185 protein-coding genes, 5 tRNA genes and 3 rRNA genes (1 of these 193 cut by a window edge) are annotated in these 230,686 nt (G+C 66.1%); 107 read left to right on the top strand and 86 right to left on the bottom strand.

Annotated elements, in window-relative coordinates; translation table 11 throughout:
• Positions 1 to 2,985, bottom strand: partial view of a RelA/SpoT domain-containing protein gene (locus N0B51_RS00960; RefSeq protein WP_259960319.1) — the 5' portion only. It extends 12 nt beyond the left edge of the window; the window shows 2,985 of its 2,997 coding nt (coding positions 1-2,985); its start codon is at positions 2,983 to 2,985; its stop codon lies beyond the left edge, outside the window.
• A 365-nt stretch (positions 2,986 to 3,350) separates the two neighbouring features.
• On the opposite strand from N0B51_RS00960, the gene N0B51_RS00955 reads away from it, so the two are divergent.
• A complete protein-coding gene (locus N0B51_RS00955; protein ID WP_259960318.1) occupies positions 3,351 to 3,563 on the top strand; it encodes a LuxR C-terminal-related transcriptional regulator in 213 nt (70 codons plus the stop codon).
• Positions 3,564 to 3,928: 365 nt separating this feature from the next.
• On the opposite strand, the gene N0B51_RS00950 is transcribed toward N0B51_RS00955, so the two are convergent.
• Positions 3,929 to 4,402 carry a PilZ domain-containing protein gene (locus N0B51_RS00950; protein WP_259960317.1) on the bottom strand — a complete coding sequence of 158 codons (474 nt, stop codon included), beginning with the start codon at positions 4,400 to 4,402 and terminating at the stop codon, positions 3,929 to 3,931.
• A 220-nt stretch (positions 4,403 to 4,622) separates the two neighbouring features.
• Complete coding sequence (locus N0B51_RS00945; RefSeq protein ID WP_259960781.1) at positions 4,623 to 5,054, bottom strand: Ros/MucR family transcriptional regulator; 432 nt, start codon at positions 5,052 to 5,054, stop codon at positions 4,623 to 4,625.
• Between the two features lie 223 nt (positions 5,055 to 5,277).
• Between N0B51_RS00945 and ctrA the strand changes: the two genes are divergently transcribed.
• On the top strand, positions 5,278 to 5,973 hold the full coding sequence (gene ctrA, locus N0B51_RS00940) for a response regulator transcription factor CtrA (protein WP_259960316.1): 696 nt from the start codon (positions 5,278 to 5,280) through the stop codon (positions 5,971 to 5,973).
• Positions 5,974 to 6,243: 270 nt separating this feature from the next.
• Here the strand turns inward: ctrA and N0B51_RS00935 are convergent, their stop codons facing one another.
• Entirely contained in the window at positions 6,244 to 7,029 is a 786-nt protein-coding gene (locus N0B51_RS00935; RefSeq protein WP_259960780.1) for an alpha/beta fold hydrolase, read from the bottom strand.
• A gap of 185 nt (positions 7,030 to 7,214) precedes the next feature.
• On the opposite strand from N0B51_RS00935, the gene N0B51_RS00930 reads away from it, so the two are divergent.
• From N0B51_RS00930 to N0B51_RS00915, 4 genes are all read left to right on the top strand, one after another.
• Entirely contained in the window at positions 7,215 to 9,422 is a 2,208-nt protein-coding gene (locus tag N0B51_RS00930; RefSeq protein ID WP_259960315.1) for an Eco57I restriction-modification methylase domain-containing protein, read from the top strand.
• A gap of 41 nt (positions 9,423 to 9,463) precedes the next feature.
• Positions 9,464 to 10,378 carry an IS1595 family transposase gene (locus N0B51_RS00925; RefSeq protein WP_259960314.1) on the top strand — a complete coding sequence of 305 codons (915 nt, stop codon included), beginning with the start codon at positions 9,464 to 9,466 and terminating at the stop codon, positions 10,376 to 10,378.
• A 113-nt stretch (positions 10,379 to 10,491) separates the two neighbouring features.
• A complete protein-coding gene (locus N0B51_RS00920) occupies positions 10,492 to 10,707 on the top strand; it encodes an ECs_2282 family putative zinc-binding protein (RefSeq protein WP_259960313.1) in 216 nt (71 codons plus the stop codon).
• Between the two features lie 53 nt (positions 10,708 to 10,760).
• Entirely contained in the window at positions 10,761 to 11,069 is a 309-nt protein-coding gene (locus tag N0B51_RS00915; protein WP_259960312.1) for a hypothetical protein, read from the top strand.
• On the opposite strand, the gene N0B51_RS00910 is transcribed toward N0B51_RS00915, so the two are convergent.
• Positions 11,038 to 11,187: a hypothetical protein gene (locus N0B51_RS00910; RefSeq protein ID WP_259960311.1), complete on the bottom strand. Its 150-nt coding sequence runs from the start codon at positions 11,185 to 11,187 to the stop codon at positions 11,038 to 11,040. The genes N0B51_RS00915 and N0B51_RS00910 overlap by 32 nt on opposite strands.
• Between N0B51_RS00910 and N0B51_RS00905 the strand changes: the two genes are divergently transcribed.
• Together N0B51_RS00905 and N0B51_RS00900 are read left to right on the top strand one after the other, a co-directional pair.
• Entirely contained in the window at positions 11,180 to 11,815 is a 636-nt protein-coding gene (locus N0B51_RS00905; protein ID WP_259960310.1) for a hypothetical protein, read from the top strand. The genes N0B51_RS00910 and N0B51_RS00905 overlap by 8 nt on opposite strands.
• 68 nt (positions 11,816 to 11,883) lie before the next feature.
• Entirely contained in the window at positions 11,884 to 12,768 is an 885-nt protein-coding gene (locus N0B51_RS00900; protein WP_311201821.1) for a type ISP restriction/modification enzyme, read from the top strand.
• 326 nt (positions 12,769 to 13,094) lie between these two features.
• Here N0B51_RS00900 and N0B51_RS00895 read toward each other — a convergent pair whose 3' ends face one another.
• From N0B51_RS00895 to N0B51_RS00880, 5 genes are all read right to left on the bottom strand, one after another.
• On the bottom strand, positions 13,095 to 14,348 hold the full coding sequence (locus tag N0B51_RS00895; protein WP_259960309.1) for an MFS transporter: 1,254 nt from the start codon (positions 14,346 to 14,348) through the stop codon (positions 13,095 to 13,097).
• 167 nt (positions 14,349 to 14,515) lie between these two features.
• Positions 14,516 to 14,740, bottom strand: a complete 225-nt coding sequence (locus tag N0B51_RS14850) for a DUF1289 domain-containing protein (protein WP_375545918.1) — start codon at positions 14,738 to 14,740, stop codon at positions 14,516 to 14,518.
• Between the two features lie 115 nt (positions 14,741 to 14,855).
• A complete protein-coding gene (locus tag N0B51_RS00890; RefSeq protein WP_259960308.1) occupies positions 14,856 to 15,941 on the bottom strand; it encodes a phosphotransferase family protein in 1,086 nt (361 codons plus the stop codon).
• A 63-nt stretch (positions 15,942 to 16,004) separates the two neighbouring features.
• The gene (locus N0B51_RS00885) at positions 16,005 to 17,798 is read right to left on the bottom strand and encodes a flavin-containing monooxygenase (RefSeq protein WP_259960307.1); all 1,794 of its coding nucleotides are present in this window, start codon (positions 17,796 to 17,798) and stop codon (positions 16,005 to 16,007) included.
• Positions 17,799 to 17,824: 26 nt separating this feature from the next.
• Positions 17,825 to 19,075, bottom strand: a complete 1,251-nt coding sequence (locus N0B51_RS00880; RefSeq protein WP_259960306.1) for a CaiB/BaiF CoA transferase family protein — start codon at positions 19,073 to 19,075, stop codon at positions 17,825 to 17,827.
• A 153-nt stretch (positions 19,076 to 19,228) separates the two neighbouring features.
• Between N0B51_RS00880 and N0B51_RS00875 the strand changes: the two genes are divergently transcribed.
• From N0B51_RS00875 to N0B51_RS00835, 9 genes are all read left to right on the top strand, one after another.
• A complete protein-coding gene (locus N0B51_RS00875; protein WP_259960305.1) occupies positions 19,229 to 20,812 on the top strand; it encodes a class I adenylate-forming enzyme family protein in 1,584 nt (527 codons plus the stop codon).
• A complete protein-coding gene (locus N0B51_RS00870) occupies positions 20,809 to 22,272 on the top strand; it encodes a hypothetical protein (protein WP_259960304.1) in 1,464 nt (487 codons plus the stop codon). Before N0B51_RS00875 ends, N0B51_RS00870 begins: the two co-directional genes overlap by 4 nt.
• The gene (locus N0B51_RS00865) at positions 22,269 to 23,126 is read left to right on the top strand and encodes an FAS1-like dehydratase domain-containing protein (RefSeq protein ID WP_259960303.1); all 858 of its coding nucleotides are present in this window, start codon (positions 22,269 to 22,271) and stop codon (positions 23,124 to 23,126) included. The genes N0B51_RS00870 and N0B51_RS00865 overlap by 4 nt, the downstream gene beginning before the upstream one ends.
• Complete coding sequence (locus tag N0B51_RS00860) at positions 23,123 to 24,262, top strand: FAS1-like dehydratase domain-containing protein (protein WP_259960301.1); 1,140 nt, start codon at positions 23,123 to 23,125, stop codon at positions 24,260 to 24,262. Before N0B51_RS00865 ends, N0B51_RS00860 begins: the two co-directional genes overlap by 4 nt.
• Before the next feature lie 74 nt (positions 24,263 to 24,336).
• Positions 24,337 to 26,445, top strand: a complete 2,109-nt coding sequence (locus N0B51_RS00855; RefSeq protein WP_259960300.1) for a hydantoinase/oxoprolinase family protein — start codon at positions 24,337 to 24,339, stop codon at positions 26,443 to 26,445.
• Positions 26,442 to 28,709 carry a hydantoinase B/oxoprolinase family protein gene (locus N0B51_RS00850; RefSeq protein WP_259960299.1) on the top strand — a complete coding sequence of 756 codons (2,268 nt, stop codon included), beginning with the start codon at positions 26,442 to 26,444 and terminating at the stop codon, positions 28,707 to 28,709. Before N0B51_RS00855 ends, N0B51_RS00850 begins: the two co-directional genes overlap by 4 nt.
• A gap of 112 nt (positions 28,710 to 28,821) precedes the next feature.
• Positions 28,822 to 30,948 (top strand): hydantoinase/oxoprolinase family protein, encoded by a 2,127-nt coding sequence (locus N0B51_RS00845; RefSeq protein ID WP_259960298.1) that lies wholly within the window; start codon positions 28,822 to 28,824, stop codon positions 30,946 to 30,948.
• 12 nt (positions 30,949 to 30,960) lie between these two features.
• Positions 30,961 to 33,255, top strand: coding sequence for a hydantoinase B/oxoprolinase family protein (locus N0B51_RS00840; protein WP_259960297.1), 2,295 nt, complete (start codon positions 30,961 to 30,963; stop codon positions 33,253 to 33,255).
• Positions 33,252 to 34,727, top strand: a complete 1,476-nt coding sequence (locus N0B51_RS00835) for an aldehyde dehydrogenase family protein (protein ID WP_259960296.1) — start codon at positions 33,252 to 33,254, stop codon at positions 34,725 to 34,727. Before N0B51_RS00840 ends, N0B51_RS00835 begins: the two co-directional genes overlap by 4 nt.
• A gap of 46 nt (positions 34,728 to 34,773) precedes the next feature.
• Here the strand turns inward: N0B51_RS00835 and N0B51_RS00830 are convergent, their stop codons facing one another.
• The 3 genes from N0B51_RS00830 to N0B51_RS00820 all read right to left on the bottom strand — a co-directional run bounded on the left by N0B51_RS00830 (position 34,774) and on the right by N0B51_RS00820 (position 38,262).
• Positions 34,774 to 35,745 carry a zinc-binding dehydrogenase gene (locus N0B51_RS00830; protein WP_259960295.1) on the bottom strand — a complete coding sequence of 324 codons (972 nt, stop codon included), beginning with the start codon at positions 35,743 to 35,745 and terminating at the stop codon, positions 34,774 to 34,776.
• Positions 35,746 to 35,836: 91 nt separating this feature from the next.
• Entirely contained in the window at positions 35,837 to 36,655 is an 819-nt protein-coding gene (locus N0B51_RS00825) for an enoyl-CoA hydratase/isomerase family protein (RefSeq protein WP_259960294.1), read from the bottom strand.
• Positions 36,652 to 38,262: an AMP-binding protein gene (locus N0B51_RS00820; RefSeq protein ID WP_259960293.1), complete on the bottom strand. Its 1,611-nt coding sequence runs from the start codon at positions 38,260 to 38,262 to the stop codon at positions 36,652 to 36,654. The genes N0B51_RS00825 and N0B51_RS00820 overlap by 4 nt, the downstream gene beginning before the upstream one ends.
• 47 nt (positions 38,263 to 38,309) lie before the next feature.
• On the opposite strand from N0B51_RS00820, the gene N0B51_RS00815 reads away from it, so the two are divergent.
• A complete protein-coding gene (locus N0B51_RS00815) occupies positions 38,310 to 39,623 on the top strand; it encodes a CaiB/BaiF CoA transferase family protein (RefSeq protein WP_259960292.1) in 1,314 nt (437 codons plus the stop codon).
• On the top strand, positions 39,620 to 41,971 hold the full coding sequence (locus N0B51_RS00810) for a CaiB/BaiF CoA-transferase family protein (protein ID WP_259960291.1): 2,352 nt from the start codon (positions 39,620 to 39,622) through the stop codon (positions 41,969 to 41,971). The genes N0B51_RS00815 and N0B51_RS00810 overlap by 4 nt, the downstream gene beginning before the upstream one ends.
• Positions 41,972 to 42,093: 122 nt before the next feature.
• Here N0B51_RS00810 and N0B51_RS00805 read toward each other — a convergent pair whose 3' ends face one another.
• A complete protein-coding gene (locus tag N0B51_RS00805; protein ID WP_259960290.1) occupies positions 42,094 to 43,731 on the bottom strand; it encodes a flavin-containing monooxygenase in 1,638 nt (545 codons plus the stop codon).
• 183 nt (positions 43,732 to 43,914) lie between these two features.
• Here N0B51_RS00805 and N0B51_RS00800 point away from each other — a divergent pair, with 183 nt between their 5' ends.
• Positions 43,915 to 46,401 carry a TonB-dependent receptor gene (locus tag N0B51_RS00800; protein ID WP_259960289.1) on the top strand — a complete coding sequence of 829 codons (2,487 nt, stop codon included), beginning with the start codon at positions 43,915 to 43,917 and terminating at the stop codon, positions 46,399 to 46,401.
• 111 nt (positions 46,402 to 46,512) lie between these two features.
• Here N0B51_RS00800 and N0B51_RS00795 read toward each other — a convergent pair whose 3' ends face one another.
• Complete coding sequence (locus tag N0B51_RS00795; protein ID WP_259960288.1) at positions 46,513 to 47,298, bottom strand: FadR/GntR family transcriptional regulator; 786 nt, start codon at positions 47,296 to 47,298, stop codon at positions 46,513 to 46,515.
• 189 nt (positions 47,299 to 47,487) lie between these two features.
• Between N0B51_RS00795 and N0B51_RS00790 the strand changes: the two genes are divergently transcribed.
• From N0B51_RS00790 to N0B51_RS00770, 5 genes are all read left to right on the top strand, one after another.
• Positions 47,488 to 49,104, top strand: coding sequence for a methylmalonyl-CoA mutase family protein (locus tag N0B51_RS00790; RefSeq protein ID WP_259960286.1), 1,617 nt, complete (start codon positions 47,488 to 47,490; stop codon positions 49,102 to 49,104).
• Between the two features lie 11 nt (positions 49,105 to 49,115).
• Positions 49,116 to 49,532: a cobalamin B12-binding domain-containing protein gene (locus tag N0B51_RS00785; RefSeq protein ID WP_259960285.1), complete on the top strand. Its 417-nt coding sequence runs from the start codon at positions 49,116 to 49,118 to the stop codon at positions 49,530 to 49,532.
• Between the two features lie 62 nt (positions 49,533 to 49,594).
• On the top strand, positions 49,595 to 50,494 hold the full coding sequence (locus N0B51_RS00780) for an ArgK/MeaB family GTPase (protein WP_259960284.1): 900 nt from the start codon (positions 49,595 to 49,597) through the stop codon (positions 50,492 to 50,494).
• Between the two features lie 96 nt (positions 50,495 to 50,590).
• On the top strand, positions 50,591 to 51,319 hold the full coding sequence (locus tag N0B51_RS00775) for an SDR family NAD(P)-dependent oxidoreductase (protein WP_259960283.1): 729 nt from the start codon (positions 50,591 to 50,593) through the stop codon (positions 51,317 to 51,319).
• A gap of 259 nt (positions 51,320 to 51,578) precedes the next feature.
• Entirely contained in the window at positions 51,579 to 51,839 is a 261-nt protein-coding gene (locus tag N0B51_RS00770; protein ID WP_259960282.1) for a hypothetical protein, read from the top strand.
• Here N0B51_RS00770 and N0B51_RS00765 read toward each other — a convergent pair whose 3' ends face one another.
• The 6 genes from N0B51_RS00765 to N0B51_RS00740 all read right to left on the bottom strand — a co-directional run bounded on the left by N0B51_RS00765 (position 51,840) and on the right by N0B51_RS00740 (position 59,895).
• Entirely contained in the window at positions 51,840 to 53,111 is a 1,272-nt protein-coding gene (locus N0B51_RS00765; RefSeq protein WP_259960281.1) for an acetyl-CoA hydrolase/transferase family protein, read from the bottom strand. It lies immediately after the preceding gene.
• A gap of 541 nt (positions 53,112 to 53,652) precedes the next feature.
• Positions 53,653 to 54,063 (bottom strand): DUF5681 domain-containing protein, encoded by a 411-nt coding sequence (locus N0B51_RS00760; protein ID WP_259960280.1) that lies wholly within the window; start codon positions 54,061 to 54,063, stop codon positions 53,653 to 53,655.
• A gap of 52 nt (positions 54,064 to 54,115) precedes the next feature.
• Complete coding sequence (locus N0B51_RS00755) at positions 54,116 to 55,384, bottom strand: site-specific DNA-methyltransferase (protein ID WP_259960778.1); 1,269 nt, start codon at positions 55,382 to 55,384, stop codon at positions 54,116 to 54,118.
• A gap of 473 nt (positions 55,385 to 55,857) precedes the next feature.
• Positions 55,858 to 57,246, bottom strand: a complete 1,389-nt coding sequence (locus N0B51_RS00750; RefSeq protein ID WP_259960279.1) for an alpha-amylase family glycosyl hydrolase — start codon at positions 57,244 to 57,246, stop codon at positions 55,858 to 55,860.
• A complete protein-coding gene (locus N0B51_RS00745) occupies positions 57,243 to 58,751 on the bottom strand; it encodes an MFS transporter (protein WP_259960278.1) in 1,509 nt (502 codons plus the stop codon). Before N0B51_RS00745 ends, N0B51_RS00750 begins: the two co-directional genes overlap by 4 nt.
• 103 nt (positions 58,752 to 58,854) lie before the next feature.
• A complete protein-coding gene (locus N0B51_RS00740) occupies positions 58,855 to 59,895 on the bottom strand; it encodes a LacI family DNA-binding transcriptional regulator (RefSeq protein ID WP_259960277.1) in 1,041 nt (346 codons plus the stop codon).
• A gap of 284 nt (positions 59,896 to 60,179) precedes the next feature.
• On the opposite strand from N0B51_RS00740, the gene N0B51_RS00735 reads away from it, so the two are divergent.
• The 9 genes from N0B51_RS00735 to paoC all read left to right on the top strand — a co-directional run bounded on the left by N0B51_RS00735 (position 60,180) and on the right by paoC (position 75,374).
• Positions 60,180 to 62,879, top strand: a complete 2,700-nt coding sequence (locus N0B51_RS00735) for a TonB-dependent receptor (RefSeq protein ID WP_259960276.1) — start codon at positions 60,180 to 60,182, stop codon at positions 62,877 to 62,879.
• 60 nt (positions 62,880 to 62,939) lie between these two features.
• The gene (locus tag N0B51_RS00730; RefSeq protein WP_259960275.1) at positions 62,940 to 64,436 is read left to right on the top strand and encodes a tryptophan halogenase family protein; all 1,497 of its coding nucleotides are present in this window, start codon (positions 62,940 to 62,942) and stop codon (positions 64,434 to 64,436) included.
• Positions 64,433 to 66,298 carry an alpha-amylase family glycosyl hydrolase gene (locus tag N0B51_RS00725; RefSeq protein ID WP_259960274.1) on the top strand — a complete coding sequence of 622 codons (1,866 nt, stop codon included), beginning with the start codon at positions 64,433 to 64,435 and terminating at the stop codon, positions 66,296 to 66,298. Before N0B51_RS00730 ends, N0B51_RS00725 begins: the two co-directional genes overlap by 4 nt.
• The gene (locus tag N0B51_RS00720; RefSeq protein ID WP_259960273.1) at positions 66,295 to 67,920 is read left to right on the top strand and encodes an alpha-amylase family glycosyl hydrolase; all 1,626 of its coding nucleotides are present in this window, start codon (positions 66,295 to 66,297) and stop codon (positions 67,918 to 67,920) included. Before N0B51_RS00725 ends, N0B51_RS00720 begins: the two co-directional genes overlap by 4 nt.
• A complete protein-coding gene (locus N0B51_RS00715; RefSeq protein WP_259960272.1) occupies positions 67,917 to 69,947 on the top strand; it encodes a glycoside hydrolase family 97 protein in 2,031 nt (676 codons plus the stop codon). Before N0B51_RS00720 ends, N0B51_RS00715 begins: the two co-directional genes overlap by 4 nt.
• Positions 69,944 to 71,458, top strand: a complete 1,515-nt coding sequence (locus tag N0B51_RS00710) for a tryptophan halogenase family protein (protein ID WP_259960271.1) — start codon at positions 69,944 to 69,946, stop codon at positions 71,456 to 71,458. The genes N0B51_RS00715 and N0B51_RS00710 overlap by 4 nt, the downstream gene beginning before the upstream one ends.
• 132 nt (positions 71,459 to 71,590) lie before the next feature.
• Positions 71,591 to 72,217 carry an aldehyde dehydrogenase iron-sulfur subunit PaoA gene (gene paoA / locus N0B51_RS00705; RefSeq protein WP_259960270.1) on the top strand — a complete coding sequence of 209 codons (627 nt, stop codon included), beginning with the start codon at positions 71,591 to 71,593 and terminating at the stop codon, positions 72,215 to 72,217.
• Between the two features lie 3 nt (positions 72,218 to 72,220).
• Positions 72,221 to 73,171, top strand: a complete 951-nt coding sequence (locus N0B51_RS00700; RefSeq protein WP_259960269.1) for an FAD binding domain-containing protein — start codon at positions 72,221 to 72,223, stop codon at positions 73,169 to 73,171.
• A 4-nt stretch (positions 73,172 to 73,175) separates the two neighbouring features.
• The gene (paoC, locus tag N0B51_RS00695) at positions 73,176 to 75,374 is read left to right on the top strand and encodes an aldehyde oxidoreductase molybdenum-binding subunit PaoC (protein ID WP_259960268.1); all 2,199 of its coding nucleotides are present in this window, start codon (positions 73,176 to 73,178) and stop codon (positions 75,372 to 75,374) included.
• On the opposite strand, the gene N0B51_RS00690 is transcribed toward paoC, so the two are convergent.
• Both N0B51_RS00690 and N0B51_RS00685 read right to left on the bottom strand, forming a co-directional pair.
• Positions 75,346 to 75,957: an NTP transferase domain-containing protein gene (locus N0B51_RS00690; RefSeq protein ID WP_259960267.1), complete on the bottom strand. Its 612-nt coding sequence runs from the start codon at positions 75,955 to 75,957 to the stop codon at positions 75,346 to 75,348. The two genes, paoC and N0B51_RS00690, sit on opposite strands and share 29 nt — an antisense overlap.
• A complete protein-coding gene (locus N0B51_RS00685) occupies positions 75,932 to 76,792 on the bottom strand; it encodes an XdhC family protein (RefSeq protein WP_259960266.1) in 861 nt (286 codons plus the stop codon). Before N0B51_RS00685 ends, N0B51_RS00690 begins: the two co-directional genes overlap by 26 nt.
• A gap of 151 nt (positions 76,793 to 76,943) precedes the next feature.
• On the opposite strand from N0B51_RS00685, the gene N0B51_RS00680 reads away from it, so the two are divergent.
• On the top strand, positions 76,944 to 77,666 hold the full coding sequence (locus N0B51_RS00680; protein WP_259960265.1) for a Crp/Fnr family transcriptional regulator: 723 nt from the start codon (positions 76,944 to 76,946) through the stop codon (positions 77,664 to 77,666).
• A gap of 21 nt (positions 77,667 to 77,687) precedes the next feature.
• Here N0B51_RS00680 and N0B51_RS00675 read toward each other — a convergent pair whose 3' ends face one another.
• On the bottom strand, positions 77,688 to 78,377 hold the full coding sequence (locus N0B51_RS00675) for a queuosine precursor transporter (protein WP_259960264.1): 690 nt from the start codon (positions 78,375 to 78,377) through the stop codon (positions 77,688 to 77,690).
• A gap of 149 nt (positions 78,378 to 78,526) precedes the next feature.
• Here N0B51_RS00675 and N0B51_RS00670 point away from each other — a divergent pair, with 149 nt between their 5' ends.
• From N0B51_RS00670 to ftsH, 7 genes are all read left to right on the top strand, one after another.
• Positions 78,527 to 79,840, top strand: coding sequence for a NupC/NupG family nucleoside CNT transporter (locus N0B51_RS00670; protein ID WP_259960263.1), 1,314 nt, complete (start codon positions 78,527 to 78,529; stop codon positions 79,838 to 79,840).
• Positions 79,841 to 79,851: 11 nt separating this feature from the next.
• Positions 79,852 to 80,781: an isopenicillin N synthase family dioxygenase gene (locus tag N0B51_RS00665; protein ID WP_259960262.1), complete on the top strand. Its 930-nt coding sequence runs from the start codon at positions 79,852 to 79,854 to the stop codon at positions 80,779 to 80,781.
• A 241-nt stretch (positions 80,782 to 81,022) separates the two neighbouring features.
• Positions 81,023 to 84,478, top strand: coding sequence for a TonB-dependent receptor (locus N0B51_RS00660; protein ID WP_259960261.1), 3,456 nt, complete (start codon positions 81,023 to 81,025; stop codon positions 84,476 to 84,478).
• Positions 84,479 to 84,580: 102 nt separating this feature from the next.
• Entirely contained in the window at positions 84,581 to 85,315 is a 735-nt protein-coding gene (locus tag N0B51_RS00655) for an energy transducer TonB (RefSeq protein WP_259960260.1), read from the top strand.
• A 65-nt stretch (positions 85,316 to 85,380) separates the two neighbouring features.
• On the top strand, positions 85,381 to 86,415 hold the full coding sequence (locus tag N0B51_RS00650) for a mannose-1-phosphate guanylyltransferase (protein ID WP_259960259.1): 1,035 nt from the start codon (positions 85,381 to 85,383) through the stop codon (positions 86,413 to 86,415).
• 327 nt (positions 86,416 to 86,742) lie between these two features.
• Positions 86,743 to 87,552, top strand: coding sequence for a peptidylprolyl isomerase (locus tag N0B51_RS00645; RefSeq protein ID WP_259960258.1), 810 nt, complete (start codon positions 86,743 to 86,745; stop codon positions 87,550 to 87,552).
• Between the two features lie 172 nt (positions 87,553 to 87,724).
• A complete protein-coding gene (gene ftsH, locus N0B51_RS00640) occupies positions 87,725 to 89,674 on the top strand; it encodes an ATP-dependent zinc metalloprotease FtsH (protein WP_259960257.1) in 1,950 nt (649 codons plus the stop codon).
• A 3-nt stretch (positions 89,675 to 89,677) separates the two neighbouring features.
• Here ftsH and N0B51_RS00635 read toward each other — a convergent pair whose 3' ends face one another.
• The gene (locus N0B51_RS00635; protein ID WP_259960256.1) at positions 89,678 to 90,583 is read right to left on the bottom strand and encodes a tetratricopeptide repeat protein; all 906 of its coding nucleotides are present in this window, start codon (positions 90,581 to 90,583) and stop codon (positions 89,678 to 89,680) included.
• A 96-nt stretch (positions 90,584 to 90,679) separates the two neighbouring features.
• Between N0B51_RS00635 and N0B51_RS00630 the strand changes: the two genes are divergently transcribed.
• Genes N0B51_RS00630 through N0B51_RS00615 form a run of 4 tightly spaced genes read left to right on the top strand, consistent with a single transcriptional unit; the run spans position 90,680 to position 96,650 of the window.
• Positions 90,680 to 93,142, top strand: a complete 2,463-nt coding sequence (locus N0B51_RS00630; RefSeq protein WP_259960255.1) for a cyclic nucleotide-binding domain-containing protein — start codon at positions 90,680 to 90,682, stop codon at positions 93,140 to 93,142.
• Positions 93,142 to 94,002 (top strand): hypothetical protein, encoded by an 861-nt coding sequence (locus tag N0B51_RS00625; protein ID WP_259960254.1) that lies wholly within the window; start codon positions 93,142 to 93,144, stop codon positions 94,000 to 94,002. The genes N0B51_RS00630 and N0B51_RS00625 overlap by 1 nt, the downstream gene beginning before the upstream one ends.
• A 7-nt stretch (positions 94,003 to 94,009) precedes the next feature.
• Positions 94,010 to 95,746, top strand: coding sequence for a cytochrome c3 family protein (locus tag N0B51_RS00620; RefSeq protein ID WP_259960253.1), 1,737 nt, complete (start codon positions 94,010 to 94,012; stop codon positions 95,744 to 95,746).
• 55 nt (positions 95,747 to 95,801) lie between these two features.
• Positions 95,802 to 96,650, top strand: coding sequence for a phosphodiesterase (locus N0B51_RS00615; RefSeq protein WP_259960252.1), 849 nt, complete (start codon positions 95,802 to 95,804; stop codon positions 96,648 to 96,650).
• A 15-nt stretch (positions 96,651 to 96,665) separates the two neighbouring features.
• Here N0B51_RS00615 and N0B51_RS00610 read toward each other — a convergent pair whose 3' ends face one another.
• A complete protein-coding gene (locus tag N0B51_RS00610; RefSeq protein WP_259960251.1) occupies positions 96,666 to 100,685 on the bottom strand; it encodes an LVIVD repeat-containing protein in 4,020 nt (1,339 codons plus the stop codon).
• On the bottom strand, positions 100,685 to 102,436 hold the full coding sequence (locus tag N0B51_RS00605; RefSeq protein WP_375545917.1) for a hypothetical protein: 1,752 nt from the start codon (positions 102,434 to 102,436) through the stop codon (positions 100,685 to 100,687). Before N0B51_RS00605 ends, N0B51_RS00610 begins: the two co-directional genes overlap by 1 nt.
• 302 nt (positions 102,437 to 102,738) lie before the next feature.
• On the opposite strand from N0B51_RS00605, the gene N0B51_RS00600 reads away from it, so the two are divergent.
• The gene (locus N0B51_RS00600; protein WP_259960249.1) at positions 102,739 to 103,362 is read left to right on the top strand and encodes a DUF4331 domain-containing protein; all 624 of its coding nucleotides are present in this window, start codon (positions 102,739 to 102,741) and stop codon (positions 103,360 to 103,362) included.
• Positions 103,362 to 104,075 (top strand): DUF4331 domain-containing protein, encoded by a 714-nt coding sequence (locus N0B51_RS00595; protein WP_259960248.1) that lies wholly within the window; start codon positions 103,362 to 103,364, stop codon positions 104,073 to 104,075. The genes N0B51_RS00600 and N0B51_RS00595 overlap by 1 nt, the downstream gene beginning before the upstream one ends.
• A 33-nt stretch (positions 104,076 to 104,108) precedes the next feature.
• On the opposite strand, the gene N0B51_RS00590 is transcribed toward N0B51_RS00595, so the two are convergent.
• From N0B51_RS00590 to N0B51_RS00560, 7 genes are read right to left on the bottom strand one after another with little or no spacing between them, the layout of a single operon-like run.
• Positions 104,109 to 106,085 carry a heme-binding protein gene (locus N0B51_RS00590; protein ID WP_259960247.1) on the bottom strand — a complete coding sequence of 659 codons (1,977 nt, stop codon included), beginning with the start codon at positions 106,083 to 106,085 and terminating at the stop codon, positions 104,109 to 104,111.
• A complete protein-coding gene (locus N0B51_RS00585; protein ID WP_259960246.1) occupies positions 106,082 to 107,401 on the bottom strand; it encodes a multiheme c-type cytochrome in 1,320 nt (439 codons plus the stop codon). Before N0B51_RS00585 ends, N0B51_RS00590 begins: the two co-directional genes overlap by 4 nt.
• A 47-nt stretch (positions 107,402 to 107,448) precedes the next feature.
• Entirely contained in the window at positions 107,449 to 114,531 is a 7,083-nt protein-coding gene (locus tag N0B51_RS00580; RefSeq protein ID WP_259960245.1) for a two-partner secretion domain-containing protein, read from the bottom strand.
• Positions 114,531 to 116,381, bottom strand: a complete 1,851-nt coding sequence (locus tag N0B51_RS00575) for a ShlB/FhaC/HecB family hemolysin secretion/activation protein (protein ID WP_259960244.1) — start codon at positions 116,379 to 116,381, stop codon at positions 114,531 to 114,533. The genes N0B51_RS00580 and N0B51_RS00575 overlap by 1 nt, the downstream gene beginning before the upstream one ends.
• Positions 116,382 to 116,431: 50 nt before the next feature.
• Positions 116,432 to 117,160: a hypothetical protein gene (locus tag N0B51_RS00570; protein ID WP_259960243.1), complete on the bottom strand. Its 729-nt coding sequence runs from the start codon at positions 117,158 to 117,160 to the stop codon at positions 116,432 to 116,434.
• Positions 117,147 to 119,192, bottom strand: coding sequence for an adenylate/guanylate cyclase domain-containing protein (locus tag N0B51_RS00565; RefSeq protein WP_259960242.1), 2,046 nt, complete (start codon positions 119,190 to 119,192; stop codon positions 117,147 to 117,149). The genes N0B51_RS00570 and N0B51_RS00565 overlap by 14 nt, the downstream gene beginning before the upstream one ends.
• Before the next feature lie 22 nt (positions 119,193 to 119,214).
• A complete protein-coding gene (locus N0B51_RS00560) occupies positions 119,215 to 122,280 on the bottom strand; it encodes a CHAT domain-containing protein (protein WP_259960241.1) in 3,066 nt (1,021 codons plus the stop codon).
• A 194-nt stretch (positions 122,281 to 122,474) separates the two neighbouring features.
• Between N0B51_RS00560 and gdhA the strand changes: the two genes are divergently transcribed.
• Positions 122,475 to 123,830: an NADP-specific glutamate dehydrogenase gene (gdhA, locus tag N0B51_RS00555; protein ID WP_259960240.1), complete on the top strand. Its 1,356-nt coding sequence runs from the start codon at positions 122,475 to 122,477 to the stop codon at positions 123,828 to 123,830.
• 12 nt (positions 123,831 to 123,842) lie between these two features.
• Here gdhA and N0B51_RS00550 read toward each other — a convergent pair whose 3' ends face one another.
• Positions 123,843 to 124,898, bottom strand: a complete 1,056-nt coding sequence (locus tag N0B51_RS00550) for a DUF3667 domain-containing protein (RefSeq protein WP_259960239.1) — start codon at positions 124,896 to 124,898, stop codon at positions 123,843 to 123,845.
• A gap of 85 nt (positions 124,899 to 124,983) precedes the next feature.
• Positions 124,984 to 125,328, bottom strand: a complete 345-nt coding sequence (gene rpoZ, locus N0B51_RS00545; RefSeq protein WP_259960238.1) for a DNA-directed RNA polymerase subunit omega — start codon at positions 125,326 to 125,328, stop codon at positions 124,984 to 124,986.
• Between the two features lie 72 nt (positions 125,329 to 125,400).
• Between rpoZ and N0B51_RS00540 the strand changes: the two genes are divergently transcribed.
• The gene (locus tag N0B51_RS00540; RefSeq protein WP_259960237.1) at positions 125,401 to 126,573 is read left to right on the top strand and encodes a phospholipase D-like domain-containing protein; all 1,173 of its coding nucleotides are present in this window, start codon (positions 125,401 to 125,403) and stop codon (positions 126,571 to 126,573) included.
• Positions 126,574 to 126,616: 43 nt separating this feature from the next.
• On the opposite strand, the gene N0B51_RS00535 is transcribed toward N0B51_RS00540, so the two are convergent.
• Positions 126,617 to 128,140, bottom strand: a complete 1,524-nt coding sequence (locus tag N0B51_RS00535; RefSeq protein ID WP_259960236.1) for a replicative DNA helicase — start codon at positions 128,138 to 128,140, stop codon at positions 126,617 to 126,619.
• A 128-nt stretch (positions 128,141 to 128,268) separates the two neighbouring features.
• Here N0B51_RS00535 and N0B51_RS00530 point away from each other — a divergent pair, with 128 nt between their 5' ends.
• From N0B51_RS00530 to N0B51_RS00515, 4 genes are read left to right on the top strand one after another with little or no spacing between them, the layout of a single operon-like run.
• Complete coding sequence (locus tag N0B51_RS00530) at positions 128,269 to 128,754, top strand: UPF0262 family protein (protein WP_259960235.1); 486 nt, start codon at positions 128,269 to 128,271, stop codon at positions 128,752 to 128,754.
• A gap of 22 nt (positions 128,755 to 128,776) precedes the next feature.
• Positions 128,777 to 129,475 (top strand): glycoside hydrolase family 25 protein, encoded by a 699-nt coding sequence (locus N0B51_RS00525; RefSeq protein WP_259960234.1) that lies wholly within the window; start codon positions 128,777 to 128,779, stop codon positions 129,473 to 129,475.
• Positions 129,476 to 129,496: 21 nt separating this feature from the next.
• Positions 129,497 to 129,901, top strand: a complete 405-nt coding sequence (locus tag N0B51_RS00520) for a cytidine deaminase (protein ID WP_259960233.1) — start codon at positions 129,497 to 129,499, stop codon at positions 129,899 to 129,901.
• On the top strand, positions 129,898 to 130,917 hold the full coding sequence (locus N0B51_RS00515) for a S66 peptidase family protein (RefSeq protein WP_259960232.1): 1,020 nt from the start codon (positions 129,898 to 129,900) through the stop codon (positions 130,915 to 130,917). Before N0B51_RS00520 ends, N0B51_RS00515 begins: the two co-directional genes overlap by 4 nt.
• On the opposite strand, the gene N0B51_RS00510 is transcribed toward N0B51_RS00515, so the two are convergent.
• Positions 130,914 to 132,077: a M14 family metallopeptidase gene (locus N0B51_RS00510; RefSeq protein ID WP_259960231.1), complete on the bottom strand. Its 1,164-nt coding sequence runs from the start codon at positions 132,075 to 132,077 to the stop codon at positions 130,914 to 130,916. The genes N0B51_RS00515 and N0B51_RS00510 overlap by 4 nt on opposite strands.
• Positions 132,074 to 132,682 (bottom strand): DUF4136 domain-containing protein, encoded by a 609-nt coding sequence (locus N0B51_RS00505; RefSeq protein ID WP_259960230.1) that lies wholly within the window; start codon positions 132,680 to 132,682, stop codon positions 132,074 to 132,076. Before N0B51_RS00505 ends, N0B51_RS00510 begins: the two co-directional genes overlap by 4 nt.
• Before the next feature lie 175 nt (positions 132,683 to 132,857).
• Between N0B51_RS00505 and ykgO the strand changes: the two genes are divergently transcribed.
• Positions 132,858 to 132,983 carry a type B 50S ribosomal protein L36 gene (gene ykgO, locus N0B51_RS00500; RefSeq protein WP_029941846.1) on the top strand — a complete coding sequence of 42 codons (126 nt, stop codon included), beginning with the start codon at positions 132,858 to 132,860 and terminating at the stop codon, positions 132,981 to 132,983.
• A 69-nt stretch (positions 132,984 to 133,052) separates the two neighbouring features.
• Positions 133,053 to 133,676 (top strand): HAD family hydrolase, encoded by a 624-nt coding sequence (locus tag N0B51_RS00495; RefSeq protein WP_259960229.1) that lies wholly within the window; start codon positions 133,053 to 133,055, stop codon positions 133,674 to 133,676.
• Positions 133,677 to 133,763: 87 nt separating this feature from the next.
• On the opposite strand, the gene N0B51_RS00490 is transcribed toward N0B51_RS00495, so the two are convergent.
• A complete protein-coding gene (locus tag N0B51_RS00490) occupies positions 133,764 to 134,108 on the bottom strand; it encodes a CC_3452 family protein (RefSeq protein WP_259960228.1) in 345 nt (114 codons plus the stop codon).
• Between the two features lie 170 nt (positions 134,109 to 134,278).
• On the opposite strand from N0B51_RS00490, the gene N0B51_RS00485 reads away from it, so the two are divergent.
• Positions 134,279 to 134,830, top strand: a complete 552-nt coding sequence (locus N0B51_RS00485) for a winged helix-turn-helix transcriptional regulator (protein WP_259960777.1) — start codon at positions 134,279 to 134,281, stop codon at positions 134,828 to 134,830.
• Between the two features lie 47 nt (positions 134,831 to 134,877).
• A complete protein-coding gene (locus tag N0B51_RS00480) occupies positions 134,878 to 135,165 on the top strand; it encodes a hypothetical protein (RefSeq protein ID WP_311201814.1) in 288 nt (95 codons plus the stop codon).
• A 15-nt stretch (positions 135,166 to 135,180) separates the two neighbouring features.
• Here the strand turns inward: N0B51_RS00480 and N0B51_RS00475 are convergent, their stop codons facing one another.
• The 3 genes from N0B51_RS00475 to N0B51_RS00465 form a co-directional block, all read right to left on the bottom strand.
• Positions 135,181 to 135,936, bottom strand: a complete 756-nt coding sequence (locus N0B51_RS00475) for an energy transducer TonB (RefSeq protein WP_259960226.1) — start codon at positions 135,934 to 135,936, stop codon at positions 135,181 to 135,183.
• 179 nt (positions 135,937 to 136,115) lie between these two features.
• Positions 136,116 to 139,004: a TonB-dependent receptor domain-containing protein gene (locus N0B51_RS00470; RefSeq protein ID WP_259960225.1), complete on the bottom strand. Its 2,889-nt coding sequence runs from the start codon at positions 139,002 to 139,004 to the stop codon at positions 136,116 to 136,118.
• Positions 139,005 to 139,129: 125 nt separating this feature from the next.
• Entirely contained in the window at positions 139,130 to 140,638 is a 1,509-nt protein-coding gene (locus N0B51_RS00465; protein WP_259960224.1) for a YifB family Mg chelatase-like AAA ATPase, read from the bottom strand.
• A gap of 136 nt (positions 140,639 to 140,774) precedes the next feature.
• On the opposite strand from N0B51_RS00465, the gene N0B51_RS00460 reads away from it, so the two are divergent.
• Both N0B51_RS00460 and rpmH read left to right on the top strand, forming a co-directional pair.
• Positions 140,775 to 141,500 (top strand): alpha/beta hydrolase, encoded by a 726-nt coding sequence (locus N0B51_RS00460; protein WP_259960223.1) that lies wholly within the window; start codon positions 140,775 to 140,777, stop codon positions 141,498 to 141,500.
• 78 nt (positions 141,501 to 141,578) lie between these two features.
• A complete protein-coding gene (rpmH, locus tag N0B51_RS00455; RefSeq protein WP_259960222.1) occupies positions 141,579 to 141,713 on the top strand; it encodes a 50S ribosomal protein L34 in 135 nt (44 codons plus the stop codon).
• Positions 141,714 to 141,841: 128 nt separating this feature from the next.
• On the opposite strand, the gene N0B51_RS00450 is transcribed toward rpmH, so the two are convergent.
• From N0B51_RS00450 to dapE, 3 genes are all read right to left on the bottom strand, one after another.
• Positions 141,842 to 143,080, bottom strand: coding sequence for a dicarboxylate/amino acid:cation symporter (locus N0B51_RS00450; RefSeq protein WP_259960776.1), 1,239 nt, complete (start codon positions 143,078 to 143,080; stop codon positions 141,842 to 141,844).
• A 101-nt stretch (positions 143,081 to 143,181) separates the two neighbouring features.
• The gene (locus N0B51_RS00445; RefSeq protein ID WP_259960221.1) at positions 143,182 to 144,549 is read right to left on the bottom strand and encodes a dicarboxylate/amino acid:cation symporter; all 1,368 of its coding nucleotides are present in this window, start codon (positions 144,547 to 144,549) and stop codon (positions 143,182 to 143,184) included.
• Between the two features lie 94 nt (positions 144,550 to 144,643).
• A complete protein-coding gene (dapE, locus tag N0B51_RS00440) occupies positions 144,644 to 145,786 on the bottom strand; it encodes a succinyl-diaminopimelate desuccinylase (RefSeq protein ID WP_259960220.1) in 1,143 nt (380 codons plus the stop codon).
• Between the two features lie 53 nt (positions 145,787 to 145,839).
• Between dapE and N0B51_RS00435 the strand changes: the two genes are divergently transcribed.
• Complete coding sequence (locus tag N0B51_RS00435; protein ID WP_259960219.1) at positions 145,840 to 146,307, top strand: cupin domain-containing protein; 468 nt, start codon at positions 145,840 to 145,842, stop codon at positions 146,305 to 146,307.
• Here the strand turns inward: N0B51_RS00435 and N0B51_RS00430 are convergent.
• Together N0B51_RS00430 and N0B51_RS00425 are read right to left on the bottom strand one after the other, a co-directional pair.
• Complete coding sequence (locus N0B51_RS00430) at positions 146,304 to 147,203, bottom strand: S1/P1 nuclease (RefSeq protein ID WP_259960218.1); 900 nt, start codon at positions 147,201 to 147,203, stop codon at positions 146,304 to 146,306. The two genes, N0B51_RS00435 and N0B51_RS00430, sit on opposite strands and share 4 nt — an antisense overlap.
• On the bottom strand, positions 147,161 to 147,832 hold the full coding sequence (locus N0B51_RS00425; protein ID WP_259960217.1) for a glutathione S-transferase family protein: 672 nt from the start codon (positions 147,830 to 147,832) through the stop codon (positions 147,161 to 147,163). Before N0B51_RS00425 ends, N0B51_RS00430 begins: the two co-directional genes overlap by 43 nt.
• A gap of 145 nt (positions 147,833 to 147,977) precedes the next feature.
• On the opposite strand from N0B51_RS00425, the gene N0B51_RS00420 reads away from it, so the two are divergent.
• The 3 genes from N0B51_RS00420 to N0B51_RS00410 all read left to right on the top strand — a co-directional run bounded on the left by N0B51_RS00420 (position 147,978) and on the right by N0B51_RS00410 (position 150,273).
• On the top strand, positions 147,978 to 148,400 hold the full coding sequence (locus N0B51_RS00420; RefSeq protein ID WP_259960215.1) for a VOC family protein: 423 nt from the start codon (positions 147,978 to 147,980) through the stop codon (positions 148,398 to 148,400).
• 115 nt (positions 148,401 to 148,515) lie between these two features.
• The gene (locus N0B51_RS00415; RefSeq protein WP_259960213.1) at positions 148,516 to 149,916 is read left to right on the top strand and encodes a winged helix-turn-helix transcriptional regulator; all 1,401 of its coding nucleotides are present in this window, start codon (positions 148,516 to 148,518) and stop codon (positions 149,914 to 149,916) included.
• Between the two features lie 93 nt (positions 149,917 to 150,009).
• Positions 150,010 to 150,273 carry a hypothetical protein gene (locus tag N0B51_RS00410; RefSeq protein ID WP_259960210.1) on the top strand — a complete coding sequence of 88 codons (264 nt, stop codon included), beginning with the start codon at positions 150,010 to 150,012 and terminating at the stop codon, positions 150,271 to 150,273.
• A gap of 167 nt (positions 150,274 to 150,440) precedes the next feature.
• On the opposite strand, the gene yihA is transcribed toward N0B51_RS00410, so the two are convergent.
• Genes yihA through dapB form a run of 7 tightly spaced genes read right to left on the bottom strand, consistent with a single transcriptional unit; the run spans position 150,441 to position 155,830 of the window.
• Complete coding sequence (gene yihA / locus N0B51_RS00405) at positions 150,441 to 151,094, bottom strand: ribosome biogenesis GTP-binding protein YihA/YsxC (protein ID WP_259960209.1); 654 nt, start codon at positions 151,092 to 151,094, stop codon at positions 150,441 to 150,443.
• Between the two features lie 8 nt (positions 151,095 to 151,102).
• A complete protein-coding gene (gene yidC, locus N0B51_RS00400) occupies positions 151,103 to 152,881 on the bottom strand; it encodes a membrane protein insertase YidC (RefSeq protein WP_259960208.1) in 1,779 nt (592 codons plus the stop codon).
• 35 nt (positions 152,882 to 152,916) lie between these two features.
• On the bottom strand, positions 152,917 to 153,126 hold the full coding sequence (gene yidD / locus N0B51_RS00395) for a membrane protein insertion efficiency factor YidD (protein ID WP_259960207.1): 210 nt from the start codon (positions 153,124 to 153,126) through the stop codon (positions 152,917 to 152,919).
• Positions 153,123 to 153,497: a ribonuclease P protein component gene (gene rnpA, locus N0B51_RS00390; RefSeq protein WP_259960205.1), complete on the bottom strand. Its 375-nt coding sequence runs from the start codon at positions 153,495 to 153,497 to the stop codon at positions 153,123 to 153,125. Before rnpA ends, yidD begins: the two co-directional genes overlap by 4 nt.
• Positions 153,498 to 153,539: 42 nt before the next feature.
• The gene (gene nth / locus N0B51_RS00385; protein WP_259960203.1) at positions 153,540 to 154,190 is read right to left on the bottom strand and encodes an endonuclease III; all 651 of its coding nucleotides are present in this window, start codon (positions 154,188 to 154,190) and stop codon (positions 153,540 to 153,542) included.
• 7 nt (positions 154,191 to 154,197) lie between these two features.
• Positions 154,198 to 155,070: a potassium channel family protein gene (locus tag N0B51_RS00380; protein WP_311201813.1), complete on the bottom strand. Its 873-nt coding sequence runs from the start codon at positions 155,068 to 155,070 to the stop codon at positions 154,198 to 154,200.
• A 28-nt stretch (positions 155,071 to 155,098) separates the two neighbouring features.
• The gene (dapB, locus tag N0B51_RS00375) at positions 155,099 to 155,830 is read right to left on the bottom strand and encodes a 4-hydroxy-tetrahydrodipicolinate reductase (RefSeq protein WP_259960201.1); all 732 of its coding nucleotides are present in this window, start codon (positions 155,828 to 155,830) and stop codon (positions 155,099 to 155,101) included.
• A 35-nt stretch (positions 155,831 to 155,865) separates the two neighbouring features.
• On the opposite strand from dapB, the gene N0B51_RS00370 reads away from it, so the two are divergent.
• Entirely contained in the window at positions 155,866 to 156,576 is a 711-nt protein-coding gene (locus N0B51_RS00370) for an NAD-dependent deacylase (RefSeq protein WP_259960199.1), read from the top strand.
• A gap of 27 nt (positions 156,577 to 156,603) precedes the next feature.
• Here the strand turns inward: N0B51_RS00370 and N0B51_RS00365 are convergent, their stop codons facing one another.
• The 4 genes from N0B51_RS00365 to mutM form a co-directional block, all read right to left on the bottom strand.
• On the bottom strand, positions 156,604 to 157,368 hold the full coding sequence (locus tag N0B51_RS00365; protein ID WP_259960197.1) for a HesA/MoeB/ThiF family protein: 765 nt from the start codon (positions 157,366 to 157,368) through the stop codon (positions 156,604 to 156,606).
• An 86-nt stretch (positions 157,369 to 157,454) separates the two neighbouring features.
• Positions 157,455 to 158,921, bottom strand: a complete 1,467-nt coding sequence (gene dnaA / locus N0B51_RS00360; protein WP_259960195.1) for a chromosomal replication initiator protein DnaA — start codon at positions 158,919 to 158,921, stop codon at positions 157,455 to 157,457.
• A gap of 422 nt (positions 158,922 to 159,343) precedes the next feature.
• Complete coding sequence (gene rpsT, locus N0B51_RS00355) at positions 159,344 to 159,604, bottom strand: 30S ribosomal protein S20 (protein WP_259960193.1); 261 nt, start codon at positions 159,602 to 159,604, stop codon at positions 159,344 to 159,346.
• A gap of 143 nt (positions 159,605 to 159,747) precedes the next feature.
• Complete coding sequence (mutM, locus tag N0B51_RS00350; RefSeq protein ID WP_259960191.1) at positions 159,748 to 160,563, bottom strand: bifunctional DNA-formamidopyrimidine glycosylase/DNA-(apurinic or apyrimidinic site) lyase; 816 nt, start codon at positions 160,561 to 160,563, stop codon at positions 159,748 to 159,750.
• A 54-nt stretch (positions 160,564 to 160,617) separates the two neighbouring features.
• Between mutM and N0B51_RS00345 the strand changes: the two genes are divergently transcribed.
• Together N0B51_RS00345 and ubiB are read left to right on the top strand one after the other, a co-directional pair.
• A complete protein-coding gene (locus N0B51_RS00345; RefSeq protein ID WP_259960189.1) occupies positions 160,618 to 161,349 on the top strand; it encodes a class I SAM-dependent methyltransferase in 732 nt (243 codons plus the stop codon).
• A gap of 1 nt (position 161,350) precedes the next feature.
• Positions 161,351 to 162,904, top strand: coding sequence for a 2-polyprenylphenol 6-hydroxylase (gene ubiB / locus N0B51_RS00340; protein ID WP_259960187.1), 1,554 nt, complete (start codon positions 161,351 to 161,353; stop codon positions 162,902 to 162,904).
• On the opposite strand, the gene N0B51_RS00335 is transcribed toward ubiB, so the two are convergent.
• Positions 162,901 to 163,284 carry a hypothetical protein gene (locus N0B51_RS00335; RefSeq protein WP_259960186.1) on the bottom strand — a complete coding sequence of 128 codons (384 nt, stop codon included), beginning with the start codon at positions 163,282 to 163,284 and terminating at the stop codon, positions 162,901 to 162,903. The genes ubiB and N0B51_RS00335 overlap by 4 nt on opposite strands.
• A 131-nt stretch (positions 163,285 to 163,415) precedes the next feature.
• Here N0B51_RS00335 and N0B51_RS00330 point away from each other — a divergent pair, with 131 nt between their 5' ends.
• Genes N0B51_RS00330 through N0B51_RS00320 form a run of 3 tightly spaced genes read left to right on the top strand, consistent with a single transcriptional unit; the run spans position 163,416 to position 165,998 of the window.
• A complete protein-coding gene (locus N0B51_RS00330; RefSeq protein ID WP_259960185.1) occupies positions 163,416 to 165,122 on the top strand; it encodes a bifunctional phosphopantothenoylcysteine decarboxylase/phosphopantothenate synthase in 1,707 nt (568 codons plus the stop codon).
• Positions 165,115 to 165,585: a dUTP diphosphatase gene (gene dut, locus N0B51_RS00325; protein ID WP_259960184.1), complete on the top strand. Its 471-nt coding sequence runs from the start codon at positions 165,115 to 165,117 to the stop codon at positions 165,583 to 165,585. Before N0B51_RS00330 ends, dut begins: the two co-directional genes overlap by 8 nt.
• A gap of 2 nt (positions 165,586 to 165,587) precedes the next feature.
• The gene (locus tag N0B51_RS00320; RefSeq protein WP_259960182.1) at positions 165,588 to 165,998 is read left to right on the top strand and encodes a response regulator; all 411 of its coding nucleotides are present in this window, start codon (positions 165,588 to 165,590) and stop codon (positions 165,996 to 165,998) included.
• Positions 165,999 to 166,003: 5 nt separating this feature from the next.
• Here the strand turns inward: N0B51_RS00320 and N0B51_RS00315 are convergent, their stop codons facing one another.
• From N0B51_RS00315 to N0B51_RS00290, 6 genes are read right to left on the bottom strand one after another with little or no spacing between them, the layout of a single operon-like run.
• Positions 166,004 to 166,621, bottom strand: a complete 618-nt coding sequence (locus N0B51_RS00315; protein ID WP_259960181.1) for a riboflavin synthase — start codon at positions 166,619 to 166,621, stop codon at positions 166,004 to 166,006.
• Between the two features lie 6 nt (positions 166,622 to 166,627).
• Positions 166,628 to 167,614, bottom strand: a complete 987-nt coding sequence (ribD, locus tag N0B51_RS00310; protein ID WP_259960180.1) for a bifunctional diaminohydroxyphosphoribosylaminopyrimidine deaminase/5-amino-6-(5-phosphoribosylamino)uracil reductase RibD — start codon at positions 167,612 to 167,614, stop codon at positions 166,628 to 166,630.
• Positions 167,595 to 168,191, bottom strand: coding sequence for a hypothetical protein (locus N0B51_RS00305; protein ID WP_259960179.1), 597 nt, complete (start codon positions 168,189 to 168,191; stop codon positions 167,595 to 167,597). The genes ribD and N0B51_RS00305 overlap by 20 nt, the downstream gene beginning before the upstream one ends.
• Positions 168,192 to 168,235: 44 nt before the next feature.
• Complete coding sequence (locus N0B51_RS00300; RefSeq protein WP_259960178.1) at positions 168,236 to 168,958, bottom strand: M48 family metallopeptidase; 723 nt, start codon at positions 168,956 to 168,958, stop codon at positions 168,236 to 168,238.
• Positions 168,955 to 169,404, bottom strand: a complete 450-nt coding sequence (locus N0B51_RS00295; protein ID WP_259960177.1) for a YcgN family cysteine cluster protein — start codon at positions 169,402 to 169,404, stop codon at positions 168,955 to 168,957. Before N0B51_RS00295 ends, N0B51_RS00300 begins: the two co-directional genes overlap by 4 nt.
• Before the next feature lies 1 nt (position 169,405).
• Complete coding sequence (locus N0B51_RS00290; RefSeq protein ID WP_259960176.1) at positions 169,406 to 170,029, bottom strand: SCO family protein; 624 nt, start codon at positions 170,027 to 170,029, stop codon at positions 169,406 to 169,408.
• A 71-nt stretch (positions 170,030 to 170,100) separates the two neighbouring features.
• Between N0B51_RS00290 and N0B51_RS00285 the strand changes: the two genes are divergently transcribed.
• The 5 genes from N0B51_RS00285 (at position 170,101) to ssb (ending at position 174,180) form a co-directional block, all read left to right on the top strand.
• Positions 170,101 to 170,721, top strand: coding sequence for an ankyrin repeat domain-containing protein (locus tag N0B51_RS00285; protein WP_259960175.1), 621 nt, complete (start codon positions 170,101 to 170,103; stop codon positions 170,719 to 170,721).
• A 2-nt stretch (positions 170,722 to 170,723) separates the two neighbouring features.
• On the top strand, positions 170,724 to 171,386 hold the full coding sequence (locus N0B51_RS00280; RefSeq protein ID WP_259960174.1) for a COQ9 family protein: 663 nt from the start codon (positions 170,724 to 170,726) through the stop codon (positions 171,384 to 171,386).
• A gap of 54 nt (positions 171,387 to 171,440) precedes the next feature.
• A complete protein-coding gene (locus tag N0B51_RS00275) occupies positions 171,441 to 171,680 on the top strand; it encodes a FeoA family protein (RefSeq protein ID WP_259960173.1) in 240 nt (79 codons plus the stop codon).
• Positions 171,681 to 171,693: 13 nt separating this feature from the next.
• Entirely contained in the window at positions 171,694 to 173,547 is a 1,854-nt protein-coding gene (gene feoB / locus N0B51_RS00270; protein WP_259960172.1) for a ferrous iron transporter B, read from the top strand.
• Between the two features lie 123 nt (positions 173,548 to 173,670).
• Positions 173,671 to 174,180, top strand: a complete 510-nt coding sequence (gene ssb, locus N0B51_RS00265) for a single-stranded DNA-binding protein (protein WP_259960171.1) — start codon at positions 173,671 to 173,673, stop codon at positions 174,178 to 174,180.
• Between the two features lie 15 nt (positions 174,181 to 174,195).
• Here ssb and N0B51_RS00260 read toward each other — a convergent pair whose 3' ends face one another.
• Both N0B51_RS00260 and N0B51_RS00255 read right to left on the bottom strand, forming a co-directional pair.
• Positions 174,196 to 174,732: a YceD family protein gene (locus N0B51_RS00260; protein ID WP_259960170.1), complete on the bottom strand. Its 537-nt coding sequence runs from the start codon at positions 174,730 to 174,732 to the stop codon at positions 174,196 to 174,198.
• A complete protein-coding gene (locus N0B51_RS00255; RefSeq protein ID WP_259960169.1) occupies positions 174,729 to 175,244 on the bottom strand; it encodes a ubiquinol-cytochrome C chaperone family protein in 516 nt (171 codons plus the stop codon). Before N0B51_RS00255 ends, N0B51_RS00260 begins: the two co-directional genes overlap by 4 nt.
• Positions 175,245 to 175,374: 130 nt before the next feature.
• Here N0B51_RS00255 and N0B51_RS00250 point away from each other — a divergent pair, with 130 nt between their 5' ends.
• Genes N0B51_RS00250 through hslU form a run of 3 tightly spaced genes read left to right on the top strand, consistent with a single transcriptional unit; the run spans position 175,375 to position 177,754 of the window.
• A complete protein-coding gene (locus tag N0B51_RS00250) occupies positions 175,375 to 175,851 on the top strand; it encodes an outer membrane protein assembly factor BamE (protein WP_259960168.1) in 477 nt (158 codons plus the stop codon).
• Between the two features lie 38 nt (positions 175,852 to 175,889).
• The gene (hslV, locus tag N0B51_RS00245; RefSeq protein ID WP_311201812.1) at positions 175,890 to 176,450 is read left to right on the top strand and encodes an ATP-dependent protease subunit HslV; all 561 of its coding nucleotides are present in this window, start codon (positions 175,890 to 175,892) and stop codon (positions 176,448 to 176,450) included.
• A gap of 5 nt (positions 176,451 to 176,455) precedes the next feature.
• Complete coding sequence (hslU, locus tag N0B51_RS00240) at positions 176,456 to 177,754, top strand: ATP-dependent protease ATPase subunit HslU (RefSeq protein ID WP_259960167.1); 1,299 nt, start codon at positions 176,456 to 176,458, stop codon at positions 177,752 to 177,754.
• On the opposite strand, the gene N0B51_RS00235 is transcribed toward hslU, so the two are convergent.
• A complete protein-coding gene (locus N0B51_RS00235; RefSeq protein WP_259960166.1) occupies positions 177,751 to 178,788 on the bottom strand; it encodes a POT-type proton-dependent oligopeptide transporter in 1,038 nt (345 codons plus the stop codon). The two genes, hslU and N0B51_RS00235, sit on opposite strands and share 4 nt — an antisense overlap.
• 187 nt (positions 178,789 to 178,975) lie before the next feature.
• Here N0B51_RS00235 and N0B51_RS00230 point away from each other — a divergent pair, with 187 nt between their 5' ends.
• Positions 178,976 to 181,813, top strand: a complete 2,838-nt coding sequence (locus N0B51_RS00230) for a M16 family metallopeptidase (RefSeq protein WP_259960165.1) — start codon at positions 178,976 to 178,978, stop codon at positions 181,811 to 181,813.
• 36 nt (positions 181,814 to 181,849) lie between these two features.
• On the opposite strand, the gene N0B51_RS00225 is transcribed toward N0B51_RS00230, so the two are convergent.
• The 4 genes from N0B51_RS00225 to N0B51_RS00210 all read right to left on the bottom strand — a co-directional run bounded on the left by N0B51_RS00225 (position 181,850) and on the right by N0B51_RS00210 (position 187,854).
• Positions 181,850 to 183,343, bottom strand: coding sequence for a SulP family inorganic anion transporter (locus N0B51_RS00225; protein ID WP_259960164.1), 1,494 nt, complete (start codon positions 183,341 to 183,343; stop codon positions 181,850 to 181,852).
• A gap of 81 nt (positions 183,344 to 183,424) precedes the next feature.
• Positions 183,425 to 185,242 (bottom strand): ABCB family ABC transporter ATP-binding protein/permease, encoded by a 1,818-nt coding sequence (locus N0B51_RS00220; protein ID WP_259960163.1) that lies wholly within the window; start codon positions 185,240 to 185,242, stop codon positions 183,425 to 183,427.
• A gap of 77 nt (positions 185,243 to 185,319) precedes the next feature.
• Positions 185,320 to 186,294, bottom strand: coding sequence for a retropepsin-like aspartic protease (locus N0B51_RS00215; RefSeq protein WP_259960162.1), 975 nt, complete (start codon positions 186,292 to 186,294; stop codon positions 185,320 to 185,322).
• Positions 186,295 to 186,363: 69 nt separating this feature from the next.
• On the bottom strand, positions 186,364 to 187,854 hold the full coding sequence (locus tag N0B51_RS00210; protein ID WP_259960161.1) for a lipopolysaccharide biosynthesis protein: 1,491 nt from the start codon (positions 187,852 to 187,854) through the stop codon (positions 186,364 to 186,366).
• Between the two features lie 599 nt (positions 187,855 to 188,453).
• On the opposite strand from N0B51_RS00210, the gene N0B51_RS00205 reads away from it, so the two are divergent.
• From N0B51_RS00205 to N0B51_RS00170, 8 genes are all read left to right on the top strand, one after another.
• A 16S ribosomal RNA gene (locus N0B51_RS00205) occupies positions 188,454 to 189,942 on the top strand.
• Between the two features lie 184 nt (positions 189,943 to 190,126).
• Positions 190,127 to 190,203, top strand: a tRNA-Ile gene (locus N0B51_RS00200).
• 14 nt (positions 190,204 to 190,217) lie between these two features.
• Positions 190,218 to 190,293: transfer RNA gene (locus N0B51_RS00195), tRNA-Ala, on the top strand.
• A 267-nt stretch (positions 190,294 to 190,560) separates the two neighbouring features.
• Positions 190,561 to 193,353: ribosomal RNA gene (locus N0B51_RS00190) — 23S ribosomal RNA — on the top strand.
• 117 nt (positions 193,354 to 193,470) lie between these two features.
• Positions 193,471 to 193,585 (top strand): 5S ribosomal RNA (gene rrf, locus N0B51_RS00185).
• The 16S, 23S and 5S rRNA genes sit together here with 3 tRNA genes alongside, the layout of an rRNA operon.
• 117 nt (positions 193,586 to 193,702) lie before the next feature.
• Positions 193,703 to 193,779, top strand: a tRNA-Met gene (locus N0B51_RS00180).
• 130 nt (positions 193,780 to 193,909) lie between these two features.
• Entirely contained in the window at positions 193,910 to 194,860 is a 951-nt protein-coding gene (locus N0B51_RS00175) for an MBL fold metallo-hydrolase (RefSeq protein ID WP_259960160.1), read from the top strand.
• Complete coding sequence (locus N0B51_RS00170; RefSeq protein ID WP_259960159.1) at positions 194,857 to 195,276, top strand: protein tyrosine phosphatase family protein; 420 nt, start codon at positions 194,857 to 194,859, stop codon at positions 195,274 to 195,276. Before N0B51_RS00175 ends, N0B51_RS00170 begins: the two co-directional genes overlap by 4 nt.
• A 23-nt stretch (positions 195,277 to 195,299) precedes the next feature.
• Here N0B51_RS00170 and N0B51_RS00165 read toward each other — a convergent pair whose 3' ends face one another.
• Positions 195,300 to 195,650, bottom strand: coding sequence for an ArsR/SmtB family transcription factor (locus N0B51_RS00165; protein WP_259960158.1), 351 nt, complete (start codon positions 195,648 to 195,650; stop codon positions 195,300 to 195,302).
• Between the two features lie 336 nt (positions 195,651 to 195,986).
• Between N0B51_RS00165 and N0B51_RS00160 the strand changes: the two genes are divergently transcribed.
• From N0B51_RS00160 to N0B51_RS00140, 5 genes are read left to right on the top strand one after another with little or no spacing between them, the layout of a single operon-like run.
• Positions 195,987 to 197,612, top strand: a complete 1,626-nt coding sequence (locus tag N0B51_RS00160; protein ID WP_259960157.1) for a peptide ABC transporter substrate-binding protein — start codon at positions 195,987 to 195,989, stop codon at positions 197,610 to 197,612.
• On the top strand, positions 197,609 to 198,526 hold the full coding sequence (locus tag N0B51_RS00155; protein WP_259960156.1) for an ABC transporter permease: 918 nt from the start codon (positions 197,609 to 197,611) through the stop codon (positions 198,524 to 198,526). Before N0B51_RS00160 ends, N0B51_RS00155 begins: the two co-directional genes overlap by 4 nt.
• Entirely contained in the window at positions 198,519 to 199,457 is a 939-nt protein-coding gene (locus N0B51_RS00150) for an ABC transporter permease (RefSeq protein ID WP_259960155.1), read from the top strand. Before N0B51_RS00155 ends, N0B51_RS00150 begins: the two co-directional genes overlap by 8 nt.
• Before the next feature lie 4 nt (positions 199,458 to 199,461).
• Entirely contained in the window at positions 199,462 to 200,514 is a 1,053-nt protein-coding gene (locus tag N0B51_RS00145; RefSeq protein WP_259960154.1) for an ABC transporter ATP-binding protein, read from the top strand.
• On the top strand, positions 200,511 to 201,554 hold the full coding sequence (locus N0B51_RS00140) for an ABC transporter ATP-binding protein (protein WP_259960153.1): 1,044 nt from the start codon (positions 200,511 to 200,513) through the stop codon (positions 201,552 to 201,554). Before N0B51_RS00145 ends, N0B51_RS00140 begins: the two co-directional genes overlap by 4 nt.
• Here the strand turns inward: N0B51_RS00140 and N0B51_RS00135 are convergent.
• The 4 genes from N0B51_RS00135 to N0B51_RS00120 form a co-directional block, all read right to left on the bottom strand.
• Complete coding sequence (locus N0B51_RS00135; protein WP_259960151.1) at positions 201,551 to 203,935, bottom strand: glycoside hydrolase family 3 protein; 2,385 nt, start codon at positions 203,933 to 203,935, stop codon at positions 201,551 to 201,553. The genes N0B51_RS00140 and N0B51_RS00135 overlap by 4 nt on opposite strands.
• 78 nt (positions 203,936 to 204,013) lie before the next feature.
• Positions 204,014 to 205,210 carry an MFS transporter gene (locus N0B51_RS00130; RefSeq protein ID WP_259960150.1) on the bottom strand — a complete coding sequence of 399 codons (1,197 nt, stop codon included), beginning with the start codon at positions 205,208 to 205,210 and terminating at the stop codon, positions 204,014 to 204,016.
• A 7-nt stretch (positions 205,211 to 205,217) separates the two neighbouring features.
• Positions 205,218 to 206,267, bottom strand: coding sequence for a LacI family DNA-binding transcriptional regulator (locus tag N0B51_RS00125; protein ID WP_259960149.1), 1,050 nt, complete (start codon positions 206,265 to 206,267; stop codon positions 205,218 to 205,220).
• A gap of 181 nt (positions 206,268 to 206,448) precedes the next feature.
• Positions 206,449 to 209,784: a TonB-dependent receptor gene (locus N0B51_RS00120; protein WP_259960148.1), complete on the bottom strand. Its 3,336-nt coding sequence runs from the start codon at positions 209,782 to 209,784 to the stop codon at positions 206,449 to 206,451.
• 175 nt (positions 209,785 to 209,959) lie between these two features.
• Between N0B51_RS00120 and N0B51_RS00115 the strand changes: the two genes are divergently transcribed.
• The 3 genes from N0B51_RS00115 (at position 209,960) to N0B51_RS00105 (ending at position 214,064) form a co-directional block, all read left to right on the top strand.
• Positions 209,960 to 211,489 (top strand): tryptophan halogenase family protein, encoded by a 1,530-nt coding sequence (locus N0B51_RS00115; RefSeq protein ID WP_259960147.1) that lies wholly within the window; start codon positions 209,960 to 209,962, stop codon positions 211,487 to 211,489.
• A 63-nt stretch (positions 211,490 to 211,552) separates the two neighbouring features.
• A complete protein-coding gene (locus N0B51_RS00110; RefSeq protein ID WP_259960146.1) occupies positions 211,553 to 212,356 on the top strand; it encodes a crotonase/enoyl-CoA hydratase family protein in 804 nt (267 codons plus the stop codon).
• A 103-nt stretch (positions 212,357 to 212,459) separates the two neighbouring features.
• Complete coding sequence (locus tag N0B51_RS00105; RefSeq protein ID WP_259960144.1) at positions 212,460 to 214,064, top strand: winged helix-turn-helix domain-containing protein; 1,605 nt, start codon at positions 212,460 to 212,462, stop codon at positions 214,062 to 214,064.
• Here the strand turns inward: N0B51_RS00105 and N0B51_RS00100 are convergent.
• A complete protein-coding gene (locus N0B51_RS00100) occupies positions 214,061 to 216,082 on the bottom strand; it encodes a TonB-dependent receptor (protein WP_259960143.1) in 2,022 nt (673 codons plus the stop codon). The two genes, N0B51_RS00105 and N0B51_RS00100, sit on opposite strands and share 4 nt — an antisense overlap.
• Positions 216,083 to 216,200: 118 nt before the next feature.
• Positions 216,201 to 216,977 (bottom strand): acyl-CoA thioesterase, encoded by a 777-nt coding sequence (locus tag N0B51_RS00095; protein ID WP_259960142.1) that lies wholly within the window; start codon positions 216,975 to 216,977, stop codon positions 216,201 to 216,203.
• 183 nt (positions 216,978 to 217,160) lie between these two features.
• Between N0B51_RS00095 and N0B51_RS00090 the strand changes: the two genes are divergently transcribed.
• From N0B51_RS00090 to N0B51_RS00045, 10 genes are all read left to right on the top strand, one after another.
• A tRNA-Cys gene (locus N0B51_RS00090) sits at positions 217,161 to 217,234 on the top strand.
• A 164-nt stretch (positions 217,235 to 217,398) separates the two neighbouring features.
• Positions 217,399 to 218,577, top strand: a complete 1,179-nt coding sequence (locus N0B51_RS00085; RefSeq protein ID WP_259960140.1) for a tyrosine-type recombinase/integrase — start codon at positions 217,399 to 217,401, stop codon at positions 218,575 to 218,577.
• The gene (locus tag N0B51_RS00080; protein ID WP_259960139.1) at positions 218,577 to 219,221 is read left to right on the top strand and encodes a hypothetical protein; all 645 of its coding nucleotides are present in this window, start codon (positions 218,577 to 218,579) and stop codon (positions 219,219 to 219,221) included. Before N0B51_RS00085 ends, N0B51_RS00080 begins: the two co-directional genes overlap by 1 nt.
• A gap of 77 nt (positions 219,222 to 219,298) precedes the next feature.
• Positions 219,299 to 219,538 (top strand): helix-turn-helix domain-containing protein, encoded by a 240-nt coding sequence (locus N0B51_RS00075; protein WP_259960138.1) that lies wholly within the window; start codon positions 219,299 to 219,301, stop codon positions 219,536 to 219,538.
• A 103-nt stretch (positions 219,539 to 219,641) separates the two neighbouring features.
• Complete coding sequence (locus N0B51_RS00070) at positions 219,642 to 220,124, top strand: hypothetical protein (RefSeq protein ID WP_259960137.1); 483 nt, start codon at positions 219,642 to 219,644, stop codon at positions 220,122 to 220,124.
• The gene (locus N0B51_RS00065) at positions 220,114 to 222,471 is read left to right on the top strand and encodes a bifunctional DNA primase/polymerase (protein WP_259960773.1); all 2,358 of its coding nucleotides are present in this window, start codon (positions 220,114 to 220,116) and stop codon (positions 222,469 to 222,471) included. The genes N0B51_RS00070 and N0B51_RS00065 overlap by 11 nt, the downstream gene beginning before the upstream one ends.
• Positions 222,472 to 222,690: 219 nt before the next feature.
• Positions 222,691 to 223,071, top strand: coding sequence for a hypothetical protein (locus tag N0B51_RS00060; RefSeq protein WP_259960135.1), 381 nt, complete (start codon positions 222,691 to 222,693; stop codon positions 223,069 to 223,071).
• Between the two features lie 101 nt (positions 223,072 to 223,172).
• Entirely contained in the window at positions 223,173 to 223,685 is a 513-nt protein-coding gene (locus tag N0B51_RS00055; protein ID WP_259960134.1) for a phage terminase small subunit, hendrixvirinae-type, read from the top strand.
• Positions 223,672 to 223,920, top strand: coding sequence for a hypothetical protein (locus tag N0B51_RS00050; protein WP_259960133.1), 249 nt, complete (start codon positions 223,672 to 223,674; stop codon positions 223,918 to 223,920). Before N0B51_RS00055 ends, N0B51_RS00050 begins: the two co-directional genes overlap by 14 nt.
• Positions 223,917 to 224,147, top strand: coding sequence for a hypothetical protein (locus tag N0B51_RS00045; RefSeq protein WP_259960132.1), 231 nt, complete (start codon positions 223,917 to 223,919; stop codon positions 224,145 to 224,147). The genes N0B51_RS00050 and N0B51_RS00045 overlap by 4 nt, the downstream gene beginning before the upstream one ends.
• Positions 224,148 to 224,186: 39 nt before the next feature.
• Here the strand turns inward: N0B51_RS00045 and N0B51_RS00040 are convergent, their stop codons facing one another.
• Positions 224,187 to 224,699, bottom strand: a complete 513-nt coding sequence (locus N0B51_RS00040) for a hypothetical protein (RefSeq protein ID WP_259960131.1) — start codon at positions 224,697 to 224,699, stop codon at positions 224,187 to 224,189.
• A gap of 329 nt (positions 224,700 to 225,028) precedes the next feature.
• On the opposite strand from N0B51_RS00040, the gene N0B51_RS00035 reads away from it, so the two are divergent.
• Positions 225,029 to 226,252: a phage major capsid protein gene (locus N0B51_RS00035; protein ID WP_259960129.1), complete on the top strand. Its 1,224-nt coding sequence runs from the start codon at positions 225,029 to 225,031 to the stop codon at positions 226,250 to 226,252.
• A 73-nt stretch (positions 226,253 to 226,325) separates the two neighbouring features.
• Here the strand turns inward: N0B51_RS00035 and N0B51_RS00030 are convergent, their stop codons facing one another.
• Positions 226,326 to 226,775 (bottom strand): surface-adhesin E family protein, encoded by a 450-nt coding sequence (locus N0B51_RS00030; protein WP_259960127.1) that lies wholly within the window; start codon positions 226,773 to 226,775, stop codon positions 226,326 to 226,328.
• Between the two features lie 413 nt (positions 226,776 to 227,188).
• Positions 227,189 to 227,479 (bottom strand): hypothetical protein, encoded by a 291-nt coding sequence (locus tag N0B51_RS00025; RefSeq protein WP_259960126.1) that lies wholly within the window; start codon positions 227,477 to 227,479, stop codon positions 227,189 to 227,191.
• Between the two features lie 374 nt (positions 227,480 to 227,853).
• On the opposite strand from N0B51_RS00025, the gene N0B51_RS00020 reads away from it, so the two are divergent.
• Positions 227,854 to 227,929 (top strand) — tRNA-Thr (locus N0B51_RS00020).
• 190 nt (positions 227,930 to 228,119) lie between these two features.
• Here the strand turns inward: N0B51_RS00020 and N0B51_RS00015 are convergent.
• Genes N0B51_RS00015 through N0B51_RS00005 form a run of 3 tightly spaced genes read right to left on the bottom strand, consistent with a single transcriptional unit; the run spans position 228,120 to position 230,430 of the window.
• Positions 228,120 to 229,796 carry a recombinase family protein gene (locus N0B51_RS00015; RefSeq protein WP_259960125.1) on the bottom strand — a complete coding sequence of 559 codons (1,677 nt, stop codon included), beginning with the start codon at positions 229,794 to 229,796 and terminating at the stop codon, positions 228,120 to 228,122.
• The gene (locus tag N0B51_RS00010; RefSeq protein ID WP_259960124.1) at positions 229,789 to 230,193 is read right to left on the bottom strand and encodes a DUF2924 domain-containing protein; all 405 of its coding nucleotides are present in this window, start codon (positions 230,191 to 230,193) and stop codon (positions 229,789 to 229,791) included. The genes N0B51_RS00015 and N0B51_RS00010 overlap by 8 nt, the downstream gene beginning before the upstream one ends.
• A gap of 3 nt (positions 230,194 to 230,196) precedes the next feature.
• A complete protein-coding gene (locus N0B51_RS00005; RefSeq protein WP_259960122.1) occupies positions 230,197 to 230,430 on the bottom strand; it encodes a DUF3489 domain-containing protein in 234 nt (77 codons plus the stop codon).
• Positions 230,431 to 230,686 lie beyond the last annotated feature (256 nt).

The raw sequence follows: 230,686 nt of genomic DNA, 5'->3' as shown, positions 1-230,686 counted from the left end.
GAACTCGATGTTGCGCAGCGCGACGGTCCGGTCGGCCCGGCGCCGCTCCATCGCCAACTGGTTGTCCGCCGACCTGATGAAGCGCGCGGCGAAGTCGCGCACGGCCTCGTTCTCGTCGGCTTCCCACTCGGCGACGAGGGCCTTGCGCGCCTCCTGCGCCTCGACGGAGCCGTATTCGCCGACGAGCACGCCGCTCGAGTCGATGACGATGTCGACGATGTTCAGCAGCTCGTCGTCCGTGGGCAGGAAACCGACGATCGCGCGCAGCAGCGGATGCAGGAACTTCTCGCCCTCGTAGGCCCTCAGCACCGAGAGTACGAAGTCGATGCCCTCCCGACCCTGCTCGAGCTGGCCGTAGAGCAGCGGATAGAGCGGATGCTCCAAGTTGGGGAAGAGCTCGGCGATCAGCCGGCCGCCGTGGAACTGCGAGAAAGCCGGATTGGCGTCGAACCACGCCCGCGCTGCCGCCACGATCTCGCCCGGGGCCGCCGCGAGCGGCGCGCGCAGGTAGTGGAGGCCGTGCGGCAGGTCTTCGTAGCGGATGTCCCCGTTCTTGCTGTCGTGCTGGAAGCGCCGGCCGATCAGATCGATGACTGCATGGACGTGCTCCGCCGCGATGACGGCGAGCATCGCCTCGCCGTCGCTGCCCAGGCGCGGCATGTCGGTCATCAGCGCGAGCAGCGGGTCGAGCTGCTCGGCGGAGAGTCCCTTGAGCAGCTCGACCTGGTCCCAGTTGAACATGCCGCCGGTCCAGCTGAACACGCCGCGTGACGCCAGCGACCGCGCGGCCGGCAGGTAGATCTCGTCGAACAGGCCCTGCGGATGCTTCGCCGACTGCCGGGCGGCGGCGATGGCGGCGTTGTGCAGGATCGCGTCGTCCGCCGCGGCCAGCCCCTTAGCGGTGATGGTGGCCAGCAGGTCGAACCGGAACGCCTCGGCGAACTGCAGGTAGTAGGCGATCGAGGACAGGTGCCGGTCCTCGCCGATCCAGCCCTCTAGCAGGCGGTCTATGTCCGGGCCGCGGCCGGCTTCCCAGAGTCCGTGGAGCATGCCTGGCAGCCATGCCGCGAGGCGGTCGCTGAGCCGGGGCAACCACGACAGCAAGATGTCGGGCTGGGTCGTCGCGAGCCGCTTGATGAAATCCTGGAGTCCAATGAACGTCGCCCCATCGCTGCTGCGCGTCTCGACGAAGCGCTCGAGCCGCGCGAGCCACTCGTCCGACGTGTCGGCCGTGACTTCCGCGATCAGCGCTTCGATGCCGGCGAACCGCTCTTCCTTCCTCGCCTCGTAGTCGAAGCCCGGCTTCGCCCACATGCTCGTGGTCACGCTGTCGTAGCCGACGAGCAGCCGGTAGCGGGCCAGTTCGGGATCGGCGTCTAGCGCGGCACGGACGTCGGCGAACGCCTCGAGCAGCCGCCCCTGCGCTGCCACCAGCGCGGCGTTACCAGCCATGGCGGGCGGCAGCGCGTGGTAGGCGTAGTATCGCTGGTGGACGGCGACTTCGAGATGCCGCCTTGCCTCGAGCCCGAGCCCGGGGATCACCCCGGCGAAGAACCCCATGACCCGTGCGAGGTCGTCCATGATGACCTCGCCGAGCTGATCGGTGTAGCCGGCGTTGTTCGGCGTGCTGCCCGCGGCGAGCATGGCGTGCCGCACGTTGCCCTTCGCCCCGTCGTCGGCGAGGAGCCCGTGCAGGCGCTCGAGCTGTCCCAGCGCATCGCGGCGAATCTGCTTCAGCTCGTCGGTGACGACGACCGATCCGTTGTGAAGCAGCATCGCGTCGGCCTTCCAGCTGGTGCCGGTCACCGTGCTCGAGAGGGTCTCCTTCAGCATGATGGTGGCGCTAGCGGCGGCTTCGACCAGGGAGGCATCCTCCATCCCGGCGATCCTGTCGACGATCACCCGCTGGATTCCCGGCCCGACCCTCTTCCAGGCATGGAGGTCATACTGGGCGAACCGCCGGGCGAGATCGTCGATCGGCTTGCGCTCGTCGTCCGTGGCGGCGGCGCTTCGCATGGCGATCACGGCGTCGAACATCCGCTCCGGCGCCGCGTAGAGCAGATAACCGCTTTCCAGGATCCGGCAGATCTTGACGATGACCGCATGCGCCCTGGTGCCGGGATATTCGCGGTTAAAGTACCTGAGTGGCACCTCGGGCATCCCGGGCGCGCGCATCGCCGCGTCGGACATCGTGTCGATGATGTCGGGCGCGGCGGCGACGTACTCATCGAAGTGGGGCAGCACGAAGTTCGAGTAGCGCTCGACCGTCTCCTCGAGGCTGTTGCGGTCGTCGCAGCCGCGGATCGCCGCGAGGGCGTCGCCGTCGAACATTTCCTTGCCGTCGCGCAGTTGGGCATAGTCGCTGGCGATCTTGTCGAAGGCGTAGCCCGCCGGCTGGAGGTGTTCCTGCATCACCTTGCGCAGACGCTTACGCATCGCCTCGATCTTCGCGACCCCGAACCCCACGTCGGTCATCGGCTTGTAGATGGTGTCGTGCGCCATCTCGGCCCAAGCGTGGTCGAGGATCGTTTGGATCTGGATCTCGCAGCGCAGTCCGGCGAACCGGCGGTATTCGGGGAGCGCGCAGCGAGCCTCGCTCAGCGTCACCACCCAGTTCTCCGATATGAAGAATTCGGCGCCCTCCTCCTTGCTCTCGGGGTAGTGCATCTTGGAGCGATCGTAGTCGACGTCGAAGTTGTCGCGCAGGATGCCGCTATTCCGGAACCGCTCGACGTCGCCGTTGGTGTAGAGGATCACGCGGCAGCCCGCGACGTCCTTGGCGAGGTCGCCGATCGGCGTGTCGGCCTTCGCCCCGGCCCTGGCGAGCTTCGCCTCGAGCGACGCTGGTTCCTTCGCGCGGCACTGGATGTTCTGCAGGCAAAGGTCGCGTTGCTCGGCGATCGCGGCCTCGAGGATGTCCGACACCGCCTCGGCGAAGTCGGCATATAGCGCCATCCCACCGGTCTGATATTCGTCGAAGGTCATTCCGCGCTCCCGGCCCGCATCCAGATCGGCAAAACGAGGCATATCGAATGTCCGTTTCGCACAATAGCTCGTCTAGAACCTGCCGTTCGGCAAACGGCCGAGAAGCGGTCCAAATCCGATGTGTGACGAGGTTGGAGGTGGCCCTGCCTCTGCGCTAACAGGGCCTGCCAGGTCGTCCTCTTCCTATTTTAGCGTCCCGAAGGGCGCCTGGCGTTGCTTGCACCCTAGAGCGATGATGTGTGGGGACAAGGCCGAACCGTGAAGCATCTCTATGATGCGCTCTTCTTTGAGGGAACCTTCGGGCAGACCTGCGACTTCATACCTTGATCGCGTCACCAGTCTGAGGAGCCAAGATGCCCCAGCCAATGGCCCGCAAGCCATCCATCGCCGATCTTCTTACGGAAGACGAATACGATGTGCTGACCTGCCTCGTCGCGGGCGAGTCCCAGCAGACGATCGCTTTCCGCCTCGGAAAGGGGGAGGCTCACGCGCTGGCCGTGCGGGCGTCGCTGATGAAGAAACTCGGGGCGAGTTGCACCGCCGACGCGGTGCGCGAAGGGATCTACGCCGGCCTGTGACGCTGCGAAGAAATGGCCCCGCGGGTTCGGCGCGCAGTCGACCTCTGAAAAAAAGGGGCCCCGCCGACGAGATTGAAGGCGGGGCCTCCTAGGAGAGGGTCCGAATCGCTTCAGCCCTTCGGGTCGCTGGTTCCCATTAGCGCCAATCGCACGCCGGGATTGTACCAGAACGACAGCTTGCGTTTTCAGCCGGTTACAAGAAATGAGCCCGGCAACGCTCGATGGTGGCCGGGCCCAAACAGGCGTTTCCAGACATTAGAAGGCTTCTTGTTCACCGCGTAACGCGTCAGGCCTTGCGGTGGGAGGTAGTTATGACATGCGAGTGTTGCGGGTCGGTAAATCCGCTTCGGGAGCGTTTGACCCGGCTAGAACCCGCTCATCGGCAGGAAGGCGAGCGCGAAGAGCAAGAGCAGAACAAACGGCAATAGCATCATGAGGGCCCATTCCGCGCGGATGGGCACCAGCTCGACCTTCGGCTCCTCGGTCTCGTAAGCCGCAGCAGTCGGCCGCTCATTGGGCGGCGATGACAGGACCGCAGCGCTGACGGCACCCTTGCTCACTGGTCGCTCAAACTCTGCACCGCATTGATCCCCGGAGAGCCAGACGACCCGCGCGGACACCTGTCCCGTAAGCGGAAGGTCGACGAGGATCACTTCGCCCACCTGAGGCAAGGAACGGCATTGCAGGCGAAGGCCGGTTTCTGACAGGTCGAGGAGGATCGCGCGCGGCCCCCGCGCCGGTGGAACGTTCCGTGCTGGCAGGTAAACGGTCCGCCGTGACGCACCGCGACGCTCGCTGTCCTCCGCAGCTTCGGAGATGTAGGCAATCCTGGGGAGCACGCGCGACCTCCGTTTTCGAGGTTAATCGCGCAGTTTGCTTGATGAAGAGATAAGCCCGCGTGCGTATATCTACGCCATGCTACTGGCCGGCGGCCGTTGGGACAGCAAGTCAGCTAGAATGAGAGCCGCTGAAAGACTGCGGAGAGTGGCAAGAGACCGAGGATCAGTCCGGCGCTCGGCAATCGCTTCGGCAATAAGAGCCTGACCTCAGCGAGGAACTCTACTTTGTTTCAGCGCGCTTTTCGCCGCTGCCCTTGCGCCGACCGCGCTTCTGGTTGGGCTTGCGACCGAGGCCGATCTTCAGGGCGAGATCGCGGCGGGTTGCTGCATAGTCGGGCGCGACCATGGGATAGTCGGCACTAAGGCCCCAGCGCTGGCGATATTCGTCGGGGGTCATCCCGTGTTCGGTCATCAGGTGGCGCTTGAGCATCTTCATCTTCTTGCCGTCCTCGAGGCAGACGAGATGGTCCTTCTTCACCGAAGAGCGGATCGAGACGGCCGGGGGCGGCAACTCTTCCTCTTTTTCGGCGGCGCTACCGAGGCTTGCGAGTGCATCGTGAACAGACCGAACCAGTCGCGGCACGTCATCTATGGCGATGGTATTGTTGGCGACGTGCGCGGAGACGATGTCCGCGGTGAGCGTGATAAGCATTTCGGCCACATCGGTGTCGAGTTCGTTTGCCAAATCGATAATCTCTTTTCTTTTCTGAAGGAGTTGAGGTCAGTATCTATGCGCGAGAAAGCCGAGATTTTCAATTACACTCGCTAACCATTCGTAACGGGCCAACGTGGCAGTCCGTGTCTTCGTCTCCTTTAGCATCTTGTTAACCAATTTCCTTCAAATCCTCGTAATCCGGGACACGAGGGGAAAGAGGATGCGCGTACTGCTGATCGAGGACGAGCCGACAACGGCACGCGCGATCGAGATTATGCTCACGATCGAAGGCTTCAACGTCTACTCGACCGATCTCGGCGAGGAGGGCTGTGATCTCGGCAAGCTCTACGATTACGACATCATCCTGCTCGATCTGAACCTGCCCGACATGCACGGACATGACGTTCTCAAAAAGTTACGTGTCGCGAAGGTGCAGACGCCGGTGCTGATCCTTTCGGGGTTGGCGGACATGGACTGGAAGATCCGCAGCTTCGGTTTCGGTGCCGACGACTACGTGACCAAGCCGTTCCACCGCGAGGAACTGGTGGCGCGGATCCATGCGGTCGTCCGCCGCTCCAAGGGCCATTCGCAATCGGTCATCCGCACCGGCAAGCTGGCGGTGAACCTCGACGCCAAGACCGTCGAGGTCGATGGCGCTCGGGTCCACCTAACCGGCAAGGAATACGCTATTATCGAGCTCCTCAGCCTCCGGAAGGGGACCACCATCACAAAGGACATGTTCCTCAACCACCTCTACGGCGGGATGGACGAGCCCGAACTGAAGATCATCGACGTGTTTATCTGCAAGCTACGTAAGAAGCTCAGCCACGCATGTGGCGGCGACAATTACATCCAGACGATCTGGGGCCGCGGATATGTGCTCACGGATGGCGAGTCGGTCGCAGAGGCCGCCTAACCTCGAGCGAAGGGGCTAAGCGAGCACGATTTCCCGCGCCACGTAAGCCCACAATCTGTCGGGCTGTCATCGTGCATTCGAGAGTCAGGAAACGGGCACAAAAACAGCGTTTGCTCCCGGTTGCGAAGCCTGGCTCCGAAATGGGCAACTGCCTTTTCCGTGATGCGGCCACTCCCTAAAGGCGGCTCAAAGCGTTAGGGGAGCCAGAAGCTGCCAACGCCTCAGTAAGCTTGCCCTTTTGCTATCCGGTGTCCGCCACCTGCTGGAGCGTCATGCGTATGCCGGCCGACCCGTGGCGTCGAGGATCACCTGGATTGTATCCATTGGTTGATCCCACATCGGGAAATGTCCGCTCTGCGCGAACCAGTGCATTTTTGCCTTTGGAAATGCATTCATCGCTCGGCTCGCTTGCGCAGGAAGACACAGTCGATCCTTGCGGCCCCAGCCGATGACGACGGGCGCACCATTGGCCGCAGGGCCTTCCTGCATTGGACTGGTAGCAAGGTCCTTCACCAGCGAGTCGAAGGTAGACGTACCAGCGAACGACCGCAGTTCGTTCAAAACCAAAGAGGGATGCAGCGCCCAAGGCTTTGCAGAAAGCTGAAGCATGAGCGCGGTCCGGCCGGCGATATTCTTGGTGATGGCAGGAAGCACTGGTTGCATCGCCCGCACGACTGCAATCGACGCCGTTATGGTGGTCCTGAAGAACGTGCGTTCCCAGCCTTGCCAGAACCCGCCCGGATCGAGCACGACGACCGCCCCGGCGCGACCGCGCCGTGCCATCTCGAGCACGAGGCGAGCGCCCATCGAGCTGCCAACCATATCGATCCCTTCGAGATCCTCCTTGGCCAACCAATCCTCAACGCTGCGTGCCAAGCCATCGAACGTGCCGCTATCGGCCTCTGCAGGGGTTTGTCCGTGGCCGGGCAGGTCGAGTGCAATCACGTCCCGCTCTTTGGCGAGAGAGGTAAAAACCGTGTCCCAGGAGCGGTGGCTTCCCCCCAAGCCATGGATGAGCAGAAGGGGTTTCCCGCGGCCTGAGCGCGTGTGGTGCATGGTCATATGAGGAGAACGTCTCGCAGCGACATATGGCTGCCCGGCCTGCGAATGCCCGCTTCCTCGGTTTGATCACCAGAACCGGACGGTCTTCTACCGGCCCAAGCCGCGACATTCGCGCGGAGTTCGTCGGCTGACAAATGCCTGGAAAGCCTCTAGCCCTACTCGCGACTGAGGGGGTGTGCTTGAGCCAGCATCTGATCAACGAGTATCGCGCCGAGCTCGACCGACTTAGGGCGGCTTCGGGTAGCCGGCGCGAAAGCGTGCTGCGGGAGGCGTTCAAGGACCTGCTAAAGCGCTGGGGTCGCGCACAAGATCTGCAATTCATTGCCGAACACGACATTTTGACGAAGCAGATGACGCGCATCTACGTCGATGGCGCGCTGCTCCACGGCCTGCGCGTGCCGTTTGGATACTGGGAAGCGAAGGACGAGAGCGACGATCTCGACAAGGAGATCGAAGCCAAGTTCCGCAAGGGGTACCCGAAAGACAACATCGTCTTCACCGACGATGCCACCGCTATCCTGTGGCAGGACGGGGCGGAAGTCCTGCGCGCCAAGATGCAGGCGGACGACGACAGCCTGCTCAATTTGCTGACTGTATTCTTCGCGCACGAGCGGAAGGAAGTCGCTGACTTCAACAAAGCGGTGAAGCAGTTCGCCGCCGACTTGCCCCATGTCCTCGCAGCGCTGCGCGAACGAATCGCGGAGAAGAACGCCCAGTCACGCGAATTCGCTGCCGCCGCGCAGGCCTTTCTCAAGCACGCGCGCGATGCGATCAACCCGGCGGTCAGCGAAGACGACGTGCGGGAAATGCTGATCCAGCACATCCTGACCGAAGACATCTTCGCCAAGGTCTTCGACAACCCCGACTTCCACCAGCAGAACAACGTTGCTGCCGAGTTGAAGAAGCTAGAAGACGTCCTGTTCAAACGGGGCGAGAAATCCACTCTGCTACGTGCCTTGGCGCCCTATTATGCCGGCATCGCCAGCACAGCCGCGCTGATCCAGAGCCACAGCGAGAAGCAGGGCTTCCTGAAGGCGCTCTACGAGGACTTCTACAAGGCCTACAACCGCAAGGCAGCGGACCGGCTCGGTGTGGTCTATACCCCGGGCGAGATTGTGCGCTTCATGATCCGCAGCGCCGACTGGTTGTGCGAAAAGCACTTCGGCAAGAACCTGATCGACCGGGGAGTGGAGATCCTCGACCCGGCGACCGGCACCGGGACCTTCATCGTCGAATTGCTCGAGCACTTCCGCGGCAACCACGACAAGCTGCGGCACAAGTACAAGGAGGAACTGCATGCCAATGAGGTGGCGATCCTGCCGTACTACGTCGCCAATCTGAACATCGAGGCGACCTACCAGGCGATCACCGGGCAGTTCGCCGAGTTCGAGAACCTGTGCCTTGTGGACACGCTCGACAATGTCGACGCCCTGGGGATTCATTCGGGGCACCAGTTCGACCTGCTTGGAAGCCTGAGCGACGAGAATATCGAGCGGATCAAACGGCAGAACCGGCGCAAGATCAGCGTGATCATCGGCAACCCGCCCTACAACGCCAACCAGCAAAACGAGAATGACGACAACAAGAATCGTGCCTACGGACACATCGATAAGCGCATCAAGAACACGTATATCAAAGAGTCCAATGCTAAGAAGCCCAAAGCCTATGACATGTATGCGAGATTTTATCGCTGGGCTGCAGATCGTTTGTCTGACGAAGGTATTGTTGCATTCATTACGAACCGTAGTTTTTTGTGGGCGAAAACATACGACGGTTTTCGAAAACTTGCACTGCGGGACTTCGCCGAGATTTGGGTCTGCGATCTAGGTGGCGATTGGAAGCAGAAAGGAGATGGCGGCGGCGCAAACGTCTTCGGCATATCAACGGGCGTCGCGATTTGCTTCCTGGTGAAAAAGAAGAAATCTAGTGCGGACCGAATCCACTACGGTTCCCAATCTCACACGCTTGCTCTCGAGGACAAGCTTTCAGCAATCGCTCACGGTAACCTTGGCGATGTATCAGCCACAGAGGTCAGACCAGACAATTTGGGGTACTGGATCGACCCCGGTCACCCGGACTTCGGTCAACATATTCCGATGATAAGTGAGAAAACAAAGAAGGCGAAGGGCCCGAGGGGCATCGACGCAATCTTTCGGGAGTTCACCAACGGCATCAACACTGCCCGAGATTCGTGGGTTTATGGGATTAAGGACGCCGACGTCAGTTCAAAAATCTCCTTTTTCGGTAGCATCTACAATGCCCATAGGGACGGGAAAAAGTTCGACACCTCCATAAAGTGGTCGCGCAATCTTAAAAAGAGAAGAAAATCCGGCGTTCGCGACAGCTTCAGCGGGAAGGAATTTTCGGCAATTATATACTTTACTTAGCAGGGGTGATCGGGCATACGGTTCCTAGAAGGAACGCCGCCATGATTACCGATATCTGCAACCCCATCTTCCACGACGAAGCCAAGGCCACCGCGCACATCGAAGCGCAGCGTTGGAACGGCGAGCCGGTATGCCCTCACTGTGGTTCGCTTGCTGTCCGCAAGATGGGCGGCAAGACCCAGGCCGGTATGTTCCTCTGCAATGACTGCCGTGACAAGTTCACCGTTCGCACTGGCACCGTCATGGAGCGTTCGCACATTCCGCTCCACAAGTGGCTGCTCGCGACCCACATCATGGCCGCTTCCAAGAAGGGCATGAGCGCCTCGCAGATGGCCCGTATGCTCGGTGTCACCTACAAGTCGGCGTGGTTCCTCTGCCACCGTATCCGTGAGGCTATGGACGGTGCGGCCCCCACCGGCCCGATGGGCGGCAAGAGCGGCGTTGTCGAAGCCGATGAAACCTATGTCGGCGGCAAGGCCAAGAACCGCGCCACTCGCAAGCCCGCCAAGAAGAAAGCCGTTGTCGCCCTTGTCGAGCGCGAGGGCATTGCCCGTTCGTTCCATGTCGCCAACGTCAACGCTGGCAACGTCCGCTCGCTTATCGTCGTCAATGTGGACCGCTCGGCCCACCTGATGACGGACGAAAGCCCCGTTTACACCGCCGTTGGCCGCGAGATGCACAAGCACTACACGGTGAACCACAGCGCCGCCGAGTATGTCACCTACGGCGGCTTCAAGCACAGCAACACCGCCGAGAACTTCTTCTCGATCTTCAAGCGCGGCGTGATCGGCACCTATCACCACATGAGCGAGGCGCACCTTGGCCGCTACTGCGCCGAGTTCGATCTGCGCTACAACACCCGCGAACTTACCGATGCGGAGCGCGCCAATGAAATCCTGCGCGGTGGCATCGGACGCCGCCTCACCTATCGGCGGACTGATAGACTCGCCGCCTAAGCTGGCAGAGATACCTCGTCACATTGGCCAGCGCCGCAAGCGCTGGACACGGTAAGACTCGACTCTGGCGCAGTCGGTTCTAGTCTTTCCGCACTTGTTGAGGGGATTTCGAAATGGTCGATCTTCTTACCATCGAAGGTGAGTGCAATAAGTGCGGTAGCACCGCCTTCTCGGTGCCCGACGACGCACCCGACGACGCTTGGATTACTTGCGACGGATGCGGGCAACCCCTCATCACTTGGGGCGATTACAAATCCGGCGCTGTGGAGCTTGCGAAGGCGGAACTCGTCAAGCGGTTCAGCAAGGTCAAGGGCTTCAAGCCGGGATAGGTCGATCAGGGTTCGCTCGATACGCATTTCCGGCTCCATCGGGAGGATGTGGCATGGCAGACTTGTATTGGTTGACGTTCCGGCTCGAGAAAAACGGCTCTTGGCAGCGCCGCTATGACGCGCTCAAATCGACGATTTCCGACTGCACAACGGGAGGGAAATGGTGGGTCGAACCCACCTCGTTCATCCTGTTTCGCTCCGAGGTTGCCATTGGCGACATTGCAGCACTGATATCGGACGCCATAGATACGAATACTGACGTCGCCTTGCTGGCGATGACTGACTACAAATCAGCGCGCGTTATCGGCACAGTGCGGGACGCCGACCTTTTCAGCCTTTGGCCCGACGCGAAGCGGGCTTAGCCCCCTTCTTGAGCTTCTCGTGCGGCTTGTGCGGCGTTGCCAGCATCCGCTTTAGCGCGGCCTCGGCCCGCGCTTTGGTTTCCTCATCGGAATAGGTTTCAGGATCGGACTTGGCCATGGAAGAGCCTCTTTACGAAAACGACTATGCCGCCTTCTGTGTAGCATACACCCGCGCCATTGTGGCCTGGAACAACGCCGAAGAGGCGGCGAGGGAAATCCTCACATCACTTTCAGCCGGGGGCGTCGGCTCAACCATAGCGATCTATCAGCTTGGCAACGCGTCTCTCGTAGATGCCATCCGCACCGTCTGTCAGTTCATAAAGAGCATTGAAAACGATCTCGCGCATGAGCGCGCCGATCATGTGGAGCACTTTGCCGAGGGCTTAGATCGCTTGCGATCGTATCGAAACTTCTACGTCCATCAAACGCGCGGCGTCGGGAAAGATGCCGACCATGGCGACTATCGGGCGATACTCTTCGGTCTCGATGTGAAAGGTGGCTATTCCTACATCAAACATGAGCTGACGATGGCGGACCTAGCCGCGTTCACCCGGCACTGCTTCGCGCTAGAACAGTATGGTCAAGCGATAGCGCGCGTAGTCACTCGCAATGCTCTGGCGCGCTACGCGCAACCAGAGGCGAAACCGCTAGCATCGCTTCAAAAACCGACTTGGCCTGATAGGCTAAAGAGGTCTCGTGAGAGTCTGCTAAAGCCTCTGCGCCCCTCTGAACCATCAGGGGGGTAATCTCTATCTCAGCAAGTGCCGGCCTGTCGGTATCCATGTAGCGAATCTCTCGGCGCTAAGTAAAGTATATAATTGCCGAATTTTCGACCGTAAATTATAGGCCTTTTGCTGAACGAAGAATTTATAGGTCAGCGCTCCTGATTGACGAGCCTGCGTCTAATTTTCAATTTTTTCCGAAAAGGCAAGCAAATCGAGCAATAACCTTTCCAGATACATCATCGCGAGCGGACTGGACGCCGTTCGCGAGCGATCTGCCCATCGACTTTCATTTCGGCTCAACATCAGATGGACATAAGGCGGTCCCGCGGATGGTCTTTCCTGGCGACGAGGCAACCGATAACGTTACTGACTGGGGGCTCAACAAGTTCACCGCTGAGTACGGAAAGAAGGGCGTCACCAAGGATGCGATCTTTGCCTACTGCTATGCCGTGCTTCACGACCCGGTCTATCGCGAGAAGTATGCGCTGAACCTCAAGCGCGAGTTCCCGCGCATCCCATTCTATCCCGACTTCGCGCAGTGGGCCGCGTGGGGCGAGGCGCTGATGGCGCTGCACATCGGCTACGAGGAAGTGGCACCGTGGCCGGTCGAGCGGATCGACACGCCCGATCCCAAGCGCGCAGAAGGCTCGCATCCCAAGCCGGTGCTCAAGTCGCATCCCGACAAGGGGCTGGTGGTGGTCGATGCCGACACGCAGATCACCGGCATCCCGCGCGAGGCGTGGAATTATCGCCTCGGCAACCGCAGTGCAATCGACTGGGTGCTCGACCAGCACAAGGAGAAGACCCCTCGCGATGCGACCATCCGCGAGAAGTTCAACACCTACCGTTTCGCGGATTACAAAGAGAGCATGATCGAGCTACTCGCCAAGGTAGTGCGGGTGAGCGTAGATACCGTGGCGATCACTGAGGCCATGCGAGCCTCCGAGCGACCGCAATCAGAGGCGGCGGCTTAACATAAAATCAGTTGCGATCCTAACCGTGCGCGGGACGGCGGCGCCTCGAGACGCGTCCCCCATCCGCGCAATCCTAACGCTCGAGGCGTGAATACCGGTCAAGAGACTGCCATTTTGCGTCTCGCTTTTAGTCCTGGCTCAATATCCGGTCGCAGGACCGACCAACCGTCGAGGTCCAAAGATGCAAGTCCTTCGTAAGGCCCCAACTAGCACCGGCTCCAGCGAACTATCTAGATCGACGGTCGATTACGGGTCTCGGCCCTGGCGACCGGTCTGCAAACCGAAGCGTCAGATGAAATGATGGTGGCCGCCTTCGGACCTGACGATCACCCTGTATATCGAGATTGTGCGGAAATTTCGTTTGTCAATGCGACGGCCACAGGCGCCGGCTTCGGAAGCTTGAGAAATATGGCAAGGAGCCCTGCAGTGCCCACCGCAAGCATGCTTCCAATGAGTGCGGAATCGTAGTTTCCGAATGCGTCGCGAGACAGTCCCACCAAGAATGGACTAAGGCCGTATCCGAGCACGAAAATGCTGTACTGCCACCCATAGATCGCGCCGTAGGCCCGCGTTCCGAAGTGGCGCGAGCAAAGATAGGCGATCAGATCAACTTCTGCCCCTGCCGCAAGCCCGAGCATCATGACGGACAGCGGGGCCAGCGTAAGACCGAAGCTGTAAAGCAACATGGCCCCCGCGGCCGCCATCAGCAATGTCGCCGTGGTCACAAATTGCGCCGGATAGCGATCCAGGAGCATCCCCACCGCGATCCGGCCTGCTACGCTGGCGAGGCCCAAGAGAGACGCAATCTGAGCGGCACGTAAAGTCTCCGCCCCCAAGTCAGTGAACAGCGGAACGAAATGAACTACCAGACCGCCAACGCCGAGTGACATTGCGATCGCCATTATCGATAGAATCCAGAACCGGAGCGTCCTGACTGCTACCGCAAATTCGACCCCTTGCTCGGCCGATCGATCTGCTGCGCGATGTACCGCGTCCTGATTGCGGAACCCAAGCCAAATGAGCGGTGCGGCAAGGCAAGCCAAGGCCCCTAAGGCGGACATCGCGGTACGCCAGTCGCGGATTTCGATGATGTAGGCGACGTACTGCGGGATCCAGAAACCCGCAACTCCGGCGCCTGTCATCGCAATGCCCATCGCCAGCCCCCGCCTCGCGTCGAAAGCAGAGGTTATCGGTCTAATCATGATGATAGCGGTCGACGGCACCCCAATTATCGCGAGGACCACATACCCGATCCAGAGATGTGTTACGTCGCTCAGAACGTAGGGAAACAGCGCGAACAACAGCCCGTAGGTCAGTAGGCTCGACGCCCCAACGCGCGCTGCGCCGTAGCGGTCGCCGAGCCTTCCGCCAAAAGTCCCGCAGACGAACATCGCAAGCGTCGCGAACGTGAGCGACAACGACATGTCCCCCCGGCTCCAGCCGAACTCGGCCTCCCACGCGGGCATGAGGGTGCCCATGCTATAGAACAGTCCTGAAAGCATGCCCACCGAGAGACCAAGAGCCGCAGCCCCCAGAAGGCGGAGATTTCGGCGCATCTCGGGATGGATCGTCAGACTCATCGAGCTCTCTTCATCGTTCGCGTACGGAATCCCAGGACACCGTCTTGCCAATCCCTACCAATCGCTGATCGACCTGCGCCCGGTGATGGGCCGGAGAAGTGTTGCCCATGAATCGACCCACCTGATGGAGCGCGCGGAAGCCGCTACCCTCAAAAATCTCTGAGATGTTAGTGCTTCTGCGATCGCCCACTGGAGTTCTTCATCAAGGCAAGGCGGGCCGAAAGTTTGCTGTTTACCGATTGTCGTTCGGCGTCGCTCATATCTGCCCAGCGACCAATCTCGGAGGCCGACCTTCCGCAGGAAGTGCACCAGCGTCGAGCACGGCCGAGGTAGCATCCTTTCGTACACGGAGACTCGCTTGAAAGACTGGTCGGGCTCGGGGGTGTTGCCATTTGGATTGACATATTTGGTTTCATTTTCCGCGTTGGGACAGTCACAGCGACCAGTCGGCGGCGTGCCGACAGCCTGTATTGATAGCGTCCCGTAACCTCATTCGTCGCCGGTGTGTCACCTGACGCCAGCCCTCTCGGCGAAGCTCCACGCTCTCTGCGACAGTGGCTCGACTCGCGCGCTCATCGCCTTGGCGTGGGCCGAGCTGGCTGTTCCGTCGATCACACGCTTCTTGATGCCCTGCAGGATGCCCGCCAGCCGGAAATGGTTGTAGGCGAAGTACCAGTTCATGTCGGGCACGTCGGTGCGCCCGGTCGCGGCGCAATAAAGTTCGATCACTTCGTCGAGCTCCGGAATGCCGAGTTCCGCTCGATTGAGGTCCATGACGCCCGATCGTCCGCCGTTCTCGGTCACCCAAGCCATGCAGAAATAAGTGAAGTCCGCCAGCGGATCGCCGAGCGTCGACAGTTCCCAGTCGAGCACCGCGAGCACCTTAGGGCGATCGTGGGCAAAAATCAGGTTGTCGATCCGATAATCACCGTGGACCACACTGGTGCGGGTTTGCTCGGGCAGCGTCGCCGGAAGATATTCGATGAGCTTCTCCATCGCCGGCATGTGCTCGGTCTCCGAGAGCCGGTACTGCCTGGTCCAGCGGTCGACCTGACGACCGAAGTAATTGCCGAGTTTGCCGTAATCTTCGAGCCCTGCCCCGGCGAGATCGACGTTGTGGAGCGCCGCCAGGATATCGGTCATCGTGCGGTAGACCGCGCGGCGTTCTTCGCTCGAGGCGCCGGGCATTGCGCCGTCCCAGTTCGTCCGCCCGTCGACCATATCCATAACGTAGAACCACGAACCGATCACGCCGTCGTCGGTGCATAGGCCATACTGCCGCGCGACTGGAAAGCCGACCTTGTGAAGGCATGACTGGACCTTGAACTCGCGATTGACCGCGTGCGCGCTCGGCAGCAGCTTGCCGAAGGGCTTGCGGCGCAGGACGTAGCTCCTTGAGGGCGTTGAAAGCTTGTAAGTGGGATTGGACTGCCCGCCTTTGAATTTGCCTTGCGTGAGCGGCCCGCGAAAGCCTTCGACGTTCGCTTCCATCCAGGCCGTGAGCCGGACTTCGTCGAGCCGGTCGGCATCCACTGGCTCGACCGTGCCGGTAAAAGCAGCCTGGGCGTCTTGGACGGCGTGTTCTTTGCTCATCGGTCGAACACCATCACTGCGGCGCGCGGCACCGGTCAGACTCCTCTTCCCGCGAACAAGGCATCAGGCAGAAGGTGCTTCGGCCAAGCTTTCGACGTGCAGCTTCAGATTCAAGTCCACATAAGGCCCGGGGCCTTCGATCCAGTCCCGCAATACATCCATGTATTCGAACGGGCCCCCGCCATAGTTGCTGAGCCAAATCGAATCCCGCTCGTTACGCCCTTCGTTATTGTAGTATCCAGGTGTGCATTCGCGGAGGAATGTCGTGTCTTCCATGGCTTTCGACTTAAGCACCTCGAGCCAGCGATCTTCGGCCTCGCTCGTAACCTCGAAGTCGGTGCCTGCGTCGAGGTTGCGGCGGATCAAGGCGGCATAGTGCTCGGCTTGCTTGCGGTTCATGAAACAGATATTCCAAGTGATGCCGGCCTGTTTCAAACCGCTGATTATGCCCATATTGGGAAACTTGTGGACAAACATTCCGTGAAGCGAACGGCGGCCGTTCTTCCAGTACTCGGATAGGGTGATGCTTCCGACGCCTTTCATGTCAAAGCCTGCTGTGCGGTCTGGCGGGGAAGCCACCTCAAACCCGCTCGCGTAGATAATGCAGTCGACGGCGTACTCCTTACCGTCGTAGACGATGCCCGTTTCGGTAATCCGGTCGAGTCCCTTCCCCAGCGTATCGATCAACTGGACGTTGGGCCGATTATAGGTCTCGAAATAGCCGTCGACGAAAAGCGGCCGCTTGCACATCCAGTTATAGTAAGGCTTGAGCGCTTCGGCCGTCGCGGGATCGTCGACCCGCTCATCGATCCGCGCGCGCATCGTTTCCATCTTCTCGTAATCGGCGATCTGGCGCAGGCGCGCCATTTCCTCGGGTGTCTTACCCTCGTACATCTTCGCGGTCATGCGGCCCCAGTTGCGAGTCCAGCCGTCCTGCACCAGGTCCTCTTTCTGGGGGATCGAGTTGACGAAACCCTCGAAATTGCGCGCTCGCTTTTCCCACCAGCCGGCTTCCTGGCTGTTCCACCATTCCGGGTCGGTCGGCTCGTTTTCGCGGTCGTCGACCGCGGCGGGCGTGCGCTGGACCACATATAATTGCTGGCAGTACTCGCCGAGGTAGGGGATAGCCTGCACCGCACTTGCGCCGGTGCCGATGATGGCAACACGCTTGTCCTTCAGCCCGACAAGGCCCCCGGTGGTGTCTCCCTTGGTGTAGCCGTAGTCCCAGCGCGAAGTGTGGAAGCTGTGCCCCTTGAAAGTTTTGGCACCGGGGATCCCGGGCAACTTGGGCCGGCTGAGCACCCCGACCGCCATGCTGATGAACCTGGCGCGCAGAGTATCCCCGCGATCGGTCGTAACGATCCAGCGCTGGAGATTATCGTCCCATTCCGCGCCGGATACACCGGTCTGAAGCAGGGTACGCTCGTCGATCCCAGTTCGTTTCGCGATGCGCCGCGCGTGATCGAGGATGTCGGGTGCGCGCGAATAGCGCTCGGCCGGCATTTCCCCGTGTTCCTCGATCAGCGGCAGATAGTTGTACGCCTCCACGTCGCAGCGGCATCCAGGATACCGATTCCAGTACCAAGTGCCGCCCACGCTGCTGCCTTTCTCGATAACGCGAAAATTCGTCACGCCCTGCTTTAAAAGCGCATCGGCCTGAAGCAGGCCGGAAAACCCGCCCCCGACCACGACGACGTCCACGTCCTCCACGATGGCATCTCGCTCGAGCGGTTGTTCGCAATAAGGGTCTTCGATGTCGCCGATGAAAGGATGATCCATCTCTACGTATTGCTCGACGCCGTCCTTGCGCAGGCGCTTGTTGCGCTCTTCGATATACTTGGCGTGGAGTTCGTCCATTCGGCTTTCAATGTCCGTCACCGCGTTCATGCGTCCTCTCCAGGTCTTCTCGTCAAACTTGTCTCGTCCCCCGCGCCGACTCCAGCGAGGCGCGCCAGGTCGTCCGGCGGGAATTCGAGTTCGGCCAGGATCTCCTTGGTGTGCTCGCCGAGCTTTGGAGGCAGCGAGCGGATTTCGGGCCGCTCTCCAGCCGCGCGAAGCGGCGAGGCGACGGTTCGAAACTTGCCCCGCTGGAGGATCATCCCTGATTGCTTGGTTTGGGCATGATCTGAAAGTTCGCCGAGAGTGTGCACCGGGGAGCACGGGATCGCGCTCGCCGAGAGGGCGGCGAGCCAGTCTTCCCGTTTGCGCGTCTCGAGGATTGCCGACACGCGCTCGATCACTTCCGCGCGGTGATCGACCCGCCCGCTGCCTTTCGCGAAGCGAGCGTCGGCCGCCAGGGAAGGCTCGCCAGCGATCTCGCAGAACCGCTGCCAAAGCGCGTCATTGGCAATGCCAAGAATGATCGGCGCATCTGCGGTCTCAAAGGCTTGGTAGGGACAAAGAGACTCGTGCCCTGAGCCTAGCCGGGCCGGTTCAGTCCCACGCTGCCAATAGCTTTGCAGCACGTAGCCCAGAAATCCGACGGCGGAATCGAACAGCGATGCCTCGATCTTCACTCCGCGCCCGGTGCGATCGCGCTGCATCAGGCCGCCCATCAGTCCGATGACGGCGTGCAGGCCCGTGGCCTGATCGACGGGAGAGAACGGCGTACGTGCCGGCGGCCCGCCGGGTTCACCCGTGAGTGAGAGCATGCCGCTGAAAGCTTGGGCGATCAGGTCGTAGCCCTTGTCTTCCTTCATCGGACCGCGGCTGCCGTACCCCGATATACTGGCGTACACTATCCGCGGATTGACGCCGCTGAGCGCCGCCCATCCCACCCCAAGCCGATCCGCTACGCCCGGTCCGAACGATTCGACAACGACGTCCGCCCGACGAGCCAAACTGTGCGCCGCTTGGAGGCCTTGGGCCGTACGCAGGTCTAGGATCACCGAACGTTTGTTGCGGTTTACGGCGAGGAAGATCGTTCCGACGCCGTTTTCGAACGGTGGCCAATGCCGCGTGTCATCGCCGCCCGGCGGCTCGACCTTGATCACGTCGGCTCCGAGGTCGGCCAAGTATTGGGTGCACAGCGGGCCGGCGAGAATCTTTGAGAAATCCAGCACACGAATTCCCTGCAGGGGGAGGTAGGCCTCCTCCGCATGCTGGTTGGGCGCGGGCTCGATGTCTTTCCACATCTCTCGTTTTCTATGGTAAAACAATTGACATGTCTAGGGCCAATCAATATTAACGCTACTCCGGTCGAGGCATCGTCAATTAGCCCGGTTGCCTGACCGGAAGGCGGGTTTGAAGCGCGCAAGGATCGGGCCGAGAGTCGGACAAGGGAAACGATGCAAAGGAAGGAAGCGCATTTCGGCCGCATCATGCGCTGCTACGCGGACCGGCCCGCCAACGTCTGGCAGCGCTTGGCTGCCATCATGGCAGCGAATGCTTCCGCTGTGGCAGTCGTCGAGAACGGCGAGGAACTTACTTACGGTCGGCTCGATAGCGAATCTGCCTCGCTCGCCAACTGGCTCGCGAACGCCGGGGTGGGTCAAGGTGACCGGGTTGCGGTCATGCTCAATAACGGTGCCGACGCGGTACGTGCCGTTGTTGCAATCGTGCGGCTCGGCGCGGTGTTGGTGGCACTCGGGACGCGCTCGCGCGCTGGGGAGCTATCGCACTTCTTTGCCGATGCTGAGCCTTCCGCCGTCATTCACGGCCCGGAATTCACGTCTGAGTTGGAAAAGGCCGAGGGATTGCCGCGCTGCCGTCTGGATGTGAGCAGGGCCGACTGGCGTGCGGCGCTGGCTGCGGGCGCCATGGCCCCTATCATTGGCGATATCCGGGAAGAAGCCACCTTTGCCCTGCTTTACACGTCGGGGACCACTGGAAGGCCGAAGGGCGCGATGCTGTCCCATCTCGGCGTAGTCCATTCATGCATGCATTGGCGCGAGGCATTTGATCTCGGAGACAATGAGGCGACGCTGTTCTGCGTCCCCTGGGCCCATGTAAGCGGACTGTGTGGCGTCCTGATGCCGTTCCTCTTCCAAGGGGCAAAACTGGTGATGATGCCCGAGTTTAACCGCCACGAGGCGCTTCGACTTGCAAGGGACCACGCAATTACCCACGCCCTGATGGTTCCGGCGATGTACGGGCTATTGCTCCTTGAGCCGGATTTGGCCGACTTCAAGCTCGCGAGTTGGCGGATCGCAGCCTACGGCGGCGCTCCCATGCCGGAAGCCACGATCGAGCGGTTCGCTCAGGCTTTCCCCGACCTTGCGATGTGCAACGCATACGGGGCGACGGAAACCACCTCTCCTGCCACGATCATGCCGCCGGGCGAAGGAACGACACACGCGGACAGCATTGGCCGCGTGGTAGCGTGCGGCGACATCCGGGTGATGGACGAGGCCGGTCGCGAGGTTCCCGCCGGCGAAAACGGCGAATTCTGGATCGCGGGGCCAATGGTGTCCCCCGGTTACTGGAGAAGCCCTGAGGCCACAAAGAAGGCATTCGAGGGAGGCTATTGGCGGTCGGGCGATATCGGCAGCGTCGATGCCGACGGCTATGTTCGCATCGCCGATCGTAAGAAAGACATGATTATCCGGGGCGGCTTCAAGGTCTATCCTGCGGAAGTAGAGAACGTCATTACAGCGATGACTGGGGTGACCGAGGTTGCGGTGGTCGGAAGGCCAGATCCGCTGCTCGACGAGGAGGTCATCGCTTTCGTCTCCAATCCTGACTGCAGCATCACGGATCGGGCGGTTCGCGAATGGTGTGCAGCGCGCCTGTCGGATTACAAGGTCCCTGCCGTTGTCAAGGTCGAGTGTGATCCGTTGCCACGCAACGCGAACGGCAAGATCCAGAAGGCGCCCTTGCGCGATCGTGCATTGGCACTTCCCGCGACGCAGCGTCTGGAAGCAGACGCATGACCGGGCGCCGTGTCCCGGTGCTCGTCGGGGTAGGCATCGCAACGCGACGCGAGGAGGATTACACCAAGGCGCTCGAGCCGCTCGACCTGATGATCGAGGCGACACGTGCGGCGGGCGCCGACTGCGGGAAGCCTGAATTGCTCCGCGAGGTCGGCCGGATAGCGGTGCCTCGCGGTCGCTGGCGCTACCGCAACCCGTCCGGCGCGATCGCCGCGGCAATCGGCGCCGGTGGGGCTGAGACCGTTCTTTCGACGGTGGGCGTACTGCAGCAATCGCTGATTGCCCGCGCCTGCGAAGACATTGCCGATGGCCGGATCGACAGCGCCATCGTGGCCGGCGCCGACGCGGGCTTTCGCATTCTGCGGGCGAAGATTGCCGGCAAGTTCGCGGTGGAACGCGCGCAAGAAGACGATCCCGATATCCTCCTCGAGCCGGCCGAAGAACTGCGCCACGAGGCCGAAGTGGCAGCAGGGATGCAGATGCCCGTAGGTCTTTACGCGCTCGCCGACAGTGCGCGCCGGGCCGCGCTGCGGCGCGGCATCGAAGCGCATCGCGAACACCTGGGGGAGATGTATGCCCGGTTCTCCGCCATCGCTGCCAACAATCCCGACGCCTGGATTCGAGACCAGAAGAGCCCACGCGAGATAAGCGAACCGGGCCCGCGCAATCCGATGCAGGCCTTTCCCTACACGCGGTTGCATTGCTCCACCTGGAACGTGGATCAGGCGGCCGCCCTCTTGCTATGCTCTGAGGACAGGGCCGACGCTCTGGGAATCGAGCCGGCGCGCCGCGTCTATCCGGTCGTCAGCGTTGAATCCAATCACATGGTTGCGCTCTCGGCGCGTAAGGATCCGGGCCGCTGCATCGGTGCCGAAGTGGCGGCAGAAGCCCTGTTCCGCGAGTCAGGGATATCCCCCGAACAGATTGACTTGTTCGAACTGTATTCTTGTTTCCCGGTCGCGGTCGAGTGCTTCGCGGAGGCCGCGCGGGTGCCGAAAGGACGGGACCTGACAATCACGGGCGGAATGCCGTTCGCGGGCGGTCCCTACAACAACTACTTTTTCCAGGCGACGGCGAAGGCCGCGGAACTGTTGAGGGCAGGGGGTGGGAAAACGACGCTTTTGTCCTGCGTCTCTGGGATCATGACCAAGCAGGCTTTTGCCTTGTGGTCGGCGGAGCCGCCTACACGCGGCTTCGCGCGGCTTGACGTGACGGCTGACGTCGCGGCGCGCAGTGAGCAGGTCGAAGTCGCGATAGACTTCGCCGGGGAGGGGAAGGTAGTCGGCTCCACGGTCGTGCATGCACGCGGCTTGGATCCAGTCGCAGTACTGCTGATCGATACCTCACCCGGCCGGCGCGCGCTGATAAAGTGCGAGCAACCGGAAGTGATCCGCTCGCTCGAAACCGACGAGTGGGCGGGACGCACGGTCAAAGCCGCTGGCGGACTATTGGTGGCATGACCATGGAGGCGGCCGTTACTTCGCTCGCCAAGGTTGCGGACGACATCTGCTCGCTCACCTTGGCACGCCGCATGGCGGCGCTTCTCGATCGCCCGTCCGTAGCTCTGGCCCAAGGAGATCCCCTCCCACGCGGCTGGCACGTCCTGATGTTCAATCCGCCCACATCGCAGAGCCGCCTGCGGCACGATGGCGCGGCCGAACTGGGTTTCGACATGCCGGACCTGGGGCTTCCCCGATTGATGATGGGAGGCAGGAAAATCGCTTTTCTGGGTGACATCCCCATCGGCGCCTCCGTCGTTCGACGAAGCACGCTCGGTTCTGTTGTCCGGAAGAATGGTCGTTCGGGCTCATTTGCGCTCGTGGAGGTCGAGCACGTCATTACGCTCGAAAACAGCGGACAGCAGGTGCTCACCGAGACGGTCAGATATGTCCTTCGTCCAAGTACTGAGGGGGCCGCCCGTGTGAAACCGCTCGAAATCCCACAAACGATCGACACGACACATGATGTTCCAGAGAATGCCCTTATGCGGACCTTTCTGGCTACGGAAGAAATGCTGTTTCGCTATTCCGCGATCACCGACAACCCGCATCGCATCCATTACGACCACCCATACGCGACCTTGGTCGAGGGCTATCCCGCACTGGTGGTCAATGGCAGCCTGCCTCAGATGGTCCTGCTGGAGATGTTCCGCGAATACGCCGGCCGCGAGCCGGCCGGCCTCGACAGTCGGAACCGGGGGCCGATCTATTGCGGGTCACCAGTATATCTGTCGATCTCGAAACAGGGCGATTGCTTCGCGCTTTCTGCCCGCGATGCGAACGGAGCCCTTGCGATCGAGGCGACTGCGTGGTGAGCGAGAGCAGGTCTTTGGATGAGAATCAGACGCCGGCCCTGTGGCCCGGCGCGCTGGAGGAAGCGCGCGAACTGATCGGCGTCGAGCTGCGGCGCACCGGACAACAATGGAACACCGAAGCGTCTCCCGACGCCGTTCGCCAATTCTGCTGGGGGATAGGCGACGACAATCCGCTGTTCACCGATCCCGCATACGGCCGGCGGTCACGCCATGGCAGCGCACTCGCGCCGGGATGTTTTCTATATACCATCGACACAACCGTCGTGGCCCCCAAGCTCCGGGGTATCCAGTGGCTTTACGGCGGGACGGATTTCGAATGGTTCGAGCCGATCCGCCATCGGGATAGCTTCACCGTTACGGCAAAGCTGCTGGACGCGGTCGAGAAGGAAGGGCGCAATGCACCCAGATTCATCATCCAGACGGGCGAAACGAATTACACCAACCAGGAGGGCAAATTGGTCTGCCGAGCCCACGGCAGCACGGCGCGTACGGCGCGCGGTAAGGCCAGCGGCGGCCTCAAATACAAGCCGCGCGCCACTTACAGCTATACCGACGAGGAATTGGCAGAGATCGCCTTCGCCATCGAAACCGAGGAATTGCGTGGAAGTGCGCCCCGGTTCTGGGAGGATGTCCAGGTTGGCTCCGAACTGCAGCCGATGCTCAAGGGCCCCCTGACAATAACCGACATGATCTGTTGGTACTCCGGCGGCGGGCACAGCTACCAAGCGCACCGCCGCGCGGTCATGCACCGCAAGCGGCATCCCGCCGATGCATTTCGAAATGCCGAGACGGGCGCGCAAGACAGCGCCGCACGTGGGCACACCGAAAGCAAGATGGCGCGCGATGTCGGAATGCCGGGCGGATACGACGTGGGCCCGCAACGCATCTCCTGGATGGGCCAGTTGATGACTAACTGGATGGGCGACGACGGCTTCCTACGCCGCCTCAATGTCAGCATCCGGCGGCCCAACATCTTCGGCGACGTGTCGTGGTGCCGCGCGCAGATCATGGACAAGCGGGTCGAAGACGGGAGCGGTCTTATCGACCTGGAGGTCTGGGTGCAGAACCAATTGGGCGAGGTCACGGCCAAGGGGCAGGCGGCGGTGATCCTGCCGCGCAAATCGAGCACGAGCTGATGGTCTTTTCCGGTTGCACCGGTCACGACTCAAGCTTTTGCGGAATATAACATAGGTCGGGAAAGGTCTTCTAATTGCAATACATAGTAGGAGTCGACATCGGTGGAACCTTCACCGACTGCGTAGTGCTCGATACGGCCGCCGAGAATGGCGTCGCGGTCGAAATCGGCAAGGCAAGTTCGACACCGCCCGACTTCCAGACCGGTTTCCTTCATGCGCTGGAAGCCGGAGCACGGGGGCACGACCTCACCCTGCAGGCGCTGCTCCGTTCTGCACGTGTTTTTCATGGTTGCACCGTCGGGACCAACGCGCTGGTGGAGGGTAAGACGGCGCGGGTCGGCCTTCTCTCCACCCGCGGTCACATCGATGCGACCTTCATCATGCGCTCGGGGGCGCGGCTGAAGTGGATGCCCTCGCAATACATTGCGCATGTTGCAAAACAGACGAAGCCCGAGCCATTGGTGCCGCGAGCGTTGTGCGAGGAAATCGACGAGCGTGTCGCCTTCGACGGGGCTGCGGTCGTCGATCTCAACGAAGACCTTGCTCGCGAAGCGATCGTGCGGCTGGTCGACAAAGGCGTCGAGGCAATCGCGATCTCCCTGATCTGGTCGACCGCGAATCCCTCGCACGAGCGTCGATTGCGCGATCTCGTGAACGAGATAGCGCCGAACCTGTTCGTGTCGATTTCATCGGAAGTCAGCGCGCGAGTGGGAGAATACGAGCGCACCGTGGCCACGGTTATCAACGCGATGATCGGTCCGCCGATGCGGCATTACCTCGAAGCGCTGGAGGGCGACCTCGCAGCGAACGGTTTTTCGGGCAAGCTGCAGATCATGTCGTGCGCAGGCGGGCTGATCGATTCCGACCTAGCCCGCTCGCTGCCCGTTCTGACGATCGGGTCGGGACCGGTTGCCGGCCTGATCGGTGCGACGAACCTTTCGCTCAGCAAGGTCGGCGGCAGCACCAACGTCGTGACCGCGGACGTGGGAGGGACGACACTCGACATCGGAACGATCCACCACGGGGTGCCAATAAGGCGTCCGACGGCGAGCCACGGTCAGTTCGAATACTTTGTCTCCACACTCGACGTCCGCTCGGTCGGTTCGGGCGGCGGCAGCATCATTCGCGCGGGCGACAATGCGCTCAAGGTCGGTCCCGACAGCGCGGCGGCCAATCCCGGACCGATCTGCTTCGGGCGCGGAGGAAGGCTGCCCACGGTCACCGATGCCGCTGCCCTGCTCGGATACTACGATCCGGACTATTTCTTCGGCGGGCGCATCCGTCTTGCGATCGATCCCGCTCGCGAGGCTCTTTCGGAACTTGGGGCGACGTTCGGCATGAGTGCGGAGGAGGCGGCGGCATCTGCGATGCGCATCGTCAACGCCCAGATGGCGGACGCGATCTGGTTGACCCTGACCCAGCAAGGCTACGACGCGCGTGACTTCGTGCTTTACGGCTTCGGAGGGGGCGGCGGGCTGCACGCCGGGGAGATCGCGCGCGAACTAGGAATTCACACCGCCGTCGTCCCGCTCAGTGACCTAGCTGCTGGATGGTCGGCCTTCGGCATCGCCGCTTCGGATGCGCTCGTCAACGAAAGCGCGGGCATGAGCATGGCCAGTCCGTTCGATCCGGACATCATCAACGAACAGTGGCGCCGGCTCGAAGCGCGTGTGCTCGACAAACTTGCCAACCAGGGCATCGCGCTCGAGGATATCGAACTCTCCCACCATGCGGAATTGCGCTACGCTCTGCAGACCAACCAGGTGGCGGTCTCGGTCGAAGGCGGGGATTACGATGCCGGTGGGGTCGAGCGCATGGTCGCGGTTTTCGAAGCGGAATACGAGCGATTGTTCGGGCAGGGCAGCGGCTATTCCGCTGCCGGAATGCAGCTGACGAGCCTCGAAGTGCGCGGTCACGGCCCTATGAGCGACGTCGCCATCGAGAATGTGGAGATGGGGGACGCGGGTGCGGACTTTCCAGGCAAGCGCGAGCGTGACGTGCGATGGGCCACCGGCATGCAATCCACGCCGATCTTCGAAGGCACCCGGTTGCGGCGTGGGTGGAGCGCCGAGGGGCCGGCGATCCTGGAATTTCCCGACACGACCATTCTTGTCGCCCCTGGCGACAGTGCGGCGATCCACGATACCGGAAGCGTGGTCTTGACCGTGGGAGGCAAACAATGACGAAACCTGATCCCAAGGCCTGGTCCGGCAAGGTTCACTCCTATCGCCCCGCAGCAGACTGGAAAGCCCGTGTCGATGACAGGCTCGAACTGCACGAGGACGTAGCGGAGGTGCTCGATCCGACTGATTACGAAGTGATCCGGCAGAAGCTTTGGACCATCAACCTGGCGCACGGAGACACGATCACGCGGATCTCCGGCTCGCCTGTCCTCGCCACGCTCGACTTCAACATGTCGATCCTGACCGAAGACGCCGACGTCGTGATGAACGCGCCTTACATCCAGTTCCTCAATGCGGGCGCACCGCTCGGCATTAGGTACATCATGGAGAACTACTCGACCGCGCCCGGAATCGACGAAGGCGACATCTTTTGCTGCAACGACCCGTGGATCGCTGCGTGCCACCAGATGGACGTGCTTTTTGCGGCACCTATTTTCTGCGAAGGCAAGCTGTTCGGCTGGGCCGCCAACGCAGGCCACCAGTATGACCTGGGCGGCATCGTTCCCGGCGGTTGGCCGCAGAACGCGGAAGACGTATACTCCGATCCGGTCGTACTGCCTCCCTTCAAGCTCGTCGAGAAGGGTGTGATGCGCAGGGACCTCGAGGCGCTCTATTTGCGCCAGTCGCGCCTTCCCGATATGGTCGCGCTCGATCTCCGCGCACAGCTGGCTGGCGTACGCTTCGCGCGCGAGCAGATCGTGCAGCTTTGTGGCCGTTTCGGGGCGGCGACGGTCAAAGCGGCGATGCGCCAGATGGTGGACCAAGCGCAGGAAAGCTTCCGCAAGAAGCTGCTTTCGATTCCCGATGGAACCTGGACGGAGACACGGTACATCGATGAGCCGATGCCATTCAGCCGCACCACGCAGCGTACCCAGTTATCGGTGACCAAGAAAGGTGACCGGCTGACAATTTCGAACGCCGGCACCGACGCCCAGACCCCTGGTACCAATGGAATTCCCTTCGTTACCTGGGCTGGGTCGATTACCGGCATCATCTCGGTTTCGATGCTCTATGAGCAGCTCTTTGCCTATGGGGGGTGTGAGCGGCAGATCGATTACGAGGCTACGCCGGGCACGCTGACGTGCGTCGACTATCCGGCGGCGGTCAGTGGCGGGATCCTCCATGCCGTGACCATGATGAACGCCATGCAGGCCGTCCTCTCGCGCATGATGGCGGCGTCCGAGGAACTCAAGGGAGACATCGTCGCACCCTGTGCGGAATTCATGTTGCCGGTGCTGATCGGCTTCAACGATCGGGGCGAGTATTTCGGGCAAGCGATCCTCGACGGCTTCGCCTGCGGGTCCGGCGCGCGCTCGTTCGGCGACGGGGTCGACACCGGAGGACCCAACTTCAGTCCGCTGTCGATGATCCTCAACACCGAGCAACTGGAGCAGTGGTATCCGATACTTTGTCTCTACCGCCGGAGCGATCCCGACAGCGGCGGCGCCGGCAAATGGCGAGGCGGGAACGGTCTGCGGCTCGGCATCACGCCCTATCGCGCGCAATCGATGGATATCGTTACCAATACGGGCGGGCAAGGAGCGACCAGCCAGAACGGGCAGGGCTTATTGGGTGGGTTACCGTCCCCAGCCAGCCATTATGTGATCCGCAAGGGAACGGAGCTCGCGACGCTAATGGCCGGCAAGCGATTGCCCCAGACTGCCTTCGACATAGCAGCAGAGGAAACGCTATGGCTGGGACCCAAGTCGAACGGGACGCCGCTCAGCAAAGGGGACATCTTCGAATTTCGCGTCGGGGGAGGGGGCGGCTACGGGGATCCGCTCGATCGCGATCCGCAGCTTGTTGCGCGCGACATCGAGTTGGGTGCGATTTCTCCCGATGCCGCGCGGAACGTGTACGGCTTCGATCCGGAAGACAGCAACGCGCGGTCCAGATTGCGCGAATCGCGGGGTAAGTGGCGCAAACTCGAAACGTCCGACGAGACGCGGGTGCTTGCAACCGGTGAGCCCGATTTGGCGATCCACGAATACGTCGTGGCAACTGATCGGAATGGCGAACGGGTGCTTGCATGCGCGAAATGTGGCGAGCGATTGGCGGGGTTTTCCGGCAGCTACAAGGACGGAGCGCTGGTCACAGAAGTCGCGATCACGACTATTCCAAGCGCACCCGATCCCGCGCGTTACATCGACGACGAAATGGTGCTGCGTCTGTTCGCCTGCCCCGGATGCCTGACCCAGGTGTCCGCTGACATTGCTCGTGCGGGAGAGCCAGTTTTCGAAGAGATGCGACTGGCGGCCACCTGACATTCGGGGTCTCGCCCGATCCTTCGGGATGCCGTCCAGATGCTTGACACGTGGGCAGCAAAGTTCCAATGTTTAATTATTGGACCATTAAAATACTGCGTGGGAGAGTCGCGTGCGTTTCATCGTAGGTGTCGACATCGGCGGCACATTTACCGACTGCGTCGCATTGAAAACGTCGGACGACGGATCTCCGCCCGAAGTCCGGATCGGTAAGGCATCCTCGACGCCGCCGGACTTCCAGACCGGCTTCATCAATTCGTTGCGGACCGCCGCCGAGATGCACGGCGTATCGCTTCAGGATATGCTGGCCAACGCCCAAGTATATCACGGCTGCACCGTGGGTACCAACGCACTCGTGGAGCACAAGACGGCCAAGGTCGGCCTGCTGGCGAGCCGCGGTCACAGCGACACTACGTTCATCATGAAGGCCGGCAGTCGGCTCAAATACATGCCGGCGAAGTACATCGCCCACGTCGCTGCGCAGACCAAACCCGAGCCGCTGGTCTCGAAGGACTTGTGCGAGGGTATCGATGAGCGGATCACCTTCGACGGTCGCGTGTTCGCCGAGCTTAACGAGGATACTGCTCGCGCCGCGATCCGGCGGCTGGTCGACAAGGGTGTCGAGGCGATCGCGATCTCGCTGATCTGGTCGACCGCCAACGACGCGCACGAAAAGCGCCTGCGCGAGCTGGTCCGCGAGATCGCGCCCGACCTGTTCGTGTGCATCTCGTCGGAGATCAGCCCGCGCGTAGGCGAATATGAGCGAACCATCGCCACCATCGTCAACGCGCTCATCGGGCCGCCTATGCGGAACTACCTCGACGCGCTCGAAGTCGACCTCGAGCAGAACGGCTATACCCGGTCGCTACAAATCATGTCGTGCGCGGGCGGCCTGATCGATTCCGACCACGCCGCCGAAGCGCCGGTGTTGACGGTCGGGTCCGGCCCGGTAGCTGGCCTGATCGGCGCCGCCAGCCTTGCGAAGACCGCCGAGGTCGGCGGCGGCCGTAACGTGATTACCGCGGACATCGGCGGCACCACGCTCGACGTAGGGACAATCTACGATGGCAAACCAGTTCGCCGTCCGACAGCGAGCTATGGCCAGTTCGAATATTTCGTCCCGACGCTCGACGTTCGCTCAGTCGGTGCCGGGGGTGGCAGCATAATCCGAAACGAAACCGGGATCCTCAAGGTCGGCCCAGACAGCGCCGGTGCGCGGCCCGGCCCCGTGTGTTTCAATCGAGGCGGGACCCAGCCGACGGTGACCGATGCCGCAGTCGTTCTCGGCATTCTCGACCCGGCGTATTTCTTCGGGGGTCAGATCACGCTTGACGTTGCGGGAGCGGAGGCGGCGTTGGCACAGGTTGGCGAGCCGCTCGGCCTCGACGCCCGCGAGACCGCCGCTGCCGCGATCCAGATCATCAACAACCAGATGGCGGACTCGATCTGGCTGACGCTAACGCAACAAGGCCACGACCCGCGCGAATTCATACTATACGGTTTCGGCGGCGGAGGCGGCGTCCACGGCGCGGCGATCGCTCGCGAACTCGGTCTCAAGACGGTGGTTGTGCCGATGAGCAATCTTGCCGCCGGCTGGTCGGCGTTCGGTATCTCCGCATCCGAGGCGCTGGTGACCGAACAGACCGGCATGGGTCTCGCTAGTCCTTTCGATCCGGCGGCTATCAATGCCGAATGGCCGGCGTTGGAGGAGCGCGTCAGGCAAAAACTCATCAAGCAGGGTGTCGCGCCGAAGGACATCGTGCTCAAGCGCTTCGCCGAGTTGCGCTATTCGTTGCAGATCAATCAGGTCGAAGTCCCCGCGCCTGACGGCGAATACGATGCCGGCACGGTCGAGACGCTCGTGCAAACCTTCGAGACCGAATACGAGCGGCTCTACGGCAAGGGCAGCGGCTTCGCCGCGGCAGGCTTCGGCCTCACTGGCCTTTCGGTGCACGGCACGGCGCGACTGTCGGACCTCACGGTCGGTGAAATCGCGCATGGTGATGAAAATGCCAATGCCGACCCCGTAAAAGGAACGCGCGACATCATTTGGTATGGTCGCGGCAAGGAACCCGAGCCTGCCCGGATCTATGAAGGGCCCCGCCTCGGCGTGGGCTCCACAGCATCCGGGCCGGCGATCATCGAGTATTCCGACACGACCGTCGTCGTCCCCCACGATTGCACTGCTAGGATCGATACGACCGGCAGCGTGGTCATCGACCTCCACGACGTCGCCTGAGAGGATCGCGAAATGAACATGGAAAGCACGAAGGTCGACTGGAACGGCAAGACCCACAGCTACAGGCCGCGGACCGACTGGATGGACCGGGTCTCGCCTGATCTTCATTTGCACACCGAGTGCGAAGACGATTTAGACCCGGTGACGTTCGAAGTCCTGCGCCAGAAGCTTTGGACCATCAACTTGGCCCACGGCGACACGATCACGCGAATTTCTGGCTCGCCGCTGCTGGCCTCTCTCGACTTCAACATGACCATTATGACCGAGGATGCCGAGGTCGTCGTCAACGCGCCGTATGTGCAGTTCCTTAATGCCGGCGCGCCGTTGGGCATTCGCTACATCATGGAGCATCTGAGCGCTAAGCCGGGCATTTTCGAAGGCGACATCTTCTGTTGCAACGATCCTTGGATCGCCGCCTGCCACCAGATGGACGTGATGTTCGCCGCTCCCATCATCGTCGATGGCCAGCTTTTCGGCTGGGTCGCGAATGCCGGGCATCAGTACGACCTCGGCGGCATCGTGCCGGGCGGCTGGCCGCAGAATGCGGAGGACGTCTATTCCGACCCGGTCGTGCTGACGCCTTTCAAAATGGTTGAACGCGGTGAAATGCGCACCGAGATGGAAGCACTGTATCTGCGCCAGTCGCGCATGCCCGATCTCGTTGCGCTCGACCTGCGGGCCCAAATCGCAGGCGTGGTCCTGGCGCGCGACCAGATTATCGGCCTGTGCGAGCGCTACGGCGCGGGGATCGTCAAGTCCGCGATGCGCCGGATGCTCGACCAGGCGCAGGAAAGCTTCCGCGAGAAGCTTCTAGCCATCCCCGACGGGACGTGGTCGGAAACCCGTTATCTCGATGAAGCGCTGCCCGGCCAGCGCACGACGCAAAAGACGGTCTTCACTGTCACGAAGAAGGGTGATCGGATCACGATCGATAACGAGGGCACGGATGCGCAGACGCCGGGTACAAATGGCATTCCCTTCACATCGTTTTCGGGTTCCGTGACCGGGATTATCTCGGTTTCGATGCTCTACGCGCAGATGTTCGCCTACGGCGGTTGCGAGCGGCAGATCGATTACGAGCTGACACCCGGACTGCTCACATGTGTCGACTACCCCACCGCGGTCAGCGGGGGCATCCTCCAAGCGATCCCAATGATGAACGTGGTCCAGACAGTCCTGTCGCGGATGATGGCCTGCGACGACGACCTGCGAAAGGATCTGGTCGCATCGCCGGGCGACTTCATGCTGCCGGTACTCATCGGCTTCGACGACCGCGGCAAGTATTTCGGCCAAGCGATCCTCGACGCCTTCGGCATGGGATCCGGCGCGCGTTCGTTTGGCGACGGCGTCGACACCGCGGGACCGACCTTCAGCCCGCTGTCGATGGTGCTGAACGTTGAGCTGGTCGAACAATGGTACCCGCTGCTGTTCCTCTATCGCAAGGAAGACTGCGACGGCGGCGGTCCGGGCGAATGGCGCGGCGGCAATGGCATCCGTTCCGCGGTGACACCGTATCGATCGGAATCGATGACCGTGGTCACGAATTCCGGTGGGCAGTGCATCTCGGCACAAAACGCGCCCGGCTTGTTCGGTGGGATGCCGTCGCCCGCGGGCCACTATCTGATTCGTTACAAGACGGACCTGATGGCAAAGGTCGGCAACCGCATCATCCCGGCAGGGATCGAAGAATTGACGTCGGACAGCGACGTGCCGCTGCGTGCCAAGTCGAACGGCGCACCTCTCGATGCGGGGGACGTGATGGAAATCCGCGTTGGCGGCGGGGGTGGTTACGGTGATCCGCTTGAGCGCGATCCCGCACGTGTCGCGCGCGACGTGCGGCTCGGATACCAGTCGGAGGAAGCCGCCCGTTCGATCTATGGCGTCGTCTTGACGCCAAACGGCGAGGTATCAGAGGCCGAAACGGCGGAAATGCGCAAGGCCCAGCTGGCCGAACGGGCAAATTGGACCGCGCCGAACCGCCTCAACAACGATCCACCCGTGCCCGCGACGGGAGAGCCGCGGCGGCTGGTCCACGCCTATATCGCATCAGCTGACAAGGGCGACGAGCGAGTGTTGGAATGCGACAAGTGCGGGCACCGCTACTGCGGCAATGACGGCGATTACAAGTCTGCCGCGCTGATGGACGAGGGATCGGTGACGGTCATCCCGTCCAATGTGGATCCCGACAATTTTGTCGATGAAAGGATCGTCCTGCGGCGATTCTGTTGTCCCGGCTGCTATGTGCAAGTCTGTGCGGAAGTCTCAAAGGCCGCCGAGCCGATCCAACTGGAGGTGCGCCTGGCATGAACGATACGCATCACCCTTTTCTTGACGGAAAGCCCAAGAAGCTGCTGATCGGCGGCCAATGGGTCGACGCACTTTCGGGGAAGACCTTCGACAGCGTGAACCCCGCCACTGGCAAGGTCATCGCTCAGTTGGCCGAGGGCGCGGAGGAGGATGTCGACCGGGCGGTCGCTTCCGCGCGCAAGGCGTTCGAGGGCCCGTGGAGCAAGTTCAAGCCGTTCGAACGGCAGGAACTGATGCTCAACATCATTGACGTATTCGAGCGCAACTTCGACGATCTGGCACGGCTCGAAACGCTAGACATGGGCGCGCCCATCGCACGGACCAGCACTTACAAGCGGTGGGTCGTACAGGCGCTGCGCTTCTACGCGGGGCAGGCGGTAGCGCTGGCGGGCGAGACTCCGCACAATTCGTTCCCCGGCGACAAGTTCAGCTACACGCTGCGCGCCCCGGTCGGTGTTGTGGGGGGAATCATCCCATGGAACGGCCCGTTGATCTCGCAGCTATGGAGCATCGGCCCGACGCTGGCGACCGGTTGCACACTGGTGCTCAAGCCGGCCGAGGATGCCTCGCTCGGCGTCCTGCGCTTTGCCGAAATCATGCAGGAAGCGGGCGTGCCCGACGGCGTAATCAACGTCGTCACCGGCAACGGTGCGACCGCCGGAGCACGGCTTGCGGGCCATCCCAACGTAGACAAGATCGCCTTCACCGGTTCGACCGCTACCGGGCGCAAGATAATCGAAGCGTCCGCCATCAATATGAAGCGCGTCGCGGTGGAGCTTGGCGGCAAGTCGCCCGACATCATTTTCGCCGACGCGGACCTTGAACAGGCCGTGCCTGGTGCTGGGATGGGCTGCTTCAACAACACTGGCCAGATCTGTTACGCGGGCACGCGCATTTTCGTGCAACGGAGTATCGTTGAGGAATTCACCGAACAACTTGCAGCCTTTGGAAAGACGTTGAAGGTCGGCGACACGCTCGATCCGACAACTCAACTCGGACCGCTCGTGTCACAGCGGCAGTTGGGCACGGTATCGAGCTATTTCGACCTAGCGCGGCAGGAGGGGGCGCAGATCGTTTCAGGCGGCGAGCGGCTGGGCGGCGAGCTGTCCGAAGGTTTCTACGTTCCGCCCACCGTGCTGGGTGGCATGAGCAACGACATGCGCACTGCGCGCGAGGAGATCTTCGGCCCCGTTGCCTCGATTATCGCCTTCGATACCGAGGAGGAGGCGGTGCGCCTTGCTAACGACACGCAGTACGGCCTCGGCGGCGCAGTCTGGACCCGTGACGTCGGCACCGCGCACCGTGTCGCGCGCGATGTGCGCACCGGCATGATGTGGGTCAACTGCTACGGCGTCACCGAACCCGCGGTCACGACCGAAGGCTTTAAGATGAGCGGCTATGGTGCCAAGGGCGGCCCGCGCCATGTGGGCGAATACCTCTATAACAAGTCGGTCTGGATAAACCTGGAGTAGCATCGGAACGCATCCCGACGGCTTCGGCCGCCCGGATGCTCTTCAATCAGTTCAGGAATACTCCCTTCCCCGAGGCCTGTTTGTCGAATGCCTTGTAGGCTTCCTCGGCTTGTTCGAACTTCCAGACGTCGGTGAACAGCTTGTCCACCTCCAGCCCATGATCGGCGATGAAGCGGATGCAGTCGGCTAGCTTGGCGCTGTTGACCGTCCAAGAGCCGACAATCGTCAGCTGCTTGCGGATCACGTCGATACTGACGTTGAGGGTCATCTCGCCCCCCTCGCCGACAAGGCACACCGTACCCCAACGCGCCGCCCCCCGAACCGCCGCGAGGCGGCCAGCGGGCGCGCCCGAAGTGTCGAGCGCCTTGTTTACACCCTTGCCGCCGGTCAGCGCCATGATGGCCTCGACCGGATCTTCCGCAGTCGAGTCGATCGCGTGCGCAGCGCCGAATTCAGTTGCCAGCGCAGCACGGTCGGCGCTGACATCGACAGCAATCACTTTCGCGCCCATGGCGGAGGCAAATTGCGTGGCCGAAAGGCCGACCGGGCCTTGGCCGATGATCGCTATGGTGTCGCGCGCCGACAGATCGAGCCGCAGCAGCGCACCATAGGCGGTGCCGGTTCCGCAGCTGATCGCGGCGCCGGTAGAGAACGAAACTTCGTCCGGCAGTGCGAAGACGGTTTCAGCTGCGGCGCGCATATAAGGTGCGTGGCCGCCATGCCCGGTCACGCCATAAATTGTTGCGGTCCGTTCGCACATCTGCGTCCAACCGCTGCGACATTCGGCGCAGGTCATGCAGCCCCGGTAGTGATGGAGCGTCACCCGGTCGCCAACCTTGGCGGTGCGCGGGTCGACGTCCTTGCCAACCGCGGCGATCACCCCGCACGGCTCGTGTCCGGCGATTACCGGTTCGCCGTTGTCGACCAGTCCGAGTGCCTTGAAAGCGGCCCCTGCGGGCGGGCGATAAAGCTTGAGGTCACTGCCGCACATGCCCGAGGCCTTGATTTCGAGCACCACGTCGCGCGGGCCCGGCTCGGGATCGGGAAATTCGATCAGCTCGAGTGTGCTGTCTCCGGTAAAGACTACGCCCTTCATAACGCTTCCTCTCTCACTGTCCCGTGTAGACCGGGGGCCGCTTTTCCATAAATGCGCGGGGACCTTCTTTCGCGTCGGCGGTAGCAGCGTTGTCCTTGGTGCATTGCGCTTCAATCTTGAACGCCTCGTCGAACGGCAGCCCGTTCGACCGAACCATCGCTTCCTTGGTTTTGGCGAGTGCGACGGGGGCGCCCAAGCTGATCTTGCGCGCCAGTTCCTCGGCCATCGGGAGCACCTGGTCTTGCGAGACGACCCGGTTCACGAGTCCCGTCGCCAACGCGTGCGCGGCGGTCAGCGGTTCGCCCACCAATGCGAGTTCCATCGCGGTCGCCCAGGGGACCTGCCGCGCAAGCCGGACCAGCGATCCACCCCCGGCTATCAGCCCGCGGCGCACTTCGGTCACGCCAATCGTGGCAGTCTCGGCCATGACGCGAATATCGGTGGCGAGTACGAATTCCGCGCCCCCGGCGAGTGCATGGCCGTTGATCGCCGAGACCACCGGCTTGAAGAATTCCGTCCCGCGCAGGATCGCGCGATACAGTTGTCGCCGGTCGCTCGAAAACCGTTCCTCCCATTCGCCCACCGGTTCGCGGGTACGCATCATCAGCGGGATGACGCTACCGAGATCGCCGCCTGACGAGAACGCTTGGTTCCCGGCACCGGTCACTAGGGCGACACGGATGGAATTGTCGGCGGCTACGTCGCGCCAAATGTCGCAAAGGCGCACCAGCATTTCCGGGGAGAAGGCATTGCGCTTTTCCGGCCTGTTGAGCGTGATGTAGGCGATCCCATCCTGCTTCTTGAAGATCACATGCGGTTCGCTGGCGGTCATGTCGCGTTCTCCGTTTCGAGCCACGCGATTACTCGCGCCGTAATCCCGGGCCGGTCGGCCTTCCCATTCGGACCCCGGCCAATCGACTCGACCGGCATGATCGCGCGAGGGATTTTGTGCCCTGCCAACCTCTTACGCAGGTGGTCCCGCAAGCCCTCGATGTCGAGATTATCACCGTGCTCGCTCGCGACAATCGCGGCGACCATTTGGCCGAAGCGCTCATGCGGAACCCCGACGACCAGCGAATCGTAAACGCCCGGCCACGTTGCGATCGCCTCCTCGACTTCCTCGGGAAACACCTTCTCTCCGCCCGTGTTGATCGAGGTGGATCCACGGCCGAGCAAGGTGATGGCGCCGTCTGAGTCCACCGTCGCGAGGTCACCGGGTATCGAATAGCGCACGCCGTCGACGACCGGGAAGGTCGCGGCGGTCTTCACGGGGTCCTTGTAATACCCGAGCGGGATATGACCGCGCACCGCCAAACGCCCGGGGTTCGGATCGCCGGGTTTGAGAGGGTTGCCGGAGTCATCAATGACGCAGGCATTTTTCCCGAGCTGGAAGCGCGCGCCGCCTGCCTTCTTCCGGTTGGAAGTCAATGAGCGGCCCATGCCGCTCGCCTCGCTCGAATTAAGAAAATCGATGAGCAGAGCGGAAGGCGCGTGAACCAGTACCCGCTCCTTCACGCTGGCGCTCCATGCCATCCCGGAAGACGACACTACCCGCAGATGACCGAGATTCCAGCGACCCGGTTCGCGGTCGAGCGCGTCGACGATCGGGCGGCAGAATGCGTCGCCCACAATGCAGAGGTCCGTCACGCCATGGGCGACGATGGTGTCGAGCAGGACTTCGACGTCGAACGAAATACCCGGCAGGGTCACCACCGTTCCCCCGCGATTGAGGATGGTCGCAGCGAAAACGAATCCGGTTCCGTGCATGAGCGGCGCGGCGGGCAAACCCACCGGCGGGGCGTTCGCTTCGAGCCGTCGGCGGACGTGATCATAGTCGGCTACGTCGGGATCGCCGGTCGCGTTCGACGCGAGATAGAGATCGTGCTGGCGCCACATCACGCCACGCGGAAGCCCCGTCGTTCCGCCGGTGTAGATCAGCATCTGATCGTCGCCAGACGGAGCACCGACAATGCCGCGAACCTCGTCAGGATGCTGCGCAGCTTCTTCGTAAGGCTGTGCCCAGACCGGACATGCGCTCTTCCCATCATCGACGAACAACCACAGCTTGATGTCTGGACACCGCGCGCGCACAGCGTCGGCCTGTTCGGCGAAAGCGCCGTGGAAGATCACTGCGACGGCGTCGGCATCCGTCCAGAGCTGTACCAGTTCGTCGCCAGTGTAGCGGTAATTGGTGTTTACCGGGACCAGACGCGCCTTCAAGCTGGCATAGACGCTTTCCATGTAGGCGGGCGAGTTATGGAGGTAGAGGGCGACCTTCTCTTGCGGGTGCAGCCCCGCTTTTAGCAGCGACGATGCAATGCCGGCCGCGCGACGATCGAAGCAGCTCCAGTCCAAAGCGACGTCGCCATGGGCCAGCGCGAGTCGGTCCGGAACATGTTCCGCGACCGTTTGCCATACCTCGACGAACGTCCATTCCACTGGCCGGATGCTCGCAACCCGAGGGGCGCCGATCGTTTGCATTTATATTGCCCTTTGCCCTTGTATCGGTTCGCCAGCCCTTCTATGGTCCTACATTAGGATATTCAAGCTTGCTAGGGCAATTCATGAAAAAAGTGGACGAGGAAAGCGGGGATGGGAGCGGCACGTTCGCACCGCTGGAGGGTGTCAGGATCCTTGATTTCTCGTCAAACATGGCGGGTCCCTTTGCGACGATGATTCTCGCCCAGCTTGGCGCGGATGTGATCAAGGTGGAGGCGCCTTCGGGTGACGATGCCCGAGCATGGCCTCCCGAAGTCGACGGTACCGGAATCGCCTATCGACACATGAACGCGGGCAAGCGCGGGATCGTTCTCGACCTCGGAACCGAAAGCGGACGCAAAGCTGCGCTGACGCTAGCCGCGCGGTCGGACGTCTTGCTTCAAAGCATGCGGCCCGGCGTCGCGGAGCGGATTGGAATCGGCGAAGATGCCGTGCGTGCCGTTAATCCCGATATCCTCTATTATGCGCTCAACGCCTTCGGTGCGGGGCCCGTCGGGAGCGGCCTCCCGGGCTACGACCCACTTGTGCAGGCGTATACGGGCATCATGATGATGAACGGGCACGATGGTGCGCCGCCGGTGCGCTGCGCGCCTTCGGTCGTTGACCTTGGTACCGGGCAATGGGTGGCAATGGGGGTTCTTGCCGCAGTCCTCGCAAAGCAGCGTGGCCAGCAAATCCGGGGCATGGAAACGGCGCTGGTTGATACCGCATTCAGTCTCGTCGCCTACCAGGCGACTGCGGCCAAGATGTCGGGCAAGCGGCCGGCAAGAGCAGGTTCGGGCAATCCGATCGCCGCACCTTACGAAGTCTATCCCGCACGCGACGGCAATCTTATGATCGCCGCCCCGAACCAGCGCCTTTGGGAACGCGTAGCCAAGGTCATCGGCATCGAGGAACTTGTTGCGGACCCCCGTTTCCTCACTGTCGCCGATCGCAGCCGGAACAATGCCGAATTGACGGTGGAAATCGGGCGGGCGCTAGCCGGAGCAGACGTTGCGACTTGGGTCGGGCGACTTCACGACGGAGGCGTTCCGGCTACTCCGGTCGCAGGCCTCGAAGAAGCCGTGGCATCCGAGGCCGCGCTCGAGCGCGGGACGTTCCTGGAGCTCGACGGCGTGCCGCATGTCAGGCTGCCGTGGGCGGTCGACGGGGAATCGGTTCCCTTTGCAAGCCCCGCACCTCGATTGGGCGAACATACTCTCGAGGTCCTGCGCGAATGCGGCGTCGATGAAGAAGAGATTAGGAAGATCGTCGGCGAGGGGACGGCGTCGATCGCCGCAAGCCGGAGCGTTGAGCGATGAACGAAGTGCCAGGTGAGCCGCTTCGCGTCGTCGAGATCTCCAGCGGTGTTGCGGGTGCCTATTGCGGATGGTTGCTGTCCGAAATGGGCGCGCGCGTCATCCGCTTGCCTGCCGAAGACCCCAAAGGGCGCTCGGCAGGTAGGCCGAGCGACGCGATCACTCTCGGGCTGGCCTACTACGCCGCAGGGAAAGAACCCTTAGACCCTGCCGACATCTCCGAAGCTGTGGAAAATGCCGACATCGTCATCTCGGACGACACGACCCTGTTCACTGCCATACTGGGCGCATCACCTGAGGGATTCGTGGCGCTCCACCCAGGAACGGTCGTTGCGGTATCGACGGTTTTCGGGCTGACTGGCCCCTTGGCCAAGACAGCTGCGGTGCCGCTGGACGCACAAGTCCAGGCGTCGGTGTCCTGGGCGCTCGGTGAACAGGGAAGGCCCCCGCTCGCCATTCCTCCGGGCGTCCTGGAATGTCAGGCGGGCGCTCACCTCGCGGCGGCCAGCCTTTTGGCGAGGAGGGCGGGCCCTCGACCTGACGGCGGGCGGGTCGTTGACATCGCTCTCATTGATGTGCTCGCCCATTACGTCGGGGTGAATTGCCGTTTCTATATCCATCACGGAATGGAATGGCGGCGAGAAGGGCGCCGCGCCGCGCAATCCGGCGGCGCCTATCCCTTTGTGATCCTCCCTTGTGCGGACGGAGCGGTCTGCCTGTCAGGGCGGACGCGTCCGGAATGGGAGCGCTTTGTCGAGGCGATGGGGACGCCCGAATGGACGAAGGAACCGCGATACCAGCGATTGCGCGCGATGGGGCAGGAGTATCCGGAGGAGGTCGACGCGCTGATCCAGCCATGGCTTGCTAAACACACCAAAGCCGAGATCGAGGAGATAGCGGACCGATTCCGCCTCACCATCGCCCCGTTGCGGGATCTAGCCGAGGTTCTCGATACACCGCAATTCGCCCATCGCGATTTCCTGCGCTCGTGGACACACGGCGACAGAAATCTGACAGCAACGGGTTTGCCGTTTCGCGTCGCGCAAGCGCGCGGAGAGTCACAGGCCCCCAACGAAGCTCGTTCACTGCTGAGTTGTGTCGGTTCACCGCGCCAGGAGACTGACGACCTGCCGCTGGCTGGATTGCGCGTGCTCGATCTCGGTTGGGTCTGGTCCGCTCCGCAAGTCGGCAGCATGCTCGCCCAGTTCGGAGCCGAGGTAATCAAGATCGAGCACCGCAAGCGCCCCGACAATTCGCGCCTGTCCGGTGTAATCATCCGCGACGGAGAACGGATCGAGGGGCAGACGATGGATATGTCGCCGATGTTCCATCAGATCAACAAGGGCAAGATGGGCATCACGCTCAATCTCAAGGAGCCGATCGCGGTCGACTTGCTCCGACAGCTCGCAGCAAGCAGCGACGTGGTGTTGGAGAACATGTCGGCGGGTTCGCTCGAAAGGTCGGGCATCGGATTCGACACGCTGAGCGCCGGTAATCCGGGGTTGATCATGGTCGCGATGTCGGGTGCCGGACAATTCGGTCCGGCGTCAGACATGCGGACCTATGCGCCCACCATGTCCAGTTTCGTGGGGCTCGAATCGTTAGTCGGTTATCCGGGAGAAGAGCCAACCGGCGCTCTGAATTTCGCGCTCGGCGATCCGAATGCCGCAGTGCACGCGCTCGTCGCCCTGTTCGCGGCGCTCGAGCGGCGCGAAGCGACCGGGAAGGGCGCGTACATCGACCTGTCCCAGACCGAAGCCCTCTTCTGCACGCTGATCCCCTATGCCTTGCAAGCGCAACTGGACGGGCACCAGCCAGAGCCTGTCGGCAATTCTCATCCGGGGATGGCTCCACACGGCATTTATCCGGCAAAGGGAGACGATCGCTGGCTTTCGCTGGCGGTAAGGGACGATCGCGACTGGCAGGCGCTCTGTGCGATCGCGCCCGAGGAGGCCTGGGCGCGAGACCAGCGCTTCGCCTCAGCTCACGCGCGTATCGCGTCTCGAGCTGAATTGGATCGCATGGTCGAGGCGTGGAGCGTCAAGCATGATCGCGACGCCCTGGTTTCTTCCCTGCGCGCTGCGGGCGTTCCAGCCTCACCTGTCAATGACATCGATGGGCTGTGGGCCGACGTGCAGATCGCCGCGCGCGAAATGGCAGAAGTCGTCGAATTGCCGGGCTTGGGGGGTGAAACGCTCTTCCGCGCCCCGTGGAACATAAGCGGGATTAAGATCGCAACAGGAACGCGTGGTCCGATCATCGGTGAGCACAACGACAGCGTGCTTCAGCGCCTGCTCGGCCTCTCTCCTGACGAAAGCGCGCAACTCGTCGAAGACGGCGTGATCGCCTGAGGAATCGCACAGGCGAAAGATGCGCGGCCTCGAGGGCTACCAGACCATCTAATATCGAACCCAAAGAAACGGCCGCGCAAATGCGCGGCCGTCAGGGGAAAGTTTGTCCAGGGGAGGCGTCGTCAGGCAGCCTCGGCCGTCTCGTGCGTTCTCAGATTGAAACCGGGGTATCCGTTGGCCGCGACCTCGTCGATGATTTCGGAATAGGAAGGCATTCCGGGGAAGTAGGCAGTGAAGACTTTCGGTTTACCCGGGATGTTAGAGTTCATGTACCACGAGTCCGTGCTCGTCATGAGGGTTCCTTCCACGTCGGCGGAGATTTTCTCGACCCAGGCTGCTTCGTCCTGGGCCGTAGCTTCCATCTCGACGGCGCCGGTCCTTTTCATGTGCTCCATCGCGTCGATTACCCAGTCGACGTGCTTCTCGATGCAGACGGGAAAATTGACGAGGATCGCTGGGCTTTGTGGACCAGTGATCATGAATAGGTTGGGAAAGCCCTCCGAGGCGAGTCCGAGGTAGGCACGAGGACCGTCCTTCCACTTGTCTGCAAGCGTCTGGCCGTTGCGACCCGTGAGGTTGAGCTTGAGGATTGATCCGGTGACGGTGTCGAAGCCGGTCGCGAAGACGATTGCGTCGAGTTCGTGATGATCGCCGTTTTCCAGCGTCAGGCCGTCTGCCGTGACCTCCCGGATGGGATTCTTCCGGATGCTGACAATCGAGACGTTGTCGCGGTTAAAGGTCTCGTAATATTCGGTGTCGATCGGCGGTCGCTTGGTCCCGACCGCGTGATTGAACTCGCAGAGCACGTCGGCCTTCGCGGGATCGTTGACGGTGCTGCGAATCTTGTCCTCGATATATCCGGCGACTACCTCGTTGGCCGCGGGATCGGTGACGATGTCGGTGAAACTGGTGAACATGAAGCGGAAGCCGCCTTTGTCCCATAGCTTGTCCAGCATGGCTGTTCGCTCTTCCGACGACAGTTCCAATGCTGACTTTTCGGGCAGCTCGAAAGGCATGCCGATCGGTGAATTGAGCGTGAGCGCACGCAGCTCGGCGAACTTCTCATTCTGCTCGCGCCGCATCTCGTCGGTCAGGGCGTGGTTCCTCGCCGGCACGCTGTAGTTCGCGGTTCGCTGGAACACGGTCAGGTGATCGGCCTGCTGGGCGATCATCGGGGTGCTCTGGATGCCGCTGGAACCCGTCCCGATCAGGCCGACCCGCTTGCCGGTGAAGTCCACGCCTTCGTGTGGCCAGAGAGCGGTGTGATAGACCTTGCCGGCAAACGTATCCAGCCCCGGAAGATTGGGCCGGGCAGGGGCGGACGTGTTGCCCACAGCGGTAATGAGAAATTTGGCCCGGACCGATTCGCCAGTGTCGGTTTCGATCGTCCAGTGATGCAAGCTCTCGTCATAGGTGCCGGCCGTCACCCGCGTGTTGAAGTCGATGTCCTTCTTCAGGTCTAGCCGATCGGCGACGAAATTGAGATAGTCGAGGATCTCAGGTTGCGCGGGGTAGCGACAGCTCCACTTCCACTCGTTGCGGATCTCGTCCGAGAACGAATAGCAGTAGTAGTGGCTCTCCGAATCGCACCGGGCACCCGGGTACCGGTTCCAGTACCAGGTGCCCCCCACACCCTTCGCGGCGTCGAAAACGCGGGTGCTGTACCCTTGCTCGCGTAGGCGATGGAGCATGTAAAGTCCCGAAAATCCTGCACCGATCACGACGGCATCGACTTCGGTTGCGCGCGAGGAATATGCCATTTTTCTCAGATCCTGTCCCTTTGACGTGCCCGGAAAAATACCGGAATCGCCAAATATGTCAATTGTCCTACCGTAAGCATTGACACGCCACTGAGAGTGCGGCAAATCATAGGTCTAACAATTGTCTCATTGGAATGTTGACCGAGTGTCTTCTGGACAAGCGAGAGGGCAAGGGAGAGGATCGTGAAGGCAAAGCAGACCCGTCTTTGGACTTCGGGTGTCGCCGCAATGGCCATTGGGCTTTCATCTGCGGCGTATGCGCAGGATACTGAAGGCCAAGACCCCGCACAGTCGCAGACTCCGCAGGTCGACGCGAACGCGATCGTCGTCACTGCCAACAAGCGTGAGCAGAACCTCAATGACGTCGGCCTTTCGGTCACCGCGATCGGTAGCCAAGCGCTTGCGGAACGGCAGATAACATCAGTGCAAGACATCGCTGCGGCCGTTCCCGGTCTTCAATTCGCAGACAGCGGAGCGGGCACTCCGATCTACACGCTCCGAGGCATCGGCTTTAACGAAGAAAGCCTCGGCGTTTATCCATCGGTTAGTGTCTATACGGACGAGGTTCCGCTTCCCTTCCCCGTGCTAACCTTACATGCGGCCTTCGACTTAGACCGCGTCGAAGCGCTCAAGGGGCCGCAGGGGATTCTCTTTGGCCAGAACGCCACCGGAGGCGCGATCAACTACATTGCGTCGAAACCAACCAGCACGCTCCAATACGGTGCGGACGTCAGCTACGGCCGATTCAACACCCTTACCGGCAATGCCTTCGTCAGTGCTCCGATCGGTGAAAAAGCAGGTGTTCGCCTCGCCTTGTCGGCTCAGGACAGCGACGGATGGCAATACAGCCTGACCCGGCCGGGGGACCGCAATGGAGCGATGAAATACATCGCCGGCCGACTGACATTTGCGGTTGAACCGGCACCAAACGTGCGTCTCCGCGCGACGGCCTTGGCTTGGCAGGACAAAAGCGAACCGCAGGCTGCACAGCTTATCGCGGTCCGGGCGCAGAATCCGGCTGACACCCAAGCTCCGTTGCTGACGGCTCCCTTCGGAACGACCAATCCGCGCTCTGCGGACTGGACGGTCAGGTCGGATTACGTGACGTTCACAGACGTCGTGAATGGCGATTTCAGCATCAAGCCGCTGACGACGGGAGATCTGTCGCCGCGAAGCAACCGCAAGTTCATTCAGGGAGCGCTGCGCGCAGAGGTCGACATCGCCGACGCAGTCACTCTCACCTCGATTACGTCCTATCTCGATTATCGCCAACATCTTTACAGTGACAAAGACGGGACCGCACTGGCCATCGCAAATATCGGCGATGGTCTCGCAAATATCCAGTCCTTCAACCAAGAAGTGCGTCTGTCAAACCTCGACCCCGGTCGTTTCAACTGGGTTGTCGGCGCCAACTACGAGGACAGCCACACGTTTGAAGACCAATATCTGACATTCGCCAATGGATCTTCCTCCAGTCCCAATACGATTTTCATCAACACGACGGGCAGCGAGGTCATTCAGGACATTCGAAATTACGCGGTTTTCGCGAACGGCGAATACGAACTGGTCGACGGCCTGGTCGCGAAAGTTGGTGGTCGTTATACCAACTCGCGTAATCAGTCCGACCTCTGCTCCAAGGGCAACGGCGACGGGCTGGTCTCTGTCCTGTTCAACATCATTGGTGGCCTATCCGGCAATCCGTTCACCCCGATTGGCACCAACGACTGTTATGTGCTGAATGCACAGGGAGTGCCTGGCGATCGTTTCCTCGATACGCTCGCTGAGGACAATTTCTCCTGGCGTGTCGGTCTGGATTATGAGCCAAGTCCTGACACGCTGTTCTATGCAAACGTTTCGCGCGGATACAAGGCGGGCAGTTATCCGACCCTCGCGAGCGCCGATTACAAAGCATACTTCCCCGTTACGCAGGAGTCGGTAACGTCGTACGAGGCCGGCTTCAAAGCGTCATTGGCCAACCGGATGGTGCAGTTCAACGGCGCGGCCTTCTACTACGACTACGTCGACAAGCAGATCCGCGGCAAGGTCGTCGATCCGATCTTCGATGTTCTCGACGTTCTGATCAACGTGCCGAAATCGCGCGTCATGGGCGCCGAAGCCGATCTGACCGTGCGACCGGCGGAAGGACTCAGCTTCGGTGCGTCCACAACGTATCTCGACTCCAAGGTGCTCACCGACAATGGGTCCCAATTCGTCGGCCCGACTGCTTACGGTAATAGCTGCACCGTCGGCGGAGCTCCCGGTCCGTGCGACTTTACCGGTAGCGAACTGCCGTTCACCCCAAAATGGTCGTATGGAATCAACGTTGACTACCGCCGCGATTTGGGCGCCGGAAAACTCATCTTAGGTGCAGATTTGCGCGGCCAGAGTTCGTCTGTCGCAACGCTCAACGGCAGGACGATTGAGTTCCGCGATCTGCCCAACGACCGACACGCGTCGTTCGTCGACAAGCCCTTCGTCATACCGTCCTACATTGTCGTGGACGCTCGGCTCGGTTACGAATTCAGCGGCGGACGGTTCAAAGTGATGGCATGGGGCAAGAACGTGTTCAACGAATACTACGTGACAAATGCGGCTCACTACCTCGATACGACTGTGCGTTTTACCGGGATGCCTGTGACGTATGGAATCACTTTGAGCGTCAAAAACTAATGGCTTGATCGCCACGGAAATTGGCAGATGCACACCACATGGTGTGCCTGCCAGTCTTCGTTTGGCCAGTCGACGTGGTTCTACAAAGCCGTGCACGGCGAGAACGCGGCATCAGGCTGTTGTGACCGATCCCTTCGCCGCGCTGTCCAGAATCCGTGCGTAAGCCTCAATGTCGATCTCTGCCCTGCGCCGTGCACGCTCAGAATCTCTGCCTTCAATGGCCTCGAGAATCTTCCGGTGTGCGAGGCATACGCGCTGACGCAGTTCGAGCGACGCGAACTCCCTGAGCTTAGAGGCCTCGAACATCAGGCCGCTTACGGACGTCGCCAATGCGCAGAGAAGGTCGTTATGGCTTGCAGCGGCCAACGCGTCGTGCCAGTTGACGTTCTCCATCAGGAACTCTTCCAGGTCATCGATCTCGATGGCTGTCTGATCAATCCTGTCAGAGATCTCGCGAAGCGCCGTCAAGTCCTCGGCGGTTCGGCGTTGGGCGGCCAAAGAAGCGACCATCGGCTCGAGTGCGAGGCGCACTTCGGCAAGGGCGGTCAGCGGGATGCTGCGGCCGCGCGCGAAAATGTTGATCTGGCCGGCCAACTGATCGTCACTGGGCATTGAGACCGTCGTTCCGCCGTACCTGCCCGCTCGCGTGGCCACAAGTCCCTGCGCTTCGAGGATACGTAGCGCTTCGCGCACCGAGCCTCGACTTAATCCCGTCGTCGTTACGAGCTCGCGTTCAGTCGGCAACATCGAACCGGGGGGGTACGCGTCGCTGAGAATTTCCTTCTTCAGGCGCTCGGCGAGTACGTCACTCGACTTGGGGACCTTAATTTTCCCGAGCCCCTCTAGCATACTGTCCTGTTTGGATTCGAAGTCACTTGATTGAGCGGGGTTGGTCATAATCACCCTATGTCGCGCATCTCGCCAATGGACAAGTTTTCCTACGCGAGAGGCATTGCCCCTTCCTGGTAGACAAGTCAATTGTTAGACCTTACTAACTATGGTTTGACCATAGAGGTGAACGGGAACATGGCTACGCAAGTCGGCAAACAGCCCGGGGGCGCGTACGCGAATTGGCAACGAACTGTGGTGTCACGCTACGCCGATCGCTCTTTCGTCGCACGCAACCGCTCGGGCGTAGAGCTGCAACCGGTCTACACGGGGCTCGACCGCCGTGGCGAGGAAGCGGAGATGCCCGGGCAATACCCCTACACCCGGGGCATTTACCCGATCCATTACCAGTTCCAGCCGTGGATGGACCTGCAGATCATCGGCTATGGCCTGCCCTCGCAGACTCGCGAGCGGATGGATCTGCTGCTGAAGGAAGGCGGATCGAAGGGCTACTTCGATCGCGAAGCCTACAACTTCATCTTTGACATGCCGACTTCGATGGGCTGCGACCCCGACCATCCGGGGGTGCGCGGTAGTATCGGCGACTGCGGTATCTCGGTGTGCAAGGCGAGCGACTACGAAATCCTGCTGGCGGGCAAGGACTTGACGAGGACCACTGTCTCGATGGTGCTCAATGCCGGTTCGCCGCCGATGCTCGCCCTCTATCTCGCTGCAGCCAAGCGGCGGGGCTTCGCGTTCGACAAGCTGGGCGGGAATGTCACCAACTACATCTGGGATTTCTTCGGCCACAGCGGCGGGACCAATTTTTCACCCAGGGGCAGCTATCGGCTGGTGGCCGACATCGCCGCCTATTGTGCAGAGCACGTGCCGATGTGGAACACGCTGACAATCAGCGAACATAATATCTGCGAGGCGGGTGCCAATAACGTCCAAGCGGTGGCCTATGCAATTGCCGCAATCATCGCGGTCAATGAGGAATGCGTCTCACTTGGCATCGATCCTGATCGCGTCGTTCCACGCTTCGGCTTTCATGTGCGCTATGGTGAGAACTTCTTCGAGGAAATCGCCAAGACCCGCGCGTTGCGGCGCGTATACGCCAAGGTCAACAAGGAGCGTTTTGGCTGCCGCAAGAGCGGCGCCCTTCAGGCGCGAATCCATGCGCAGACCGCAGGTTCGCTCCTGACGGCGCAACAGCCGCTCAACAACCTCGTGCGCAATGCCTATGGTGCCCTCGCAGCGGTCCTATCGGGCGTGAACGGCATGACCATCAACGCCTACGACGAAGCCCTCGGGCTGCCGACGGAAGATGCGGTTACGTTGTCGCTCAGGACCAGCCAGATGATCGCGGAGGAAACCGGTGCGGTCCATGTATCGGATCCGTTGGGCGGCTCGTATTACGTGGAAGAACTGACCGACGAGATCGAACGGCGCGTGTTCGAGATCATCGAGGAGATCGACGAGCGCGGAGGCCTGATCGCCTGCATCGAATCGGGGTGGATCAAGCAGCAGGTCTCGGCATCGGCCTATCGGTGGCGGCAAGAGATCGAAAGCGGCGCGCGAACTATGGTCGGCGTCAACAAGTATGTCAGCGACGAAGTGACCGAATACCAGGTGTTCCAGCCGGATCCGGAAGCCGCACGGCTCGCGATCGCAGATCTCGAACGGCACCGCGCTGAACGCGACCAAGCGAAATGCGAAGCGGCCCTCGAAGCGTTGAAGAAAGCGAGCTGCGATGTTCGCGAAGGTCGCAAGATCGGCTCAGTCATGGCCAACCTCGTCGCTGCCGCCGATGCCAACGCAACATTGGGCGAGATGCAGGCCGTTCTGCACGAGATCTTTGGGCGCAACAAATAGAGGCGGTTCAGATGCAAGATAGGAAACCCAGGCCGCGGGTGCTGTTGACCAAGAGCTTCATCGACAGTCATGACCGAGCGATTGAGACCATCGCGCTCGCGCTGCGTGATGCGGCGATGGAAGTGGTCCTGATCGACTACGAACAGCCCGAGGACGTCGTTAACGTGGCGTTGCAGGAGGATGTCGACGTGATCGGCGTCAGCTTCATGTCAGGAGGGCAGGTCGAAGCTACCCAGAAGATCGTCGCCGAACTCGAGCGGCGCGACGTGGGCGATCTGCCGCTCGTCGTCGGCGGTATCATCCGTCCCTTTGATGAGCCACCTCTGATCGAGGCCGGTGTGAAAAGCATTTTCCGGGGCGGGGCGCCCTTGTCGGAGGTCGTTTCCACGTTCGAGAACCTTTCGCAAAGCTACCGGGGGATTCCTTGAGCGGAACGGACCGGCCTACGATTGCTGCTCCGCTCCTGGAAGCGGTCCGTGCAGGCGACACCTTGAGCCTCGGTCGCGCGATCACGGAGATCGAAAACGGCTCGGTCCTAGGGGTGGAGCTCGGTATCGCGGCCGCAGATCCGGCAGTGCCAATTCGTACGTTAGGCGTAACCGGGCCACCGGGCGCAGGGAAATCCACGCTGATCAATGCGCTCATCTCGGAATTGCTGCCTGACTTCGGCCGCATCGGAGTGCTCACCGTCGACCCCTCGAGTCCAGTCAGTGGCGGCGCAATTCTCGGCGATCGCGTGCGAATGTCTGCCCACAGCGCCAATCAGAACGTGTTCATTCGATCGCTGGCTGCTCGCGGACATCTGGGGGGCGTAACGCGAGCGACAAGAAGCGTCATCGAACTTCTGGGTGCAGCCGGCATGGATTTGGCAATCGTAGAAACTGTGGGGACCGGTCAGTCGGAGGTCGAAGTGGCCGAACTCACAGACCTCAGGATCATGGTCTGCGCGCCTGGAATGGGGGACGGGATGCAGGCGATCAAAGCGGGCATTCTCGAGGTCGCCGACATCCTCGTCGTCAACAAGGCCGACCTTCCCGACGCCGACCGCACTACCAACTTCCTCAAGGGCATGCTGATGCACCGCGGACACACGGAAAGGCGCGTCGCGATTAAGGTCTCAACTCTCCGTTCCGAAGGGTTGGTCGAGCTAGCCGCGGCGGTGCGCGACCGTCTGGGCGAAGCCAATGGCGCGGTGCTGCAACCGAGCTGCGAGATCCACGACGCTCGCATGAGGCTGGCCCGCGATGCCGCAGAGCTTCTCGCGGCCCAACTTTTGGAGGGCCGCGACCCGCAGGTCAAAACGCTCGTGCAGAGGAGCGCGGAGGGGACCCTATCGCGTAACGACGCTGCGCGTGAGGCTATTCGCATCATGGCGCATATGACTGCCTGACCGGGCGCCGAAGGCTCGCCGCGAACGGATCGAAACAGAAGGAGAGAATACTTGACCGTTCTACCGCGGTTTTCGCTCGAAGGCAGGACGACACTGGTGACCGGAGCATCTAGCGGGATCGGTTGGGCGCTCGCCAAGGGTCTCAGCGCAGCCGGCGCGCGTATTGTGGTCGTCGCCCGCAGGAGCGAACGACTGGAGCTGTTGGTGCGCGAGATCGAGGAAAGTGGAGGTGCCGCGATCGCGGCGAAAGCCGACGTGACCGAGATCGACAGTGTCGAGCAGGCATTCGATGAGGCCGAGGCGGCATTCGGCACGGTGGACATCGCGATCTGCAACGCCGGCATCAGCGGTGTCAGTAACTTCCTAAAGACGGATGCCGCAGAACGCGACGCGGTCTTCGACACCAATTTGCGTGGTGTCTGGAACGTGGGCCAGTCGGCCGCCCGGCGTATGGTTGCGGCCGGCGTACCCGGCTCGATTATCAATGTTGCTTCGGTCCTTGGGCTCGGCGCCCAACCAGGCGTCGCGAGCTATTGCGCTTCGAAAGGCGCGGTTATCCAGCTTACGCGGTCGATGGCGCTCGACCTCACACGGTACGGTATCCGCGTCAACGCGGTCGCGCCCGGCTGGTTCAAGACCGAAATTAACGACGACTACTTCGCGAGCGAGGCGGGCAAGGAATACATTCAACGGATGCCCTCCCGCCGCCTGGGCCAATTGGATGAGCTCGTCGGCCCGGTCGTCCTGCTTGCGAGCGAGGCGGGCTCTTTCATGAACGGGTCGGTCGTCGTCGTGGATGGGGCCCTAAACACTCTCGTCGCCTGATCCTGCTCGGACCCAAAACTGCGGGACAACCAACGCATGTCGGGAATCGAGTTCAGCATATTCGAGCACAATGCCGGTCCGCTCCGAGATCGAAATTGACGTGCCTGCTCTTGTTAACAGGATTAGCGAAACGATAGTCGGCGATATCGGAACGATGTGAGAGCAGCGGCTCAAGTGTGGGTAATCGAACCCCACCTACAAGCTAACGACCTAGCATCGATCTCATGTGCTTCAGCGCCCCCCCCCCCCCCCCGGCCAGGTGCTGAAGGGTGCCTCAGACAATCCGACCTTTGATTTTTCGGAAGAAGGCAACCAGACGAAACAGGCAGAACCCGTAAAAGCCCTATCCTTGAATGCCGACGGGGCCGGTTCGCCCACTATTGGACCGGATGTACTCCGCTTCGCCCGGGATACCCAGCGCGGCGATAAGGCTGCTTCCGCCAGCCGTCAGCGGATCCACGCCATCCCGAGGCTCACCATCCTCGCGCGTGAAGCGATGGAGGCGTGCAGGACCCGGTGATCAAAAACCCCGAACCGCGATCGCATGCGCCGTTCGATCGAGGTCTTCCCGGAAATCGGGGTGCGCTATCGCAACCAGTCGCCGGGCCCTTTCGGAGAGCGAACATCCCTTAAGCTCTGCCGCTCCGAATTCGGTGACGATGACGTCGGCATCGCTTCTCGACAACGTGACCGGGCCGCTCAGTCGAGCGACGATCCTGCTGACCGAGCCCTGTCGTGCCGTCGCGGGCAACGTGATGATATTGCGGCCTCCTGGCGAGTTGGAAGCTGCCCTTGCAAAGTCCGCCACGCCACCTGTCGCGCCGATGTATTGCCCATCGATCACTTCACAATTGACCTGCCCCGTAAGGTCCACTTCGAGCGCCGAATTAATGGCCACGAAGCGTGTCAGTCGCGCGATCACGGCCGCTCCGTGCGTGTAGCTTGCCGGCGCCATTCTCATCGCGGGATTGCGATGGGCGAAGCGATACAACCTGCTTGTCCCCACCAGCGCGCAACCCACCGATATCCCGGCATCGATTTCCTTACGGGCGTTAGTAACCACCCCGGCTTCGATCAGATCGACGAAACCGTCGCCGATCATGCCGGAATGGACGCCCAAATCCTTGCGATCTCCGAGTTGCCTGATGATCGCATCTGGCAATGCCCCAACTCCTGACTGCAGGACGGATCCGTCATCGATTGAGGCCGCACAATTCTTGGCAATCGCGCGACTCACAGCATCAGTCCGCGTGGGCGCGATCTCTGGAGGCGAGTAATTGACCGGCACGGCAACATCGATTTCACTTGAATGGATTCTCTCGCCGAACGTCCACGGCAAACATTCATTTATTTCTGCTACGACGAGCCGGGCCTTAGCAATCGCCGCCCGGATATGGTCACTTACTAGGCCGCAGCTGTGAAAACCTTCGGAATCAGCCGGGCCTACCGAAATCATCGCCACGTCGCAGCGCAACGAACCTTCGGCGATCGCTGGTTCGATTTCGCTCATTCGGATTGGGATGATCGTCAGGCGCCCTGCCGCAGACGCGGCCCTGAGGGTGCCTATCCCACCTATGCCTCGAAGAGCGAAAGTCCGCGCACTCTCTGCATCGATTAACCCGGAAAAACTCGACCCAATGAAAACTGACAGATCATCAATTTCGGGACTCTGGGCGATCAGGACTTCGACCAACCGTGTGGGTTCGCCGCAAGCTTGGCCGACGACAATGGAATCTCGGCGCGTGAGCAGACTGCCTAGGTTGAGTTCGTTGGCTTCGATAATTCGTGTCATGAATTGCCCGCATACGAGGACAAGCGGCGGTTTTCAGCCTGTTTGCAATGATTTTGCCGGTGAAATATTTGTGAAAAAGTGCGAAAGGCGCAAGCCGCACATTCCGATCATCGCGATTCTCGAATGCCCCTGCGAGCATCCGTTTCCGGACTATCTTGCTTTCCAGCACACCATTGGCGGGTTGGACAGGCTGAACCAGACTTGGATCGACGTACTGCGCCGAGCCGAAGGCGTACAGTTGCTGAGCTGCCCGCAGACAGGGCGACATTACACCGGCTCGGCAACTGGCGCGGAAGGATTCTGGGGTCGGTGGCAGGAATACTTACTGACCGGCCACGGCGGCAACCAAGGGTTGCTGGACTGCGACACCGGGACGTTCGCGGTCACCATCCTTCAGGTCGCCGGATCGACCGCTACAAGCGACGAAACCTGGCCGACGAACAGGTATGGAAAACCAAGCTGCTGTCACGGGAGTTCGGGTTCAATCGAAACTGAGTTGTTCCGGTTACATGCTGCAGCAGCCCGACTGCACAATGCTAGGTCAATGCTGGCGTGTCCATTCCAGCTCGCGCTCCGCCTCCTTGGCCAGCCGCTCGACAAGCTTGTGAATTGCTGCAGTCCTGCTGAGCGGCTGATGCGGAGCAGGATCGAAGGCGCCGATTTCGCGCAATTCTCGTAACGCACGCAATCGATGCGCAGGATCACCCGCAAGCGCATCATTAAACACCGAGATAAATAAGGCCTCCTTCTTAGTGACCTTGTACTTCTGGCCATTGATGGTGATTGTCATGATCTCATTCGCGCAAGCGATGGCAAGTTCGCGCAAGGTAAATCCACTCTTGCGGCGCTTGTGCCGCCGCGCGCCCGCTGGATTACCGGACTGCCCAGGCTTGAACTGAGAAGCCTTGGGCGGCTTGCCCTTACCCACCTCGTAGTCGCGTTCGCTGTTCATTTTCGTGTTCCTGGTCCGAGGCGTGGGGTGACGGAATACCCAACCGCAAAGCCTATTCGGCGATCCGATCCAGCAATTCTGCAGTACGACCGGTGAGCTTCTCCCAACGGTCGATGATACGGTCGACGTAGCGCGGGTCGAACTCGACCAGCCGCGCTCGCCGATCGGTCCTTTCAGCAGCGATCAAAGTGCTGCCCGAGCCGCCGAACGCATCGAGCACCAGCTCTCCGGGCGCGGTGACGTCGAGTAGTGCCTCTGCGATCAACGCGACAGGCTTCACCGTTGGGTGGAGCTCGAGCGCCTTCTTACGGCTTGCCGAGAACCCGACCATGCCGGGCAACGACCAGACATTGGTACGATTGCGCCCGTTCCTCCCCAGTTCGATATTGTTGCGATGGGGCTCGTCCCCCTTCTTGAACACGGCTACCAGTTCATGCTGGCTGCGATAAAGTGCGCCCATGCCGCCCTGGCCCTTGTCCCAGACGCAAATGTTGAGCCGATGGTCGAACACACTTCCGCCGGCATCGAGCAGTTCGCCAATGTGCGCATGATCCATGCACACGAATGCGATCCCGCCGTCGATCAACACGCTCGCCATGTTGCCAAGCGTGACTTCCAGGAACGTCCTGAATTCTGGAACCGACATTTCCCCCGAGGCCATCACGAACTCCTCGTGCTGCCCCGAGCCCGACACATGTCCATTGATCTTCACGTTGTACGGAGGGTCCGTGAAGATGGCTCGCGCCATCTCGCCATGCATCAGCCGCTCGATAATCAGATGGTCGGTCGTATCGCCGCAGATCAGTTCATGGTCGCCCAGCATAAAATGATCCCCGGCCTGTGCCCGCGTAGGGCCCGGCGGGAGCGAGGCATCATCAACTGCGTCGAGATCATCGTACTTCGCTGCGAGATGGTTGCCGTTGATTCGATCGATCTCGCCGATGGAGAAACCGGTCAGAGACAGGTCCAGGCTGACGTCGTCTGCCCGTATTTCCTCGAGCTCCAGGCGCAGCTCCTCCATGTCCCAGTCGGCATTTGCGGGCATGCGATTGGCAGCGATCCCGAATGCGCGAAGCTCCGCGTCGCTCAAGTGCTCAACTCGGATCACGGGAACTGTGCCCAGTCTAAGCTGAAGAGCGACCTCCACACGCAGATGACCGTCGACGATCACGTTTGCCGAGTTGACGATGATGGGGCTGATGATGCCCTGCAAGCGGATGCTTTCGAGCAGCGCTCGCCGCTTCTGGCTAGGGTGCCTGCGCGTACGCCTGGCTGCGGCGACCAAGTCGGTAGGGCAGATTTCAACGAACCGTCCGACCATAGCGGCACGATTCATAATCTTGTATGCTCGGGGCTTGACCATCCGAGACCTCCATCAATGGGTCTCGGGCAGAAGCCGGGACCGGTTGTTAAACTCGGGCCTCGTCTTCTTCGGCTTCTATATGTTCGGCAGGCGGAGATCGCAAGACACAAAATGCGATCGCTAGGTGTTGGGAAGAGTTACTTAACTTTTCTTGCCAGTCGTCCATTCTGAGCTCTTTCCTGCTCTTTCCCTGTTGAGGTGATTGGTTTTCCCTGCTCGGCGCTCGTTCTTCGCTGCTACGTCTCGCCTCTCGCGCATCCTAAAAAGGGTCGCTTTCTTCGTCATTTGGTGGCGATGCCCACCGCGACGCCGGCGCCGAGCAGCGAAAAATTTCAGAAAGGGTGGGTTTGCAGGGAAAATCTAGCTGAGCGTGGTTATACTTGGACTGTGTCCTTCACCATAATTTCAATGGATACAGCGAGCGGCGCGATTCAGTGCGTGCCGCTCAAGAGCCGGAACCCCCAGGCGGGCAAGTCGATCGCCTGTCCGGCTTCGAGGGTGACGGGTGTTGGCGAGCGGAATTCGGCATAGTGGCCGGCAGCGTGTCCGTCCGACAAGGTCGCCCTGACCGGACGGTCGGACAGGTTGAACAGGCCGACCACGCGGTTGCTTTCGGCCTCGCGCACCCATGCGAACACCTGCTTGGGTTGGTCGGTCAGCACCGCGCTCATCCGGCCGCCCCACTGGCCGTTCGCCAACGCGGGATTTGCCCGGCGGAAGGCGATCAGGTCTCGCGCCAGCGCACCGATGTCGCAGGTTTCGAGGCGCGACCAGTCGATCGGGTCCCGTTCGAAGAAGGCGAGGCGCCTGGCGTTGCAGGCTTCCTGGCCGTTGTAGAGCATCGGCAGCCCCTCGCCGGTGAAGGACAAGGCGAGGAAGGCGGGCAGGGCGTCGCCGAAGTTCTCGTACTGTGTCCCTTCCCACGCGTTGCTGTCGTGGTTGGCGATGTAGGTCAGTCGCATGGCCTCGTGGGGCCAGGCGCTCTCGTTCTCGGCATAGTAGCCGTAAAAGGCCGTCGGATCGGCCTTGCCCTGGGCGATGCTGACCGCGGTGTGGTGCCATTCCCACGCATAGACCGCGTCGAACGCCTTGCGGGTGAGTTCGGACGACTTCCACTCGGCGAGCATGAAAACCGGCCTGATCGCCTCCAGCCGGGTACGCTCCCTTTCCCAGAAATCGAGCGGAACATAGCCAGCCACGTCGGCGCGGAAGCCGTCCACGCCGTAGTCGCGAACCCACATCTCCATCGCCTTGCCGACATGCTCGCGCACGCCCGGCCTGGACCAGTCGAGGTCGATGATGTCGGACCAGTCCCACCAAGGGGTGGGCCGGAAATCTCCCTTCCAGTCCTTCTCGTACCAGTCTGGATGCTCCTTTGCGAGCGGGTGATCCCACGCGGTATGGTTGGCGACCCAGTCGAGGATCACGCGAAACCCCTGCGCGTGCGCGGTGTCGACGAAGTGCCGGAAGTCCTCCCGGGTGCCGAACTCGGGATTCACGTCGTAATAGTCGCGCACCGAGTATGGGCTGCCGAGCGTGCCCTTGCGGTTTTCCACTCCGATCGGATGGATCGGCATGAGCCAGAGCACGTCGACCCCGAGCGCCTTGAGCCGCGGCAGCTGCTTCTCGGCGGCGGCGAAGGTGCCCTCGGGCGTGAACTGGCGGGTGTTGATCTGGTAGAGAACGGCGTCCTTCGACCAGTCGGGGTGCTGGATCGTCGAATAGGGTTGGGGCTGCCACGGCGATGAGTCGTCGTCGGCGTGCGCGGTCGAGGCGAAGGCAATGGCGGCGGCCGCCGCGAGCAAGGGCTTCATGTTCATGTCCTCTGCGGGATCGCGGCCGCGACCCGGGTCATTGCCAGCGCGGCGACGAGCCAGCTCGCCGCGGCGAACAGCATCGTCCACACCGGGTCGCCCGGAAAGGCATGCTTCATGATCGTGCCCATGACGGTTGCCACGAGCAGCTGGGGGATCACGATGAACACGTTGAACAGCCCCATGTATATGCCGAGCTTGGCCTGCGGCAGGTTCGAGGCGAGAATGGCGTACGGCATCGCGAGGATGCTCGCCCAGGCGATGCCGATCCCCACCTCCGCGAGCAGCAGCGTCTGGGCGTCGCGCACGAAGAAGAACATGGCAAAGCCGATCGCGCCGAGCGTGAGGCAGATCGAATGGGTGGCTACCTGGCCGAACCGCCGCGCGAGCCACGGCAGCAGCGCGAGCGCCGCTACCGCCGCGACCCCGTTGTAGACGGTGAAAAGCACGTTCACCCAGTTGGCGCCCTCATTATATGCAGGGCTGGCGGTGTCGGTGCTGCCGAACACGTACTGGGTCACCACGGGCGTGGTGTTGATCCACATGATGAACAGTGCGCTCCAGCTGAAGAACTGGACCAGCGCGAGCCGCTTCATCACCGGCGGCATTCCCGAAAAGTCGCCGACGATCTGGGCCAGCATCCCGTTCACCCGGCCCTGCTTGGCGAGCGCGATCGCGATCGAGCTGAGGATGCCGTAGGCGGCGAGCAGCGCGCCGAGCAGGTAGACTTCCTTTTCCAGCGCCATGACCTCGACCACGGATGCGACCGCCGCGCCCGCGACGATCCACGCGATGCAGGACAGGTAGCTCTTCGCCGCGAGCGCACGAACCGGCTGTTCGAGCGGCGTTTCGTCGGGACCCGCGAACGCGGCCTGTTCGGCCGGCGAATACTCGCGCGTGGTCGCGACGGTCCACATGACGGCGCAGAACAGCGCCGCCCCGCCTGCCCAGAAGCTCCAGCGCACGGTGTCGGGCAGCGCGCCGTCCGGCGCGACGTTGGCCACGCCGAGGTGTTCGAGCAGCCAGGGAAAGATCGAGCCCACGACCGCGCCCGCTCCGATGAAGGCGGTCTGCACCGCGTAGCCTGCTGCGTGCTGGTCGGTCCGCAGCATGTCGCCGACGAAGGCGCGGAAAGGCTCCATCGAGATGTTGAGGCTCGCGTCAAGCAGCCAGAGCAACCCGGCGGCAAACAGCAGGGGGGCGCCGAACGACGGCGCCAGTGGCATCAGGAACAGTGCCAGCGCCGCGAGCACCGCGCCGACAAGGAAATAGGGCCGGCGGCGACCGAGGCGGGTCCAGGTCCGGTCGCTCATGTGGCCGATGATCGGCTGGACGAGCAAGCCGGTCAGCGGTGCGGCGATCCACAGCGCGGGAAGGTCGTCCATGCTCGCCCCGAGCGTCTGGAAGACCCGGCTCATGTTGCCGTTCTGCAGCGCGAAGCCGATCTGGATTCCGAAAAACCCGAAGCTGATGTTCCACAGTCCGGCAAAGCCCTGGCGCGGCTTTTCCATCAGGCGATAATCCTTCCCCACGGGGGGCGGCTCGTGCCGCCCTCTCGGGGCAGGGCTGGCGCAAAGAAAGCGGCGCCGCAAGCCGCATACGAATGTGATGGAATCAGGAAACGCCCGTGCTCGCGCGCACGATGAGCCGGGTTGGCAGGCGCGGATCGGGGCGGGGGCGACCCTCGATGTCCGCCAGCAGGGTATCGACGAGCCGTGCCCCGGCGCCGCGGATGTCCTGCATGACGGTGGTCAGCGGCGGGCGCGTCAGGCTTGCCGCAGGAATGTCGTCGAAGCCGATCACCGCGACGTCGCCGGGCACTGACTTTCCGGCTTCGGCAAGAGCGCGCATGGCGCCGATCGCGATGAGGTCCGATGCGGCGAAGATCGCATCGAACCGGTCGTCCCGCGCAAGCAGGGCCTGGGCCGCCGCGTGTCCCGCTTCTTCGCTGGTGAGGGCGTCCTGCTGCAACGCCGCTTCGGGCGAAAGGCCGGCCTCGCGCATCGCGGCGCAGAGGCCTTCGTAACGGCTGGCGAATTCGGGATAATGCGTGTCCGCATGGCCCAGGAAGGCAATCCTGCGACGTCCGCGCTCGATCAGGTGGCGGCCGGCCGTGCGTCCCGCCTCGAGGTTGTCCGAGCCGACCGTTCCGCCGCCCGCCAGGTCACTGGAGATCGAACCCCAGCGGGCAAAATGCGTGCCCTGCCGGCGAAGCTGGTCGAGGCGTTCCTGGTACAGCGTCCAGTCGCCGTAACCGAGCAGGATCAGGCCATCGGCGCGGTGGGCGTCCTGGTAGCGCACGTGCCAGTCGTCCTCCAAGCGCTGAAACGAGATCAGCAGGTCGAGCCCCTGGTTCGCCGCTGCCCGGGTGATCGACCCCAGCATGGCGAGGAAGAACGGATTGATCATGCTGTCGTCGGGCGTCGGGTCCTCGAAGAACAGCAGGGCGATGGTGTTCGACCGCTGCGAGCGCAGCGAACTCGCGTTCTTGTCGACGGTGTAGTTGAGTTCGCTGGCAATCTTCTCGATCCGCTCGCGCGTGGCCGGGCTGACCGAGCGGTCGCCGCGCAGCGCCCGGCTTACGGTGGGCTGCGAAACCCCCGCTGCATAGGCGATGTCGAAGCTGGTCGGGCGCCCCGTCGGCTTGCGTCCCATGCTCTTCTCCCGGGCCGTCCGGCCGGCGGCCCACCTTGTCCCATAAGACGCCTTCGCGTCGCTTTCAAACGCGCGCGACAGGCCGCGGCGACCGCCTTGGCCCCTGTGTCATTTGCGGCACATCGCGCGCCGTCGATGCGGGAGCGTATACGTATGCCGTATTCCGTTTTGCCCGAACCCGCTCGTATCTGACGCCCCGACAGCCACGGGGCGACCCCGGCGGGCTGAGCAATCTGGGATCACCGGCAGCACAAGATTGCCGGACATTGGGGAGTGATACTGAAATGGCCTTTCGCAATTCCTTGCGCGCTTCTGCCAGCCTGTCGGCCTTCGCCGTCGCCCTAGCTGCGCTGGCCGCGCCCGCCGCGGCGCAGGACGCGGCAACCGATGACACCGCGACCGCGAACCCCGTGCCCGACGATTCGAACGCGATCGTGGTGACCGGCTTTCGCGCCTCGCTGCAGAGCGCGACCGCGCAGAAGAAGCGGTCCGAGGCCATCGTCGAATCGGTCAAGGCCGAAGACATCGGCAAGCTGCCGGACAACAGCATCGGCGAATCGATCGCCCGCCTGCCCGGTCTCGCCGCGCAGCGCAGCAACGGCCGCGCGAACATCATCTCGATCCGCGGCTTCGGTCCGGACTTCTCGACCACTACGTTGAACGGCCGCGAGCAGACCACCACGAACGACAGCCGGGCGGTCGAGTTCGACCAGTTCCCGTCCGAAATCCTCGCCGGCGTCAATGTCTACAAGACCGCCCAGGCCGACCACACCGCCGGCGGCCTCGTCGGCTCGATCGACTTGAGGACGATCCGCCCGCTCGAACAGAAGACGCGCGTCATCGCCGTCGGCGCCCGTGGCACCTACATCGACGATCAGGTCAACCCCAAAGCGAACGAAACGGGATACCGGGTGTTCGGCACGTTCGTCGACACTTTCGCAGACGACACGATGGGCATCGCGTTGTCGGCGGCCTATTCGTCCGAACCCTACAGCATCCGCGACTGGAACGCCTGGGGTTACGGCGAATACGGGCCCAACACCTACGGCATCAGCGGCGTGAAGACCTGGGCGGAAAGCGAACAGCTCGATCGCCTTGGCGTCAACGGCACGTTCCAGGCGCGGCTTGGCGACCAGCTGACCTTCACGCTCGACGGATTCTATTCGCACTTCGAGAGCAAGCTCGACCAGAAGGGCTTCGAGATGCCGATCCTGTGCTGCGGATCGACCGTCACGAGCTTCACCGGCACGCCCGTCTCGAACCCGCTGCTGGCCGGGTCCAGCATCGTCCAGAGCGCGACCTGGACCGGCCGGCCGATCATCGAGAACTATGCCACCGACCAGAAGAACGACACCTACTCGTTCGGCGGAAACCTGCTGTGGGACAACGACGCCGGCACCCGCGCGATGCTCGACGTCAGCTGGTCGCGCACCGATCGCTGGCAGGACCGCCTCGAGACGACCGCCGGCCTCGGGCGCAACCTTCCGACCCCGGGCGGCACCTTCGGCTACTCCGTCACCGACAAGGCGCTGCAGTTCACGAGCAATTTCAACGGCGCCAATCCCAATCTGGTCCTCACCGACGTTCAGGGCTGGTCGGGCAGCACTGTCCAGGCGGGCTACGACAAGATCCGCAGCAGCAAGGACGACCTCAAGGAAATCCGTGCGGAGATCGAGCAGGAGATCGGCGGCGGCTTCGTCCGCAGCGTGAAGGTGGGCGTCGACAAGACGCTGCGCAACAAGACCCTGACCCAGGACGAAGCCTTCCTGACGCCGCCCAACAACGCTGACTCGGCCGCGATTCCGAGCGCCCTGCTGCTCGAGCCGACGAACCTTGACCGCGGATTCGGGCCGATCCTGTCGTACGACCCGCGCGTGCTCGTCCCGCAAGGCGTGCTCAGCTACCTGCCCAACCCGTTCGGTGCCTCGCAGGCCTATGACATCAAGGAAGACGTCTGGACCCCGTATGCGATGGCGTCGCTCGAGGCCGACCTCGGCACGACGCGGCTGACCGGCAACATCGGAATCCAGGCGGTGCACACCGACGTCACCTCGTCGGGTCCGGTGAACGGTACGATCACCGACAGCTACTGGATGGTCCTGCCGAGCGCGAACCTCGTGTTCCGTGCGCCAGAGGATTTCGTGGTTCGCCTCGCCGCGTCGAAGCAGATGATGCGGCCCCGCCTGCCGTCGATGAACAACATCGTCTCCTACGGCTACAATCCGGCGTACAATCCGCCGATCTACACCGGGAGCGGCGGCAATCCGCGTCTGCGGCCGTACCGCGCGACGTCCTTCGACATGAGCTTCGAAAAGTACTTCGCGGCGCAGGGCTACATCGCCCTTCAGCTCTACTACAAGCATCTCGACCAGTACATCGATCCCAACGGCATCGACGAGGCGTTCGACTATTCGGGGTATCCGCCGCCGTCGGGCCTGACGCCGAGCTCGCCGATCGGCATCTTCAGCGGGCCGGTCAACACCAAGGGCGGCTACATCATGGGTGGCGAGCTTGCCGGCACCCTGCCGTTCGAGGTGTTCAGCCCCGCGCTCAGCGGGTTCGGGATCACCGGCGGCGTCGGTTACACCGAGACCAAGGCGACCGACTACCGCGGCCAGTCCACGCAGATTCCCGGCTATTCGAAGTGGGTCGCCAACATGACCGCGTTCTTCGAGAAGGCGGGCTTCAACCTGCGCGGCAGCATGCGCTATCGCTCGGGCTTCCTCGGCGACTTCTCGCTGTTCAGCGGCGGGCTCGACCGGCAGGCGGTCCTGTCGGAGACGATCTTCGACGCGCAGGTCGGCTACGACTTCCAGCCCGGATCGGCGCTCGAGGGACTGTCGCTTTTCGTTCAGGGCCAGAACCTGACCGACGAGCGGCAGGCGACGCTGGCGCAGATCAACGGCGTCGGCATCGAGGACGCCTGGCTCAAGTACCAGACTTACGGTCGCCGCATCGTCGCCGGCTTCACCTACAAGTTCTGATGAGGGCGGCGCGGGTCCGGGCGGTTTGACCGGTCGGGCCCGCAACGCCAAACGTGCGCCGTGGCTCCTCCCGTTCCTCTCGACATCGTCATCGCCGGCGGCGGAACCGCCGGGTGGATGGCGGCGGCGACGCTGGCCCGGTTCGTCGGCGAAGCCGCCCGGATAACGCTGGTCGAATCCGATGCGATCGGTACGGTCGGCGTGGGCGAGGCGACGATCCCGCAGATCCACAACCTGCTGGTCGGGCTCGGCATCGACCAGGCGGAATTCATGGCCGCGACCGACGCCAGCTTCAAGCTCGGCATCGAGTTCGACGGCTGGCTGCGCGACGGCGCCAGCTACATCCACAGTTTCGGAACAACCGGCCGCGGGGTCGGGCTGATCCCGTTTCGCCAGCTCTGGCTGCGCGGGCGGGCGATCGGCGTGGCCGACGATTTCGGCGCCTACAGCCTCAACGTGGCGGCGGCGCGCGCGGGGCGGATCGCTCCGGGCGAGGAGGCGGGTCTCGCCTATGCCTTTCACTTCGACGCGGGCAAGGTTGCTGCGCTCCTGCGCGCCTACGCCGAGGAACGCGGCGTTCGCCGGGTCGAGGGGCGGATCGAAGCGGTCGAACGCGACGGTGACGGCGGCGACATCGTCGCGCTTGCGCTCGAGGGCGACCGCCGCGTGGCCGGCAACCTGTTTCTCGACTGCACCGGATTCGCCTCGCTCCTGCTCGGCAAGGCGCTCGGCGTGGAGTTCGAGGATTGGACCCGCTGGCTGCCGTGCGACACCGCCCTGGCGGTGCAGAGCGAGAATGCCGGACCGCCGCGGCCCTACACCCAGTCGATCGCGCGCCCGGCGGGCTGGCAATGGCGCATTCCGTTGCAGCATCGCACCGGCAACGGCCACGTGTTCTGTTCGCAGTTCATGGGCCAGGACGAAGCGGCGCGGCTTCTGCTTGCCGGTCTCGAAGGCAAGCCCTTGGCGGACCCGCGGCCGATCCGTTTCACCACCGGCCACCGGCACGAACACTGGTCCCGCAACTGCATCGCGCTGGGGCTGGCCGCGGGATTCATGGAGCCGCTCGAATCGACCTCGATCCACCTCGTCCAGTCCGGCCTGTCGCGGCTTCTTGGCTTGTTGCCGAACGACCTGTCGGACCTGTCGAGCGCACGGTCGACGTTCAATCGGCTGTCGACATCGGAGTGGGTGCGCATCCGCGACTTCCTGGTTCTCCACTACATCGCAAACGAGCGCCGCGGAGAGCCGTTCTGGGATTTCTGCCGGGCGATCGAACCGCCCGCCACGCTGGCGGAGAAGCTCGCCCTGTTCGCCGAATCGGGCCTCTTCGTGCGCGAGGAGGACGAACTTTTTCTCGACGACAGCTGGGGCCAGGTCATGCTCGGCCAGGGCATCGCGCCACGCGGATGGTCGCCGCTCGCCGACAACGTGCCGGCCGAAGACATCGGCCCTTTCCTCGCCAGCGTTGCCAAGGCCGCGCGGGTGAAGGCCGCCGCGATGCCGGCGCACGGCGCGGTGCTGGACGCGATGTTCGGACCGGGGGTGCAGGCATGACCCCGCTTCGCCGCCTGTTCCTCGCCGGCGTCGGCGCCTGCGTGCTGTCCGCGGGGCTCTCCGGATGCACCAGCACCCGGTCGGGCGCGCGGCCTGTCGCCTCCGCACCCCTCCCGGACTTTCGTCTGCGCGCTCCCGGCGAGGAGGTCGTCTATTTCGTCCTGCCCGACCGGTTCGCCAACGGCGACCCGGCGAACGACCTTGGCGGCTTGCCGGAAGGCCGGCTGGAGAGCGGGTTCGACCCCGAAGCCAAGGGCTTCTATCACGGCGGCGACCTCGCCGGCCTGTCGTCAAAACTCGACTACCTGCAGGGCATGGGCGTGACCGCGATCTGGTTCGCGCCGATCTTCCAGAACAAGCCGGTGCAGGGGCCGGAGGGCGACGAGAGCGCCGGGTATCACGGATACTGGGTGACCGATTTTACCCGCCCCGATCCGCATTTCGGCACGCGGGCCGAGTTCAAGGCCTTCGTCGAGGCGGCGCACGCGCGCGGGATCAAAGTCTACATGGACATCATCACCAACCACACCGCCGACGTGATCCGCTATGCCGAAGGCGATGCGACCGGCTATCGCTATCGTTCGCGCGGCGACTTTCCCTATTCGCGCAAGGGCGGACCCGGCGGCGCGGCGATCAATCCCGGTTTCGCGGGCGACGACGATTCGAGCGAGGCGAACTTCGCGAAGCTGGTCGATCCCTCGTACGCCTATACCCCGGTCGTTCCGGCGGGAGAGGCGAACGTCAAGAAGCCCGAATGGCTCAACGATCCCGTCTTTTATCACAACCGCGGCAACAGCACGTTCACCGGCGAGGACAGCCGGTTTGGCGACTTTGCCGGGCTCGACGACCTGTTTACCGAGCATCCGCGCGTGCGCCAGGGCATGATCGACATCTACGGCAAGTGGATCGACGACTTCGGTATCGACGGTTTCCGCATCGACACCGCGCGTCACGTCGACCCCGGCTTCTGGCAGGCGTTCGTCCCCGCCATGCTCGACCGCGCAAAGGCCAACGGCATCCCCAATTTCGCGATCTTCGGCGAGGTCTACAAGGACGTGCCGGACAACGGCTACATCGCCCAGTACACCCGCCGCGACGGGTTACCCGCGGTGCTTGATTTCGCCTTCCAGGCGGCGATGCGCGAGGTGCTGGGGCGCGGCAAGGGAACCGTCGTGCTGGCCGATCTCTACGACGGCGACGTGCTCTACGAAGGCGGCGAAGCGGCGGCGCTCAACCTGCCGACGTTCCTCGGTAATCACGACATGGGCCGCTTCTCGACGATGGTGAGAGAGGATCGCCCCGGCATCGGGCAGGACGAACTGCTTGCGCGGGTCGCACTCGGCCACGCGATGCTGATGACCCTGCGCGGCGCGCCGGTCATCTATTACGGCGACGAGCAGGGCTTCGTCGGCGATGGCGGCGACCAGCTGGCGCGCGAGGACATGTTCCCCAGCCGTACCGCGGTCTACAACGACAACGCCCTCATCGGGACCGACGCGACCACCGCGCAAGCCAATTTCGATCAGGACCACCCGCTCTATCGCCTCGTCGCCCGGATGGCCGCGCTGCGCGCCGCGCACCCCGCGCTTCGTAGGGGTCGGCAGGACGTGCGTCACTACGAGCAGGAGCCCGGCGTGTTTGCCGTCAGCCGCTTCGATCCCGTTTCCGGCGCAGAATACGTCGTTGCCTTCAACACCGCGGTAACCCCGAAGACCGCCAATGTTGCCGTCGGTTACGGCGCGCGTGCGTTCGACGCGCTGGACGGTGAATGCCCGGCCGCGGTGTCCGCGCCGGGGACGGCGACCTTCGGGCTTGCGCCGCTGAGCTGGGCGATCTGCCGCGTGAGCGAGGCTGTCCGATGAACGTCGGCCAGCAGATTCCCGCGACGGCGCCCGAGGTAGCGGACATCCCGTGGTGGAAGGGTGCGGCGATCTACCAGATCTATCCGCGCAGCTTCATGGATTCGAACGGCGACGGTATCGGCGACCTGCCGGGCATCACGATGCGGCTCGACCATGTCGCATCGCTCGGCGTCGACGCGATCTGGATCAGCCCGTTCTTCACGTCGCCGATGAAGGATTTCGGCTACGACGTGGCCGACTACTGCGATGTCGATCCGATCTTCGGCACGCTTGCCGATTTCGATGCCTTGATCACGCGGGCCCATGCCCTCGGGCTCAAGGTGCTCATCGACCAGGTTTATTCGCATACCTCCGACGAACACGCGTGGTTTGCGGAGAGCCGGTCGGACCGGACCAATCCGAAGAACGACTGGTACGTGTGGGCGGACGCAAAGCCCGACGGGTCGCCGCCGTCGAACTGGCAGTCCGTGTTCGGTGGTCCCGCGTGGACGTGGGACGCCCGGCGCGGGCAGTATTACCTGCACAACTTCCTCAGCTGCCAGCCGCAGCTCAACCTGCACAACCCGGCGGTCCAGGACGCGGTGCTCGGCGTCATGCGGTTCTGGCTGACGCGCGGAATCGACGGTTTCCGGATCGATGCGCTCAACTTCGCGATGCACGACCCGCAATTGCGCGACAATCCGCCGGCCCCGCCCAGCGATCGCCCGCGCACCCGCCCGTTCGATTTCCAGATCAAGAAGTACAACCAGTCCCACCCCCGCATTCCCGCCTTCATCGAGCGGATTCGCGCGCTGACCGACAGCTTTGGCGGTGCCTTCACGGTCGCCGAAGTCGGCGGCGACGAGGCCGAGGCGGAGATGAAGGCGTTTACGCAAGGCGAGACCCACCTCAATTCGGCCTACGGCTTCAACTTCCTCTATGCCGATCGGCTGACCCCGCAGCTCGTCTGCGCCGCGCTTGGACAATGGCCCGATGGGCCGGGTGTCGGCTGGCCAAGCTGGGCCTTCGAGAACCACGACGCGCCGCGGGCGGCGAGCCGCTGGTGGAAAGCGACCGACCGCCCCGCCGCGACCCGCATGAAGATGCTGGTCCTCGCCGCACTCAGGGGCAACATCATCCTCTACCAAGGCGAGGAACTGGGGCTCGAGCAGGTCGATATCCCGTTCGATCAGCTTCACGATCCCGAGGCGATCGTCAACTGGCCGCTCACGCTGAGCCGCGACGGAGCGCGCACGCCTATTCCGTGGATCGGCGGGTCGGAGGACCTGGGATTCGGGTCGCTCGCGCCGTGGCTGCCGGTGGGTGATGCCAATGCCCTGCGCGCGGTGGACGGGCAGGAGCGCGATCCCGACTCGCCGCTCAACCACGCCCGCCGGATGCTCGAACTGCGCAATCGCCACCCGGCCCTGCGCCACGGTTCGGTCACGGCGTGCCGGGCCGAGGGGGACCTGCTGATCCTCGACCGCGCCCGGGATTCCGAGCGCGTGCGGGTGATTGCCAATCTTGGAAAGGAAACGATTCCCTTGGATCAGGACCAGGCTGCCGGCGAACTTCTCGCCGTCGTCAACGGCGCAACCGCGATGCGTCTGCCCGCCTTCGGTGCGCTGGTGATCGCACGATGAGGGCCGGTCTGTTTCTTGCCGCACTGGTCCTGCCGGCGAGCGCGCTCCAGGCCGAGACGGTCGCTTCGCCCGATGGATCGACCGTCGTCACCCTCGATGCCGACGGCGAAGGGATCCCGTTTTACCAGGTCACGCGCGCGGGCAAGCCGCTGATCGCCAAAAGCACGATCGCCTTCAACTTCACCGACGAGGACCCGCTGCGCAGAGGGCTCAGGGTCGACAGCGCGGCGCACGCCAGCGCCGATACCCGCTGGGAACAGCCGTGGGGCGAACGCCGGTTCGTGCACGACCGGCATAACGAATTGGCGGTCACATTCCTGCACGATGCCACCGCGCGCCGCTTTACCGTGCGTTTTCGCGTGTTCGACGACGGGGTGGGCTTTCGCAGCGAATTTCCCGACCGGCCCGGCCATCCACGCACGAGCATCGCCGAGGAACTGACCGAATTCGACATCGCGCCCAAGGGGACCGCGTGGTGGATCCAGGCGGGGGACTTCAACCGCTACGAGCAGATCTACCAGAAGACGCCGATCGACGCGGTCTCGATGGCCCACACCCCGATGACGCTGCGCCTCGAGGACGGAACGCACCTGTCTTTCCACGAAGCCGCGCTGGTCGACTATTCGGGGATGTGGCTGCAGCGGCTGGCGGGCCAGCGGTTCCGTGCGCACCTCGCGCCTTCGAGCCGCGGCGCGAAGGTCGTGCGGACCGGCGCCTTTGCGACCCCCTGGCGCACGATCCGCATCGCGGCCGATGCCGCCGGGCTGGTTGAAAGCGACCTCGAGCTGAATCTTAACGAACCCAACAAGCTCGGCGACGTCAGCTGGTTCAAGCCCGCCAAGTACGTCGGCATCTGGTGGGGGATGATCAGCGGCAAGTGGAGCTGGGCCCAGGGCCCGAACCACGGCGCCACCACCGCGCGGACCAAGCAGGTCATCGACTTTGCGGCCAAGCACGGGTTTCGCGGGGTGTTGGTCGAGGGCTGGAACGTCGGCTGGGACGGCAACTGGTTCGGCAACGGACGCGACTACAGCTTTACCCGCTCCTATCCCGATTTCAATCTCGAGGCGGTCACGGACTACGCCCGCAAGAAGGGGGTCCACCTCATCGGCCACCACGAAACCGGCGGCAACATCGACGTCTATGAGCGCCAGCTCGCCGATGCGATGAAGCTTTACGGTGACCTGGGGGTCGACGTGGTCAAGACCGGCTACGTCGCCGATGCGGGGGGCATCATTTCGTGCAACGCCGACATCGCCGATCCGTGCGAAGGTCAGGTGATGGAATGGCACGACGGACAGCGGCAGGTGCAGCACCACCTGCGGGTGGTCGAGGAGGCGGCGAAGAACCGCGTCGCGGTCAATCCGCACGAACCGGTCAAGGACACCGGGCTGCGGCGCACTTATCCCAACTGGGTCGCCCGCGAGGGCGCGCGGGGGCAGGAATACAACGCCTGGGCGCCGTTCAACAATCCGCCTGACCACGAACCGACGCTCGTCTACACCCGGATGCTCGCCGGGCCGATGGACTATACGCCCGGGGTGCTAAGCGTCACCGGGGGCAACGGCGTTCCGATGGCCTCGACCGTCGCCAAGCAGCTTGGGCTCTATCTCGCGATCTATTCGCCGATCCAGATGGCGGCCGACTTTGTCGAGAGCCTCGCTGCGCATCCGAACGAACTCGCGTTCATCAAGGCGGTGCCGGCCGACTGGGCCGAAAGCCACCTTGTCGTGGGCGAGGTCGGCGACTACGCGATCTTCGCGCGCAAGGACCGCAACAGTGCGGACTGGTACGTCGGCGGCATCAACGACGCCACCGCGCGCGAGGTTACGGTCACCTTCGATTTCCTCGATCCGGGCAGGACCTATGACGCGACGATCTGGAAGGACGGCGAGGGCGCGACCTTCGAGACCGAGGCCCGCCACCGCATCGCCTACGACAGGCGGACGGTGCGCAAGGGCGACACGTTGACGCTCTGGCTCGCACCCGGCGGCGGCGCCGCGGTGCGGCTGCACCCGTCTCGGTGAGCAAGGGGCCGGTGAACGGTGGGCCGGTGAGCGATCACCCGGTTCCTCCCCGCGTCGTCGTACTCGGCGGAGGAAGCGCAGGGTGGATCACCGCCTGCCTGCTGCACCGGCAATGGGGTGCACGGGGCGGATCCGTCACGCTGGTCGAGAGCCCCGAGATCGGGATCATCGGGGTAGGCGAAGGATCGACCCCGCAGCTCAAGGCCCTGTGGGACCACCTCGGCATCGACGAGGGCGCGTTCATGGCCGCCTGCGACGCCACCTACAAGCTGGGCATCCGCTTTACCGGGTGGAGCGAGCGGCCCGGATACGAGAGTTATTTCCATCCCTTTCCCGGCCCGGTCGATCTGCACACCGAACCGGCCTATGTCGCGGCCTGCGCGCTGGCGCGGCGCGGCGTCGATCTGCCGGTGCGGCCCGACCGCTGGTTCCTCGCCGCGCGCCTGGCCGATGCGCGCAAGGGACCGCATCCGGCGCCCGCGTTTCCCTTCGCGCCGAGCTACGGATACCATTTCGACGCGCACAAGCTCGGAGCATTCCTGCGCGACTGGGCGGTGCCGCGCGGCATCGTTCACCGGACCGCGCTGGTGCGGGCGGTCGAGCGGGACGCGTCCGGCGACGTGGCCGCGCTTGTCGCCGACGACGGCGAGCGGATCGAGGGCGACCTGTTCGTCGATTGCTCGGGCTTTGCCGGCATCATCGGTCAGCGTGCGCTCGGGGTGCGGTTCGTTCCGTTCGCCGAGAACCTGTTCAACGACCGCGCGGTGGTCATGCCCAGCGCGCACGCAGAGCCCTGGCGCCCGCAGACCGATGCGATCGCGATGTCGGCCGGCTGGCGCTGGTCGATCCCGCTGACCACGCGGGTGGGCAACGGCTACGTCTATTCGAGCGCGCATATCTCGGACGAGGATGCCGAAGCCGAATTGCGCGCAGCCTGCGCAAGCGAGGCCGAAGCGCGCGTGCTGCGCATGAAGGTGGGCCGGGTCGAGGAATCGTGGCACCGCAACTGCCTCTCGGCGGGACTCGCGCAAGGGTTCATCGAACCGCTCGAGGCGACTGCCCTGCACATCGTGATCGCGAGCACGCTGGACTTCGTCGATGCCTACGAGGCCGGCGGCTTCACGCCGCGTCACCGCGACCGGTACAACGCGGGCGTCGCGGCACGGTACGAGGGCATCCGCGATTACATCGTCGCGCATTACCGCATGAGCCAGCGGTCGGGCTCGCCCTATTGGCAGGAGGCCCGCACGCTCGATAGCCTGTCGGACAACCTCAAGGCGATGATCACGGCATGGTTCACCCACGCCGACCTGCGCGAAACCAATCGGCGGCTCTATCCCGATCCGCCCTATTCGAACGCCAGCTGGCACGCGCTGTTCGCGGGCTACGGCTCGCTTCCCGACCCGTCGAGGATGCGACCCGCAGACCAAGGCGCACCCGACCTCCTCGCGCCGGTGGAGAAGACGCTGCGCGCGTGCGAACAGAACTTCGCGACGATCGGCCCGGCCTGACGCGCGGCGCAAACCGGCGCTTCGATCCCCGCACGGGGCCGACCGTGGCCCCTGCCGGCAGCTTCGCGGCTTGCGCCGCTCGGCATTCTGCCTCATGCCATGTCCGTTGCGTACGATCGCGGGGGAAGAGACATGAGCGACCCCATCCTGCCGGTGACCCGCAGGGCGCTGCTGGGCAGTTCGGCGGCGAGCGTCGCCATCCTGACGGCGGGCGAGGCGAAGGCGGGGAACGTTGCGGCCAGTGCGGCGTCGATCAGGATGCCCGTCTCCCTGACCGTCAATGGAACAGAGCGCCTGCTTACGCTCGATCCGCGCACCACCCTGCTCGACGCGCTGCGCGAGCACCTGCAGCTGACCGGCACGAAGAAGGGCTGCGACCACGGCCAGTGCGGGGCCTGCACGGTCATCGTCAACGGCGAGCGGATCAACTCCTGCCTGTCGCTCGCCGTGCAGCACGCCGGCGACGAGGTGACGACCATCGAAGGTCTCGGCACGCCCGACAAGCTGCATCCGATGCAGGACGCCTTCGTCGAGCACGATGGCTATCAGTGCGGTTACTGCACGCCCGGCCAGATCTGTTCGTCGGTCGCCATGCTGAAGGAGATCGCGCGCGGCGTTCCCAGTCACGTGACCGGCGACCTCGACGGCGAAATGCGCGCCACCGATGTCGAGATCCGCGAGCGGATGAGCGGCAACATCTGCCGCTGCGGCGCCTATTCGAATATCGCCGCGGCGATCGCCGATGTGGCGAGGGGCTGAGCGGTGCGCAGCTTCACCTACGAGCGCGCCGCCACCCCGCAGCAAGCGGCGCGCGCCGTGGGCGGAAAGCCGGGCGCCAAGTTCATCGCCGGCGGCACCAACCTGCTCGACCTCATGAAGCTCGAGATCGAGACGCCGACGCACCTCGTCGACGTGCAGGACCTCCCGCTCGGCAGCATCGAGGAAACCGGCGAGGGCGGCCTCAGGATCGGTGCCTTCGTCAGCAACACCGCGCTGTCCGCCCATCCCCGGATCAGGCGCGACTACGCCGTGCTGACCCGGGCGATCCAGGCCGGCGCGAGCGGCCAGCTGCGCAACAAGGCGACCACCGGCGGCAACCTTCTGCAGCGCACGCGGTGCCCCTATTTCTACGACACCAACATGCCGTGCAACAAGCGCAGCCCGGGCAGCGGCTGCGCGGCGATCGGCGGGTTTTCGCGCCAGCTCGGCGTCGTGGGCGTGTCGGACAAGTGCATCGCCACCTACCCCGGGGACATGGCGAACGCGCTCGCGGTGCTCGATGCGGTGGTGGAGACCGTGCAGCCGGACGGTGCCACGCGGTCGATCCCGATCGGCGCGTTCCATCGCCTGTGGGGCGATACCCCCGAACGCGAGACCGCGCTCGAGAAAGGCGAGCTGATTACCGGCGTCGTCCTTCCCGCGCCGCCGGGCGGCAGGCACTTCTATTCAAAGGTGCGCGACCGCGCGTCCTATGCCTTCGCGCTTGTTTCTGTCGCCGCGGTGATCCAGCCTGACGGCAGCGGCCGCGTCGCCTTTGGCGGCGTGGCGCCGAGGCCGTGGCGGAGCAAACAGGCCGACGACGCGCTGCCGCTGGGTGCGAAGGCGGTGATCCAGCAGGCCTTTGCCGACGCCTCGCCGCGCGACGACAACCGGTTCAAGATCGCCCTTGCCGAGCGCACGCTCGCGGGCATCCTGGCCGAGGTGGGGAGCTGAAGCGATGAAGTTCGACGCCCCCGCCGGAAAGACCATCGTCGACGACCCGACGGTGATCGGCAAGTCGACCCGCCGCATCGACGGGCCCAGGAAGACCACCGGCACCGCGCCTTACGCCTATGAACGGCACGATGTCGTTTCGGGCCAGGCTTATGGCTACATCGTCGGCTCGGCGATCGCCAGGGGGCGGATCACCGCGATGAATCTCGACGCGGCGCGCAAGGCACCCGGGGTGATCGCGGTGATAGCCGCGACCGAGACCGAGCCCGTCGGGACCAGCCCCTTCAACACCGCCCCGCTGTTCGGCGGGCGCGACATCGCGCACTATCACCAGGCGATCGCCTGCGTCGTCGCCGAGACGTTCGAGCAGGCCCGCGCCGCCGCAGCGCTGATCCGCACCACCTACGACCGGGACGCGGGCGACTACGATCTCGCCAAGGTCAAGGACGGCGCGAAGATCGCGCCCGGCTGGAGCGTGCCGGAGGACATCCAGCGCAACGGCAATTTTGCCGAGGCCTATGCGGCCGCGCCGGTGCAGTTAGACCAGACCTACACCACGCCCGACGAGGCGCACGCGATGATGGAGCCGTTCGCGACCATCGCCGCATGGGAAGGCGACAAGCTGACGCTGTGGACCAGCAACCAGATGATCAACTGGTCGAAGCGGGCGCTGGCGAGCATCCTCAAGATGCCCGCAGAAAACATCCGGCTCGATTCGCCGTTCATCGGCGGCGGGTTCGGGGGCAAGCTGTTCATCCGTGCCGATGCCGTGCTGGCCGCGCTTGGCGCCAAGGCCGCGGGCCGGCCGGTCAAGATCGCGATGCAGCGCCCGCTGATGTTCAACAACGCGACCCACCGTCCCGCGACGATCCAGCGGGTGCGCATCGGAACCGACGCGGACGGCAGGATCCTCGCGATGGGTCACGAATGCTGGTCGGGCAACCTGCCGGGGGGCAGCGCCGAGAACGGTGCGGCGCAGACCCGCGCGCTCTATTCCGGGCCGGACAACCTGACGGTGAGCTACATCTCGCGGCTCGACCTGCCCGAGGGCAACGCCATGCGCGCGCCGGGCGAAGCGGTCGGCCACCTCGCGCTCGAGGTCGCGATGGACGAACTCGCCGAGAAGCTCGGACTCGACCCGATCGAGTTCCGCCTGCGCAACGAGCCCGAGCGGATGCCGGGCGACCCGTCCAAGCGGTTTTCCGGCCGCCACCTGGTCGAATGCCTGCGCGAGGGCGCGGATCGCTTCGGGTGGTCCGCCCGCCAGTCCAGGCCGGCAAGCGTGCGTGACGGGCGCTGGCTCGTCGGCATGGGCGTGGCGGCGGGGTATCGCGGTGCCCCGATAACCAAGTCCGCCGCCCGCGTCAGCCTCGACAACGCGGGCCGGGTGCGGGTCGAAACCGACATGACCGACATCGGCACCGGCAGCTACACCATCATCGCGCAGACCGCTGCCGAATGCATTGGCGTGCCGCTCGACCAGGTGCGGGTGGACCTGGGCGATTCGCGTTCGCCCGTGTCGTCGGGTTCCGGCGGGCAGTGGGGCGCCGCCAGCTCGACCGCGGGGGTCTACGCCGCCTGCGTCGAGCTGCGCCGGATGGTCGCGGAAAAATTCGGCATGAACGCGGATACGGCGCGCTTCGAAGGCGGCCGGGTTGTCGACGGAAAGACCAGAAGGAGGCTCGCCGAGGCTGGTCCGCTCTCGGCAGAGGGCCAGATGGACTACGGCGATTTCCAGAACGATTACGACATGGGGACCTACGCCGGGCATTTCGCCGAGGTCGGCGTCGATGCCTATACCGGCGAAGTGCGCATCCGCCGGATGCTGGCGGTGTGCGACGCCGGGCGGATTCTCAACCCGCTGTCGGCGCGCAGCCAGGTCATCGGCGCGATGGTCATGTCGGCCGGTTCGGCGCTGATGGAAGACCTCGTGGTCGACAAGCGGTTCGGCTTCTTCGTCAATCACGACCTCGCCGGATACGAAGTGCCGGTCCATGCCGACATTCCGCACCAGGAAGTCGTCTTCCTCGACACCCTCGACGACGTGATCAGCCCGCTCAAGGCGAAGGGCGTGGGCGAGCTGGGAATCTGCGGGCCGGGGGCGGCGATCGCCAACGCGGTCTACAACGCGACCGGCGTGCGCGTGCGGGACTATCCGATCACGCTCGACAAGCTCATCGACAAGCTTCCCGACGTCGCCTGAGGGCGATCGCCCGGGCGCGCTGCAGCCGGACAGGGGTGTCGACGTCGAACAGGCTCTCGGCCGTCGGCGGATCGATCGCCTCTGCACCCGGCCAGTCGAGCGACGCGGCGCCGCGATCGCCTTCGATCCCCATCAGCCGTTCGCGGGCCGCGGCGGGAAAACCCGCGGGCACGCCCGGCCTGCCATCGGCCTGGCGCGTGAAGACGACACCCGGATGCGCGGCCAGGCGCCGGAAGTGGCCGGGTTCGACGAACGGCATATCCGCAAGCGCCAGGATCGTCCGCTCCGCGTCGCGGGTTGCGTGTGCCGCGATCCGGATCGAAGCGGCGATGCCGCGCAAGGCGTCGGGGCTGGCATGGACGATCCAGCCTGCCGCTGCGCTCTCGGCGGCGATGCGCGCGTCGTTCGTCACCACGTGCAGCGCGGCAAAGCCGGCCTCGACACCGCTCTCGATCGCCCAGCGCCACAGCGGCCGGCCGTCGAGGTCGGCGTGCAGCTTGCCGGGGCCGAACCGCGCGCCCTCTCCCGCCGCCAGCAAGGCGAAGGCGCAGCGCCCCTCAGGCGCGGGTGCGAAGGCGCTCATACTCGTGGGCCACCTCGGCCAGCACCGACAGGGCAAGCGTCTGCGGCGATCGACTGCCTGCCGGCGTGCCGATCGGGCTGCGGACGCGCGAGAGGGCGGCTTCGCTCGCGCCGCGGCGGGCGAGTTCGTCGATGCGGCTCCTGCGCGCCTGTAATCCCCCTTGGGCGCCGATGTAGAACGCTTCGCTCGCCATCGCCTCCTCGATCAGCGCCAGTTCCCATTCGTGGTCGTGGAACAGCAGGATGACTGCCGTCCATGCGTCGTATCCTGGCTGGCCGCTCGGTCGTCCCAGCGACAGCCGGTCCTTGCCGATCGCTTCGATTGCGAGGTCCGATGCCCGCGCGAGGCGGTGGAGCGCCGCGAGTTCCGGACCCTCGCCGAACGCGGCGATCCGCAGCCTCGGGATATAGGGCCGCGCGCCCATCCCGGCGACGTGCGGCAGGGGCAGCGCCGCAGGGCGCCGCGCGAGCAGGGTGTCGACGACACTTGCGCAGGCAGCCCTGTCCGGTTCAGGATCGAGCAGGATGTCGAGCCCGCTGCCGCACGGCAGCCGGAAATCGACCAGCGGCGAGCCGCTGCCGTATCGGCGCAACGCCGGTTCGCTGAGCGCCGCGCAGTCGGATGCGAGCTGGCGTTCCAGGCAGCCGTCCGACAGGCTGCCGACCACCTCTCCGCCGGGCAGCACCGCCAGTTGTGCGCCCAGTCGCCGCGAAAAGGCGCCGTCGATGCCGACGATGGTGCAGAGGCCGGTCCCGGGCCTCCGGGCTGCGGCCAGCGCGCGCTGATCCTCGTCGAAATCGTCGAGGCTGGGAGCTGGGGGCGGACGGCGGTACACCGCCGACTTGTGTTGCCCCCGGTGACCGGACGCAAGAAGATCGTGTTTATTTCTCCGCCGTCCGCCCGGCGGTGCCGCTCGCGGGTGGCGCGGGCGATATGGCTGGGCCATCGGTCTTGGCGCGCGGGCGGTATGCGCCTAAGCTGGGACGATGGATCCCGCCGAATTCCAGCGTCCGCTCAACTTCTGCCAGGCCTGCGCGGTGCGCAACCGGGCGATCTGCGCCGATCTCGACGAGGGCGAAATCGATCTTCTCAACCGCATCGGCCGGCGACAACGGTTGCGCGCGGGCGACCAGTTGTTGTGGGAAGGCGACGAAGCCGTGCTGGTCGCCAACGTCGTCGAGGGCGTGCTCAAGCTGTCGACCCAGACCGCCGATGGGCGCGAGCAGATCCTGGGCCTCGCATATCCGTCGGATTTCCTCGGCCGCCCGTTCGGCCAGCTCACTCCCTACGGCGTCGAGGCGCTGACCGACGCGCTGGTGTGCGTGTTCCAGCGTTCCGACTTCGACCGCTTCGCGCGCGAGCACCCCCGCCTCGAGCACAAACTGCTCGAGCGGACGCTGACCGAACTGGACCGAACGCGACGCTGGATGCTGCTGCTGGGGCGGATGAGTGCCGAGCAGAAACTGGCCGCCTTCCTCATCGAGATGTCCGAGCGCCTTTCGCCCGCGACCTGTGCCGCAGAGCCGGGAGCTATAGATACGCTCGAACTTCCGCTGTCGCGGCAGCAGATCGCGGACGTTCTCGGCCTGACGATCGAGACGGTAAGCCGCCAGTTCACCCGCATGAAGGCCGAAGGGCTCATCGATCTTCCCTCGCGCCGGGACGTGCGGATCCTGCAGCGCGCGGCCCTCGAGGATCGCGCCGCCTGAGCCGAGGCGCGGCGCCGGCGGTCAGAGCGTCCTTGCGTCGAGCCAGCGGGCGAGGGTGACGCCGAGCGCGATGAGCGGCGGGACGAGGACGACCGACAGGGTGACCTTCGCCAGCACCTGGCCGATCAGGAGGGCGCCGATGTCGAATTCGCCGTAGAAGGCAAGGGTGATGAAGATCACCGAATCGATCGCCTGGCTGAGCGCCGAAGCGATCGCGCCTCGAATCATTATGCCCAGCGTCCCGCCGTCGCCGCTGCCGCGCAGCTTCGAGAAGATCCACACGTTGAGCAGCAGCGACACCAGGTAGGCCGCCGGCCCTGCCATCCAGACGCGCCAGAGCTGCGCGTGGACGCGCTCGAACGCGGCAAGGTCGTCGGCGCGGAACTGGATCATTTCCGAAGACGCCGGCAGCGCGAGGACTAACTGCATCAGCAGCGACGAAACCAGCAGCGGCAGGAAGCCCCACCAGACCAGCCGCCGCGCCATCGCGTCGCCGTAGAGCTGCGACACGGTGCTCGAAATGACGACGAGCAGCAGGAAGGCGAAGATGCCCGATTCGACCGCGAGGCTGGTCGGCACGAGACCGACCTGCTTGTACGCCATGACGCCCGCCAGCACCGTCATCCCGCCGTAGAGCAGCAGATACACGAACAGTGCGCGGGGTACGTAGACGGCTGAGGCCAGCGGGGCGGGGGGGGCGGGGTCGGTCATGCGCGGCAGGATTGGCACTGGCCTTGCGAAAAGGAAAGCGCGCGCAAACGAGCCTTGCGCGTTTGCCTGTGGAGACACAAAAGCGTTTCGGTTGAGGGAGTCGCGAATCCGGTTTCAAAAGTTACCGGGTATCGCTATCGGGGAGCGCCATGCCGCCAGTCGTAGCCAGTCTGCTGGGGATCGTCGCGATCCTCGCCATCGCCCTTGCGCTGTCCAACGGGCGGCGCCGGATTCGCCTGCGGATCGTCGGCGCGGCATTCGCGCTCCAGGCCCTGCTGGCGTTCGTCGTCCTGCGCACCCCGTGGGGCGTCGCGGGCATCCAGGCGATGTCCAACGGCGTCGCCGCGTTGCTGTCCTACGCCAACGAGGGCACCGCCTTCCTGTTCGGCGCCGACAACCCGCTCAAGAACACCTTTGCCCTCGGCGCGCTGCCGGTGATCGTGTTCTTCGCCGCGCTGGTCTCGATCCTCTATCACCTGGGGATCATGCAGCGCCTCGTTCGCTGGTTGGGCGGGGCGATCGGCTGGGTCACCGGCGTCAGCCGGGTCGAGGCGCTGGGATCGGCCGCCAACATCTTCGTCGGCCAGTCGGAAAGCCCGCTGGTCGTGCGCCCCTACCTTGCAGGCCTCAGCCCGAGCCGGCTGTTCACGCTGATGGTCGTCGGGATGGCCGGTGTCGCGGGCACCATCCTCGCCGCCTATGCCGGGCTGCTGGGCGAACGATACCTGCCATACCTGCTGGCCGCGGCCTTCATGTCGGCTCCGGGCGGGATCCTCATGGCCAAGATCATCATGCCCGACGAGGACGAGCCAGCAGGCGCCGCGGAAGGCGAAATCGTCCTGCCGAAGTCGCGGATCAGTGCCGAAGGCCCCGCCGCGATCGTCGAGGGCGGCAAGCCGCACGAGGTCGAGCTGGCCGAGACGTTCGAGGAGGGCACCCGCCCGGCCAACGTCATCGAAGCCGCGGCGCAAGGGGCCCAGACCGGCGTCAAGCTGGCTGTTGCCGTGGGCGCGATGGTGCTCGCGTTCGTCGCTCTGGTCGCCCTGGCGAACGGGATCCTGGGCTGGGTCGGCAGCCTGTTCGGGTTCGCCGACTGGAGCTTCCAGGCCGCGCTCGGCGCGGTGTTCGCGCCGGTCATGTTCCTCATCGGCGTGCCGTGGGACCAGGCACCGGTCGCAGGCGGGCTGTTCGGCACGAAGGTGGTGCTCAACGAATTCGTCGCCTTCATCGACCTGGGGCAACTGGGCGCGGACGTCCTGTCCGAACGCAGCCGCGCGATCGTGACGTTCGCGCTGTGCGGCTTTGCCAATTTCTCCTCGATCGCCATCCAGATGGCGGTGACCGGGGGGCTTGCGCCAAATCAACGACCGGTGATCGCGAAACTGGGATTGAAGGCGCTCGCCGCCGGCTCGCTGTCCAACCTCATGTCCGCCGCGCTCGCCGGCCTCTTCCTCCCTTACTGAGACGCACATCAATGTCCGAAATCGCTTCCGTTTCGATCGCCCGCCCGCTCGCCGAAGTCGCCGACGAGCTGGGCCGCTCCTTTCGCGAATACGGGTTTGCGGTCATCCGCGACCACGGCATTCCTGCCGACCTGATCGCGCGGGCCGAGGAGCTGTCGAAGGCGTTCTTCGCGCTGCCCGAAGAGGTCAAGATGGCCTACAAGATCGAGGGCGGCGGCGGTGCGCGCGGCTACACCCCGTTCGGGGTCGAGCGGGCCAAGGACGCCGAAGTCCACGACCTCAAGGAATTCTGGCACGTCGGGCGCGAGCTGCCTGAGGGGCACCCGCTGGCCGAATACATGGCCGACAACGTCTGGCCGGCGGAGATCGCGGGGTTCCGCGAGACCTTCACCGAGCTATATGCCGCCTTCGAAAAGGCGGGTGCCCGCGTGCTCGAGGCGATTGCCCTGCACCTGGGCCTTCCGCGCGAATGGTTCGCGCCCACGGTCGAGGACGGCAACTCGGTGATGCGCCTGCTGCATTATCCGCCGCTCGACGGACCCCACGCCGAGGGCGCGATCCGCGCCGCCGCGCACGGCGACATCAACACGATCACCCTGCTGCTGGGTGCCGAGGAGGCCGGACTCGAGCTGCTGACCGCGAGCGGCGAGTGGAAGGCCGTGGACACGCCCGACGGCGCGCTGGTGGTCAATATCGGCGACATGCTCGACCGCCTCACCAACAGCCGCCTGAAATCGACCCAGCACCGGGTGGTCAACCCGAAGGGCGCGGCGGCCTACCGCAGCCGGTACTCGATGCCGTTCTTCCTCCACTTCCGGCCTGACTTCGACATCGTGACGCTGGAGAGCTGCATAGATCCCGAGCGACCGGACGATCACCCCGAGCCGATTTCCAGCCACGCGTTTCTTCAGCAGCGCCTGCGCGAGATCAATCTCGCCTGATTCGGCTCCCGGGGGGCGGTCGGAACGGTCGCCTTACCGTTTCTGAATCCTTGTTGCATTGCGGCAACACCAGAAAAGCCATTTTTATTAGTGAGTTACGCGCCGATTGGGCGCTGTGCGACAATTATGCGCACGGTTCCCACGGGAACGTAACGCAAGAGACTTTTTGCCGAAGCAGGAAGTTCCTATCGGGCCGAACAGTCCTCCTCCTCTCCTCATCGAATGCAAGGGATCGTATTCCATGAAGCTCAAGTATCTGCTGGCCGCGAGCGCCGTCAGCCTCTCCGCCGCCGCCATCCTGCCCGCCCCCGTCATGGCCCAGCAGATCACCTCGGGCATCCAGGGCACAGTGAGCGATGCGAGCGGCAATGCGATCGGTGGCAGCACTGTCGTGGTGACCGACACCCGCACCGGCGCCAGCCGCACGATCGTGACCGGTTCCGACGGCGCGTTCCGCGTCGACAGCCTGGTCACCGGCGGGCCTTACACCGTCACCGCGACGGCGCCGGGCCGCGAAGGCCAGACGGTCGAAGATGTCTTCATCAACCTCCAGGGCAACACCAACCTCGCCTTCGCGCTCGAGGAGAGCGACGCCGGTCAGACGATCGTCGTCACCGGCTCGCGCGTGCAGCTCAGCCAGCGGGCGATCGGTCCGGGCCAGTCGTTCGGGACCGACACGATCGAAGCGTTCCCATCGATCAGCCGCGACGTGCGCGACATCATCCGCATCGACCCGCGCGTCAGCCTCGACCGCAGCAACGAGGTCGACCGCGTATCGTGCCTCGGCGGCAACGACCGCTCCAACGCCTTCACCGTCGACGGCATCGCCCAGTCCGACCTGTTCGGGCTGAACGGTACCCCGTTCGCCAGCCGCAACTCGCTGCCGCTTCCCTACGACGCGGTTCGTGAAACCTCGGTCGAGTTCGCGCCGTTCGATGTGCAGTACGGTCAGTTCACCGGCTGCGCGATCAACGTGGTGACCAAGTCGGGCACCAATGCGCTGCACGGTTCGGCGTTCTTCACCTACGCGAGCGACAGCCTGCAGGGCGACACGGCCGCGGGCGTCGATTTCTCCGCCAGCCCGTACAAGGAATACCGCTGGGGTGCGACGCTGGGCGGTCCGATCATCAAGGACCGGCTGTTCTTCTTCGCCGGCTACGAAGAAACCGACCTGTCCGACAGCTTCGAGTTCGGGCCGGCCGGCAACGGCTATCCGAACGAGCTGAAGTACGTCACCAACGCGGACTTCGACCGGTTCTCGCAGATCCTTTCGTCGACCTACGGCTTCGATACTGGGGGCCTGCCGAAGAACCTGGCCGAGAGCAGCACGCGCTACTTCGGCCGCATCGACGCCTACCTCACCGACGGACAGCGCCTCGAGGCGACCTACCAGCGCCTCGAGGAGATCAATGTCGAGGAAGACGATTTCTCGCAGAGCGGCAACGTCTACACCGGCATCAACAGCTTCGAGGCCGAAGGCACCGAGAGCGATTATTACTCGCTGCGCCTCTATTCCGACTGGTCGGACACGTTCTCGACCGAACTGCGCGCCAGCCGCGCGGTCGTGCAGGACATCCAGGGACCGGTCGGCGGGGGTGAGGCGCAGGACGCCAACCCGATGCCGCGCTTCGTCGTCGGCGTCACCAACAACGGCGAGAACGGCTCGCTCGTTGCGGGTCCCGGCTTCTCGCGCACGTCGAACGACCTCAAGACGACCGTCACCCAATTGAAGGCGCTTGGCCGCATCTCGGAAGGCGCGCACACGATCACCCTCGGCGGCGAGTTCAACGAGCTGAAGGTCTTCAACCTGTTCGCCCAGAACTCGACCGGAACGCTGACCTTCAACAACCTCAACGACTTTGCCAACGGCATTCTCTCGGGCGGGTCGAACACCTTCCCGAGCGCCGACCAGATCGTCGCCGGCCAGAGCGCGGGCGCCTACGGGAACTTCACCGCGAGCGGCGACATCAATGATGCGGCGGCCCGCTGGAAGCGCATCACCTGGTCGGCCTACCTGCAGGACGAGTGGGCTGCGACCGACCAGCTCGACATCGTCGGCGGCGTGCGGATCGACTGGCTCTCGGGCGATGCGCCCACGGCCAACCCGAACTTCTTCGCCCGCTACGGCCACACCAACGCGATCAGCTTCGGCAAGATCGATCCGGTAATCCTGCCGCGCTTCGGGATGACCTATAACCTCTACAACGACGGGTTCTTCTCGGACACGCAGGTCAAGGCCGGCGTGGGCCGCTTCACCGGCGGCGACCCGGCGGTCTACTTCTCGAACGCGTTCTCGAACAACGGCTTCGTCACCGGCTTCGGCCAGACGGGCGTGACCGCGAGCTCGTCGGCCGGGCGCATCGCCTGCTTCCCGACCTCGGGGCCGCGCGCCACCGTCGTCTCGGGCGGCACGTTCACCGGCATTCCGCAGTGCGTGCTGACCAACGCGGCGACCCAGTCGGCGCGCGGGCTGGCCGATACGCAGTCGACCGATCCCAACTTCAAGATGCCGACCGTGTGGCGCGCCAACTTCGGCGTAGCGACCACGTTCGGCGCGCCGAGCGGGTTCTTCAGCGACTGGCGCCTGGCCGCGGACTTCATCTGGTCGAAGTTCCAGAACCCGATCGACTTCGTCGACCTGTCGCAGGTGGTGAACCCGGCGCTGGGCGCAATGGGCTACACGATCGACGGTCGCCCGATCTATCGCGCGATCGATCCGACCGCGACCGGGTGCAGCGCGCAGCTGCAGAACCAGGGCGGCAGCCCGCCGACCTACACCAACGTCACCCCGGCGTGCTTCAGCACCAGCCGAGACGACGAGATCCAGCTGACGAACGGCAAGAGCTACGAGAGCAAGATCGCCTCGGTGATCCTGTCGAAGAACTGGCGCCGCGGCCTCTTCACCGATGGCGGCCGGGTCAACTTCAACCTCGGCTATGCCTACACCGATTCGAAGAACAACCGGAACAACAACAGCTCCACGGCGACCTCGAGCTACGACATCGTCGCGGCCTACGATCGCCAGTCGGTCGACGTTGCCCGCAGCGAGTATTCCTCGCGGCACAACCTCACGATGGGCCTCAACGTCCGCGAGCAGTTTTTCGGCGACAACGATACCAGCTTCGGCTTCGTGTTCGTCGCCCGTTCGGGCCGCCCGTTCTCGGTCGTGTGGGACAACGCACCGTCCGAAGTCCTCAACGACAGCGCGAGCGGCGATTTCAACGCGCTGTTCTACGTCCCCACCGGCCCCAGCGATTCGAACGTCGTGATCTCCGACGCGGCGTTCGCCAGCGCGCTCGACTCGTTCATCTCGAACAACAAGTGCATCGCCAAGTATCGCGGCCAGGTTCTGCCGCGCAACTCGTGCGAGAACTCGTGGTTCTACGATCTCGACCTGCGTTTCAGCCAGGAAATCCCGGGACCGATGAGCGCGTTCGGGTTGAAGAAGGACAAGGTGAAGTTGTTCCTCGACTTCGACAACTTCCTGAACTTCCTCGACAGCGACCGGAACGTATTCAAGCGTTACAGCTACACCGAGGCACTCGTGCGCGCCGACATCCAGTCGGGCACGGGCAAGTACGTGTACACCCCGATCAACGCCCAGTACCAGAACGGCGCGGTGAACTTCCGCGATCCGCTGGTGCAGGGTTCATCCTCACTGTGGAAGATCCAGCTGGGCGTCAGCTACGACTTCTGATCGCCGGTAACCTGAGCAACGGCGGCGGCGCTCCTTCGCGGGAGCGCCGCCGTTCGTTTTGGGTGGCGGAACGCGAGTGACTGCCGCATCGTTGACGCCAGGATGGCGGCTCCCGGATCAGCGACCAACGACAACTTTTCCAGCGCCCGGCGGCGACCCCGCCCGGTTACGCTGGCGGGCATCGTGCTGCTCCATGTCCTCGGCATCTATGCGCTGGCCAAGGCCTTCGCGCCGGATGCGACCGCCTCGGTGGAGGACGCGGTGCTCTCGACCTTCACCGTCACGGTGGAAACGAAGGAGTACACGCCCCCGCCCGAACCCGAACCCGATGCCGGCGCTTCGGGCGAAGAAGGAAGAAAGGCGGTCCCCAAGCCTACCGCGGCGCCCGAACCGAAGATCAAGGTGAAGCCGAACCCGCCTGCGCCCAAGGCCAGTTCCACGGGGGCGGCCGACACTTCGGGTGCGAGGGAGCAGGGGAGCGGGACGGGTGCCGGCGGCACCGGCTCGGGAACCGGCAGCGGCAGCGGCGGCAGCGGGCAGGGCGGGGGGATCGCCGCCAATCCGGTCCACGTCTCGGGCGGGATCAACAATGCCCGCGACTATCCAACGCCCCCCGGCGGTCGCCAGGCCCGCATCGGCACCGAGGTGATCGTCAAGGTGATCGTCGGTACCGACGGGCGCGCATCGAACTGCAGCATCTACAAGCCCAGTCCCGACCCCGAGGCCGACGCGATCACCTGCCGCCTGGTCGTCGAGCGGCTGCGCTTCAAGCCTGCCACCGATGCCGCCGGCAACCCCGTCCCCGCGCCGTTCTACTGGCGCCAGAGGTGGTTCTAGCCGCGGGGGCGCCACCCGGCGAAATGAAGCGATCGCGAAGGATTTCGTGCTAGGGACCGCGCACGATGAGCAGCGACACGATCACCCCGGTCATCCTGTGCGGCGGCAGCGGCACCCGCCTGTGGCCCCGCAGCCGCAAGGACCGCCCCAAGCCGTTCCTTCCGCTCACCGGAGAGCGGACGCTGTTTCAGGCCACGCTGGACCGCTGCCGCGGCGAAGGCTTTGCTGACCCCGTGGTCGTCGCCGGAGCGGCGCACGCCGCACGCGTCGAGGAGCAGGCCGGGGATGGCGTGACGCTGATCGTCGAGCCGGCGGCGAAGAACACGGCCCCCGCCATCGGGCTTGCCGCCGCCTTGCTCCCGCCCGAGGCGATCATGCTGGTATGTCCCAGCGATCATCACATCGCCGATCCCCGCGCCTTCGTGGCTGCGGCGCGGGCCGCCGGGCGGATGGCCGAAGAAGACTGGATGGTTGCCTTTGGCATCGCCCCTGACCGGCCGGAAACCGGCTATGGCTACATCCGGCTGGGCGAGGCGATCGACGGGGGCGGCTACCGGGTCGACCGGTTCGTCGAAAAGCCCGACCGCGCCACGGCCGAGCGTTTCCTCGCCGAAGGCGGCCACGCCTGGAACGGCGGCATCTTCGCATTCCGGGCCGGCGCCTTTCTCGACGAACTCGCGCTGCATCGCCCGGAGATGGCGCAAGCCGTGCGCCGCGCGGTCGGCGACGGTCGCCGCGCTGAACGGTTGTTCCACCCGGCCGCCGCTTCCTTCGCAAGCATCACCGCCGAGTCGGTCGATTACGCGGTGATGGAGAACACCCGGCGCGCCGCGGTCGTGCCAGCCGACATGGGCTGGTCCGACATCGGGAACTGGCAGGCCCTGCGCGACGTGCTCGAGCGCGACGCGGCAGGCAATCACGCACCGCAAGGTGCCGAGCTGGTCGATTGCCGCGGGGTTCTGGTCGCCAGTGACGGACCGCGCGTTTCGGTCATCGGGCTGGAGGACGTGATCGTGGTGGTCGACGGGGACGAGGTTCTCGTCACGCGCGCGGCGGACGCCCAGAAGGTGGGCAAGCTGCGCGGCGCTCTCGACCAGTAACGCGGGCCGCCCGAGCCGGCACCGCGGTGCCGGGCGGGCGACCCGGCCACTCGCTCGGCGATCTTGGCCTGGCCGCGAGGCTTCTAGCAGGGACTCTTCCGGGCGTGCGATACGATCGCGCAGTGTTTGCTCCCGAACCGATCCGTGCCACCGTGCCGTAGCGATGACAGGTTCGACCAGCGGCCCGCGTTTTCCGAGCTTTTGCCTCGCGTCGGACGGCTGCGCCATGACCGCAATCGGCGCGCGGCCACTCCGCGCGCATCCGAGACCAGGGGATACGGCCCGTTCCCGGTCGATCCGGCTCGCGCAAACGGGCGATCGGCGCCCGTGAGCCGGCGCGGCTGGCTTCGCGAGCGCGCGCTCCATCTCGTGCTGCTTGGCGCGGTCATCTTCGGCGTGCTCGGGTGGCGCAGCGGGTCCGACGACTTGCCCGGACGGACGATCCACCTCACCCGCGACGACCAGGCGCGGCTGGCGGCGGGCTTTGCCGAAGTCATGGGCCGCCCGCCGACGCCCGCCGAGCGCGACGCGCTGATCGCGGACTGGGTGCGCGACGAAGTACTCTATCGCGAGGCGCTGCGGCGCGGGCTCGACGAGGGCGACGTCATCATCCGCAAGCGACTGGCGCAGAAGATGGACGCGATCGCCGCGCGCGACCTCGATGCGGAGAGCCCGGGAGATGCAACGCTGCAAAGATGGCTCGAGGCGCATCCGGAGCGATTCGCGGAAGATGCCGCGGTGACCTTCGACCAAGCATATTTCACCACGCGCAGCCGGGCGCAGGTCGCGAGGACGCTGATCGAGGGCGGCGCGGACTGGCAGCGCGTGGGCGACGCGATATCGCTTCCGGCGCACTTCGAGCGCGCCGGACGCGATACGGTCGCCGCCGCACTGGGCGAGCAGTTCGCCCGCACGCTCGACGGTCTGCAGACGGGGGCGGAGTGGCAGGGGCCGGTGGAGGGCGCCCTCGGCTGGCATCTGGTCCGGCTGACCGCGCGCGAGCCGGGCCGACTGCCACCGCTTGCCGCCATCCGTGAACGGGTCGAAGGCGACTGGCGTGATGCAACCGGCCGCGCCCAAACGGACGCCGCCTATGAGGCCCTGCGGGACGCCTATACGGTGACGATCGACGAGTGAGGCTGCGAAACGCCGCGCCGGTCCGGCCAGGGACGCGGTTTTTCCGCCGGCGCGACCAGCGGAACCGCCTCGTGCCGGCCGGTGGGGCGGCTCGTCGCTTAAACGCCGCCGTTATCTTGCCATTCACCCCCCCCATCCTACATTCGGGGGCGAGGAAAGGACGCATCATCCGATGAACGACGACAACGATCCCCGCGAGCCCGGCCCCGGGGGCAACCCCTGGGTCAAGAGCCTGATGGTCTGGGGCGGGATCTTCCTTGCCCTGCTGCTCGTCGTCTCGATGTTCGGACAGGCGGGGCAGGCCCCCGGCTCGACGATCCGGTATTCGGAATTCCGTGAGCGCGTGGCCGCGGGCAGCGTCAAGGATGTCTCGATCGCGCCCAACGCGATCACCGGCACGATGAAGAACGGCGATACGTTCGCCACCACCCCGGTGGCGGGCGACACCAGCCTGCCCAAGCTGCTCGACGACAACGGCGTGTCCTATTCCGGCAAGGAAGCCGACCAGCCGAACGTTTTCCTCTACCTGCTGATCCAGTCGCTCCCCTTCATCCTCATCCTCGGCATCGCCTTCTTCGCCCTGCGCCAGGTCCAGAAGGGCGGCGGCGCGGGCGGCGCGATGGGCTTCGGCAAGTCGAAAGCCAAGATGCTGACCGAAAAGCAGGGCCGCGTGACCTTTGCCGACGTCGCCGGCATCGACGAGGCCCGCGAGGAGCTCGAGGAGATCGTCGAGTTCCTGCGCGACCCGCAGCGCTTTTCCAAGCTGGGCGGCCAGATTCCCAAGGGCGCGCTGCTGGTCGGTTCGCCCGGCACCGGCAAGACCCTGCTCGCCCGCGCGATCGCGGGTGAGGCGGGCGTGCCGTTCTTCACCATCTCGGGTTCCGATTTCGTCGAGATGTTCGTCGGCGTCGGCGCGAGCCGCGTGCGCGACATGTTCGAACAGGCCAAGAAGAACGCTCCGTGCATCGTCTTCATCGACGAAATCGACGCAGTCGGCCGCCACCGCGGCCACGGTCTCGGCAATTCCAACGACGAGCGCGAGCAGACGCTGAACCAGCTCCTCGTCGAGATGGACGGGTTCGAGGCGAACGAGGGCATCATCATCATCGCGGCGACCAACCGCCCCGACGTGCTCGACCCCGCGCTGTTGCGCCCGGGCCGCTTCGACCGCCAGGTCGTGGTCCCCGTTCCCGACATCGAGGGCCGCGAGAAGATCCTTGCCGTGCACATGAAGAAGGTGCCGCTGGCCCCCGACGTCAATGCCCGCACGATCGCGCGCGGCACGCCGGGTTTCTCGGGCGCGGACCTCGCCAACCTCGTCAACGAGGCGGCGCTGCTCGCCGCGCGGCGCAACAAGCGGCTGGTGGCGATGCAGGAATTCGAGGACGCGAAGGACAAGGTCATGATGGGCAGCGAGCGCCGCTCGATGGTCATGACCGACGACGAGAAGAAGATGACCGCCTACCACGAGGCCGGCCATGCGCTCGTCAGCCTCAACGAGCCCGCGTCGGACCCGATCCACAAGGCCACGATCATTCCGCGCGGCCGGGCGCTGGGCATGGTCATGCGCCTGCCCGAGCGCGACAACTACTCGTACCACCGTGACAAGATGCACGCCGACCTTGCAGTCAGTATGGGCGGCCGGGTGGCCGAGGAGATCATCTTCGGCCACGACAAGGTGTCGTCGGGCGCTTCGAGCGACATCCAGTACGCGACCAAGCTGGCGCGCAACATGGTCACCAAGTGGGGCATGAGCGACAAGCTTGGTCCCTTGCAGTACGAGGAAAGCCAGGAAGGCTATCTCGGCATGGGGCAGACCGCGCGCACGATGGGTTCGGCCGAGACCAACAAGCTGATCGATTCGGAGATCAAGGAGCTGGTCGAGGGGGCGCACCGCCGCGCGACCGAGATCCTGAAGACGCAGGAGGACAAGCTCCACCTGCTTGCCCAGGCGATGCTCGAATACGAGACGCTCACCGGCGACGAGATCAAGGCGCTGCTCGAAACCGGCAAGATCGACCGGCCCGACGAGCCGGCCGCGCCTTCGGCGAAGCCGGTGCGCGGATCGGCCATTCCCAAGGCGGGCCGGCGGTTCGGCGGCGAGGCGCCGGCGGCGTCCTGACGCCTAGCGCCTGATCCCGAGCTGCCCGGCCGCGGCCTCGAGTTCGGCCCTGCGGCCGGGATTGGCCGCGATCGCTGCCGTCAGCGCCTTGGCGGCGGCGGCATCCTGGCCCAGCGTCTTGCGGCTGCGCATCAGCATCATCCAGCCGTCGACGTTCGACGGGTCGGTCGCCAGCCGCGCCTCGAGCCGTGCGACCATGCCCTCGGCCATTGCGCGCTGCTCGCCCGGCGGGATGCTTCCCGCGGCGGCGAGCTGTTCCGCCGTGGGGCCGGGTATCGCGTCGAACGCCGGATGCGCGGGTGCGGGGGCGGGCTGCTTGCCCCCTGCCTGCGCGATGCGCGCGGCGACCTCGATGTCGTTGATCTTGCCCACCTGCTCGATGGTGCGGGTCAGGTCGGCCTCCCACGGCGCCCCCGGCGGGGTGTCGGCTAGCAATGCCAGCCAGTCGTCGATGGCCCCGCGATGGTCGCCTGCCAGGTCCTTGTCGACCGCGAGGAAGTAGCGCGCGCGGGGATCCCCGGGGTCGATCGCGATTGCTTTTTCGAAGGCATCCTTGGCGCCGGCGGGCATCGGGTCGCGCTCGCTCGCCATGACCAGCGCTTCGCCCATGCTGGACCACAGCGCGGCGTTCTGCGGATCGGCCGTGGCCGCGCGCGAATAGGCGGATGCCGCGTCGGCGAACCGGCCGGCGTCGAAGTAGGCTATGCCGAGGCGCTGCCAGGTCGCCGCATCGTCGGGATTGTCGCGGGCGGTGCGCTCGAGCGTGTCGAGCGGATCGCCGGGCATCTGCGCGGCGGCTGGCGTCTCGGCATCGTCGATGAGCCGGTACCCGATCGCTCCCGCTGCGAGGATGACGGCCCCTGCCGCGATCACGCCACCCTTGCCGATTGCCGCCATGTTCGCCCCCATTCCGTGGCGCTGGCCTAGCAAGCGGACCGCTTTCCGGCAAACGCGGGTGGATTAACGCGGCGTCACGCGTATGATACCGTCTTGCCGGGGGGTGGCATGGCAGGAACCGAAGCGGGGATTGTGGACGTTGCGATCGTGGGGTCGGGCCCCGCGGGTCTGAGCGCCGCCGCGCACGCGGCGGCCAAGGGCATGAGCCACATCCTGCTCGAAAAGACCGACCACCTGTCCGATACCATCTTCAAGTACCAGAAGGGCAAGCACGTCATGGCGACGCCTGCCCACCTGGTCCTGCGCGCCGACCTCGATTTCGACGCCGGCAAGCGCGAGGCGATCCTCGAAACCTGGGACCGGCAGATCGCCGAGCACAAGGTCGAGGTCATGCTCGACGCGGACGTGACGGCGATCGAGGGCGAGGCCGGAAACTTCACCCTGACGCTCAAGCGGGGGGCGACGGTCAAGGCCAGGGCGGTCGTGCTGGCGATCGGCACGCAGGGCAACCCCAACCTCCTGCGGCTGCCGGGGGCCGACCTGCCGCACGTCCAGTACCAGCTCGACGACCCCACCGAATACATCGACGAGCACATCACCGTGATCGGCTCGGGCGACGCAGGGATCGAGAACGCGCTCGGCCTTGCCGCCGATCCGGCGCAGGGCAACGTCGTGACGATCCTCAATCGCGGCGCCGATTTTGCCCGCGCGAAGGGCGCCAACGTCAAGCTGCTGATGGAGGCCGAGAGCGAGGGTCGCATCTTCGTCCGGCGCGAAACCAGCCCGGCCGAAGTGAAGCCGGGCGAGTTGGTGCTCGAAACCCGCGACGGGCAGGAATCGATCCGGTGCGACCGGATCATCGCGCGTACGGGCTCGAAACCGCCGCGCGCCTTCGTCGAAGCCGCCGGCGTCGGTTTCACGAGCGAGGAGCGCGAGGCGTTTCCCGCGCTTTCGCCGTCGTTCGAATCGACCAAGCCCGGCATCTACGTGATCGGTGCGCTGGCGGGTTACCCGCTGATCAAGCACTGCATGAACCAGGGTTACGACGTGATCGAGTTCCTCGCCGGGAACACCCAGCTCAAGCCGGCCGACGAACCGATCCTCGAGGAGAAGTTCGCCCCGCTGCCCGGCAACCGTTCGGTCGACGAGTGGCTGGCGCTGTTCGGGCGGACCGTCGTGATCCTTCAGGAACTGTCGGTGCTTCAGCTGCGCGAACTGATGATCGATTCGCGGGCGCATTTCTATCGCAAGGGCGAGGTGATCTTCGAGCGCAACGCGCCCGGGTCATCGATGTTCGCGATCGCGCAGGGGTCGGTGCTGGTCGAGGTCAACCCGGCCGACCCGTCGGTCACCGTGCCGATCGGCGAGGGCTCGATCTTCGGCGAGGTGGGGCTGATCTCGGGCCGTCGCCGTGGCGCGACGATTCGCGCGGCCGAGGATACGGTCGCGCTCGAGTTCTCGCGCACTGCGGCGCTCAAGCTGATCGCGACGACGCCGGGCGCGGCGCGCGCGGTCAACCGCATCTCGATCGAGCGCCAGCTCCTGCAGATGTTCGGCTCCGGGCTGACGCCAGAGGACCTCGCCGAGATCACCGATGCCGCCGTGGTCGAGGACAAGCGCGCGGGCGAGGTGGTGATCAAGGAGGGCGACGACGACAAGGACGTGTTCGTCATCCGCCGCGGCTCGATGATCGTCGAAAAGGACATCGGCGGGCACCCGGTGTTCCTCAGCTACCTGCCCGCCGGATCCTATTTCGGCGAAATGGCCGTGATCGACGGATCGAAGCGGACCGCGACCGTCAAGGCGGCGATCAAGAGCCAGGTGGTCCGCTTCCCGGGCGAGGCCTTCGTCAAGCTGCTCGACCGCAAACCCAAGCTGCGCGAGAAGGCGCTCGCCGACATGGCCGGGCGGCGCGAGGTCAACGCCTTCATCGAAAGCCGCAAGGACAGCTTCGGCGACGCGGCCGACTATTATTCGCAGACCGCCAAGTTCCTCGTCGACCAGGGCATCGGCGAGGCGACCGACGTGCTGCTGATCGACGAGACGCTGTGCGTCGGCTGCGACAACTGCGAAAAAGCCTGTGCCGACAGCCACGACGGGCTCTCCCGGCTCGACCGCGAGGCGGGCAAGACCTATGCCCACCTGCACGTGCCCACTTCGTGCCGGCACTGCGAGCACCCGCACTGCATGGCCGATTGCCCGCCCAACGCGATCAAGCGCGGGCCGGACGGCGAGGTCTTCATCGACGAGACCTGCATCGGGTGCGGCAATTGCCAGCGCAACTGTCCCTACGGCGTGATCCGGATGGACGCGCGGCCGCCCAAGAAGCCCGGCCTGCTGTCGTGGCTGATGTTCGGCATTGGTCCCGGGCCGGGCGAGGCGAGTTACTCCTGGCGCAAGAAGAAGGCGGAAGCGTCGGGCAGGGAAGCGCCCAAGGTCGCGATCAAGTGCGATATGTGTTCGGGGATCGAGGGCGGGCCGGCCTGCGTCCGCGCGTGCCCGACCGGCGCCGCGATCCGCGTCGGTCCCGAACGGTTCCTGGCGGTCAGCCAGTCGGAGCGCGGCGCCTGATGGCGAGCCTCGCCAGCGAAGACGGGCGCGCGCAGCGGCCCAGTGATCACGAGGGCTTTCTCGTCCACAAGCGTTTCCGGTGGCTCAAGGTCGCGCTTGCGCTGTCGATCGTGGCCGGCATCGGATACGCCTTTGCCGACGTCAGCCCGCGCCCCAACGGGGGCACGTGGTACGGATACGCGCTCGGCACGCTCGGCGTCCTGCTTATCGTCTGGCTGTCGCTGCTCGGCATCCGCAAGCGGGCGATGACCGAAGGGCGCTGGTCACTCAAGGCCTGGACGTCTGCGCACGTGTACCTGGGCCTGTCGCTGGTGGTGATCGGCACCCTGCACACCGGGTTCCAGCTGGGCTGGAACGTCCATACCCTGGCCTGGGCGCTGATGATCCTGGTGATCGTCTCGGGGATCTACGGGGTCGTGGTCTATGCCACCCTCCCCGAAAAACTCAGCACCAATCGCGGCGACATGTCGAAGAAGGAGATGATAGAGGCGCTGGGCGCGATCGACCGCCAGCTGGAAAGCGCCGCCCAGCCGCTGCCGCGCGAAGAGAGCGATCTCGTCATCGCGGCGCTCGAGCAGGACGCGTTCAGGGCTGGCGTCCTCGCCCGGCTCACCGGACGCTATCCGGGTTGCCGGACCGAACGCGCGCGCGCCGCCTTTGCCGCCGACCGCGACCGCGACGAGCACGAGGAACGGGTGTTCGGCTTGCTCCAGCGCCGCTGCGCGCAGCTTGGCCAGATCCGCCGGCAGATGCGACTGCGGGCGCTGCTCGACATCTGGCTCTACGTCCACGTTCCGGCGACGGTCGCGCTCCTCGGCGCGCTGACCGCGCACGTGATCAGCGTGTTCTACTACTGGTAGCGGCGGGATGAGTTTCCGTATCCGCCAGATTCAGACCACCGCCACGGGACGCGAGATCGTCCGCGAGCGCGAGGTGACGGGCGACCGGCTGACGATCGGGCGCTCGGCCGAAAACGACGTGGCGATACCCGACCTCGCGGTCGAGCAGCATCACGTGGTCGTCAGCCGCGGTGAAGGGCGCGCGCTCGCCTTCGAGGCCGCGGGCACGCTCGGCTTCACGCTCGACGGCCGCACGCGCACGAGCGAGACTGTCAGGGATGGCGGCGCCGAGCTTGTGCTGGGCGCGTTCCGCCTCGATTTCGCGGCCGGTCCCGGCGAGGAGATCGAAGTCACCGTCCGCCGCATGGAAGAGCGCGAAAGTGGCGCGGGCGCGGGCACGCATGGCTTCCGCCTGACGAGTACGTGGCTGCCCGGCAAGCGCCCGGTCGCCTGGGCCCTGTTGATCGCGATCTTCCTCGCGTTCCTGGCGGTGCCGATCTGGACGAATCTCGGCCGCGAACCGGTCAAACCCGACTATCGCAAGCCCGGCCAGACGGCGATGGACGCGAGCTGGTCGACCGGCAAGCTCAGCCTCGCGCACCACGGGCTCGAGGACAACTGCGAGGCATGTCACGTCCAGCCGTTCGTCGCGGTGCGCGACGGGGCCTGCCTGACCTGCCACGAGGACATCGGCGATCATTCCGCCAAACCCCGCCTCTCGCTCGCGCGTGGCCCGCTCAGCTGGGGCGACCAGGTCCAGCGCGACATCGCGGACGTGTTTCACAAGCCCGGTGCGGGGGCCTGCACCGATTGTCATACCGAGCACGAGGGCGAGGGCCGGATGCAGCCGCCCGCGCAGAAGTTCTGCGCCGACTGCCACGGATCGATGGACAAGCGGCTGAAGACCCCGCTGGGCAACGCGGCCGACTTCGGCAAGGCGCACCCCCAGTTCCAGGCCGCGGTACTGACGGGTCAGGGTGACCGGACGCCGACGCGGGTTTCGCTCGACGGGAATCCTCGGGAGTTCAACGGCCTCAAGTTCCCGCACGAACTGCACCTTTCGGCCAGCGGAGGGGTCGCCCAGATGGCCCGGCGGTTGGGCGCCGGGAAAGGCTATGGCGAGACCCTCGAATGTTCCGACTGTCACCGTCCCACGGCGGACGGCGTGCGCTTCCAGCCGGTCGACATGGAAACCAACTGCGGATCCTGCCACAGCCTCGTCTACGACAGGGTCGGGGGGACGTTCCGAACCCTGCGCCACGGGGACATCAGCCAGATGCGCGCTGACCTTGCCGCCGCGGACCGCGTGCCGCGCCGGCCGATCGCCAGCGGGCGCAAGCGACCGGGAGCCTATTCGCCCGGCGGCCTCTATTACGGGAACTTCGCACCACCGCAGCGCGCCTCGGTCCCGCTCGCCTCGCGGATGCTCTCCACCCGGGGCGTCTGCACCGAATGCCATTTCCCCAGCGGCGACGGGGTGATGCCGGTCGTCCAGCCGAAACGCTATATCGAACACGGCTGGTTCGATCACGAGGCGCACAAGCGCGAGAAATGCACGACCTGCCACGCCGCCCCGGCATCGGATTCGGCGACCGATGTCCTGCTGCCGGGGATCAAGACCTGTCGCACCTGCCACCTCGGCGAAAGTGCGGCCAAGCCCAAGATTCCTTCGACCTGCGCGATGTGCCACAGCTACCACCCGAGGGGCGATGCGGCGCCGGCCCGCGTGGGTAAGGACGCGGACGAGCGGAAATCGCAGACGTGAGCGTGCTGGCGGGGCCATGCGGCCGGATGCGGCGAAGCGCGGCAGGGCGGCCGCAATGCTGATCGCACAGCTGACCGATATCCATATCGGCTTCGACCCCGACGAGGAACCCGAAGAGCTCAACCTGCGCCGGTTCCGGGCGACCCTTGCCCGGTTGCTCGGTGGGCCGAACAGGCCGGATATGCTCGTCCTTTCGGGCGACATCACCGACAACGGGGATATCGAAAGTTTCGAGGATGCGGCGGCGCTCCTTTCCGGCCTTCCGTTTCCGGTCTGGCCGATGGTCGGCAATCACGATACCCGCGAAGCGCTGCTCCACGCGTTCCCGCAGGTGCCACACGAGGACGGCTTCATCCACTATGCCCTCGAAGCCGGGGGCCTGCGCATCCTGATGCTCGACACGCTCGAGCCGGGCCGCCACGGCGGTGCGTTCTGCGCGGCCCGGGCCGCCTGGCTGTCAGCGCAGCTCGCCGGCCATCCGGACACGCCGACACTGATCTTCATGCATCATCCGCCCGTGGTCAGCGGGATCGACTGGATGGATCCCGCGCCGGACGAAGGCTGGATCGAGCGTTTCCGCGGCGCGGTCGAGGGCCATCGCCAGATCGCGGCAATCCATTGCGGACACCTTCACCGGCCGCTGAGCACGACGTTCTGCGGCATCCCGCTCAACGTCACCGGATCGGTGGCTCCGCTGGTGGCGATGGACCTGCGCCGGGTCGACGCCGATCGTCCGGACGGGCGCGACCTGATCACCACCGAGCCGCCGAGCTATGCGCTGCACCGCTGGGACGGGACTGCGCTCGTCAGCCATTACGAGCAGGTCAGCGGCTGGCACGCGCTGGCGCATTACACCGACAAGCTCCAGCCGATGATCCACGAAATGTTCGGCGAGCGCGAGTAGGCGCCACAGCGGGGGTCACTCGCCGCCGGCGAGCGGTCCCCTGCCGGCCACCCAGCGGTTCATGTCCGGCGTATCCGATACCTTCCACGGCACGCCCTTGCTGGTGAGGAACAGCTTTTCCATTTCGCTGCGATTGAAGGGCCGCGCGCCGAGCCGCCCGAAGACCGCGATCTGCCCACCGGTCTCGTCCACCGCCCGGTCGCGGTCGAGACCCTTCGACATGGCGATGGCCGGCCATGGGGTCTTTGCCCAGGCGATCAGCTCGGGCCTGGGTGCCGGGCTGAAGCCGTAGAAGTTGGGCTGGCTGTCGGGACTGGTCAGTTGCAGCACCTTCATCCCGTTCCGCCCGTCCGCGACGTAGGCGAACAGCGAGGCGTTGGTCGATGCGACCACCACGTCCTCCACGTCCGTCATCCGCCCGCCGAAGGTTTCCTTGCGGTATATCGACGGATCCCGGGGGTTCTCGACGTCGAGGATCACCAGCCCGTCGCCCTTGGCCGCGACATAGGCATAGGTCCGCGCGAGATAGACCCGCCGCGCGTCCGCTAGCGGCACGGTGCCCGAGGGGACCGCGACCGGGTTGCGCAGGTCGGTCACGTCGAACAGCTTGATCCCCTCACGATCGGTGACCCAGAGGTAGCGGAACTGGATCGCGCTCGCCCGCGCGTCGTCGAGCGGGACGACCGAGGCGAGCCTGGGGTTCAGCGGGTCGGCCAGGTCCACGGTTACCAGGCCGCTGGCCGCGGCGATGTAGGCGACCTCGCCCGCGAGCACGATGTGGCGCGCGCCGTCGAGCACCCCGTCGGGGTTCCAGGTGACCGCGCGCTTCAGCTTGTTGTTGCGGAACTCGCCGTCGGCCATCGTGTCGACGTTGACCAGGATCAGGCCTTCCTCGGCGTCGGTCACCGCGGCGTAGTGATAGATCGGCAGGAATGGCTGCTCCTGGTTGAGCTCGCGCATCTCGGGTGTCGACCGGGTGGGGGCGATCGGCTGGTTGGTCGGCAGCGCCATGCACGTCGCGTTCTTGGACGAGACGTGGGTGTCGTGGCCCAGCGCGGAGAACGGTGCGGTGACGATCCTTTCGGAGAAGCCCTTGTTGGCGATCGTCGCGACATCGTAGACCCGAAAACCGCCCTTGCCTTCGGCGACGAACATGTACTCGCCGCGCAGCTGGAGGCATCCCACGCGGTCGCGGGTGCCCTCCACGACGTTGGCGAATTGCTCGAACGAATGGGTTTCGCCAGACACCTTGCCGTCGAATGTCCGGCCGCGGGTACGGTCCTTCAGTTCGCGGCCGTAATCGTCGACGAACTCGCGATAGAAGTCCGGATAGGCGTACTTGTGCAGGTAGCTGCCGAGGACCGCCTGCGGTTCGTCCCACTCGGTCACCCGCACGGCCTCGAACCCGCCTTCCAGGCCGGTCCAGGCGTTGAGACCGACGAAATTGACGTAGTTCGTGCCGAGCAGCAGCAGCTGCGCCATGATCGCGTTGTTGTCGTCCTTCTCCGACAGGTGGCAGTCCGAGCAGGTCTTCGTCTCGGTCGTGCGCACCGTATGCGGGAAGTGCGGGGCAAACGCCTGGCTGGAAAATCCGATCGAACTGATGGGCGGCTGCTGGACGTAGATCCGCTCGCGATTGATGTTCGTCGAACTCAGCACCAGCGCGCTGGAGGAGCGGACCGGGGCGGTCTGGTTGCCCTTGGTGGTCATGTGCTTGCCCAGCTGGAACATCTCGTCGCGCGCGACCTGAGGGTTGTAGGTGGCGAAGTTGCGCGTGGTCTCGCCCTCGAAGTGGTGATCGGTCGTCTTCCAGTTCGCCTCGATCGGCAGGTGGCACCCCCCGCAGCTGGTGGTCCACGAGAGGTGGCAGGTGAAGCACGCCATCTCGCTGTCCTTGTGCGCACGGTTCTCGGGCGCGATGCCCGGCCCGAACGAGAACAGTCCGTCCTCTGCACCCTCCTCGCTCATCAGCTTGGCGCGGGCGGACTTGGCGTTGAAGCGCGGGCTCGCCGGGTCGACGCTGTCCTTGACCAGGCTGACCCGCCATTCGAGGTCCGGGTCGATGATCGACCGCTGGATGAGCTGCTGTCGCCCGGCGCTGTCGAACGTCCACTCGAAGCGGCGCTGGCCGTCCGGGTTGCGGAGCAGCGCCAGGTTGTTGCCCTTGGGCGGGGCTGCGGGGCCGCTGGTGAGCAGGTTGGGATAGGCGTCGGCGGTGCCGTGGCAGTCCTTGCAGCCGATCTCGATCGCGTTCGCCACCTCGCCGTAGATCAGGCCGTTGCCGTGGCTATCCTGCGCGAAGTGGCAGTCGGCGCACTGCATCCCCTTTTCGGCATGGATGTCCATCAGGTGGACGGTCTTGCCGGGATTGACGCCTGCGGGAACGAACTTGCCTTCGCCGTCCTTGCGCCACTTCTCGGGGTCGTCGGGCGAAACGATGTTGCCGTCCTTGTCCAGCAGGTTGCCCTCGCGGTCGCGCTTGAACACCCCGCGGAAATTCCACCCGTGGCCGTGATAATCGGCGAACTGGGTGTCCTTGAGGCTGGGATTGAGGTCATAGACGTTGCGCAGGAAATCGATGTCCGCCCACTTGCCCTTGGGCGCAGCGCCCTCCGGATTGCGCGCGTTGATCGCCCGCACTTCCTCGGCGGTCGGGTACTTCTGCGTCTCGGGCCACATCGCCGGCGCGTCCGACTCGTAGTCCCACATCGTGTAGCCGAGGAACGAGTTCAGGAAGATGTTGGGCTGGTGCATGTGGCAGTTCATGCACTGTGCGGTCGGAATCGATCGCGTGAACACGTGCTGGAGCGGATGGCCCTTTTCGCGGACAGCGGCCTGGCCTTCCGCGCCTTCGTGGCCGTCCTTGAGCGCGCCATGGCCCTTGTCGTGCGCGTCGCCGTGGGCATCCCCGTGTTCGAACTTGTCGGCGATGGTCGGGTCCGCGGTAATCGTCTGGCCGTCGCGTCCGTACTGGGCGTAGGTCAGCGAATGGCGCGGTTCGCGGTCGTTGGCGTAGACGACGTGGCAGCTCGCGCAGCCGGAATGGCGATAGTCGCCCGGCTGATCGTTGGTCCCCATGAACCAGGTGAACGGATCGTTGAGCCGCGTCTTGTGGATGTTGAGCACCGGGATGGCCACGCGCAGTCCCGTGCCCGGGCCGCGGTTCGACTGCTTGAGGTCGGGGCGGCCCGGCTCGTCGAGCCGCTGGATCTGCCCGGTGACGTTGGGCAGCCCGATCTCCGGGAACACCGAATTGATCGTGCGCCCGCCGCGCTCGAACACACGGAACACGTCGGCCGGCGGAACCACGTGCCAGGTAGGCAGCGGATAGAGCGCGGCGAGCGCGCCGCGGTCCTTCTGCTTTTCGGTGACGGTGCCGGGCGGGTCGCCTGCGCTGACCACCTTTGCCGCTTCGCCCTCGCGGGTGAAGGCTTCGCCGAAGATGTAGCTTTTGAAAGGGACGATCCCGTTGTTGTACGATGCGCCGCCCCACAGCATCGCGCCGGTTGCCATCAACGACCGTTCGGCCGCCTCGATCACCGGAAGATGGCACGCCCCGCACGCCTCGCGCGCGACGCGGTAGTCACTCGGGTTGACGAAGCGGACGAACTCGGGTGCCTCGTTGTTGAGCAGGGCGTAGCTGCGCCTGGGATTCGCCGAGGACGGAAAGTGCCAACTCTCGGGGTAGGTGGGCAGCACGTGCGCCGCGTCGCGCGCCGCGACATAGGCCGGATCGTCGCGGTCGAGCTGCGGATTGCCGACGACCGCCGCGTCGCCGCCGTGGCAATCGGTGCAGCCCAGGCGAACGGCAGGCGACAGGTGCATCGTCGGCGCATCGCTGGCGACATGGCAGCTGGTGCAGCCGTCGCTCTTGCCGGCCATCTCGGCGATGGTCTGCGTCAGCGGCGCGGCCGGGTAGACCGGGTAGGTGCGCTTGACCGGCGTCTCGCCCTCGGACGCCCGCGAGGTCGACCATCCGATCCCGCAGGCGAGGACGACAAGCGCGAACAACGCGAGGAGGCGATCGGCCCGCATCAGTAACTCAGTACCACGTTGGCGAGCACCGAGTAGTAATTCCGGTTGCCGTTGGAATTGCCGAACAGGTCGCGGAAACCCGCTCCCGGCACGAGCGCCGCGGCGGACAGGCGGGCAACCGCGTTCTGGTTGGCCCACGGACGCCAGATCGCGGAGGCCGACAGGTCCCACCCGATCTCACGCGGAATCGAACCCTCGTTGCGCAGCACCTGCAGCGTGATCGTGTCCTCGAACCACAGGTGGTTGGCGTTGGCCGAAACGCGCAGCGTCGGCAGGACGTCGAAGTCGGCGCCAAGGCCGACCAGCATGGTTCCGGGGTTATTGAAGTTCGACTGCCCTTCTTCCTTGGAAGAGCGAAGCGAATTGAGGATGCCGTTCCGCCCGTTGACCAGAACCGCGCGGCTGCCGCCCGCAAACGGGATCGCCTGGCGAATCCAGTAGCTGGTGTCGGCGCCCGCGAAGACCGGATTCTCGAACACCGCGTCGAAGCCGCCTTCGCGATTGTCATACGGATCGTGATCGCCGCTCGCCCACAGGCCGGACAGCCGAAAGCGCATCCAGTCGCGGTCGTAGCTCAATTCGGCGGCGCCGAAGAATGCCCGGATCACGGCACTCTTGTCGGTGAAGAAGTTGTAGCGGTCCTCTCCGAAGGCCCCGTAGGCGCTCGCGGTGAGGTTGATGCGGCCGATCCGGCCGTCGGCGTTGTAGCCGACGTAGACGACGTCGTAGTTGCGCGGCCGGATGTTGCCGAGCAGCGCGGGGCGCACCGGGAACCCGTTCTTGTCCTCGGAATACTCGTCGCCTTCGCGGTTCATGTTGTAGGCGACGGTGACCTGGCTCGTCAGCGCGGGAATGAGGAAATCCTGGCGATAGACGTTGGCCACGAACAGCCAGTCGTCGCGCGGCCGCGTGGTCAGGTCATTGAGGCCGGAATTGGTGTCCTTCGATATGCGCCAGAAAGCGGCCAGGTTGTACTGGAAGCGGTTGTTGTCGCGGTTGCCGAACAGCCGGATGCCCAGGTTCTGGTCGTTGAACAGGAAGCCGCGGAAATCGGCCTGGAACGGCTGGATCCCCACGCGGATCGAATCGAAGTCGTAGCGATCCGAGGTATTGCGGATGTGATAGTCGACGAACGCTTCCTGGACCCCGACGAAGTGGTCGAACCGGTGGCTGGGGGCCGAGGGTTCGACCAGCAGCACGCGCCGCTCGGGCACGTTCGCGTAATTGACGTTGACGGCCAGCGCCAGGCGATACTCGATCTCGGGCGGCTTGAAGGCGGTCGAACCCTTGGTCAGCGCGGCCCCGACGATGAAGGTCTGCGACAGCAGGTAGCTCGCGTCCTTTCCGAACACGTCGAGGCTGCCTGGGCGCTCGGTCGTCTGCAGCCCGACGGGTATCGGAAACGTCCGCGGTTCGATCACGGTGTCGCTGATCAGGTTGGCGGAGAAGAACCAGTCGTGTCCGGTGATCAGCGGCCATTTCTCCGGGTCGAGCGGCCGGTCGCCCTTCAGCGTGTTCTGGTGATAGGGATCGAACCAGCGCTCCTTGACGACACCCAGCGACTCGATCAGCCGCCAGCGATCGGGGATGGGAACCTGATCGGTCGGGAATGCTTCGGGCGGGGGCGCGCGCACCGCGCCCGGGTTGTCCTGCGTCAGGCGGTCGGGCAGCGGGGCGTCGTACCCGGGGCGGCGCCGGCCGTCGATCGATTCGTTGTCGACGGGCGGCGGATCGCCCGCTTCGCCGGACATCGTCTCGGACCGCGAGTCGGTGGCATCGGGGGGCAGCGAATCGGCCTCGGCGGCGGGCGGCGGGGCCTCCGCCTGCAAGGACAGAGCCAGTGCGGACAGCAGTGTCAGCGCGGCAGTCATAGGAATTTTGCCCCTTCCCACTCGGAAAAGTGAGGAAAATCTGCCACAATTGCAATTGCGAACTTGCGGAATCTCGCTGAGGGCCGAGAATGCCACCGCTTCGATGGAGGGACGCGCACCAGACGCGGGGAGAAACGTCGATGCCCAGAATTGGGAAAATAGCTGTAGGTGCAGGGGCTTCCGTGGTCGGAGCCCTCGCTCTGGTCGCGCTGACGGGAGCGCCCAACCGTGCAGCCGACCACTTCGACCCGCCTGCGCGCACCGACCCGACCGTCGATCAGACGCCCGATCTGCCGGCCGACATCGCCGACGTGTACGCCTGGCACGCCAACGGAATGGTCAACCTGTCGGTCACTTTTGCCGGGCCCAACGTCAACACGGCGCCCGCATTCTACGACCGGAACGTCCTGTACAAGGTTCTGATATCGACGGCGCCGCCCGACGATACCCCGGAAGTCGCGATTCGCGTGCGTTTCGGCGCCGGCACGAGGGCCAACGAATTCGGGGTGCGGTTCGAAGGTCTGCCGGGTGTGAACGGGACCCTCGAAGGCCCGGTCGAGACGAACTTGACGAAGGATGGCGTCACGGCCCGGGCCGGCCTTTTCGACGATCCGTTCACCTTCGATCTGGTGGGCTTTCGACAGATCCGCCCGACCGGGCAGGTGCGGTTCAACAACACGCGCGATTTCTTCGATAACCAGAACGACACGGGTTTCGTGATCTCGATTCCCCAAAGCCGCATCGCCAACGGCACGGGAACCGTGCGGATATGGTCGACCACGAGCCGAATCGGAGGGCAGATCTGATGCGCAAGCTCGCACTCCTCGCCGCAGCCGCCTCGGCCGCGCTCCTCGCAAGCTGCGGCGGCGGTGACAGCCCGGCGCCCACTGCCACCCCGGCGCCCGGACCCACGCCGACCCCGACCATCGGCAGCGGCGGGGGGCAAAGCGCGTTCAGTTACAACGTGGAGCCCTGCTTCACGCAGGCCGTGCCGGGCATGGGGATGAGCGTGCGGCAGCTCATCGCGACTCCGGACGCGCTGGTGCTCGACCTGTCGCGTCCTGCGGGCTTTCCGAACGGGCGGATTCCGGACGATCAGGTGGTCGATATCATGGTGGCCATGCTGTTCCTCGATCTCACCGAAAGCGGCCAGAGCCTGAGGACCTTCGCCAATCTGCCGCTCAATCCGCCGCGCAGCTTCCCGGCGCCGACGACGACGTTTCCCTTCCTTGCCAAACCGACGGGCAACCCACAGCTCGCGGCCACTACGGGGACGAGCTTCGACTTCCGCACCGATCCCGATTCGGCCTACACGTCGGTTGACCGGATGGGGAACCCGGCGATCGCGACGATCCTGGTCAGTTCGTCGATGCGCAACACCTACAACGATGCCTCGCAATCGGCGGACCTTGCAGGTCAATTCACCGAAGAGGAACGGGCCGGGCTGGTCCTGTTCATGAACGCGATCGGCGACGACCTAACCAACCTCGGCCTCGAAATCTGCGCAAGGCGAATCTGACCGCGCCGCGCGCCGCCCGGCGAAGCGTTCGCCCTACAATCCCTGGCAGGCGTTCTGGTCGTTGGTGTCGAGGAACGGCGCGAACGGGCAGTTGACGTAGCGCAGCCGCACGCCGGCCCCGATCGGGATGACGATCTGGTCGGCGCGCATCGGGATCGGGGCGTTGCCGATGGCGCCCACGCGCTGCCCGCCGTTGTGCACGCCGAGGAAGCTGATCATGTCGTCCTGGTCGATGCCGTCGCCCGACACGCCGATCCCGCCGACGAGCTGTCCGTTGCGGTAGATCGGCACGCCCCCCGAGAAGATCTGCATCCCGTTCGCCAGCCGCGGCTTGCCGTTTGGCGCGGGCGGCAGGAGCGTGCACTGCGGCTGGGTGTCGTTGAACGGCTTGCCCTCGGTGAACAGCGCGTGCTGGAGCACGTTCGACTTGATCAGAGCCACCTGCAAACCGGTGGCGAACGGATTGAAATCCTCGATCGGGCGCCCGAACGGTCCCTCGGGGCGGCCGGCTTCGCCATCGGGGAAATGCGGTCGGGCGAGGTTTCCGATCGAGCGCGCACCAAACGCCCACTTCCCGGTGAGGGCGGTGGTATCGTTGAAGAAGGTGCGCGCGCGCGCGACGTAGTTGGCGACTTCGGCATCCGGATTGCCGAGCAGGTCGCTCGCCGCGTTGGGCCCCGAGAAGAAAGTCACCGTGCGCGCCTTCTGCAGCGAAACGTCGGTGCCGAAAATGGGCGCATCGGGTGCGCGGACGATGCCCAGCACACTGCCGTTGGTATCGACGAGGCTGATTGTCACCTGCGCCCGGCTGTCGAGCGGCCGGCGGATCTGCGCGCGTGCGCGGCTCATCACCCGGTAGGCTTCTTCCAGGATTGCGCGCGATTCGGCGGCGGTGAGCGGTTGCGCGACGCTGCCCGCGTCGGTTCCGCCGCGGATCGGGTAGCGGTTCGCGCCGCTGCCGTTCGAAAGCACGAACGCGTCCGGAAAGGCGAATTCCGCCGGGGTGGCGGCGCGATAGCCGCTGGCCTCGGTGCCGTAGGGCGTGCCGGGGATGATCGCCGCGTTGTTGTAGCCGGTTACCCCGACGAGAAGCCCGATCGTGCCCTGGATCGCCGCAAAGTCGTTTTTCAGGGGGTGCAGGTCGGCAACGCGCATGTCGCTGTAGCGCAGCGACACGCCATCGACGGTTATCCTGTCCGCGACGATCGAATCCGGTGCGGCGAAGCCCTGCAGCCCGGCAAGTGCGATCGCCTCCTCGTCGTCGACCAGCAGGTCGGTCACGTTGGTATCGAACGCGTAGTCGCCGTCCGCCATGACGCCGATCCCGCCGACGAGCACGCCGTTCTTGTACAGCGGAAACCCGCCTGGGTCGGCTGCGAGGCCGAGCGGGGCGCGCTTGGGACCGATGAACGCTCCGGGGCCGCCGCCCGCCACGAACCGGGTGTTGAGGTCCGAGCACGGCAGTTGGCTGAACTGCACCCCCGAGAGCGGTCCGCTTTCGATCCCCACGGTGTTGGGGGCGGGGGGGAAGTTGGACTGGACGATCTCGCTTGCGGTGCGGGTGGAGAAGGCGTTGCCGCCCGACGACAGGTAGGCCCCCGTCAGCGCCTTGGAGATCGCCGCGATCACCGAATCGACGTTGGTGCCCTGGAGATCGACGTCCTTGTCGTTCAGCACGCCCGTCGCGGTCAGGCGGCTGGTGAGCGAGCGGTTGATCGTGCCGTTCATCACGAACACGGCGAGGACGTTGCCGACCCGGTCGGTCACCGCGATCGTCGCCGGGCGCTTGCGGGCGTCGGCCTCGCCGACCGCCTGGGCGATGATCCTCTGGACCTCGGCGACGCTCAACGCGTCCTGGGTCGGGGCGGCGTAGACCGCCGCGGGCGTCGTGGGCGTCGCGGGCGCGGGGGCCGCGGCCGATCCCCCCGAACCGCTGCTGCCGCCGCCGCCGCACGAACCGAGCGTCAGCAACGCGATCGCCAGGCAGCCGGTGCGGCGGGATACCCTCATTGCAGCGCGCCTATGCTGCGGGCCGCCTGGGAAAGCGCGGCCCGGAACGCGCCCGGGTTGTAGCTTTCGGGCGTGGCGACCGCGGTATAGGCGCGGTTGATCGACGCGCGGATGCCCGCCGCTGCGCCGACCGTGACCCTGCCTTCGCGGACCATCGCGTTCAGCAGCGTGTCGACCGCCATGACCGCCTGCGCGGACCCCGCGTAGTCGGTGAACCGGGGGGCGGTGGTCCGGTCGGCGATCGCCGCGACCACGCGGAAGCCGTCGGCTGCCCCATAGCCGCGCCGCGACAACGCATCGGACAAGGCGCCTGCCGCGGCCTCGAGTTGCTGGGCGGCGGCGACGGTCTGGGGCCGTCCCTGTCCCATCGCGCGGTGAAAGGCGGCGGTGGCCTGGTTGAACCCGGCTGCCTGGTCCGGCGCCAGCGTGCGCGCGGCGACCGAGAGCATGATCATGTTCTCGTCGTTGAACGGCGGAGTGGCGAAGGGGATCGGGCGGCCGGGATTGGTCTCGAAGGTCAGCCGCCGCTGCGGCCCGTCGGTGATCGGCCGGTGGCAGCTGTGGCAATCGAAAAAGTAGAACTCCGGATAGAGCCCCTGGCTACCGCGCGCGGGGTCGCGAAAGACGGCCATCGCGCGCCGGACAGCCTCGGCCTGGCCGACCGCCCACAGGCGGATGCTCGAGAGGTTGCCCTTGCGCGCCACGTAGTCGGCATCGGCGTCGTGATGCTGCTGGAGCGCCGAGAACAGGTCGAGCTCGAACGACAATCGCGGGTGGCCCGCCGCCATCACCTTGTGCGTCACGAACTGTCCCGCCTGCGAGCCGGCGTAGTGGCAGTCGAGGCACAGCCGCGCGCGGACCTGGGGGTTTTCCAGCGGGACCATGCCCGCGGCAACGTTCGCGGCGTGATTGCCCGAAACCGTGTAGTGAGTCGCCAGCCAGCGGTCGGCGGGACCATGGCAGCCTTCGCAGCCGACGCCGTCCGACAGCTGGAAGCGCGCGCCGCGCTCGCCCGCCGCGGCCGGGGTCGCGTGGCACTGGATGCACTGGCTCGAGGACGTGGCGGATTCGATTCCGAGCGTCGCGGCGATCTGGCGGCCGCGGAGCGAGTCGAGCACCGCGTAGGCCCGGCTGTGCGCGCCGGAGGGACTGTTCGGTTCCTGCCAAGTGGCGATCTCGTCCTGGCGGACGACGGCGCCGTTGCCTTCTGCGCGTCCGTGGCAGGTCGATCCGGCGCAAGTGGCGACGCCGAGGTATCGTCCTCCCGCTGCGTAGGCCGAGCCGGCGGCCAGAAGAGCGCCGACCAACACGAGCATGGCCGGGATTGCCGAGAGCGGGCCCCTTACCGCCTGGAAGCGCACAGCTAGTCCTCCCTGTCCCCTGCGGGACACTCTGCCCTATCGTCCCCCGGCTCGCAATGCACTTGCCAGAAGTCGTCGTTGCCGACCCCCGTGATCGGCTCGTCCACCACCGGCGGCGCGATCAGCGGTTGCGTCTCGGACAGCGACACCAGCAGGCTGTTGGCCAGCAGCGCGTCTCCGCCATCGCCCTGCGCGGTCCCCTCGCTCGACAGCGGCTGCTCGAGGTCGCTGCGCGACTGGCCGGGGAGATCGGGGCGCGCGCAATCGACGTTGACCGCGCAGCCGTTGACGGTGGGTACCGGCGCGCCCGCGTAATCGACCGCCGCAGCTTCGTTGATGGTCACCAGCGGCGCGACCGCCAGTCCGGTGATCGGTCCGCCGGGTGCCAGCAGTACGCCGTTGATCGAGATCTGCGGCGAGCCTTCCCCGGTGTGGATCGACAATGCCTGCGCGGCGAAACCGCGGCGGTCGTCGTAGGCGGTGCCGGTGCCTGCGTTCTGGATGAAGAAGCCATTGTCGACGGACACCGCGATGGTTCCCGCCTGGAGGTAGCCTCCCGCAGGGCCCGCCGGGCCGGGCTGGTCGAGCAGGGCCGCGATCGCGGCGAAGTCGCTGGCGGACCCGATCGCGTCGATCGTCTGCCGGCTTGCCACTGCGATCGTTCCGCCGTCGAGCACGAGCGTGCCCAGCGGCGTGCCGCCCGAACCGAGCAGCGCGATCGAGCCGCTGCCCGCGATCACGTCGATCCGCGCCGGGTCGATCGAGAAGGTATCCCCGGCCGACGCGGTCGCCAATGTGACCGCGCCGGACACCGTTACGTTGCCGCTCGTGTCGAGCTTGAAGGTTCCACCGGTCCCGATGTTGGCCGTGCCGGCCGAACCGAAGCTCAACGCGAGCTCGCCGACCGCGATGTCGCCTGCGCCGCCGGCTATCGTGATGGTCGAATCCGCGAACAGCCTGGCCGCTTCGGCCTTGTCGAGCCTGTAGCCGGTGCCGGTTCCAGCGCCGCCCACGGACAGCGGAGCCGATGGGCTGCCGGTCGCCAGGGTGATCGCCTGCGTCGTCCCGCGACTGCCGAGCTGGCCTGCCGACCCGATCCCGATGTCGGCCGCGACCGCGTCGATGGTGCGTCCCGTCGCGCGGGCGTTCACCGCCAGCGTCTGACGGGCGGTGATCGCGAGTGCTGCCGAAGAATCGACGCTGCCGCCGAGGGTCACGTTCGCCCCGGAGAGGGAGACGCCCCCGCCGGTGACCGCGCCGCTGGTCGCGAGGTCGCCGCCGGCGGCGAGCGCCAGGGTTCCGGTGGCCGACGCGGTGCCCACGTTCAGCCCCTGCGCGGCGGTGATCGCAAGGGCCCCGGCGGTCGCCCGCGCGTCGCTGACGGCGAGGCCCCCGGTTGAGCCGATGGCGATCGCCGTGCCCTGGGCAGATGCCGACCCCGCCGCGTTGAGGTCCGTGATCGTGACCGGCCCGCCGCTCGCCGCAAACCCGGCGGTGCCGCCGCTCGTCACGGTCCCCAGCGCAATGCCTAGCGACGCCTGCGCCGAGAGTGGGCCGTCCGATGCGATCGGTCCGGTGCCCGAGATCGACCCGCCCCCGCTGGTCAGCGCGACGGCGCCGGTGGCGGATCCCGCGGCCAGGCCGAGGTTGCCCGCCGTCGTCAGCGAAAGGTCGCCCGCGGTGGCATTGGCGCCGGTAAACGCCAGCGCCCCCGGCGAAGTGATCGATACCGACCGCCCGCTGGCGGTTACAGCGCCGGGGGAGGTCAGGCTATCGACAACGATGGCCCCGCTGTCGGCCCGGAGCAGCGTCGTGCCGCCCGACACGACCGCCGCGAGGTCGAGGCCAAGATCGGCCGACAGGCTGACGTTGCCGGTGGCGCTGGCGCTCGCCGTCGGCGTGATGAACAGTCCGCCCGCAGCGACCGTGAGATTGCCGTTGGCGGCCAGCATCGTGTCCGAGACGACATCGCCGCCGGCGACCAGGGCAAGGTCGGTGCCGTTGACCGCTCCGGTGGCATGGATCGTTCCCGCCGTGCTGGAAAGCGTGACGGCACCGGTCGCGTCGACGGTTGCAAGATCGAGGTCGCCCTCGGTTGCGATCGACAGGCCGCCGCCGGTCGCGTCGGCATCGGCGAAGGCAAGAGCGCCGAGCGACACGATGTCGACCGCGGTGCCGCGCACGGTGACCAGCCCGCCCGACATCAGGTCGCGGCTCACGACGACGGGGCCTCCGCTTGCCGCCAGCAGCGTCGTGCCGCCCGCCGACAGGTCGGTCATCGCGATGCCTCCAGGCGCGCGGACCGTCGCATTGACGAGGGTCGAGAGCAGGCCGGTTGAGGCAAAGGCGCCGCCGACGTCGATGGTCAGGTCGCCGGTGACGACGAGTGCGCCCGTGTCCGCGATCGCGAGGTTCGCATCGCCCGGCGTGAGGATCGTCGCCGTTGATCCGACCGTGACCGGTGCGCCCGAGATGATGCCGGCGAACCCGAGGCCGGACGGCGGAACCGAACCTGACGCGATTGCGGTGAACGCACCGGTGACGGCAAGACCCGAACCGGCGGAGCCGGCCGCGGAGGTGAAGGCCACGGTTCCCCCTGTGCTCCCGTCGACGCCGTCGCCCCTGGCCTGCAGGTCGAGCGAGGCTATCGTTCGCGGAGTTGCCGGTCCGCTCGCGGCGTCGGCAAGCGCGAAGCTCGCATTGCCGCCGGTGCCGAAGCTCGCCGTGCCGCTCGCGGCAAAGCCGGAAGCGTCGAGCGAAACCGTCCCGAACGAGAACGCGATGTCGGACAGTGCCATGGCGGCGCTTCCGCCGGTCGCGGCGCCCGCCGCGCCCCGGGGGCCGCTCGAGGCGAAGCCGCCGATACTGCCCTCGGCATTCGCGACGAGCGAGATCGCGCCGGCGATCTCCAGCGCCGCCGTGCTGCCGGGCGACGCGACGAACGAAACGGTCCCGCCCGTCGCGCTGCCACCGTCGCCGCCCGGTCCGGGGTTGGGATTGAAGGCGCCCGCTCCGCCATAGCCGCGCGAGACGAGCGTTACGCCCCCGCTGTCGCTCAGCGTTCCGCCATCGGCGACGAACCGTACGCTGCCGCCCTGGCCGTTGCCGGCGATCGAGGGGGTCGCCCCGCTGGTGAACGCGTCCCCGATCGCACCGGTCCCGGTGGTGTCGGCTGTGATGCCAGTGGTCGCGACCGTTCCGCCGAGAAGCGCGAACTCGGCCAGTCCCCCCGTGCCGTTGCCGGACCTGTACGCCGGGCCGCCGGCAATGTTCTCGGTCCCCATGCCTCCCGCGCCGGTCGCCAGGAGCGTTATCGCACCGGTCGTCAGGGTCCCGTCGGCGACCTGCAGCCGCGCGGTCCCGCCCGTGCCGTCGCCGCCCGCGCCGTCGGACAGGTCGGCGCCCGACGCGTCGCCGATGGCGCTGACGGTCAGCGAGGGGACGGTGATCCCGCCCGTTCCCGAACTGCCGCCGGCCATCTCGACGAGCGCCAGCCCCCCGGTCGCGTCAAAGCCGTTGCCCGCGATTCCCGAAGCGGTGAAGGTGCCACTGAAACTGCCGCCCATCGCATCGGCCGAAACGGTCAGGTCATAGGGGGATACGATCGTGCCGCCTTGCGCGAACACGGTCGCATGGCCCCCGAACGCAGCGGCTGCCGACGGTCCTTCGCCGCCAAGGCCCTGCGCCTCGACGTAGAGGCCCACCGCCCGGCCCTGTCCTTCGACGCGGATGACGCCGCCGTTTGCCGCGCCTACGGTCGCAGTGCCCCCGCGCGCTTCGCCCGCCGCGGTGAGCGCACCCGAGGTTTCGCCATTGGCATAAGCCTCGATCAGCGGGGCCGAGAGCGTACCCCCATCGGCGACGATTACCGCGTGGCCGCCGGTCGCGTTGGGCGAAGTGTCGGTTGTGAAGGCATCGATCTCTCCGCCGTCGATCGTGGCGGAGGCGTCGGCGTAGACGAAGCCCGCGGTCAAAGCGGCGCCGCTATCGACGAACAAGCTGGCCGCGCCCCCCGTCGCGGTGTTCGTCCCGCCATTGACCCTGCCGAGCGCGCGCGCATCGAGCGTGATCCCGTTGGCGATCGCCAGCGAAGCGCCTTCGCCGACATGAAAGACGATCCCGTCCGGATCCCCGGTCGCCGAGCCGGTAAGCGAGCCGGCGCCTCCCGGGAACGCGGCTTGCGCGAACGTCAGGACGGTCGCGTGGTCCCAGTCATGCTGGCCCCCGAGAATGTCGATCAGTGCCGAACCGCCGATGCCGTCGCCGCCGGTCCCGCCCGCGCCGGTCCCCCCGCGCCCGTATCCGGTGAAGTCGAGCGCGAAGCCGGGGAGGGCGGCGGTCGCATCGGTTGCCATCGTGAAGCGGCCGCCCGTGCCGCTGCCGCCGTCTCCGTCGTCGGAATCGCCTCCCGCGCCGTATGCCTGCCCGACAAACGAGCCCAGGAAACTGCCCCCTTGCAGGACGACAAGGTTAATCGTGCCGCCGACGTTGTCGCCGCCGGGACCGGCAGGGGTGTAGCCGCCATTGGCGATCGCGTAGGCCTGGACGCCGGGCGCGATCGTCCCGCCGATCACGTGGACGTCGACCGTACCGGCGGTACCAGAATTGCCCAGTCCGCCTGTGTCGGCGACATAGGCCTGGCCGGCGCTGGCGGACAGTTCGATGGGGTTGAGCGAATCGATCCGGCCGCCCGACAACGCCGCCAGCGCAACCAGCCCGCCGGCCGCATCGCTCGCCTGCACGCCGTTGCCGCCGATCCCGTTGGCGGTGATCTGCGCGAACCCCTGGGTGCCGTCTACGCCGACGACGTCGATCAAGCCGCCGTTCGACGCCGTGGCCGTGACCGTGCCGCCTTTCGCGAAACCGGCGAGGGTGTCTGCCCCCGAATTGGTCGCGTCGGCATAGGCATAGAGATTGCCCGTCACGAATGCGCTCGCCGCGCCGTCGACGCGGATGTCGATCGTCCCGCCGGTCAGGTCGGGCGTGCTATCGGGCTGGAGGAACAGTCCCGACAGGAACGCGCTGGCAGAGATGCGGCTGCTGTCGAACACCTCCAGGCGGCCGCCCTGGTCGACCGTCAGGGTGATCGCGCCGCCGGTGCCGAACGCGCCGGGGCCACCATCGACCCCCGCGACGGCATCGGCGTAGAGATCCATCCCGCCCAGCACCGTCAATGCCGCCCCGCCCGTGATCGCCATGTCGAGCGTTCCGCCCACCGGGTCGAACGAACCGCTGCCGTCGTAGCCGCTGACGTTGGCGCTCAGGTAATCCCACGACTGGTCCTGGAGGCCGATGGACAGGTCGATCGCGCCCCCGAACCCGTTGCCCCCGTCGAGGCCCGAACCGGTGTAGCCGCCGTCCCCCGTCGCGTTGAGATTGACGAAGCCGAGGGCGAGCGACCCGCCGGTGGAGTCGAGGCCCAGGGTCGTTCCGCTGTCGGCGAGGATGATCGTGCCGCCGGTTCCGTCGCCCGGCACGCCTTCGCCGCCCGTGGCGTCGGGCGCACCGTATCCGCCCGCCCCGCGCGCGCCGAGGTAGGTGTAGTTCGAGGTGATCGACCCGCCGTATCCGGCGCGCATCTCGATCGACCCGCCGTACCCGTCGCCGGCCGTCACGGTGCCCGATCCGCCGTAGCCTTCGGCATAGGCGTAGAGCGATCCGGTGGCGATCGATCCGCCGTCCGCGAGCAGGCGCACGGCGCCGCCAGTGCCGTCGGTGCCGATCGTCGAGTCCTCGCTCGTCGATCCGTACCGGCTCGCCGAGACTTGCAGATAGCCGCTCACGGCGATTGTGCCGGCGGGCGTTCCGTCGGCTGCCGCCCCGAGAGCCGTGACGGTGACGGTCCCGCCCGTACCGCCCGTTCCGTCCGCATAGAGGCTCAGCGGCTGGTCGGCGGTGATGGTGCCGCCCGGGCCCGCAACGAGGCTGACGGAATTGTCGCCGGAGAGGTATGCGTAATTCCCGAACCGGATCGCGCCCAGGCTCTGCTGGGGTGCCGAACCGGACACCGAAGCGACAAGGTCGCCGGTGGCGTGCGCATCGAGCGAATTGGCGAAGTCGGTATTGCCGATCGCGATGTTGCCGGCGGGGCTGGCCCCGTCGCCCGCCACGAGCACGATCGCCGATCCGTCGTTGAACAGGCTCGCCGCCGGAGCATAGCCGATGCTGCCCGACAGCATCATCGTCAGCGCGTCGTTCTTGGGAATGGCGACCATCGAGATCGTCTTCGTGTCGAAGAACCCGGTCGACTGGCTGCCGGTGGTGGTTCCGGCGTGAACGATGCCCTCGGCGTCGGTGGTCCCGGTTAGCACCGCGATGTCGAACATCCCCGCGTTGATCTTCAGATCGACCGATTCCCCGGCGACATAGGCGATCGACCGGTCGGCGGTCACCTTGCCTCGCTGCTCGATCCGGGGCGCGACGAAGGCGATGTACGAACTGGCGCTGATCCCCGTGGCCGACAGCGAGTTGTTGACGATTCCCGCCCCGGACCCGGCGGCGCCGCGAAGGTTCACCGCGCCGTTGGCATCGAGGAAGTTTGCCTGTCCCGAGGTCGCATCGAGCGTGTACCCGACGTCGTTGGTTGTCAAAAGGAGGCCGCCGACGTTGATGGTCGCGTTCGATCCCACGACGAAGCCGTACGGCGTGTAGAACCACAGGTTGCCGCCGGTCACCTGTCCCTGGGTGTTGGGGTCGAACACCGTGCTCTGAATCGTTCCGTTCAGCCCGATCGCGCTCTGGGTGGAGGGAAGGATGCGGTTGAGCACCGTGTAATCGGTCAGGTCCGACCGGTACGTGGCCGTGGTGCCCGCAGGAAGGAAGTCGATCACCGCCGGACCGCTGGTGTCGGTCGGAGTCCAGTTGATGACGGTGTTGGGGGCGGTGACGTCGATCGTCGTCGTGTTGAGGCCGGGGGTGATTACCGCCCCGCCGGCGCCCGCGGGGACCGTGCCGCTGCCCTGGTACGCCTGCGCGACGACCCGGCCGGGGGCCGCGGCGAGAACCAGCGCGAGCGCCGACGCGGCGAGCAGCGCGGTGCGCCGCCGGCCTATCACGCAGGTGGGCGAAGAGGCGGTGCGATCCATCAGAAGTCTCCCCAGGGCAGCAGCCGCGCGGTGAGCGTGAAGAGCAGGCGCGGGTCGCTCCGCTCGGTCTGGTAACCCGCACGGCGCAGCGGCGCGGCAAAGGTCAGGCCGAAGTCGAAACGGTCCTTCCAGCGGCCGCGCACGCCCGCGCCGGCGGTCAGCACGCCGCGCGGGTCGGGATTGACCCCGCCGTCGTCGAGCCAGGCCCTCGCCCAGTCGACGAAGGCGAACGGCTCGATCGCAAGGCTCAAGTCGCCGCGCGGCACGCGCGAACCGAACCGCAGTTCGAACGAGGATCCCAGCACCCGGTCGCCGAGCGCGACGCCCGGATCGAGCCCGCGCCCGATCGTGTAATTGCCGAGGCTCGCCTGCTCGTAGGCCAGCAGCGGCCCGTCGCACCACTGCGCCAGCGGGGCCATCGCCAGGGTCACGCGCGGCACGGGTCGATACTCGTACTGGCCCTCGAACCGCACGACCAGCGACCGGGGATCGGCCAGTGTATTGCTGATGGGGATGTTGGGCGGGAGGCAGTTCGCCACGGTGGCGCAGCCCGTGCTGGCGCCGAGAATACCGAGCCCCTTGCGCAGTTCCAGGGTCGAGAGCGCCCGCCAGCGCGGGTCGCCCGGCGTGTAGCCGCCGGTGCCGGAAAGGCTGGCGGGATCGAGCGCGACATGGTCGAGCCGCGCATAGGCGATCGCCAGTTCGTCGTTCGACAGCTGAACCCCGCCGAACGTCAGTTCCTGGTCCACTTTCTCGATGCCGCCGGTGAGGAACGCTGAGTTTGCCTGCCGCCGGGCGAGCACGCCCCGCAGGTACACGCCCGCCGCGAACGTCCGGCTGAGGAATCCGCCGCCGGCGATGTCCGGCTCGCTGCGGCCGAACAGCACGCTGCCTCCTGCCCGCAGCCCGCCGGCGCCGAGTGCGAGCTCGTGACCGAGGCGGATGATCCGCTGTTCGTCCAGCTGCACGGTGTTGTAGATGCTGGCGGTGGTCCGGTCGCCCAACCCGAGCAGGCCGTTGAAGGCGATCTCGGCAAACAGCCCCTCGCGGCCTGTGGCCCTGCTGCCCATGTTCTGGGCGCCCACCACGAGCTCGACCGGAACGCGATCGACCACGATGTCGCCGATCACCTCGCCCGGCGCGCGTTGGGCGGACCGCAGGGTCAGCCGCGCATCGTATCCGGGCAGGTCACGCAGCAGCAGCAGGTTACGTTCGGCGTCGCGGGTGTTGAAATAGGGTTCGCCGGTCAGCGGCTCGAGATGCTCCTCGATCAGCTTCTCGGCGCCCCCGGCATCGCCGCGCACCTGAAGCTCCACGAGCCGGGCCGCGAGCACGTCCATCCGGACGGTGCCGTTCTTCTCGATCCGCTGGGGCGGAATCTGGACCGCGGCGAGAAAGCCCTGCCGGCGCAGCTCGGTCGCGGCCCGGTCGCGCACGTCGCACAATGCGGTGATTGGCACCTCGCGGCCCGCGTATCGCTGCCACGATGGGGCAAGCTCGCCCGGCGGAACGCCCGGCAGGCCGGTGAACTCGACCGACGAAAACGTCACCATGCCGCCGGCGAAGGCCGGTTCGGCCAGCGGGCAGGGGCCGCGCTCGATCCCGTCCTCGACGCTGAGCCGGCTTGCCGGAGGAGGGGCATCGCGCCCGACCGACAGGTCGTCGCGGCTGGGTGCGGTAACCTGCGCCGACGCAAGCGCGGGAAACAACACCAGCGCCGTGCCGAGCGCCGGTCCGATCCCCTTCGCGCGCCGCGCGCGCGCTCGACTCCTGGCCGAAGCCTCCATCCCTCGCTCCTCGTCGCACGGCGGCCGCCCCGCAGGACGGGCATCCGTGACCTTGGTGGTCATGGGGAGGTCGTTGCCCCCCTTTTTCGTGCGACCCGCGTCCCTGGCGGCGGCTACTCGGCCTGGGCGAGCGCCGAAGACAGGACGTCCAGCTGCGCCATGCAGCCCTTTTCGATGAGCGCGGCGGCCAGACCCTCGGCATCTTCGGGCACCGCATCGAGCACCCGGAACGTGATCTCGCTGGGCTTCCCGTCGCCGCCGGCAATGACGTAGGTCGAGCCGTCGGTGATGGGCGCCTGCGAGAGATCCCAGACGGTGATCATGTCGCCGTCGTTGAAGTTCGCCTTGCTGGAGGCGGTCTTGCTGTCCATCCCGATCGCGTAGAGCTGTTCGCCGGCTGTGACAGGGCGCCACAACCGCACCTCGGAGGTGTCGGCGATGCACATCGGTCCCGCCTGGCGCACGTCCACGTACCACAGGTTCGGTCGCGTGACCGGACCTGCGTTCACGTCGCGAACGGCGCCCGTCCGCATCCGCTGGGCGGACCGCTGGCGGGTGATCAGCGCATAGGCGTTGCTGCGATCGTTGATTGCCGCGTTGGCGAGCACATAGGTGCCAGACCCGCGCAGGACGCGGGTGCCGTTCGCGCCGAGTACGGTCACCGTATCGCCGGCCTGGAGCACGATCTTGTCGGTCGCGCCGATCTTGCGGCCCACCGGGTACGTCTTGGCCGAGGGTCCGCTTGCCGCGACCACCACGTCGGCGGCGGCGGGGGCCACGGGCAGTGCCGCCACCACCAGGCCGGCGAATGCACGCGCGAGCCACTTGTTAGAATGCGACATATGCCCCCTCCTCGTTCAGGGTCCTGATTCTGCGTAGCAAATTATCGATCGCAATGTCAGCGTCATAGCGCCCGGCGATGGCATAAATCTGGCTGGCGGCCCGGTCGGGATCCTGCGCGGCGAGCGCAATCGCGGCACCCAGCGCGTCGCGATCCCCGGCCGACCAGTCAGGCGCCACGTCGTACACCTCGACGGGCTTGCTGCGTCCTCGTAGCACGATCCGGCCCATCGGTCGCCACCAATCGAGGTTGCTGCGCTCGACGATCTCGCGACTGGCGAGCATGCGGGTTTCAAGCGCCTTGTTCGCCGCCTCCAGCCGCGCGGCGGTGTTCATGCTGTCGCCGAGGGCGGTGTACTGGATGCGGTTCTCGCCGCCGAAATTGCCGACCACCGCTTCGCCGAAATGCAGGCCAACGCGCGTGCGGCCGATCGGGGGCAGGTCGGGTTCGGCGGCGGCGACGTCCGCGCGAAACGCCTCGCCCGCCTGCCACAGGGCATAGGCCCCCAGTGATGCGCGCTCGGCGTCGTCGGGCCGCGCGATCGGTGCGCCCCAGAACGCGACCACCGCATCGCCGACGAACTTGTCGAGCACTCCGCCGTGATCGAGCACGGCCTTGCTCAGCATCGAGAGGTAGCGGTTGACCAGCCGCGCCACGTGTTCCGGCTCGAGCGCATGGCTCATCTTGGTGAAGCCCTCGAGATCGCTGAACACCACGCACAGGTCGCTCTTCACTCCGTGAAGGCGGAGCAATTCGGGGTGCTCGATGATTTCTTCGGCCATCTCGCGCGGCAGGTACTTGCCGAGCGCCCCTTGCGCGAAGTTGCGCTGCACCGCGCCCGCCGTGCGCGCTGCCGAGGTCACCGCGGTGAAGGCGAGGATCCATCCGACCACCCATCCGACCGCGGGCAGTCCGTAGGTATCGACCCCTCTGAAGGCGAGCAGGAAGGGAATGCCCAGCATGATCGCGAACTGCACCACCAGCAGCAGGTAAATGCGCCAGCTGCCCCATTCGAGCAGGCCGGTGAGCACCGCCATCGTCACGAAGAGCGCCGCGAACGCCCAGAGCGTGACCGGCAGCGGCCGGGGCATCGCGCGCCCGTCGAGCATCTGCGCGATCATCGTCGCATGGACTTGGAGCCCGGCCGGCTCCGGCAGTCCCGCCCACTCGGTGAGCGGGGTCGCCACCCGGTCCGTATCGACGATGTCGCCCCCGATCAGCACGTAGCGTCCCTCTACCGCGGGGCGCAGGACGTCGTTCAGCGCGGGGTCGACGAATGTCTGGATCGGCAGCGACGTGAACTCGGGAATCTCGCGCGTGTTCGTCGTCATGCGATAACGGATCGCGCCGGAGTAACCGGGCAGCGTGCGGGCGCCCTCTCCAGCCTGCGCGAGCATCCGGCGGCCGAGAACGGGCGGCAGGTCGGCGCGGATGTCGGGCCAGACCCGCGTCACTCCGAAATTGTCGCTGATCCGCACGCTCGCCGGCTCGGACGTGCTGCCCACGAGCCGGTCGAGGAACGCCTGAAGGTACCGCTCCTGGTCGTAGCCGATGCTCGATGCGTTGGTCGCCACGTCGGCGTACCCGATGGCGACCGGAGTCTGCATCGTGCGCAAGACATCGACCAACTCGTCGTCCTCGTCCTGGGGCTGGTCGAACAGGATGTCGACCCCGATCGCCCTGGCTCCCATCGTGTCGAGGTTCGCCAGCGCCTTCGCGAGCATCCCGCGGTCGAGCGGCGAACGCTTGCGCAAGTCGGCCAGCGTCTGATCGTCGTAGACCACCAGCACCACGCGCTGGTCCTGGTCGATGCGCTCGCGGTCGGCGACGAGGTAGCTGCGCAGGTCGTACATCGCGCGCTCGGCAGGGCCGATTGCGGGCAGGTCGCTGTCTTCGGTGAAGCCCCACCCGAACCGCGCGATGACGAGCGCAACCAGCACCATGATGCCGGTCAGCGCCAGCCGCTTCGGCCCGGCCTCGCGCACGTTGCGCCAGCCTCGATAAAGGATGTTGGCGGCGACTCGATCGTTCACCGGCCCGCTCCCCTGCCGCCCTTCAATTGGTGTGGAACAGCGGTCGCTCCCCGTCGCCGATCAGTGCGAACCCGGACCAGTAGAACGGGTGCGAGGTATCGGGATCGTCCATCAGCCGGGTCTGGGCGGCCAGCAGCGCCGCACCGATACCGAGCGAGGGCGGTGCGTCGAAGAAGCTCTCGAACAGTCTCCGCGTCGCGCCGAACTCGTCCGGTGCGGGCCAGTGGCTGGCGATCACCTGCCTGCCGCCCGCGCCGATGAAGGCGCGCACCAGCCCGTCGAGCGCCTGCCCGCCGCCCCCTTCGATACCCGCCGCCTGCGTGGCCTCGAGCCCGGCCAGGCTCGCCGTGTTGCACGCCGAGAGAATGACGAGGTCGGCGTCGAGTTCGAGATCGAAGATCTCTCCGAACTGTAGCAGCCCGTCGGACCCCGCGTCTCCGAACGAGGTCAGCAGCGCCGGGCGCACCGGGCACGAGGTTTTCGGCGCGGTGACGATCCCGTGCGTGGCGAAATGGACGATGCGGAACCGGTCGAGGTCCCCGCGGCGCTCGATCGCGGTATCGGTGAACGCGGGGCCGGTGACGAGTTCCGAGCGGGCCTGTCCCAACTCGCGGCTGGCGAAGACGAGCTCGTCCGCCGCGATCGGCCGGTTCCAGGCGGCAAGCGGGATCGCGCAGTCGCCCGCCGCGCTGCCCGCGTCGCGGACGAGCGATGCCGGGGTCGCTTTCCCGACCGGTTCGTTGTGCCCGAGCCCGAGATAGAGCGAGGCCGCCTGGGAGGGCGGGGCCCGCCGCGCGTCGCGAAAGCTGGCGGGGGACAGCGCGGTGCTGATCGCGCGGCCGCGGCCGAGCCACTGGACGCCGCGGAAATCGTACTCGTCGCCGCCCTGCGCGACCCGCGCGTGATAGCTGTCGACCCCCGCCTGGTCGGTGACGAGCAGGTTCGCCGGCAGCTCCATCAGCGCCCCGTCGGGTTCGAAGACCAAGTGCCGTACGCCCGCCAGGTCGCCGGCGACCGGGCCGAACAGGGCATCGAACAGCGTCCGCGCACCGTCGACGTCGAACGGATAGGTGGCGACAATGCCGCCGACGGTCACCGAGATGCTGTCGCGCAGGACGTTGACGAGCCGGCGCACTTCGCCCGCGCTCGCCGGCACCTTCCACCCGGTCGATCTGGCGGGCGACAGGTAGACCGCGTAGATCGAGCCGCCAACCTCGACGAGCTGGAGATAGGCTTCGCCGGGCGACAGCAACTCCTCCATCTCTGCGAGCGAGAGGTAAGCGCGCGCCTGCGACCGGTACGCGGGATATGCCGAGAGCTTGTCGAGCAGTTCGACCTGGCTCTGCTGGAGCCTGGCGCGCCGGGCGTCGAGTTCGGCAAGCGCGGCAGGGTCGGGCGCCGGCCCGTCTGGCGCGAGGTACTGGGCGCGGGTCAGCTCGATCCGGTTGAGCTCGCGGCGAACCGCGGTCTCGCGGCGGAACAGGTCCGAGGCCGCGCCGTCGCCCGCCTCGAGACGGCGCGACAGCTGCGCCAGGGTCTGCGCCGCCCCGGGCCGTTCGATCAGCTGCGCTGCGGCGAACAGGTCGGCGACGCTTTCCGGGTTCCGGGGCGCGTCGGTCGTCAGCATGTCGAAGTATGGCACCAGCTGGTTTTCCAGCCCGACCAGCGCCGAGCGGTCCTCGGCGGTCGCGGCGACAATCTCCCGGTAAAGATCGCGGGCCTTGCCCGGCTCCCCGTGGCGGGCGAGAAACGCGGCGAGCCGCGCCTTGGCCGCGCTGAGCGAGGCGCTCTCGGGATAGCGCAGCGCGGTCAGCGCGAGCGCCTGGCGCAGCAGGTCCTCGGCCTCGGCATCCTGGCCGAGCGCCTCGTGCGAGAGCGCCATCTCGCTCATCAGCTGCGCTTCGAGGCGGGCGGTCGACAGCACCCGCCCCTCGCGCACCGCGGCGATCCGCCGGCGCGCGTCGGCCAGCGCAAGCAGCGCGTCGGCCGGCTTGCCTTCGAGCCGGTCGGCGGTCGCGGCAAGCTGGCGAGCCTGGCCGTCGATGATCGCTGCGCGCTCGGCGGTGGTCAGCCGGGTATCCTGCGAGACCGCGTCGGCAAGGCGGGCCGCGATCCCCGAATTGAGGCCGTTGGAAATGGCCCGGTCGATCTCCACCGCGCCGTCGCCGGCGGCCACCGGATCGACGAGTTCGGGGACCGGCCGCACGAGGATCTCGCGGGCGAGGGCCAGCCGGCCCCTGTTGATCGCGTCGATCGCCTCGAAATTGCGGAGCAGGCGCGACTGGATCGGATCGCGCAGTTGCATCGCGCGCGCTTCCTCGAAGATCCGGCCCGCCTCGAGGTATCGACCCATGTTGGACAGCTGCAGCGCGCGGTTGACCAGCACTTCGTGCCGCGCATTGGCGCGTTGGGCCGGGTCCTGGGCCATGCCCGCCGCGTTCGCGATCAGGTCGGGGCGAAAATATTCCTCCGCGCTCGAATAGTCGCCCGCGTTGTTCTCGCGGTAACCCTGGCCGATCAGCAGGCTGGCTTCGCCCAGGCTGGCCCGGGCGAGGGCGAGCGACCCGGCCCCCCCGGTGGTGACGATGTCGACGGTGCCGGGGACCACGCGGTTTTCCGCGATGCTCGCCAGCGCCAGCCGCAGCGCGCTGTCGAACGCGGCGATCCCCTCGACGACGGTGGTGCGCCCCGCGCGCGGCAGGCGGTAGCTTTTCCAGGCAAGGCCGCTGCCGGCCTCGCGGCAGTCGCGCACCGTGGTGCCCGGCGGTGCGCCGGGGGCCGCCTGGGGGGCGCCGCAGTCGAGTTCGGCGGAACGGTCCCCGGCCACCCGATCGTAGGCGTCGGGGGCGCCCCGCCAGCTGTAGGCGGCGCCCACCGGGCGGGTCACGTCGCGGCATATCAGCGCCCACTTGCGATCGTAGATCGAATGGCGCGCATCGCCCATGCGCACGCCCTGGGCCTCGCACAGTGCGCCCGCGCTCCCCAGCGCGAAGCGTTCGGCCGCAAGCGGCGGCGTGTCGGCCAGGGCCGTTTGCGCGCTGAGCGCGGCAATCGCCGCGATCGCTGTCCGCATGATGGTGAAACGCACGCAAATCCCCCCCAAACCCCGACTCAGAAGAGGTGGAGCAATCCTGCGCCCCCCGACCGCGATCGACAAGGGTGCCATTTTTACAAGGCGAATGAACGATTTGCGGCAAAGGTTGCGGGCGGCGTCCTTTTCGTATGTCTTGTGTGCCGAGAACAGAGCAGTCGGGTCGAGTCGCGCAATCAGGGGGATTTGCAATGGCCGTTTCCGACCACGTTGACTTCAACCAGTTCATGGACGGCGTGAAGCGCCGCAATCCGCACCAGCCCGAATTCGTTCAGGCGGTCCAGGAAGTGGCCGAGGACATCTTCGATTTCATCCAGGACAAGGAAGCCTACCACGAAGCGCAGATCCTGCGCCGCATCGCCGAGCCCGACCGGGTGATCTCTTTCCGGGTGTGCTGGGAGGACGACAACGGCAACGTGCGGGTCCAGCGCGGCTGGCGGGTACAGAACAACAATGCGATCGGGCCGTACAAGGGCGGCATCCGCTTTCATCCGAGCGTGACCGAGAGCGTGCTCAAGTTCCTCGCATTCGAGCAGACCTTCAAGAACGCCCTGACCGGCCTGCCGATGGGTGGCGGCAAGGGCGGCGCCAATTTCAATCCCAAGGGCAAGTCCACGCGCGAGATCATGCGCTTCTGCCAAAGCTTCATGACCGAGCTCTACCGTCACATCGGCGCCGATACCGATGTGCCGGCGGGCGACATCGGGGTCGGCGGGCGCGAGATCGGCTACATGTTCGGTCAGTACAAGCGGATCACCAACCGGTTCGAAGGCGTGCTGACCGGCAAGGGTCTCGAATGGGGCGGTTCGCTCATCCGCACCGAGGCGACCGGCTATGGCGCGGTCTATTTCCTTGCCGAGATGCTGGCGACCAAGGGCGACGATCTCGTCGGCAAGACCGCGGTGATCTCGGGCTCGGGCAACGTGGCGACGCACGCGGCGGAGAAGATCGTCCAGCTCGGCGGGAAGGTGCTCACGCTGTCGGATTCGGGCGGGTTCGTGCACGACCCCGATGGCTTCACCCAGGACAAGATCGACTGGGTCAAGGCGCACAAGACCCATCGGCGGGGGCGGATCAGCGAATATTGCGACGCGTTCAAGGGCGCGACCTTCCACGAAGGCAAGACCCCGTGGGGCGTCGCGTGCGACGTCGCGCTGCCCTGCGCGACCCAGAACGAGCTGCTCGGCGAGGATGCCAAGACGCTGGTCGCGAACGGGTGCAAGGCGGTGAGCGAGGGGGCCAACATGCCGACCGATCTCGCCGGCGTGCACGTGTTCAAGAACGCCAAGATCCTGTTCGCGCCCGGCAAGGCATCGAACGCGGGCGGGGTCGCCGTGTCCGGCCTCGAGATGAGCCAGAATTCCGAGCGCCGCGCGTGGAAGGAAGACGAACTGCAGCAGATGCTCAAGGACATTATGTCGGGGATCCACGACACCTGCCGCCAGTATGGCGACCAGGGCGGCGGCTACATCGACTACGTCAAGGGCGCCAACATCGGCGGCTTCAAGAAGGTGGCCGACGCGATGCTGGCGTTCGGCGTGGTGTGACCGTGGGGCGAGTCAGCTGCCCGCCATCCAGAAGATCACTGCGGCGAACAGCGCGATCGCGGTCCAGGCGAACAGGCTGAGCGCGAGCATCCGCCAGAGCGCGCCGAAGCGGCCGAGCGCGTATGTGCCGCGCAGTTGGCGATAGAGGTGGAACGGCGCGTAGAGCAGCACCAGCACGCCCGCTGCGCCCGATCCGGCGTAGATCAGCAGGCTCGCGACCGCGACGAGCGCGATCATGAACGCGATCGAATAGGTCACGAACACGGTGTGGTCGTAGCCGCGAAACCGCCTGCTGAACGGAAACAGGAGCCAGACGAAGGGGACCGAGATCGGGATCAGCATCCAGCTGAACTTGTAGGCGCTGGTCTGCGCCTTGTAGATCGCCAGCTGCGGGTTCTCGCTTACATGCTCGACTATCCGGCCAAGCTCGGTGTTCTTGGGAATCAGCTCTTCGGTAGTCCCGCCGCGCGGCTTGCCGCCAATCGCGCCCAGAACCGTCCGCAGGGTTTCCTCTTCGCTGCGCAAATCGGCGATCTCGGCGTCGATCTCGGCCCGGCGCGCCGGTTCCGCAGCGTCGCGGCGGGTCTCGAGCCGCTCGATCGTTGCCGCGGTGGTTTCCAGCCTCGCGCGGGCCTCAGCGGTCCCGTCGACCGCCGGGCTGCCCCCGCCCAGCGCGTTGAACAGGGCATAGCTCAGGAAGACGACGAAGAGGAACAAGGCGATCGGGCTGACATACCGTGCGCGCCGGCCGTCGATATATTCGCGGGTGAGCTGGCCCGGCTTCCACACCAGCAGCGGGATGGTGCGCCAGGTCTTGCCCTCGAAATGCAGTACGCCGTGGAGCAGGTCGTGGAAGAACGCCGCGAGCGTGCGGTGGACGTGCGCGCGCTGGCCGCAGGCGTGGCAGTGCGGTCCGACGAGCGCGGTGCCGCAGTTGAGGCAGGCGCCGCCGCCTGCGTGCCCGGTCGCATCGGTCGCGCCGCGTTCGCGCTCGATCGCGCTTGCCGCCGCCGCGCCGGTCCCGGCATCGGCGAGCCCTTCGGCCATGTCCGATAAGTCCCCCGTCATGAGGGGCATCTAGCGCGACAGCGCGCCGTGGGCAAAGAAAAGGGCCGCGCGGCGGCGGCCCTTCTCGCAACCGGAAAGCGAAATCTCAGCCTTCGTAGTCGCCGCCGACCGAGGTCTGGCGGGCAGGCGCGGACGCGGTGATCCGCAGCGCCTCGGCCGACTGGCTGAGGCTGCCGATCTCGTCGGCCTCGTCCTCGTCGTCGGGCAGGATCTTCTGCAGGCCGACGACGACCGATTCGTGCAGGTCCTTCGGGCCCACGGTCTGCTCGGCGATCTCGCGCAGGGCGACGACCGGGTTCTTGTCGCGGTCGCGATCGATGGTCAGTTCCGCGCCGCCCGAGATTTCGCGCGCGCGCTGCGCGGCGAGCAGGACGAGATCGAAACGGTTGGGAATCTTGTCGACGCAATCTTCGACGGTAACGCGCGCCATGTGGCACTCCGGTAAATCTGGTGCTTCGGGAAAGCGCGCCACCTAGGCGCAGGTGGTCGCCAAGTCAAGGAAATGCGCCTAGGCACCCACGCGATGGACTTCACCGAACCGCCGCCTTTTACCGTCGAGGCGCAAGGACAGAAGCTGACATTCTACCCCGGCGGCAGCGACCGGCGCGAGGCGCTGCTCGACCTCATCGCCTCGGCCCGCGAGTCGATCCGGATGTGCTTCTACATCTTCGCCGAGGATGCGAGCGGCGTGGCAGTGCGCGATGCCCTTACCGACGCCGCGCGGCGCGGGGTGGCGGTCGACCTCCTGCTCGACGGTTTCGGGGCCGAAGCGCGCGAAGCGTTCTTCGCCCCGATGCGCGCCGCCGGCGGCAAGCTGTCGTGCTTTTCCGCCAGGTGGAGCCAGCGATACCTGATCCGCAACCACCAGAAGATCGTGGTGATCGACGGCCGGATCGCGATGATCGGCGGCTTCAACGTCGAGGACAGCTATTTCGCACCGCCTGCCCGCAACGGCTGGGTCGACCTTGCGGTCACCGTCGAAGGTTCCGCGGTGGCAGAACTCTCCCGCTGGTACGACCGGCTCGACGCCTGGACGCACGCCGACCGGCAGAGCTGGCGCGCGGTGCGCCGGATGGTGCGCGAATGGGACCCGGGCGACGGACCCGTGCGGGTGCTCATCGGCGGGCCGACCAGGGGGCTGTCGAGCTGGGCGCGGTGTGTCCGGGCGGATCTTGTCGGTGCCCGCAGGCTGGACATGATCATGGCCTATTTTTCACCGTCGAACAAAGGCCTGCGGGCGATCGGCAACGTCGCGTGCCGCGAGGGTGCACGGCTGGTCATGGCCGGCAAGAGCGACAACGGCGCAACGGTCGGCGCGACCCGCTCGCTCTACGACTACCTGCTGAAGCGGCGGGCCAGGATCTGGGAATTCGTGGCCACCAAGCTGCATACCAAGCTGATCGTGATCGACGACATCAGCTACTTCGGCAGCGCAAACTTCGACATGCGCAGCCTGTACCTGAACCTTGAAGTCATGCTGCGGATCGAGGACGCCGAACTGGCGGCGCGATTGTCGGAATACGTCGACCGGCACATCGCCGCCTCGATCGAGATCACGCCCTCATTGCACAAGAAGCGGGGCGGCCTCTTGAACCGCCTCCGGTGGAATGCCTCGTGGTTCCTCGTCGCGGTGGTCGACTACACGGTGAGCCGCCGGCTCAACCTGGGTCTGTAGACGACGCGCGCACGATGCCCCGGGGCACGTCGTCGATGCCGGCCTAGTCGTACCCACCGTAGCCGCGCGCGTCGTCGGCGAGGTCGGAGAAGCGGGTGATCTTGGGCTCGAACTTGAGGCGCACCTTGCCGGTGGCGCCGTGGCGCTGCTTGGCGATGATCAGTTCGGCAAGGCCGTGGACGCGCTCCATCTCGGCGGCCCAGGCATTGTGCGCATCGTGCACCTTGGCGTCGTCGTCGGCCTGCGGAACCTTCGGCTCGCGCGCGGCGACGTAATAGTCCTCGCGGTAGACGAACCAGACCATGTCCGCGTCCTGCTCGATCGAGCCCGATTCGCGCAGGTCCGACAGCATCGGCCGCTTGTCCTCGCGCTGCTCGACCGCGCGGCTCAGCTGCGACAGCGCGATCACCGGCAGTTCGAGCTCCTTGGCGAGCGTCTTGAGGCCGCGGCTTATCTCGGAAATCTCGTTCACGCGGTTGTCGTTGGCGCGCCCCGTGCCCTGGAGCAGCTGGAGGTAGTCGACCACGATCAGCCCGATGTCGTGCTTGCGCTTGAGGCGCCGGGCGCGGGTGCGCAGCGCCGCGATCGTCAGCGCGGGGGTATCGTCGATGTAGAGCGGCAGCTCGGCGAGCTTCTGGCTGGCGAACGAAAGCTGCTGGAACTCCTCGCGGGAGAGCTTGCCCATGCGCAGCGCCGAGGACGAGATGCCCGCGGTTTCGGCAAGGATGCGCGTGGCGAGCTGGTCGGCGCTCATTTCCAGGCTGAAGAACGCGACCCCGGCGCCGACCGAATCCTTCGGCTCGATCCCGTCGCGCAGGTCGCGCAGCAGACGGTCGGCGCAATTGAAGGCGACGTTGGTCGCGAGCGAGGTCTTGCCCATGCCCGGCCGCCCGGCGAGGATCACGAGGTCGGAATCGTGCAGGCCGCCGATCTTGTCGTTGATCGACACGAACCCGGTCGTGGTGCCCGCGATATGCCCGCCCGAGCTGATCGCCTTCTCGATCTGGCGCAGCGCCTTGGTCGTCGCCATGCCGAACGACGAGGCTTCCGAATTGCTTGCCGCGCCTTCCGCGACCTCGAACAGCGCGGCCTCGGCCGCCTCGATCTGCTCCATCGGGGCGACCGATTCGCTGGTGTCGAGCGCCTTCTCGACGAGCGTGCGGCCGACGCTGACGAGCTCGCGCAGAAGCGCCAGGTCGTAGATCTGCTCGGCCAGTTCGCGCGGGGCGAGAAGGCCCTGGCCGTCGGCCGTCAGCCGCGCGAGATAGTTGATTCCGCCGAGTTCCCTGAGCGCCTCGTCGGCCTCGAAATAGGGCTTGAGCGTGACCGGGGTGACCACCGCGCCGCGGTCGAGCAGGGTCAGCACGCGTTCGAAGACCCGCTGGTGCACCGGTTCGAAGAAGTGCTGCGGGCGCAGGGGCGTGGGCAGCTCCTCGAGCACGCGGTTGTCGATCAGCGCCGCGCCGAGAAACGCCGCCTCCGCCTCGATGTTGGCCGGGAGCGCACGGATCGCGGGCGAATCGGTGTCGCTCGGGGCGGGGCGGAGGAGAAGGTCGGTGTCGGCCATGCGCGCTCAATGCGCGGGACTGGCGGGGCAGCGCAAGGGCCGCGATGTCACACCCGGCTGTGGATAGCGGGGATGGGCGACGGAAACCCTTGCCGCCGCCCCTTCGCATCTGCGAGAGGCAAGCCAGCATGGCCGACTATCGTATCGCGAAGATTGCGCTCGACGAGGACACGATCCTCTGGCGCAACGCGGACATCGAGCAGGAGCGGCGCGTCGCGATCTACGATCTCATCGAGGAAAACACCTTCAAGCCGCTGCGGGGGGTCGAGGCGGGACGCCACGGCCCCTACGACTTGCGCCTCGCGGTGCAGGACGGCCGGCTGGCGATGGCGATCGCCTCCGCAGGGGAGGACGAGCCGTTCGAGACGCTGGTGCTCGGCCTCGCGCGGTTCCGCCGGCCGATCCGCGAATACTTCGCGATCTGCGACAGCTACTACCAGGCGATCCGCAAGGCGACACCGGCGGAGATCGAGACGATCGACATGGCCCGCAGGGCGATCCACAACGACGCGGCCGACCTCCTTCTCGAGCGGCTCGAGGGCAAGGTCGAAACCGATCATCCCACCGCACGGCGCCTGTTCACGCTGATCTGCGTGCTCCATATCAAGGGCTGACAAGGGGGCGGGGTCGCGAATCGTGGGACGCAAGCGCAGATCGATCGGCTGGCGCGCGCGCGCGCTCGCGGCGCTGCTTCTCGCCGCCCTGGTCGCGGCGGGCTGGGGCTGGTGGCGGCTGCATCACTGGACCCCCGACGCGGCGGCCCTTCCCGACCAGGGGGCGGAAGTCTCGGCCGCCGACGGAGCGGTGCGGTTCGCCACGCTCAAGGCGCTGGGCGCAGGCTTCGTCTATCTCGATGCCGGCGATGGGGCGCGGCGCGACCCCGCGTTCGCCGCGAACCTGGCAGCCGCACGGGCAGCGGGCCTCAGCACCGGCGCGGTGCACCGCTTCGATCCCTGCCTGATGGCCGACGGCCAATCGGCGAGCTTCGTCGTCGTCGTTCCGCGCGGCGGCGACATGCTCCCGCCCGCGATCGCGCTCGACAAGACCGCGGACGACTGCCCTGTTCCTGTCGGCGAGGCCGAGGTCGAGAGCGAGCTGATGACGTTCATCAACCAGATCGAGGCGCATTCGGGCAAGCCGGCGATCCTGCAGGTGTCGCGGGCATTCGAAAACCGGTATGGCCTCGCCAGCCGTCTCGAGCGCAACCTGTGGGTCGTGGGGACCTGGCGCATGCCGACTTACGCCGGCCGGCCCTGGCTGATGTGGACCGCCAACGAGGGCTTGTGGAGCGACGCGTCCGACGGCCCCTTGCGTTGGGTAGTGGTCCGGCCCTGAAAACGCGCTAGGACACCGCGCATGACCGACGACGACCTGATCGCTGCCGCGCGCTCCGCTGCGGCGCAGTCCTATTCTCCCTATTCGCGCTTCGCGGTCGGGGCGGCACTGCTGTTTGACGACGGCAAGGTGGTGACCGGGACCAACATCGAGAACGCGAGCTACGGCCTCGCGCTGTGCGCCGAAACGGTCGCGGTATCCAAGGCGATGGCGGACGGAGCGCGGGGCGGGCTGGTCAGGGTCGCGGTCACCGGCCCGGGCGCCGGGGTGATCACCCCGTGCGGGCGCTGCCGGCAGGTCATCAACGAACTGGCCCAGCTCGGCGGGACCGATCCGGACATCCTGTGCGTGGGACCCGGCGAGGTGCGCCGCACGACGCTTTCGGCCCTGCTGCCCGACGCCTTCGGACCTGCCAGCCTGGGATGATCCACCGGCGCGGGATGCTGGCCGGGGCCGCGGCGCTCGCGGCGGTGCCCGTGCCGACAGGCGCGTCGGGTCGGCGGCCCGTTCGCAAGCCGCCGCTGCTCAACCCCGGCGATACGGTCGCGGTCGTCGCGCCGGCGAGTGCGGCGGACGCCGGCGACCAGATCGCGCGCGCCGACTGGTGGATCAGGGGCATGGGCCTCGTCCCGAAGTTCGGAGCACACGCGCAAGGGCGGTTCGGCTATCTCGCGGGGACCGACGCGGAACGGGCCGCGGATTTCAACGCGGCCTTTGCCGATCCGGCGGTCAAGGCGGTCTTCGCGGTGCGCGGCGGCTGGGGCGCGGCGCGGATCCTGCCGCTGGTGGACTGGGCGGCGGTCCGCGCGAATCCCAAGCTGCTCATCGGCTTCAGCGACGTGACCGCGCTGCATCTCGCGTTCGCGGCGCGCGCGGGTTACCCGACGATCCACGGCGGCAACGCCGCCAGCAGCTGGCCGCAAACCAGCTGGGGCAGCCTGTGGCAGCTGGCCTTCGCCGGTGCGACGCCCGTGCTCGGGGGAGCGGCTGTCGAAGCCGTGAGCGGCCGTGCGGCCCGCACGATCACTCCCGGTACGGCGCGCGGGCGCCTGCTGGGGGGCAACTTTACCATCCTGTCGACGCTGATGGGCACGCCGTGGCTGCCCGATTTCGCGGGCGCCATCCTGTTCCTCGAGGACCTCGACGAGGCCGAATACCGCGTGGACCGGATGTTCCAGCAGTTGACGCTCGCCGGGATCCTCGGGCGCGTCTCGGGCGTGGTGTTCGGCCAGTGCACCCGCTGTGCTACCACGGACCCCGATTACGCCGGGTTCACGCTCGACGAGGTCATCGACCAGTACCTGCGCCCGCTCGGCGTTCCCGCGTTCAGCGGCGCCGATATCGGCCACGTCTACGGCCAGCTTTGCCTGCCATCAGGAGCCGAGGTCGAAATCGACGCAGGCACCCGGACGATCCAGCTGCTGGAACCGGTTGTCGGCTAGGCGCTGCCGCCGTCTTCCAGCCATTCGAGCAGCGCGGCGAGGCAGTCGCGCGCCAGCAGCTTGCAGCGTTCCGGGCTCCAGCCCTGCTCGGCGTCGGGCAGGTCGTCGTTATCCTTGAACGGCATCTCGAGCGTCATCGAGCACGCGCCGAACCGCTCGGCGAGCTGGTTCGTGCTCATCGACAGGTTGGCCGTACCGGGCTTCGAGACGGCATACCCCTTGGCGGTCTGGAAATCGGGGGTGCGCCGTTCGAGGATGCGCTGGTAGCGGTAGTAGCTGTCGCCCAGCGCGTCGGTCCAGGAAGGGATGCCTTCGAACCCGGCGAGGAACACGGCGGCGATCGCCTCGTCGCCGTGGACGTCCATCGCGAAGTCGACCCCGGTCTCGTCCATCGCATTGCGGATCGCGAGAACCTCGGGCGACTTGTCTGCGCTCGGCTCGTGCCATTCGCGGTTGAGATTGGTGCCGACCGCGTTGGTGCGCAGGTGGCCGCGCCGGCTGCCGTCGGGGTTGCAGTTGGGCACGATGTGGAATCGGCACTTCTGCCGTAGTGCACGGGCGACCGGGTCGGCCGGATCGGTCAGGCATTCGAGCGCGCCTTCCATCCACCACTCGGCCATCGATTCGCCCGGATGCTGGCGGGCGTAGAGCCAGACCTGCGTGCCGCCGTCGCCCATCTCGAGGCAGTCGAGCGGTTGCCCGTCGAGCGTCTGGCCGAGGTGGCGATAGGTCACGCCCTCGCTCGCGGCGGCCTCGGCGACGAGGTCGTGGTGGCGCTCCATCGAATAGGGCGCGAAATAGGCGAACCAGGCGACATCGCTTGCCGGCGTGTAGCGGATCGTCAGGGTACCCCCGTCCGCATCCTTGTCGTAGGAGGTGTCGGCGCGGCCCCAGAAGTCGCGGTCCTCGGACACGCAGGCGCGGTAGCCGGGCCAGCCTTCGGGGTAGGCCGATGTGGCGAGGTCCACGATCCTGAGCTCGATCTCGCGGCCCGCCGCGCCGGTGACGCGGAAATGGAACCACTGGCGAAACTCGCTCATGTGGTCGGCCGGGATCGCGAGGCGCGCGTTGGCGCCGTCGATGCTCAGGACTTCGATGTTGCCGCTGTCGAACTGGCTGTCGATGCGGATCGGGGCGGAACCGGTTTCGGGTGCAATCATCGCGCCCCGATAGTCGCTCCTGATTCGCCTGGGAAGCCGGAGAAGAGCTTCTCGGCCATTTCGTTCGCGAGGTCGGGCGTGGCGGCGTCCTTCGACTTGACGCGCGGCGCCGCTTCGGCGCGACCTTCCCATGCGCGCGCCCCGTCGGCGGCGACGATGGCGACCGACAGCGTGCTGTCGAGCACGTCGCCGCTCTTGCCGCCCAGCCGGAAGCCGAGCCCGAGGCCGAGGTTGACGCCGCTGCGGCGTCCGTACCATCCGCCGCCCGAACCGGCGCCTACGCCGATGCTGACACCGGAGCGGGAGCGCGCAGCCTCGCTGCGGACCACTGCCTGGTCGAGCGACACCTCGGCCACGCGGGGAGCGTCGGACGCGATGGTGAAGCCCTGGCGGACCAGCGCTGCGGCGACCGCGTCGAGCCAGACCTGCGTTTCGAGGGCGTCGGCCGCCATGCCCGCCCCGGCGCGGACCGCGATCGGGCCGGGCGCGGCACCGGCGAGCGATTCGGCGGTATGGAAACGGGTCACCTCGACCTCGGTCGCAGCGGCGGGCGCGGCAAGCGCAAGCGCGGCAAGGGCGGTGAGCGATAGCTTGGCGATGTTCATGCAAGACCCCTATTGGATGGCGCGTTCATTAGCGGACGCCCAATGGCCGCGCGATGAATGGCCGATGCTGCCATACGGCGGCCTTGACGCGAATCGCGGGTCCCACTAGGGGCGCGGCTTGCTTTTTCCGGCATCGGGGCCATCTCCGGTGCCGAACTTTTTCCAAGGCCGAGTCATGAAAATCCGCAACAGCCTCAAGTCGCTCAAGGACCGTCACCGGGATTGCCGCGTGATCCGTCGTCGCGGCCGCACTTACGTGATCAACAAGACCAACCGCCGTTTCAAGGCCCGCCAGGGCTGATGATCCGCGCGCCGCGGCTTGCCCGCGGACGGTCGCAAATGCGCCCCTGCATTCGCGGGGGCTTTTTGCGTGTCTGATGCGCACGCCGGTCCTGTCGAGGCGGTGGTCTTCGACGTCGGCCGGGTTCTCGTGCAATGGGACCTCCGGGCGCTTTTCGCCAAGCTCATCCCCGATGGCGCCGAGCTGGACTGGTTCCTTGCCAACGTGGTGACCGAGGCGTGGCATTTCCAGCACGACGCCGGTCGCCCTCTTGGCGAAATGGTCCCCGAACTCCAGGCGCTCCATCCGGATCATGCGCACCTGATCGAAGCCTACGCGACGCGGTTCCTGGAGACGATCCCCGGACCGGTGCCCGGCACGTCCGCGCTCGTGGAGCGGCTCGCGGCGCGCGCGGTGCCGCTCTATGCGATCACCAATTTCGGGGCCGAGTTCTGGGCGCAGTTCCGTCCGACTTTCGCACCGCTCGACCACATGCGTGCGATCGTCGTTTCGGGCGAGGAGCGGATCGCCAAGCCCGATCCTGCGATATTCCGCCTCGCCGCCGACCGATTCGGCCATGACCCCGCGAAGATGCTCTTCATTGATGACAACGCGGCCAACGTCGACGCGGCCCGATCGCTGGGCTGGCAGGTGCATCATTTCTCGGATGCCACCGCGCTTGAGGCCGACCTCGCGCGGCGGGGCCTCGTCTAGGCCGAAAAAAGGGCCCCCGGCGTGGTTGCCGGAGGCCCTGGAAGGGCCACCCTGGGGTCGGAGAGGACGGGGGTGGTCGGGAACGGATTACTGGTCGTTGCAGCGGGCCAGGTCGTCGCCGTCGATCGGCTTGCCGTTCGCGACGAACGCGCTGATCGGTCCGACTTCCTTGGCGAGGCGCTTGCACACGATCACCGGCCGGCTGGTGCCCTTGTTCGCGGTGCAGGCGGTGTCGGCGCAGTTCCACAGCAGGCCGCTGGCAATCGTGCGCGCTTCTGCCGCGGGGACGGCGAGTTCGGCGTGGTAGAAGGCGGCGCCGGTCGCGGCCTGCGCCGGGGCGGGAGCGAGCGCGGCGCTGAAGGTCAGCGCGGTATAGGCCAGCGCGGCGACGACCGCGGCCGGCTTGATCGAGGTGGGGAGGGAGAAGGTCATGGTCGCATTCCTTTTCATCGAGCGGTTCAGCGGGCAGTCAGTTGCGAATCGATACCCGTTGCGAATCACTACCTATTAAATTAGATTGCAGGTTGCAACCTAAAACGTATCTTTTGCCGATTGAGCGGAAATGCGTTACGGCTACAAAGGGCGATCACGAGAGGATGACCATGGGCGATCTGCGCGAACCGCTGAACGAACTGACGGCCTGCGGGCTACCCGAAGCCCTCGAGGTCATGGGCGAACGCTGGAGTTTCATGATCCTGCGCGCCAGCTTCAACGGGCTCCATCATTTCGAGGAGTTCCTGACCGAGCTCGGCATCGCCCGGAACATCCTGTCGAACCGCCTCGCCAGGCTGGTCGAGCACGGCATCCTCGACCGCCAGCCCTGCGCCGACGATCGCCGCCGGATCGAGTATCGCCTGACCGCCAAGGGCTTCGACTTGCTGCCCGCGATGGTCGCGCTGCGCCAGTGGGGCCAGAAATACGGCGGCGCGTTCGTCGAGGACCCGGTCCTGGTCGATGAGGTCGACCGGCTGCCGATCGGCCCCACCTCGATCCTTTCGCACGACGGCCGCGTGCTCGGGCCCAAGGACCTGCGATTCGTGAAGCGCGAAGACCTCGGCGTGCGCGAAGACGGCAGTCGGGCGCGTCCGGCTGACGGGTTCGACCGCGCGACGGGCGAGGGCATCGGTCGCCCGCCCATCGCGGCGGTTCGCTGACAAGCTTTCCGGCCGATCCACCGACGACCCCTGACGGGCGCTACATCGTGGTGCGCGGCCGGTTGTGGCGCGCGACCGATCCCGGCCTGGCTGAAGAGGTCAGGCTGCGCCTGGTGCAGGACCTCATGGCAGCCCGGCGCGCGGTTCGCGCCGCCCGGGGCGATGCCGAGGCCACCCGCGCAGCCCGCGCCAGGGGCGATGCCGCCAAGGTCGCCCTCGGCGAGCGCGGCACGGTCTGGTGGGACGACGGCGCCCCCGACTACGATCGGCGAATGGCGAAGAACACGCCTTACGCCGACTGGTGGAAGACCCGGCGCGAGGACGCGGAGGGGTAGGATTGGGGCGCGGAGTCAGCCCCGCTTGAGGTCGTAGGTGATGCGGATGCGGACCCATTCGCCGACCATCACCCGCCCGCCGACCTGCGGAGGGCGAACCTTGAACTGCCATGCGGCGGCCAGCACGGCCCGACCCAGCCCCGCATTGCCGGGATATTCGTCGACGAGCACGCAGCTGTCGACCTTGAAGTCGGGCACGGTGCGGCAGTTGATCAGCGCATAGCCGGGGCTGGTGGCCGTTGACAGATACCCGCGCAGTTCGTCGGGATAGGGCTCGCGATACCAGCGCGCGGCGTAGACCGGCTCGCCGTTCGGCCCCGATCCGACGAGCTGCGAATCGCCCGCCAAAGCGCGATGCGCCGGGCCTGCGGGTCCGCCGTCGTTGCGGACGACCGCCCTGATTTTCGGCGTTTCCGGCGCAGGGGCGGGCTCGACCTTCGGGGACAGGGCCGCGGCGGGTGGCTGGACCGGCGGGAGCGGGACCGGCGGCGTCGGCCGGTCGGGCTCCGGTGTTGGTTGCGCGCGCGGCAGGGCGGTGGGCGCGGCGGCGTCCTTCTGCGGCTCTTCCGGCGTTTCTGGGGTTGGCTGGTCTGGCGCGAAATCGATCGTCGTCAACGCCTCGGCCGGCGCACGCGGACCGGTTATCCCCTTTCCCAGGGTGAGCAGGAGCAGCAGCAACCCGGCCTCGAGCAGGAGCGCGAGGCCCATGCTCCCGGCACGGCGCGGCCAGTCCGGCAGGCTCCTCGCCAACCGCCCCAGCGGGGATTGCATTGGTGCGTCAGTCTGGAGGGGAAGGTCGGCGCGCAACGGTATGAGGCATTCGTTCGTTCGGTGGACCCGGGTTCCGGGCCGGCGCCTCCACTTACACCGCTTGCCTGTGCTTGGCTATCGGGCGCTCCTGCGCGAGGTCCCGGGGGGCGGTCCGCGTGCCCGCCCCCCGGCCCTTCGGATCACATCTTGTAGTTGAGCTGCAGGTAACCGTAGCGGCCCGGGATGTCGTAGGTGGTCGGATCGTAGTTGGGCCCGGTGCAGGTGTTGCAGGGCGGGGGATCCTTGTCGAACAGGTTGATGATCCCGAGCGACAGGCGGAACTTGTCGCTGAGGAAGGCCGGCGAGAAGCCGAGCTGGACGTCGGTGTAGAACCGCGAATCCAGGGTGTTCCCGTCGCTTTCGACGACGCTGTCGATGTAGCGGCCGGTAAGCGATGCGTCGAACGCGCCGCTCGCCCAGCTCAGGACCCCGGTCGACTTGAACTTGGGATACGACTGGTCGGGGAAGCCCCGCGTGGTTCCGCGATAATCGATCGTCGCGCTACCGTTGTCGGTCGGGAACGTCTCCTCGTAGCGGTCGAGGAAGTTGGCGTTCAGCGACAGCCCGAAGGCGCCTGCGCCGCTGTCGCGGGTGCGCAGGTTGAACGTCACGTCGATGCCCGAGGTACGGATCTCGCCGATGTTCTGCAGCAGCCCGCGAATGCTCGAGATGATGCCGCTCGAGGTGCGGGTGACGTTGGCGCAGGAGGTCGGATCGGCCAGGAACGCGCAACGGGTGAGCGTCACCTGCGGGTTGATCGCCGCGATCGCCCCGTCGACGGTGATGTCATAGTAGTTCACCTCCAGCGCGAGTTCGCTGAGCGCGCCGCCCCGGGCCCAGGCCGGGCTGTATACCGCGCCGAACAGCCACGTCTCCGATGTTTCCGGAGCCAGCCCGGCGTTCCCGCCCGTCAGCGTCGGCAGCTGTCCGCCGTTGGGTTCGCGGTAGCTGCCCGATGCCGGGACGCCGTTGGCGATGCAGTTGGCGCGCACCGTGGTGTTGGTCTGGAACGGCGAGCCGGCGACGTTGGTGCAGGGGTCGTCGATCGGCGCGTCGGCGCGCGATTGCGCACCGAAAAGCTCGCCGAGCGCGGGGGCGCGGAAGCCTTCGGCGTAGGACGCGCGCAGCAGCAGGTCGGCGACCGGCTTCCACAGCGCGGTGCCGGTCAGGCTCGTGTTCGAGAATCCGGTCGAATAGTTCGCGTGGCGCGCCGCCCCGTCGAATTCGAGCAGCTCGAAGAACGGCGTGTTGGCCAGCAGCGGGATGCGAACCTCGCCGTAGAACTCGTCGGTGTTGTAGGAACCCGCCGCGGCCTGTGCGGGGATGTCCGCGCCAAGTCCCGCCTGGATGATCGGATCGGGCGTGAACGAGCCGGCCTGGTAGCGATGCTCGTAGCCCACCGCGAAGCCGACGGCGCCGCCCGGAAGGTCGAACAGGTCACCCGACAGGTTGACCGTGTAGTCGCGCAGCTTCTGGTCGGACCGGGACCTTTCGTCGAACGCGATGAAATCGAGCATCGCCGGGGTGATCGAGCCGGCGCCGCCGAAGATGTTCAGCGGCACGCAGGGTGCGGTGCAACTGGCGACCGGTCCCAGCGCCTGGGCTACCCGCGCGGCGTTGACGTTGCCGGTGAACAGCTGGTGCGCGTCGTTCCATCCGAAGACGGCGTTGACGTCCCAGTACCAGGTCCGCTCGCCCATGGCGAACTGCCCGTCGAGGGTGGTCGCTGCGGACCAGGTGTCGACCTGCTGGTTGTAGGTGCGCTGGCCGTTCTCGACGAGCCGGCGGCCGATGAAGCTGTAGGTCGCCGGCTGCCCGTTGGTGCCCGAGTTGAGCGTGATGCCGAACGGGTTGAACGGGTTGGTCGCGTCGATCGAAACGGTGTCGAGCAGGTTGCCGTTGCCCGCATCAGGCCCGATGAACAGCGGCAGGAAAGCCGCCTGGTTCTGCGAGTTGCGGCGGTTGTAGACCAGCCGGGTGCGCAGGTTGACCGCGTCGGAGAGTTCAACCCTGGCGCTCAGCCAGCCGCCGATGCGCTCGGACGGCGTGAGCAGAAGGTTGAACGGCGCGAAATTGAACCGGTCGGCACTGGTGAAGCGCTTGAAATCGCCGCCCACGAGCGTCGGGTCGTAGACCCCGCGCGTGTTGAGGGGGTAGTTGCGCACCGTGACGCTGCCGCCAGCGGGAAGCGACGGATTGCCGGGGTTGAACACGATCCGGCCGCCCAGCGTGCCCGACGAGCAGCCGCCCACCGGGTCGGTGCAGCTCGTCTGCCCCGGGTTGGGGAACTGGGTCAGCGCCCGATCGGCCGTGAGCACCGACTTCTGGTTGACGTAGTCGACCCCGAAGGCGACCGACACGCCGTCGCTGCCGGTGCCGTAGCTGATGCTGAGGTCGGTCGTCTGGCCGTCGCCTTCGGACAGATACTGCCCGTACTTGGCCGACGCCTGCAGACCATCCTGCTGGCTCTTGGTGATGATGTTCACCACGCCCGCGATCGCGTCGGAGCCGTAGAGCGGCGACTGGCCCGACTGGAGGACCTCGATCCGCTGGATCATGCCTTGCGGGATCGAGTTGAGGTCGATCGTCGAGGGGATGCCCGAAGCGGCGGTGGCGGGCACGTAGCGAAGCCCGTCGACGAGGACCAGAGTCCGCTTGGCCAGCAGGTAGCGCAAGTCGATTTCCGCGGTACCCGCGCCGACGCCGCCCCCGTCCTGCGGGTTGCCGATGTTGCCGGAGTTGTTGACCTTCGTGTTGAGGCCGCCGGCGGCGCTGGGCAGGCGCTGGAGAATGTCCGCCACCGACGAAAGGCCGGTCTGGTCGAGCGCGCTCTCGTCGAGGCTGATGACGGGCGACGGGTTGTCGAGCGGATCGCGGCGTATGCGCGAACCGGTCACGATGATCGCCTGACCTTCGGCGGGGGCGGCGTCGGCTCCAGCGCCGACAGAGGCGTCCTGCGCAAGCACGGCGGACGGGGCGAGCAGCGGCAGGATCGAGCAACCCGCCGCCAGAAGAATGGATGCACGCATGATCGTGGCCTCGTTCTTGTAATGATGATGCTCGATCTCGCTCTCTTCTTTGCCTTTTCGGAATGGAAAAGTCTCAGCTGCGTAAAAAACCGGTCTATCGTCGCAAATTTGGCACAGTGCGTGGTTCAGGCCCGCGGCGACTGGCGGCGATAGCTGAGCGCCTCGGCAACGTGGATGCGACCCACCGTTTCTGCCCCAGCGAGGTCGGCGATCGTCCGGGCGACCCGCAGGACGCGGGTATAGCCGCGCGCCGATAGCCGCATCGCCGCGGCAGCCTGCATGAGCAGCTTGCGACCCGCCTCGTCGGGGGTGGAGAAGCGTTCGAGCGCGCTGCCTTCCAGCTCGGCGTTGGTCCGCGCGCCCGTTTCGCCCGTCCGTGCGGTCTGCAGGGCGCGCGCGGCGGCGACCCTGGCGCCGACTTCGGCGCTGCCCTCGCCAGGCGGCGGCAAGGCGAGGTCGGCGGCGCTGACCGGGTCGACCTCGACGTGCAGGTCGATGCGGTCGAGCATCGGGCCCGACACCTTGCCCTGGTAATCGGCCGCGCACCGCGGGGCACGGCTGCACGCGAGTGCCGCATCGCCGAGGTGCCCGCAGCGGCACGGGTTCATCGCCGCGACCAGCTGGACCCGCGCGGGGAAGCTGACGTGGGCGTTGGCGCGCGCGACGTCGACCTTTCCCGTCTCGAGCGGCTGGCGCAGCGAATCGAGCACCGCGCGCTGGAATTCGGGCAGTTCGTCGAGGAACAGGACGCCGAGGTGCGCAAGGCTGACCTCGCCCGGCTTCACCTTGAGCCCGCCGCCCGTCAGCGCCGCCATGCTCGCCGAATGGTGCGGCGCGCGGAACGGGCGCGCGCGGCTGATCCGCCCGCTCTCGAGCAGGCCCGCGACCGAGGCGACCATGCTCGTCTCGAGCGCCTCGGCGGGGGTGAGCGGCGGCAGGATCCCCGGAAGGCAGCTCGCCATCAGCGACTTGCCCGCGCCCGGCGGGCCGATCATCAACAGGTTGTGGCCGCCCGCGGCCGCGATCTCGAGCGCGCGCTTGGCGGTTTCCTGCCCTTTGACCTGCCTGAGATCGGGGCCGTACGCCGGCTCCTCGACCTGCCCGGGGGCCGGGTCTGGAAGGCGCTGCGTGCCCTTGAGGTGGTTCAGCAGGCTGACGAGGTCCGGGGCCGCGATCACCGGCACCCCGCTGGCCCAGCGCGCCTCGCTTCCCTGCGCGGCCGGACAGATCAGGCCGGCCTCCTGCTCGCTGGCATGGATCGCGGCCAGCAGAACGCCGGGGGACGGCGCAATCCGGCCGTCGAGCGCGAGCTCGCCCACCGCGATCCAGTCTCCCAGCTGCTCGGCATCGGTCACCCCCATCGCCGCCAGCAGCGCGAGCGCGATCGGCAGATCGTAGTGGCTGCCTTCCTTGGGCAGGTCGGCGGGAGACAGGTTGATCGTGATCCGCTTGGGCGGCAGCGACAGGCCCATCGCGGCCAGCGCGGCCTGCACCCGCTCGCGGCTCTCGCCGACCGCCTTGTCGGGCAGGCCCACGAGGCTAAACCGCGGCATCCCCGCGGCGATCTGGCACTGCACCTCGACGGCGCGCGCCTCGAGCCCGAGATAAGCCACGGTACGAACCAGTGCGACCACGAAACCCCCCCAAGTAATCAGTGGCTTGTGGCGGTATTTCGGGCCGAAGTCGAGGGCGCCGGGGCGCGGGATCTTAAGGGCTCGGTAACCATGATGCTTGGACCTTTCGCAAGCAGGTGCGGGCTAGGCGAAACGGATGCGTTGCGCCCTCATCCTCGTCGCGCTTGCCGCGTCGCTCGCCGCCTCTCCGGTGGCGGCGGGGGATCGTGCAGACACCGGTGCCGAGCGCACGGTGATTGTGACGGCACCCGCGGCGGCTGACGGCGTGGCCGCCTACGGTCCGTTCCGCGTGCTGGATGCAAGCCGCGCCGCGCTGGTGGACGCGACGGACAGTGCCAGCGTGCGCGCGTTCCAGGCCATGCTGCGCGACCACCCGGGCATCGCCGTGATCGAGATGGTCGAGTGTCCGGGCACCGACGACGACAGCGCCAACCTGCGGCTGGGCCGGATGATTCGCGCACGGGGCATCGCCACGCACGTGCCGAGCGGGGGATCGGTCCGTTCGGGCGCGGTCGAGCTGTTTCTGGCCGGCAGCAGCCGCCTGATCGACGACGGCGCGGAGTTCGCCGTTCACGCCTGGCGGGACAGCGACGGGCGCGAACCGGGCGATTACGCGGCCGATTCGCCCTACAACCGGGCCTATGTCGAATATTACCGCGAAATGGGGGTGGCCGATCCGCAGGCCTTCTACGACATGACCAACGCGGTGCCCAATTCGGATGCGCGCTGGTTGACCGCACAGGACATGCGCGGCTGGCTGGGCGATCCGCGCGACGGCGACGTGACGGTCACCGTCCGCGAGGCGGGTACGACCGAAGCGCCGAGCATCGCCTACCTTGACTTGGGCGTCGGCTTCCCATAGTGGCCCGCCCCTGAAGGCGGTCCGCCAGCTTGCGTTGGCATGGCCGCCCCTTTGCATTTACAGACTCTCGAGGATCCGATGAAGCGGACTTTCCAGCCCAGCAATTTCGTGCGCGCCCGTCGCCACGGTTTCTTCGCCCGCAAGGCCACCCCGGGCGGCCGAAAGGTCCTGCGTGCGCGCCGCGCCCGCGGCCGCAAGAAGCTCTGCGCGTAACGTTCATTCGAGCGCGCCCGTGCGCGCTCACTCCGGCTGCAGCATCCCCGCCACGGCGGCGGACCGCCTGGCGGCCTCGCGGGCTCCCGAATCGGGAGCCCGTTTGCTTGTCCGCTTGATTCGCTCGCTCAGACGTCGTCGGCGCTGATCATCTCGCCGCGGTCGATCTCGCCGGTCAACGCGGCGACGGTGGTGGTAACGGTGCCGTCGCCGGTGACGTTGGTGGCGGTGCGCATCATGTCCATGATCCGGTCGATCCCCGCGACGAAGGCGATCGTCTCGAGCGGAACCCCCACCGCGCCGAACACCAGCGCCATCATGATCATTCCCGCGCCCGGTATGCCGGCGGCGCCCACCGAGCCCAGCGTCGCAAGGACCGAGATCATCACGTAGTCGCCGAAATCGAGCGGCACCCCGAAGATCTGCGCGCCGAACAGTGTCGCGAGGCCGAGGTACATCGCGGTCCCGTCCATGTTGATCGTTGCGCCGAGCGACACCACGAAGCTCGATGTCGGCGCGCTGACCCCGAGGTTGCGCTGCGTGCAGCGCAGCGTCACCGGCAGCGTGGCATTGGACGAGGCGGTCGAATAGGCGACCGCGATGGCATCGATCATGCCGCGGAAGAAGTCGTGGATCGGCAGTTTCGCCACGAACCGGATCAGCGAGGCATAGACCAGCAGGATGATCAGCAGGCACCCGGCGTAGTTGAGCGCGACCAGCTTCGCGAGGGCGACCAGCGCATCGCGCCCGAGCGTGCCGGTGACCCACGCCATGAGCGCGAAAACGCCGAACGGGGTCAGTTCCATCACGACGATGGTGACCTTCTGCATCACCACTGCGCCCGAATCGAAGATCCGCGCGACCGGTCCGCCCTCTTCCTTCGCCATCACGATGCCGATGCCGACGAGAAGCGCGAAGACGATCAGCGGCAGCACGTTGGCGTCGGCCATGACCTGCACCGGGCTCTGCGGGACCATGCCGAGCAGCATCTCGCGCCAGGTCGTCTCGTTGGGCTGCGGCGGCTCGCCAAGCGCGATCCCGCTCGTGTCGACCCCCACGCCGGGAAGGAAGAAGGTGCCCAGCGCCAGGCCCAGCCAGACCGCGACCTGGCTGGTCGCGACGAACAGCAGCAGCGCCCGCCAGCCGACCGCGCCGAGTTTCCTGAGGTCGCCGATCGAGGCCACGCCGGACACGATCGAGATGAAGATCAGCGGCACGACCAGCATCTTGATGAAGGCGATGAACAGGTCGCCGACGATCTTGATGCTCTCGGCGCCCGGCCCCCAGAGAAAGCCGGCGAGAACGCCGAGCACGAGTGCGGCGATGACACGCTGCCACAGCGGAATTGCAAACCAGCGACCGGTGATCGGACTATCCTTCCTGCCGAGCGCCCTGCAGCGCGGGGAAGGGCGAGCCTATCGAAGCGGCAAGGCGTTGACCACCCGGCGTTTCGTCCTGCGCGAGCCGATCAGGCGGGGCGCACGAAATTGTCCTCGTCGAGCACCAGCCCCGCGCGTCCGTCGGCCGCGGTGTGATGCGGAGCGACCGGAAAGTCCTCGTCCGGGTCGCGCATCGGCTGGAGCATTCCTTCCCACTTGGTGATCACGCTGGTCGCGACCGAGTTGCCGAGCACGTTGGTCGCGGTGCGGCCCATGTCGAGGAACTGGTCGATCGCCAGCACCAGGGCGATGCCCTCGGCCGGCAGATCGAACATCGCCAGCGTCGCGGCGATCACCACCAGGCTCGCGCGGGGGACCGCGGCGATGCCCTTCGAACTGATCATCAGCGTCAGGAGAATCGCGATCTGGGTGCCGAGCGACAGGTCGATGCCGTAGGCCTGGGCGATGAAGATCGTCGCGAAGCTGGCGTACATCATCGATCCGTCGAGGTTGAAACTATAGCCGAGCGGAATCATCAGCCCCGAAACCCGGCGCGGGATGCCGAAACGGTCGAGCTGCTCGAACAGCTTGGGCATCGCCGCCTCGCTCGAGGCGGTCGAGAACGCGATCAGCACGGGCTGGCGGACGTAGCGCACGAGGTGGAACGCGCGGCCGCGCAGGAACACGAAAGCGGCGCCGATGAGCAGCACCCAGAGGATCGCCAGCGCGAAATAGAACTCGCCCAGCAGCTTGGCATAGGTGACGAGAATCCCCAGCCCGTTCTGCGCGACCACGTTGGCAAGCGCGCCGAACACCGCGAACGGGGCGAAGCGCATGACATACCCGGTGATCTCGAGCATCAGCTCGGCCAGCGATTCGGCGGCGCGGACGAGCGGGCGGCCCTTTTCCCCGAGCGCGGTCAAACCGACCCCGGCGAACAGCGCGAACACCAGGATCTGCAGGACGTTGTTGTCGGCCATCGCGCCGACCACGTTCTTGGGAAAGACGTGTTCGACGAATTCGAAGAAATCGAGCTTCTTGACCTCTCCCACCGCCTGGGCGGGGGCCGCGATGTCGATCCCGACGCCGGGCTGGAACAGGTTGACCATGACCAGCCCGAGCCCGATCGAGATGACGCTCGCGACGATGAACCACAGGATCGCGCGCACGCCGATCCGGCCGACGGCGGTGGTGTCGCCCATGTGGGCGAGCCCGGCGATGATCGTGGCGAGAACCAGCGGCGCGACGAGCATCTTGATCAGGTTGAGGAAGATCGTCGAGAGCATCTGGAACCCGCGCGCCCAGGTTTCCGGCGCCGCGATGCCGGACAGCAGCCCCGCATTGACCAGCCAGCCGGTCAGCACGCCCAGCACCAGTCCCACCATGATCGACGCGGTGAGATGGCGGCTGAGCGCGTGCAGCAGCCAGCCCAGCGGCGAGCGCGGCCGGTCGCGCATGGTCAAGTCCCCGGTGCCCCCAACGGCCATCGCAACCCCCCTCGTTCTCGTATGTAGAATGCACCGGGCGCGTGACCCGCCCCGGCGCGCCCTTTCAGCACGCCAGCGCGGCGCGCGCAATCCGCCTGTAGATCCGCGCCAGCACCTCGAGATCGGCGACGGCGACGCCCTCGTCGCGCTTGTGCATCGTGGCGTTGCACAGGCCGAACTCGATCACTGGAGCGAGGTCCTTCAGGAACCGCGCATCGGAGGTGCCGCCGGTTGTCGACAGTTCGGGTTTCACGCCCGTCTCGGCCTCGACCGCGTCGCTGATCATCGAGGAAAACGCGCCGGGCGGTGTCAGGAACGCCTCGCCGCTGATGATCGCCCGGGCGGTCCCGCCGTGGCGTTCGGCGATCGCGGCCACCCGCTCGGCCAATTCGGCCCCGGTGTGCCGGGCATTGAACCGGATCGAGATGCGCGCCTTCGCCTTGGCGGGGATCACGTTGTGCGCGGGATTGCCCACCTCAAGGTCCGTTATCTCGATGTTCGACGGCTGAAACCACTCGTCGCCCTCGTCGAGCGTCAGCGACTCGAGTTCCGAGAGCATGGCGACAAGCTTCGTGATCGGGTTGTCGGCAAGGTGGGGATAGGCGACGTGGCCCTGCACGCCCTCGACCTCCAGCCAGATGTTGACCGACCCGCGGCGTCCGATCTTCACCATGTCGCCAAGCCGGTGGGTCGACGTCGGCTCGCCGACCAGGATGAGGTCCGGAACGTCCCTCCGCTCGCGCATCCGCTCGATCAGCGCGCGGGTCCCGTGGATCGCCGGGCCTTCCTCGTCGCCGGTGATCACGAAGCTCACCGTGCCCGCGTCGGCGGGCAAGTCGCGCACGGCGGCGGCCATCGCCGCGATGGCGCCCTTCATGTCGACCGCGCCGCGACCGTAGAGCAGGTCGCCCCCCGGGCTCGGGCGCCGCTCCGGCGCGAACGGCGCGCTGGTCCAGCCTTCGCCCGGCGGCACGACGTCGAGGTGGCCGGCGAAGGCGAAGTGCCGGCTGCCGGCAGGGCCGCGGCGAATCGCGAACAGGTTTTCGACCGGGCCGTCCGGCGCTTCACCGGCCACGAACCGGTCGATCTCGAACCCGTGCGGCGCGAGGATCGCTTCCAACGCGTCGAACACCAGGCCCTGCGCGGGAGTGACGCTGGGGCAGGCGATGAGTTTCTCGGCGAGGTCGGCAACGCTGGCGTCGGTCATGACCGCACCGCTATACGAGCGGCGACCGACGATCCAGCAGCGAGGGGACCGCAATGCCCAAGATCGACCTGACCGCCATCCCCCAGACCAATGCCACGGGCTACCCGCCGCCGTTCGACGCGCCGGTCAAGGGACGGCGGTACCGCCGCCTCGCCCCGCCGGCCGGCCTGGTCCACATGGGCGCGAGCCACGTCGTGCTCGAACCCGGCGCGTGGTCGTCGCAGCGGCACTGGCACGCCGCGGAGGACGAACTCCTCGTCATGCTCGAGGGCGAGGCTGTGCTGGTTGAGGACGCGGGCGAAACGATCCTGCGGCCCGGCGACGTCTGCGCCTGGCCGGCCGGTGTGCGCGACGGCCATCACCTGCAGAACCGCACCGACGAGGCTTGCGTGTTCGTCGTCGTCAGCGCGGGCGACCGCGAGGCGGACCACGGCGAATATCCCGACATCGACATGCGCTTCGGCCCCGAGGGGTATGCCCGCAAGGACGGCACGCCCTATCCCGCGCGCCGCGTTCCCTAGCGCCGCGGCTCGGGCAGCGGGCCGGGCGCGAACGCGCTGTCGAGATATTCGGCGATGCGGATGCCGGCCTGCGTAATGCGCCGCTCGGCGACGGGGACCGCGGCCGCGATGGCATCCTGGGTGAGCGTCGCCGCGTTCGCTGGCGGGGCGTCCCCGAAGGCGTTCGGATAGACGAACCCCTTGGCCAGCGCCCAGCTCTCGCGTCCCCAGTCGGCCGCGCCTCCGCCACCCAGTTCCGCCCGTTCGGCCGCGGTGTAGCGGCGCACGAGCGGCGGGTTGGCGCTGGTGATCGCCCGTTCGGCAAGCGCGCCGTCCCACACCCAGTGCAGGTTCAGCCCCGGCACGATGCCGTATTGCGTGATCACGTCGTTGCCGCCCCGGTCGTCGTTGTCGCCCGAATGCAGCGGCATGTGGATGTCGCCGGCGAAGTGGACCATGAATGCCAGCGCCTCGAGCCGGACGTTGGCGGGCAGGCTCTCGTCGGCAAGGATGCGATGGTTGCGCTCGACCTGTGCGGAGACGCAGGCGCCCGACGAACAGTTCTTGCGCGCGTCGTACGGCTCGCCGATCGGTTCGGTCTGGTAGTGCCAGGGGAAGGTGTAGGCCCAGCGCCATGGCGCGCTGCGCAGGCAGTCGGGCCAGGTCGAGGCACCGGCCAGGTCGCGAATCCGGCAATCGGGCGTGCCCAGTTCGCGCTCGTGCGCGATCAGCCGCGCGATTGCCGCGCGGGTTTCGGGCCGCACGTTCGCCCACGCGATCCGCGCGGTCGTCTCATGCCCGTAATAGCCCCACGCCAGCGACGGCGCGGGAAGTAGCAGGGCCAGCAATGCCGCCGCCGCCGCGGCGATCCGGCCTAGCCGGCCGACGGTATGCTGTCCCACTGTTCGATCACCCATTGTTCGTCCTCGGCGGCCTTGATCCAGGCCTGCATCCATTCGTGTTCCCAGACCGCTTCCATGTAGGTCTGCGCGAAGCCCGGCACGCCGATCCCATAAGTGACGAATCGGCTGACGACGGGCGCATAGAAGATATCGGCGGCGCCGAATGTACCGAACAGAAACGGGCCGCCGCGTCCGAATCGTGCCCGCGCCTCGGCCCACAATTGCAGGACGCGCACGATGTCGGCCTTGGCCTCGTCGGTGATCCGCGCGCCCTTGTGGCGCATCCGGATGTTCATCGGGCATTCCCGGCGCAGCGCGAGGTAGCTCGAGTGCATCTCGGCGACCATCGCCCGGGCCATCCCGCGCGGGGTGTCGTCCTTGGGCCAGAAGCGGTCGCGCCCGACCTTGTCGGACAGGTATTCGAGAATTGCCAGGCTGTCCCAGATCACCGTGTCGCCGTCCCACAGGATCGGTACCTTGCCGCGGCTCGGCTGGATTTCGCCCATCGCGCGCTTGGCTTCCTCCCATTCCTCGCCCGAGATGTTGACCGTCAGTTCCTCGAACGCGAGGCCCGACTGCTTGGCCGCCAGCCAGCCGCGCAGCGACCAGCTCGAATAGTTCCGGTTGCCGACGATCAGCTTCATCGATTCCACCTGTTGCCCACCTGCCGCGGGCCCTATGCGTTCATCCGGACGGTGTCGAGACTGAACGACGCGACCGGTGAACCGCCGTCCGGGCCATCATCCGCGCGCTGTAGGAAAGTGGATCTCACCGGACTAGAAGGACGCCATGAGCCTGCGCCCGTTCCACCTCGCCGTTCCCGTCCGCGACATTGCCGAAGCCCGCGCGTTCTATGGCGGGCTGCTCGGCCTGCCCGAAGGCCGCAGCGCCGAGACATGGGTCGATTTCGATTTCTACGGCCACCAGTTCGTCGTCCACCATGCGCCGGATCGCGAAGGCACCGACGCGGCGGTCAACCCGGTGGACGGGCACGGGGTGCCGGTCCCCCACTTCGGGGTAGTGCTCACGCTCGAGGCGTTCGACGACCTGGCGGACAGGATGCGCGCGGCGGGCACCCGGTTCGAGATCGAACCCTACACGCGCTTCGCCGGCGAACCGGGCGAGCAGAAGACCATGTTCTTCCGCGACCCCAGCGGCAACGCGATCGAGATGAAGGCATTCAGGAGCCTCGACAGCCTGTTCGCGACCTGAGTGCAAATCCGACGCATCAAGCACGAAATCCGGATGCGGACGATCCTGGCGATGCTAGGATCGACCGGCGAGCGATCGAAATCGGCCGCGGGTGAACAGCGGTGGAAATGCGGTAATGGATGATGTGATCCATCTTGCTGGCGTGGAAGCCCATCCGGTCGAGCGCCGGCTGGTGGGCTCGCGGGGAACCGCGCCTCTCCAGCCCCTCGTGATGGCGCTGCTGTGCGAACTGGCGCGAACCCCGAACCAGCTCGTCACCCGGCGTTCGCTCTTCGATCGCCTGTGGTCGCCCGCCGCGACAGTCAGCGACGACAACCTCAATCGGCTGGTGACGGCGCTACGCCGGGCACTCGATCAGGTTGGCGGCGAGGGCGTGGGGATCGAGACGGTCCCGGCGGCGGGCTATGTGCTCAGGATCGCCGAGTCCAAGCACGGCAGCGACGCGCCGGACGCGGTGGCAGACGCGATCGAGGTGGCGCGAAACAGCTGGCGGATGAGCTTGCCGCAGCCCGACCGGGCGACGATTGCGCTGTGCGAACGGGTCGCCGCGAAGCGCACGGATGCCGCCCTTCTCGGCCACCTTGCGATTCTCCATCGCCATGCCGCCGAGTACGCGGCACCGGATTTCGTCTCGCTCCACGTCGCCGCGTGCGACCAGACGGCGCGCCGTGCGCTGGCGCTCGACCCTGCGCAGATCGAAGCCGCGACCGCGCTGGTGAGCGTCGCCCCGCTTTATGGCCGATGGCGCGCGGCAGACACGCAGTTGCGGGCGATAGCCGCCGCCGATCCAGGCCATCCGTTGCCGGCCAGCGACCTTGCCGTGCTCGAGATGGCGACCGGGCAGATAAGGGCCGCGAAGGCGCGCCGCGACGCTCTGCTGGCGCGCGATCCGCTGTGCGCCGTGCACGCGTACAAGACTGTCTACCAGCACTGGTCGACGGGCGATATTGCCGGAATGGACCACGCGGCCGACCGGGCCATCCAGCTTTACCCCGACCACCCGGCAATATGGACCGCCCGGTTCTGGACCCTCTTGTACACGGGCAAGGGGGGTGCGGCCCGCGCGATGCTCTCGCCGGGCGCGCCGGACGTCATCGGGGCCGCGATCCGGCCCTTGCTCGAGGCGGCGGTCGACCTCGTCGGCGGCGACCGCGGCGCGCGCGAGCGAGCGACCGCGCTCGCGCTCAAGATGGCCGCTGCCGGGCCGGCATTCGCCGTCGCGGCGATGTTCGTGTTGGGCCTCGCCCAGAGCGTGGATGGTGCCTTCGCAGTCGCCCAGGCCTATTTCCTGCGGGAAGGCGATTCGCCGGTGCCCCTCGCCCCCTCGGCCGACCACCCCCGCCTCAACGAGCAGCATCGCCGGCTCACACAGGTCCTGTTTACGCCGGCCTGTGAAGCGATGCGCGCCGACCCGCGCTTTGCCGACTTGTGCCGGTCGATCGGGCTGGCCGATTACTGGGAGGCGACCGGCCGGACGCCCGACTACCTGAAAGCCGATGATCCGCCTTTGCCGTGAGGCGGCGCTGGTCAGGTTCTGATCAGGGGTCGATCATCGCCGGGCCGGGGAAGGGCAATTACCCTCGGCTCCTCTCAACCGAGGAGAACTGCAATGTTGTACAGGCTTATCCCGGTCGCCCTGCTGGGTGCCCTCGCGACCGCTGCCGCTGCGCATCCCACCAATGTCCGGTACGAGACGCGCGGCCAGTGCGAGGTCGCCTTCGCGGAATCGAGCAAGCTGGACCGCGAGCGGATCGTCGACCTGGGATTCTTCCCGACCATCGGCGCGGCGCAGCGAACCTTCCGCGACACGTTCGAATGTCGCTACGACGCGGAAAGGGACGGCTGGTACATCGTCGACCTGAGGGGGAGATAAGTCGGTTCGGTGGTGGCGTTCGCCGAGCGGGCTGCTCGATGCAACACGCTCGGCGATCGTATGAAACTTTCCCCCGAGGGCAGCATTAGACGATCGCCCCAGGAAGCGTTTCCATGCGCCGCCGAGTGGATCGAGGGGGAAATTGAGGAAGGCCTCTGACCCGCCGCTCAGCTCTCCGCGTCCGCCAGCACCGCGGCGCGCAGCGTGGCGATGCCCATGCCCTTCTCGCTCGAGGTGACGTGGACCTGCGGGAAGGCGGCGACGTGCTTCTTCGCCTCGGCCTCGGTCGCGACGGTGACCGCGGCGAGGTCGCTGGCCTTGATCTTGTCGGCCTTGGTCAGGACGATCCGGTAGCCGACCGCCGCTTCGTCGAGCATTTTCATCATCGCGCGGTCGACGTCCTTGAGGCCGTGGCGGCTGTCGACCAGCACGAGAGTGCGCTTGAGGACCTGCCGCCCGCGCAGATAGTCGCGCACCAGCATCTTCCACCGCTCGACCACCTTCACCGGCGCCTTGGCGAAGCCGTAGCCGGGCATGTCGACGAGGCGCATCGCCAGCGGCTCGCCGACGTCGAAGAAGTTGAGTTCCTGCGTGCGCCCGGGGGTGACCGATGCGCGGGCGAGGCTCTTGCGGCCCGTCAGCGCGTTGAGCAGCGAACTCTTGCCGACATTCGACCGTCCGGCGAAGGCGATCTCGGGCACCTCCGGCTCGGGCAGGAACTTCAGCTGCGGCGCCGACAGCAGGAACTCGACGCGCCCCGTCAACAGCTTGCGGGCGCGTTCCTCCTGCTCGGCGGCTGCGGCGGCCTCTTCCTCGGTCACCGGGCGGCCTAGCTCTTGGCCTTCGCTTCGCGCTTGGCCTCGCGCTCGCGGTCTTCCTTGTCCTTGATCGCCTGGGCGCGCAGCTGCGGATGCTTGGAATAGAGGTAGCTCTGCTGCGCCAGCGTCAGCAGGTTGTTGGTGATCCAGTAGATCAGCAGGCCGGCCGCGAACGGGGCCATGACGAACATCAGGATCCACGGCATGATCTTGAACATCTGCGCCTGCACCGGGTCGGCGGCGGGCGGGTTCAGGCGGAAGGTCGCCCACATCGAGATGCCGAGCAGCACCGCCAGCGGCCCGATCGCAAGGAAGCTGGGCGGGGTGAACGGCAGCAGGCCGAACAGGTTGAGGATGTGCGCCGGATCGGGCGCGGACAGGTCGTGAATCCACAGCGCGAACGGCTTGTGACGCATGTCGATCGACAGCATCAGCACCTTGTAAAGGCCGAAGAAGATCGGAATCTGGAGCAGGATCGGGAGGCACCCGGCGAGCGGGTTCACGCCCTCCGACTTGTAGAGCGCCATGATTTCCTGCTGCTGCCTGGGCTTGTCGTCCTTGTAGCGTTCCTGGATCGCCTTCATCTTCGGCTGGATCGCGCGCATCGCCGCCATGCTGGCGAACTGCTTCTGCGCGATCGGGAACATGAACACGCGCACGATCACCGTCAGCAGGATGATCGCCACGCCGAAGTTATGCACCAGGTTGTAGAGCTGGTTGAGCAGCCAGTGGATCGGCTTCTCGATCACCCCGAACCAGCCCCAGTCGATCGCGTTCTGGAAGCCCGCGATGCCGGTGTCCTCGTAATCGCCGAGCAGGTCGGCGTCCTTGGCGCCCGCGAACAGCTGGGTGGTGCGCGAAATGGCGCGGCCGTTGGGCACGGTCAGCGGATCGTAGATCGCATCGGCGCGGAACACGCCGCCGCCGAGCGAGCGGAAATCGGCGTCGACCTCGGTCGTGCCTTGCGGGATCAGGGCGGACAGCCAGTAGATGTCGGTGAAGCCGATCCACCTGGCGGCGCCATCGGGGCTGATCTTCCCGGCTTCCGCGACGTCGTCGTAATCCGTGCCGAAGTCCACCCCGTCGCCGAAATAGCCGATCGGACCCGAATGGATCGTATAGGTGCTGGTGCTGGCGGTCGCGCTGGTGCGGCTCACCGTCGCGAAGGGGCGCACCACGATCGGGCGTCCGCTGATGTTGCCCACCGTCTGCTTGGCGGAGATCATGTAGTCGTCGTCGATCGACAGATCGATCGTGAAGACCTGGCCCGAGCGATTGTTCCAGCTGAGCTTGACCGGCTTGCCCGGCGCCAGCGGCCCGCCCTCGGCGGTCCAGACGGTCTTCGCGTCGGGCACGGCCACGCCTTCGCCGAGCCAGCCGAACTGGGCGAAGTGCTGCGCGGGCGTGCCGGCCGGGCTGAACAGGCGGACCGGGCCGGAGTCCCGCTCGACCGTCTGGCGGTGGTCCCTGAGCGTGAGGTCGTCGATCCGCGCGCCCACGAGGTCGATCGAGCCGGCGAGCTCCGGCGCGTCGATGCGCACCCGCTCCGGGCTCTTCAGCGCGGTCTCGAGGTCGCGCTCCTCCAGCGCGATCGCGGCCGGGTCGGTCAGGCCGCCCTCGCGGGTGGGCTTGGCCGGAGCAGCCGGGGAATCGCCCGGTGCGCCCGCCGCCGCCTCGGCCGGAACGGGTTCCTTGGGCTGCGGGTAGAAGTAGTTCATCCCGGCGTCCCACCCGAACAGGAGCAGGCCGCACAGCACCACGGCGAGAAGAAGATTGCGCTGGTTATCCAAGAAGGTCGATCCCGAAATCCGTCACTGGTCGTTGGTCAGGGCACCGGGTCATAGCCGTGCCCGCCCCAGGGGTGGCAGCGCATTATACGCTTGAAGGCCATCCATCCACCCTTGATTGCGCCGTGCTTGCCGAGCGCCTCGATTGCGTATTCGGAACAGGAAGGCGCGTAGCGGCAGGTGGGCGGCAGCACGCGGCTGGGGCCGACCTGCCACGCGCGGGCGACGAGGATCAGGACCCGCTTCACCCCTTTCGTCCCTCGGGCCGGCGGCGCCGCGGCGGATCGCCCTTGCCGGCGGCCGCGCGGGCGAGCGCCTCTGCCAGTTCGCCGCGCATGGTGGCGAAATCGCGCTCGACGCCGCGGTCGCGGCCGATGAGTACGTGATCGTGATCGGGCAGCCCCGCTTCGGGCAGGGCCGCGCGCAGCAATTCACGGAATCGCCGCTTCATCCGGTTGCGCACCACCGCGTTGCCGATCTTCTTGGTGACGGTCACCCCGAACCGCTTGCCGCGCCCGCCGTTGGGCTGGGCGAGCAGCACGAAACCGGCGCGCGCGACCCGGATGCCCCGGTTGGCGGCGAGGAAATCGGCGCGCTTGCGGATGGTCGGGATGGTCATTTCGAACAGCGATATAGGAAGCTAATACACCGGAGAAAAGGCTCAGCGGCTCTTCGGCTTCTCGGTCACCTTGTTACGGTAGCTGCACAAGTCGACGACCGGGCACCGCCAGCATTCGGGCGTGCGCGCCTTGCAGACATACCGGCCGTGCAGGATCAGCCAGTGGTGCGCGCCGAGCCGGAAGGGGGCGGGCACCCGCTTGTCGAGCTTGGCCTCGACCGCCTCGGGCGTCTTGCCCTTGGCGAGGCCGGTGCGATTGCCGACGCGGAAGATGTGCGTATCGACCGCGAAGGTCTCCTGCCCGAACCAGCAGTTGAGCACCACGTTGGCGGTCTTGCGCCCGACGCCGGGAAGCCGGACGAGGTCCTCGCGCGTGGCGGGCACCTCGCCGCCGTACTCGTCGACCAGCAGCCTCGAGAGCGCGATGACGTTCTTCGCCTTGGAATTGAACAGCCCGATCGTCTTGATGTGGTCCTTGAGCCCCTCTTCGCCTAGTTCCAGCATCTGCTGCGGCGTCTCGACTTTCGCGAACAGCGCGTGGGTGGCCCTGTTCACGCCCACGTCGGTCGCCTGCGCGCTCAGCGCCACGGCGACGACCAGCTGGTAGGCGTTGCCGTATTCGAGCTCGGTCTCGGGCGCGGGATTGTCCTCCGCCAGGCGGCGGAAGAACTCGAAGATCTGGTCCCTGGTCACTGCGGTGTCACGGCCGTCCCGGTTTGCGTTTCCCGCTCGCGCGTTCGAGCGCGGCGATCTTGTGCTCGACCGCCTCGTCGATCTCGTCGAGCCGCGCAAGGTGTTCGCGCATGTCCTCGATCTTCTGGTCGCGGCGGCGCTGCATCGCCTCGGAAAACGCGGCCGCGATGATGCCGGTGGGCATCGCGACGAAGGCTATCCCCGACAGCGCGACGAGCGAGGCGCAGACCTTGCCCCACGCGGTGACCGGCACGACGTCGCCGTAGCCGACCGTGGTGAAGGTGTTGACCGACCACCACAGCGCACGCGGGATCGACCCGAATGCCTCTGGCTGGACGGTGCCTTCGGCGATGAACAGCGCGGTCGCACCGAACAGCAGCAGGAGCGCCGCGAGTGCCAGCGTGACCAGCAGGTCGTCGGTCCGCTCGCCGATCGCCGCGCCGATCTCGCGCAGGGCCTGCGAGAACCGGCCGAACTTCATCACCGCGATCACCCGCAGCAGCCGGACCATCCGCAGCACCGCGACATCGGCGGTGATCAGCGGCATCAGCGTCGAGACGATCACCACGAGGTCGATCAGCCCGAGCGGCGAGGCGATGAACCGCCAGCGCTTGCGCCACGCACTCGCCGGACCCGGTTGCTCGGCGGCGGCCCATATCCGCGCGGCGTATTCGAGCGTGAAGATCGCCCCGAAGACGAACTCCGCGACGACGAGGTCGCGGTGCCAGCGCGCGCCGAGCGACGGCTCGGTGGTCAGAACCGCGGTGACGACCGCGAGCACGATCACCGCGACCAGCAGCCGGTTCATCCAGGTCAGGTGGCCGTCGGGTTCGGCCCCGACGTAGAGCTGGTGGTGGAGATACCGGCGAAGATCCGTCATCCGGGTCCGGTCCTCCCCCCCCGCGCGATCAGTCGAGCCCGAGGACCTGCGGCATGGCGTAGCGGCCCGCCGCGCGTCCGATCAGCCAGGCCGCGCCGGCGACCGCGCCCCGGGCGAAGATCATCCGGTCTTCCGCGACGTGGCTCAGCGTCAGCCGCTCTTCCTCGCCGGCAAGGATCACGCTGTGCTCGCCCGCGACGGTGCCCCCGCGCAGCGATGCAAAGCCGATCGCGCCTTCCGCCCGCCGCCCGGTGATCCCGTCGCGGCCGCGCTCGCTGTGGTCGGCCAGCGCGACGCCGCGGCCTTCTGCCGCCGCCTCGCCCAGCAGGAGGGCGGTCCCGCTCGGCGCGTCGACCTTCATCCGGTGGTGCATCTCGAGCACCTCGATGTCCCACTGCGGCCCGAGCCGCGCCGCGGCCTCGCGCACGAGGTGAGCGAGCAGCGTCACCCCGAGCGAGGTGTTGCCCGTCTGGAGGACGGGAATCGCCTGCGCGGCCGAATCGATCGCCGCGTGGTGGCGTGCCTCGAGTCCGGTGGTCCCGATCAGGATCGGCACCCCGGCGCCGATCGCGGCATGGAGATTGCCTTCGAGCGCGGGCGGGGCGGTGAAATCCACCAGCACGTCGCACGCCTCGGCAAGGTTGGCGGTGTTGCCGCCCTGGTCGACCCCGCCGGCGACCTCGTGCCCGGCATCGGCGATCGCGCGGGCGAGCGCCTGCCCCATGCGTCCTTCACTGCCGATGATACCGATCCGCGCCATTGCCACCCCCGATGTGCCCGTGCTTCATGCGCGACATGAGCACTATCCGCAACATCGTCATCCTCACCGGGGCCGGCGTCAGCGCCGAAAGCGGCATCGACACCTTCCGGGCGGGAAGCGGCGGCGGGCCGAGCCTGTGGGAGCAGCACCGGGTCGAGGACGTCGCCACCCCCGAGGCGTTCGCGCGCGATCCGGAACTGGTGCTGCGCTTCTACGACATGCGCCGCGAGGCGATCCAGGCCAAGCAGCCGAACCCGGCGCACGTCGCGCTCGCGCGGCTCGACGCCGAATGGAACGGCGAACTGCTGATCGTCACCCAGAACGTCGACGACCTGCACGAGCGGGCCGGCGCGCGGCGGGTGCTGCACATGCATGGCGAGCATCTCAATGCGTGGTGCACCTGGTGCGACAAGCGCAGCCGGTGGACCGGCGCGCTGATCGATCGACCGGCGTGCCCGCACTGCGGCGAACGCGCGCTGCGCCCCGACGTCGTCTGGTTCGGCGAGATGCCCTACCGGATGGACGAGATCTACGCCGCGATCCGCAAGGCGGACCTGTTCGTGTCGATCGGCACTTCGGGCGCGGTCTACCCGGCGGCGGGCTTCGTGCGCGATGCCCGCAGGTGCGGCGCGGCGACGCTCGAACTCAACCTCGAGCGCAGCCAGGGTTCGAACTGGTTCGACGAGACCCGCCTCGGTCCGGCCGGCAGGCTGGTGCCCGAATGGGTCGACGAGGTGCTGGCCTAGCGCTCGGCCCCTTCGCGCCGGCGATGGTCAGCGCGGTCCGCATCCTCCGCAGCCGGGGTCCTTCGCGATCCGGAAGCTGCGCATCCCCGGCGCCAGCCCGTCGAGCGTGTGGAGCGTGCCCCACCGGGGCTCGCCCATTGCGGGGGCGACGACGACCCGCACCGCCTCGAGCGCGGCAAAGGTGCCGGTCCAGCCCGCCATCGCGCCGAGCATCCCGTCGTCGGCGCAGGTGTCGCAATCGTCGGCGTCGAACGCGTCGCCCACGAAGCAGCGGTAGCAACTGTGTTCGGGCAGGTGGCCGGCAAAGGCGCCGACCTGGCCCTGGAAGCGGCCGACCGCTGCGGAGAGCAGCGGCACCCCGCTTGCCACGCAGGCGTCCGACACCGCCAGCCGGGTGGCGAAATTGTCGGTCCCGTCGAGCACGAGGTCGGCACCTTCGAACGTGCTTCCGGCGTTGTCGCGGTCGATCCGCCGGTCGACCAGCGCGACCTCGATCTTCGCGTCGAAGTTCGCCAGCCAGCGCCGCGCGGCGACGACCTTGCCGTGCCCGATGTCGCGTTCGGCATAGATCGTCTGGCGCTGGAGGTTGGACAGTTCGACATCGCCGTCGTCGATCAGCGTCAGTTTCCCGACGCCCGCTCCGGCGAGGTACTGCAGCGCGGGCGAGCCGATCCCGCCGAGGCCGACGACCGCGACGTGGGCCTCGGCCAGCGCGAACTGCCCCGCGCCGCCGACCTCGGGCAAGACGATGTGGCGGGCGAAGCGGTCGAGGCGTTCGGGGGAAAAGGCCATGGACAGGCTGTTGGCAGCCTGTGCGCGCGCTGTCGACAAGGCTGTGAACAGCCCTGTCGATCAGTAGTGCAAAGGTGGTGGAGGGATCAGCTCTCGAGCTGGCGCAGGAGCGAGCGCACGTCGCCGTCCATGTCGGCGTCGCGCTGGCGCAGGTCCTCGATCAGGCGGACGGCGTGGATCACCGTCGAGTGATCGCGCCCGCCGAACTTGCGCCCAATCTCGGGATAGCTGCGCGGGGTGAGCACCTTGGACAGGTACATCGCCACCTGCCGCGGGCGAACGACCGCACGCGCGCGGCGCTTCGAGGCCATTTCGGCCCGGTCGATGCGGTAGAACTGGCAGACGGTACGCTGGATCTCGTCGATCGTGATCCGGCGGCGGTTGGCCGAGAGGATGTCGGTCAGTTGCTCCTCGGCAAGCTGGAGCGAGACTTCCTGCCCGGTCAGCTGGGCATAGGCGATCAGCTTGTTGAGCCCGCCGACCAGCTCGCGGATGTTGCGGGTGATCGTGCGGGCGAGGAAGTCGACGACGTCCTCGGGCACCTCGAGCGGGGCGAATCGGGTCAGCTTCGACTGCAGGATCGATTTCCTGAGTTCGATGTCGGCCGCCGCGATGTCGGCGACGAGGCCCATGCTGAGGCGGCTGAGCAGCCGCGGCTCGACGCCGTCGAGCGCCTGCGGCGCGCGGTCAGCGGCGAAGACCAGCCGCTTGCCCTCGGCGAGCAGCGCGTCGATCGTGTAGAGCAGTTCCTCCTGCGCGCTGGCCTTGCCGATGATGAACTGGATGTCGTCGACCAGCAGCAGGTCGAAGCTGCGCAGCCGCGCCTTGAACTCGATCGTCTGGTTCGACTTAAGCGCCTGGACGAATTCCACCATGAACCGCTCGGCGCTGCAGTAGAAGATCCGCGCGCGCGGGTGGCTGCCGAGATAGGCGTGGCCGATCGCGTGGAGCAGGTGCGTCTTGCCCTGGCCGGTCGCGGCCTTGAGGTAGAGCGGCGAGAACTGCGGGGTCTCGGTCGCCGACATGCGCTGCGCCGCGTTGCACGCGAGCACGTTCGCCTCACCGGTGACGAAGGCGGCGAACGTCAGCGACGGGTCGAGCCCGATCGAGGACGTGAAGCCGCGCTCGCCAATGGTGCCGGCCGCTACCGCGATCATGCTGGTGTCGCTGCCGTCGTTGGCCGGCCGGCGGCCTTCCCCGAACGAGAGTTCGGGCAGCTTGCGGCGGCCCGGGTGGACCTTGATCTCGACGTTGCGGACTTCGCTGCGGGCGATCTTCCACGCCAGGCTGAGCCGGTCGTGGAACCGGTCCTTGACCCAGTTCGCGCTGAAGTCGGTCGGCAGGAACAGCTCGAGCGTGCCGGTATCCTCGGCGAAGCCGCCGACCTGAATCGGCTTGATCCACTGGCTGTGAAGCTGGTGGCCGAGATCCTTTCGCAGTCCCTGGCTGATGTCTGCCCAATCGGCCGCCAGGTTTACCGCTTCGAGATCTTCCATGCCGTCCTCTGCACCCCTGCGTTTGGCAGCGTTGTTGCTGCCGGTGTTAACACTCATCGCTGGTCCGTTCCCCGTCTTGCGCGCCCCGTATCGGAGTCGCCCTACCCCCCTTGTCTCCGGGCACGAGCCAGCACCGCCCGAATTCTGTGCGATTCGAGTTGGGAGGGTCGGTCCAGAGATGTAGTCGCCAGGCTGTCCAAGGCCGGCGAGCACTTCTTTTCAACAGCCGCGTGCCGCTGGCAAGGGCGGCTTCGAAAAAAAACAGAAATAATGGCAGTTGACTCGGAAAAAACGGCGGACTTGCGTTCATGTCTCGGAAAACAAACGATTTACCGTGTTACGGTTCCGCGAATCGCGGGAATCGCGCGGTTTTCGAAATGACCGGGCGCAGATGCAAAGACGCCGGCGCCTCGCGGCACCGGCGTCGTTTGCTTTTCGTTCCGTAGCAGACCCGAACCGACCGGTCCGGTCAGCGCGAATCAGAGAGCGCCGACTCGCTTCGACAGGCGGCTCATCTTCCGGCTCGCGGTGTTCTTGTGGAGCACGCCGCGGGCGACGCCGCGGGCCAGCTCGGGCTGGGCAGCCTTGAGCGCCTCGGCGGCAGCGGTCTTGTCGCCGCCGGCGATCGCGGTCTCGACCTTCTTCAGGAACGAGCGGATGCGGCTCATGCGCGCGCCGTTGATCTCGGCACGGTTGGCGTTGCGGCGGATGCGCTTCTTGGCTTGCGGCGTATTGGCCATAAGAGTCCTGGTACCTGTCCTCGGTTGACCGCGTGGCCGCGGCCGGAAAATCTCGTCTCGGTGGGTTGCCCTTGGCAGGCGGACCCGCCGGGAAAGGCGCGCCCCTAGCGGCGCTGCCCGATTCCGTCAAGCGCGCGTGGGCGCTAGCGCTGGCACCGGGGGCAGAACCACGTGCTGCGACCCCCCTGGACGATCCGCCGGACGATGCCGCCGTCCTCGCGCGGGCATGGCTGCCCGTCGCGGCCATATACCGCGAACCGGGTCGCGAAATAACCCAGCTGGCCGTCGGGCCGGGCATAGTCGCGCAAGGTCGAGCCGCCGTCGCCGATCGATTGCTCGAGCACTGCGCGAATGGCGGGGACGAGCCGTTCGAGCCGGGTGCGGGCGACCTTGCCCGCCGCCTTGCGCGGATCGATCCCGGCGCGCCAGAGCGCCTCGCACACGTATATGTTGCCCAGGCCCGCGACGATCCCCTGGTCGAGCAGCAGCAGCTTGATCGCCTGCTTCCGGCCCGCGAATGCCGCGTGCAGGTGCCTGGCGGTCAGGCCGGGGCCCAGCGGCTCGGGTCCGAGCGCGGCGAACGGGCCCCACTGCGCGAGGGCCGGCGTATCGACCAGGTCGACCGAGCCGAATCGCCGCGCATCGTTCAGTGCGAATCGGTGGTCCACGGTTTCCAGGACGAGGTGATCGTGCTTGTCCGGGGCGGCGGGGTCGATCCGCCAGCGCCCGCTCATCCCGAGGTGGAACACCAGCGTCGTGTCGCGATCGGTGTGGATGAGGCCGTACTTCGCGCGGCGGTCGAGGCCCGTGACGCGCGCGCCGACGAGCGACTGGACGAGGCCGGGCGGAAACGGGCGGCGCATATCGGGCCGGTTGACCCGCACGCGCTCGATCCGCGCGCCGTCGAGGAACGCGGCGAGCCCGCGCACGGTGGTTTCGACTTCGGGAAGCTCGGGCATCGGCGGGGCTGTAACAGCCTTTGCTTGGGGGGCAATTGCCCGTATGCGCGCGCCATGAACGACACCGTTTCCTTCGGCTACGAAGAGGTCGCCCCCGAGGAAAAGACACGCCGGGTGGGCGAGGTCTTTTCCGGGGTCGCGGCTAAGTACGACCTGATGAACGACGCCATGTCGGGCGGGATGCACCGGCTCTGGAAGGACCAGTTCGTCCGCCGCGTGAAGCCGCGTTCCGGCGAGGCGATCCTCGACATGGCGGGCGGCACCGGCGACATCGCTTTCCGGCTGGCCGCGCGCGGCGCCAGCGTGACGGTCGCCGACATCAACCAGGAAATGCTCGACGTCGGGATCGAGCGCGCGATGGAGCGCGGGATCGATGGCCTGGTGTGGAGCCGCCAGAACGCCGAGGACCTCGCTTACGGTGACCGCGTGTTCGACGCCTACACCATCGCCTTCGGGATACGGAACGTGACCGACATTCCCAAGGCCCTGCGCGAGGCGCACCGGGTGCTGAAATACGGCGGGCGATTCTTCTGCCTCGAGTTCTCCACCAACGACTGGCCGGGGTTCCGGCAGGCCTATGACCTCTATTCGCACAAGCTGGTGCCGAAAATCGGCGAAGCGATCGCGGGCGACGCGGATTCCTATCGCTACCTGATCGAATCGATCCGCCGGTTCCCCTCGATGCCCGCGTTCGAGGCGATGATCCGCGATGCCGGTTTCGCGCGCACGAAGGTGAAGCCGATCCTGGGCGGCCTTGTCGCGATCCATTCGGGGTGGAAAGTCTGACGTGACCCGCCCGGCGACGCACATCTGGCGGCTTCTCAAGTGGGGCCGCAGCCTCGCGCGGCACGGCGCGCTGCGGGGGATCGAGAACGATCCGAATACCCCCCCGCAAGTCAAGCGGCTGGCGCGCGTGGCGCGGCTGGGCACGATTCAGCCGCGCGAGCCGAATTATGCCGAGGCGTTCACCGATATCGGGCCTGCCGCGATCAAGCTCGGCCAGTCGCTCGCGACCCGCCCCGACCTCGTCGGCGAGGTCGCGGCGCACAACCTGCTCAGCCTGCAGGACAGCCTGCCGCCGGTCGCGTTCGAGGCGATCGAGGCTGAGATCGCGCGCAGCTTCGACGTTCCCGTCTCCACCCTGTTTGCCGAGATCGACCCCGTCCCCGTCGGCTCGGCGTCGATCGCGCAGGTCCACCGCGCGGTGACGACCGATGGCCAGCCGGTCGCGGTCAAGGTGCTGCGCCCCGGCATCCGCGAGCGTTTCGCGCGCGACATCGCGACCTACGAATGGGCCGCCGCGCACCTCGAGGCGATGGGCGGCGAGGCGGCCCGGCTTCGCCCACGCCTGACGATCGCCAACTTCAAACGCTGGACCAACCGCGAACTCGACCTGCGGCGCGAGGCGGCGAGCGCGTCGGAACTCGCCGAGGCGATGAAGGGCTTCGAGGGCTACTGCATCCCGTCGATCGACTGGGACCGCACCAACGGGCGGGTGATGACGATCGAGTGGATCGACGGCATCAAGATATCCGACCGCGAGGCGCTGGTAGCCGCCGGGCACGACCTGCCCGCGCTGGCCCGCCGGCTGGTGCTCGCGTTCCTGACCCAGGCGATCAGCGCGGGGTTCTTCCACGCCGACATGCACCAGGGGAACCTGTTCGTGCGCGGCGACGGGACGATCGTGGCGATCGATTTCGGGATCATGGGCCGGATCGACCGCCGTGCGCGGCAGTGGCTGGCGGAAATCCTCTACGGCCTGATCACCGGCAACTACCGCCGCGTGGCCGAGATCCACTTCGAGGCGCAGTACGTGCCGAGCTATCACTCGGTCGACGAATTCGCGACCGCGCTGCGCGCGGTGGGCGAGCCGATGCGCGGCAAGCCGGTGAGCGAGCTCAGCGTCGGCCAGATGCTCGACGGGCTGTTCGCGATTACCCGCGATTTCGACATGGCGACCCAGCCGCACCTCCTGCTGCTGCAGAAGACGATGGTGATGGTCGAGGGGCTGGCGACCAGCCTCGATCCGGCGATCAACATGTGGGACGTGTCCGCCCCGTTCGTGCGCGCGTGGATCCGTGACGAGCTGGGGCCCGAAGCCGCGCTCGCCGACCGCATCCGTACCGACGTCGAGACATTGCTGCGGGTGCCCGAACTCGTCCGCCGGATCGAGGATCGCTACCCCGCACGCGGCGGCGCGCCCGAACCGCCGCCGCTGCCCGACATCCCGCTGATGTGGGAGCGGAGGGCGGGCGAACGCCCGCGCTGGCCGGGCTACCTGCTGGCAGCCGCGCTGGGGGGTGCCGCGGTGGCCGGCGCGTCGCTGGCGGGGCTGTTCTAGACCACCTGGTGCGGCAGCACGCGGCTGCCGGCGACCGCCAGCAGCACCGCGAACGCCTCGACCAGCATCGGGAACCAGAAGCCGGGATAGGCGCCGTCGGCGAAAACGCTCACCAACCGGCCGAACAGCGCGATGCCGAAGATCGCCGCGGGCACCAGCAGCAGTTCCCCGTTGCGCTTCCACGCGCCCCAGATCATGCCTGCGCCGCCGACGAAGAACAGCGCCGGGAAATCGGCGCGCAGCACCGCGAGGCCCGCCGGGCCGTTGGGCGAGAGGCCGAAGCTGACCGCCGCACCCGTCGGCATGATCAGGAAATTGAGGCCCAGCAGCAGGAAGAACAGCCCCTCGACGAAGATCAGTGCGGTCAGGATCAGGCGCATACGATAGTCCCCTCTCGTTCGCGCGCGACCATAGGGAAGCGCGGCGATGACGCAATCTTAACCACCGTCGGCCTAGGGCTGGCGCGTGTGCGGCGCGGGCGCTATTCCCGCGCCATGTTTCGAGGGGGTCCATGCGCGAGCACGTCGGCGAGTGGCCGCAAGCCGAGGAGAACCGCGTGAGCGGGCCGAAAGTGCTGCTCGTCGTCGGCGGCGGAATCGCGGCCTACAAGTCGTGCGAGCTCGTCCGCCTGATCCGCAAGGGCGGTGGCGACGTCACCTGCGTGCTGACCGATGGCGGCAGCCAGTTCGTCACCCCGATGGCGCTCGCGGCCCTTTCGGAGAACAAGGTCTACACCAGCCTCTTCGACCTGAAGAACGAGGTCGAGATGGGGCACATCCAGCTGTCGCGGCAGGCCGACCTGGTGGTCGTCTGCCCGGCGACCGCCGACCTGCTCGCCAAGATGGCGGCGGGGATCGCCGACGACCTGGCCACCACGCTGATCCTCGCCACCGACAAGCCGGTGCTGGCGGTTCCGGCGATGAACGTGAAGATGTGGCTCCACGACGCCACCCGCCGCAACGTCGCGTGGCTGCGCGAGGCGGGCGTCGAGGTCATGGAACCCGACGAGGGCCCGATGGCCTGCGGCGAATTCGGCCCCGGGCGCCTGCCCGAGCCGGAGATCGTGTGGGCCGAAATCGCCGCGCGCTTCGGCATCGCCGCCGATTGCGAGCCGCAGCCCGACCTGCTCGAAGCGCTCGAGCCGGAGGACGAGGTCGAGGCGGAGGCGCGGGGCGGCAACGCGCTCGGCAGCTTGCTGTCCTCGCTCATCCCGCGCAAGACGCCGCGGCGCGAGCCGGTGGACGACGCCGAACGCGCGGGTGAAGAAGCCTTCGCCAACGACGATTCCGCCGAGGAACCGCACATCGAGGAACTGCCTCCCGAGGAAGAGATCGGTCCCGACGTCGTGCCCGATCTTGCCGCGCCGATCATGGCGAAGAAGGGCAAGGCCAAGGCCGCCCCGCCGACCGACGTCGAGGCGCTCAACCACACCGTCGTGACCGGCGCGGGCGACCAGCTTCCCGAGGTTCTCGGCCAGCCGGCGGTGCAGGCCGCCGCCGATCCGCTGGAAGGCCAGCCGGCGTTCGACATCGATCCCGATCACCGCCCGCTTTATGGGCGCCACGTCCTGGTGACCGCCGGGCCGACGCACGAACCGATCGATCCGGTGCGCTACATCGCCAACCGCTCCAGCGGAAAGCAGGGCTTTGCCATCGCCGCCGCCGCCGCCGCGCTGGGCGCGCGCGTCACGCTGGTCGCGGGACCGGTCAACCTGCCGACGCCGCTCGGGGTTGACCGGATCGACGTGATCTCGGCGCGCGAGATGGCCGACGCGGTCAAGAAGGCGCTGCCGGCCGATGCTGCCGTCATGGTCGCCGCGGTGGCCGACTGGCGCAGCAAGGAATATGCGGTCGAGAAGATGAAGAAGCGTGGCTCGGCCCCCCCGGCGCTGCTGTTGACCGAGAACCCCGACATTCTCGCGCAGGTCGCCGCGGGCAAGCAGCGGCCCAAGCTGCTGGTCGGTTTTGCCGCCGAGACCGAGGACGTGATCGAGAACGCCAAGACCAAGCGCAAGCGCAAGGCGGCCGACTGGATCGTCGCCAACGACGTGACCGCGGTCGATGGCAAGGGAGTCATGGGCGGTGACGCCAACGCGGTGCACATCGTCACCGGAGACGGGGTCGAGGACCTGCCCGAAATGCCCAAGAACGACGTCGCCCTCGCGCTCGCCGAGCGCATGGCGAAGGCGCTCGACACGATCGATCCGCGCGATGCGTGATCCGGTCACGGTCGCGGTAAAGCGGCTGCCGCAGGGCGAGGGTCTCCCGCTCCCGAAGTACGCGACAGACGGCGCGGCGGGCATGGACGTGGTTTCCGCCGAAGAGGTCACGATCCCGCCGGGCGGGCGGCACGCGGTCGCCACCGGCCTCGCGCTGGCGATCCCCGGCGGTTTCGAAATCCAGGTGCGGCCGCGTTCGGGCCTCGCACTGAAGCACGGGATTACCGTGCCGAACACGCCGGGCACGATCGATTCGGATTATCGCGGCGAACTCAAGGTCATCCTGATCAACCACGGCAGCGAGCCGTTCGCGATCGCCCGCGGCGACCGCGTGGCGCAACTCGTGCTCGCGCCGGTGGTGCAGGCCGCGTGGCAGGAGGTCGATTCGCTCGAGGAGACCGCGCGCGGTTCGGGCGGCTTCGGCTCGACCGGGGGCCACGCCCGCCTGAATCCCGAAGGCTAGACATGGCGCTGATCTTCTACGCCGAAGACGACCCCGAGATGGGCGAACTGGTCCAGGCGACCCTGCTCGGTGCGGGCCACGCGGTGGGGGTGCTCGAGGACGGACAGGACGCGCTGCGCGCGCTGCGGCGCCGCAAGCCCGCCCTCGCAATCGTCGACATGGGACTGCCGCAGATGAGCGGGGCCGAACTGATCAAGATCATCCGCCGGGACGAGGAGCTATACGACCTGCCGATCCTCGTGCTGACCGCGCGACGCTCGGACGAGGACGAGGCGATCGCCCGCCAGGCGGGTGCCAACGGCTACCTGCGCAAGCCGTTCGACCCGACCCGGCTCGTCGGGATGGTCGACCAGATCCTCGACTGGGCGGCCAACCGCCGTCCGCCGCCCCGGCCGCCGCGGCACGGGGTGTGATCGAACTAGGCCCTGAGCGTTTCCAGCCGCTGGAGATAGCGGGCGACGGTATCGATCTCGAGGTTGACCTCGCTGCCCTGCGCCAGTTCGCCGAGCGTCGTCACCTCGGCGGTATGGGGGATGATGTTGAGCCCGAAGTGGACCGAGCCATCGGGATAGTCGCGCACCGAGTTGACCGTCAGCGACACCCCGTCGACCGTGATCGACCCCTTGGTCGCGATGAACGGGGCGAGGGCTTTCGGGGCGGCGATCGTCACCCGCATCGAATCGCCTTCGGGTTCCCAGTCGGCCACGGTGCCGACCGCGTCGACATGGCCAGAGACGATGTGGCCGCCAAGCTCGTCGCCGACGCGCAGCGAGGGTTCGAGGTTGATCTTCGCCCCGGCGGTCCACATGCCCGCCGCGGTGCGGCTGACGGTTTCGGCCGAAACGTCGACCGCAAACCACGCGTCGCCCGGCGTGCCGCCGCGCTCGACCACCGTCAGGCACACGCCCGAACACGCGATCGAGGCGCCGATGGCGATCCGTGCCGGGTCCCACGGGCACGCGATCCGCACGCGCAGGTCGCCGCGCTGCTCGACGCTTTCGATGGTGCCGACGGCGGTGACGATACCGGTGAACATGATCTGCTACGTTTCCCCTTGCCGGGTGCGGCGATAGGCGGCGAAGCGGTCGCTGCCAAGCCGTGCCTCCTCGACCAGGGTCCAGCGGCCGTGCGCCAGCGCCAGCGCCTCCAACCCGATCCCGCCGACTGCGCGCAGCCCGTCGCCGATCACGATCGGGGCACGGTAGATCTCGAGCCGGTCGACGAGGTCGGCGGCAAGGAAGCTGGCGCCGGTTTCCGCACCGCCCTCTACGTACAGGTACTGCACGTCGTCGAGGCGGGCGATAGCGCCGGGTGAATTGATCACCTTCACCCCGTCGGGGGCGACGCCGCGGCTGAGCAGCACGCGCTTCGGACTGCGCTCTCCGAGACCGGGCACGCGGACGTCGAGCCGGGGCTTGTCGGCGCGCCAGGTCTCGCCGCCGACGAGGATCGCGTCGGCCCGCGCGCGGCTGGCGTGGACGTGCGCCCGCGCCGCCTCGCCGGTGATCCAGCGGCTCTCGCCGTTCGCCAGCGCGACGCAGCCGTCGAGCGACATCGCCAGCTTCAGCGTCACGTGCGGTCGCCCGAACCGGGCCCGCGTCAGGTAACCCGCGAGGCTGTCTTCCACCGCCGGGAGCGGCACCAGCGACACCGCGATACCCGCCGCGCGCAGCCGCGCGATCCCCTCTCCGGCCGTGCGTGGGTCGGGGTCCTCGCAGCCGATGACGACCCGCGCCGGCGCGGCGTCCGCGAGCAGGTCGGCGCACGCCGGTCCGCGCTGCGAAAGGTGCGCGCAAGGTTCGAGCGTCACGTAGACATCCGCCCCCCGCGCTCGGTCGCCCGCTTGCTCAAGCGCGGCGGCCTCGGCGTGGGGGCGGCCGCCTTCGCGGGTCCAGCCGCGTCCGACGACGCGACCCTCCCGAACGATCAGGCAGCCGACCGCGGGATTGGGGCGCGACAGCGGGCGCCCGCGCGCGGCGAGGCGCGCGGCAGCCGCCAGCCAGTCGGCGTCACTGCGGGGGGCGGGCAACCGCGCGTTCCCGGTCGTCGGCCCGACCCGCGGCGCGTTCCGCCGCCTCCTGCTGCGCGATCCGCCGTTCCATCGCATCGACGTCGAGGCCCGACGCACGGCCGAGCGCGCGATAGGCGTCCCTCGCTTCTTCCTCGCGCCGCGCCTGTTCCGCCCGCAAACGGTCCTGCCGGGCCTGGTTGACGCGGTTCGAGGCCGCGATCTCGTCGTCGCTGCGGCCGGCTTCGAAGGTCGAGATATAGGTCACTTCGGGCGGTGGCGGCGGGATGCGCCAGCGTTCCTTCACGAACTGCCAGAAGATGAAGGCCGGCACGATCGAGGCAAGCAGCAGGATGCCGAGGCGGATCTTGACGCGTTCCGCGATCATCGCGGCGAGCGCGCCCCCGCCGACCAGCGCAAGCGCGCCGCCGGCGATCCAGTTGAGGCTGACCGCGCGATCGGTGAGCAGGAAGAGGAGCGATCCCGTGAGCAGGGTCGAACCGGCCAGGATCGGCCAGCGGTAGGGATTGGGCCGTTTGAACTCGGTCCAGAAGTCGGCGATGCCGGGACCGGGGTTGAGGCGCTGGATGATCCGCATCGGCCCCAGATAGGGCGCGATCGGCCGCCGCGCTAGTCAGCTGCCTAGCCGAATGCGGCGTAGAGCGTGCGCCCGTGCGCCTTGATCCACGCGTCGGCCTCCGCGACGTCACCGTCGAACAGGCGGTCGAGCGCGGCGTGGAATGCCGGGCTGTGGTCGAAGTGCAGGCAATGCGCGATCTCGTGTGCGACGACCGAGCGGCGCACGGCGTCGGGCGCCTGGACCAGCCGCCAGTTGATCCGCACGATCCCGCTCGTCGAGCACGAGCCCCAGCGCCGCTGCGCGCGGCTGAGCCGCAGGGCAGGGGCGGGGATGCCCGCGCGCGCCGAGAAAAATGCCACGTCCGACTCCATCAGCCGCGCGGCCTCGCGTTCGAGCCACCGCTGGAGGCGCGGGGCGAGGTTCGCCGCGGGGCCGCCGACGACGATCCGGTCGTCCTCGAGGCCGGGCGTGCGGCGACCGCGCTCGCGCCAGTCGATCGCCAGTTCGCGCCCGCGATAAAGCACGCTTCCGCCCGGCTCCGGCGCGCGGCGTTGGGGCACCTTGCCAAGCTGTTCGGCGAGCCAGCCGGTCCGGGCGTGCACGAAGGCCAGCGCCTCGCGGCTCGCGCACCACCCGGGCAGGGTGACCCGCACCTCGCTGCCGTCGGGTGCGAGCCGCAGCGTCAGGCGGCGCGCGCGGGCGTTGCGGCGGATCGCGACCGGCACCGTCCGGCCGGCGATCTCGACTTCGGGCGCCAGGGCCGCTTGCCGCAACCAGTCGATCATGCGGCGGCCTCCCCGTCGTCGAGCCACTCGACGATGTGGTGCTCGAGCGGGCCGGCGTCGGTTTCGCTGACCACCCGGCCGGCGACACCGGGCCCGCGCCGGTGGACCGCCGACGGATCGCCGCAGATCAGGTGATGCCATTCGGCGAGCGGCTTGCCCGCCGCGCGCAGGCGATAGGCGCAGCTATCGGGCAGCCAGGAAACCCGGTCGACCAGCCGCGGGGTCAGCCGCAGGCAATCGGGGACGAACGCCTTGCGGTGGCGGTAATCGCTGCACCGCGCGGATCGCGGGTCGAGCAGCTTGCAGCATACGTTGGTGTGGGCGATCTCGCCGGTCTCGTCGTCTTCCAGCTTGTGCAGGCAGCAGCGACCGCAGCCGTCGCAGAGCGCCTCCCACTCGTCGCGCGCCAGCTCGGCGAGGGGAAGTTCCCAGAAACGGTCCCTCACTTCACCGGACCCATTTTGCAAGCTCGGCGGCAACCGCGTCCGCGCCCTGGTCGGTCGGCAGCGTGGCCAGCGGCTCGCCTGCCGGGCCGAACAGGTACGTGACGGTCGAATGGTCGACGAGATAGGCGCCCGCGCCTTCGTCCTTTCCTTTCGAGAAATAGACCTTGAACGCCTTTGCCGCCGCCGCGACCTGCTCGGGCGTCCCGGTCAACCCGACGATGTCCTTGCCGAACGCGGAGGCGAATTCCCCGACCACCTGCGGCGTGTCGCGCGCGGGATCGACGCTGATGAAGATCTGCTGGACCTTGGCGGCGTCTTTGGGGTGCTCCTTGGCGAATGCACGGAGGCCCTGCGCGGTGCGCTGGACATCGGTCGGGCACACGTCGGGGCAGTAGGTGTAGCCGAAATAGACCACCGCGTAGCGGCCGCGGAAATCGGACCATTGGCGCGCCTGCCCGGTCTGGTCCACCAGGGTGAAGTCGCCGCCGATGGCGGCGCCCGCCAGCGGCGGTTCCTCGACCGGTGCCGGCTGGCAGGCGGCAAGCGCGAGTGCCGCCGGCGCGACCAGGGTCAGAATCCGGGGGGCGGGAATGAGGGGGGAACGGGGCATGGCGCGGCGGTTCATGGTCTGCTAACCGGCGGGCGGCAAGGGCATCTCATGCCCACGAAGATAGGGTTGCGACGGAGACAGGGAAGATGCGATCGGGGGTTATCCGCAAGGCAGGTCTGGTGCTGGCGGCGTTCGCCTGCGCGCTGGCGGCACCCGCGGCGGCGCAGTTTTCCGATTCCTACAACTTCCTCAAGGCGGTCAAGGAACGCGACGGCAACGAGGCGACGAAGTTCCTCAACCAGCCTGGCACCACGATCGTCAACACGCGCGACCTTTCGAACGGCGAGACCGCCCTGCACATCGTGATCCAGCGGCGCGACGATCTCTGGGCGCGTTTCCTGCTCGAGCGCGGGGCCAACCCCAACATCGCCGACCGCAGCGGCGTGACCCCGCTGGCGCTTGCCGCCAGTCTCGGCTTCGTCGAGGGGGTCGACCGGCTGCTCAAGGCCGGCGCGCGGATCGACGTCAGCAATGCTGCGGGCGAAACGCCGCTGATATCGGCGGTGCACCGGCGCGACTTCGCGATCGTGCGGCTGCTTCTCAAGAACGGTGCCGATCCCGACAGGACGGACAATTCGGGCCGGTCGGCGCGCGACTATGCCACCCTTATGGGGGCGGCGGGCGGCGTGCTGCAGGAAATCGAGCGGGCCGAGGCCGAGCGCAAGGAAGCGGGCGCGGACCAGGGCACGTACGGACCCGGCCTCTGATCGTGACCATCCCCGCCGCCGACCTGACGCTCGACGAACTCCGCCTCGCGCTTGCGCCGGCGCTGGCCGATGCGGCAGTATTCGACGGGTGGAGCGACGCGGCGCTGGCGTCGGCGAGCGAGGCGGAAGGCGTCGATCCCGACGTCTCGCGGCTCGCCTTTCCCGGCGGGGCGATGGACATGATCGCGGCGTGGATCGCGAGCATCGACGTGGCGATGTTCGCCGCGCTGCCGCCCGAGACGCTGGCCCCGATGAAGATCCGCGAACGCATCCGCAGCATCGTCGAGGCCAGGCTCGGCGCGATCGCGGGGCGCGAGGAGGCGCTGCGGCGCGCGCTGGCGATCATGGCGATGCCGCAGAACCTCGTGCGCGCCGGCAAGCTCGGGTGGGCGAGCGCCGACGCGATGTGGCGGCTCGCCGGCGATACCGCGACCGACTACAACCACTATACCAAGCGCGCGATCCTGGCCTCGATCTACGCGGCGACGCTCGCCGTGTTCGTCGACGACGAGAGCGAGGGGAAGGCGGAGACGCGCGCGTTTCTCGATCGGCGGATCGACGGCGTGATGCGTTTCGAGAAGGCCAAGGCGCAGTTCCTGCGACCCGACGCGGAACGCTTCAGCCTGACCCGCTTCCTTGGCCGGCTGCGCTACCCGGCGCGTTGAACCAATATTGATAATCAGTTGCAAAAAGCCGTCGTGTCCCTAAGGGAAGGCGCGATGACTCTCGAAGGTCTCGAACGCGGCAGGCGCGCCCGGATCGTGGCGGTCGACTGGGACCGGCTGGCCCCGGAAGACGCCGCCCGTCTGCGCGCGCTCGGCCTCGATGCCGGCGCGCGGGTGGCTGTCGCGCATCGCGGCGTGGCGTGGGGCCGCGATCCGATCGCGGTGATGATCGGACGGATGACCGTTGCCGTTCGCCGAAGCCACGCTGCCGCAATGGAGATCGAACCGCTGTGATCGGCGCACGCGCATGAGCGGCCTGCGGAACGCCGCGCTAGTCGGCAATCCCAATGCCGGCAAGAGCGCGCTGTTCAACGCGCTCACCGGCGCGCGGCAGAAGATCGCCAACTATCCGGGCGTCACGGTCGAACGGAAGGCGGGCCGGCTGGTGCTGCCGAGTGGCGAACCGGTCGAACTGATCGACCTGCCGGGCGCCTATTCGTTCGAGCCGTCGAGCCCCGACGAGGAAGTGACCCGCAAGGTCGTCCACGGCGAGTTCGCCGGCGAGGCTACGCCCGAGGTGCTGATCGTCGTCCTCGACGCCGCGAACCTCGAACAGCACCTTGTTTTCGCACAGGAAGTCATCGCGCTGGGGCGGCCCACGGTCGTCGCGCTCAACATGATCGACATGGCGGAGCGCGACGGACTGGTGCTCGACCCCAATGCGCTCGAACAGGCGCTCGGCGTGCCTGTCGTCCCCACCGTCGCCGTCCGCCGTCGCGGCCTGACCGAACTGGTTGCCGCGATCCAGCGCGCCGAGGCGCGGGCCGAAGGCGAGGGCGACGACCATCCGCAGCCGCACCTGACCCTGCCCGAACGCCGGCTCGCGGCGGCCAACATCGCCAAGGGCGCGATCCTCTCGGAAACCGCGCAGCACCGCCTTCATGCAGGGCTCGACAAGGTGCTGCTGCACCCGTGGCTGGGGCTGCCGATCCTGTTCGCGCTGCTGTTCGTGGTGTTCCAGGCGGTGTTCGCCTGGGCGACGCCGTTTGCCGACGGGCTCGAGGCGCTCGTCGCGCTCGTTTCGGAACAGGTTTCCGCCCTGCTGCCCGCCGGGTTCGTGCGCGACCTGATCACCGAAGGCGTCCTCGCCGGGGTCGGCTCGGTGGTGGTGTTCCTGCCGCAGATCGTCATCCTGTTCGCCTTCATCCTCGCGATGGAGGCGAGCGGCTACATGGCGCGCGCCGCCTACCTGATGGACCGCATGATGCAGGGGGTCGGGCTGTCCGGCCGCAGCTTCATCCCGCTGCTGTCGAGCGTCGCCTGCGCGATTCCCGGCATCATGGCGACCCGCAGCATCGCGGACCCGCGCGACCGGCTGACGACGATCCTGATCGCGCCGCTGATGACCTGCAGCGCACGCCTGCCGGTCTATGCCGTGATAATCGCGGCGTTCATTCCGCAGGCCACCGTAGGGCCGGGTATCGGCCTTCAGGGCCTCGTCCTGTTCGGCCTCTACGTCGCCGGGATCGTCGGCGCGATGGTCGCCGCGCTGGTCCTGCGCCGCACGGTCACGAAGGGCGCCGCCAGCGGGTTCATCATGGAACTGCCGCGCTACCAGTTGCCGCGCCTCAAGGACCTGCTGATCGGGCTCTGGCAGCGCGCCTGGGTGTTCCTGCGCCGCGCGGGCACGATCATCTTCACCGTGACCATCGTGCTCTGGCTGCTGCTGTCGTTTCCCAAGGCGGCGCCAGGTGAGAGCCAGGTCGACGCCTCCTTCGCGGGCCAGCTCAGCCAGGGCCTCGCGGTGGTCGTGCAGCCGATCGGCTTCAACCGCGAGATCGCGCTCGCCCTGATCCCGGCGATGGCCGCGCGCGAGGTCGCCGTGGCGAGCCTCGCGACGACTTACGCGGTCGACGCACCCGACGAAGAGGCCGCCGCGGCGGGGCTCGCCAGCCAGCTCTCCGCGCGCTGGAGCCTGCCGACCGCGCTCGCGTTCCTCGCCTGGTTCGTGTTCGCGCCGCAGTGCCTCTCGACCATCGCGGTGACGCGGCGCGAGACCAACGGGTGGAAATGGCCGGCCTTCATGCTCGCCTACCTCTTCTCGCTCGCCTATATTTTCGCGGGGCTGACCTACTGGACGGCGGTCGCGCTCGGGCTCTGATCGGGCGCGGGGCATAATTCGAACCCGCCCGGTTGAGGCCGGCACGGCAGCCGCCTATCTCTCTCGCAGAATCACTCATCGGGGCGCCCGGCGCCCCCGATCCAGCGAAGGGATGCAGGAAATATGGCGGGCAGCCTCAACAAGGTCATGCTGATCGGCAATCTCGGGGCGGACCCCGAAGTGCGCAGCTTCCAGAACGGCGGCAAGGTCTGCAACCTGCGCATCGCCACGAGCGAAACCTGGAAGGACCGCCAGACCGGCGAGCGCAAGGAGAAGACCGAGTGGCACACCGTGGCCATCTTTTCCGAGGGGCTTGTCGGCGTCGCCGAAAACTACCTGCGCAAGGGCAGCAAGGTCTATGTCGAGGGCAAGCTGCAGACCCGCAAGTGGCAGGACCAGTCGGGTAATGACCGCTACTCGACCGAAGTCGTGCTCCAGGGACCGGGCGCGGTCATGACGATGCTCGACGGTGCACCGGGCGGCGGCGGCCAGCGCGGCGGCGGTGGCGGCGGCGACTGGAACCGCGGCGGTTCATCGGGCGGCGGCGGCGCGCAGGGCGGCGGCTTCGGCGGCGGCTCGTCGAGCGGCGGCAGCTCGAACTACGACGACCTCGACGACGACATTCCCTTCTGAGGGCGGTCGCTCCGGTCAGTCCTTCCTGAGTGCTGCGAGCGCCTCGGCCAGCGGGCCCCTGGGCGCGGCATCGTCGGTGATCCCGGCCTCGCGGCGCGCGGCGTCCGCGCTCGGCCCTTCCGCGTAGGGATCGATCGCGAGGCCGAGGCTCTGCGCGACCGCTTCCCCGGCGTCGAAGGCCTCGCCCTCGTACTCGATCTCGTCGGGGCCGCCCGAGTCCAGTTCGACCTCCTCGTCTGCGCCTGCATCCAGCGAGCCTTCGGGCACGAACCGCAGGTCCAGCGGTTCGTCGATCCGCACGGGGAAGTCCTCGCCCGACACCGCGCAGGTCTGGACGAGATCGGCCGTGAGCCGTCCCTTGGCGGCGACAATCGCGCCATCGGGAACAAACGCCAGTTCCGCGACGAGCGACCGTACCGCCGGTATGCCGAACCGCTCGGCGAGCGCCGCGCGCTCCGTCTCGTCGGCGACGAGCGTGAGCCGCTCCGGAGGTTGGGGGCGCACCTTGACGATGCGCGAGAATTCGGGGCCCGCGGGGCCGGGAGCACTCATGCGGCGAGGTCGCCTGCGAGGAGCTGATCGTCCGGCAATGCGGCAAGCCGATCCGACAATGCGCGCAGCCGGCGCGCCACCCGTGCCGGGTCGCCCCCTTCGCGGAAGCTGACGTTGCGCCCGACCGCCGTTTCGAGCGCCGCCTGGTCGCCCGCGAGTCCCGCGCGATAGGCGCCGAGCCGCCCGCCCATCGCTCCGACCAGCTTGCCGACGTGCTTGCCGACGACAACGTCGCCGACGCCGAATTCGCGCAGCTGCCCGTCCATGTCGTGCACGAACAGCTCGGTCAGGAGCACCGTCTCGTCCGTCATCGTACCGGCGTCCTCCATCCGGACCAGCACGACGGCGAGCACCGCGCTGACCATGTCGAAGCGGCCAGCGACGGTGTCGGCGACCCCGTCGTCCGCGTACCATGCAGGCCGCCGCGCCTCGGCGACGATCGCGTGCCACAGCGGGCGCAGCGACTCGCGCGGGTCGGGCTTGGGAGTGAACAGGCGTTGCAGAAGGCTCATGCCGGCCCATGTCGCGTGCATTCAGCGGCAATTCAAGCGCCCACGCACAAGCCACGGGCCGCGTGCGATTGCCAGCGCGCGTGTGCTTGCCTAAGGCGCACCACGGATACGAAACGAAAAGGCTTTATCGATGACGGCTTACCGAGGCTTCGGCCGGTTCCTTGGCGCGGGACTCCTGGCGGCAGCGACGCTGGCGGCGGGCGGCTGCTCCTCGATCAGGGAAAGCCGCGGCTTCATCGTCGACCCGACGCTGACCAACTCCATCGCCGCGGGGGTCGACAACAAGCAGTCGGTCCAGGCCGCGCTCGGCCACCCCAGCTTCGAAAGCCAGTTCGGCGATCCGACCTGGTATTACGTGTCGAGCGTCAACCAGCGCAGGCCGTTCGTCCGTCCGCGCATCGGCACCCATGCGGTGCTGGCGGTCCATTTCGATTCCGCCGGCAACGTGTCGTCGGTCGAACGCTCGGGCATCGACAAGGTCGTGTACCTCACGCCCGATGGCGACAAGACGCCGACCCTCGGCCGCGAGCGCGGTTTCTTCGAGGACCTGTTCGGCAACATCGGCGCGGTCGGCGCGCCTGGTGCCCAGGGTCCCGCAGGTCCCTGACGCTTGATCCTCCACTGCCGTCCCCCATATCGCGCGGCATGGACGAGAGACATTCCCCGCACGGGCTGACGCCCTGGCACGGCACCACCATCATCGGCGTCAGGCGCGGCGACCGGACAGTCGTCGCGGGCGACGGCCAGGTATCGATGGGCAACACGGTGATGAAGCCCAATGCACGCAAGGTGCGCCGCATCGGCAAAGACGGCGCGGTGGTTGCCGGGTTCGCCGGCGCGACCGCCGATGCCTTCACCCTGTTCGAGCGGCTGGAAAAGAAGCTCGAACAGTATTCGGGCCAGTTGATGCGGGCCGCGGTCGAACTCGCCAAGGACTGGCGGACCGACAAGTACCTGCGCAACCTCGAGGCGCTGATGATCGTCGCCGACAAGAACGCGTTGCTGGTGCTTACCGGCAACGGCGACGTGCTCGAACCCGAAGGCGGGATCGCGGCGATCGGATCCGGCGGCAACTACGCGCTCGCTGCCGCACGGGCGCTGTCCGATTACGAAACCGACCCGGAAAAGATCGCCCGCCGCGCAATGGCGGTCGCCGCCGAGGTCTGCGTCTTCACCAACGACCAGGTCACCCTGGAAACCGTCTGAGACCCATGGAAAAACTGACCCCTAAAGCCATCGTCGCGGCGCTCGACGAGCACATCGTCGGCCAGAAGGAAGCGAAGCGCGCGGTGGCCGTCGCACTGCGCAATCGCTGGCGCCGCCAGCAGCTCGGCCCCGAGCTGCGCGACGAGGTGACTCCCAAGAACATCCTGATGATCGGCCCTACCGGCTGCGGCAAGACAGAGATCAGCCGCCGGCTGGCGAAGCTCGCCGAGGCCCCGTTCGTGAAGGTCGAGGCGACCAAGTTCACCGAGGTCGGCTACGTCGGCCGCGACGTCGAGCAGATCGCCCGCGACCTCGTCGAGGAGGCGATCCGGCTCGAGAAGGACCGCCGGCGCGAGGCGGTGCGCGAGGCGGCGAGCAAGGCCGCGATGGACCGGCTGCTCAAGGCGCTCGTCGGCGAGAACGCGAGCGAGGCGACCCGCGAGGCGTTTCGCCAGCGGATCGTCGACAATTCCATGAACGACACCGAGGTCGAGATCGAGGTCGAGGAAGCGCCCGCGGTGCCGTTCGACCTGGGCGGCATGGGCGGCAACGTCGGCATGATCAACCTGTCCGACATGATGTCGAAGGCGATGGGCAAGACCCCGCTCAAGCGCCGCAAGCTCAAGGTCCCCGACGCGTGGGACAAGCTTGTCGAGGAAGAAGCCGACAAGCGCATGGACCAGGACGACGTCGCCCGGGTCGCGCTCGAGAACGCGGAGACGAACGGGATCGTCTTCCTCGACGAGATCGACAAGATCGCGGTTTCCGACGTACGCGGCGGATCGGTCAGCCGCGAGGGCGTACAGCGCGACCTCCTGCCGCTGATCGAGGGGACCACCGTCAGCACCAAGTACGGGCCGATGAAGACCGACCACGTGCTGTTCATCGGCAGCGGCGCGTTCCACCTCGCCAAGCCCAGCGACATGCTGCCCGAACTCCAGGGCCGCCTGCCGATCCGGGTCGAGCTGCGCGCGCTGAGCGAGGAAGATTTCGTGCGCATCCTCTCGGAAACCCGGGCCAATCTCGTCACGCAGTACAAGGCGCTGCTCGGCACCGAGAAGGTCACCGTCGAGATGACCGAGGAAGCGATCGCGGAGATCGCGAAGATCGCCGCGCAGGTGAACGAAAGCGTCGAGAACATCGGCGCCCGCCGGTTGCAGACCGTGATGGAAAAGCTGCTCGAGGAACTCAGCTTCGAGGCCGAGGACCACCAGGGCGAGACCGTGACGATCGACGCCGCCTACGTGCGCGATCGGTTGTCCGACCTTGCTGGCGACAGCGATCTTTCGAAATACATCCTCTAGGCGGGCGCCTTCGCCGCCAGGATCGCCGGTTCGGCCTCTTCCGCCTCGCGGGCGAGGATGCGGCGGAACCATCCGTGGGTGACGAGCAGGATCGCCGCGCCGGCGAAGCAGAGCCCGGCATTGACCAGCCAGAAATCACGCGGCGAAACCGTTTCGTACAGCGCTCCCATCCGTCCGCTGACGAGGCTTCCGGCCGAAATCGCCAGCGAATTGAAGCCGAGCATCGTTCCGCGCCAGGTGTCGGGAGAGCGGGTGGCGAAGAGCGCGACCATCGTCGGGTGGAACCAGACGAAGCCCAGGTTCGATACGACGTGGAAGGCGACCGGCAGCAGGATCGAGGCGCGCCCGTTGCCCTCCGCGGCCACCGGCGCCGTCGACAGCAGGAACGTCGCGACCCCGAAAGTCACAAGGCCCACGATCATCCTGCGGAAATTGCCGACCGGCCGTTCGCGCGCCGCCATGCTCGCCCATAGCCATAGCGACAGCGGGATGATCACCGCCGGTGCCAGCCCGTCGAGCGATTGCAGCCACGGCACGGGAACGTCGAACCCGCCGACGGTCATGTCGATGTTGTCGCGTACCCAGACGTTGTAGACGTTCCACACCTGGGTCTGCGCGGTCCAGAACAGGATGCAGACGGGCAGCAGCAGGAACAGCCCGGCGACCCGCTGGCGCTGGCGGGGCGTGAGCGCCCGGCGCGACGCTCGCGATGCCGCGCGCGCCCGGCGGTCGCCATCGGGCGGGAGGTGGCGCGAGCCGGCCAGATAGACGACGAGGCCGATCACCATTCCCACCCCGGCGACGCCGAAGCCGGCGTGCCAGCCGTAAAGTGCCGCCACGCCCCCGGTAACGATCGGCGCGATGAACACCCCGATCAGGATCGCCATCGAATAGTATTGGAAGGCATCGGTTTCGCGCGGATCCCCGTCCGCGTAGAGTGACTTGATCTGCGGGGCGAGCACCCAGAGACCCTTCGGCTGGCCGAAGAGTTCGCCTTGAGGGACCGTTTCGAGATTCGCAGACCGGCTTGCCATGGCGCGCCATCCCTCCCCCCGCGCGCCCGAACTGCGGTGATGCCTCAGCCGGGCCGGCTCCACAAGCCCGGCCGCGCGCCCCGTCCGAAAGGGGCGATTTTGCGCCGCCTCGGGCGAAGCGGTTGAAACCGGCTGGAAAAAGCGGCTAGGCTCCGCGTTTGTGAGAGGGTCCGGGGAGGTCGCCATCATGTACCGTTCGTTTCTTGCTGGCGGGGCGGCGTTTACCGCGCTCGTCAGCGTCATGCCCGCGCTCGCGGCGGATCCCGCGCCGCCCGCGCCCGCCGCGGTCTCCGCGCCGAAGATCGCGTTTACCGAGTGGACGCTCGCCAACGGTCTGCGCGTGATCGCTTTGCCCGATCCGACGACGGCCTCGGTCACCACGTCAGTCTGGTACGAGGTCGGCTCGAAGCACGACCCCGAGGGCCGCAGCGGATTTGCCCACCTGTTCGAGCATATTCTCAGCCGCAAGACCGAGAACATGCCGTACAACATGATCAATCGGCTGACCGAGGATGTCGGCGGCCAGCGCAACGCCTCGACCGGCGACGATCGCACCAACTACTACGAGACGGTCCCGGCCGAATACCTCGAGACGATGCTGTGGACCCACGCCGAGCGCATGGCCCGCCCGGTGGTCGACGACGAGGTGTTCGAAAAGGAGCGGTCGATCGTCAAGGAGGAGCTGCGCCAGCGGATCCTGGCGCCGCCATACGGCCGCATCCGCCTGGTCATCGCGGAAAACGCCTACGACGTACTGCCCAACCGGCGGCCGGGCATCGGCAGCCTCGAGCAGCTCGATTCCGCCACGCTGGCCGATGCGCGGGCGTTTCACCAGGCCTACTACGGACCGGATACCGCGACACTGATCGTCGCAGGCAATGTCGACATCGCGCGCCTCAGAGCACTCGTCGACCGGTACTTTGCGTCCATTCCGCGCCGCGCGGCGCCGATCCCGCTGGAGATCGCCGCGAGGGAGCCGCAGCGCACCAGCCCCCGGTCGATCGTCGCCACCGCGCCGAACGTCCCGCTGCCGGTTACCGGCCTCTTGTGGAAGGTGCCCCCCGTCGACCATCCCGACATGGCTGCGCTCGAAGTGTTCGATGCGGTCATGTCCTCGGGGGACAACAGCCGGCTCTACGAGGCGCTGGTCCGCACGGGCAAGGCCGTGAGCGTCAGCGAGGCGCTCGGGACGAACGAGGACGGCGGGTATCTTGCCGCTTTCGCGATTCTCAACCCGGCTGCCGACAAGGCGGAGGTGGCCGAGATCCTGGCGAACCAGATCGCAGCGGTCCGGGATGCGCCCGTGACGGAGGCCGAACTTGCCGAGGCGAAGAACACCCTGTTCGCCAGTGCGCTGCGGCGGCGCGAGACAGTGCGCGGACGGGCGTTCGAGCTGGGCGAGGCACTGGTATCGACCGGCGACCCGCGCGCTGCGGACCTCCGGCTCGAGCAGATCGGCAGGGTGACCGCGGCCGACGTCCAGCGCGTCGCGCAGACCTGGCTCAGGCCCGAGGCGGCGGTCGCCTGGCGCTACGAGGCGGGAGAGGACAACCCGGCAAGCTATGCCAACCCGGTCCCGATGCCGACCTTCGCCAGCGTCCCCCCGGCGACGGGCGAGCCGGCACAACTCAAGGATGAGGCAACGCGCCAGGCCCCGCCGCCGCCTGGCGCAAAGCCGCCGGTCGAAATGGCCAGGCTGGTCGAGGACAGGCTCGCGAACGGCATCCCGCTCGTCTCCGCGCAGACCGGCGACGTGCCGATCGCGACGATCACGCTGGTGCTGCCCGGCGGCAGCGCGACCGATCCCGCTGGCAAGGCCGGGCTGGCCGCGCTTGCCGCGGCGGTCGCCGACAAGGGCACCCCGACACGCAGCGCGAAGCAGATCGCCGAGGAACTCGAGAGCCTCGGCGCCTCGCTCGGCGCGGGTACTGCCGACGACGGCAATTTCGTGAGCCTGACCGCGCCCACCGCAAACCTCGCCGCGGCCGGCAAGGTGCTTGCGGACGTCGTACGCAACGCGAGCTTCCCCGCCGGGGAGGTCGAGCTCGAGCGCAAGCGGACGATCGACAGCCTCGCGGTGGCGATGAAGGACCCCGGCTCGCTCGCGGGCATGGTGGCGACCCGTCTGCTTTACGGCGACGCCCCCTATGGCGGTATCGCGACGGTCGCGTCGCTGCCCGCGATCACGCCCGACGATCTCGTCGCCTGGCGCAAGGCACACTGGCACCCCGCCAGCGCCAAGATCGTGGTCAGCGGGGGGATCTCGCCGGCGCAGGCAAAGTCGGTCACCGACGGGCTGTTCGGCGACTGGACGAGCGACGCGCCGGCGCCCGTCCCCGTCGCCAACCCCGCCGGCGCAGACCAGCCCGTCCGGACGGTCGTCATCGACATGCCCGAGGCGGGCCAGGCGGCGGTGCTCGTCGGCACCCGGGTGATTTCGCGCGGAAGCGACCGCTACTGGCCGCTGCAGATCGCCAACGCCGTGCTCGGTTCGGGGTCGAATGGCCGCCTGTTCGAGGAAGTGCGCACGAAACGCGGCCTCAGCTACGGCGCCTACAGCGGGTTCGGCGCGACCGCCGATACCGCGGTCCTGACCGCGAGCGCCCAGACCAAGAACGAGACCGCCGACGAGGTGGTCGAGGTCATGCTCGACCAGTTCGACCGGATCGGCAACGACCCGCTCGACGCGGACACGGTCGAGAAGCGGCGCCTGTACATCGGCGGCAGCGTGCAGCGATCGCTCGAGACGAGCGCCGGGTTCAACGGGATCGTCGCCAACCTCATGCTGCAGGGAATCGCGCCGACCGAATCGGGCATGATCGCCCAGCGCCTGGCGGCGGTGACGCCCGAGGCCGCGCAGGCGGTGGCCAAGGCGCTGCTGCCGGCGGACAAGGCGACGGTCGTGGTGGTCGGAAACGCCGCCACATTCCTCGACGACCTCAGGAAGATCCGGCCGAACGTGACGGTGATCGAGGCCAAGGACCTCGATCTCGACAGCCCGACGCTCGCCGCCGCCGGGGGCTAGCGCGCGCGGAGGCGGGGCGCCCGGCGGCGCCTCGCCTCAGGCGTGGGGGGCGAGCCCGATCTCGACGCCGGTCTTGTCGGTCAGCGCGAAGCGGTCGACGAGGTCGGCGCTCGCCTCGTTCAGCCCGACGACCTGCACGCTGCGCCCGTTGCGGCGCATCCGCTCGACCACCTTGTCGAGCACGCCGACTCCCGAGATGTCCCAGAAATGCGCGCGGGTGACGTCGATCACCACGTGGTCGGCCGGGTCGGGCCGCAGGCTCTCGCGCCCGAAAGCCTGCGAGAACCGGTCGACCGAGGCGAAGAAGATCTGCCCGCGTACGTGGTAGGTCGCCGTCTCGCCCTCGCGCACCCGCTCGACGCCGAACATCGTGCGCACCTTGCCGGTGAAGAAGATCCCCGACAGCAGCACGCCGGTGAGCACGCCGATCGACAGGTCGTGGGTGCCCACGACAGTGGCGACCGTCGCCAGCATGACGACCGACGACTGCCACGGGTGGCGCCGCAGGTTCGGGATCGAGTTCCAGCTGAAGGTGCCGATAGAGACCATGATCATCACCGCGACCAGCGCCGGCATCGGAATCTTGCCGAGCAAGGTTCCGGCCAGCGTCAACGCGGCGAGCAGCACCGCGCCAGCGGTGAAGGTCGACAGCCGCCCGCGTCCGCCCGAGGTGATGTTGATAACCGACTGGCCGATCATCGCGCAGCCGCCCATGCCGCCGAACAGCGCGGCCACCACGTTGGCGCCGCCCTGGCCGGCGCATTCGCGCCGCTTGTCGCTGTCGGTGTGGGTCATGTCGTCGACGATCTGCGCCGTGAGCAGCGATTCGAGCAGGCCCACCGCCGCCATCGCGAGCGAGAAGGGCGCGATGATCCGCAGCGTCTCGAGCGTCAGCGGCACGTCGGGCAGGGCGAAGAACGGCAACCCGCTGGGCAGTTCGCCCATGTCGCCGACGGTATGGACGGGCGCCCCGGTCCACAACGATATCGCCGTCAGCACCACGATCGCGACGAGCGGGGAAGGCACCGCGGTCGTCAGCCGGGGCAGCAGGTAGATGATCGCAAGGCCGGCGGCGACCATGGCATAGGTCTGCCAGCTCACGTCCGTCAGCTGCGGCAACTGCGCCATGAAGATCAGGATCGCCAGCGCATTGACGAAGCCGGTGATCACCGATCGGCTGACGAACTGCATCAGCAGGTCGAGCCGCAGCAGCGCGGCGATTCCTTGGAACACGCCCATCAGGATCGTCGCCGCGAACAGGTACTCGACCCCGTGCTCGCGCACGAGCGGTCCCACAAGAACAGCGACCGCGGCAGTCGCCGCGGAAATCATGCCCGGCCGCCCGCCGGTGAAGGCGATGACCATCGCGATCGCAACCGAGGCATAGAGCCCGACGCGCGGATCGACGCCGGCGATCAGCGAGAAGCCGATCGCCTCGGGGACGAGAGCGAGCGCGACGACGATCCCGGCTAGGATGTCGGCGCGCGGATTGGCGAACCAGTCGCGCCGCAGCGCTGCTGTGAAGGTCATGCGATGTCCAGAAAGCTGCCCGAAGGCACGGGAGAGGGGGGCGCAGTTGCACGATTGTGCAGTGCAGCGCAACCGGACTGGCTATTCGGCCGCTTCGTCCAGCGCCTCGTTCTCGGTCTGCTGGCGCGCCCACATGTCGGCGTAGAGCCCGCCCTTGCGAAGCAGTTCGCCGTGCCGCCCGCTCTCGGCGAGGCGCCCGGCCTCGAGCACGAGGATGCGGTCGGCGTCCGCCACGGTCGACAGGCGGTGCGCGATCGAGATCGACGTGCGGTGCTCGCTGACCGTGTGCAGCGTCGTCAGGATATCCTCCTCGGTGCGCGAATCGAGCGCGCTGGTCGCCTCGTCGAGCAGCAGGATCGGCGGGTCCTTGACCAGCGTGCGCGCGATCGCGACGCGCTGCTTCTCGCCGCCCGACAGCTTCAGTCCGCGCTCGCCGACCTCGGTGTCGAAACCTTGTGGCAGGCTCTCGACGAATGGGAGGATGGCGGCGTCCCGCGCGGCGCGCACGACGTCCTCGTGCCCCGCGCCGTCCCGGCCGTAGGCGATGTTGTAGCCGATGGTGTCGTTGAACAGCACGCTGTCCTGCGGAACGATGCCGATGGCGGCCCGCACGCTGTCCTGGGTCACCGCGCGGATGTCCTGTCCGTCGATCAGGATGCGGCCGGACCACGGGTCGTAGAAGCGGAACAGCAGCCGCGCGATCGTGCTCTTGCCCGCGCCGGAGGGGCCGACGATCGCGTAGTGGCCGCCGGCGGGCACCTCGAACGAAAGGCCGTGAAGGATCGTGCGGTCGGGCTCGTAACCGAACACGACGTCGTCGAACGTCACCACGGGCCTCGTGACGACGAGCGCGGGCGCGCCGGGCGCGTCGGCCACCTCGACCTCGGTGTCGATCAGCTTGAACATCGCGGCCATGTCGATCAGCCCCTGGCGGATCGTGCGATAGACGAATCCGAGCATGTCGAGCGGCCGGAAGAGCTGGGTCAGGTAGGTCTGCACGGCGACGAGATCGCCGACGGTCAGCCGTCCCTTGCTCCACTGCCAGACGCTGAAGCCGAGCGCGAAGAGCATCAGCAGGTTCATGATCAGCGACTGGACGATGTTGAGCACGCCCAGCGAGTTCTCCGACTTGATCGCCGCGGCCGCATAGGAGCGGGCGGCGTCGCCGTATCGTTCGCGCTCGCGCGCTTCCGCGCCGAAGAACTTCACCGTCTCGTAATTGAGCAGCGAATCGACCGCGCGGGCGAGCGCCGTGCCGTCGAGGTCGTTCATCTTCTTGCGCAGGTGGGTGCGCCACTCGGTGATCCAGCGCGTCGCGGCGATATAGCCGACCACGGTGATCGCCGTGGCAATCACCAGCGGCAGGCCGAACAGCGTGTAGAAGATGATCCCCACCGCCAGCAGCTCGACGATCGTGGGCGCGATGTTGAAGAGCAGGAAATAGAGCATCGAATCGATGCTCTTGGTGCCCCGCTCGATGGTCTTGGTGATCTCGCCGGTGCGGCGCGAAAGATGGAACCGCAGGCTGAGCTGGTGGAGGCGGGCGAAGGTATCCTCGGCCAGCACGCGGGTCGCCTCCTGGCCGACGCGCTCGAACACGATGTTGCGCACCTGGTCGAAGGTGCCGCCGAGAAAGCGCCCGGCGGTGTAGGCAATGGCGAACGACAGCGCGACCCACACCAGCGGGTCGCCACCGGCGGCCATGGTGTCGACCACCTTCTTCATCGCCAGCGGGGTCGCGAGCACGACTGCCTTGGCCAGCAGCACGAGCACCATCGCGCCGACGATCCGCGCGCGCAGGTCGGCGCGGCCGGCGGGCCAGAGATAGGGGAGGAACCGCCTGAGCGTTGCCCAGCCGTCGTAGCCGGGCGGTGGCCGAAGGGTCTGGTCAGGCGGCATCCCGCTTCATGTGGGCGGCACCGCGTTCATAGGCAAGCGGCCGATCGAAGGGCCGGCCGCTGCGGGCTAGAGCCGCTTCACGCCCCCAGTGTGTCGACCGACCGCGGCCGCCGCGCGCCGCCGGGCAGGTCGAACAGCACGGTACGCTCGGCAAAGTCGATCGCGATCCGGTCGAACATCCGCAGGTCCTCAACCCCGAGGACCATCGCGGGCCTGTCCGCGAGGCCAAGCGCGGCAAAGGCCGGCGCATCGGCATAGTTCACGTACAGTCCTTCCAGCATCATCGTCCGCGCGCCCGCGCCGCCGATCTGCAAGGTGCGCGGCACGTCCAGCCGGCCGACGATCTCCGCCCCGGTAACGTCGGTCGAGGTGACCTCCTGCAACTTGCGCGCGCGCAGCCGCCGTTGCAGCGCGAGGTTGCCGATCGAGCCCTGCGACCCGGTGTCGACGATAACGGCGGTGCGCACGCCGTCGATTTCGGCATCGGTAATGATCAGTCGGCCCTTCTTGTTGCGGGCCCGAACGATGATCTCGTAGCCGCGGTCGCCGCCGAGCGCGCGCGCATCGTCGACCGCGATGCTCTCGGCGCGAAAATCGATCACGACCCGCAGGTCCTGGAGCGAATCGAGCCCGAGGATGCCGTCCGCACCCATGTGCTCGGCCTCGAGCACCGGCACTTCGAGGTTGTCGAACATCCGCGAGGCGAGCTCGAGCCCGTCGAGCCGGACCAGTTCGACCTCTTTCGATCCGGCCATGCCGATGACCGTTGCGGTGCCGAGCGTGGGCAGCTGGAGCCGGGCTCCCAGGCGCCGGCTGACCGCCGTCGTCTGCGAGCCGGTATCGACCATGAAGCGATAGGGGCCACCGCCTTCGATCGTGACGGGCACGGTCATGCGGCGGTAGCGGTCGGCCTCGGCGTCGACGATGTCGCCCAGCGGCTCTGCAAACGCGGCGGCGTCGGCCAGGGTGTAGCCCGGCTCGTCCGCCTGTGGCGGGCCGGCGGCGGCCAGCGCGAGCGCGGCGAGTGCGGCAATGGCCGGCGTGGGGGCCATGACAGGTTCCTCTCGCGCCGACGATACCACCATTGTGCGCGCCGCGCCAACGCGGCCCGCTGGCCGCCGCTAGACCGGGGCGAGTTCGCGGCGGGTGACGAAGGCGACGATCTCGCCCAGCATCTGGCGCGCGAACAGCATCAGCGCGGCGAGGTAGGCGGCCGCGCCGGACGAGGCGAGAACCGCCAGCGTCAGCGGTGGGGGAAGCGGGGGAAGCGCCGCGCGCAGTGCCATGACCACCGCCGCCATGATCGCGGTAGCCAGCACCGCGGGAGCGAGCGCGGCCCCGAGCGCACGCCAGCGCACGCCGATCTGCGGCAGTGTCAGCGACCAGGTGAACAGGAGCAGCGCGGGCGCCCCGATCCACCACGCCGCGACGAGGCCCCATGGGCCGGCTTCGACCCCGATGAGGAACAGGAGCGGAAAGAGCACTGCGCCGGCGCCGTTGGTTGCCATGTACGTCCTCGGCCGGCCCATCCCGTTGGTCGCCGGGCTGCACACGATCTGAAGCGCGAAGGCCGGCATCGCCAGCGCGAGCCCGCCCGCAAGCGGGGCCATCGCGGCCCACTTGTCCCCGAACAGCGTCTCGATCGCCGGTCCCGCGACGAGCGCGAGGCCGATGTAAGCCGGCATGACCACCAGCGCGACCATTCGCTGGATCCGCAGGAACAAGGGGCCGAGCGGCCGACGGGTCTTGTAGAGCTCGGCATAGGCGGGAAACGCGACTTCGTTGATCGGGGGCAGGAATCGCCCCGTTATGATCAGGGTGAGGAACAGCGCCTCGGAATAGAGCCCGAGTTCGTGCGCGGCGAAGCTGCGCCCGGCTATCACGATGTCGGCCTGGCTCTGGACGATCCACAGGAACTGGCAGATCGTCAGCGCCCCCCCGAACGTGAACAGGTCGCCCGCGCCGCGAAAGTCGAAAACCGGCCGCACCAGCATTCGCGCGGCAAGGGTCATCCCGATCGCGCGGGTGGCGAACATCGCCACCGGCGCATAGACCAGTGCCCAGACGCCAAAGCCGCGCCACGCCAGTACCAGCGCGGTCGCCGCGCCGACGAGCGCGCACGCGAGATTGACGATGCCCTGGCTGCGGAACTCGATTCGCCGGGCCAGAAGTTCCTGCTGGAGCGCCGCGAACGGGATGGTCAGGAAGATCAGCGCCTGGACCCTGAGCATCTCGGCCACGAGCGGTTCGCCATAATAGGCGGCGGCGAGCGGAGCGAGGAGGAACTGGGTGGCCGCCAGCCCGCCGTTGAGCAGCAGCAGCATTCCGAACACCTGCCCGATCCGGCGTTCGTCGAGGCGGTCCGCCTGGATGAGCGAGGTGGCGAAGCTCTGTCCGTTGAGAAACGCGAGCGCGGTCACCACGGCCTGAGTCATGGCATAAAGCCCGTAATCGGCCGGGGCGAGCAGGCGGACAACCAGGATCGTCGAGGTCCAGGTGATGACCTGGGCTAGGACCTGCGTCCCCCAGCGCCACGCGAGCGCGCTCCGCAGACGACTCGCCAGCCGCGATTCGTCGTGCGTAGACGCGGGAAAGGACGGCATACCGGTCATCGTGACCCGCGCGTTTACCCTCCAAAGGTGAAGATTTGCCGAGATGAAGCGGGATTCGACCTGTGCACGCGGGACGGCCGGCCACGGTCAGCGAGCTTGATTCGCGCTGAAGCACCCCCATATGGGCCTCGGCGGGACATTTTATCGTTGATTTTGAAGCTATTGACGCTGCCGCGAAATAAAATTGCAAAAAGGCGTTGACCGAATCCGCGACCAAGCCTAGATGGCCCTCACCGACGCGGTGCTGACGGTTCTCGGACTGCCTCACTCGCTTCGGTCGCCAACATAATCGGATAGCCGGTCCCCCGGTGTAAATCGGGGATACCTTCGCTGTCCGCTTTTAATGTTGAGTGGCTCTTTGACATCGTTGGTTTTTGATGAAGGGACATGTGGGCGACGGCGCCCGGTCCGGGGGTTTTAAGGCTCCGGATACCGGTTAACTCAAGCCGATCGCCACATCCTTCGCCCGCTCCACGCGGGTGTCGGGTGATGCATGTTCATTCGTATCCATTACGTTTGACAGTGCAGGTATCGGCTCCTTGAAGCTCATGCCTCTCAGGTCGGCGGTCCTCGGACCGTGCCTGGTTGGTATGTGACACAAACTTGAGAGTTTGATCCTGGCTCAGAACGAACGCTGGCGGCATGCCTAACACATGCAAGTCGAACGAGACCTTCGGGTCTAGTGGCGCACGGGTGCGTAACGCGTGGGAACCTGCCTTTAGGTTCGGAATAACTCCCCGAAAGGGGTGCTAATACCGGATAATGTCTTCGGACCAAAGATTTATCGCCTTTAGATGGGCCCGCGTAGGATTAGCTAGTTGGTGGGGTAAAGGCCTACCAAGGCGACGATCCTTAGCTGGTCTGAGAGGATGATCAGCCACACTGGGACTGAGACACGGCCCAGACTCCTACGGGAGGCAGCAGTGGGGAATATTGGACAATGGGCGAAAGCCTGATCCAGCAATGCCGCGTGAGTGATGAAGGCCTTAGGGTTGTAAAGCTCTTTTACCAGGGATGATAATGACAGTACCTGGAGAATAAGCTCCGGCTAACTCCGTGCCAGCAGCCGCGGTAATACGGAGGGAGCTAGCGTTGTTCGGAATTACTGGGCGTAAAGCGCACGTAGGCGGCGATTCAAGTCAGGGGTGAAAGCCCGGGGCTCAACCCCGGAACTGCCCTTGAAACTAGATTGCTAGAATCCTGGAGAGGCGAGTGGAATTCCGAGTGTAGAGGTGAAATTCGTAGATATTCGGAAGAACACCAGTGGCGAAGGCGACTCGCTGGACAGGTATTGACGCTGAGGTGCGAAAGCGTGGGGAGCAAACAGGATTAGATACCCTGGTAGTCCACGCCGTAAACGATGATAACTAGCTGTCCGGGTTCATGGAACTTGGGTGGCGCAGCTAACGCATTAAGTTATCCGCCTGGGGAGTACGGTCGCAAGATTAAAACTCAAAGGAATTGACGGGGGCCTGCACAAGCGGTGGAGCATGTGGTTTAATTCGAAGCAACGCGCAGAACCTTACCAGCCTTTGACATCCCGGTCGCGGATTAGAGAGATCTTTTCCTTCAGTTCGGCTGGACCGGTGACAGGTGCTGCATGGCTGTCGTCAGCTCGTGTCGTGAGATGTTGGGTTAAGTCCCGCAACGAGCGCAACCCTCGTCCTTAGTTGCCATCATTCAGTTGGGCACTTTAAGGAAACTGCCGGTGATAAGCCGGAGGAAGGTGGGGATGACGTCAAGTCCTCATGGCCCTTACAGGCTGGGCTACACACGTGCTACAATGGCGGTGACAGTGGGCAGCAAACTCGCAAGGGTGAGCTAATCTCCAAAAGCCGTCTCAGTTCGGATTGTCCTCTGCAACTCGAGGGCATGAAGGCGGAATCGCTAGTAATCGCGGATCAGCATGCCGCGGTGAATACGTTCCCAGGCCTTGTACACACCGCCCGTCACACCATGGGAGTTGGTTTCACCCGAAGGCGCTGCGCTAACCCGCAAGGGAGGCAGGCGACCACGGTGGGATCAGCGACTGGGGTGAAGTCGTAACAAGGTAGCCGTAGGGGAACCTGCGGCTGGATCACCTCCTTTCTAAGGATACGGCCGAAAGCGCCGGGGCTTGCTCCCGGAAGTGCTTCGTCCTTTCCAAAGAACACTGCCGTCGTCCTCATGTCCTTTCATCACTGGAGATCGCCTCGCGGGCTTGCCCGTTGCAGGCGAACCGCCTGAGCCGGCTCACGCCCCTCGCGGCCACTTGGCCGTTCGGGCGCGGTGCGGGCCTGTAGCTCAGTCGGTTAGAGCGCACCCCTGATAAGGGTGAGGTCAGAAGTTCGAATCTTCTCAGGCCCACCACTCTTGTCGCTTACGGGGCCTTAGCTCAGCTGGGAGAGCACCTGCTTTGCAAGCAGGGGGTCATCGGTTCGATCCCGATAGGCTCCACCAGCGCGACAAGGCGCGCAGTCACTCCAGGATGAAACGAAAGCGGATCCGGCCCAGGGCGACCTGGTGTCCGGTCAGGCGATCTCGATCGCCGTCTTTGACATTGTGAATGGGTTTTCAATCGATGCCGTGGCGCATGACGCCGCAGGTCTACGGACGTGCGGTCTGATTGCGACACTTTACAGATGTAATATCTGGCTGAGATTATCCTCCGCGCCATCGCAAGGCGTCAGGCATTTATGCAGGCCTGTCGTTGATGGTGTGGATTCTCAAGCGTGAGGTAAGAGCATTTGGTGGATGCCTTGGCACATACAGGCGATGAAGGACGTGGCACGCTGCGATAAGCGTCGGGGAGTTGTGAGCAAACTTTGATCCGGCGATTTCCGAATGGGGAAACCCACCCTCACCATTTCCTATCGATCGAGCTTCGGCTGGTTCGGTAAGAGGTGGATAGGGTATCACCGAGGTGAATATATAGCCTTGGTGAAGCGAACCCGGGGAACTGAAACATCTCAGTACCCGGAGGAAAAGACATCAACCGAGATTCCGTTAGTAGTGGCGAGCGAACGCGGACCAGGCCAGTGCCTTCATTTCAACTAGCAGAACACTTTGGAAAGAGTGGCCATAGCGGGTGACAGCCCCGTATGCGAAAGTGATGATGAAGGACTCGAGTAGGGCGGGACACGTGAAATCCTGTCTGAACATGGGGGGACCACCCTCCAAGCCTAAATACTCGTATGTGACCGATAGCGAACTAGTACCGTGAGGGAAAGGTGAAAAGCACCCCGATTAGGGGAGTGAAACAGTACCTGAAACCGAATGCTTACAAGCAGTTGGAGCCCCTTTGGGGGGTGACAGCGTACCTCTTGCATAATGGGTCAGTGACTTAGTGTATCATGCAAGCTTAAGCCGTTAGGTGTAGGCGTAGCGAAAGCGAGTCTGAATAGGGCGACCGAGTATGATGCATTAGACCCGAACCCCGGCGATCTAGGCATGGCCAGGCTGAAGGTGCGGTAACACGCACTGGAGGGCCGAACCGGTGAATGTTGAAAAATTCTCGGATGAGCTGTGTTTAGGGGTGAAAGGCCAATCAAGCCGGGAAATAGCTGGTTCTCCGCGAAATCTATTGAGGTAGAGCGTCGGACGTATGCCGATGGGGGTAGAGCACTGGATGGGCTAGGGCTGCGCGAGCGGTACCAAACCTAACCAAACTCCGAATACCATCGAGTCTTATCCGGCAGACAGACGGCGGGTGCTAAGGTCCGTCGTCAAAAGGGAAACAGCCCTAACCTACAGCTAAGGTCCCCAAGTCATCACTAAGTGGGAAAGCATGTGGGAATCCCAAAACAACCAGGAGGTTGGCTTAGAAGCAGCCATCCTTTAAAGAAAGCGTAACAGCTCACTGGTCTAAATAAGGGTTCCTGCGGCGAAGATGTAACGGGGCTAAAGTGATGCACCGAAGCTTAGGGTTCAGATCTTTGATCTGAGCGGTAGCGGAGCGTTCCGTAAGCGAGTGAAGCCGAAGGGTAACCGACGGTGGACGTATCGGAAGTGCGAATGCTGACATGAGTAGCGACAAAGAGGGTGAGATGCCCTCTCGCCGAAAGACCAAGGGTTCCTGCGCAACGCTAATCGGCGCAGGGTGAGCCGGCCCCTAAGACGAGCCCGAAGGGGGTAGTCGATGGGAACCACGTTAATATTCGTGGGCCTGGAGATGTGTGACGGATTGTGGACGTTGTTCGTTCTTATTGGATTGAACGGGCGGCCAAGCGGTTCCAGGAAATAGCCTCTCCGTATAGACCGTACCCGAAACCGACACAGGTGGTCAGGTAGAGTATACCAAGGCGCTTGAGAGAAGTATCCTGAAGGAACTCGGCAAATTGCCTCCGTACCTTTGGAAGAAGGAGGCCCCGTTATTGCGCAAGCAGTAGCGGGGGGCACAGGCCAGGGGGTAGCGACTGTTTAGCAAAAACACAGGACTCTGCTAAGTCGGCTTCAAGACGACGTATAGGGTCTGACGCCTGCCCGGTGCTCGAAGGTTAAGAGGAGGAGTGCAAGCTCCGAATTGAAGCCCGAGTAAACGGCGGCCGTAACTATAACGGTCCTAAGGTAGCGAAATTCCTTGTCGGGTAAGTTCCGACCTGCACGAATGGCGTAACGACTTCCCCACTGTCTCCAGGATATGCTCAGCGAAATTGAATTCTCCGTGAAGATGCGGAGTACCCGCGGTTAGACGGAAAGACCCCGTGCACCTTTACTGCAGCTTCAGAGTGGCATTAGGAAAGAACTGTGTAGCATAGGTGGGAGGCTTTGAAGCGACGGCGCCAGCTGTCGTGGAGCCATAGGTGAAATACCACCCTGTTGTTTTCTGATGTCTAACCACGCACCGTTAGCCGGTGTTGGGACCCTCTGTGGCGGGTAGTTTGACTGGGGCGGTCGCCTCCTAAAGAGTAACGGAGGCGCGCGATGGTAGGCTCAGGACGGTTGGAAACCGTCTGCAAGAGTGCAATGGCATAAGCCTGCCTGACTGCGAGACTGACGAGTCGAGCAGAGACGAAAGTCGGTCATAGTGATCCGGTGGTCCCTCGTGGAAGGGCCATCGCTCAACGGATAAAAGGTACGCCGGGGATAACAGGCTGATGATTCCCAAGAGCTCATATCGACGGAATCGTTTGGCACCTCGATGTCGGCTCATCACATCCTGGGGCTGGAGCAGGTCCCAAGGGTTTGGCTGTTCGCCAATTAAAGTGGTACGTGAGCTGGGTTCAGAACGTCGCGAGACAGTTTGGTCCCTATCTGCCGTGGGCGTCGATTGTTGAGAGGAGTTGCCCCTAGTACGAGAGGACCGGGGTGAACATACCTCTGGTGTACCTGTCATTCCGCCAGGAGTGCAGCAGGGTAGCTATGTATGGACGGGATAACCGCTGAAAGCATCTAAGCGGGAAGCCTCCCTCAAGATAAGCAATCATCGAACCGTCGTAGACCACGACGTTGATAGGCCGGGTGTGGAAGTGCAGTAATGTATGGAGCTAACCGGTCCTAATAGTTCTGTTCGCGCTTGATGAATTCACATCATCAACGTCAGTCCTGCAAAGGATGACGCGTTGTGTGTGGGGATCGTCCAGCCAGACGCTCATCGAACTACACGCATCGATTAAACCCCTTTCGCTGGCTCCATTGCTTGGTGGCCATAGCGTCCGTGACCCACCCGATCCCATCTCGAACTCGGCCGTGAAACCGGACAGCGCCGATGGTACTAACGCTCAAGCGTTGGAAGAGTAGGTCGCCGCCAGGCATTGCAGCCAGCGATTGCGGGAAAAACCCATTCACGATTTCAAAAAGCCGCTGCCGGCCAGTCCGAGCGGCGGCTTTTTCGTCTCTGGCGCGCGCGCTCGAGACGTCACGATGGTGCCGCGGGGTGGAGCAGTCCGGTAGCTCGTCAGGCTCATAACCTGAAGGTCGTTGGTTCAAATCCAACCCCCGCAACCAGTTCGCAAAAGGCCCGTCGCTCGTTCCGAGCGGCGGGCCTTTTGCGTTGCAAGCGAGGGAACAGGCCCGCGCGCTGGGCGGTTGGTGCCATGCGTTGACAATGCCCGACCGCATATTAGATATCGCTCATATGGCCGAAACCACATCCACATCGCAGCTGGACGACGCGCTCGAGACGGCCGCGGACCAAATCCGGCGGGCGCAAAACGATAAGGACCTGCGCCCGTCGATCGCGGGATTTTTCGACGAGGCGACCAATACGGTCAGCTACGTCGTGCACGACCCGGCAACGCGCGAAGCGGCGATCATCGATTCCGTGCTCGACTACGAGGCGGCATCGGGGCGCACCTCGAACGGCTCGGCCGACCGGATCGTCGAATACGTCGAAGCGAACGATCTTTCAGTCGCCTGGCTGATCGAAACCCACGCTCACGCCGATCACATCTCGGCCGCCCCGTACCTGCAGGAACGGCTCGGCGGGAAACTCGGCATCGGACGCGAGATCATCCGGGTGCAGGAGGTGTTCGGCAAGCTGTTCAACGCGGGCACCGATTTCGAGCGCGACGGGTCGCAGTTCGACCATCTGTTCGTCGACGGCGAACGTTTCCGGATCGGTACGCTCGAGGGGATCGCGCTGCACGTGCCCGGGCACACGCCGGCCGACATGGCGTTCATCATCGGCGACGCGGCGTTCGTCGGCGACACGATCTTCATGCCCGATTTCGGCACCGCGCGGGCCGATTTCCCCGGCGGCGATGCGCGCGAGCTCTACCGCTCGATCCGCCGCCTGCTCGCGCTTCCGGACGAAACCCGCCTGTTCCTGTGCCACGACTACAAGGCGCCCGAGCGCGACGAGTACGCGTGGGAAACCACCGTGGGCCAGCAGCGCCGCGAGAACGTCCATGTGCGCGACGGGGTGAGCGAAGACGAGTTCGTCGAGATGCGCACCACGCGCGACAGCACGCTCGCCATGCCCAGGCTCATCCTGCCGAGCGTCCAGGTCAACATCCGCGGCGGGCGCTTGCCCGACCCGGAAGACAACGGCGTGAGCTACATCAAGATTCCGGTGAACGCGGTATGAGCGATGACCTCCCGGCCCGCCGCCTGACGGACGATCTGTGGGTCCGCGGCCAGCTTGCCCCGGATGAGGTTTCCGCGGCGCGCGATGCGGGCTTCTCGACGATCATCTGCAATCGACCGGATGGCGAAACGCCGGGGCAGCCCCCTGCCGACGCGATCCGGGCGGCGGCCGAAGCGGCGGGAATCGACTTCATCGAGAATCCGATCGAGCCGGGCGCGCCGACGCCCGACGCAATTGACCGCCAGGGCGCGGCGATCCGGGCGGCGGCGGGCAAGTCGCTCGCCTATTGCGGCAGCGGCCAGCGGGCCACCGTGCTGTGGATGCTCGCCAATCCGCACGAACTCGATGCGGAGGAAAGGATCGCCCGCGCCGAAGCGGCCGGATACCAACTCGGCGCGCTGCGGCCGCGGCTGTAGCCGGATGGTTCGCGGCGCGCGGTCTAGCCGGCGCCCGCCACTCCCGGACCATCCGCCTCCGGTCCGGCCTCGGGTTGAGCGCAGAACAGGTCATACAGCGTGGCGATGACTGCCTGAGCTTCCGCGCTGTCGAGCGAATACCACACGAACTGGGATTCCCGGCGGGTCTTCACGAGGCGCTCGCGGCGCAGAACCCCCAGGTGCTGCGACAGCGCCGACTGCGACAGCGGCACGGTCTGGGCAAGGTCGCTGACCGTCATCTCCTGCTGCGATAGCTGGCACAGGATCATCAGTCGCACCTCGTTCGCCATCGACTTCAGCAGGCTCGATGCGCGCCCGGCGTTTGCTTCCATCTGTTCCAGGGGCAGATCCACCCGGTGCTCCTTCAGGTTCGTTCAGCAGGAAAAACCTGCCCGCGCCGCGGTCCGTTCCCGAGGGAGGACGCGTTGCGGTCAATGCTGTGCCGGGGGGCTTTTGCCCGAGTTCGCACATTGCGCAAGCGTGTTCGAAGGCGCGCTCGTGCCGGTCGCCGTGGGGGCCTTCGTCGCCGCGTGGCCGCCCCACGCCCGCAAGGGCTGGCCCTGCGTTCAGGTTGTCGCTAGGTCCGTGCGCAAATGATCCCGGGAGTGGAACCTGTCTTGCCCAACACTGTTAACCTCCCGGTACGCGGTCGTTATGCGAGGACACCAGGCATCCGGCTTCTAGAGTACATGGCGAAGGTCCTGATCGCGCTGGCGCTCGCCGGGGCGGTCGCTGCGTGCAACTCGGGCCCGCCCGAGACCGAGAAGGCCGCGCGCGAGGGCATCCTGCTGTTCGGCAACGGGTCGGAGCCCAAGGGGATCGATCCCCACCTCGTCACCGGCGTTCCGGAAAATCACATCATCTCGGCCCTCGTCGAAGGTCTGGTGGCCTATCACCCGACGAACGACCTTGAGGCGGCCCCGGGTATGGCCGAGCGATGGGAGCACAGTCCCGATTTCAAGCGGTGGACCTTCCACCTGCGCGACGCGAAATGGACCAACGGCGATCCAGTGACCGCGCAGGACTTCGTCTACAGCTGGCAGCGCATCCTGAGCCCGGAGCTGGGCGCCGAATACGCGCCGATGCTCTACGTTCTCAAGAACGGCGAGAAGTTCAACAAGGGCGAAATCAAGGACTTCCGGCAGGTCGGGGTCAAGGCGCTCGACGCCAGGACGCTCCAGGTCGAGCTCGAGGGATCAACCTCGTATTTCCCGCTGATGCTCCAGCATTACAGCTTCTTCCCGGTCAATCCGCGCGCGGTCGAGGAGCACGGCGGCATGGTCGACCGGCAGAGCGGGTGGTCCACTCTGGACAACTTCGTCGGCAACGGGCCGTTCAAGATCAAGAAGTGGGTGACCAACCAGGTATTCGAGGTCGAACGCAACCCGGCGTACTGGGATGCCAAGACAGTCCGGCTCAACGGAATCCGCTTCTACCCGATCGACAACGTCAATTCGGAAGAGACGATGTTCCGCAACGGGCGGCTGCACCTCACCAGCACGGTGTTTCCCGACAAGATCCCGTTCTTCCGCAAGACGATGCCTGAGAAGCTGCGGATCGACCCGTACCTCGGCAACTACTTCTACCGGCTCAATGTCACGCGCAAGCCGCTCGACGACAAGCGGGTGCGCCGGGCGCTCGCACTCGCGCTCGACAAGAAGCTGATCGTCGAAAAGGTGACCAAGGGCGGGCAGGCCCCCGCGACCGGGTTCGTCCCGCAGGGCATTCCCGGTTACGAGCCGTCGGACGCGGTGCAGTTCCGCCCTGACGAAGCACGCCGCCTGCTGGCTGAGGCGGGCTATCCCGGCGGCAAGGGCTTCCCCAAGATCGAGATCATGATCAACACCAGCGAGGCGCACCGCAAGATCGCCGAGGCGGTGCAGGAACTGTGGCGCCGCGAGCTGGGCATCAATGTCGGCATCTACAACCAGGAATGGAAGGTCTATCTCGATAACCAGTCCAACCTGAATTACGACATCTCGCGCGCGGGCTGGATCGCGGACTATGTCCACCCGTCGACCTTCATCGACATGTTCACGACCGGCAACGGCAACAACGACACCGGGTGGAGCAACCCGCAGTACGACCGGCTGGTCGATGCGGCGCGCACTGCGGCTTCCGAAGAGGAGCGGGTGAAGCTGATGCACCAGGCCGAGGCCATATTGCTCGATGATATGCCGGTGATTCCGATCTACTGGTACACCCGGACTTATCTGAAGGACCCGCGCGTGATGGGCTGGAACCCGACCCTGCTCGACAACCATCCCTACAAGCACGTCTGGCTCAGCACCGAAGCACCGGAGGCCGGCAAATGACGCGGTTCATCGCCAAGCGCGTGCTTCAGGGCATACTCGTCCTCCTGGCGATCTACGCGGTCACCTTCTTCCTCGTCGCCGCGACGCCGGGCAGCCCGTTCAGCACCGAGCGCGCGATCGATCCGGTGATCCTCAAGCAGATCGAGGCGTTCTACGGCTACGACAAGCCGACCAGCGAGCGTTTCGTGACCTCGCTGGTCAATGTGCTCAACGGCGAGTTCGGTCCATCGGCGGTCTACGCCAATCGCACCGTGACGCAGATCATCGCCGAATCCTTTCCGGTATCGCTCAAGCTGGGCTCGCTCTCGCTGCTGCTCGCGCTCGGCATCGGCATTCCCGCCGGCATCGTCGCGGCGGTCAAGCGCAACACCTGGCTCGACTACGTCCCCATGTCGGTATCGATGGCGGGCATCTGCCTGCCGACCTTCGTGATGGGACCGCTTCTGGCGTTGGTCTTCGGGCTAATCCTCAACTGGCTGCCGGTGGGGGGATGGTTCGGACCCGAATTCGTCATCCTGCCGACCGCGACCCTGGGCTTCTATTACGCCGCCTACTTCGCTCGCCTGACGCGCGGGGGAATGCTGGAGATGCTCAACCAGGACTGGGTTCGCACCGCCCGCGCGAAGGGCGTGAAGGAAAGCACGATCGTGTGGAAGCACTGCCTGAAAGGCGGGCTGATCCCGGCGATCACCTTCCTCGGCCCGGCGCTCGCGGGGATCATTTCGGGCTCGTTCGTGGTCGAAACGATCTTCCAGGTGCCTGGCCTTGGACAGTGGTTCGTGCGCGCTGCGCTCAACCGCGACGATTTCCTCGTCCTGGGCCTGACGGTGCTGTTCGCCACGCTGATCGTAATCATGAACCTGCTCGTCGACATCGTGCAGGTCGCCCTCAATCCGCGGCTCAAGTATGACTGACCATTCCGAAACCGCAGTCCTCGCGGACGAGCCGATCCCGCCGCCGACGAGCGCGTCGGAAATCGCCGAGGAGGAGCTCGTCGAGGGGTCCTCGCTGTGGAAGGATGCCTGGTCGCGCCTGCGCAAGAACCGCCTTGCGGTGGGCAGCCTGTTCACCTTCATCGCGATCGTCGTGTTCTGCATCGCGGGGCCCTGGCTGTCGCCGTGGGACGCCAACACCCAGGACCTGTTCCTTGGCGCCGAGGGACCGTCGAGCGCGCACTGGTTCGGAACCGACACGCTGGGCCGCGACCTGATGGTCCGGGTCATGTATGGCGGACGCATCTCGCTGATGGTCGGGCTGGTCGCGACGATCGTCGCCCTGTCGATCGGCGTCATCTACGGCGCGACCGCGGGCTACCTCGGCGACAAGACCGATGCTTCGATGATGCGCTTCGTCGACATGCTCTACGCGCTGCCGTTCACGATCTTCGTCATCCTGCTGATGGTCGCCTTCGGGCGTTCGCTGTGGCTGATGTTCGTCGCCATCGGCGCGGTCGAGTGGCTGTCGATGGCGCGGATCGTGCGCTCGGGCGTGATCGGGCTGAAGAAGCAGGAATTCGTCGAGGCGGCCGTTTCGCTCGGCTATTCGCACCGCCGGATCATCCTGCGGCACCTGATCCCGAACGTGCTCGGCCCGGTCATCGTGATCGCCACCTTGACGGTGCCCGCGGTCATGCTGCTCGAGGCGTTCCTGAGCTTCCTCGGGCTCGGCGTGCAGCCGCCCAACGCGTCGTGGGGCGTGCTCATCAACGAAGGACAGCAGAACATGGAGATCTACCCCTGGCTGCTGATCTTCCCGGCATTGTTCTTTGCGGCCACGCTGTTCTGCCTCAATTTCATCGGCGACGGTCTGCGCGACGCGCTCGATCCCAAGAGCGCGAAGGACTGAGGCGATGGCGTTGCTCGAAGTCGACGACCTGACGACCTATTTCCACACGCGCGACGGCGTGGTCCGCGCGGTCGACGGGGTGAGCTTTACCGTGGACCGCGGCGAGACGCTGGGGATCGTCGGCGAATCGGGGTCGGGCAAGTCGGTCACCTGCTATTCGCTCCTCCGCCTGATCCCCGAGCCGCCGGGCCGGATCGAGCGCGGCACCGCGATGTTCGACGGGCGCGACCTGCTCTGGCTCAGCCGGAGCGAGCTGCGCAAGGTGCGCGGCAAGCGGATCTCGATGATCTTCCAGGATCCGATGACCTCGCTCAACCCGTACCTGAGGATATCGACCCAGCTGATCGAGGCGCTGCAGACCCACGAGGACATCTCGCACCGCGATGCGCTCAAGCGGGCGACCGCCGCACTCGAGGAGGTCGGAATCCCGGAAGCGAGCAAGCGGGTGACCCGCTATCCGCACGAGTTTTCCGGCGGCATGCGCCAGCGCGTGATGATCGCGATGGCGCTGATCACCGAGCCCGACCTGCTGATCGCCGACGAGCCGACCACCGCGCTCGACGTGACGGTGCAGGCGCAGATCCTCGAGATCATCAAGCAGCGGCAGAACGATCTCGGGACCGCGGTGATCCTGGTCACCCACGACCTCGGCGTGGTCGCGGGCACCTGCGACAAGGTGCTGGTGATGTACGGCGGGCGCGAGATGGAAAGCGGCACCGCAGAAGAGGTCTTCTACGCGCCGCGGCATCCCTATACCCGCGCGCTGCAGAAAACGATCCCCTCGCTGCAGGCCAAGGGGCAGGAGCTCTACACGATCCCCGGCCTGCCGCCCGACGTGTCGAAGCCGATCGACCGCTGTGCGTTCTATCCCCGCTGCCCCTATCCCAAGACCGGCAAGCCCGCCGGCGAGCGGCCGCAGCTAGAGGAGATCACCCCCGGGCACTGCTGGGCCGCGTGCGGCTATTGCGACAGCGACGCGCCGATCGAGACCGTTCTGGCGCGAGCCGACGAGGTGGTCGACGATGCGCTGCCCGTCGAAGGGGAGACCCCGGCATGAGCGCGCCGATCGGCAATCCGCAGGAGGATTTCCTCGTCCTCGACGACGTGCACACCCACTTCGACATGGGCAAGGACCTGATCACGCGCGCGAGCAAGGGGGTGGTCAAGGCGGTCGACGGCGTTTCGCTGACCGTCCGCAAGGGCGAGATCCTGGGGCTCGTCGGCGAATCGGGTTGCGGCAAGTCCACCCTCAGCCGCACGATCATGCAGCTCATCCGGCCGACCGCGGGCCATGTCTGGTTCAAGGGGCAGGACCTGTCGGCGATGAGCGACGCCGAAGTGCGCCGCGAGCGGATCAACTTCCAGATGATCTTCCAGGATCCCTACGCCTCGCTCAATCCGCGCATGACCGTGCTCGATACGCTGGCTGAAGCGGTCAAGACTCGGCACCCCGATCTCAAGCGCGACGCGCTGCGGGGCCGGGTGGCGGACCTGCTGCGCACCGTCGGCCTCAATCCGACGCACATGAAACGCTATCCGCACGAGTTTTCGGGTGGCCAGCGCCAGCGCGTGGCGATCGCCCGCGCGCTGGCGCCCGAGCCCGAGCTGATCATCGCGGACGAGCCGGTCTCCGCGCTCGACGTCTCGATCCAGTCGCAGATCCTCAACCTGCTCAAGCGGCTGGTACGCGAGCTCGACCTGACGATGATCTTCATCAGCCACGACCTGTCGGTAGTGCGCTATATCTCCGATCGCATCGCGGTGATGTACCTCGGCCGGATCATCGAACTCGGCGATGCCGAGGCGATCGTCGACCGGCCGCTCCACATCTATACCAAGGCGCTGATGAGCGCGATCCCCGAGCCCGATCCGCGGACCGAGCGCAGCCGCGAGCGGATCGTGCTCAGTGGCGATCCGCCGTCACCGCTCAACCCGCCCAGCGGATGCAATTTCTGGCCGCGCAGTCCCACTCCGCACGACGAGCGCATGAAGCACGTTGAACCGCCGTTCGAGGAGGCGGCGCCGGGACACTGGGTCGCCGCGTGCCCGTTCTGCGCGCCCGCTGCGCCCGTCCCCCAAGAGCTCGCGCGGACTTAAAACGAGCAGTCGGCGCCTGCTGGCATCACTGCGCGCGCGACCGAGGCGATCTGCATCGTCATCGGCGCGGCCGACGTGATCGCGATCCCCTTGCCGAGACCCGGCGCGCAGGCCTCGGTGACGATCATCTCGCGCCAGCCCTTGCCCGCGCTCAGCGCCAGCTGGCGGGTGATGTCGACCGTGTTGCCGCCGACCGTGAGGGTCACCTTCCCGGCCGGCTGCGCGGGAAGCTGGTAGAGAATGCGATAGGCGCCAGTGCCCTTTTCGGACTGCGAGAAGGACAGCGTCGCGCCCGGACCGAACACGATCTCGCGCGCGTCTTCCTGCCGCTTGTAGTCGATCCCGCGCACCGCCACGCCCCCGGCCGATCCGCGGAACGACGGCAGCGGCTGGCCGCCGCCGGTCACCGAGACGTCCGACGCGACCTTGCCCCCCGCGAACCAGTCGGACGAGGGGCCGGCGACAAGGTAGCCGCATTTTTCGTCGAGCTTGCCCGCCGTCGCCTTCGCATCGAGCGAGAGGCCGTAGCCGACCGGATAGAGCGCGCCCTCGGGGCCGTTCACCGGCTTGCCGTCGCACTGTGCGGGCCAGCTGAAGCCGAGCTTCCCGGTCGCCGGGCGCTTGCCGTAGAGCACGTCCGCCACGCCGGCGCCTTCGCTGCCCGGCAGCCACGCGGCCACAAACGCATCGGCGGCGTTGATCTCGCGGTTCATCCACATCGGGCGGCCCGACAGGAATACCGCGACCGTGGGAATGCCCGCGGCGTCGAACTTGCGCAGCAGCTTCAGGCCTTCCTCGTCGGAAAAGACGAGCGTCTTCCGGTCGCCCTCGAACTCGGCATAGGGCTTCTCGCCGAACACCACGATCGCGACGTCGGGCCGGGCGGTATAGCTACCGTCGGCGGAGTAGATCGCCGACCCGCCGGCCTCGCGCGCGGCGGCCTCGATCCCGGCGCGGATCGAAGTGGCGCCGGGGAAATAGGTCGCGTTGTCGAGTTCCAGTCCGCCCTGCCAGGTCAGGGTCCAGCCGCCGGCGGCCTGCGCAACGCTGTCGGCCGCGCTCCCCGCCACCAGCACCTTCGCGCTTTTGGCGAGCGGCAGGACGCCGTCGTTCTTGAGCAGGACCTGCGACTTGGCGACCGCCTCGCGGGCGATCGCCCGGTGCTCGGGCGAACCCAGTGGCGCGAACTTGCCGCCGACCGCCCTTGCCGAGGGCTTGCGGCTGTCGGGGCCGATGATCCCCGCGCGCAGCTTGACGCGCAGGACCCGTCCGACCGCCTCGTCGAGGCGGGCCATCGGGATCGAGCCGTCCTGGACCTGGCGCACGAGGTTGGCGTGAAGCGCCTTCCAGTCGTCGGGCACCATGTAGATGTCGAGCCCGGCGAGCAGCGCCTGGGGGCAGTCGTCGACCGTGCAGCCGTCGATCTGCCCGTGCGCGTTCCAGTCGCCCACGACGAGTCCCGTGAAGCCCATCTCGCCGCGCAGCACGCCGGTCAGCAGGTCCCTGTTGCCGTGCATCTTTACGCCATTGATCGAATTGAAGCTCGCCATGATCGATTCGACGCCTGCGGCGATCGCGGCGGGATAGGGCCTGGCGTGGATCGCCTTCAGCGCCTCGATGTCCCCGTTGACGTCGCCCTGGTCGACGCCCTGCGTGGTCCCTCCGTCGGCGAAGAAGTGCTTGGCGGTGGCGATCACGCGGGCGCCATGCAGGCGTCGGGGGTCGTCCTTGGTGCCCTGCAGCCCTTCGACCAGCGCAGCACCCAACGGGGCGACGATGTCCGGGTCTTCCGAATAGCTTTCGTAGGTACGCCCCCAGCGGTCGTCGCGCGCGACGGCGACGGTGGGGGAGAAGTTCCAGTCGATCCCGGTCGCCGCGATCTCGGCCGCGGTCGCCGCGCCGATGCGGCGCAGCAGGTCGGCGTCGCGGGTGGCCCCGAGGCCGATGTTGTGGGGAAAGACCGTCGCCCCGACAATGTTGGTGTGTCCGTGGACCGCGTCGGTGCCCCACATCGTCGGGATCGCCGGCTCGCCCCCGGGAAGAGGCTTGCTCGAGGCCAGGTACATCGCGTCGGCCAGCGCGAGCCACTGCGCGGCGGGGGCGAATTCGTCACCCCCCGGTCCGCCGTTGCCGCCGTTGAGGTAGCTGCCGAAGCGGTACCGCTCCATGTCGTCGGTGGTGAAGGAGTTGATCTGCGGCTGGATCAGCTGCGCGACCTTGCGCTCGAGGCTCATGCGCGCGAGCAGATCGGCGATCTGCGCGTCCTCGCTCGGCTGGGACGAGACCGCTGCCGCGCCGACGGGGCCGTTCTCGACCCGTGCTTGCGTGCACCCGCACACCAGCGATGCACCGGCGATCGCCGTCAGAAGCCCAACTCGCATTGCGTCCCTCTCACCAATTATGTGAACGTTCTCAAGCTGGCACGGCGAAGGGTGGAAATCAAGCCGCCAACTGGCGGTTCAGGCGCGAATCCGCGGGACCAGGACCGCGGCCAGCGCAGCCAGCCCCGCGAGTGTCGCGAACAGCCCGGCAAAGCCGAAGGTCGGCACCAGCGCGAGCGCAAGCGCGGGCATGACCAGCGACGGCGTGGTGTTGGTCAGGTTGAAGAAGCCGAGATCGCGCCCGCGCCGGTCGGGACGGGGCAGAATCCGCAGGGTCTGCGCCGAATGGAGCGCCAGGAACACCGAACTGGCGACCCCGAAAAGTCCGTAGGCCGCAATCGCCGGGACCGTTCCCCGCGACAGCGCCATCGCCGCGAGGCCGACCGCCGATACCGCAGCGCACGCCGACAGCGGGGCAAGCGGGCGGCCATGCCGATCGGCCCACCGCCCCACCGCAAGCGCGACCGGCGTCGAAACGACGAGCACCGCCCCGAACACGATGGCGGTGCCGCTGGCGCCGAGCGATGGATCGATCGCGCGGAACCACAGGTAGAGGAACGCGAACAGTGCCGCCTCGGCGATCTGGAGCGACAGGCGCGCGAGCCACATCCGCACGACGACCTTGCGGTTCCGGCCCCGGGCCTCCGCATCGGCCTGGCCGGCGCCGGTCGCCGCATCGGGCTGGCCCCCGGGGGGCCGCGGCAGGCGGATCAGCAGGACCGGGACGAGGCACGCGACCACCAGCCCGGCGACGACCGCGGGACGGGCATCAGACGCGGCCAGCCCGGGCCAGGTGACGAGCGCGCCGCTCGCCGCACCCAGCGCGGGCGCGAACGAGAGGGCCCCGCCCAGCAATCCCTTGCGCGCATCGGGAACGACGTCCCCGGCGAGCGCGGCGAGCGGGGCAAGCATCATGTTCAGCCCGCACTGCCACAGCACGACGACGCCGATCGTCGGCCAGAAGCCGGAAACGGCCGGGAAGATCGCCAGGACTGCGCTCGACAGGACCAGCCCCGCCGCGATCCAGCCCCGCCGGTTGCGCGTGATGTCGCTGGCGTAGCCGAAGGCGATATGCGCCGCGCTTGCCGCCACGGCCCCGCAGAAGGCGATTCCCGACAACCAGTCCACCGCGCGCGCCGGGCCGAGGAGGTCGGCGATCCGCTCGGGAAGGAGGAGCGTCAGGAACGGGGTATAGGCAATCGCACCGCCCGCCCAGGCGAGCGCGTAGACGAGGATGAACCGCTCGATCCTGGGCTGGCCAGGCGTGACCGCCACGCGCGGGTCAGCCAGGCGCCGCGACCGAGGCGCGCTCGGCCAGCGAGCCGTTGACCGTGGTTACGCCCGCGGGGATCTCGTCACCTTTCTGCGCCCGGATGATCAGGTCGACCGCGCGCGAAACCGTCTCGGCGATCGGCTGGTCGACCGCGGTCAGCGGGGGCTGGGTGAAATGGACCAGCGGGGTGTTGTCGAAACTGATCAGGGATAGGCTTTCGGGCACCGCGATCCCGCGCGCGCGGGCAAGTTCGAGCGTTGCCAGCGCCATCTGGTCGTTGCTCGCGATGATGGCGCTCGGCGGCGCGCTTCGGCCCAGCAGCAGGGCCGCGGCCTGCTCGCCCGAGGCGAAGCTGAAATCCCCTTCGGCGAGAAGGCCGTCGGTGGAGAGGCCCGCCGCATCCATCGCTTTCCGCCACCCTTCGACCCGGCGCGAGCTGAGGCGGTATTCGGGCGATCCGGCGATGAAGCCGATGCGCTCGTGCCCGCGCTCGATCAGGTACCGGGTCGCGTCCTCGGCCATCTGCTTGTCGCCCATCGTCAGCAATATGCCCGGACCCGGTCCGTGCGAGCCGATTCGTACGAAGGGGATCTTCTGCTTGCCGAGAAAATCGACGATGCGCGGATTGTCGGAGTGAGGCGGTGTGAGGATGATCCCGTCGGGCTGGAGCGCCGCGATCGCGGCCGCCAGTTCGCGCTCGACATGGTCGTCATGGGTGTCGACCAGTTCGAAGATCATCCGGTAGCCGTGCTCGGCACACTTGAGCATTCCGCCCAGCAGCATCTGGTCGACCCAGTCGGTGCCCTGGCGCGCGCGCCAGTCGGCGATCGTGCGTTCGCGGTCGTTGATCGCGAGAATGAGGTAAGAACGCGAGCCGCTCATCCGCTGCGCGGCGATCGACGGGACGTAGCCCAGCCGGTCGATCGACGCCTGGACGCGCTCCTGCATCTCGGGACGGACGCTGGGTTCCTTGTTGATCACGCGGCTGACCGTCTGGAGCGACACTCCAGCGTCGGCGGCGACGTGCTTGATGGTGACGGCCTGGCGGCGACGAGCCATTGTCAGGTGCTTCCCCAGTTCATCGACACGCCACGGCCCGGCCGATCCGCGACCGATCCGGCTTCCCTGCTCCTAGGGTGCGTGCCTTGCCCAATGCAAGCGCGCGAACGCCTGCCGGTGAAACGAAAAACGGGTCCGGTCGCATTCGATCCGGACCCGTTTGTCGATGTCGCGCCGCGCCTTAGTAGGTGAAGCGGGCGATGAAGGTGTAGCGGCGGTCGTTGCGGAACGCCGACCGCAGGAACCGGGTCCCGGCGAAGTCGACCACCTGCGAGGTACGGGTGACTTCGTCGAGCAGGTTGACCCCTTGCACGCCGACCTTGAGGTTCTTGTTCACCGCGTAGAAGATCGACGCGTCGAGCTGGCCGCCCGATTCCTGCCAGATCGGCGAGAACGGGTAGATGTCGTCGCGCGGGGTGATCAGGAACGCCGAGCGCCAGTTGTACGCCGCGCGCATCGCCAGCGGACCCTTTTCGTAGAACACCGTCGCGTTGACCGTGTGCTTCGACAGGCCCTGGAACGGCTGACGGAAGGCGAACGCGCCGCCGCCCAGTTCGTTGCCGCCCGTCGTCACCGAAGGCTCGCCCGGGTTGGCGAGGTTCGGGTTCGAAAGGTTGGAGCCATCGACGTAGGTGTAGGTGATCTGCGTGCCGAGCCCGCTCAGGAGCCCCGGCAGGAAGTCGTAGGTCTGCTGGTAGGCGAGTTCGAAGCCCTTCAGGACACCGTCCTGGACGTTCGACGGGCCCTTGAACACGAAGTCCACGCTGGTTCCGTCGGGACTCGTGTAGGTCCGGTTCTCGAACGCGGTGTCGACCCGGCCCTTGATGTCCTTGATGAAGAACGATCCGGTGAGCGAGCCGACCGAGCTGAAGTACCATTCCGCGGACACGTCGTAGTTCCACGAGGTGACGGGACGCAGCCTGCGGTTGCCGGTCGAGAGGATGAACAGCGGCCCGGTTTCCAGCGTGTTGGCTTGCTTGAGCGCGGCCGTGTTGTCCCCGATCACGCCGCCGGTGCGGAACAGCTGGAGGTCGGGGCGCGAAATGCCCTTCGACACCGCGAAACGGAACAGCAGCCCGCCGCCGACGTCGAGCTTCGCGTTGAAGCTCGGCAGCCAGTGCTGGAACTTGATGTTCTCGTTCTCGATGAGGATTTCACCCGTGTGGGCAGCCGCGAACTCGGCCTTGCGGGCAGCCGAGAGGTCGCAATAGCCGCGCACGATGTTCGGCGCGCCCGGCCCTGCGCAGTTGGCGTTGATCTCGGCCACCGACACCACGCCGTCGCCGTTGCCGCCGTTGGCGACAGCATCGAACCGTGCCGGATTGGGGAAGCCGATCCGGCCACCGCTCTTCACCGAGGTCTCGACGAAGCGCACGCCGAGGTTGCCTTCGAGCGTCCAGCCGTTGCCGAACGTGCTGCCGAAATCGAGGCGGCCATAGGCGGCCTTGGTGATTTCGGTGACCGTCGAAACCTCGCCCGGGCAATAGACGCCCTCGATGTTGCAGGGGACCGGGGCGCCGGTGATCGGGTCGGTCGTCGTGCGGCCGTTCACCCCCAGGTTGAACTGTTCGGGGGTTTCCGAGAAATCGACGATCTCGTTCCACTGCCGGTCGGTAATCCCGGCGAGGTACTCGCCGAGGAAATCGTCGCCGCCGAAGAACCAGGCCGCCCCGTTCGGAATCGGGGTCGTCGCGGCTCCGCGCTGGAAGTTGCTGCCGAAGGGATTGCGCAACTGCGAATAGGCGGGGAATTCGTCGGTGAAGGCGCCGCCGGCGATCGCGAACTCCTGTCCGGGAAGCCCGGTGTAGAAGCGGCCCGGCTGGAACCCGCAAGGCGCGCCGAAGATGGTCTGGTTCCACGGAGCGCAACCGGCGCGACCGGCCCACGGAGCCGACAGGTTGCCCCAGGTGCTGAAGTCGGTGTTGCGGGTGGTGCGATCGCGATTGGACCAGCGGCCGCCGACGCGCAGGCTCTTGATGAAGCCTTCGCCGAGGTCGTACTCCGCGTCGAACCGCAGGGTGTCCATGTCACCCTCGTTCTTCTCGCGGCTGTCGAGGCCGAACCAGTAGTAGGTGTAGAACCCGCTGGAGAAGTAATCGGCCGGCGAGCCCGGAGGAGCAAGGAACTGGATGTCCGGCGTCTTGCCACTCATGTCGATGGCGATGTCGGCCCAGGTGCTCATCGCGCCGAACACCGAATCGCGCGCCAGATCGGACACGACGCGCTGCGCCTCGAAGTTCACTTTAAGGCGATCGGTGACGTTCCACTTGACGTCGAACGAGTAGTCCGAGGTGATCGAGGTCGCGTCGCGCAGGAAACGCAGCGAATCGAGCGGGATCCCGCCCCGCCCGAAGGGCGTCGCATAGGCGTTGCCGCGGCCCGCCGTGAGGACACCGCTTATGAACCGTCCGTTCTCGTCATACTGCCAGGTATCGGCCGCCTCGATGATCGGCGCGTTGGGATCGTCGCGACGGCCCAGGAGCGCGTATTCCTCGGTCGCGAAATTGGTTTCCGAACGCAGCCAGTCGAACGACATGACGAAATCGCCCGACGGGCTTTCGTACTGGAGGGAGGCGTTCCACGCTTCGCGCTCGCGGTCGAGCGTGGTGGTGCGCACGCCGGCGTACTGGGGAACCAGCACCGATCCGGCGGGCGGGAAGTTGGTTTCGTTGAAGTTCGGGTTGCCGGTGAAGCCGCCCGAACCGACCGAAAGCGCGCGGATGCAGTCCCCCGTGAGCGTCGGCGCGCGGTAGCACGGGTCGCCGATCTGCGAGGCGTCGGTGCGGCTCTTGAGTTCGGAGTTCGAGTAGCCGAGCTGGACGCCGATCCGGCCCCCTTCGGTTTCGAACACGGTCGACCCGAGCAGGTTGAAAGTGGGCGACCATTCCTTGCGCAGGTCGCCGTAGTTCATTTCGACCGAACCTGCGATATGGGTGCCGGAGCGGTCGAGCGGCTTGCGGGTGACCAGGTTCACGGTGCCAGCGATCGCGCCTTCGATCATGTCGGCGGTGACGTTTTTGAACACCTCGACCCGACCGAGCAGCTCGGGCGAGACGTCGTTGAAGCTCAACTCGCGCCCGCCGTTGGCCGAGAAAATCTCGCGGCCGTTGAGTTCGGAACGGACATAGGGAAGGCCGCGAATGATGACGCCGGTGCCTTCGACCGAGAAACGGTCGGGATCCGACGGCTTCTCGAACCGGCCGATGTTGACGCCGGGCACGCGCTGGAGCGCCTCGGCGACCGAGCGGTCGGGCAGCGCGCCGATGTCCTCGGCGGTGATCACGTCGACGAAGGTGTCGGCGTTTTCCTTGATGTTCTGGGCATTCTGGAGCGAGGCGCGGAAACCGGTAACGACGATCGCATTGTCGTCTTCGGCCTGGGCGGCGTCATCGGTCGCGGGAGCCTGGCTGTCCTGCGCCCAGGCTGGCTGCGCGGCACAGGCGACCAGGGCGAGCCCCGATGCGGTCGAGAGGGCGAAATGGCGGCGGAATGCCGACCGGGTGTGGCGACGAATCAAGCGATCCTCCCTGGATACAATGCGCTTTGCGGCGGGATTCGCGTCCCGCTCGGATTGATGAATATGCGATTGCGTGAACGTTCACAAGCAAATAATGAACGTTCACATTTGGCATTCCGGAAGCCGCGTGCCAGACCGTCGCTGAAGGCCGGCCGGAGCATTGGGGAGAGAGCGCGTGAAACCGATACGCCGTATCGTCATCGTCGGGGGCGGGACCGCCGGATGGATGGCCGCCGCGGCGCTGGCGCGGCTGCGCGAAGGCAGCGACCTGGCGATCACCCTCATCGAATCGGAGATGATCGGCACCGTCGGCGTCGGCGAGGCGACCATCCCTCCGTTCGTGGAGTTCAACCAGCTGCTCGACATCGACGAGCGCGAGATGATGGCGGCCGCGCAGGCGACCTTCAAGCTCGGCATCCAGTTCGTCAACTGGGGCAAGCAGGGTGACAGCTATATCCACCCGTTCGGCAACTACGGCTACCCGATCGACGGGGTCGGCTTTCACCAGCACTGGCACCGGGCGCGCGCCGCCGGCGACCGGCGCCCGATCCAGGCCTTCAATGTCGAGACGATGGCCGCCTTCTTCGGCAAGTTCTCGCGCACCGAGGACTACAACCGCTCGGGCGAATATCCGCCGGTGAACTACGCGTACCACCTCGACGCGACGCGCTATGCGAAGTTCCTGCGCGGGTACGCCGAGGGCCGGCGCGTGGTGCGGCGCGAGGGCCGCGTGGTCGACGTCGCGCTCGACGGCGAAAGCGGGTTCGTCACCTCGGTCACGATGGATGACGGGCGCGCGGTCGAGGGCGACCTGTTCGTCGACTGCTCGGGCTTTCGCGGCCTGCTGATCGAGCAGGCGCTCGGCACCGGATACGAGGACTGGCGCCACCTGCTGCCCTGTGACCGCGCGGTGGCGCTTCCCTGCGCGCGCGAGGACGGGTCGCCGCCCGCCCCGTTCACCCGCGCCACCGCGCATTCGGCCGGCTGGCAGTGGTGCGTCCCGCTGCAGCACCGCAACGGCAATGGCCACGTCTATTGCAGCGAATACATGGCTGACGACGAGGCCCACGACATCCTCGTGAACAACCTTGCCGGCAAGCCGCAGGCCGAGCCCAACTTCCTGCGCTTCGTCACCGGGCGGCGGAAGAAGTTCTGGAACAAGAACGTGGTCGCACTGGGCCTTGCCGCAGGGTTCATGGAACCGCTTGAATCGACCTCGATCCACCTGATCAACACGGGCATTAACAAGCTCATCGCGCTGCTTTCGCTCGAAGGTATCAGCCAGGCCCAGGAAGACGCGTTCAACCGCTTCACGATCAAGGAATACCTGCGCATCCGCGATTTCCTCGTGCTCCACTACAACGCCACCGCGCGCGAGGATTCGGAGTTCTGGAATTACGTCCGGACGATGGAGATACCCGATTCGCTGGCCGAGAAAGTCGAGCTGTTCCGCCTCAACGGGCAGATCTTCCGCGAGGAGGACGAGCTGTTCACCGAGACCAGCTGGGCCGCGGTGATGATGGGGCAGGGGGTCGGGATGCAGGGCCACAATCCGATGGCCGACCGGATGAGCGCGCCCGCCCTCAAGGCGGAACTCGACACGATCGAGCGGTCGGTCCGCTTCGTCGTCGACCGTATGCCCTCGCACGCCGACTACCTGAAGCGTTACTGCCCGGCGCCCGAGACGATGCCGGTCGCCGCATAGCGGCTGGACAGCCTGCGGCACTTGCGCGACGGTGGTGCGGCGACAGTGAACGGCGGGAACAGGATGGCCATGCGCGACAACGACCGGGTGCGGATCGAACTGGGCGAAGACGGCGTGGCGCAGGCCCGCCTCGTCCGTGCGGACAAGATGAACGCCCTCGACGGCGCGATGTTCGACCGCCTGATCGAGGCGGGCCAGGCGCTGCACGAGATGAAAGGGCTGCGCGCGGTGGTCCTTTCCGGCGAGGGCCGCGCGTTCTGCGCCGGGCTCGACCTGTCGAGTTTCGGCCGGGACCGGGGGGGCGAACCGCCGCTGACCGAGCGGACCTATGGCAACGCCAACAAGGCGCAGCAGGTCGCGATGCAGTGGCGCAAGCTGCCCGTGCCGGTGATTGCCGCGATCCACGGGGTGTGCTTCGGCGGCGGCCTGCAGATCGCCAGCGGGGCCGACATCCGCGTGGTCGCGCCCGACACCCGCATGGCGATCATGGAGATGCGCTGGGGCCTCGTCCCCGACATGGGCGGATACGCGCTGTGGCGGGGCCTGATCCGCGACGACGTGCTGCGCGAGCTGACCTACACCAACCGCGAATTCACCGGCGAGGAGGCGCACGCGATCGGCCTCGCGACCCACGTCGATGCCGAACCGCTCGCCCGCGCCACGGCAATCGCTTCGACCATCGCCGACCGCAGCCCGCACGCGATCCGGGGCGCGAAGCGGCTCGCGAACGCGATGCCCGACAAGCCCACGGCCGACCTGCTGATGGACGAGAGCCTCGAGCAGCACAAACTCCTCCGCTCGAAGAACCAGATGGAAGCCGTGATGGCTGGCATGGAACAGCGCAAGGCGCGCTACGAGGACGTGTAAGGCGCCCGGTCACCCGGCGTCCCTTTCGAAAATGCTGTCGCGATTTACCAAGTAATGCCGCGCTTCGTGGTGTACTCCGTCGCAGTGACATCGGCGAGGTGACATGAACGAGAGCAGTTCCTTTGGCGGCGCCTTGCCCTATCGCGGGCGGATTTATTCGGGCGGTCGCCTCGGACCGCCCGACCTTGCCCGGCACGAGGACTTCCGGCTGGGAAAGGCCCTCGTCAGGCCCTCGGTCCGCACGGTCGAGGGGGCCGGAGGAACGGTCGTCGTCGAACCGCGCGTTATGCAGGTCCTCGTCGCGCTGGTCGATGCCGGCGGCGAGGTGCTGACCCGCGACGACCTCATCCGCGTGTGCTGGAAAGGACAGATCGTCGGCGACGACGCCGTCAACCGCGCGATCTCCGCGGTGCGCCGCGCCGCGCGCGAAACCGATGGCGGCTTCGGGGTCGAGACGATCCCGCGGATCGGCTTTCGCCTGCTCGCAGAGGAAAACGGCGAGTTGCAGCCGGTCGCGCCGCCAGCCAGCGCAGGGGCGCCCGACCCGGCTTCGCGGGTATCGCGCCGCGCGCTGGTGGCGGGGGGACTGGCGCTCGCCGGGGCCGCCGGCGCCGGCCTATGGTTCAGCCGCTCGGGAGGCGCCGATCCGGCTGCCGGGCTTATCGAGGACGCGCGCAGCGACCTCGATGCGGGCACCCCCGAGGCGAACCTGCGGGCCATCGCCACGCTCGAGAAGGCGACGGGTGCCTCGCCCGCCAATGGAGAGGCCTGGGGACTGCTCGCGCTGGCGGTCGCGCAGGTCGACGATCACGCGATCGACCGGACGCAGTTTCCGGTCGAAAAGGTGACGGTCGCCGCCAACCGCGCGCTCCGGCTCGATCCGGCCAATGCCGATGCCCAGGCGGCGCTGGCGCTTTCGATGCCCTATTACGGCGACTGGCTCGCGGCGGAGAAGCGGTTCGCGGCCATCCTCGAGCGGCATCCGGACCACCTGCCGACGCTCGATTCGCGCAGTTTCTTCCTCGGCGCGGTGGGCCGGATGCGCGAATCGGCGCGCGATCGCCAGGCCTTCGCGTCGCGCGGATCGTCGAATCCGAACATGGTCTTCCGTCAGGTTTACGCGCTGTGGTTCCTCGACCGCATCGCGGATGCGGACCGGGTGGCGACCGGCGGGCTGCAGACGTGGCCTCGGCATCCGGGCCTGTGGTTCGCCAAGCTCTGGGTCCTTGCCGGAACCGGCCGAATCGACCGCGCCGTTGCGTTGATCGCTGACGAGGCGGGGCGACCACCGCTGCCGCCGCCGATGCTCGATACCCTGCGCGCCGCCATGTCGGCGGCCGGAGATCGTGATCCCGGAGCGGTCGATGCCGCCGCCGGTCGCATCGTCGGCGGCGTCGGACAGTCGGTCGCCGCAGTGGTCAACGCGATCATGCTGCTCAACCTGATCGGCGCGATCGACCAGGCCTTCGCGGTGAGCGAGGCCTACTACCTCGAGGAAGGTCCGTTGATCCCTGCGATGTCGTGGCGTCCCGGGCAACCGTTCGTACCCGACCAGCGCCGGCGCAAGACCAACATGCTGTTCACCCCCATGGCGCGCCCGATGCAGGCCGATCCGCGGTTCATGCCGCTGATGGAGCGCATGGGTCTTGCCCGGTACTGGAACCGGCGCGGGGTCACGCCCGATTTCCTCGCCCCGATCAAGGCCTAGATCCGCGCCTCGATACCGATGCCCAGCTCGCGCGGGTCGGCGGCGGTCCCGAACCTGAGGTCGAACAGGTAGGTCATGTGGAACCGGTCGAAGAGGTTGCGGGCGTAGGCGAAAACGTTGGCCCGGCCGATGGCCCACGACCCGCGTGCATCGACCACAGTCGCGCTGGGCACCACCAGCGCGGGCGTGTTGGCGTCATCGCTGAAGTAGGCGCCGTGGTGACGGATCGTCGCCGACAGGCGGACCGGCTGAACCGGCTGCCAATCGGCCGATGCCGCGGCGCTGACCCGGGGCGAACGCTGGAACTGCCTGCCCAGTGTCGGGTCGAGCGGCAGCAGCGTTTCGAGCACCCGCGTGCCGAGCAGCCCGAACGCGCCGCGAAGCGACAATCGCTCGCCGAAGCGATAGCCGGCCTCCAGCTCGAACCCTTGGGTCCTTGCCCGCGGTGCATTCTCGAACTCGGGCGCGAAGAAAGGGGTCCCGCCCGGCAACTGGATCTGCACCAACTGCTGGCGCTGCGCGTCCCGGATCGAGCTGCGGAACAGGTTGACGGCGACAATACCGCGACCCCCGGCGAAAGTGGACCGCGCGAACAGCTCGCGGTTCCACAGCGTTTCCTGTCCGAAATCGTCCTGCGCCCGGCGCACCAGGCTGATCGAGGTCCCGCCGGGGTTGTAGGCGCGCTGGATCATCGCGCCCACCGTTGTCCCCGGCGCGATGTCGACGGCGAGCGACAGCTTCGGCAGCCACCCGTCGAACCGCCCGTCATAGTCGAGCGCGAATCCCGCCGGCGGGGTGCCGACCAGCCCGGCGCGCTGCTGGCGGTCGGTCTGGTATCGAAGGCCCCCGGTGATCGCGATCCGTTCTGCCGGCCGCCACGTCGCCTCGCCGAACAGGCCCAGGCTTGCCTGGCGATCGCGGAACTGTCCCGCACCCACGCCGAGGCCGGTGATGTCGATCGTCTGCACCTGGCGGGTGGTGATGTGGTTGATACCCGCAAGCAGCGAGAGGCTGGCGTCCCGCGGCTGCCAGTGAAGGATGCCCTCGACCGAATAGTCGTGCGAATCGACGTGGGTCTGGCCCAGCCCCGGCAGGCCGAAGCGCCGCACCTGCGCGTCGCCGAAAGAAAGGGTCACGTCCCCCGCCAGCGCCGCGCCCGCTTCGTGATGCAGCCGCGCCGTAACCGAATCGACGTTGACGCGGTGAATCCCATTGGTGCGTTCCGGCACCGGGTCCCGGCGCTCCTCGAACGGGATGCGCACCGCCTCGAACTGGGGGGCCTGCGATTCGGTGTGGACGAAGCTCGTCTCGATTCGCGTGCCCGGCAGCGCTGTCGGGGTGAACAGCAGCTTGGCGCGCAGGATGCCGTAATCGTCGCGGTCGATGTCCGCACCCGCGATGCCGTCCGCCATGTCGCTCGCCATTCGTCCCAGGCGAAGGTCCCCGCTCACCCGCAGCGCGACCTGGTCGGCGACCACCGGACCCGACACCAATGCGGACACCTGGCGGGTACCGATCCCGCCGATGATCGCACGGCCCTTGCCTTCCCACTCGAACGCAGGATCTGCGGTTTCGATGAAGATCGCGCCGGCCACCGAATTGCGCCCCTGGGTGGTGGTCTGCGGGCTGCGCCAGACCTCGACCCGTTCGACGTCCCACAGCGGGGCGGAACTGGCGACGTATTCGTAATAGGTGACCGGGCGCCCGTCGATCTGCACCGTCACCCGCGGCCGCGTCCCGCCGAGAAAGGCGAACAGGTTGCGCAGCAGCCCGGTCGAATCCTGCCCGCGGATCGCCGCGCCTTCCTCGCCCGATCCGGCCTGCACGTTGGGGACGAGGTCGAGCACCTGGTCGAGCCGGTCGGCGCTGGCGGCCTCGATGGCGGCCTCGTCGATGACCACGACACTCGACGGCGTCTGGCGGATCGTGCGGGGCACCCGTTCGCCGGTGACGATGATTTCGCCCGCGGGTCGGCGCGGGGGGTCGAGCGCGGTCGTGTCGGAGGGCGCGTCGGCCATCCCCACGGACGCAGCGGCAAGCAAGCTCAGCACCATGACCGGTCCCCCCGATTTGCCGGAGAGATGCACCAGTTCAGGCGCTTAGGGAAGATGCCGATGCGCCCGCGGCGCCGGCCGCTCAGCCGAAGATGGCCGCTGCCTGCATTCCTGCCAGCACCTGCTCGCCGTCATAGTTCCACAGCCGCAGGCGTTCGGACGAATAGCCGTGGTCGGCGTGATCGCTGGCCGCTTCCGCCAGGAACCAGCCGTCGCGGGTGCGCGCGGCGGGATCGAGCAGGTTGAAGCTCCAGTTGATCGACGACAGCGGACCCTGCCGCTGCATGGCGCGCATCGAGCCTGGCGGCAGCGCATCGCCGAGCACGATTGCCTCGACCACCGGGTCGAGCCCCTCGCGGTCCTTCAGGCGGACCCAGCGGCGCACCAGCGGCTTGCCGGGACCCTGCTCGTCCTGCGCGCGGCGGATTTCGAGGTTGGCGGTGAAGTAATTCGGGTTGTTCATCCCGACGTCCTCGTTGTCCTCGGGCGGGCCGGGCCACGGATCGGCCTTGCCGGCCGGGTGCAGCGCATTGGGCTCGCGCTCCTCGCCGAACAGCATGAGCGCGGTCAGCGCCAGCTTGCCGTCGCAGGCGATGTCGCTGCGCACCTGGGTCACGTTGCGGCCCTGGCGGACCATCGAGACCGCAAAGCTCAGGTTCTCGCCCACCGGCGCGACGAAACCGACCTGCGCCGCGCGGAACGGCGGCAGGTCGGGCATCGCCTTGCGCGCGGCGACCAGCGCGAGCGCGGCAGAGGCGCCGCCGAACAGGGTGCGCCCCTGCATCCAGCGCGTCGCACCGGGAAGGACGATCGGGCGATTGTCGGCGGGGACCGCGTCGACGAGAGTGGCAAATCGCATCGGGGCGGGTTGATAGCAGCCCGCGCCGCCGCGTCCAGTCGGCTGCGCCTGCATCCCGCCGCCGGCCGGAACGGTCTGGGCGATCGGTAATGGGGGCGCGTGTCGCGCGGACGATTGCCATGCGCCGAGCAAGGCGCTAGTGGGCCGCTTCCTCGTCCGGGCCGCGCGCCCGGAAGGGGGCGAGGCCCGATGGCGGAGTGGTTACGCAGAGGACTGCAAATCCTTGCACGCCGGTTCGATTCCGGCTCGGGCCTCCACCTTCCCTTTTTCTCCCTTTCGTTTTCGTTCGATTTTGAACCGTTATCCTGCGGTTTTCAGCCACTTCTGTGCCTGAATTCTTTTGTTCCTTTTTCTCGCAAACCGCGCGATAAGGAGGGGGAGATGGAGGGGGCAGGCCCTTCTTCGAACAAGGGAAGCGAGAATGGGAAAGCTCACGGCCAAGTCCGTCACCGCGCTGGGGCCGGGACGGCACCACGATGGCGACTGCCTATTGCTTGAGGTTCGCCCCACTGGATCGCGCTCTTGGCTGGCGAGAGTTCGCCACAACGGTAAGCGCCGCGACATCGGCTTGGGAAGCGCCAGCGTCATCTCATTGGCGCGGGCGCGGGAGCGCTGCCGAGAGGTTCGCACGGCCATTGCCGAGGGTCGCGATCCTCTGACGCTGTGGAAGCCTTCGCCCCCGATGGCCCGCTTTTTCGAGGAGGTTGCGCGGGAGTTTGTCGAGCAGCGAGAGTTCAGCGCGAAGTCTCGTCAGCAAGCCCTGACCCGGCTCGAACGGTATGCCTTCCCGCGTCTAGGCAAGCTGCAAGTCCAGTCCGTCGATGCGGACAACATCGCTGAGGCGTTGCGACCGATCTGGACCACGAAGCCGGAAACAGCCGTGCGGACCCGCGACTTGATCCTGCGGACCCTGCGCTTTGGGCGACCAGACGGGGCGTTGCTCGAAACGACGCTGGCCCGCGCGATCACCGACCGGCTCCCGGCTCAGCCGCGCAACAAGAATTTTGCCGCGATGCCCTACACCCAGGTGCCGGGCTTCATGGCAAAGCTGGCCGGTAAGAAGACAATGGGCGCGCTCGCCTTGCAGACGGTGATTCTGACGGCCACCCGATCCGGCGAAGCGCGTGGCGCGACTTGGCGGGAGATAGATTTCGATGAGGCCGTTTGGACGGTCCCCGCTGAGCGGATGAAGATGAAGCGACCGCACCGGATTCCCTTGTCTCCGCAAGCCGTAGCGGTGCTACGAGCTGCCCGCGATATGCCGAGGGCTGACCGGAAGGCTGATGGGTTGGTGTTCCCCGGCGCGACGGGAAAGCCCCTCAGCGACATGACGCTGACCAAGATTTTGCGGGATATGAACGAGCCGGTCACGGTCCACGGTATGCGGTCCAGCTTCCGCGACTGGGCTGCAGAACAGACCTCCCTTCCGGGTGAGATTGCCGAGGCCGCGCTGGCCCATGCCGTGCCGAACGCTGTTGAGGCCGCGTATCGCCGCACCACCTTCTTCGACAAGCGCCGGGAGATGATGAACGCTTGGGGCGGTTACTGTGCCGACGATGGCGGCGCGAAGGTTGTCCCGATCCGCAAGGGGCGCGGGTGATGGCTCTAATCCATGAAGATCGACGCGGCCTGACTAGCTCGATGCAGCCGGAGGAGGTTCGCACGCTTGGGATCGAAGGCTTGATGCTGCTCGACCTTCGGCTGTGCCGCCGGGACAGCGAGATCATTGCCGGCGACAAGAACCTGCCTAGCGTCATTTCGTGGCTACCGGAAGGCACTGAGCGCGAATGGTTGCGGGATTGGCTGTCCGCTGATCAGCGGGAAGATCGCATCGCCGGAATGCAGGTGCTTGCCGAAGCAGGAGAGTGGCATGAGCTTAGCTGCCACCTGAGCGGTTGGCATGACGACCTCCAGACCATGCAGCTGATCTATGCGCGGTGGGATGCCGACGCGCCCCGGCGCAACGCCAGCAAGCCCCGCCGGGGGAAGGAATGGTGGCGCGTCTTGGCGCGGTATCTGCACGAGGCGGACGAAGAAACCTGGGATGCGAAGCTAAAGCATCTCCCGGATGACCAAGAGGAACCACTCAGGCTTGACACCTATTGGTTCCATCGCAGGATCGGTGAAAGCAGAGCCGGGGCGAAGGGGCCGCTGGTATGCTGCACGTTTGACGATGGCAGGAGGCCAGATGAAATCTCCTTCTCGACATTCGAGCGACACCTGAAAAACAACAAGTCGAAATAAATCTTCGGGCGGTTAGCGGCTAATCGCCCTACGCACTGCCCGAAATCGTCTGTCGTTCCAACGAGAGGACACGACAGATGGACGACCTCAAACCCCGGCTAGTGGACCGCCACAAGGCGCGCGAGTTGCTCGGCAACATCGGCGACAGCAAGCTCTACGACCTATTCAATCGCGGTGAAATCGAGGGTGTGTTCCTCGACAACAAGCGCCTGTTCGTGGTCGCTTCGATTGACGCCTACATCGACCGGCTGACCAACGCGCGGCCCGAAGGCGTCACCCGCCGCTTTGGCAATCTCAAGTATTGCGATGCGCGATGACGAGGAGGAGCCGCGCATTCAACCACGAGAAATAATCCTCCCGCGCGGTTTCTTTTGAATCGACGCTGGAGCTTTCTCGCCTCGCCTAACGAGGAGAAGCCCAATGACTATATTTCCGAATGTTCAAGTAGCGACCCGGTTCGCCTGTAAGATCGCTCGCGCCGATCCATTGCAGGTGACAACTGGACTATATCAGAGTGACAACGAGGACTTGCAGGCGATCTTGCCGCCGAAGCCTGAGGTCAACGGTCAGCCGCGTTATTACAACGGTCTAGAGGTCGGGCTTCTCGCCATCGTGACCGATTTCACGGCTGCGGGCGTCAAGTTGCCCTTGTCCGCGAAGATCGCCCGTCGCGTCATGGAAGCGCACCTGTCCCGGCCCGAAGTGCCCCAGTGGGTGATCGTGGCGACGGACAACGGGAACGTCTCGACGCTTCCCTACAGTCAGGTGGACCTGCTCAACGGTTTCATCTCCGGCGCACGGCTCAATTTCGCCCTGGTGGTGGATCTTGCCAGTTATGCTGCGCGCGTAAGTGCGGCTGTCGCCGACGCGCCGAAGGTGATCGGAGGCGGTGATGCGGTCTGATGGAGGAGGCGGGAGTATCCCCGGCGAAGCCCTAGCCGGGGATACCCGTTCGCAGTCCGAGGCAAGTCAGCACACTGAAGCTCTGGACAGATCGCGGGATGCTGCTGGCGCACGTCAAAGTCTAACGGTTCTCGACGCAGCGCTGAAATACGCCGCCGCCGGGTTTCCCGTCTTTCCTTGCCGCAATGTGCCGGGGCTACCGGGCCACAAGGCTCCGCTGACAGCGCGCGGGTTCAAGGATGCGACAACCGACCGGGCGCAAATCGAAGCGTGGTGGCGACAGCACCCGCAAGCCTTTGTCGCGGTGCCCACCGGCGCGGCGAGCGGCCTCGCCGTGCTCGATATCGACGCAAAGAACGGAAAGGACGGCTTCGCCGCCGTGCCCGGCTGGGAAAGCATGACCCCGCTGCGCTCGCGAACCGGGAGCGGCGGCGCGCACCTGTTCTTCCGCGCCAGCGAGCCGATCCGCAGCACGAGCAATGTAAATGGGCATGTCGGCGTCGATACGCGCGGCGAGGGCGGGTATGCGATCGTGCCGCCGTCCAGCGGTTACGAGTGGGTATCTGGGGGCGATACGATCGACCCCTTGAACCTGCCGCATTTCCCCCTTGCCTACCTCCCCCGCTACCAACGCCACGAAAGCAGCGACGAAGGGTTGCTGGCTGACGAGCCGGAGTTGGTCGAACCGGCCCTGCGCGCGATCCCGAACGACGATCTGGGCTGGGACGAGTGGAACCGGGTCGGCATGATGACCTTTGCCGCGACGGGTGGAAGCGATGAAGGCTTCGACGCATGGGATGAGTGGTCGCAGAAAAGCTCGAAATACAGCGCCCACGAGACCCGCAAAAAATGGGACCGCTTCTTTCGTTCGCCACCCACTGGGGTCGGCATGGGAACCTTGCGCTGGATGGCGAACGAAGCGGACCCCGACTGGCTCGACAAGTTCGAGCTTGCACAGGAAGCCGCTGCCCGAGCGTCCTTCGACGCGGGGCAGGCGATTTTCGAGGACATGGTCGGCTCGGTCCTGCCGAAACCAGAACCCGCACCCGACGCGCCCGAAAAAGGCTATTGCGCCACGGAGAATGGTGCAGGAGCGCAAGCGCAGACGGAGGCAGAACCTACCGCCAGCGAACCGTCCGAGACCACCGAGGGGCCATTTTCGCTGAAGCTAGAGGAATGGAACGCGGGCGGCGACGATTGGCAAATTTCACCGCGGGCTTGGTTGCTTGGCAATGTATTCTGTCGAGGCTTCGTTTCGGCCCTGATCGCTGACGGCGGCGTGGGCAAAACGGCGTGGAGCGTCTTGCAGGGGCTATCCTGCGCCACGGGCCGCGCTCTGTCTGGCGAACACGTATTCGAGCGGTGCCGCGTCCTGCTGCTGTCGCTTGAAGATGATCGGGAGGAGCTTCGCCGCCGGGTGCGGGCCGCGATGATCGCGCACGATGTAAAACCGGAGGAAGTGGACGGCTGGCTTTTCCTGTCCGCGCCTGAGGGCAAGGCGGGCAAGCTCGTCAACGCGGCCCTGCGCGGCAACGGGCGGGTGAAAACCGGCGCGATGCTCGACGAGTTGAAAGCGGCGATCACCGGCAGGAACATCGACTTGCTGATAATCGATCCGCTGGTGAAGGCGCACGATGTGGAGGAGAACGACAACTCCGCAATGGACATTGTGATTTCGACGGCGTCCGAATTGGCCATCTCCCAGAACATCGCGGTCTGCCTGCTACACCATACGAGTAAGGGTGCCGCCGATCCGGGCAATGCCGACCGGGGCCGGGGTGCCAGCGCGGTCAAGAACGGTGCACGCTCGGTCTATACCCTTACGGCCATGAGCAGCGGCGAAGCTGAGTTGTTCAATATCACTGAAGCTTCACGCCGGTCCTTCGTGCGGCTCGACAGTGGCAAGGTGAACATTACGCCTTCGCTCGACCGGGCGAAATGGTTTGAGCTGGTCGGAGTCAATCTTGGTAACGGCAACCCGCTTTATCCCCACGGTGATAATGTGCAGAGTCTCAGGCCCTGGTCCCCACCAGACGCTTGGGGCAGCGTAGGTGACGATACCAGGCAACGCATTCTCGACGAGATCGAAGCTGGTGTGCCTGAGGGCGAAGGCCATCTGGCTGGGAGCCGGTATTCGAACAGTCCCCGCGCAACATGGCGCGCTGCGTGGCCGGTGGTCAGCGGACAGGTGCCCGATCTGACCGAGCGACAAGCCCGCAAGATCATTTCCGATTGGCTGAAAACGCGCGTGCTGGTCGAGCGCGATTATCACGATCCGAACGACCGGCGATCAGTGAAAGGTCTGTTCCGCGCGACGAAGGAGAACGACGACAATGTGCCGATGTGAACGAATAAAGCAGCGCGGGATTAGCTCGATCTATTCCCGCGTTAATCCCGCGCCGATCCGGGCGGGATTAAGCGCGATTACCCTAAAGGGAAAAGTAATCCCGCGTTGGGGCGCGGGATATACGTTTCCCGTTCGCGCGGGGTAATCGCGGAGGCAATCCCCCGCAGGCAACGGGATAGATCGAAAGTTGCCTGAGAGAAAAGAGAGAAGGAACATTCCATGAACGTGAATTTCAATCCGGTGACCGCTGCCAACGAGCCTTTCGATCCGAAGCGCGACCCTGCCACGCGGCAATCGCATGTTTCGATCCGAGCTTTCGGCATCGAGTTCCATTCGCGCTACGGGGTGCTTGCCGAGCTTCGCATGATGATCCTCGCTGTCGATACATGGCTTTCGCGCGGGCTGTTCTGGCACATCGACAAGATCGACTTCGACTCAAAGGGCGGGAGCGTCTGCGCGACCCTCAAGCAGCGCGATGACCCGCTCGACGGGATCGCGCGGCAAATCGCATCGACCTTGAAGCTCCACCTAGGCGACCGCTGCCTGTCCGTGTTCGTCGTGAATCACGCCGGCACTACGATAGCTGAAAGCCGAGGGTGATGGGGCATGAAAAGTAAAAGGCACATGGCCTCGCGGACCGGCGCTGGCCCGCGAAAACAACGCAAAGGTGTCTTTCCGCCACTAATCTTGAGGAGTTGAACATGACCGAAAAGCCCAAGAAGCCCCGCCGCCCTCGCGTGGACAGCACCACCGGGATCGCCGCCGCTATCGTCGCGGGCGGCAAGCAAATCACCCTCCCCGAGGGCACCAAGTTCGATGCTTTCGAGCGCAAGGTGTTCACCGAGCTATGTGACGAGTTCAGCAAGACCGAGCTAACCCCGCACAAGGTCCGGCTGCTAGTCTCGCTCGCCCGTCAGATCGTGATGCTCTCGCGGGAGCAGGAAGCCCTGACCCGCGAAGGGTTCGTGCTGACCAACAGCCACGGCAACGCCGTTCCAAATCCCCGCGTGAAGGCGTGCGCCGGGTTGACCAGTTCGATCCTCGCAATGCGCCGGTCCCTCGGCATCCACACGCGGGCCCAGGAAGGCGGCAGCAACCAGAAAGCCGCAGTCCGCCGCGCCCACAACAAGGCCAACGAAGCCGAGCGCGGCAACTACGACGACAACCTTATCGCCTTCCCCAAGCCGCTGGAGGAGGTCGATGATGACGGGTGACGACGAAGCCACGAGCATGAAGGCCATTGCCATTGTGCGCGACCTACAGCGCAAGCTCGCCAACCAGTGTTTCGAGAGGGGCATCAGCCCTGAAGATATCGCCTTGGGGTGTCTGCATGGCGCGTTCGATGTGGCTGAGGGCGCGAAGGGGCCGGGCATGACCGCCCTCGAATGGATGCGGACCGGGCTGGACCTAATCGAGCGCCAGTTGCTGGCGCGCGAGATAGTCCAGTGACCGAGCGCCGCGCCCCGCCGATCCTCAGCGCGGGCGACCGGCTACAAGCGCAGCCCCACCATGTCCGGGCACTGGTCCTAGACCTCCTCGATCAAATGTCCGCTCCTATGACCGCGCGGCAGATCGAAGCTGCGCTAATCGAAGCGGGCGGGTGGACGCGGGCCGAGCGCCGCCGGATCGTGAAGGCGCTCAAGGTGCTACCGATTGTGGCGATTGGGGCCGGCTAACGGTTTGAGCCTCTGCGGCAGTAACAGCGACCGGCCATTTCAGAAGAGTTGCTGGTCCGTAGATTTCATAGGTTTGCAGCTGCCTCTTGCAAAATCGGTCTTCTCGCCGTCCGGCCCCTCCACCTTGGATATCCGATAGAAATAGCCAGTGTTGCGCTCGAAAACATAAGTCTCATCGATGACCTTGTTCCCCCATCGTCGCCCTGGATTTTCAAACCTGATTTCGGAACGGTTAGATATGAGTTTACATGGGCGATCTGTCGTGCAGAGTGAGGAAAAGTCTTTGTTCCCCGCGAAACGGGTTTCCAGCGTTTCGTCGTTAAGGTTGATGCGGTAGAAGCCGCGATATGAGAGTGTGGCTTCGAATTCGGCTCCGTCATCATCGGATGTCAGAGTGACTGGCTTATCGGAGTCAGCGTCGCAATAGAGAAGGATCGTCTCTGCCTCTGAAGCTTCGGCTTCGAAGGTCTGAGCCTCCCGCGTCTGCGATTCACAGGCCGTGACGGAGGCTAAGACAAATAGCGGGACGAAATATCCAAGATTGATTTGCACGGTGAGTTCCTTTGTCTCCGGCAAGTTGCAACTCGAAGGAATGTCAGTCCTTAGTCATTGAGCGGTGATCCATCGTAGTCACCTTGGCGAGAGCTTTACCCTTGCGCAGTCGGGGCGTGAGCCGGAGTGCCCCTTTTCCGCACTTGGGCGAACGAAATCAATTCTCTTTGAATCGCGATCAACCGACTTTCGCCCCTAGACCGAAGGCGACACCCGGCACGTTGGACTCTGCCGCGCGACGCACGTGGTCAGGAATGCTTGGCGCTTCCGAAAGCGGACCGGGGCAAGCGGCTCCGATCCTTCCATCACATTCGATTTCGGAGGCTGTCATGCAGCACTACAATATCCCTCGTGCGCTATCGGGCGCGGTCCGGGCGCAGGAAACCCCTGAGCAGATCGCGGCGCAAATTCGCGCCACCCTCACGACCATGCGCGACAATCAGGACAACCGCATTGCGGGCGTGGAAGAGAATGTCTCGAACCTCACCAACTCGCTCTCCGCGATGCAGCGGCAGATCGAGAATGGCGGCGGCTTCTCCAACGCCAGCCCGACCATCGTTCCGGTCGATGCCGACTACACCAAGGCGTTCGCCAGCTTCGTGCGGCGCGGCGACGGTGAGCAGCGACTGAGCGAGTTGCAGGGTGTCGGGGATCGCGCAGCGATTCAAGCGGCCCTTAGCGTCGGCAGCGACACCAACGGCGGCTATCTGGCCCCAGTCGAATGGGACCGGCAGATCAGCAAGGCCCAGGTGCCGACCTCGCCCATGCGGAAGCTCGCGAAGGTCGTGACCACTTCGGTTGGCGCGTTCTCAACGCTCTGGCAGTCGGGCAATCCCGGCTCCGGCTGGGTGGGCGAGACTGCGGCCCGCCCGCAGACGACCAACCCCACCTTCGCTCCGATCACCTTCGCGGCTGGCGAGATTTATGCCAACCCGGCGGCGACACAGCGCATTCTCGATGATGCTGCGATCGACATCGGGAAGTGGTTGGTCGAAGCTCTGCGGGTTGAGTTCAACCGGCAGGAAAACATCGCCTTCCTTTCGGGCGATGGGGTCAACAAGCCCTTCGGCCTTCTCCAGTATGTGACCGGCGGCGCGGCTGACGGTTCGCATCCGGGCGGCAACCTCACGGTGGTCGAGAGTGCGCTGACGGTCGATGCGCTCATTGACTTCACCTACGGGCTGGGCGCGCCCTATCGCCAGAACGCCACCTGGCTCATGTCGAGCCTCACGGCGGCGGCGCTCACGCGGATGAAAACGGCGGACGGTGATTTGGTGTGGCGTGAGTCGCTCATTGTCGGCCAGCCAGCCACGCTGCTGGGGCGTCCGGTTGAGATCGACGAAGGGATGCCGGGGCCGACTGCGGGCAACATCGCGCTGGCCTTCGGGGACTTCAACGCGGGCTACCTCGTCAACGACCGCTACAGTTCTCTACGCGTCTTGAGAGATAATCTGACGAACAAGCCCTTCGTCCACTTCTACGCGACGAAGCGTGTGGGCGGTGGCGTGCTCGATCCGGGCGCAGTGAGGCTTCTCCGCATTCCAGCGGTCTAAGCCGCTAGGAGCGTGCAGGAGCGCAGATTTGGGGCCGGATGGGGGTAAACCCTGTCCGGCCCTCTTTTTGCCCCTAGTTGCCGCGCCGACAGAGCGATTGTTGGAAGACCTCAAATTTGGTGCCGGGCCTGATGAACACCCAATCATCGACGCGGTCAATTTCTTGGACCACTGACCCATCGCTTCGATAGCTCGATTGGGCTGAATAACGATAACGCCCATCACAATCCAATGTGATGCGAGTGGTCAATAACACGGTGCCATTTGGCTGAGGGGTTTTATATTTCTCGCGTATCCACGCGGACACTAAGCGTCCTTCTCGTTTCACATCGCGCTCAAAGATCCAGTAGTAGCCATGCTCACTCTCCCACTGATGCTCGGGATTTTCGTCGCTCCAAGGGTAATCCGGCTTGACCGCTGATTGCTGGTATTTCGTCCATGGCCCCGTTTCGGGGACCGAAGACTGAGCGATAGCGGGCGCGGAGGTCAATGCGACTAAGCACCCTAAGACCGGACGTTTCATCATTTGCCCCTTTAGGTTAGCGATCAGGTCACAGCCGCAATGACTAACGCGATAATCGAGACGACTAGGGCCGCTCGCGCGGTCCATTCCTCTCGACGCCTCCTCTCCATCTGGCAAAGCAGTCCACGAACGCTCCCGTCACCTTCGGAGCGGATCAACTCAAGGATATCGACTGTCGCAAGTTTTCGGATGGTTCCGGGCGAACTGTCCGGCATCTGATCCGCCGCGATTGTCCCTCTTTGCTCAAAAACACGCCCCCACCATTCCTCGAATGTCATAGCGCCTACTCTCCGACCAAGACCGCATTTGCACTGTAGCCTGAAGTTGACTACACGCAACTAGCCAATCCTTTTCTGTGACGCTCTTATTACCCCGTAGGAAGAGGCCCCGCCTCCCGGCGGAGCCTCTTCATTTCACGCCGCTTCTAGTTCTTGCGGCATCTCCCGCGCGCAGGTGACGTGATAGAAGTCGCCTTTATTACTCGCGCGACGAACATAGACAGCAACTCTTTGCCCTCTTTCCTCGCGCGGCAGTGGCCACCGCGAAAAGTGGCAAGCAGCTCCGGCTGTGCCAATCCAGTCGTCATCCATTAGGGGCTTGCCGTTGGGCAAAAACAAATCCCCAAAGAGGTGATTTTGAGAAATGCTGTGAACTTCGAAAATGAGTTCGCCGATGTCGAGGGGTTCTGGCTTCGCGTGCGTCATTGCTTGCTCCTTTCAAGTGCCGCGTTGATTCGACGGCATCAGGAAATGACCAGCCCGCCCGGTGTGATTAGCCGCTAACCACCCTTACAAAATTCGTTGGGACACAGGCTGGGTTTGCGGCAGACCACTTGTCGCGCGGATCGATCCTGCTAATAGGGCGCGGCGTTGGCTCAGTCCTGTCCGCACCACCTACCCCGATCCGGGAGAGGGGGCGATGGAGGGGGAAGGGTCAAAGCCCAACCCGATAATTCCGTGATTTCCTCTGCCGACCCAGAGGGTTATGGATTATCGGTTTGGGGGAGGCTCGGGCCTCCATTCCTGCCAGCCCTTCGCGGATTGCGGCAACGCAAAGTCGCGGCTAGGGGCGCCGGAATGCCGCTTTAGCTCAGTTGGTAGAGCACATCATTCGTAATGATGGGGTCACAGGTTCGAGTCCTGTAAGCGGCACCACACACTCCAGAAATCGGGAGACCGTGACGCTCGGCCGCGACCGAGGCGCAAGAACCTCGCAGTTCTGCGCCTGTTTGCGCGTGCAGAATGCGGAGTGAGGTCCGTAAGACTGCGGGCGATGGGCGAACAGACTCGATTTCGGGCCCGTGTCTCAGGAGCGCATTTCTCAGACCTCACGCCGAGGGGCGGATCAATTGGAGAGTAGAGCGGCCTTCTGGCGAGACCACTCAAGCGGGAAGCTGGTCCCGAGAAGTTGCTTCGCCGTCAAGCTCGGCGCGTGGCGGCCCCCGAGGATCGCATCGACGATGTCAGGTGAAAGCCAGGAGATATGGAGCAATTGTCCGAGCCGCTTTCGGCAGCGACCGGTCGCCGTTGCGAGTTCCGAGATGGTTTGGCCGGGCTCTGCAAACACCTCATCCCTGACGGTCAAGGCTTCGCGCAGAAGCGAAACGATGGCTTCGTCTCGCTCGGCTTGAGGCTCATCGGTGATGACGAGCCTCACTTCCTTGCCCTTGCGGATGCGGCAGACAGGAGCCGTGAGTGTGAGGCGGCGCTCGTCGGAGACCTCGCTCCGCAGAAGTTTGCCGAGACCGGAGGAGGACAGCTGGACCTGGATATCTGCGTCCCTGACGTCAACGCGCTCGATGAGAGTCGGGATCTTCGTGCGTCGATGATAGGTGCAATACCGAAGCCGGTCGGCGGTGTGCTGACAAAGGTCGAGGGCAGCGGATAGTCTCGCGGCATCGTCCAAACCGACCAAACGCCGGATCGACGACCGGTCTTCAAGGAACTGGACGAGCCTGCCGATGACGGACTTCTCGATGTCGTGCGCCGGAAGCCTCCATGCCGGTGCCTGCGACAGGTCTTCCGATGAATGCGTGATGTAGTAACGGTAGCGCTTGCCCTTCTTGTCGGTGTGAGACGGGCTCATCTTCCTGCCGCGGCCATCGAACACGATCCCGGCCAGCAAGCAGGCTTCGCTGGCATTGCGGCGGGACTTGCGATCGACCCTGCCCTCCTTGATGAGGTGGCTGACCCGGTCCCAAAGCCCGGCATCGACGATGGCTTCGTGTTCGCCTGGCCAGGCCTTCCCCTTGTGGACCATCTCGCCCAGGTAGATGCGGTTGCCCAGCAAGTGAAACAGCGCCCCGCGCGTGAACGCAACGCCGCCGCGAACGGACCCGTCCTTGTAGACCCGGCGCTTGGTCCGGATGCCGCTTGCGCGTAGGTCTTCGAGCAGCAACCGCCCTGACCCAAGCTCAGCGTACCGTTCGAAGATGTGCCGCACCGTGGCGGCTTCCTCCTCGTCGATGACAAGCTTGCGGTCCTTCACTTCGTAGCCCGGCGGAACGGGACCGCCCATCCAGAGCCCCTTCTTCTTCGCGGCTGCAATCTTGTCGCGGATGCGCTCGCCGGTGACCTCGCGCTCGAACTGGGCGAACGAGAGCAGCACGTTGAGCATGAGGCGGCCCATGCTGGTCGTGGTGTTGAACGACTGAGTTACCGAGACAAAGCTCGCTCCCGCCTTCTCGAGGACATCGACGATGCGCGAGAAGTCAGACAGGCTGCGGGTCAGGCGATCGATCTTGTAGAGGACGATGACGTCGATCTTGCCAGCCGAGACATCGGCGAGCAGTCGCTGGAGGGCAGGGCGCTCCAGCGTCCCACCCGAGAACCCGCCATCGTCGTATCGATCCCGGACATGCGTCCAGCCTTCGTGGCGCTGGCTCGCGATGTAGGAAGCGCAGGCGTCGTACTGGGCATCGAGGCTATTGAATTCCTGTTCGAGCCCCTCCTCGGTCGACTTCCTCGTGTAGACGGCGCAGCGGACCGAGCGGCGCTGCTCGAAGGTCAGCGATTCAGCCACGGGACGCCTTCCCGTCCAGTCCGAAGAAGCGCGGCCCCGACCAGTTGGTACCGGTCACCTCGCGAGCTATCGCTGAGAGCGAGGCATACTGCTGGTCTTCGAAGACAAACCCGTTCTCGCTCACTTCAACCGTCACGGTCCTGCCATGCCAGGACCGGACGAGGCGGGTGCCGGCCTTGATCGGGGGACCGCGGTCAGACGCTGCCTTCAGGGCAGTCGTCGAACACCGCGAGAGGCCGCCATGCACCTTCTCCTGCAGGCGGTAGGCGATCCCCATCCTGAGCAGTTCTCCTGAAATCCTGGGAGCGGGCATGCCATATGCCCGCTCCCACTCATGCCGCAGCGCAGCTGGCTTCATGTCCGCCAGCGCTGCTAGACGCTCATCGAGCCTGGCCACTGGTCAGGCGCTCTTGACGAGCGAGTAGCGGCTGACGCCGGCGACCTTGTCGCGCTCGATCGTGTGCCCCTTCTTCTTCAGGCCGGTCATCGCCGCGCGGGCCGTATGCGGCAGCCAGCCGGTTGCCGCGAGGAGGTCTTCGAGTGTTGCGCCGTTCTTGCGTTTGAGCAGGGCGATGACCTTGTCGTTCTTAGTCTCGCGCTTGGGTGCCGCCTTGGGCTTGGTCTGGTCGGTCACGGGTGGTTCTCCTTGTCCGGAGCGGCACCGTGCCGCTCCCACCACCCACAGCCCCGGCCGAGCGCGTCGCCGGGGCGCCAGCCGGTCTCATCGGCTGGGATTAGGTGACGCGACCAATGCTTGCTTTGCAGGGAAAGTCGAATGGAATATCGGCTTCGGGACGTCAGCTTTGCGCCCCTTGTGTGGACGGCTCTCCGTTGGCAAGGATTTGGTGAGCTTTTGCTGAGGCTGGTCGGTGCGGCCATGTGTCCGGCCT

The organism is Tsuneonella litorea (assembly GCF_025154015.1).
GTDB lineage: Bacteria > Pseudomonadota > Alphaproteobacteria > Sphingomonadales > Sphingomonadaceae > Tsuneonella > Tsuneonella litorea.
This window is presented reverse-complemented; position numbering and strand designations above follow the sequence as displayed.

Bases quoted from the DNA above. Each gene is read 5' to 3' on its own strand.
- hslU (WP_259960167.1), top strand. From the start codon at position 176,456: ATGGAAAAACTGACCCCTAAAGCCATCGTCGCGGCGCTCGACGAGCAC.
- ftsH (WP_259960257.1), top strand. From the start codon at position 87,725: ATGAACGACGACAACGATCCCCGCGAGCCCGGCCCCGGGGGCAACCCC.
- N0B51_RS00895 (WP_259960309.1), bottom strand. From the start codon at position 14,348: ATGAGTCTGACGATCCATCCCGAGATGCGCCGAAATCTCCGCCTTCTG.
- N0B51_RS00890 (WP_259960308.1), bottom strand. From the start codon at position 15,941: ATGAGCAAAGAACACGCCGTCCAAGACGCCCAGGCTGCTTTTACCGGC.
- N0B51_RS00305 (WP_259960179.1), bottom strand. From the start codon at position 168,191: ATGCGGATCATCCAGCGCCTCAACCCCGGTCCCGGCATCGCCGACTTC.
- N0B51_RS00330 (WP_259960185.1), top strand. From the start codon at position 163,416: ATGCGCGAGCACGTCGGCGAGTGGCCGCAAGCCGAGGAGAACCGCGTG.
- N0B51_RS00255 (WP_259960169.1), bottom strand. From the start codon at position 175,244: ATGAGCCTTCTGCAACGCCTGTTCACTCCCAAGCCCGACCCGCGCGAG.
- N0B51_RS14850 (WP_375545918.1), bottom strand. From the start codon at position 14,740: ATGGCAACACCCCCGAGCCCGACCAGTCTTTCAAGCGAGTCTCCGTGT.
- N0B51_RS00260 (WP_259960170.1), bottom strand. From the start codon at position 174,732: ATGAGTGCTCCCGGCCCCGCGGGCCCCGAATTCTCGCGCATCGTCAAG.
- N0B51_RS00380 (WP_311201813.1), bottom strand. From the start codon at position 155,070: ATGACGGATCTTCGCCGGTATCTCCACCACCAGCTCTACGTCGGGGCC.
- ctrA (WP_259960316.1), top strand. From the start codon at position 5,278: ATGCGCGTACTGCTGATCGAGGACGAGCCGACAACGGCACGCGCGATC.
- N0B51_RS00160 (WP_259960157.1), top strand. From the start codon at position 195,987: ATGGCGAAGGTCCTGATCGCGCTGGCGCTCGCCGGGGCGGTCGCTGCG.
- N0B51_RS00365 (WP_259960197.1), bottom strand. From the start codon at position 157,368: ATGGCCTTTTCCCCCGAACGCCTCGACCGCTTCGCCCGCCACATCGTC.
- N0B51_RS00935 (WP_259960780.1), bottom strand. From the start codon at position 7,029: ATGCACCACACGCGCTCAGGCCGCGGGAAACCCCTTCTGCTCATCCAT.
- N0B51_RS00145 (WP_259960154.1), top strand. From the start codon at position 199,462: ATGGCGTTGCTCGAAGTCGACGACCTGACGACCTATTTCCACACGCGC.
- feoB (WP_259960172.1), top strand. From the start codon at position 171,694: ATGAGCGGCCTGCGGAACGCCGCGCTAGTCGGCAATCCCAATGCCGGC.
- N0B51_RS00870 (WP_259960304.1), top strand. From the start codon at position 20,809: ATGACCGGGCGCCGTGTCCCGGTGCTCGTCGGGGTAGGCATCGCAACG.
- N0B51_RS00210 (WP_259960161.1), bottom strand. From the start codon at position 187,854: ATGACCGGTATGCCGTCCTTTCCCGCGTCTACGCACGACGAATCGCGG.
- rnpA (WP_259960205.1), bottom strand. From the start codon at position 153,497: ATGACCATCCCGACCATCCGCAAGCGCGCCGATTTCCTCGCCGCCAAC.
- paoC (WP_259960268.1), top strand. From the start codon at position 73,176: ATGAAGTTCGACGCCCCCGCCGGAAAGACCATCGTCGACGACCCGACG.
- N0B51_RS00135 (WP_259960151.1), bottom strand. From the start codon at position 203,935: ATGCGAGTTGGGCTTCTGACGGCGATCGCCGGTGCATCGCTGGTGTGC.
- N0B51_RS00880 (WP_259960306.1), bottom strand. From the start codon at position 19,075: ATGTGGAAAGACATCGAGCCCGCGCCCAACCAGCATGCGGAGGAGGCC.
- N0B51_RS00225 (WP_259960164.1), bottom strand. From the start codon at position 183,343: ATGACCTTCACAGCAGCGCTGCGGCGCGACTGGTTCGCCAATCCGCGC.
- N0B51_RS00625 (WP_259960254.1), top strand. From the start codon at position 93,142: ATGGCGAGCCTCGCCAGCGAAGACGGGCGCGCGCAGCGGCCCAGTGAT.
- N0B51_RS00630 (WP_259960255.1), top strand. From the start codon at position 90,680: ATGGCAGGAACCGAAGCGGGGATTGTGGACGTTGCGATCGTGGGGTCG.
- N0B51_RS00515 (WP_259960232.1), top strand. From the start codon at position 129,898: ATGATCCACCGGCGCGGGATGCTGGCCGGGGCCGCGGCGCTCGCGGCG.
- N0B51_RS00345 (WP_259960189.1), top strand. From the start codon at position 160,618: ATGAACGACACCGTTTCCTTCGGCTACGAAGAGGTCGCCCCCGAGGAA.
- N0B51_RS00080 (WP_259960139.1), top strand. From the start codon at position 218,577: ATGGCTCTAATCCATGAAGATCGACGCGGCCTGACTAGCTCGATGCAG.
- N0B51_RS00535 (WP_259960236.1), bottom strand. From the start codon at position 128,140: ATGGCCGACACCGACCTTCTCCTCCGCCCCGCCCCGAGCGACACCGAT.
- N0B51_RS00370 (WP_259960199.1), top strand. From the start codon at position 155,866: ATGAGCACTATCCGCAACATCGTCATCCTCACCGGGGCCGGCGTCAGC.
- N0B51_RS00150 (WP_259960155.1), top strand. From the start codon at position 198,519: ATGACTGACCATTCCGAAACCGCAGTCCTCGCGGACGAGCCGATCCCG.
- N0B51_RS00765 (WP_259960281.1), bottom strand. From the start codon at position 53,111: ATGACACGAATTATCGAAGCCAACGAACTCAACCTAGGCAGTCTGCTC.
- N0B51_RS00650 (WP_259960259.1), top strand. From the start codon at position 85,381: ATGAGCAGCGACACGATCACCCCGGTCATCCTGTGCGGCGGCAGCGGC.
- N0B51_RS00035 (WP_259960129.1), top strand. From the start codon at position 225,029: ATGCAGCACTACAATATCCCTCGTGCGCTATCGGGCGCGGTCCGGGCG.
- N0B51_RS00505 (WP_259960230.1), bottom strand. From the start codon at position 132,682: ATGAACATCGCCAAGCTATCGCTCACCGCCCTTGCCGCGCTTGCGCTT.
- N0B51_RS00745 (WP_259960278.1), bottom strand. From the start codon at position 58,751: ATGGAAAAGCCGCGCCAGGGCTTTGCCGGACTGTGGAACATCAGCTTC.
- N0B51_RS00250 (WP_259960168.1), top strand. From the start codon at position 175,375: ATGACGGCTTACCGAGGCTTCGGCCGGTTCCTTGGCGCGGGACTCCTG.
- N0B51_RS00420 (WP_259960215.1), top strand. From the start codon at position 147,978: ATGAGCCTGCGCCCGTTCCACCTCGCCGTTCCCGTCCGCGACATTGCC.
- N0B51_RS00315 (WP_259960181.1), bottom strand. From the start codon at position 166,621: ATGTTCACCGGTATCGTCACCGCCGTCGGCACCATCGAAAGCGTCGAG.
- N0B51_RS00915 (WP_259960312.1), top strand. From the start codon at position 10,761: ATGGCAGACTTGTATTGGTTGACGTTCCGGCTCGAGAAAAACGGCTCT.
- N0B51_RS00655 (WP_259960260.1), top strand. From the start codon at position 84,581: ATGGCGGCTCCCGGATCAGCGACCAACGACAACTTTTCCAGCGCCCGG.
- N0B51_RS00805 (WP_259960290.1), bottom strand. From the start codon at position 43,731: ATGGCATATTCCTCGCGCGCAACCGAAGTCGATGCCGTCGTGATCGGT.
- N0B51_RS00835 (WP_259960296.1), top strand. From the start codon at position 33,252: ATGAACGATACGCATCACCCTTTTCTTGACGGAAAGCCCAAGAAGCTG.
- N0B51_RS00435 (WP_259960219.1), top strand. From the start codon at position 145,840: ATGCCCAAGATCGACCTGACCGCCATCCCCCAGACCAATGCCACGGGC.
- N0B51_RS00550 (WP_259960239.1), bottom strand. From the start codon at position 124,898: ATGACGGGGGACTTATCGGACATGGCCGAAGGGCTCGCCGATGCCGGG.
- N0B51_RS00095 (WP_259960142.1), bottom strand. From the start codon at position 216,977: ATGCGATTTGCCACTCTCGTCGACGCGGTCCCCGCCGACAATCGCCCG.
- N0B51_RS00445 (WP_259960221.1), bottom strand. From the start codon at position 144,549: ATGCGCGACCGGCCGCGCTCGCCGCTGGGCTGGCTGCTGCACGCGCTC.
- mutM (WP_259960191.1), bottom strand. From the start codon at position 160,563: ATGCCCGAGCTTCCCGAAGTCGAAACCACCGTGCGCGGGCTCGCCGCG.
- N0B51_RS00755 (WP_259960778.1), bottom strand. From the start codon at position 55,384: ATGGTCGGACGGTTCGTTGAAATCTGCCCTACCGACTTGGTCGCCGCA.
- N0B51_RS00175 (WP_259960160.1), top strand. From the start codon at position 193,910: ATGGCCGAAACCACATCCACATCGCAGCTGGACGACGCGCTCGAGACG.
- N0B51_RS00785 (WP_259960285.1), top strand. From the start codon at position 49,116: ATGCAAGATAGGAAACCCAGGCCGCGGGTGCTGTTGACCAAGAGCTTC.
- N0B51_RS00520 (WP_259960233.1), top strand. From the start codon at position 129,497: ATGACCGACGACGACCTGATCGCTGCCGCGCGCTCCGCTGCGGCGCAG.
- N0B51_RS00955 (WP_259960318.1), top strand. From the start codon at position 3,351: ATGGCCCGCAAGCCATCCATCGCCGATCTTCTTACGGAAGACGAATAC.
- N0B51_RS00075 (WP_259960138.1), top strand. From the start codon at position 219,299: ATGGACGACCTCAAACCCCGGCTAGTGGACCGCCACAAGGCGCGCGAG.
- N0B51_RS00760 (WP_259960280.1), bottom strand. From the start codon at position 54,063: ATGAACAGCGAACGCGACTACGAGGTGGGTAAGGGCAAGCCGCCCAAG.
- hslV (WP_311201812.1), top strand. From the start codon at position 175,890: ATGGACGAGAGACATTCCCCGCACGGGCTGACGCCCTGGCACGGCACC.
- N0B51_RS00540 (WP_259960237.1), top strand. From the start codon at position 125,401: ATGCGCCTAGGCACCCACGCGATGGACTTCACCGAACCGCCGCCTTTT.
- N0B51_RS00865 (WP_259960303.1), top strand. From the start codon at position 22,269: ATGACCATGGAGGCGGCCGTTACTTCGCTCGCCAAGGTTGCGGACGAC.
- dut (WP_259960184.1), top strand. From the start codon at position 165,115: ATGCGTGATCCGGTCACGGTCGCGGTAAAGCGGCTGCCGCAGGGCGAG.
- N0B51_RS00230 (WP_259960165.1), top strand. From the start codon at position 178,976: ATGTACCGTTCGTTTCTTGCTGGCGGGGCGGCGTTTACCGCGCTCGTC.
- N0B51_RS00925 (WP_259960314.1), top strand. From the start codon at position 9,464: ATGATTACCGATATCTGCAACCCCATCTTCCACGACGAAGCCAAGGCC.
- rpoZ (WP_259960238.1), bottom strand. From the start codon at position 125,328: ATGGCGCGCGTTACCGTCGAAGATTGCGTCGACAAGATTCCCAACCGT.
- N0B51_RS00105 (WP_259960144.1), top strand. From the start codon at position 212,460: ATGAACGAGAGCAGTTCCTTTGGCGGCGCCTTGCCCTATCGCGGGCGG.
- N0B51_RS00300 (WP_259960178.1), bottom strand. From the start codon at position 168,958: ATGATCGACTGGTTGCGGCAAGCGGCCCTGGCGCCCGAAGTCGAGATC.
- rpmH (WP_259960222.1), top strand. From the start codon at position 141,579: ATGAAGCGGACTTTCCAGCCCAGCAATTTCGTGCGCGCCCGTCGCCAC.
- paoA (WP_259960270.1), top strand. From the start codon at position 71,591: ATGAGCGACCCCATCCTGCCGGTGACCCGCAGGGCGCTGCTGGGCAGT.
- dapE (WP_259960220.1), bottom strand. From the start codon at position 145,786: ATGACCGACGCCAGCGTTGCCGACCTCGCCGAGAAACTCATCGCCTGC.
- N0B51_RS00670 (WP_259960263.1), top strand. From the start codon at position 78,527: ATGCCGCCAGTCGTAGCCAGTCTGCTGGGGATCGTCGCGATCCTCGCC.
- N0B51_RS00030 (WP_259960127.1), bottom strand. From the start codon at position 226,775: ATGAAACGTCCGGTCTTAGGGTGCTTAGTCGCATTGACCTCCGCGCCC.
- N0B51_RS00665 (WP_259960262.1), top strand. From the start codon at position 79,852: ATGTCCGAAATCGCTTCCGTTTCGATCGCCCGCCCGCTCGCCGAAGTC.
- N0B51_RS00100 (WP_259960143.1), bottom strand. From the start codon at position 216,082: ATGGCCGACGCGCCCTCCGACACGACCGCGCTCGACCCCCCGCGCCGA.
- N0B51_RS00460 (WP_259960223.1), top strand. From the start codon at position 140,775: ATGCGTTGCGCCCTCATCCTCGTCGCGCTTGCCGCGTCGCTCGCCGCC.
- N0B51_RS00750 (WP_259960279.1), bottom strand. From the start codon at position 57,246: ATGAACATGAAGCCCTTGCTCGCGGCGGCCGCCGCCATTGCCTTCGCC.
- N0B51_RS00025 (WP_259960126.1), bottom strand. From the start codon at position 227,479: ATGACGCACGCGAAGCCAGAACCCCTCGACATCGGCGAACTCATTTTC.
- N0B51_RS00875 (WP_259960305.1), top strand. From the start codon at position 19,229: ATGCAAAGGAAGGAAGCGCATTTCGGCCGCATCATGCGCTGCTACGCG.
- N0B51_RS00910 (WP_259960311.1), bottom strand. From the start codon at position 11,187: ATGGCCAAGTCCGATCCTGAAACCTATTCCGATGAGGAAACCAAAGCG.
- N0B51_RS00610 (WP_259960251.1), bottom strand. From the start codon at position 100,685: ATGCGGGCCGATCGCCTCCTCGCGTTGTTCGCGCTTGTCGTCCTCGCC.
- N0B51_RS00635 (WP_259960256.1), bottom strand. From the start codon at position 90,583: ATGGGGGCGAACATGGCGGCAATCGGCAAGGGTGGCGTGATCGCGGCA.
- N0B51_RS00595 (WP_259960248.1), top strand. From the start codon at position 103,362: ATGCGCAAGCTCGCACTCCTCGCCGCAGCCGCCTCGGCCGCGCTCCTC.
- N0B51_RS00125 (WP_259960149.1), bottom strand. From the start codon at position 206,267: ATGGCTCGTCGCCGCCAGGCCGTCACCATCAAGCACGTCGCCGCCGAC.
- N0B51_RS00810 (WP_259960291.1), top strand. From the start codon at position 39,620: ATGAACGAAGTGCCAGGTGAGCCGCTTCGCGTCGTCGAGATCTCCAGC.
- N0B51_RS00920 (WP_259960313.1), top strand. From the start codon at position 10,492: ATGGTCGATCTTCTTACCATCGAAGGTGAGTGCAATAAGTGCGGTAGC.
- N0B51_RS00945 (WP_259960781.1), bottom strand. From the start codon at position 5,054: ATGCTTATCACGCTCACCGCGGACATCGTCTCCGCGCACGTCGCCAAC.
- N0B51_RS00430 (WP_259960218.1), bottom strand. From the start codon at position 147,203: ATGGGTGATCGAACAGTGGGACAGCATACCGTCGGCCGGCTAGGCCGG.
- ykgO (WP_029941846.1), top strand. From the start codon at position 132,858: ATGAAAATCCGCAACAGCCTCAAGTCGCTCAAGGACCGTCACCGGGAT.
- N0B51_RS00850 (WP_259960299.1), top strand. From the start codon at position 26,442: ATGACGAAACCTGATCCCAAGGCCTGGTCCGGCAAGGTTCACTCCTAT.
- N0B51_RS00795 (WP_259960288.1), bottom strand. From the start codon at position 47,298: ATGACCAACCCCGCTCAATCAAGTGACTTCGAATCCAAACAGGACAGT.
- N0B51_RS00735 (WP_259960276.1), top strand. From the start codon at position 60,180: ATGGCCTTTCGCAATTCCTTGCGCGCTTCTGCCAGCCTGTCGGCCTTC.
- N0B51_RS00155 (WP_259960156.1), top strand. From the start codon at position 197,609: ATGACGCGGTTCATCGCCAAGCGCGTGCTTCAGGGCATACTCGTCCTC.
- N0B51_RS00510 (WP_259960231.1), bottom strand. From the start codon at position 132,077: ATGATTGCACCCGAAACCGGTTCCGCCCCGATCCGCATCGACAGCCAG.
- N0B51_RS00475 (WP_259960226.1), bottom strand. From the start codon at position 135,936: ATGCAATCCCCGCTGGGGCGGTTGGCGAGGAGCCTGCCGGACTGGCCG.
- N0B51_RS00085 (WP_259960140.1), top strand. From the start codon at position 217,399: ATGGGAAAGCTCACGGCCAAGTCCGTCACCGCGCTGGGGCCGGGACGG.
- N0B51_RS00235 (WP_259960166.1), bottom strand. From the start codon at position 178,788: ATGGCAAGCCGGTCTGCGAATCTCGAAACGGTCCCTCAAGGCGAACTC.
- N0B51_RS00285 (WP_259960175.1), top strand. From the start codon at position 170,101: ATGCGATCGGGGGTTATCCGCAAGGCAGGTCTGGTGCTGGCGGCGTTC.
- N0B51_RS00060 (WP_259960135.1), top strand. From the start codon at position 222,691: ATGAACGTGAATTTCAATCCGGTGACCGCTGCCAACGAGCCTTTCGAT.
- N0B51_RS00055 (WP_259960134.1), top strand. From the start codon at position 223,173: ATGACCGAAAAGCCCAAGAAGCCCCGCCGCCCTCGCGTGGACAGCACC.
- rpsT (WP_259960193.1), bottom strand. From the start codon at position 159,604: ATGGCCAATACGCCGCAAGCCAAGAAGCGCATCCGCCGCAACGCCAAC.
- N0B51_RS00825 (WP_259960294.1), bottom strand. From the start codon at position 36,655: ATGACCGCCAGCGAACCGCATGTGATCTTCAAGAAGCAGGATGGGATC.
- N0B51_RS00410 (WP_259960210.1), top strand. From the start codon at position 150,010: ATGTTGTACAGGCTTATCCCGGTCGCCCTGCTGGGTGCCCTCGCGACC.
- N0B51_RS00615 (WP_259960252.1), top strand. From the start codon at position 95,802: ATGCTGATCGCACAGCTGACCGATATCCATATCGGCTTCGACCCCGAC.
- dapB (WP_259960201.1), bottom strand. From the start codon at position 155,830: ATGGCGCGGATCGGTATCATCGGCAGTGAAGGACGCATGGGGCAGGCG.
- N0B51_RS00885 (WP_259960307.1), bottom strand. From the start codon at position 17,798: ATGGACGAACTCCACGCCAAGTATATCGAAGAGCGCAACAAGCGCCTG.
- N0B51_RS00110 (WP_259960146.1), top strand. From the start codon at position 211,553: ATGGCCATGCGCGACAACGACCGGGTGCGGATCGAACTGGGCGAAGAC.
- dnaA (WP_259960195.1), bottom strand. From the start codon at position 158,921: ATGAGTGTTAACACCGGCAGCAACAACGCTGCCAAACGCAGGGGTGCA.
- N0B51_RS00470 (WP_259960225.1), bottom strand. From the start codon at position 139,004: ATGCGTGCATCCATTCTTCTGGCGGCGGGTTGCTCGATCCTGCCGCTG.
- N0B51_RS00585 (WP_259960246.1), bottom strand. From the start codon at position 107,401: ATGCTCGTGTTGGTCGGCGCTCTTCTGGCCGCCGGCTCGGCCTACGCA.
- gdhA (WP_259960240.1), top strand. From the start codon at position 122,475: ATGGCCGTTTCCGACCACGTTGACTTCAACCAGTTCATGGACGGCGTG.
- N0B51_RS00725 (WP_259960274.1), top strand. From the start codon at position 64,433: ATGACCCCGCTTCGCCGCCTGTTCCTCGCCGGCGTCGGCGCCTGCGTG.
- N0B51_RS00170 (WP_259960159.1), top strand. From the start codon at position 194,857: ATGAGCGATGACCTCCCGGCCCGCCGCCTGACGGACGATCTGTGGGTC.
- ssb (WP_259960171.1), top strand. From the start codon at position 173,671: ATGGCGGGCAGCCTCAACAAGGTCATGCTGATCGGCAATCTCGGGGCG.
- N0B51_RS00220 (WP_259960163.1), bottom strand. From the start codon at position 185,242: ATGCCGCCTGACCAGACCCTTCGGCCACCGCCCGGCTACGACGGCTGG.
- N0B51_RS00680 (WP_259960265.1), top strand. From the start codon at position 76,944: ATGGATCCCGCCGAATTCCAGCGTCCGCTCAACTTCTGCCAGGCCTGC.
- N0B51_RS00065 (WP_259960773.1), top strand. From the start codon at position 220,114: ATGCGGTCTGATGGAGGAGGCGGGAGTATCCCCGGCGAAGCCCTAGCC.
- N0B51_RS00720 (WP_259960273.1), top strand. From the start codon at position 66,295: ATGAACGTCGGCCAGCAGATTCCCGCGACGGCGCCCGAGGTAGCGGAC.
- N0B51_RS00335 (WP_259960186.1), bottom strand. From the start codon at position 163,284: ATGCGCCTGATCCTGACCGCACTGATCTTCGTCGAGGGGCTGTTCTTC.
- N0B51_RS00290 (WP_259960176.1), bottom strand. From the start codon at position 170,029: ATGAACCGCCGCGCCATGCCCCGTTCCCCCCTCATTCCCGCCCCCCGG.
- N0B51_RS00320 (WP_259960182.1), top strand. From the start codon at position 165,588: ATGGCGCTGATCTTCTACGCCGAAGACGACCCCGAGATGGGCGAACTG.
- N0B51_RS00580 (WP_259960245.1), bottom strand. From the start codon at position 114,531: ATGGATCGCACCGCCTCTTCGCCCACCTGCGTGATAGGCCGGCGGCGC.
- N0B51_RS00575 (WP_259960244.1), bottom strand. From the start codon at position 116,381: ATGACCACCAAGGTCACGGATGCCCGTCCTGCGGGGCGGCCGCCGTGC.
- N0B51_RS00675 (WP_259960264.1), bottom strand. From the start codon at position 78,377: ATGACCGACCCCGCCCCCCCCGCCCCGCTGGCCTCAGCCGTCTACGTA.
- N0B51_RS00590 (WP_259960247.1), bottom strand. From the start codon at position 106,085: ATGAGGGTATCCCGCCGCACCGGCTGCCTGGCGATCGCGTTGCTGACG.
- N0B51_RS00215 (WP_259960162.1), bottom strand. From the start codon at position 186,294: ATGGCCCCCACGCCGGCCATTGCCGCACTCGCCGCGCTCGCGCTGGCC.
- N0B51_RS00605 (WP_375545917.1), bottom strand. From the start codon at position 102,436: ATGTCCGGCGAAGCGGGCGATCCGCCGCCCGTCGACAACGAATCGATC.
- N0B51_RS00275 (WP_259960173.1), top strand. From the start codon at position 171,441: ATGACTCTCGAAGGTCTCGAACGCGGCAGGCGCGCCCGGATCGTGGCG.
- N0B51_RS00530 (WP_259960235.1), top strand. From the start codon at position 128,269: ATGGCCGACTATCGTATCGCGAAGATTGCGCTCGACGAGGACACGATC.
- N0B51_RS00490 (WP_259960228.1), bottom strand. From the start codon at position 134,108: ATGACCTTCTCCCTCCCCACCTCGATCAAGCCGGCCGCGGTCGTCGCC.
- N0B51_RS00070 (WP_259960137.1), top strand. From the start codon at position 219,642: ATGACTATATTTCCGAATGTTCAAGTAGCGACCCGGTTCGCCTGTAAG.
- N0B51_RS00415 (WP_259960213.1), top strand. From the start codon at position 148,516: ATGGATGATGTGATCCATCTTGCTGGCGTGGAAGCCCATCCGGTCGAG.
- N0B51_RS00740 (WP_259960277.1), bottom strand. From the start codon at position 59,895: ATGGGACGCAAGCCGACGGGGCGCCCGACCAGCTTCGACATCGCCTAT.
- N0B51_RS00660 (WP_259960261.1), top strand. From the start codon at position 81,023: ATGAAGCTCAAGTATCTGCTGGCCGCGAGCGCCGTCAGCCTCTCCGCC.
- N0B51_RS00570 (WP_259960243.1), bottom strand. From the start codon at position 117,160: ATGTCGCATTCTAACAAGTGGCTCGCGCGTGCATTCGCCGGCCTGGTG.
- N0B51_RS00140 (WP_259960153.1), top strand. From the start codon at position 200,511: ATGAGCGCGCCGATCGGCAATCCGCAGGAGGATTTCCTCGTCCTCGAC.
- N0B51_RS00425 (WP_259960217.1), bottom strand. From the start codon at position 147,832: ATGAAGCTGATCGTCGGCAACCGGAACTATTCGAGCTGGTCGCTGCGC.
- N0B51_RS00485 (WP_259960777.1), top strand. From the start codon at position 134,279: ATGGGCGATCTGCGCGAACCGCTGAACGAACTGACGGCCTGCGGGCTA.
- N0B51_RS00690 (WP_259960267.1), bottom strand. From the start codon at position 75,957: ATGAGCGCCTTCGCACCCGCGCCTGAGGGGCGCTGCGCCTTCGCCTTG.
- N0B51_RS00050 (WP_259960133.1), top strand. From the start codon at position 223,672: ATGATGACGGGTGACGACGAAGCCACGAGCATGAAGGCCATTGCCATT.
- N0B51_RS00840 (WP_259960297.1), top strand. From the start codon at position 30,961: ATGAACATGGAAAGCACGAAGGTCGACTGGAACGGCAAGACCCACAGC.
- N0B51_RS00620 (WP_259960253.1), top strand. From the start codon at position 94,010: ATGAGTTTCCGTATCCGCCAGATTCAGACCACCGCCACGGGACGCGAG.
- N0B51_RS00715 (WP_259960272.1), top strand. From the start codon at position 67,917: ATGAGGGCCGGTCTGTTTCTTGCCGCACTGGTCCTGCCGGCGAGCGCG.